We start from the raw sequence: 230686 nt of genomic DNA on the forward strand, positions 1-230686 counted from the left end.
CGCTATTCTAATCGAGTTACACGTCATTACAAAAGTAATTGGAAAAAAAATTGACGCTCTCTACAAACAGTCACTGTCAAAAGTTTGTATTTTTCTGTATAATTTGCCCTCAAATTTAAAGCGTATCGAATTTACATGTCAGATATTAAAACTCTCCGTAACATTGCCATCATCGCGCACGTCGACCATGGTAAAACGACTCTTGTAGACAAACTTTTACAGCAATCAGGTGCTCTTGGCGATCGCGCAGGCGAGATCGAACGTGTCATGGATTCGGGCGCTATTGAAAGTGAACGTGGTATTACCATTCTTGCAAAAAACACTGCAATTAAATGGTTAGACAAACGTACTGATACTGAATACCGTATCAACATCGTGGACACCCCGGGACACGCCGACTTCGGTGGTGAAGTTGAACGTGTAATGTCGATGGTTGACTGTGTACTTCTTCTTGTAGACTCACAAGAAGGTCCAATGCCACAAACTCGTTTCGTAACGCAAAAAGCGTTCGCACGTGGTTTGAAACCTATCGTAATTATCAACAAAGTTGATAAACCAAACGCGCGTCCTGACTGGGTAATTGACCAAGTATTCGATTTGTTCGATAACCTTGGTGGTACTGATGAACAGTTAGACTTCCCAGTGGTTTATGCTTCTGGTCTACGTGGTGTTGCGGGTCCTTCTCCTGAAGAACTTGCTGACGACATGACTCCATTGTTCCAAACAATTGTAGACATCGTTGAACCACCAAAAGTTGACGTTGACGGTCCATTCCAAATGCAAGTGTCTTCACTTGACTATAACAGCTTCGTAGGTGTTATCGGTGTTGGTCGTATTCAACGTGGTTCTGTTAAATTAAATACACCTGTTACTGTTATCGACAAAGATGGCAAAACACGTAACGGTCGTATCTTAAAAATCATGGGTTACCATGGTCTAGAGCGTATTGATGTTGAATCTGCTTCTGCTGGTGACATCGTATGTGTAACTGGTATTGATGAACTTCATATCTCTGACACAATTTGTGATCCTAAAGCAGTTGAAGCATTACCTGCACTTTCTGTAGACGAACCGACTGTATCTATGACTTTCCAAGTCAACAACTCGCCGTTTGCTGGTAAAGAAGGTAAATTCGTAACTTCACGTAACATCCGTGAACGTCTTGACCGCGAATTGATTCACAACGTAGCACTTCGTGTTGAAGATACTGACAGTCCTGACCGTTTCAAAGTGTCTGGTCGTGGTGAACTTCACCTTTCAGTATTAATTGAAAACATGCGTCGTGAAGGTTTCGAAATGGGCGTATCACGTCCACAAGTAATCATCAAAGAAATTGATGGTGAAAAACAAGAACCTTATGAAAACGTTACATTTGACGTTGAAGAACAGCATCAAGGTGCTGTAATGGAACAAATGGGTCACCGTAAAGGCGAAATGACCAATATGGAAGTTGACGGTAAAGGCCGTATCCGTATTGAAGCAACTGTACCTTCACGTGGCTTGATTGGTTTCCGTTCTGAATTCCTGACTATGACTTCAGGTACTGGTATCATGACTTCAAGCTTCTCGCACTATGGTCCGATGAAGCAAGGTACTGTTGCTAAACGTCAAAATGGTGTGTTGATCTCTATGGTTCAAGGTACTTGCTTGGGCTATGCATTGTTCAGCTTACAAGACCGTGGTCGTCTATTCGCTAAACCACAGTTAGAAGTTTATGAAGGTATGATCGTAGGGATTAACTCTCGTTCAGACGACATGACTGTTAACCCAACAAAAGCGAAACAGTTAACAAACGTACGTGCTTCTGGTACTGATGATGCGTTGACTCTTGTTCCAAACATTGAGTTCACACTTGAGCAAGCGCTTGAATTCATCGAAGATGACGAACTTGTTGAAGTAACACCGAAGTCAATCCGTATCCGTAAACGTTACTTGACTGAAAACGAACGTAAACGTCACCGTAACGACTAATCTTTAGTTTTTCGGTTCAATAAGAAACCGTAATCTTTTCGGAGGTTACGGTTTTTTTTATGGATGAAAGGTGATGTTTAAAGTTACTCAAATCTAGTAAATTAGATAAAAATGCTGGCAATGAAATAATGTATAATCCATCACAAAATTTCAAAACAAACATTGTGGAGTCTTTATGAGTATTATTCAAGAATTTAAAGAATTTGCGGTAAAAGGCAATGTCATGGATCTCGCAGTGGGTGTGATCATTGGCGGTGCTTTCGGTAAAATTATCGATTCTCTGGTGAAAGACATCATCATGCCTGTCGTGAGCTGGATCTTGGGTGGTGATGTTGATTACTCTAACTGGTTTGTCGTGTTAGGTGATAATCCAAATAATGTGACCAATTTGGCTGCAGCACAGGCAGCAGGTCTGAATGTCTTTGCTTATGGTAATTTCCTGACCATTCTCATTAACTTCCTGTTATTGGCATGGGTGGTGTTCTGGTTGGTGAAACTGATGAACAAACTACGCCGTGATAAAGCAGAAGAAGCAGCGCCTGAACCTGAAGCGACTCCGGAAGATATCGAATTACTGCGTGAAATTCGTGACGAGCTAAAAAAACGTCCTGAAGCTTAAGCTTTTGGAGTAAATAAAAAAACGGCGTATAAGCGCCGTTTTTTTATTTTCTGACCTCTCCCTAACCCTCTCCTGAGAGGAGAGGGAACCCTAAAGGAATTAAAAATCCATCCGAAACTTAATTTCGACCAAATGAAAACCAAACTGACTTTTGACTGGACCATGTAGAACATGTTCTGCAGCGGTAAAAACCAGTTTATCAATCACTGGAACGAGTTGGCCTTTTTTTACTTCACCGAGTTCACCACCACGTTTGGCAGAGTTACAGGTCGAATATTGTTTGGCAATTTTGGAAAAATCTGCACCTGCCAGAATCTTCTTTTTAAGCTGTTCCGCAGTATCTTTATCCTTCACCAGAATATGACGGACAATCGCAGTCTTCATGATTTCTTACCTCGTACAGCAGCCACACGCTTAGGTGAAAGCTTTACCTTTTTTAGCGGCTGGCATTCAGGACAATAGACGGATGCACGTTGGCCGAGCTTGATATTTTCCAGTGTCGTTTCACAGTTCACGCACATTTCTCCTGCACGGCCATAAGCCAACAGCGTCTGCTGGAAATAACCATTTTCTCCCATAGCATTGGTGTAGTCGCGTAAGGTAGAACCACCTAAGTCAATCGCCTGTTTTAAAATACGCTTGATCTCAACCACCAGTTTTTCAATCTGTTCGAAACTTAAACTTGAGGCTGGCTGTGCTGGATGAATGCCCATATTGAACAGGCTTTCAGTTGCATAGATATTGCCTACGCCGACCACGACATGGTTATCCATGATTGCAACTTTGGTGCCAACATTTTTATTTTTTAGTTTTTCAAATAGATATTCGGCATTAAAAGCATCGCTTAATGGCTCCGGCCCAAGCGTATCAATCAGTTTGCTTTGTGATTGAGCATCTAACCAGAGAATACAGCCGAAACGGCGTGGATCATGATAACGCAGCTGAATCTCTTCAAACTGAATAATCAGATGATCATGCTTGCGCAATTCTTCATTGGCTTCACACAAGCGAAAGCTGCCTGACATACCCAGATGCCAGAGCATCGTATCCTGTTCAAATTGCGCCAGAATATATTTGGAACGACGCGTAAGCTGAATCAGGCGCTGTCCTTGCAGACGCGCGAGATCATCAGGAATTGGCCAACGTAAACTAGGCTGACGCACTTCAACTTTTAGCACTTGCTGATTAAGAAGGGGAAGGAGGCTGGTTTTGGTGGTTTCAACTTCGGGTAATTCAGGCATAACACTTAGCAGCTAATATCATGAGGCTAATATTGGGCGTTTTAAGTCTGAATGCAAGTCCTGTTTGACTAGAAGTTATAAGCAGGACATTCAAAAATATTTTAACAATTGGTTAAAAAATAAACTTTAATATTGAGATGGTTTCAGATTCAAATAATAAAAATAGGAAATATATGGGTTGATTTTTCGTATTTAACTTACTGAAAAATATAAATTATGTAGAATTTATTGTTATATAAAATATATTTTCTTATAACTTAAAGTTTTACCAATAATAAAAAAATTGCTGCGTTTTTAAGTGAAAAGTTATGTAACGTTCTGTATCAAGTCATATAGGGCATGCATCAGGCTGCCTTTACTCTCTCCATATGTTTAGGTTTTATATGAAAAAGTTAAGTCTAGCTTTATTGCCATTGATGGCAGCCATGACCTCTGCTCAGGCTGAGTCTGCATTTGATTCTCAAGGACAGTACCTGTTAGGTGACTGGAATGGAAAACGTACTGAACTTGCTCAACAAGGCGTCAAGTTTGAAGCAAACTTGCTGACAGATACAGCTTATCTGGCTGATGGCGGACGTAATGAAGGGGCTGATCCTCTAACTTCTGCACAGTTATGGTTGGGTACACAGTTAGACATGGAAAAACTGGCTGGCTGGGATGGCGTAACTGTTCGTGCAGTTGCGACTGCACGTCAGGGACAAAGTACATCGGTACGTGATTTACAAGGTGATGCAGCTCAATGGGCCAATGTTCAAGGAACATTTGGCCGTGGTAACCAGGACAGCCGTTTAACCGAACTTTCAATTGAAAAGAACTATAAGGATCAAGGACTGAGTATTAAAGCTGGTCGTCTGGGTCTCGGTATGGACTTTAACGTGATGGCCTGTGATTTTGCCAGTACAGCATTTTGTGCTGCGCAGATGGGTAAATGGCAGGGCAATATCTGGATGAATACACCGGTCGCACAATGGGGGGCACGTGTGAAACAGCAGCTAAACTCTGACGTTGCTGTACAAGTCGGTGTTTATGAATTTAATCCTGATAACGGCAATGGTACTAAAGAAGGTCAGGGCTGGAGTCTGGATACCGACAATGCTGATGGCGTGACGATTCCTGCAGAAGTAATCTGGACACCAAAATCATTAGTAAATGGTTTACCTGGCAGCTATCGTGTAGGTGGTATGTATAATACTGCTGATGATGTGGCCAACCAGAAAGACGTAGCCAATCCAACAGATGCTAAAAATCGTACTTTTGCTGGCTGGTTAGCCGTAGAGCAGCAGTTGACCTCAACCGGCAGTGGTCGTCAGGGTTTACACTCATTCGCTAACTTTACCTGGCATGATCGTGATACCAATAAAGTGGACAATTCACAACAGTTGGGTCTGAAATATATTGGTCTGGTGGATAGCCAGCCAAATGACATTTTAGGTCTAGCAGTGAACCGTGTGCATGTGAATGATCGTTTTGTTGAGTATCAAGAATCTGTTGATAATATAGCTTATGATGCGAGTGCCGAATACAATATCGAACTCAACTACAGCTATAACGCAACAAAATGGCTGATGCTACGTCCAAACCTGCAATACGTTATAAATCCGGGGTCTAGCAACCAAGTAGATAATGCATTGGTGGTAGGTTTGACTACACGAGTGATCTTCTAAAAAGAATTTAATCACGTTATAAATAAACAGGCTCATCAGAGCCTGTTTTTTATTTTTTGGTAAAAAGTTCTGAAAAGCCACTTCACAAAAAGAGGGAATACCGCGTGTCACTACTATTTCAGCCGGTTCAGTTTGGATCATTGCAACTTAAAAATAAAATTGTGATTGCCCCGATGTGTCAGTACTCTGCAACCGAACAAGGTGAAATCACTTACTGGCATGAACAACAATGGGCCAATTATGCCTTATCCGGTGCAGGTCTTTGCATTGTGGAAGCCACCGCTGTACAGCCTGAAGGTCGCATCAGTTATGCCGATTTAGGGCTTTGGAATGACCAGCAGGCCAGTCAGATCAAAACCTTACTGCAAAAAGTCAAATCAATTTCTCCTATGCCTTTTGCCATACAGCTTGCACATGCAGGCCGTAAAGCTTCTACAGATAAACCTTGGGGCGGCAAGGGGCAGTTCGCCCCAGATCATGCACTCGGCTGGCAAACTGTCTCTGCTAGTGATATCCCTTTTCAGGACCATGAACATCCACCTAAGTCTCTAAGTGTGGATGAGATCCAACAAGTGATTCAGGATTTTGCAGCCAGTGCCAAACGAGCGGTTGAAGCAGGCTTTGAACTGATTGAACTACATGCAGCACATGGCTATTTGCTGCATCAGTTCATGTCACCGTTGTCGAACCATCGTCAGGATCAATATGGCGGTTCATTTGAAAACCGTATTCGTCTAACACTTGAAGTATTTGAAGCAATTAAAGCCGCAGTACCAGACGGTTTTCCAATTGGTATTCGTATCTCAGCAACGGACTGGATGGATGGCGTAGAAAGCTGGGATGTAGAATCTTCAGTTGAACTATCCAAAGCTCTGGAGAAACTGGGTGCAGTCTATATTCACGTTTCGAGTGCAGGTTTACACGTCGATCAGAAAATTGATGTACATCCGAATTACCAAGTACCTTTTGCTGAAGCGATTAAAAAAGACGTGGATATTCCAGTCATTGCCGTGGGGCTGATTACCGATGCACAGCAGGCAGAAGGCATACTGGAGTATAAACAGGCTGATGCGATCGCGATTGCACGTGCCTTGCTTTATGATCCACGCTGGCCTTGGCATGCCGCAGTAACGCTGGATGAGAAAATAGCAATTTCTCCACAATATTTACGTTCTGCACCGCATGGCTTAAATCAGTTGTTTGAATCGTTTTAAGGCCATTTTTTCTTAGAAAGGCTTATAATAACGCATCTCAAACAACAGGACATTTCATATGATTATTGCGGTAATTGTGCCCATATTTTTATTATTGGCACTAGGTTACCTGAGTGTGAAATGTCAAGTTCTAAAAAAAGAACAGGTTGAAATGGTAGGGACCTTTGTCATCAAAGTGGCCTTACCGTTACTGTTCTTTCAGTTTCTAGCCTCTAAAGATCTGCATGAAATCTGGTATTTTGAATACTTTGCGGTCTATACCTCTGTCACTTTATTACTTTATGGTTTCAGCTTCTGGCTGATGCGCCGTCAGTTCCGGAATACCTCTTCACATAGCGCTGTTCTATCCTTGGGGGCAGCGATGTCCAATACCGGATTGATCGGTACAGCAGTACTCACTTTATTGGTGGGACAGCATGCAATGACCTATACCTCTCTGGTGGTCATCATTGAAAGCATGATCCTGATTCCGATGGTGTTGATCCTGGCTGCACTCGGTACCCAACATCAAGCCAATCTGGGTAGTCTTGTGAAAAGTACCATTCTCATGCTGTTCAAGAACCCTTTATTTATGGGGGTGATGCTGGGTATGGCCTGTGCGATTTTTGAAATTCGCCTGCCAATTTATCTGGATCAGGTCTTTGCCATGATTGGACAGACTGCCTCACCTTTGGCGCTGTTCGCGATTGGTGGCGGAATCGTGGGCATGAGCCTGAAATATGTGAATCTGCAAAGTTTCTATTTGGTATTTTCCAGCAATATTCTGATGCCGATTCTGATGTATCTGGGTCTTAGTCGACTGACTCAGCTAAGTCAGGAAATGATTTATGCCGGGACCTTGATCGCAGCACTTCCTATGCCAACGATTTTCGGTATGTTGGGGCAGGCGTATGGCCTCAATGAGCGGACCTTAACCCCTTTATTGATGAGTACTATCGCAGGTTTCGTGGTTGCGAGTGGACTTATTACTTTGTGGTGGAGTTAAACAAGCTGGCTTATAAATCTATAGCCCATAAAAAAGCTCCTGTTGGAGCTTTTTTATTTTGATCAGACCTGATCAACTTTTTTTGGCAGGTGCTTTTTTCTGTTCAGCAATCATTTTATCCACTGCTGCTAGAGATTCTCTGGCCTTAGGAATATTTTCCTGTGCCAGGGCCGCAAAGATCTTTTTCGCTTCAGGCAGGTTTTGCGCAACAATACTACCGTTGGCAAACATATTGCCAATCGCCATCAGGGCAGGGATATAGCCTTTTTTCGCCAGATCCTGAATACTGCTTAAACCTTGCTGGATCGGCTTTTCATTCTTGGTTTTAAAGCCGTTGCTGATGTCATATAAGGCTTTGGCATGAATGGCCGGCATATTACCCTTGCTAATCAGAGGCTGTAATTTTTTCAAAGCCTGCTGGTCAGAAGCTGTTGTCCCTTCAGCAAATAAAAGTATAGCCAGATCTACCGTCGCTTCATCGAAATTGGCTGCCGATGCGCGTTCCAGGTATTGTTTGGCTTTGCCCAAATCCTGCTTAAGACCTAAAGTACCACCGGTATAATTCTTGCCCAGTACATAGTTGGCTACTGGATAACCTTTACTGGCGGCCTGTTCATATAACTGGATGGCCTTCTTTTCATCCTTAGCAGTACCTTGGCCAGTTTGCGTTAAATAGCCTAAGTTATAGATGGCCTGTGCATTTCCCTGGCTGGCCAGTTTGCTTAAAGCATCGTAGGCACCCTTGAAATTCTTGGCATTCACCATCTCTTCAATTTTGGCAAATTGAGGATCGACTGGGGCATTTGAAGTGTTTGCGAGGGCAAATTGACTGGACACTGCAAGAATTGCAGCAAGTACTAATTTTTTCATTGTTCCGATAACCTTAATTTTTCTAACACCTAATTCCATGGTGCGATTTTTGTCGTTTTCATCTACATCATAAGACGATTTCAGGCTTTGTAAATACTGAATATGTGACTAATTACAAATTATTTGAGAATCATATAGGAGATGAATCAATAAAAAAGTGCTCGGTTTAAGGTGTGTTTTATTCAGTCAATTTTTTTCTATTTAGTTGTTTAGCCTAATAAAAATAAAAAAGGCCAGAATTGAATTCTGGCTTTTGCATCAAGAGAACTGTTGGTTATTGTGGACGTGCTACATCACCACTTAAAGCTTCAGGTAATTCCAGAACCTGTACGTCCAGCTCAGCCAATGCTTCAGGTTTGGCAACCACTAAAGCCTGATAACCCTCATCTGTACCAATACTATTAACCACTTCGACGTCATTGTGCAGCTTGGTCGCAACAGCAGGTGCTTCGCCTGTACCTTGAATCAAATGCAACCAGTGTTTTGGCTTGGCTTTAAACCATAAGCGAGCAATCACTTCCTGACCCAGATAACAGCCTTTGTCATAGTGAATGCCTTCACGTTGATGCAGACGCAATTCCTGTGGCTGGAACAGGGTCGCGGTAGCTGCTTGAATCCAGGCCTGACCTGAGGCAATAGCTTGCTGTTGCCAAAGGGTAATATCCGTTTCAGTTTCAACAAAATCAGTCTGGATATCATTGATAACTGGATAAACCGGGCCAACCTGCTCCAGTTTCATTTTTGAAAAAGCGCCAAACTTTTTAATATGGCTGGCCAGTTCTGCTGCCTGATCTTCAGGGCTGACAATTTCGAAGCTTTCCGGATTAATTTTTTTCAGCCAGATACCAAACTGGATACGTCCTTTCAAGCTACAGATCGCTGTATAGCGAGTCAGGTTTTCAGCCAGAGTTTCGACATTTAAAGTAACTTGACCCTGAAGGAATTTTTGCGCATCTACTCCATTCAGCGTAAATAAGGTAAAAGCAGGAGATGTTGCCATGATCAGCCTCAGTTTGAATACTCAAAATCAATCAAGCTATTGTGCAGCAAGCATTTAATAGAGGCAAACAAAAAAGCCAACAATCGGGATCGTTGGCCTTTTCAGGAGTGTCTAATTAGTGATGATGAGATGAGGTTGGCAGAGGTGAATCACAAGGGAATTTACCTCCACAGACCCGTACCGTTTCCATCATGCCCTGATCTTCATGATCGAGAATATGACAGTGCTGTACAAAATCACCTTCAAATTTCTTGTAATGACTTCGAAGAATAAATTTATAGTTCGCCTTGATAAACAGGGTATCCTTGAATTGTCCTTTCATACCACGATATTGCACATCATCTGTATCATTATCATCAGGCGCTAATTCACTCACATCAACTTCTTTGGATTCGCCATTAGGGCCAGTGACAGTTTTTAAGATTTTAACAATCTGGAATGGATTAACATGAATATGGAAAGGATGGCCACCAAAAGCTTCGGTCGTCAGTTCCCATTCATCCGTCTGTCCAATTTGTAACTGACGCACATATTCACGATCCGGGTCTTTGGCATGAGTCCGACCGACTGATCCTTCGCCATCAAATGCATCTCCAAAACTGAGTAAGTCACCATCTTCTTTATGACGGAAGCCAAATTTAAGGCCATTTGCGAAAGCCAGTTCAAATTTACTGTATTGTTTCGGTCTGGAGGCAACCAGCTTGTCAATTGCTGGAGTCATCAATGATGGATGATCAGTAAAGGCAGTAAGATCAAGTTTGGATAACTGAGTCTGAATCTCTTTGCTTAAACCAATTTTTTTCGCGCGCTCTTGCAGGAACTGGGCAGGAGTCTGCGCTTTTGTTTTGCTTGCCTGTACATTGACCCATCCCAGTAGTTGGGCATTGAAAGGGTGGTTTGGAGCTAGTTGAGGAGTAATTTGACCCATTGGGATCGGTGCATTCACTTCATCCTCAATATTTAATTTGGAGTCATAAATACAGTATTTATTGGTGGTTGGGAAGGTAACCATTGCATCATGACGATAACCAGGCTGGAACACAGACAGTGTTCTGCGCTGTACCTGAGTCATGGTCAAACCATCTTGAGCAATCGTATAAACAGGTAAGCTTTTTAAACTCTCATTAAACTCTTTTGGATCTGCTTCCTGATATGCCAGACAGGCTTTAAGGGTGTCTGCGGCGCTAAATTTACTGGAGTTTGGCAGTTCTTTAATAATCAAACCAATGGTGTCGCGTACACCACCATGAATCATGCGCCAGCGATTAAAAGCATTCTGTTCAACTTTAATCTCTCCTAAAACTTTACCATTGATAGACGTATAAAAGTTCTGGCCGGCCCAAGAGCCAGGATTAGCGATATCTGTATAATCTTCAAGTAATCCTAAGCCTTTACCTTCGCAATTATTGGGAGTGTCAAATTTTACATCCGGGCCAGGGTTAGAGCATCGATATTGAATTTGCTGGAACAACAGGATGTTTTCATTTGGATAGCTATTTTTTTCTTTCCATAAAATGTCCATATCGCCTGTTTCAGTGACTTTGCCATTTTTTACTTTTGGTGTTCTTGAGCCTTCTACAATTAATGGGCCTGCCATACCGCTCGATACCTGAATAGCCGTTGAGCCATGCAGATGGGCATGATACCAGTAGGTGCCTGCCGGATGATTCGGCTCCATTTTGTACTGATAATCAAATTTTTCCTGAGGTTTAAATTTCAGGAAAACATTATCACTATTGCCTTGAGGACTTACCCAGAAGCCATGGGTATGCAGGTTAGTAGTATTGAAACAATGTGGATCGTTCACATTATCCACTTTGTCTGGGCAGGTGGCTTTCTGTTCAGGTGGAAGCTGGTTATTTAGGTTAATTTTCAGGGTTTCACCTTGTTTCACCCGGATCTGAGGACCGACTAAAAGATCTTCAACAGACTCTCCAGCCTTTTTCTTGTTAAACAAGCTGGCATTAGTGAGATAACCTCTGACGAACAGTTGATCCCAGGTACTATTTCTCGGATTGTAAATCTTGCCGGTTTTATAAGCGACGATCAGTTCATGGGTGCCTTTGGAATTTTTTTGCAATAGTGGCGGATTGCTAATCAAAGTATCGGGTGTTGTTGGAGTAGGTTGTGGGTTGTTGGGATTATTGGGAGTGGTTGGTGGGTTAGGGTTGTGGGGAGTTGGCGGTTTAGGATTGGAGGGATTTTTACCTCCATTCCAGCTTGCTGCCAGTACAGCGATCACTGCAGCAACGATACCAATAATGGCGAGTTGTATCATTGTAATCACCCTTATGTGCTTTTGTGATGAGTGTTGTTGTTGTGAAGTAATTCGAGGGTAGATTTACAAAGTTGAGATACAGACTGTTATCACCAAATTAGGGGGAGGGCGATAGACGGTAGGCTGAAATGACGTGTGTAAAGTATTTTAGAAAGGGATGCGTTTCATAAGCCTATGTTTATGCATCGTTGTCCTATAAATATTTAACGTATTTCTAAAATTGTAAGAAAGTCTTAAAAAATATATGGAATTGAGAATGTAACTTATTTCGGGGTATGTCGAACCTGAAAAATGATTTTTTTCGCCTAAACTCATTGAGCAATATCTGCAATGAAATTTACCATTCATGGTTAAGATCTACGCTTAATACTGAAATAAAAAACGTAGATTCGGTGTTTTATTAAATGAGCTATTTCTAAAATTAAAAAATTCTAAGCTTTGATTTCATATGAAATTTATACTTAAACTGATTCGAATAAATCGATTATTTTTTATGCGGTTATCCACATCTCATACTAAAGAATGAGACAGATTTAGGCCGTTTTTTCAGAAAAAACGCAATTTAGAGTCAAAATTCTAAAGTATGGGTCATAAATTTTGGTAAAAATGCCATTTTTAATATTTAAATATATGAAAACTATAAGATTTGGGAAATGGACTTTCGACAGCGTACAATGCCTTTATTAAAAAACAAGTCATCAAGATATTTTGATGAATAAAAAGAGTAATGAAAGAGGGCAGGCAAGCTATGAACAATAACTACCGGAAACCGCTGCAAGGTACCCAGCTGGAATATTATGACGTGCGTCAAGCCGTAGAAGATATTCAGCCAGGCGCATATGCCAAACTTCCTTATACATCTAAAGTGCTGGCCGAGCAGCTGGTACGCCGTTGCGACCCTGCGATTTTAGAACAGTCTTTACGTCAGTTGATTGAGCGTAAACAGGAACATGATTTTCCTTGGTATCCGGCGCGTGTGGTGTGTCATGACATTCTGGGGCAAACGGCACTGGTCGATCTTGCCGGTCTGCGTGATGCGATTGCCGATCAGGGCGGTGATCCCTCTAAAGTCAATCCAGTGGTTCCAACCCAGCTGATCGTCGATCACTCATTAGCAGTGGAATACGGCGGCTTTGACCCAGATGCATTTGAGAAAAACCGTGCAGTAGAAGACCGCCGTAATGAAGACCGTTTCCATTTTATTGAATGGACCAAAACTGCGTTTGAAAATGTTGATGTGATTCCTGCTGGTAACGGCATCATGCACCAGATCAATTTGGAAAAAATGTCACCGGTAATACAGAATCGCGATGGCGTGGCATTCCCGGATACCTGTGTCGGCACAGACTCTCATACCCCACATACCGATGCGTTGGGTGTGATCTCAGTGGGTGTTGGTGGTCTGGAAGCCGAAAACGTGATGCTGGGCCGTGCATCTTGGATGCGTCTGCCAGACATTATCGGTGTCGAATTAGTAGGACAGCGTCAGCCGGGCATTACCGCAACCGATATCGTACTAGCTTTAACTGAATTCCTGCGTAAAGAACGTGTAGTTGGAGCTTATCTGGAATTCTTCGGTGAAGGCGCGGACAGCATGTCAGTCGGCGATCGTGCCACGATTTCCAATATGACCCCGGAATATGGCGCAACTGCGGCCATGTTCTATATCGATCAGAACACCATTGATTATTTGACGCTGACTGGTCGTGAATCTGAACAGGTCAAACTGGTTGAAACCTATGCGAAAAAGATTGGTCTGTGGTCATCAGAAATGACTCAGGCAGAATATCCACGTGTACTGCGTTTTGACCTATCGACTGTCACCCGTAACATCGCTGGTCCATCCAATCCACATGCGCGTGTATCAACGTCTGACCTGAAAGAAAAAGGCATTGCGGGTGTGGTAGAAAACCGTACTGATGGTTTAATGCCAGATGGTGCGATCATCATCGCGGCGATCACTTCATGTACCAATACGTCTAACCCACGTAATACTGTGGCAGCAGGCTTGTTGGCACGTAAGGCTAATGAGCTGGGTCTAGTACGTAAACCTTGGGTGAAATCATCTTTTGCACCAGGTTCTAAAGCAGCGGCGTTGTACCTAGAAGAAGCGGGTGTACTGAAAGATCTGGAAAAACTCGGTTTTGGTATCGTGGCTTATGCATGTACCACCTGTAACGGGATGTCTGGTGCACTTGATCCAAAGATTCAGCAGGAAATTATCGACCGTGACTTGTATGCGACAGCAGTCTTGTCGGGTAACCGTAACTTCGATGGTCGTATCCATCCTTATGCGAAGCAGGCATTTTTAGCATCTCCACCGTTAGTGGTTGCTTATGCGATTGCGGGTACCATCCGTTTTGACATCGAAAAAGATGCCTTAGGCACAGACAAAGATGGCAATCCAATTTACCTGAAAGACATCTGGCCATCGGATGAAGAAATTGATGCTTTGGTAAAAGAGTCCGTGAAGCCGGAACAGTTCAAGAAAGTGTATATTCCGATGTTCGATCTGGGTGAGCGTGAGCAGGCAGCAAGTCCGCTGTATGACTGGCGTCCGCAAAGTACTTATATCCGCCGTCCGCCATACTGGGAAGGGGCATTGGCTGCACCGCGTACTCTGGCAAATATGCGTCCGTTAGCCATCCTTGGCGATAACATTACTACCGATCATTTATCTCCATCGAATGCGATTGTGTTGGATTCGGCAGCGGGTCAATATCTGGCGAAAATGGGCTTGCCTGAGGAAGATTTCAACTCTTATGCAACGCACCGTGGTGACCACCTGACTGCACAGCGTGCAACCTTGGCGAATCCGAAGCTGTATAACGAGATGGTGGTACGTTCTGACGGCACCATCAAGCAAGGTTCTAAAGCACGTGTGGAGCCGGAAGGTGAAGTGATGCGTATGTGGGAAGCGATTGAAACCTATATGAACCGCAAGCAACCGCTCATCATTGTTGCGGGTAAAGATTATGGTCAAGGTTCAAGCCGTGACTGGGCTGCGAAAGGTGTGCGTCTGGCAGGTGTAGAAGCGATTGTTGCTGAAGGTTTTGAGCGTATTCACCGTACGAATCTGGTGGGTATGGGCGTTCTTCCACTTGAGTTTAAACCGGGTACAGACCGTAAAACTTTAAATTTAGATGGTACTGAGCTGTATAGCGTGATTGGCAATATTGCACCGCGTTCGACTTTGACTCTGGTGATTGAGCGTGCGACTGAAGATGGCAAAAAACAGACCATTGAAGTGCCGGTGACTTGCCGACTGGATACTGAAGAAGAAGTCTCTGTGTATGAAGCGGGTGGGGTATTACAGCGCTTTGCGCAGGACTTTTTAGAAGGAAATGTGGCTTAATTTTTCTAGTTACTAGTAAAAATCTCCCCTAACCCCTCTTTAGAAAGAGGGGAACTCCCTCCTTTTTAAAGGAGGGTTGGGGTGGATTAAAGTGATTGAAATTGTTTAAAAAAGACCCTACTGTTAAGTAGGGTCTTTTACTGAGAAAATGATGTCTTTATTAAGAGAAATTCAGAGCGAAGCAGTTAGTCCTGCAACTAAAGTTTCTGATTTACTACGAAAATGTAAAATTTTGGCATATCGTTTAGGCAATGAAGATTTTAAAAAGTGGGTAGAGTCAGAACTAAATGGATATTCATCAGATGACTTATTACCTTCTTATAGAATATTAACTGTAGGTTCTAAAGGTAATTTCGTAGGGAGTTTTGGTAGTAGTTTTTCTAATGCGGATATGCCGATTCATGGTCTTCCAGAAAGGTTACAAGAAAAACAAATAAAAGCCGAATTCCACCAACCAATTGCAACTGTAGAAAGCTATTCTTTGAATAAAGAAGGATATTTAACCCAAAGTTGGGATCCTGCGATCTTGGCTCAGTATGGGGCGAATATGTATAGTGATTTGAATTGTATACAAGCATGGAAAGTGATTTCTATAGCATCAGTGATTGGTATAGTTGATACCGTAAAAACTAGAATCTTGAATTTCGTCCTAGAAATTGAGGTCTTGAATCCTGACGCTGGTGAAGCTGCTTTAAATTCCAGCCCAATCCCCCCAAGAAAAAGTGAGCCAGATCTTTAATATAAATATTTCAGGCGATGTTCAAAACTTAGCTTCAGGAAATTATCACAGCACTATCCATCAAGAAATTAATAACTCTCAAATTCCTCAAGAGTTTTTAGATTTATTAAGCACGTTGAGAGAATCTGAAATCGAGGAAGAGTTAGTTAGCGATCTAGAACTAAGAATCGAAAAATTAGGAACCTTAATTGGAACACCAGAATATACTTCCCAATATGGTGAGCTAATGAGTTTTCTCTCTACTCATGTCACTATATATACTTTCTTAGCTCCATTTATTCCAATGCTATCAAGCTATTTATCATAGAAAGTGAAAGTGACTAGGCGCAGCGAAGAAATATCATTAAATCACAAATAAAAATATCACTTAGCTTTAACGACACTATCATTTACAAAAATGGACAATAGACATTCATCACAACAGAGTTATACTGCTTAGACCATTTTCTAAAACAACGGAGAACAAAGATGGTTACAGCTGGCTCAAAACCGGGAACAGGTTTCTATTTTTGTGTTCAATGCGGACATCGCGTCTTCTTAGAAATTGGTACAGACCGACTACCACCGTGTACCAAATGCCTCGGCACCCAATATAACGATAAGGTTGCCTAAGCACACGATATTCAAAACAGAAGATCCTGTTTTAAATAAAAGCCCTATCACCCGATAGGGCTTTTTTGTTAGCGTATAATTTGGATCATAAAAACGGCTTAAATCTCAAGGATAAGCAGCATGGAAACAATCCTCGGTTTATGTATCGGTATCGGCTTGAGTGCAGCCTGTGGTTTCCGTGTTTTTGTGCCTTTGCTGGTGATGAGTATTGCCGCATTGATGGGCTGGTTTGAACCGATGACCGGTTTTGAATGGCTGGCCATGCCGGCAGTCTGTCTGGCTTTAGCCATCGCGACTATCTGTGAAATTGCTGCGTATTATATTCCCTGGGTGGACAATGCCATCGATACGATTGCAACGCCTGTTGCCATGCTGGCCGGAACTCTGACAACGATGGCTGCCAGCAGTGGAGAAATGTCCCAGTTTAAAGCTTGGGCAGCAGCGATTATTGTCGGTGGTGGAACAGCAGGGGCCGTGCAAATGAGCAGTGTTGCAGCACGCGGACTATCAACTGCTACCACAGGCGGTGTTGCGAATCCGGTACTCTCAACCGGAGAGTGGATCGGGGCTATTCTGTTATCCATCCTGTCATTGCTTTTGCCAGTGTTAGCTGCCTTGCTGGTCGTAATACTAGCCATCATGGCGATTCGCTGGATACGTCAAAAAAAGAAAATCAAGCTAGAAAATTCCGCCTTATAAGAGTCAGATAAATAAATATTTATCACTAATTTTTAACGAAATATTTGCTTAAAGAAAGGTTCTCATCTTGTTCATTAAATTGCTTGATTTTTATTCAATAAAGTCATAATTTTATTATGGGATTGCAAAAGGCATAATTTTTGTATGGTTTTATTTGTGGTTTAACTTGATAAAAACAATATTAGGGGAACTGTAAATGATTAAATTTATTGTAGATGAACAAGAGTCTGCCCAAGGCGTGCACTATATTCATAACGCAACTGAAGGCTGTGAAGACCTGCCAGAATTTGATAACCAGATTCTGATTGGATATTTTGCCAATTATGATTTGGCTTATAAACGGGCAAGAATGAACTGGCCGAGGGAGAAAGTAGAGGGCTGTCATAAGTGCTGTACAGAATGAGATTTATAAATATATTGGGCGTCATTTAAAACCTGCTATACAGTGGGTTTTATCATTTATTTTGTTTGAAAATTGATCAATTTGACCCCATTTAAAATTATAGATTTATCATGTTTAGGGCTGCTCAATTGCAACATTATCTTGATCTCAATCATGACTCGGGTGTGGCCAATTATGAGATTGGCAATGAGTTTATTCGGGTTCAATTCAAGAAAACCTCGAAAGTGTATACCTATAGTTATAGCAGTGCAGGCTATCAGCATGTGGAAAATATGAAACAGCTGGCCCAGTATGGTGATGGCTTAAATGCCTATATCAATCATCATACCCGTCATCTGTTTGTACGCTAAAAAATGATCGTTGGAAGTTAGAACTGAAACTTTTAGCTCAAAATATTTAAACCATTTCTCTTTAGATCACAGATACAAATCAGTAGTTCCTGAAGATTTGATTGATCTGTTAACTTAATGATAGATGGCTCTACAGGCAGGGAACCACTATGGATCTCAATTTCTGGTGTCGGTTTTTACTTTATACATTGGCTTTAAATTACGGCATCTTAATGCTCTGGTTTTTGCTGATTGTCTTTGCACGAAACTGGGTAAAACGATTGCATGGTCAATGGTTTCAGCTCTCAGATTCGACCTTTGATGCCATTCATTATGGCGGCATGGCCATCTATAAAATCGGGATATTCCTGTTCAATCTGGTGCCGCTGATTGCCATATTTTTGATTGGGAAAAGTTAGGAGATAAAACTTTCCAAAGTTCCAAGAATAAATAAAACTGATAGTCACTTCAGCATTACACGGAGCAGTTTAAGGCTTAAAATGCTCGAAACAGAATAACAATATGAAAAAGGAGTTCGGATCAATGAATCAGTTTAAACCCGCCTTGATTTTAGGTGCTTTAATCGGCTTGGGAATGATTATTGCCGGATTTATTCTGGGCAATAGTGCGGTCAAGATTAAACAGTATGAGCGGATTGTTTCCGTAAAAGGGCTGTCTGAACGTGAAGTGAAAGCCGATGTTGCAGTCTGGCCGATCCGTTTTAGTGGCGGTAGTCAGGATCTGACCGAACTGTATGACACCATGGAGCTACAAACCCAGCAAATTCAGGCTTTCTTAAAAGGTGAAGGTTTTAAGGCAGAAGAAATTACCACGGGTTCTCCAGTCACTACAGATAAATACGCACAGCAATACGGCGGTGATGCCAATGTCGCGCTACGTTATACCGCACATCAGACCATTACAGTTTATACCCACAATATTGATGTAGTCCGTGCAGCGCAAACCCGTCTGGTCGCTCTGGGTAAAAAGGGCATTGCTTTTGGTGGTGATGATTCCGGGCAAAGAACTGAATATATTTTTACCAAACTGAATGACATCAAACCGGCGATGATTGAAGAGGCCACGCAAAATGCCCGCAGTGTGGCAGAAAAGTTTGCAGCGGATTCTCAAAGCCGTCTCGGGAAAATCAAGACAGCCAATCAAGGTCTGTTTAGCATTGAGGACCGTGACAGCAATACGCCTTATTTAAAGAAAGTTCGTGTGGTTTCTACAGTGGATTATTATCTGGCGGATTAAATAGCTGGAAAATTGAAAATAATAGTCTGAAAAATTTAGAGCAGAATGAAGTTTTAAATGAAGATAAATTCCAGTAATTCTGCTCTTTCTGTAATAAAATATCCTTATTTTGAGGTAAAAGGTAAAAAATTCTTCTACAGATATATTTAAAGAAAAATATTTTCAAAAACTGGGAAAATTAAAAAATCTTAGGAAATTAATTTTGCCGCAGCTTGGCTACTATAGATCTCAAGGGTGTGATGGGATCGAAAAGAGTAGCATGCTGTGAGTGGCGCAAAACGCGAGTGCAGTACGAACCCAAAAGGTCTCGATTCGGCTTAGGACGCTATAGACCAAAAGTTTATAGGCTATAAGATCATTTCTTACAAAGAGTGATAGTTGAAGTAAACCATCAAGATGTTTTCCCAACACCCTCAAAATTTTCTCTTCTAATAATAAATCTTCTCCTCCAAACTGCTGAATACCTTCCTTACCCAGTCACTTATATTCTTCCTAAATAGCTGTAAATTCATTTGAGATTCAAATAAATACTATTTTAATCACATATCTAATCTATTTTATTTACAGCCTATTGCTTTCAATTATCCTTTATTTAAATACTATTCTAATGTCACTGGTTGTTTATAAGTATTTGATATAAATAATTTAAAATATAATATGTTTAATATTTGCTCACAAATTATATCCTTGAAAAATAAAACAGAATGCTATGATAATTTTGCATATAAGAAAGGGGCACGTCCCATGAAAAAATATGAATTAGAAATCAGTTATCCGCATCAGGAAGAAGACGAAGCAGAGCAGCTTGGCAGCTTATCGGCAGAAGAAATTCTCTCTACTTTCAAATCCATTAACTGGCAACAGTTACGGATTTTACAATTACAAATGCAAGCTGCGATTACCACATTTACCGTGACAGACTCCGATACTGAACAGTCGATCCAGATCACGCTGAATGAACTGGCGCCATCAGGTCAGCTTGAGTTCAGGCTGGAAAGTGATATTGAAGTCGAAGCTCAGCATAAAATTCTGGGATTGTTTAGCCTGAAAAACAAAGACTATGTGTCATTTCGCAGTCTGACTATGTCACAGGTTCAGCAATATCTTATGACATTCTTAAATGAAGATCTCGACAGCCTGAAAACCCAGTATCAGTCAGGTCATTCAGTATCTCCCATCAGTGCAGCGTCCAAAGCTTAGTCGGGCACTGCTTCTGCAATAGGGCTGGATTGACAGTATTCCCTGACATTGTTATTTTGCGTATTTTCTCCTGAATGCTTAAAGCACATGCCTATTAACGACAACTTTGTCTACGCACCGCCTCAAGACCCATTGCATATTCTATATGAAGATGATGATCTGGTCGTCATTGAGAAGCCGGCCGGTTTGTTGTCTGTTCCGGGACGTTTGCCTGAGCATCATGACAGTGCTTATCTACGGGTACTAGAGCGTTATCCGAATGCCAAAATTACCCATCGTCTTGATATGGCGACGTCTGGCATCCTGATGTTTGCCAAACATCGCGATGCCGAAGTGGCGGTCAGTAAAATGTTCCAGGCACGTACAGTCAGCAAGCACTATATTGCGCTGGTACAGGGAGAAATTCAGACCGAGGGCAGTGTCGATGTGCCTTTAATTACTGACTGGGAAAATCGCCCACGGCAAATGGTACATTTTGAACTGGGTAAAGCTGCCAAAACACTATATCAACGGCTGGAATATCTGCCTGAGCAAGACATCAGCCGGGTATTACTAACGCCAATTACTGGGCGTTCACATCAGCTCAGAGTCCATATGCTGCATATTGGTCATCCGATTACGGGCGATAAAATCTATCATCCGGAACCAACGCGTAGTCCTCTTAATCGCATGGCCTTGCATGCCAGTGAACTGACTTTTACTCAACCATTGAGTGGTCATAAAGTTGAAATTCTTGCACCTGCACCATTTTAGTAAAATTTAAGCATTCAAAAAATGAATATAGATTCTGATAAATATTTAAATTTCAGTAAGCTGCAACAGAAATGTCAGAATTTATTTCAATCATCGGAAAATTATGGAGTTGAATTTAAGCAGTTTTCTAGAAAAATTATGTTCTGAATCATGTCTTATCAAGTAATGATTTTTTGAAATTAAAAAAGTGTATCCGGAAAAATTTCAGGAATCATTTAAGGGGGATTTATCACTTTATCTTTAGTTTAACTGTTTGATCTGTCTATTTTTATTAGGTTTTTCTCAAGATTTTCAGCCTATCCGGAATTTGTACTTATAACATTTGATATAAAAATAAAAACCACTCTAATCAATTATTACCAACAGATTCATTTTAAGTAAATTGATAGGCATAAAAATATTAAGGTTTTATAGGTGAAAAATCATTTAAAAGATCAATTATATTAAATGTTTATGGTCATTTTTTATCTTTGATTCTCTTCATTAAATTATGCAGAATAACTTTAAAACATCATAAATTTTTAATTTTTTAGTGCCTATATATGGTGCAAGGGGTAAGGGACAGGATGATGCTAAGTGGCGCGCTCTTTGTTCTCGCAAGTGTTTTAATCATTGTATTGCTACGGGTATTCAATAGCTTGAAATTATCAAGAAACAATATTCAGTCTCTACAGGAAAATCTGGATCATTCACGCAGTAAATTAGCCGATTATGAAACACAAGTTGATGAATTAAATTATGAAATGACCCAGCTACGGATGCAACTGGGAAGTGCCAGAACTGAACTGAATAAATATAAAAAATATCAGGATATCTGTGACATCGAACAATACATTATTAACCGCAGCTTGCAGGCTGAAAATTTCGTAGAAGTAACCAAGCTTGATGCTTCCATCATGCTGGATGATCTCAAAGCCTATATCGCTCAGGTCAAAGCATATTTACAGAATTTACAGGCTCAGACCGAAGCTGATATTGAGCAACAGGCCCGAAAAGCGTTACAGGCTTATTATCAGCAGGCCAAAGAACAGCAGTGTTTACAAGAGGTAGTTGAAGCTCTCGAGTATAAGATCAAGGGCTATCAATATGGTTTTGATCTGCCGGTCACGCAGCTTCTGGATCAGCTCATTAGTGACTACAATGATACTGATGCAGCTCGGCATTTATTGACTATCAGAACACAGATTGAGCAGGCCAAAGAACAGCAGCAGGTGGCCAGCTGTAATTATGTCGATGAGGATCGTCGCAAGAGCACCATCGAGATTTTGAGTCTGGCATTTAATAGCAGGGCAGAATTCTATTTGTCCCAGTTAAATACTCATAATCTGGGTGAAATGCTGCAATCCTTAAAAGATGATTATCGCCTGATGAACTATAAAGGACAAAGCTTGAGCCAGGCCATGATTCAGGAATCTTATCTGAACTTACGTCTGGAAGAGCTTAAATTCGCCGCCGTTTTACTTGAGCTTAAACAGAATCAGGTATCTGAACCATCTGTAGTGATCGCTTCCTAACTACAATTAAAAAATCCAGATCAACCGATGAAATTTTTTAATCTGCAGATTGATATGCAGGTATTTTTAATTAGATGAAAATGCAGATTTTTTTTCAAATTCTTAAATTTATATTGATAAAATTCAGTTGGTTATTTAGAGAAAGTTAATTTTTTTTCATATTCTGTACTCGATAATTCAAATAAAATAAGTTAAGCTGAATCGAATAATAAAACATTATAATAAGGATATCTCTATGGCACGCGATTATGACAAATTCCCTGACGATGAAAATGGTCATGTACTGTGGCAAATGTATCAGGATGGTGATGATCTGCAGGACGACCATGAAATTGAATTCTCGATAGCCTTTAATAGTGAAGAGCAGGCTGACCGATGTGCATTGCATTTACTCAAAGAAGAACAAAAGATAAGCCTATATCAGGATGAGGAGAGCGATACCCTGGAGTGGACAATTACCATTCATGTCTATATGCAACCTACCTATGAAAATATTGTCGACTTAGAACAATGGTTTACCAGAATTGCCGCTGAATTTCAGGGTGAATATGACGGCTGGGGCTGTATGGCCTATGTCTATGATGATGAGGGCGACCCGGAAGAGGGCGAAAGCAAACTTCGTAGCAGCTAATCAAAATTTCCTTATTCAAGCCCGGTTAAGCCGGGTTTTTTATGGCCTGCGGTATTGGTCGGCTTAACTGTAGTTTTTTGTTATACATCCTATAAAATGGATAGATAACAATTATATTTAGGCCGTACAGTATATTGGGCAGTTATTTAAATACTGAGGCCGATGAGATCGGGATGATCCATCCGAATAATAAATAAAAATAATCTTTCAGTAAGAACAAGAAAAAAAGGTAGGCTGAAATGAGTTATACCCTAAAAATGCATCGCGTATTCAGTGCGCCACCGGAACGGGTGTACCGGGCCTTTATTCATCCAGATGCCATTGCAAAATGGCTGGCACCGCATGGCTTCACTGCCAGAGTTGAGCATGCCGAAGTCAAACCGGGAGGCAGCTATAAAATCACCCTGACCAATTTTGCCACTGGTACCCAGCATCATTTACATGGCACCTATCATGAAGTTATTCCCAACCAGTTACTGCGCTATACCGATTGCTTTTCCACGCCTGAGGTCAAAGGTGAAATTGAAGTCACGCTCATCTTTGAAAAAGTGTCTGTAGGCACCAGCCTGCATATTATTCAGGTGGGTTATCCGGATTTGGTACCACCATCTGCATGTCACTTAAGCTGGCAGGAGTCATTGCAGCTTTTGTCCTGGCTGGTCAATCCACATATTTTAGATGGTTAAGTTCAGTTAATTAAGTCGAGCGGGAGATCCTTTTAAAGCTTGAGCATGAACCCACCCAAAGATGCTATAATTCAGCCTTAATTTTTTGTTTTTTCTTTTATTTTTTTATTTTGTTGAGGTTGCTATGGCTCTACCACAATGCCCAAAATGCCAGTCTGAATATACTTATGAAGATGGTGACTTGTTAATCTGCCCAGAATGTGGATATGAGTGGAAAGAAGGGGAAGCAACTGAGGAAACCGTGGTCATCAAGGATGCGCATGGCAATCTGCTGGCTGATGGCGATACAGTTACGGTGATTAAGGATCTTAAAATTAAAGGGTCTTCTTCAGTGGTTAAAGTCGGGACTAAGGTCAAAAATATTCGTCTATTACCCGATGCAACTGATGGACATGATATTGACTGTAAAATTGATGGCATTGGCGCCATGAAGCTCAAATCTGAATATGTGAAAAAAGCCTAATACATTCTTATACGAATGAGTGCTTTCGGTCTTCGGGTTTGAAGGTTTATGCTTCTTCCTCAAACTCGAAGATCAATCTCTTCTGATCACTATATCATGCCTGGATCTATGCTTTATGCCTCATTTTCATCTTGAATATTCAGATAATATTCAGCAGCTCGAAACCCGACCTTTAATGTTGGCAATTCACCAGGCCTTATTTAACGCCGGTTATATTAATGACCCGAATGATTTAAAAAGTCGGGCGATTGCACAGCAGGATTATGTGATTGGACTAGAGCCGGAGACAGATCAGGCTTATGTACATGCCAAAGTTTCTCTCCTGACTGGTCGTAGTCTGGACATTCGTCAAGCAATTTCCAAGCTGGTACTTCAGGTCATGCAGCAGCACATTGTCTCGCAGCCGGGGTTAAAGATTCAGCTCTGTGTTGAAATTCTGGAAATGGACAAAGAAACTTACACTAAAGCTATTATTTGAGTTTTTTATATTGAAGTGAGGACTAGGAAATGAAGTTTTCTTAGTTCCTCTCTTTATCTTGAATGCGTATGAACTTAATAAAAAATTGAGAAGTATCAAAGCGATTTTGAAATATAAAGAACGATAAATAAAAATAGAGCATGAAAATTTAAATAATCAGTCAAAATTCACCTGATGATTGCAGTTGATCAGAAAATTTTGCCTATGATCAAAAAAATAGTGTAATTTTAGGTATTAGGTCACACTTTTGACCTGATATATGGGGGATGGGTAAAACCAGGACCCATCCACATAATTAAAAATAATGAAAAACAAGAAAGACTGAAAAATGATGAGATGCTTGAAATCTCGGTTTTCAAGTCTGAATAAAACCTTATAGAGAGGTATTCAATGAAAATAATAGGGGAAGAATGTCTAGCTCAGGAAGTCAGGACATTTTTACAAAAATGGGATCAAGCTATTTGTTCACTTGAATTCAGCGAAATTCGTCAACTTTGCCGACCAGATGTCTGTCTGATTGATATTAGCTCCGAGCTGAAAGGGATCGAGGCTTATCAGGCTGCATGGCAACAGTATCGCCCATATATGCGCAACAATGGTATGCGCGTTGAACGGCAAGAGGTCACCATTCAGGTCAATAATGACATGGCTTTCGTATATGGTTATGTCCGGATTGCCTATGCGGCGATGGAGCGATATTTTCCTTTACAGTGGTGTCGCTTCAGCATGGTCTTGAGCAAGCAGCAAGATCAGTGGCAATTGCATTATCAGCATATTTCTGTCCCTGTTCAGGAGAAAACTGAAAAACTGCGTCCTGTGAAATTGGCAGGTTAAGGCACAAGTTTTAAATTTCATTGAAACAAGATCATCACCTCTATTTGTCCATTCTTGAAAAGAAATCACCATAAAAAAGCCTGAATCGTTCAGGCTTTTTTATTTAGGGAAGATTAGAAGCGTTTTGGAATCCGCTGACCATTCGGTACCGGAATTTCCGCATTTTTTAATACACCAAATAACCAGGTTTCTGCATGTTGTACAGCTGTTTTCAACTGTTCACCCAAGGCTAGACGTCCGGCAATGAAACTCGCCAGTGAACAGCCTGAGCCATGATATTCACCTTCCAGACGCGGACAACGGGTTTCGTTGATCAATTCACCCTGAATATATAGACGGTTCTGGATATAGTCGGGAGTATCTTCGTGGCCGCCTTTAACCAGAATCGCGTGAGCACCCATTTCAAACAGTTTCTGCGTGGCTTGATCTAAATCCTGCTCACCTGTCAGGGCACGCAACTCGACAGTATTTGGAGTTAAAATCGTAGCTAGCGGAATCAGTTGTGTAAACGCTTTGACCAGTGTGGCCTGATTGCCGAGTGAGCCACCACTATTGGCTACCAGCACTGGATCCAGTACATACTTATAGTCCGGATGCGCAGTTAGAAATTCTGCCAGCGCCTCAATATTTTCAGTAGTACCCAGCATGCCTGATTTAACACAGCGAATCGGCAGATCATTTACCACAGCATTGGCCTGAGCCAGCAGTAATTCCTTTGAAGTTGCTTCAAAACCAAAGACCTGTTGCGAGTTCTGGATGGTCAGGGCTGTACAGGCAATTGCAGCATGAGCACCACTTTGACCGATGGCTTCAATATCTGCTTGAAGGCCTGCTCCACCTGAAGGATCTAAACCTGAAAAGCAAAGTACGGTAGGTCGCAAAATGATGTCCTTCATTCACTAAAATTGCCTTAGTATAGGCAAATTTATTCAAACTCTCGATATTAATTTCTATCACTTGCAAGAACGGTCTGTCAGGCAAAATTTCATATGTTTTATCTGATCAAAATATAGAGTTGATTACCCTGAAAATGGGCGTTCTTGGCTTGTTTTTATGGCCTAATAATTGCTTTAGAATAGACAAATCTGGCTATACTCACGATATGAATTGATGTCGGTTGCAAACATAGGGGACAAGATGTGATTCAGAATATTTTAATTGATTTGGATGGTACATTAACTGACCCAAAAGTGGGGATTACGACTTCTGCCCGCTATGGTCTGGAAAAGGTGGGTCATCCGATCAGTGAAGACACGAATATTGACTGGATTATCGGGCCTCCTCTAAAAGCTTCACTAGCTAAAATTTTGAATGTGGATGCGGATGATACCCTGGCTGAACAGGCACTAATGGCATATCGTGAACGTTTCGCAGTGACTGGCTTATATGAAAATCACGTCTTTGAAGGCGTAGCTGAAACTCTGGCGGAACTTAAACGCCGTGGTTATCGCCTGTTTCTCGCAACAGCAAAACCAACCGTTTATGCTAAACAGATTCTGGAACATTTTAATCTGGCCCAGTATTTTACTGAGATTTATGGCAGTGAGCTGAATGGTGATCGGACCAATAAAGGGGAACTGATTCAGTATATCCTGGAACAACAAGGCATGCAGGCTGATCAATGCATTATGGTGGGGGACCGTGAGCATGATATTTTTGGTGCCCGCCATAATGGGATTGAGTCGATTGCAGTCAAATACGGCTATGGTTCAGAAATTGAATTACAGCAGGCACAGCCTAAATATACGATTGAGAACTTTAGTCATTTATTAGACTATTTAAAATAATTTTTTATTTTCATTAAAATAAAATGCTTCTATGTTTAGGAGCATTTTTTATATTCATTATGGCTTTGTTACACAAAGCTATTCTTGAGGGCTTCTTTAGCAATATAATTTCCAGATGAAGAAGCCTGCACCTAAAACTTACCGTACAACCAATTGGCCCTCGTATAACCAAGCTTTAATCAAGCGAGGAAATATTTCAATCTGGTTTGATCCTAAGACCCAATGGTATGCACAACCACAAGGCAAGCACGGACGAAATCAAACTTATTCCGATACAGCGATTCAATGCTGTTTAATGATCAAATCTCTATTCCGTCTTTCTTTACGTATGGTCACTGGCTTTGCTCAAAGCCTGATTAAACTCTGTGGCTTGAATTGGACAGCACCAGATTACTCCACCCTCTGTAGACGACAAAAGCATATTGATATTGCGATAAGCTATCAGAAAAGTCGTGATGGGTTACACCTACTCGTCGACTCTACGAGTTTAAAATTTTTAGGTGAAGGTGAATGGAAGCGTAAGAAACATCAGCCTGAATACCGTCGGCAATGGCGTAAACTGCATATTGGTATAGATGCTGAAACACTGCAAATACGTGCCGTTCAGCTTACGACAAATAATGTCAGTGATTCACAAGTACTAGGTAATTTACTGGATCAAATCCCACCAAATGAGCGAATAGATTCTGTCTATACCGATGGGGCGTACGACACGAAGTGCTGCAGACAAGTGATTTCAGATCGTCAAGCACATGCAGTAATTCCACCCAGGAAGAATGCCAAGCCCTGGAAAGATTCTAAAATCAGTTCAATAGAACGAAATGAGTTACTTCAAACGGTTAAGCATTTAGGCAGAACCCTATGGAAAAAATGGTCGGGCTATCACCGTCGCAGTTTGGTGGAAACCAAGATGCATTGCATCAAATTATTAGGAGATAAGCTGACGGCAAGACATTTTCAAAGTCAGGTCAATGAAGTTCATGCGCGTGTGGCAGTTCTGAATAGATTTACGGAATTAGGTAGACCTCACACCCAAGTTGTCACTTAAATTTGAATGGATTGGGGAAAACTCAGCTTTTGAATGTTTATGCAACAAAGCCCATTTAAAGTGTTAAAAACCAGATAGAAGCAGCAATGACGACAATTAAGATAACCAGAAAGATTTTTAGATTGGTTTTAGGATAAGTGGTGCTTAAGCTCGCTTTCGTAACTTCCTGACCTGCGGGATCATACAGAATCACCTTTTGTGCACTATTTTCATAACCTAATTCTAGCAGGGCACGCTGTTCAAGAGCTGTCAGACCCTCTTCAGGCATATCCATAACTTGCAGCAGCGTTGTAGAGCCCCAAAGTTTTTGAACAATTGGAGTAGATACCAGCTGTTTTAGGGTGTCTGAGGCAGCATTAAAGTCGGCAATGATGCTGCGTTCATGCGCATAGGGAACGGGAGGGACCATTGTTTGCACAATCGTGCCCTCATTGTCCATCAGTTGCATTTTATCTTTATAAATTTGCACCCATATTGCATTGGGAAGTTTGGATAACTGATCTTGCAGCATGAATTGTCTACGTATTGCTTTGATATTAAATTAAATAATCTATAAACATATCCCGTATCAAGACGGGATATGTAATGTTCCATTACTTGGCAGGAGCACCATATTCATTATTTTCTTTTTTGGTATCACTTGCCCACCAGATGATGAGTAAAATGACTCCTATCCCTGTCAGTACAAGCAATTGCCACCATCCAGAGCGTCCAATGTCATGCAAGCGACGTGCCCCTACAGCCAGACTTGGGAGCAGAAGCGCTAAATTTAGCAGGCCATTCACCAAAGGTTTGGTGCCTAAAACTGCATCAATGACTTCACTAATAATACTTAAAATTACACAAAACAGCATAAAGAACCAAAATTCTTTACGGCGTGCACGACCTGAAAAGTTTGCATAATTGGTTAGACATTTTACGAACCAGTCGATACTGCTGTAATTCTCTTCAGCCTGATCCAAATTGGAATATTTGTTAATCTGATTGCTAATACTTTCTCCCAGATGAATCGAGCTTCCCAGAGCCAGATAAATATCTGCTGCATGGCCGGTTGAGTTAACAATAAAATCAACCCGGTCACCGCGTGATGGAGGGCGTTGTCCACGCCAGTCTGCACCGCTAAAACTGTAGCGGTTGTTATCATCCCCTGTGATAAAACCCGTATTATCTTGAATAGAAAAATCCAGGATGGAACCTTTCATAAGCCCTCTCTATTTATCTTCTGGCTATTATGGATTTGTATAAATATTATTCATATATGGCCGATAGTAGCATAGGAAATTTATTTTGAGATCAAGCTTTTATAAAAATATTTAGGTAATAAATTTTCACTATCTAAAGCTAGAAATTCTGATTAATAAGAAGTTGATTTAGCAGCTAATGAATAGTTCAATTAAATTTAGCTTTTCTTAATTTGTTGAATAATAAGGAATGATTCAATAGAGGAAAAACTGAAGTAAATTTAATAAAGCTAAGAATATACTAAAATTTATAAAAATAATTTAAATCAGTGACTTAATTAATTTTAGTATTTTACTCAATATGAATATATTGCGAATTTTTACGTAGAGTTTGAATAAGAAACTAATCGTCAACAGACTTTGCTTAAGCTAATAAATGCTTATATATTGATCTCATAAAACAACTTAAACATTACACTGTTTTTAAGCTAATTCACCTATTTTATAAAGGCATTTTTAATTAATAAAACATTAAAGGGTGCCATGATGAAAGCTATTCCAATGAAGAAGATGATTAACTGTGTTGCGATGAGTGGTGTATTGCTATTCACTGCTGGGCAAACAATGGCAATGAATCAGCAATCTTCAACTGCTGCTCAAGCAAATTCTAAAGCATCAAATGACAGCCGAATGCATTTAACCGAGAGTCAAGTGATTAAGGTTGTAAGTACGGTCAATAACGGTGAAATCAAACAGGCAAAAACAGTCTTGCCAAAACTTAAAACAGATGACGCACGTAAGTATGCGCAAATGATGATTAGCGAACATACAGCGAATGAGAAAAAATGTCAGGCTCTGGCAGACCGTTTAAAATTAACTCCGCAAGCAAGCAGTCTCAGTACGACATTGCAAAGTGATAGTGACAAGATTGTTACTGACCTGAGCAAGCCATCTGCAGCTGATAAAGACTATATGATGAGCCAAGTTGAAGTACATCGTAAAGCCCTGAACACTTTGGACACACAATTGATTCCAAATGCGAAAAATGCGGAATTAAAAAGCATGTTGACGCAAACCCGTACTGCGGTAGCGACACATCTGAAAAAAGCTGAACAAATCGTTGAAAAGATGAAATAAGTTAAGCATTCATCCAATAAAAGAACCGCCATTTTAGGCGGTTTTTTTGATCATAATACTTTATATATTATGTGACGTCATGCGACACATAAGTTGTCATTGGGTGGAATAGAAAATCATATACTTAGGCATCATCAGTGAAACTTAATGACAACTTTTGCGACACATAAGCTGTCATTATTAGGATTTCGCGACACATAAGCTGTCATTACGTAAAAAACAGTTTTTGATTCGGACCTTAATTACACAATAATGAAATGTTCTTTATACCTTGCATCAAAATACAAATACATAAGGTATTATTAGAAAATTAGATAAGAATTATCATTCTTGGGGGGAGAAATGAGTCAAAAATTAATTCAGTTTGGTTTTGATATTCATGTTGAGATGTCATTAGATGAAATCATACAGGCATTGAGATTTTGCCCAATTACATACGAGGTAGAACGATTAGATTCTCAACATTTCTTTTTTAAAGTTGAAGATTCGTATCAAAAAAATTTAATTCTTAATTTCTTAAATGATTTTAAATTACGTAAAGAGTTAAATAAGCAAGTTAGTCCTCAACAAAAGTCTTTTGTTGATGCAATTATTTTAGCAAGTATAAGTAAATAAAATGATTTTTAAAAATGTGGAATTAATGCCATTTAACTTTAAACGAATGGCAGATGAGAATTATCTCATAACAAGTGTTACGGGCGATTTTGAGTTTATTTCTCAGGATAATTTAAAAAAAATTATTGCTAAAGATGAATCATTAGATATGGATATCTATCTCAAATTGAAATCCAAATTTTTTCTGATGAGTCAAAATGCTATTGGTTCAAAGCGAGCTTTAACTTCAAGGTTACATGCAAAAAAATCAACAATTTTAGAAGGAACTTCGCTCCATATTATTGTTGTGACGATTCAATGTATGCACTCATGTTCTTACTGCCAAGTCAGTCGCCAACAAGCAGGAGATGAGTTCACTATTTCCAGAAAAGATTTACTCTTGGCCTGCGATACTATCTTTGAAAGTACATCAGATACTTTAACAGTTGAGTTCCAAGGGGGGGATCCTCTAATCAAATATGATTTAGTAAAATTTGCTATTGAATACATTACTGAAAAAAACAAAGAGCACAATAGATCTATTCGTTTTGTGGTAACTACAACATTGCACCAGTTAACTTCTGAAATGTGTTTATTTTTCAAAGAACATCAAGTGGTATTGTCTACAAGTATTGATGGTCTTGAAGACTTACATAATAAGAATAGACCGATTGCTAATCGAGATGCTTATGAAAGAACTATTGAAGGCTTAGAGCTAGCACGTCAAGAATTAGGCCAAGACTCAGTTTCTGCATTAATGACGACTACACGTAAAAGCTTGAATTATCCTAGTGAGATTGTAGATGCATATGTTCAATTAGGATTTAAGGATATTTTTATTCGTGGTTTGAGTGATTATGGATTTGCTAAGAAGAACTCAAAGCGACTTGCCCCAACTCACGCTGAGTTCTTAGATTTTTATGAGAAAGCATTGGAACGTGTCATTCATTGGAATGATAGAGGATATGAACTAATAGAAGTTCATTCAGCAATTTTATTAAACAAAATCCTTTCTCCATTTGATCAAGGTTATATTGATCTCCAAAGTCCATCCGGTGCTGGACTAGGGTGTATTGTCTATAACTATGATGGATACGTATACCCTAGTGATGAATCTCGTATGCTAAAAGAAACAGGGGATACTTCTTTACGCTTAGGTAAAATTGGTGAACCTTTATCTCAATTGTTAAACTCTGATCTACAAAGAAATATCATTACTTCGAGTTTAAATTTTGCTGATCCGAGTTGTAGTCAATGTGCTTATCTACCGTATTGTGGGCCGGATCCTATCAGTGCCTATAACGAATTTAAAACGATGACTCCACCAACACATTTAACCAGTCATTGTAAGCGTTATATGGGTTTGTTCGATTGGATATTTAACAAATACCAAAATTCTGACAAGTTTAGAAAGTTAGCAAACCAGTGGGCCTTTAGTAAGTAGATAAGATGAGAAAAATAAAGTTAGACTCAGTCACAAAACATACCCCCAAAATCTTTAGGGTACTTAATCTTGATAACTTGGATGTAGAGTGGTTACCTAATCAATCTATTCTAGTGCCAGTTACTAATGTCCAGGAAGTTGAAATCTTTGATCGATATATTCAGGCCGGGCTAGATAATCTTTACCCAATTTATAGCTCAGACTTACTCGACAGGGTTAGTGTAAACAATCTTTTTATTCCAGAACAACAAGCACTAAAATCAAATGATGTAGTTACTATTGACCCATTTAAAAAGAATTTAAGTGTACTTTTGAGAGCAAGTGATACGCACCATACTTTATTCTTAACCAACAGATGCAATAACTACTGCATCATGTGCTCTCAACCACCAACCAAGCATGATGATTCATGGTTAGTACAACAAGCATTAGAAATTATTGATCATATCAGCTATGAACCGATGAATATTGGTTTAACGGGTGGCGAGCCATTACTACTAGATGAACAGTTAAGACTAATCATCGATACCATTCATAATAAATTTCCTTCAACCAAGATTGATGTATTAACGAATGGTCGTTTGTTTAGTACCCCGCAGATAGCGGAATCAGTGTTATCTAATCTTGAAACCAAAGTGAATTGGCTTGTCCCACTATATGGTCATGCAGATCTTTTACATGATTTTGTGGTGCAGCAGCATTCAGCTTTTGAAGAAACATTAGAAGGTCTCTATGTTCTTCAATATTATGAACAACCTATACAGTTAAGGATTGTTTTGGTTAAGCCTGTATTAGAAAATTTAATTGATCTATGCACCTACATACGTACTAATCTCCCGTTTGTAAATGAGGTTGCTCTGATTGGGTGTGAACCTATCGGTTTTGCACTTGCTAATAAGGAACTTAGTCAAGTTGATATTAAAGATTGGTGGGATCAACTAAATGCGGCGGTAGATTTGTTGTTAAGCACTAAAACTCGATTGGTTTTGATGAATATTCCACTATGTTGTTTGCCTCAAAGCTTATGGCCATATGCAGCAAAAAGTATCTCTGATTGGAAAAATACATATGATGATGTATGTAATAGTTGTGAAATTAAAACTGATTGTTGTGGGCTATTTAACTGGTATAAATCTGGATGGATGCCATCTACATTATCTCCAATAAAACTTGTTGAAATTATGAACACTAAAAATGCATAATATATTTATTAATAAATAATTTATTGTTTTTGGGGCGATAATAACTTGAGTAAATTCATAAAGTCTCTGGCTCTTTTTGCTGTATCAGCTCCTATCATTCATAACAAAACAGAAGCAATGGCGAATGTGACTGTTGATTCTTATGATAACTTAGAGCCAGTATCAATTCGTCCTCTCAACTATGAGTACGAAAATCTGTTTGCTGCCCATCGAAGTCATTCCAGTCATCGTAGCCATTCAAGTCATTCGAGTCATTATTCTGGTTCAGGTTATTCGGGTTATTCAAGCTCAAAACTCCCCACCTATTCGGTACCGACTTATAAGGCACCAAGTACAAGTAGTTCATATGCTGGGACTACTTCAACAGCGAAAAAAAGCTCAGATATAACGGTAAAAACGTATAGCAATGTTCCTACGCGAACAGATACCACACCTAACCCTTTTTATGGTAACTCTGCTTCAGTTAATACTGGAGCAATTGAAGATCCAGTATTGGCTCGTGTGCTACAGGTGAAACGTGTACAAATGTCTCTACTTCGACTCGGTTATTATTCTGGAAAAATTGATGGTGATTTAGGTAAAAACACAAGAAAAGCTATTGCAAATTATCAAGTTGATAAGACATTGACAGTTAATGGTCGAATGACTACAGAATTATTAAATAGTCTAGGAATACCTGCGATTAATTTTGTTGAAGATTTAAATTAAGGGTCTGAATTTAAGTCCAGATAATATAAATAATGTCAGAATTCATTAAGTTTTTATTCTTGAAATTAGAGTGGCTAATGGGGTTTAGTGGCCTATTAACCAAATTTATTATAGGTTTTGGTGTTTTTTTAATACTCATGTATTTTATGTACATAGGGTATTTTCCTACAGACTTATCTTTAGGCGATGGGCTTTTATTCTTTTTAATAACTATAAAATTCCTATTTGTTTATTTTGTTTTCATAAGCTCACACTATGCTCTAGGCAGTCTTCTGTTAAGAGTTTTTCGATTTTTTAAAAAAATATTTAGATTTATTTTATTGTTAAGAAAAAATTTTTCACAAAAAATAATTGATTTATTTTTTAAAAAAATTGAGTTAAAGGATTTTTTAAATAAATCAGGTAGATTCTTTTTTGAAATTCTTCTTTCAGTAATTGGTGTTTTATTTCTTATAGCATTCTATAAGAATCAGATTCTAAATTTATTAATAATGATTCTATTGAGTTTAATTGTTAAGTTCTCTATAGATAAGTTTTTAAAGGAATATCGAGATAATATTGGGAGTGCGAGTCCTGATGAAATAGAAGCGGCTTTGTTGCACAAACCTATCTGTAAAGGCTTTTTCAGCGATATAATTTTCAAATGAAGAAGCCTACACATAAAATCTACCGCACAACCAATTGGCCCGCATATAACCGAGTACTCATGAGTCGCGGAAATATTGCCATTTGGTTTGATCCTGCTACGCAATGGTATGCTCCATCAAAAGGCAAACAAGGGCGAATCAAACCTACTCCGACGCAGCTATCCAATGCTGCTTAATGATTAAATCCTTATTCCGTCTATCTTTACGTCTGGTCACTGGCTTTGTGCAAAGTCTGATTGAACTTTGCGGATTAAATTGGACCGCACCAGATTACAGTACGCTTTGTAGAAGACAAAAGCATATTGATATTGCAATCAGCTACCAAAAAAGTAGCGAGGGGCTGCATCTACTTGTAGACTCTACAGGCATGAAGTTTCTAGGTGAGGGCGAATGGAAACGCAAGAAACATGGAGCTGAATATCGTCGCCAATGGCGTAAACTACATATTGGTATAGATGCCAAAACCCTACAAATACGCGCTATTCAGCTCACAACCAATAATGTCAGTGATTCACAGGTGCTTGGTGATTTACTTAATCAGATTCCACAAGATGAGCAGATTGACTCTGTTTATACCGATGGAGCTTATGACACCAAGCAATGCCGTCAGGTCATTGCAGATCGGCAAGCACATGCGGTGATTCCACCTAGAAAAAATGCGAAACCATGGAAAGATAGAAAGAGTAGCTCGCTAGAGCGAAATGAATTACTTCGAACAGTTAAACGTTTAGGCAGGACATTATGGAAAAAATGGTCAGGCTATCATCGCCGCAGTTTGGTGGAAACCAAGATGCATTGCATCAAATTATTAGGCGATAAATTAATGGCAAGAAGCTTTCCTAGTCAGGTGAGTGAAATTCATGCACGTGTAGCAGTCCTCAACCGATTTACGGAATTAGGTCGACCACTTACCCCAATTACGCCTTAAATTTGGCTCAATTAGGGGCGCTTTGCATTTCAAATCTTTGTGCAACAAAGCCAGTAAAAGATAAAAATAGAGCTATTAGGCTCTATTTTATTAATAAAGGTTTAGCGTAGTAAAACGCTGAAATTACTTATTTGATGTTTTATAAGTCTACAATATTAAAAAGATTTTTAGAGAACTATTTAGAAGATAGTTGTTTACTGATAATTGTTTAGACTTTTGCTTATACACTGAGAATATTTTGTTCATACGATGTAAAAAAACCGCCAAGAATGGCGGTTTTTTTGAATGACAACTTATGTGTCGTTCAATGACATTTTATGCGTCGCAAATGACAACTTATGTGTCGCGTGACGTGTGATATTTCTTACCAGCTTAACGCACCACCAGTTTGGTAGTCTGTTACGCGAGTTTCGAAGAAGTTCTTCTCTTTACGTAGATCCATCATTTCTGACATCCACTGGAATGGATTGTTCACACCAGTAAACTGTTCAGGCAAGCCTAACTGGCTCAAGCGACGGTTACAGATGAATTTCAGGTATTCTTCCATCATGCCAGCATTCATGCCCAATACACCGCGTGGCATCGTGTCACGAGCATATTCGATTTCAAGCATGGTTCCTTCAAGAATCATCTGAATCACTTCTTGCTGGAATTCAGCAGTCCACAGATGCGGATTCTCGATCTTGATCTGATTGATCATGTCGATACCGAAGTTCAGGTGCATAGATTCGTCACGCAGGATGTACTGGAATTGCTCAGCAACACCATTCATCTTGTTACGACGACCCATAGACAGAATTTGGGTGAAACCGCAGTAGAAGAAGATACCTTCAAGGACACAGTAGAATGCGATCAGGTTGCGAAGCAGGATCTGGTCGTTTTCTGGTGTACCGGTTTTGAAAGTAGGATCACTTAGAGATTGCGTATATTTCAAGCCCCAAGCTGCTTTACGTGCTACTGATGGAACTTCACGATACATGTTGAAGACTTCGCCTTCGTCCATACCTAAAGACTCGATACAGTACTGGTAAGCATGCGTATGAATCGCTTCTTCAAATGACTGACGCAGGATGTACTGACGGCATTCAGGGTTGGTGATGTGACGGTAGATCGCCAATACCAGGTTGTTTGCAACCAGTGAATCCGCAGTAGAGAAGAAACCAAGTGAACGCATCACGATGGTACGTTCATCTTCAGTCAAGCCATTTTCAGACTTCCACAACGCGATGTCGTGGTTCATGTTGATTTCTTGAGGCATCCAGTGGTTGGCACAACCATCCAGATATTTCTGCCAAGCCCATTCGTATTTGAATGGCACTAACTGATTCAAGTCAGCACGGCAGTTGATCATACGTTTATCATCAACTTGTACACGCTGTGCACCCATCTCAAGTTCCTCAAGACCTGGCGCAACGTCCAGCTGGTCTAGGGAAGCAGATGCTCTTGCCAGTGAATCGGTTGAATTTGATCCTGCGCTTCGAGGGGCTGCAGCGGGTTGTGCAGCTGCCACATTCGACGATGTGTTGCTTGCATCAGATACCATCTGCGGATTAGCCGTTTTTTTCGGCTCGACGGGCGTAGGCTGCTGTTCAGGTGCAGCCGGTTTTTGCGAATCATCTTCGAAATCGTCCCAACTTAGGATAGACATATCAATTCTCTCTAGTTGCTTTATATCTTTTATTAGACATCCAGCAGTGCTGAGATGTCTTACTATACGCTCAATTTGTGTAAACAAAATTAAGTTTTGTCGATGAATGCTCTGAATTTGTTCAGAGATAAATCCCCACTACTTATTTTGTTTACGCTGTTGCTGGCGAACTTTAAACCAGAAATAAGCAATCGGTGCGTAAAAGGTAACGGCAAAGGAAAGGATCAATGCCACAAGTCCTAACATGTAATTGTGAGTCATATGGGGCATGAGGTTTTCCTTTGTTTTTTTATTTCTTTTGAATCCCCCTCTTGCGCAGCAGTGCTGCTCACCTTTTGCAAAGGGGGACTTGCATCCCGCCATTTGCTTCGAGGAATCTCCCTCCTTTGAAAAAGGAGGGTCGGGGTGGATTAGGAACCCGTCAGATTACTGACAAGCCTCACAATCAGGATTGTCAATTGAACATGCTTGTGGCACTGGTGCTGCCTGAGTGAAACCTTCTTCCTCTACAGGCGCTTCAGGTTTTTTCTCTTCAACCACTGGCGCTGCAACTACAGGAGCCGCAACAGTTGCAGGCTTAACTGCATTCAATGCACCAGTATTAATGGTTGATTTCTCGGCAGAAGTTGCACCTAAGGCACGTAGGTAATAAGTGGTTTTCAGACCACGTAACCAAGCCATCTTGTAAGTGATGTCCAGTTTTTTACCGTTTGCACCCGCGATGTACAGGTTCAGAGATTGCGCCTGGTCGATCCATTTTTGACGACGAGAAGCAGCATCAACAATCCAGCGTGGCTCAACTTCAAACGCAGTCGCAAAGATCGCTTTTAATTCTTCAGGAATACGAGAAATCTTTTGTACTGAACCTTCGAAATGTTTCAGGTCATTGACCATCACTGCATCCCAAAGACCACGTTCTTTCAACGCACGTACCAGGTACGGGTTGATCACTGTGAATTCACCAGACAGGTTAGATTTCACATACAGGTTCTGGAATGTAGGTTCGATTGACTGAGATACACCGCAAATGTTTGAAATGGTTGCAGTCGGAGCAATCGCCATCACGTTTGAGTTACGCATACCGTCTTTTTGAACTTTGGCACGTAAAGTGTCCCAATCCAGACGTTGAGTGCGATCCACTTCAAACATACGTTCTGGACGAGTTTTCGCAACCAAGTCAAGTGAGTCGATTGGCAGAATGCCTTGATCCCACAATGAACCTTTGAATGTTTCATACGTACCGCGTTCAACAGCAAGGTCACTTGAAGTTGAAATTGCGTAGTAAGAAATCACTTCCATTGATTCATCAGCAAACTCAACCGCAGCGTCAGAACCGTAAGCCATACCCATTTCGTAAAGCGCATCCTGGAAGCCCATGATACCCATACCGACTGGACGGTGTTTCAAGTTCGAGTTACGTGCTTGTGGAACCGCGTAGTAGTTGATGTCGATCACGTTATCGAGCATACGAACCGCAGTTTTCACTGTACGAGCCAGTTTTTCACGATCCAGCTTGCCGCCTTGAACGTGTTGTACCAGGTTGATCGAACCTAAGTTACATACTGCGATTTCTTCTTTGCTGGTGTTCAGGGTAATTTCTGTACACAAGTTAGAAGAGTGAACTACACCCACGTGTTGTTGTGGTGAACGCAGGTTGCATACGTCTTTGAACGTGATCCATGGGTGACCTGTTTCGAACAGCATAGACAGCATTTTGCGCCACAAATCTTTTGCACGGATTTTCTTGTGCAACATGTTTGTTTCTTTGGCAATGCTTTCGTAGTAAGCATAACGCTCAGCGAATTCTGCACCAGTCAGATCATGAAGATCAGGTGTTTCAGAAGGAGTGAACAGTGTCCATTCAGCATCTTCGAATACACGTTGCATGAACAGGTCAGGAACCCAGTTCGCAGTGTTCATGTCGTGAGTACGACGACGGTCATCACCCGTGTTCTTACGAAGCTCAAGGAATTCTTCGATGTCCAGATGCCAGGTTTCCAGGTATGCACATACCGCACCTTTACGTTTACCGCCCTGGTTTACGGCAACAGCAGTATCGTTGGCAACTTTAAGGAATGGCACCACACCTTGAGACTTACCGTTTGTACCTTTAATGTAAGAGTTCAGGGCACGAACTGGAGTCCAGTCATTACCTAAACCGCCTGCCCACTTAGACAGCATTGCGTTATCACGCATCGCACCATAGATGTCATACAAGTCATCATCAATCGTAGTCAAGTAGCAGCTAGACAACTGTGGACGTAACGTACCTGAGTTGAATAGGGTAGGTGTAGACGCCATGTAGTCGAAGCTAGACAATAAGTTATAGAACTCGATTGCGCGGTCTTCGCGATTGTCTTCGTTCAGGGCGAGACCCATAGACACACGCATGAAGAACAATTGTGGCAATTCGAAACGCACGCCATCTGAGTGGATGAAGTAACGGTCAAATAGGGTTTGCAGACCTAGGTAGGTGAACTGGTTTGAACGTTCTGGTTGAATCGCTGCAGCCAGCTTAGCCAGGTCAAAGTTTAACAATTCAGGTGAAAGAAGCTCTAACTCAATCCCTTTTTTCAGGAAAGTTTCAAGCGCATCACCTTCATTAGTATCAGCTGATAAACCCAAGAACTCTAAACCGGTAGCCACCAGGTCATCACGCAACAGACGTGCAGTCACATAAGTATAGTTAGGTTCTTGCTCAATACGGGTACGAGTTGCCATCATCATTGTTGTAGAGATGTCAGACTCTTTTACGCCGTTATAAAGGTTTTTTACGGTCTCATCGACAATCGCCTGTACGTCGATTCCTTCAAGGCCTTCAGCAGCGCGAGTCACAGTCGCAGTCAATTCGCTTAGGTCAAGCGGCTTTAACTTGCCTTCTGCATCAGTGACTTGCAGTGTAGGGTGATGGTTGGCACCTAACTGTTTGCGCGCTTCAGAACGTTGTTCACGGTAGATGACATAGGCACGTGCAACTTTCTGTTCGCCAGTACGCATCAGCGCAAGTTCAACCTGATCCTGAATTTCTTCGATATGGATCGTGCCACCCGATGGTAAACGGCGTTTGAATGTATTCAGAACCATTTCCGTTAATTGTTCGATACGGTCGTGTATACGGCTCGAATCTGCACTTTGCTGGCCTTCTACTGCCAAAAATGCTTTTCCAATTGCAACAGAAATTTTTTCTGCATCAAAAGCGGCAACATCACCGGTGCGTTTAATCACCTGAAGTTGACCCGGAGTGGACGTGATTACGCTCATGTTAGCATAGCTCCATTGTCATCTATTTTTATGTTTATGGACCGTTTGAACTGGGCAAAAATCGTGCCACAGTGTTCGAGGAATAAACACAAGACCTAGTGGTTATAAAATTAATTGAACACAAGATACGGGAAAATTTAGGGTAGATCAATATTGACATTTTGCTAAATATTTTTCTGAAGTTTTATCTTAATCTTTTGCAAAAAGATCCCAATTTTTATTGATTCTTGCATAAGCCTTATCCGGCAAGGCATAGCATAGCAAAGCTGGCAAAAAGTGCTTATAGATAACATTGTGGATAACTAAAAAGGCCTGAATCAACTAGTCACATTTTGTTCAGATTAAGCTGTGATCGATGCAAATAAGCCGACAAACGGTAGTTAAATGCACATTCGAGTGAAATGTGCACGATAAAATATTACAAAATGCTACTTTGGTGTATTGGTTTGGTGAACGCTATCTTGTTTACAATGTAAACGTGTGTATATTGCAAGCATATTAAAAACGTATCTATTGGATTTCAAAAGGATACGTCCGTAGCATACGTCCATCAAATAAAGGGGCAACACATGAGCCAAGAAGAAAAGTTACCTAAAATTCTAATTGTTGAAGATGATGAGCGTCTTGCTCGTTTAACACAAGAATACCTCATCCGTAATGGTCTTGAGGTTGGGGTAGAGCCGGATGGCAACCGTGCTATTCGTCGTATTATTGCTGAGCAACCAGACATGGTGGTTCTAGATGTTATGTTGCCAGGTGCTGATGGTTTGACCATCTGCCGTGAAGTTCGTCCACATTATCATCAACCGATTTTAATGCTGACTGCACGTACTGAAGATATGGATCAGGTCTTAGGTCTGGAAATGGGTGCAGATGACTATGTCGCTAAACCGGTTCAGCCGCGTGTCCTGCTGGCTCGTATCCGTGCTTTATTACGCCGTACTGACAAAGTGCCTGAGGATGAAGTGGCTCAGCGCATCGAGTTTGATGACCTGGTGATCGACAATGGTGGTCGTTCAGTGACCTTAAATGGTGAGCTGGTTGACTTTACCAGTGCAGAATATGACCTGTTGTGGCTGCTGGCTTCAAATGCGGGCCGCATCCTGTCACGTGAAGATATCTTTGAACGTCTACGCGGCATCGAATATGACGGCCAAGACCGTTCAATTGATGTGCGTATTTCGCGCATTCGTCCAAAAATTGGTGACGATCCTGAAAATCCAAAACGTATTAAAACAGTACGTAGTAAAGGTTATCTATTCGTCAAAGAAACTAACGGTATCTAATCGGTGCCTTTAGCCGCCTGAATAAACAGGATAATTAATAGGTGTTTAAACACAGTATATTTTTGCGGATATACGCAGGCCTGGTCATGCTTGTGGTCCTGGTGGCAGTATTCAGCTATCTGCTGGTACAGATCATCAACTACCAGCGTGCGCAGGAATATCGTGAATCCCTGACTGATGGTATGGCATATATCATCAGTGAGGGGGTTGCGAGACAGCCTAATCTGCAGCAAAAGATGGATTGGGTTTCAGATGCGTCTGATCTGTTGGAATTGCCAATCTACTATGTCGAAGCCAGTAAAATGGATATTACCCGAGCGGAAGGTCGACGTCTGGCTGACCGTAAGGCAGTCGTGCGTTGGGATGCCAAAACCGGGGTAGCTTATATTGTCATTGGGCTACGCGATGATCCAAGTCATTATCTTTATATTAAGGCGGATAATATTACTGAACGCCAGATGAAGGCTTTACCGGTCTTTATTCTGGACTATCTGGTGTACTACCCAGGTCAGGAAAAAGAATACCTGAAGCGAATTCAGGATTATTTCTCTTATCCAATCTCGATTGAAAATGTCCAGAGCCTGCCACTAGATTCCGAGCAGATCGGACGTTTGCGTCTAGATCACAGCATTATTCTATATCGTGATAGTGCCTCAATTCGCGGTACTACAATTTCGATCATTTCTCCTATTCCTAGCTCGACGTCTGAAGTGCTGGTCATGGGGCCAGTGCCGTTATTTAACTGGATGCCATTCCAGTTAGCTGCCGGGATTACCTTGCTCAGCCTGTTTGTCTTAAGTCTGGGGATTTATGGTCTGCTGGTGCCAATGCAGCGTAAACTGCGTGAAGTGAGCTATGCCCTGAACAAGATGAAAACCGGGAACATGTCATTGCGTCTTCCGGTAGAAGGTAGTGATGAGATGGCGACGCTGGCTTCCAGCTATAACAATATGTCGGATCATATTCAGCGTCTGATTGAAGCGCAGCGTGAATTGATGCGTGCGGTATCGCATGAGCTGCGTACACCTGTTGCCCGTATCCGTTTTGCAGTGGAAATGATGGCAGATGAAGACGACTATGATTACCGCTTGCAGCAGGTTGAGCAGATTGACAAGGATATTGAAGCCTTAAATACTTTGATTGATGAAATCATGACTTATGCCAAACTGGAACAAGGCATGCCTTCAATTGAATTTGAAGATATTGATCTGTTTGAAGTGCTGGATCAGGTGGCAGTCGAAACCGATGCTTTAAAAACAGGCAAAGAAGTCGAAGTGCTGCCTATGCCAGTACCTGTAACCGTAGAAGCTGAACGACGTTACCTGCATCGTGTGGTACAAAATCTGGTGGGTAATGCAGTACGCTACTGTGAGCAGAAAATCCTGATCAGCGGCGGACTAGATGCTAAGGGTATGGCGTATATCTGTGTAGAAGATGATGGTCCGGGGATTCCGGAAGCTGACCGTGCCCGTATCTTTGAAGCTTTTGCCCGACTGGATGATAGTCGTACCCGTGCTTCAGGGGGATATGGTTTGGGCCTGTCTATTGTTAGCCGGATTGCTTACTGGTTTGGTGGAGAGATTCAGGTCGATCAAAGTCCGACACTGGGTGGTGCACGCTTTATCATGATTTGGCCAGCTAGCCGTTACGGTAAAAAAATCAAGCAAAAACCGATCGAAAAACTGGAAAAAGCTGAAGTGTCAGATCAGTCAGAATAAGAGTTTAGGTGAGAAAAAACGATACATAGGTATCGTTTTTTTTATGGCTATTTAAAGGGGATTATTCATGGATGGTAGCATCCGGTTCAATCAGTGGTTTGCCTTCTTTCAGACTGTTTAAGGCATCAGAATTGAAGTTGATCAGCAGCTTGTTGTTTTTAACATCTACCTGATAGCTTTGGATTAGTTTCTGGTCACCAGACAAGGTTTCAAGCTTGTACTCATCGGCAATATTCATAATACCGTCCAGGTTAATGCTGGAAGAGGCATAGTCTGTCTGGAAAAGTTTATGAATATCCCCTAAGTCAAAAATTGCATTGCTGGCATCCTGATGTTTTTGGATATAGCTTTCTACATGTCGCATCAATAATTGAGCAAAGAAAAAATAATCAGGTTTATGGGTAAATCGTAGAGACATGCATGGACTCCTTATTGTTACTTTATAAATGTCATAGTGTGTTTAAAAATAGAAATATCATAATCTGAATCAAACTGTTGGACGTGTTGCAAAAATACACAATTGCTCTTTTAAGGCTTACCGAGAGCGGGTAGAAAAGGTCGGCTTCTAATTGAATGACAACATTCATGTTAAACATCTTTTAAAAACACACTGATTTTTTCGGAGCATTAAGCAAAGGTGAAATATTTTTGATTGATTCTTTATAAGTTTCTTTTCATGGGGTGGGTAACCAGACACTGTAAAAGGAGTGAGGCCTAATTAAGCAAAGCTTTAAAAGTCTATCCGGGTTTAGAAAAAAATAATGGAAATTTAAACTTTAATTTAAAAAAACGATCGGTTGAGATTCTTTGAGCTTAAAGCCAGAATAAAATTAGGAATGTCTAAAAAATCATCCAAAAGACTAAGGCTTATAAACTAGCAAGTGAAATCCAAAATCAGGTACAATTGGCGGGATTAATTTTGTGTTTGGTGTATTTGAAGGCCAATACATACATTCTTTGTTAATAAATCGGCCTGCCAGGAGTTATCCCCGCATGAGTGCCATTACTCCATACGAATGGGCAATTATTGCCTTCGTGATCGGCGTTACATTTTTATGCGTCTTTATGCTCACTGTCCCATTACTCCTCGGGGGTAAATCATGGGGCCGTGCCAAGCAGGAGCAGTTTGAGTCAGGCGTAGTCAGCGCAGGTGGAGCTCGTATCCGCTTGTCTGCGAAATTCTATTTAGTTGCAATTTTCTTTGTAGTCTTCGACCTCGAAGCACTTTACCTGTATGCATGGGCATCTTCTGTTCGTGAAGTAGGTTGGATTGGTTTTGCAACTGCAGCTATCTTTATTTTGGTTTTACTTGTTGGTTTGGTTTACGAATTATCGACAGGCGCACTGAACTGGGCACCTTCAGACAGACGTAAAGCAGCAGGATACAAAGCTAAAATTGGTTCGCCAAATATGGATCTTGCAGAAATTACGCGCTTCAACTCTGTTGAAGAATTGGTTATGGATCCAACTGGTCAAATCCCAGCTCAATCATCTGGTCTTGTGAAAAAATCACAAGTTCAACCCTCTGATAAGGAGTAACTCGGGATGAAATATACATTAACCCGTGCGAATCCGAATGCTGATGAATATCCACTTCAAGAGCGTATCGTTGTAGAAGATCCGCTTCTAGAAGAAGAAGTGAATAAAAATGTGTTCATGACTCGCCTAGAGGATGTAATGCACACAGCAGTGAACTGGGGTCGTAAGAACTCAGTTTGGCCATTTAACTTTGGTACATCTTGCTGCTACGTTGAATATGCAACGACTTTGACCGGTGTACATGACTTGTCACGTTTCGGTGCCGAAGTTATCCGTGCTTCACCGCGTCAGGCAGACTTGATGATCGTAGCAGGTACATGCTTCGTGAAAATGGCTCCGGTAATTCAACGTCTGTATGAACAGATGCTTGAACCGAAATGGGTTATTTCAATGGGTGCGTGTGCAAACTCAGGTGGTATGTACGATATTTATTCAGTCGTACAAGGTGTGGACAAGATTATTCCGGTAGATGTATACGTTCCGGGCTGCCCACCACGTCCTGAAGCATTGATCCAGGCATTAATGCTGTTACAAGACCAAATTCAATTAGAGCGTCGTCCGCTGTCTGCGGTAATCGGTGATGATCTTAAGCCAGTGTATAAGCCAAAGATGATGCCGGAACGTGACCGTAAGAAAGACCAGCGTGTGGCTGTGAAGAACTTACGCTCTATGGATGAAATTAAATAATTTAAACGACCGGTTTTTTGTTGTGCACCCGCTATGGGTGTAGTTGTCGTTTAGGTTGACTGAATTTGTATTAAATAGGAAGCCAAGCCAATGGCTGAAACTGACATTGCTATGCCAGAATCAACAGCAGTTGATTCACGCCCAGCATTTGCCATCATTGAAGAGCTCAAAACCAAGTTTGGTGAGAACTTCTTTGTGCAAACGACTTTCGAGGATTTCCCGACAGTTTGGGTTGAGCGCGCACGTGTACAAGAAGTATTGATGTTCTTGCGTACCGTGCCACGTCCATACGTGATGCTATTCGACTTGTCTGCAGTAGATGAGCGTTTACGTACGCACCGTGACGGTTTGCCTGCGTCAGAATTCACAGTGTTCTATCATTTATTATCTTTAGAGCGTAACTGTGACATTCGTATTAAAGTTGCATTAAGTGACAGCGATCTGAATATTCCGACCGCAACGAATATCTGGCCAAATGCGAACTGGTATGAGCGTGAAGCTTATGACATGTTCGGCATCAATTTCGAAGGGCATCCAATGCTCCGTCGTATCTTGTTGCCAACCTACTGGGAAGGTCACCCGCTACGTAAAGAATATTCTGCACGTGCGACTGAATATACCCCGTATATCCAAGACAAAGCCAAGCAGGACTTTGAACAGGAACATCTACGTTTCGTGCCAGAAGACTGGGGTCTGAAGCGCGGTAATGCAGATGAAGATTTCATGTTCCTGAACCTGGGTCCGAACCATCCATCTGCGCATGGTGCTTTCCGTGTGATCTTGCAGCTGGACGGTGAAGAAGTTAAAGACTGTGTGCCTGACATCGGTTATCACCACCGTGGTGTGGAAAAGATGGCTGAACGTCAAACCTGGCATTCATTCATTCCATATACAGACCGTGTCGACTACCTCGGTGGCTGTGCACAGAACATGCCTTATGTGATGGGCGTGGAACAAATGGCGGGTATTACTGTACCTGACCGTGCCCAGTGTATCCGTGTCATGATGTCGGAACTGTTCCGTATCAATAACCACTTGCTGTACATCGGTACTGCGATTCAGGATGCCGGCGGTATGACTCCAGTATTCTATATGTTCGCTGACCGTCAGAAAGTGTATGACATTGTGGAAGCGATCACCGGTTACCGTATGCATCCAGCATGGTTCCGTATCGGTGGTACTGCACATGACTTGCCAAACGGTTGGGAAAAACTGGTTCGAGACTTGCTCGACTGGATGCCTAAGCGTTTGAACGAATACTATACTGCAGCACTGAAAAACTCTGTATTTGTGGGTCGTACCCGTAATGTGGCTCAATACGATGCGAAATCTGCATTGGCATGGGGTGTAACAGGTACTGGTCTGCGTGCGACAGGTATCGACTTTGATGTTCGTAAATACCGTCCATACAGTGGTTATGAAAACTATGACTTCGAAGTGCCAGTTGAGTACGAAGGCGATGCATATGCTCGTGTGATTGTTCACTTCCGTGAAATCGAACAGTCACTGAAAATCATTAAGCAGTGTCTAGAGAATATGCCATCTGGTGCGTACAAAGCAGACCATCCACTGGCTGTTCCACCACCAAAAGACAAAACATTACAAGATATTGAAACCTTGATTACGCACTTCTTGAGCGTTTCTTGGGGTCCTGTAATGCCTGCAGGTGAATCATCTGTGATGGCAGAAGTGGTGAAAGGTGCGTCGACTTATTATCTGACTTCAGACAAGTCAACCATGAGTTACCGTACCCGTATTCGTACACCAACTTTCACGCATTTACAGCAAATGCCTTCTGTGATTAACGGCAGTCTTGTATCTGACTTAATCATTTATTTAGCGACAATCGACGTCGTAATGGCTGACGTGGATCGCTAAGGGGTAAACGCATTATGATGATTTTGACTGATAAAAAGCCACGTGTGAATGTTGAAGGGATTTTGACTTCGGAAGAAATCCATGAAATTGAACATCACATTGGGCATTACCCGTACCCACGTGCAGCGTGTCTTGATGCGCTGAAGTGTGTACAACGCCGTAATGGCTGGGTAGACGATGCTCAAATGAATGCCATCGCGCAAATGCTCAGCATGAGCCTTGCCGATTTGGAAGGGGTTGCAACGTTCTATAACCGTATTTACCGTCAGCCAGTGGGTCGTCACGTAATTTTACTGTGTGACTCTATTGCATGTTTCTTGATGGGTGCGGAGACTTTAGCAGAAGCATTCCAGCGTGAATTGGGTATCCAGTTCGGCCAAACCACAGCGGATGGCCGTTTTACCTTGCTTCCAATTTGCTGCCTAGGTAACTGTGACAAAGGTCCAACCCTCATGATTGATGAAGACACTCACGGTCTCGTGGAAGTGACATCAATTAAACAGTTATTGGAGAAGTATGTATGAATACCGAACCAAAACCAATTTATGGCGACGGTAACCCGGAAACGCATCCACTGACTTGGCGTCTAAGCAAACAGGCGAATGTCCGTCACGTTGATGACTACGAAGCGCTTGAAGGCTATGCAGGCTTTAAAAAAGCCCTGTCTATGACACCGAAAGAAGTGCTGGAAGTTGTAAAAGCTGCAACCGTAAAAGGTCGTGGTGGTGCAGGCTTCCCGGCAGGGATCAAATGGTCGCTGATGGCGCCAAATGACAATTCAGGTCCACGTTACCTGATTTGTAATGCCGACGAAATGGAACCAGGTACCTTCAAAGACCGCCTGTTGATGGAAGATCTTCCTCACCAGTTGATCGAAGGTATGCTGATTGCAGCTTATACCCTTGAAGCAACTCAAGGTTATATCTTCATCCGTGGTGAATACATCGAAGCAGCGAAGTACCTGAACGAAGCACTTGAACAGGTTCGTGCTAAAGGTTATCTAGGTGACAATATCCTGGATTCTGGCTGGAGCTTCGAGTTACACGTACATACCGGTGCGGGTCGTTATATCTGTGGTGAAGAAACTGCATTGATTAACTCGCTTGAAGGTCGCCGTGCAAACCCGCGTACCAAACCGCCATTCCCGCAGGTTGCAGGTGCTTGGGGTCGTCCTACGATCGTGAATAACGTAGAGACTTACAACAACTTGCCAGCCATTATGTTGCGTGGTCCAGAATGGTATATCGGTCTGTCTGCAGGCAAATCGAAAGATCCTGGCACAAAAATTTATGGTGCTTCAGGTAAGGTGAAATTCCCGGGTCTATGGGAACTGCCATTCGGTACCACTGCACGTGAAGTGATTGAAGAACATGCCGGTGGTATGCGTGACGGCTTGAAGCTGAAAGCATGGTTACCCGGTGGTGCATCAACTGACTTCCTGGCTGCCGAGCATATCGATCTTCCGATGGATGCGGAAAGCATCATGAAAGCAGGTTCACGTTTAGGTACCTGTCTATTGATGGTAGTTGATGAAACTCAATGTATGGTTTCAGCGACTCGTAACCTCGAAGAATTCTTTGCGCGTGAATCATGTGGCTGGTGTACACCTTGCCGTGATGGCTTACCTTGGGCGGTGAAAGCGCTTAAAGCACTTGAAGATGGTACTGGCAAGAAAGAAGATATCGATCACTTACAAGAACTGACTCGTAAGCTTTGGATTGGTAAAACTTTCTGTGCTCACGCACCAGGTGCTATGGAACCGTTAATGGGCGCACTCAAACATTTCCGTGGCGAATTTGAAGCGAAAGTCGTGAATGCTGCCGCTCAAACCCGCAACGTAGAACAAGCTTAAGGAATTCGACTATGGCTACAATTCATGTCGATGGAAAATCGTATGAAGTCAACGGCTCGGAAAACTTGCTGCAAGCATGTTTGAGTCTTGGCATCGACATCCCATACTTTTGTTGGCATCCATCCTTAGGTTCTGTCGGTTCTTGCCGTCAATGTGCTGTGACTCAATACGCGAATCCAGAAGATACGCGTGGTCGTTTGGTCATGTCATGTATGACACCGGCTGCTGACAATACCTACATCTCGATTGAAGACAAAGAAGCGAAAGATTTCCGTGCTTCTGTTGTTGAATTCTTGATGACCAATCACCCGCACGACTGTCCAGTCTGTGAAGAGGGTGGCCACTGTCACCTGCAAGATATGACAGTAATGACTCAACACGACCGTCGTCGTTACCGTTTCACCAAACGTACGCATTACAACCAAGAACTTGGTTCGTTTATTGCGCACGAGATGAACCGTTGTATCGCATGTTACCGTTGTGTTCGTTATTACAAAGACTATGCGGGCGGTACGGATTTCGGCGTATATGCCAACGCTTCTCGCGTTTATTTCGGTCGTCCAGAATCAGGCACATTAGAGTCTGAATTCTCAGGTAACTTGACTGAAGTATGTCCAACAGGTGTATTCACTGACAAAACTCACTCAGAACGTTATAACCGTAAATGGGACATGCAGTATGCGCCAAGCGTATGCCAAGGCTGTTCTTCAGGTTGTAACATTTCTCCGGGTGAACGTTATGGCGAACTTCGTCGTGTCGAAAACCGTTTCAACGGTGAAGTGAACCAATACTTCCTATGTGATAAAGGTCGTTTCGGTACCGGTTATGTGAACCGTGCAGATCGTCCACGTCAACCACAATTCCGTACAGGTGCAAATGTAGAAACAGTGTCTGTAGATACTGCACTTGATACCGTGATTGCAAAAATCCAAGGCAAAAAAGTACTGGGGATCGGTTCGCCGCGTGCATCACTTGAATCAAACTTCGCGCTTCGTGAGTTGGTGGGTCAAGATAACTACTCAACCGGTATGGCTCAAAAAGAGCAAAATCTGGTTGAACTGGCTGCATCGATTATGCAAACCGAGGGTGTTTATAACCCGAACATGCGTGAGATCGAAAGCTATGATGCGGTACTGATTCTGGGTGAAGACCTGACTCAAACTGCGCCACGTATGGCTTTATCTGTTCGCCAAGCTGCGAAAAATAAAGGCAAGGAAATGGCTGCAGAGCGCCGTACGCAAGAATGGCTGGCTGAACCTGTACAACGTATTGCCCAAGATGCGAAATCTCCGATTTACATTCTGGCTGCAACACAAACACGTTTGTCTGACGTTGCGGAAGGTGAAGTGGTTGCTTCTCCAAATGACATCGCACGTTTAGGCTTCGCGATTGCTGCGGGCGTGAAAGGTGAAGTCATCACTGGTATTGATGACGATGCCAAAGCATTTGCACAAACCATTGCAGATACGTTGAAAGCTGCCAAGAAACCACTGATCATCTCTGGTACAAGTCTACAAGACGCAACCATCATGGAAGCTGCTGCACAAGTGGCACAAAACCTGGGTAATGCGGGCTTGACCTTGACTGTTCCTGAAGTGAACTCAATGGGGCTGGCAATCTTCGGTGGTCAAAGCCTTGAGCAAGCATTTGCACAAGACTATGACACCGTTGTAATTGTAGAAAACGATCTTTACCGTCGTTTACCAGCAGCTCAGGTTGATGCTGCGCTTACAGGCAAACAGGTGATCGTATTGGATCACTCTGAAACTGCGACTGTGAAGAAAGCCAACATCGTATTGTCTGCTGCTTCATTTGCTGAAGGTGATGGTACTGTCGTTTCTCAAGAAGGCCGTGCACAACGTTTCTACCAAGTGTATGACCCTAACTACTACAACCCAGAACTGGCAATCAAAGAATCTTGGCGCTGGTTACACGCACTGGAAACAGGCGTACAAGGCAAAGCGATTTCTTGGACTATACTGGATGATGTCATCGAGTCAGTAGCAAGCAACGTTCCTGCACTTGAAGGTATTCTGGATGTAGCACCAGATGCAGGCTTCCGTGTCCATGGTCTGAAAGTGGCACGTGAACCACGTCGTTATTCAGGTCGTACTTCGATGCGTGCGCCATTATCTGTACATGAGCCGAAACAGCCGACTGATAAAGATTCTGCATTAACATTCTCTATGGAAGGTTATGTCGGTGATGAGACTCCATCTTCACTGGTACCATTTGCTTGGTCTGCAGGCTGGAACTCACCACAAGCCTGGAACAAATACCAGGATGAAGTGGGCGGTCACTTAAAAGGCGGTGATTCAGGCGTTCGTTTATTCGACCGTTTACCAAAACGTCCAGCGCGTAGCTTCGTTGCACCAGCACCTGTGCTTGTAAATGCTGAAAGCTTCCGTCTGGTACCAATGCATCACATCTTTGCATCTGGCGAGTTCACCATTAAAACTCCGGCAATGGAATCACGTATTCCTGACGCAGTATTTGCAGTGGGCGAACAGGATGCTACACGCTTGAACCTGCAAGACGGTCAGAAGATCACTGTGAAAGCAGGCGAGACTTCAATCGTTCTTCCTGTACAAGTGATTGAATACTTACCAACAGGTTATATTGGCTACCCAATTGGTCTTGCACCAACGGTATCTCTTGCAGAGCCTGTTTCAGTCGCGGTAGGAGCGTAATTCATGGAACAAGAATTAATCCGTCAAACGCCGCTGTGGGCTGAAAACTGGCCAATCGCCTATTCAGTACTTCAAGCGATCGTGATCTTACTGGTTGTAGTACTGATCGCTGCGTTGATGTCTTTTATTGAACGTCGTTTACTTGGCTTGTGGCAAGACCGTTACGGTCCGAACCGTGTAGGTCCGGGCGGTATGTTCCAGATTGTTGCCGACATGCTGAAAATCATGTTCAAGGAGGACTGGACACCAAAATTTGCTGATAAATTGACTTTCCGTATGGCTCCAGCAGTTGCGATGGCAACTGCGGTGCTGTCGTTCATGGTTATTCCTGTATCACCTTACTTAGGTGTTGCAGACATGAGTATCGGTCTGTTGTTCTTCATGGCAATGGCAGGTATTGCGGTATATGCAGTATTGTTTGGTGGTTGGTCTTCTAACAACAAATACGCATTGCTTGGTGGTCTACGTTCAGCAGCGCAAACCATTTCTTATGAAGTGTTCCTGGGTATTTCACTGATGGGTGTAGTGGCAATTGCCGGTTCATTCAACATGCGTGAAATCGTAGAAGCACAGAAAGATGTATGGTTTATCATTCCTCAGTTCTTAGGCTTCCTGATCTTCGTGGTTGCAGGTGTTGCGGTAACTCACCGTCACCCATTTGACCAACCAGAAGCGGAACAGGAACTGGCGGAAGGTTACCACGTAGAATATGGCGGTATGAAATGGGGTATGTTCTTCGTTGCGGAATACGTAAACGTAGTACTGATCTCTGCATTGATCGTAACCCTGTTCTTCGGTGGCTGGTTAGCACCATTTGGTCTTGATTTCCTTCCACCAGCATTCTGGTTCATTATTAAAACAGCATTCTTCGTAATGATGTTTGTATTGGCGCGTGGTTCTTTAATGCGTCCACGTTATGACCAGGTGATGAACTTTGGTTGGAAAATTTGCTTGCCATTGGCGTTGGTTAACCTTTTGGTGACTGGTGCTGTGATTCTGTTGAATCAGGCCTAAGACAGCAGGGAGAACAAAATGTTTAAATTTCTAGCTGGATTCGGGTCAATCGTTCGTACGTTGTTCATGGTATTTACCCATGCAACGCGCAAACGTGACACCATTTTATATCCGGAAGTGCCAGCCGAAGAAATCGTGCCACCACGTTTCCGTGGTCGTATCGTATTAACGCGTGACCCAGATGGCGAAGAGCGTTGTGTGGCATGTAACCTGTGTGCGGTTGCATGTCCGGTAGGCTGTATTTCATTACAAAAAGCAGAACGTGAAGATGGTCGTTGGTATCCGGAATTTTTCCGTATCAACTTCTCTCGCTGTATTTTCTGCGGTATGTGTGAAGAAGCATGTCCTACGACTGCGATTCAGATGACACCAGATTTCGAATTGGGCGAATATGTTCGTCAAGACTTAGTCTACGAAAAAGAACACTTGCTGATTTCTGGTCCTGGTAAATATCCTGACTATAACTTCTACCGTGTAACCGGTATGGCAGTTGCTGGTAAGGACAAAGGTCAGGCACAGCGTGAAAGTGCACCTGTTGATGTACGGAGTCTATTACCATGATGTGGCCATTTTATTTAATGGCCCTTGTGGCCATCGTCTCTACGGTTCGTGTGGTGACTAACACGAATCCGGTACATGCTTTATTAAGCCTGATCGTTTCACTCCTTGCTGTAGCAGGGCTGTTCCTGATCGTGGGTGCACCATTTGCGGGTGCACTTGAAGTCATCGTTTATGCTGGCGCGATCATGGTGTTATTCGTGTTCGTGGTAATGATGCTGAACCTGGGCGAACAGACTGTTGCTCAGGAACGCAAATGGTTGACTTCATCGGCTTGGGCTTATCCGGCATTGATGAGCTTCCTGATTGGTCTGATCCTGGTTTGGGTACTTAAATCAGACTACGTGCAGCCTTCAATGGTGATGGGCACAGAAATGGTCGGTCCTAAAGCGGTAGGTCAATCACTCTTTACGCAATACTTATTGTTGGTAGAAGTTGCCGCGATGTTATTGCTTGCATCACTTGTTGCAGCATTCCATTTGGGTAAACGTGAACCAGGTGCAGAAGAGGAACAACAATAATGGGCAACATCCCTTTAGAGCATGGTTTGATCGTTGCATCCATTCTTTTTGCACTGGGTTTTTACGGTGTAATGGTGCGACGCAACCTGCTATTCATTTTAATGAGCCTTGAAATCATGATGAATGCTGCTGCTTTGGCATTCGTCCTGGCGGGCAGTGCATGGGCACAGCCTGATGGTCAAATCATGTTTATCCTGATTCTGACCCTTGCTGCGGCAGAGGCATGTATCGGTCTTGCGATCGTCCTTCAGTTCTATCATCGCTTCCATCATCTGGATGTGGATGCTGCTAGTGAGATGCGCGGATGAGTTATTTATATCTAACAATTTTATTCCCGCTCATTGGCTTCGTCCTTTTAGCGGCAGGGCGTCATAAGCTTCCTGAAACAGTTGCAGCCATTATTGGTGTAGGGGCTGTGGGGTTATCGGCATTGTTTGCACTCATTGCGGGTATGGACTTTGTCAACAATGGTTCTACCGCAGTAGTACAACCTCTTTGGACCTGGTTCAATGTCGGTGGTTTTGCACCGGGCATCAGCCTGCACCTGGACGGTTTGTCTCTGTTGATGCTGGGCATGGTGACAGGCGTTGGTTTCCTGATCCACATCTTTGCATCATGGTACATGCGCGGTGAACAAGACTTCGCACGTTTCTTCTCTTACTTCAACCTGTTCGTTGCAAGCATGTTATTGCTGGTACTGGGTGACAACCTGGCGTTGTTATTCCTGGGTTGGGAAGGTGTAGGTCTGTGTTCTTACCTGCTGATTGGGTATTACTACCAAAATCCTGCAAACGGTGTGGCAGCGATCAAGGCATTTACCGTTACCCGTATTGGTGACGTATTCCTGCTGATTGCCATGTTCTTGCTGTTCCAGCAATTCGGTACGCTGAATACTCAGTACATCGTTGAAAATGCTGCGACTGTGATGACTCAAAGTTCATCATTAACCATCTGGACTGCACTAATGTTGTTCCTAGGTGCTGCTGGTAAATCTGCACAGATTCCACTGCAAACCTGGTTGGCAGATGCGATGGCTGGTCCTACACCAGTTTCTGCATTGATCCACGCTGCAACAATGGTAACAGCGGGTGTTTACCTGTGCTGCCGTCTGTTCACAGTATTTGAACTTGCGCCTGAAGTAATGATGTTCATCTCGATTACTGGTGCAGTGACATTACTGGTAGCTGGTTTTGCTGCATTGGTACAAACAGACATCAAACGTATTCTGGCTTACTCAACTATGAGTCAGTTGGGCTACATGTTTATGGCTGTAGGTGCTGAAGCATACCAGGCGGGTCTGTTCCACATGCTGACTCACGCATTCTTCAAGGCATTATTATTCTTGTCTTCTGGTGCAGTGATTCTGGCTTACCACCACGAACAAAACATCTTCAAGATGGGCGGTCTGTTCTACAAGAACAAATTCCTGTTTGCATGTTTCGCCATTGGTGGCGGTGCATTGGCTGCAATTCCATTCATCACTGTGGGCTTCTTCTCAAAAGATGCAATCCTGGGTGCGGTATGGGTACAAGGCCAATCAATCGCAGTTTACAGCACACTTTACTGGGTGGGTGTAATCGGTGCGTTCCTGACTTCGATCTATACATTCCGTCTGATCTGGGTTGTATTCTTCGGTAAAGAAAACACACCTTACCACGCAATCAAGGGTGTAACTTACTGGGGACCATTGGCAATTCTTGCAGTACTTTCGACTTTCGTGGGTGCGGCATTGAAAGCGCCTGTAGAAAGCATTTTAAATGCGGCTAAACTTCCTGCATTTGAAATTCCGGAAGCACTTGAACATGGCATGCATACTGCAGAATACACAGCAGTAGGTATTGCACTGGTAGGTCTTGCAATTGGTGTGGTGCTGTTTGCTTTTGCTTACAACGCTGTGAAATCTTTTGCTAAAACTTCTCTGGGTGCGGGTCTTGCCAACATCTGCCGTAATGCACTTGGTTTCGACAAGCTGTATGACATCGTTTTTGTGAAGCCTTATTTGTTCTTCGCGAAACTGTTCGGTCGTGATCCGATTGATGGCTTTTGGCTGGTGCTGCCTGCACTGGTTAAAGGTGGTCATAGCTTTACTAGTTCGCGTCAAACAGGTTCACTGCGTGAATATGCATCTAGTATGGGGCTTGGTGTCGTTGTCCTACTGATGATCTTGCTCGTGATTCAGGTAGTGGGGAAATAAAATGGAAGCTCCAAACAATATTATTTTGCCGGCTCTGATCCTCATTCCGTTCATTGCAGGTTTTATTTGCTGGTTGGTCGATAAACTCGACCAACACCTTCCGCGTTATATCGCGCTGATTGGTATGTTAGTGACGCTGGTCTTGACCATCGTCCTTTGGCAGTCGGGTACTTATAACTATGAACTTGGCGGTGCCGCTCCTACGTGGGCAGCCGAGTTTAAATTGCCTTGGATTCAAACCCTGGGCATTAACATTCACCTTGCGGTGGATGGTTTATCTTTACTGATGGTTGGCTTGACTGCACTCCTGGGTGTGCTGGCAGTAGGCTGTTCATGGGGTGAGATTCAGAAAAATGTTGGTTTCTTCCACCTGAACCTTTTATGGTCTCTGGGTGGTGTAATCGGTGTATTCCTGGCAATTGACCTGTTCCTGTTCTTCTTCTTCTGGGAGATGATGCTGGTGCCGATCTACTTCCTGATCGCACTTTGGGGTCATAAAGGGGCAGAAGGCAAGTCACGTGTATATGCTGCAACCAAGTTCTTCATTTACACACAGGTGGCTGGTTTAGTCATGCTGATTGGTATCCTCGGTCTGGTAACTGTAGGCTACACCATGACTGGTCAAATCCGTTTTGACTACAACTACCTGATGGGTGTAGCGAACATGCTGGATACACAAGCGCCAGCAGTTGCTTACGCATTCATGATCTGTTTATTCATCGGTTTTGCGGTAAAACTTCCAGTTTTCCCATTACACGGCTGGTTACCAGATGCGCATGCACAAGCACCGACAGCGGGTTCTGTTGACCTTGCAGGTATCTTGATTAAGACAGCTGCTTACGGTCTGATCCGTTTCGTGATTCCATTCTTCCCGGCGGCTTCTGCACAGTTTGCAGACATCGCGATCATTTTCGGTTTAATCGGTATCTTCTACGGTGCTTGGTGTGCTTTCCAGCAAACCGATATGAAACGTTTACTTGCGTATACATCTATTTCACACATGGGCTTCGTTTTACTTGCGATTTATGCAGGTAACATCCTGACTTTCCAAGGTCTGATGATCATGATGCTGGCTCACGGTCTGTCATCTGCAGCGCTGTTCATTATGTGTGGTCAGGTGTACGAACGTGTTCATACACGTGATATGCGTTTGATGGGTGGTATTCGTGGTCAGTTCCCATACCTTGCATTCTTCCTGATGTTCTTCATCGCGGCGCTTGTCGGTATTCCAGGTCTAGGTAACTTCATTGGTGAGTTCCTGATCCTGATGGGTTCATTCGGTAAATTCCCAGCATTTACAATCCTCGCTGCAATCAGCCTGGTATTTGCGGGTCTGTACGGTTTGATTCTGATCCATAAAGCGTTGTTTGGTGTTCCAAACGAAGAGCAAAAACAGCACTACACAAATCCGTTAAAAGATTTAAATGCACGTGAAGTGGTAATTTTGCTGATCTGTGCATTTGGTCTAGCATGGCTTGGTCTATACCCACAAAGCTTCCTTGACGTTTCTAACTCAAGCATGGCGTGGTTAGCGAATAGCTACATTCCTGTGTCTGAAGCAGCTGATGCTGTGCAGCAAGCTGCCGTTTCAGCTGAAAATGTGGAGATCCAATAAGCCATGAACTTCACAATGTCTTTTTCTGAGCTTATGCCTCTAGCACCTGTGATGATCGTGTCATTGACTGCGATCGTCGTGATGTTGCTTACTGCAATTAAGCGTAACCATAACTTAGTTGCGACTACGACAGTCATTGGTTTAAACCTAGCGGCGTTGTACATTCTGTTCGTTCTGTTAGCGGGTCAATTTGCACCTGCTAATGTAATGAACCTGTTCCTCGTAGATCCGTTTACGATGCTGTATCAGTTTGTGATTATTGTGGCTGCACTAGCGTGTAGCACCTTGTCACATGCTTATATTGAAACCTATAAAGATAATCGTGAAGAACTGTATATCCTGATGCTGACCTCCGTTGCGGGTGCGATGCTGATGGTGGCAAGTTCTCACTATGCATCTTTCTTCATTAGCCTTGAGCTCATGTCGATCCCTGTATACGGCTTATTGGCGTATACACATCAACGCTCTCAATCGCTTGAAGCAGGTGTGAAATATCTGGTGCTTTCAGCAACTGCATCTGCAATGTTGCTGATGGGTATGGCATATGTTTATGCATATACAGGTTCTCTAAGCTTTGTCGCTGAACCAGGCAAACTGTTGACTGCATTTAGTCAGCCTGCTGTGGTGATTGGTCTAGCACTGATTGTATTCGCTGTTGGCTTTAAACTGTCACTAGCTCCATTCCACAAATGGACACCAGATGTATACGCAGGTGCTCCAGCACCAGTTGCAACTTTCCTTGCAACTGTGTCTAAAGTGGCAATGTTGGGTCTGTTCGTACGTTATGTATTGTCTTCAGGCTTAATCTTGTCAGATAGCTTCGTCACCATCATCAGCGTGATTGCAGTACTTTCCATCATTGTAGGTAACTTGCTTGCAGTGAAACAGGTGAACTTGAAACGTATCTTGGCATACTCTTCAATTGCTCACTTCGGTTACGTACTGGTTGCAATCGTATCTGCACGTAATACTGACTTTTTACAGGTTCAAGGTTTCGCGACTTTCGAAAGTGTAAACGTCTATATCATCACTTATGTATTGACTACGATTGGTGCTTTCGGTGTGGTAACGCTGATGTCTAGTCCGTATAACAATACAGATGAAGCGGGTAGCCTGGCTGAGTACCGTGGTCTGTTCTGGCGCCGTCCAGTATTGACTGCTGTATTAACTGTGATGATGCTGTCTCTGGCAGGCATTCCATTAACAGCGGGCTTCATCGGTAAGTTCCTGGTAGTGAAAACTGCGGTAGCAGGCGAGTCTTGGTTCCTTGCTGCGATGGTTATCCTGGGTTCAGGTATCGGTCTGTACTACTACCTGCGTGTGATGGTTGTCATGTATATGACTCCACCAGAAACACCACGTCTTGACGCTGTAAATCACTGGGGTCAAAAAGTCGGCGGTATCATGGTATTGCTCGTTGCATTACTGGTACTGGTGATCGGTGTTTATCCGGATCCAATCATTGCACTGTCTCGCTATGCATTCTTCGCAATGTCGCCTGAATTACAACAGTTTATTTTCACTTTGGTTCAAAGTGGTTTTAACTAATTCAGCGCAAGTTTGAAGTTATTACAAAAAAGCCTCCACGATTGGGGGCTTTTTTAGTTAAACAAATCCGGAAAAGTCTTTATAATAGCGGAAATTTATCTTTAACCTTCTAGGTGTTCTCCCGTGGCAATCCATGAAATCCGTCATCCTTTAATTCGACATAAACTCGGTTTACTGCGTCGTGCTGACATTAGTACCAAGAACTTCCGTGAGCTTGCTCAGGAAGTGACTATGCTTTTGACTTATGAAGCGACCAAGGATCTTCCTGTCGTTGAACATGAGATTGATGGCTGGAACGGACCGGTGACTGTAGACCGTATTGCAGGTAAGAAAATTACTGTTGTGCCAATTCTACGTGCAGGTATTGGTATGCTGGACGGTTTCCTGAATCTGATTCCAAGTGCCAAAGTTTCTGTACTGGGCCTGGAACGTGATGAAGAAACCCTACAGGCACGTACTTACTATAAAAAACTGGTTCCAGATGTACAAAACCGTCTTGCTATGATCATTGATCCAATGCTGGCGACTGGCTCTTCTCTGGTAGCTGCGATTGACGTATTGAAAGCTAGCGGCTGTAAAGATATTCGTGTGATGGTATTGGTTGCTGCACCTGAAGGGATTAAGCGTGTTGAAGAAGCTCATCCAGATGTGGTGATTTTCACTGCGGCGATTGATCATGGCTTGAATGAAAATGGTTACATCGTTCCAGGTTTGGGCGATGCGGGTGACAAGATTTTTGGTTCAGTTCAAAAAGACTAATATTTTTGAAAATGAACAGAAAAGGGGCTTTTACAGCCTCTTTTTTATATACTGAATACTGACAGATACAGAGTAGGGGACGTTTATGACTTCCGAGCAATACCAAGGAAAAGTAAAACAGTACAATCCAGAAAAAGGATTTGGTTTTATTTCTTCACCTGAAGGTGAGGTATTTTTTCATATCTCGGATTTCCCTGCCGATTCAGGTGAACCGAAGCGCAACGACCGGGTAAAATTCAATGTGGTTCAAAATGGTGATCGCTATAAAGCCATTAAAATTGAACGTGTAGAAGATAAATCGAAGAAAGCCAAAAAAGCCAAAGCAGTAGCAGTCAATACTTCGATTACATCAGCACTATTGTCGAATTTAAAGCGTTAATTTTTGCTTGGAAAAAAACATACAAAAGGAGGCTCTAGAGCCTCTTTTTTATTTTCGTTATAAGTTTACGTAAGTTGTAGGAATCTTGTGTAATCAGAACCTTATAAAATGTTGCGAAAACAATAAAATACCCACCAAAGCTCAACAATATCCTTTAATCCCTTCCATATAAACTACGCATCTGTTGAATGATCTAGGGACACATATCATGTTTACAGATGGAAGAATTAAAACCTATGATGCTGTACGTGGGACTGGGAGTATTGAACTAAAAAATAATGCACAGGAGCTTAATTTTCAGTTAGACCAACTACCTTTACCTGAAATCGCGCCTCAAGTCGGAGAACGACTTAAATTTAGAATCATTGAAGAGCAAAACACGATTCAACTGGACAATATGGTACGTCTGGATATTAAGCATCAGGAAGAGTTTGTTTCTGAAGTGGTTGCATTGCCATCTCTAGCTTCTACTACGATAGTTAATCCGGCACGCAATACTATTTTCTTTAGTCCTACACTCTGGTTGATTCTGGTAACAGTGATTGGATTTATGATTTTTGGAGAAATTTAAGTTAAGTGAAATGAAATAAGCTAGTTTGTCATTTAATTCTAATAAGATATTTGTCTCTAAAATAAAAAAAGCGCCCTTAGGCGCTTTTTTTATTTCAACAAAATTTTAAGCTTCACAGAATTTCATAAAGGCTTTGAGGCCTGGACCTTGATATTTCTGGCGGTGTACCAGCATAAATAAAGGACGGGTGAGTGACCAGAATGGAGTATCCAGAATCACCAGTTGGCCTTTTTCCTGCAAAGGTTCAATCGCCAGCTTGGAAATACAAGACATCCCTAGACCACCTGCCACAATCTTCAGAATCGCTTCATTATGGCCTAACGTCAGACGGATATTGGCGTCGGGTACATCTTTTAGAATGGCATTATCAAAGACTTCACGAGTTCCTGAACCTTCTTCACGTAAAATCCATTCAACCGATTTAAAATCTTCAGCAGTGAGCGGATGGTTTAGCTGAGCCAGAGGATGATCCGGTGCACAGCACACTGCAAGTTCATCATCGCGCCAATGAATACATTGCAGTTGTGGTAAATGGCAAGAACCTTCAATCAGGGCCAAATCTAGCTGGAACTGATTTACGGCTTCGATCATCTGGCGGGTATTGCCGACCTGCAGTTGCAAGTGAGCCTGTGGCTGAATTTTCAGGAAATCTGCCATCAGGTCCGGCATCAGATAGTCGGAAATGGTCAGCGTCGCACCGAGACGAAGGTCAATGCTTTGCAGTTCACCTTTGGCTGCCTGCTCGAAAGCTTCACAGCGGCCAAGGATTTCAAGAGCTTGCGGGAGAAGAAAACGACCTAAGTCATTGAGCTGTAAACGCTTACCAAGACGGTCGAATAAAGGCGCGCCAAGACCATCTTCTAAATCTGCTAAAGCCATACTCGCCGCACTTTGGGTGAGTTTGACTGCATCACTGGCTTTGGTGACGGTGCCTTCTTGAGCAACTGCTACAAAAACAGCCAACTGGCGTAAAGTCATGCGCATGAATAGAGCCTTAACATTTAAAAAATATTAATAAATTATGCTGTCATGCTACCATGAGCATAGTCTTTGATGCCACGTTTGAATCATGTCTATTGAAAAATTTAGCTTAGAAAAGGTTTTATCTGTACACCGTTGGACCAATACGCTGTTTAGTTTCACCATGACCAGACCTGCGCATTTCAAGTTTACGGCAGGACAGTTTGCGCGTATTGGCTTGAAAGTGGGGGATGAACTGGTCGTTCGGGCATATTCAGTCGTGTCATCGCCTTTTGATGAAACGCTGGAATTTTTTTCGATTGTGGTTCCTGAAGGGAAATTTACTTCGAATTTACAACATCTTAAAGTAGGTGATGAACTCTACTTAGAGAAAATTCCCTATGGCTATCTGACTCTGGCGCGTTATCAATTGCCATTGCCACAAGATTTATGGCTGCTTGGCACTGGTACAGGTCTGGCACCATTTTTATCTATGCTGCAAGACTTTGAGACCTGGAATAAATATAAACATATTAACCTGGTTTATAGCGTCCGTACGCAAGACGAACTGGCTTATGTCGACCGTATTCAGGAAATTGCCGAGAGCTTTGGCGAAGGTCATACAGGTTTTAAATTTATTCCAATTATTACCCGTGATCCTGAAGCAGCACTTCACCATCGTTTACCGATCTTGATTGAAAATGGGGAACTTGAACGGGCAGCAGGACTCCAGCTTAATCCTGAAACCAGTCATGTGATGCTCTGTGGTAACCCGGAAATGGTCGAAGATACCAAAGAAGCGCTAAAAGCACGTGGTCTGACCATGAACCGCCGTGGTGAAGGAAATATTGCGGTAGAGAATTATTGGTAATTCCTTTAGAGTTCCTCCCTTTCTAAAAGGGAGGTTAGGAGGGATTGAAGTTAGATTATTTGTCAGTTCTTGAATCCTCCCCAACCCCTCCTTTGCAAAGGAGGGGCTTTTACCTCTCCCTTGCGCAGCAGTGCTGCTCATCGCTTAAAAGGAAAGGGAGTTACATCCTTCTTTAAATTAGAAATGGATTAAAACTGAAAATATTTTCAAGTTAAAAAGAATCCCCCTAAATCTCCCTTTGTTAAAGGGGGACTTTTATTTTTTTAGGTACAAAAAACCTCCGTCATGGAGGTTTTTTTCATACTGTCATATTAGTGAACAAACATATCCATAAAGTCACGGATTTCCTGAATGGCAGTATCTGTATCGGTCGTTAACCAGGTCGGCTCAAAGAAACCGGCATAATGTTCGATTCGATCCGCAGGCACAACTAAACGTACCGGACAATCTTCTTCCAGCAGGCGCCATGGAATAATCGGAACATCATTATCTAGCCAGGCCGCAACATTCCTTACATCAATGACCATGGCATTAATGCAGTCCGGAAAAGGCATCACCGACATTTCTTCAGTACGGCGGCGGAAATATTCCAGATCCTGCCAGCGTAGCATAAAGCTCGGTTTGCTAAATTCAATGATTCCAATCAGATGCTGATCACGAGTGTAGTGCAAAGCACATTGATGTGTGACGTCAGTGTCAAGATCAAGCGATACACTCTGTTGACGATACGCCATAAAACTCGGGTGCATGAAAAATAAGGTGGATAATTATAACGTATTTTGCGCAAAGTAGCAGGTATATTGAAAAACGGTATTTTTACAGCATGTTTTAGCCCACTTAAAATGTGCTTAAAATTTAATAAAATCATAGTGGTATATTATTTATTTTATAGACGATTTAATTCCTGATAAATCAGCTAAAAACCGCCAGCATCAACTGTCTGGGAAGAGATTTTCTAACCATAAAAGCATAGTATATTCAGGCCAGAAAATACCTCTTTTTGAAACTAATACCAAGTTCATCAGACTCATACATATAACTTACATCCATTCACTATCTCACCATCTTTTGTCACAGAAGCTGTGATAACTGCTTGTTATGATAAAAATCTACTTATGAATAAGAAAGAGTGAGAATGGTCATGGTTGATGATTTTAATAAAAAACCACCTTTACATGATCAGGCAGCAATTACGCAGAAGAAGCGCATTCCTGTCTATATCCTGATTTTGGTCGGTATCTTTTTACTGGCAGTCCTGTTCTATATGTTTGCAGATATGAAGCCAGATGCGCCTGCGACCCAGCCTAATACACCAGTACCAGCGACTGAAGCCCCTGCCAATAATGCTAGTCCGGCGACTACTCCAGGGGGTGAAAGCAATGAAGCAATGGCTACCGCAGATGATGCGATGACAGAAGCAACAGCCACTGTAGGCGAAATGTCACAAGATACAGCAGAAGCTACTGCAACTGATGTTCAACAGGCCACCCAATAATTGGAATTATTAAAAAAATCTCTGGTTCATGACTAGGGCTTTTTTGCAATAGGTGGTGATGTTTTTCAAAGTTCTGTATCTCCAGGCAAGCTAAGCACAGGAAGTCTAAGCTTTATAAGCAATCGGAAAGAGCTGAAGATTTCAAAAATAAGCTCGTGAATTCAGATAAATAGCGTAATAACAAAGAGGGCAGAAAACATGAATGATTATATGAGAGGCCCACGTGGTGGCTATGATGCCATGTACTACTGGGATCAGTTTCATCCAATTCTTAGTGCAATTGCCATATTAGTCCTAGGTTGGATTATTGCATTACTCGTCTCGGCAGGTGTTAAAAAAATCTTGCAAAAACTAGGGACCAATACACACTTAAATGCAGCGACAGGACATCGCTCTAATGTCGAGAGTATTATCGCTCGTGTTGTGTTCTGGATTATTCTGATTATTGCAGTCATCGGTGCGCTTAACGTACTGAATCTGACAGCAGTGAGTGGACCGTTCAGTAATATGATCCAGCAGGTCCTGCTCTTTATTCCACAATTGCTGGCGGCTGTTGCTGTAGCCTTTATTGGATGGATTGTGGCGAATCTGGTCAAAGTCGGCTTGCAAAAAATGCTTGATCGCACCCAGCTGGATGAAAAGCTGAGTGCTGAAGTCGGTGTCAGCCCGATTAGCCAAAATATCAGTGAAATTGTTTACTGGCTGATTTTACTGCTGTTCTTGCCAATTGTCTTGTCGATTCTAGGTCTACATGGTTTATTACTGCCTGTGCAGAACATGCTGACGGATGTCGTAAGTTATCTGCCTAATATCTTCATTGCTGCAGTTATTGTATTTGTCGGATACATTCTGGCAAAAATCGTTCGCGGTATAGTTGAAGGTTTGCTCAACAGCCTGAATATTCAACATCAAGCTGAAAAAGTCGGCATTTTCAAAAACTCGAATGTCGCTCAACTGATTGGTTCATTCATCTTCGCAGTCGTAATTATTACGTCATTAATCATTGCATTTGAAGCACTGGGTATCGAAGCAATTTCTCAACCAGCAACTGCAATGCTGTATGAGATCATGAATGCCATTCCAAATATCATTGCAGCTGCACTGATTCTGATTCTGGCTTATGTGGTGTCTAGACTGGTAGCACGTCTGGTGACTGAAGTCGTTGCCGGAACAGGCGTGGATGAGGTTCCAGCCAAACTGGATCTGCAACGCTTCCTGGGCAAAACCAAACTATCAAGCCTCGTGGGTTACCTGATTGTACTGTTCACCATGCTATTTGCAGTTTCTGAAGCTGCGGACCGTTTAGGCTTTGAACAGGTGAGTGGCCTGATCGCGATGTTCATCTACTTCGGTGCAAACATCCTGCTAGGTGCTGTGATCCTGGTGATCGGCTTCTGGCTGGCCAATGTAGTTGCCAACATTGTGCAACGTGGTGAATACAACAGTTCACGCTGGTTAGCGAACCTGGTTCGTGTACTGATCATGGGTCTGGTCATTGCGATGGGTCTACGTGCCATGGGCATCGCTGACTCGATTGTGAATCTGGCGTTCGGTTTAACTTTGGGTGCGGTTGCAGTAGCATTTGCCTTGGCCTTTGGTCTCGGTGGCCGTCAACCAGCAGAACGTGTACTGACTGATTTGATCGATAAAGCTAAACGAGAAGCTAAAGAACCGAATCCTTTGAAAAATGAAACCAATATCATGACTTCAGGCTTAGGTGCTGATGTCAGTGGTACTACAGGTGCAGGCAGTTCAACGACAGGAGAAAATATTGTGCCGAATCAAGATCAATCACAAGATGACAATACGCCAATGCGTACCAATTTATCCAATAGTGCGCCAGCGACTTTGACCACTGCACCACAGGATGATGAAGCTTCAGGTGTAGATCAGGTGACACCAGATGTCGATCAGGCTGTACCGGATTCGCTTCAAGTTGATCCAACTCATCCACCAGCGAATAATCCATTTGGTTCTACAGGTGAAGAAGAACCGGATGTCGATAGTCATCCAAAAAAAGATGACCCGAATTAACCTGTTTTATTTAAACAAAATCGGCCACGCTTGAGTGGTCGATTTTTTTAATTCTGAGGAAATCTGAATGAATGCCAAGAAACCGAATAATCTGTTAGCACCCTTAGTGATAGCAGGCATTACCATTGGCTTTTTCACGGCTGCTTATCGGTTTGTCTTTGTGAAAAGCAAACAGGATGAGCAGGTCGAAAAAGAGCTGGATAAGAAAATACCTGATCCAGACGAATTTAACTAAGCCAGAACACTGCTCAGTCACTACACATGGAATTTCTTTTTTAAAAAATATAGAATATTCAAGTGAATACTAAAATGATTTTGGTATTTTTCTTGCATTAAAAATATAAAGAAAAAGGAGATCAATAAGATGTGGAAAACATTGCAGCATAAATTCATGGCGCCTATGGCAGATCAAGTACCCTTACATCTGCAGGAAGCGGCTCAGAAAATGCAACTGACGATTGACCGTTTAGAAAATACGGCCAATCTCAGCCTGTTTAAAACGGATTATCTGGAATAAGCGTAGTATTTTCTTTTCCTAGATCATCTTTGTATTAAACATATTCCGATGCGGCATGTGCTGATGACCATGCCCATTGGAAGTTAAAACCTCCCAAATGACCAGTCACATCCAGTATCTCACCCACAAAATACAAGCCTTTCTGCTTTTTGCTTTCCATGGTTTTAGATGAAACTTCGGTTGTATCTACACCGCCCAAAGTCACCTCGGCTGTCCGGTAACCTTCAGTTCCAGAAGGCTTCAGTTCAAAGCCACTTAAACGTTTGGCAATCTGTTCCAGCTTGTCATCACTAATATTGCCAATAGATGTTTCAGCCACTTCAGGCCAGATCAGATTCTGTAATTCTAGTACTACGCTCTTCGGTAAATGTTCGGTCAATAGAGTGCGTAGCAGAACTTTAGGCTGACTCTGTTTTTTAGCTTTAAAGAAATCAAACAGGTCGACACTTGGTAAGAAATTGACCTTAAAGCTTTGGCCAACATCCCAGTAATTTGACAGTTGTAGCGAGCTAGGACCGCTCAGACCACGATGGGTAAACAGCAGGGCTTCAGTAAAACTGTTTAGGTCATTAGACAGCGTGGCTTCAACTGCATTACCGCTCAGACGGGTGGTGATTTCCTTGAAACTATCCGAGAAAGTAAACGGCACCAGACCGGCACGGGTTGGATAGACATGATGTCCAAACTGTTTGGCTATCTCATAGCCGATACCTGAACCGCCTAAGGTTGGAATAGACAGGCCACCTGAAGCAACCACAACCGATTCCACTTCAAAATATCCTAAAGAAGTGGCTACCTGAAATCCTTGATCGTCCACAGTATTGACGGCTTTCACTTCGCAATTAGTTTTGATCTCGACCAGACCGGTCTTGTCGCATTCGGACAGCAACATCGCCAGAATTTCTTTGGCACCATTTAAGGTAAATAGCTGTCCATGTTTACGTTCTTCATACTCGATGCCATATTCGCAGACCAAGCCAATAAAATCCCAATTGGTATAGCGGCTCAGTGCTGAAATCACAAAATGCGGATTGTGCGAGATGAAATTTTCAGGTTCGACATAGAGGTTGGTGAAATTGCATTTGCCACCACCGGACATCAGGATTTTCTTACCCACCTTATTGGCTTTTTCAACGACTACGACTTTACGACCACGTTGTGCTGCCATATAGGCCGTCATTAAACCTGATGCACCTGCACCTATGACCAAAACATCGTATTGCTGAACAGACATGACACACTCAAGGGAGAAGAAAGGGGAGCATTATAGACAATTTTATTTCAGCTTTGTCTATTCCTGAAGGGCGCTGCCCGAATTACAACGTATTAGCGAATATTTATCATAAATAATTTGAAGCAGCTGGTGGATTCATGCATAGTTTTGTCATGCCTAAAAAATAATCACAATGAAAGGAATAATCTATGACGGATACAGCAGCATACAAACAATATAATCTGATCAGCTATATTCTTCATCTACTGGGTTTTTTCCTGGGAATAACCCCATTAATCGCTATTATCATGAATTATATTAAACGTGATGAAATGCGGGGCACCTGGCTAGAAAGTCATGTGGACTGGCAGATTAAAACTTTCTGGTTCAGCTTGCTGGGTTATATTCTGGGTGGGCTGCTCACCGTAATTCTGATCGGTTTTGTGATTATTTTTCTGGTCTTTGTCTGGCATGTCTATCGACTGGTCAAAGGGCTGATTGCACTCAATGAAAATAATCCGATAGGCATTTAAGTTTCGATCAGAACTTTAAGCGAGTTAAATATTTCGACCTTGTAGTCCACCGGTATGCAGGATCAGCAGTTTTTTTTCTGCTGGGAAATAACCTGTTTTAATCAGGTCAGAAATTCCCAACAGCATTTTTCCCGTATAAATCTGCTCTAAGGGAATATCATATTCAGCTTCAAAGTGCTGTATAAACTGGATCAGTTCAGGAGTGGTTTTGGCATAACCACCGCAACAATAATCATCGAGAATGGACCAGTTTCTTTTCGTGGTCAGCTTAGCCACCTCCTCATTCAGGAAGTCGCCTTTTAAGGCAGAAAATCCTAATACCTGTTGCTGAGGATGGCTGGCTTCAATCAAACCTGTAATCGTGCCACCGGTACCCACTGCACAGCAGATCACGTCAAACTGTGCATCGCCGTCCTTTAGAATCTCCTGACATCCCCGAATCGCCAATGTATTAGTACCACCTTCAGGAATGATGTAATGTGCAGGAAACTTGTGTGCTAACGCTTCTAGATAATCAGCGTCCTGTTTACGTCGATATTCTTCACGACTCACAAAATGCAGTTGCATGCCGAATTGTTGTGCCAACGCTAAAGTGGGGTTTAAAGGCTGATGGGCCAGTTCCTCACCCCGAATAATACCGGCACTCTCAAAGCCAAACTGCCGGGCTGCAAACGCCGTTGCGGCAATATGATTGGAATAAGCACCACCAAAAGTTAGCAGCTTTTTAAAGCCAAGTTGCTGTGCTTCCAGAAAATTGTATTTCAGTTTAAAAAATTTATTGCCTGATATTTGCGGATGTACTAGATCCAGACGGCGTATGGTTACAAGCCTGTCTTTCAGCCAGATGCGCTGGTCTGGAATATGCTGGGCAATTTTTTCAAACATGGTATTTTCATAAGCTAAGAATGAGCAAATTATAGCGAAATAGAATCAGCAGGATGGCAGAATCATGAGCTCCTTAAACTAAGAATAAAATTTCGTAGATTGTCACAATTCATATGCTGAAAATTTAAACAAATTTGCTAATCTGAATCTGATAGGGAACTTAGAGGAGGATAGAATAATGAAAATACTATCCTGTGCGATTTTAAGTGGATTGCTCTTAGTAGGCTTATCTGGCTGTGATGACCCGCTGAATAAACCTAAAACTGATACACGAAGCATGATCATTGGCGGAGTGCCGGTGCATGACCATGATTATAAGATGCTTGATTCATCTCTCACCGCTCAAGACCAACTGAAGAAATAGCCGGATTTCGCACAAATATTGCATCATTTGTGTAGAAATATTAAAGCAAAATAAATTATTTTTACTTAAAATAAGCCATTCATTTTAAGTTTGGATGGTCACGTGGAATCATTTTGGATTTTAGGTTCAATTGCCTTTGCCCTCATGTTAGGTGCAATGAGCCCAGGACCGACTTCTATTTATGTAGCGAAAAATTCAATTGCGATCTCACGTAAGCATGGTTTATTTACAGCTTTAGGTACCGGAACAGGGGCGGCTATTTTTGGCCTACTTGCAGTCCTAGGTTTACAGGCATTCTTGCTGGCTGTGCCGTCTGCCTATCTGGCTCTTAAAATTTGTGGTGGTTTATATCTGCTCTGGTTGGCTTTTAAAATTATCAAGCATGCCAAAGAACCGATCGATGCAGGCGATGACAGTCAAACTCAGATGTCCTTACGTCGTGCCTATATGACAGGTTTGATTACCCAATTATCTAACCCAAAAATTGCCATTGTATTGGCCAGTATTTTTACTGCTCTTTTACCAAAAGAAATTCCAACTTACTTTTACTTTGTATTGCCGGTTTTATGTTTCTTTATTGATGCGGGCTGGTGTTCACTGGTGGCCGTTGCACTTTCTGCTGAAAAGCCACGTCGAGTATATTTGAAGTTTAAAGCTGGCTTTGACCGTGCAGCAGGGGCGGTTATGACCGTACTTGGCTTAAAGCTGATCTTCGGGATGAAGTAATTTTCCAATTATCGCAGACTATAAAAAAGCCCCGATGATTCGGGGCTTTTTTAATTTGGTGCTTAAAAAATATTCTCTTCGGAATTAGCCGAGATCCGGTGAATAGATAAATCCGCACCGGTAAATTCTTCTTCCTGACTCAGACGAATACCGATCAATACTTTCAGCAGACCATAAATCAGGAATCCACCTGCCAGAGCCACTATAATCGCCAGAACTGTACCGAATAATTGTGAAATGATAGAAACACCGCCCATGCCTCCGAGCCATTGCTGACCGAATATACCGACAGCAATTCCACCAAAAGCACCGCATACACCATGCAAAGGCCAGACCCCTAATACATCATCAACTTTGAGTTTATTTTGGGAATAGGTAAAGAGTTTTACAAAAATCACGCCTGCGCTGATTCCGATAAATAATGCACCCAGTGGATGTACCACATCAGAACCTGCACAGATGGCAACCAGTCCGGCTAATGGCCCGTTGTGCAAGAAGCCTGGGTCATCTTTACCGGCTACTTTTGCCGCAATGGTTCCACCGACCATCGCCATTAAAGAGTTAATTGCAACCAGTCCGGAAATGGCATCCAGGCGCTGTGCACTCATAACATTAAAGCCAAACCAGCCGACAATCAGAATCCATGAGCCTAAAGCTAGAAAGGGGATGGATGATGGTGGATGTGCAGTAATCCGGCCATCATTTTTATAGCGTCCATTACGTGCGCCAAGTAAAACGACCGCAGCCAGAGCAATCCAGCCCCCCATGCCATGTACGACCACAGAGCCAGCAAAATCGTGGAAGCTGGCACCGAATTTATTTGCCAACCAGTCCTGAAAACCAAAGTTGCCATTCCAGATCATCCCTTCAAAAAATGGATAGATCAGAGCCACTAGAAATAAAGTCGCTAAAGCCTGCGAACGCATTTTGGCACGTTCCGCAATACCTCCAGAGATAATAGCAGGAATAGCTGCGGCAAAGGTCAGAAGGAAGAAACAGCGCATCAGGTTATAACCATGATCGGCTGCTAGAGTAGAGGCATCGTGAAAAAAATGTTGACCATAGGCAATGTAGTAGCCCACCAGAAAGTAAGCGATGGCGGATAGGGAAAAGTCAGTGAGAATTTTACTTAAGGCATTGACCTGATTCTTATGGCGAACTGTCCCTAGTTCTAAAAACGCAAATCCTGCATGCATGGCAAGCACTATAACTGCACCGAGAAGGAGAAATAATAAGTCTATATTTTGCATTGTGCGTTCCAATTTAGTGCATAGAATCACAAAAGAAATCAAGTATATAGAGGCAAACTGATTCGAAAAGAGTTACTAACAAGGGAAATTTTGATAAAGAATTTCTTGAAACTGACAAGACTCGATATAAAGCACAATAGAATTTTATGCACCAAACTAAGACATCATAAGAAAAGATAAAATTTAAATTTATATTTTGTTTTTTAAATATTTAGCTTTATCACAGAAAATGGCGTGTTAAAAATGTGCGCTAAAGGTGCACATGAAAAGTGAAAGGATTTTTAAGAAAAAATTTAAAAAAAATTAAGTGAAAGATGATTTTGAATTTCAAAAGCACATCATGATTTTAAATTTTAGAAGTCATATAGGCTATTAATTAGCTATATCTCCAACAAATAAAACCCTAACGAATTAGGGTTTCATCCGGAGCTAAAATCTCTGAAGTATTCAATTAATCTTTAAAATGCACAGGAATCCACTGATAGCTCTTTCCATCTTGTGAGTAAATATGACCAATCCCCGGGAATGGTAAATGTGGCGCTGCAATGGTCTGACCTTGCTTTGCATATTCAGCAAAATGCTTTAAACGGGTTTGCACCGCTGTTTTAGGATCGACATCGAATTCTATGGCCGTTTCAGGTTTGTCGAATTGCAAGGTATGTGAATGGACGATGTCACCGACAAAAACCACTTCTTGACCATCGGATTTGAGTTTAAAGCTGTAATGCCCTGGGGTATGACCAAAGGATGGCTTAAACTCGACCCCACCAAAGGCTAAAGATTTATCAGAAAAAACTTTCACTTTTTTAGCTTTTTCATAGGGTGCAAGGGCTGCTTTAATTTTCTCTACGGTGCCCAAGAAACCTTCCTGCTGGTCTTTTGGTAGTTTTTTAACAGTATTTGGACTCAGCCAGTAGTCATATTCAGTTTTGGAAATATGTAAAGTGGCATTTGGATAATTTGCTGCGCCGTTATTTGAAATGCCACAGACATGGTCAGGGTGTAGATGAGTCAAAAAAATATCACTCACCTGTGCAGGCTGATAACCTGATGCTTTGAGGTTGTTATAAATTGACCCTAAGTGTGCACCAAAGCAACTTGCAGCACCGCTATCCACCATAAGTATTTGATTACCTGTATTAATCAGGAAAGCATTGACTGAAGTCTGTATGCCTTTGGCTTGATCGGCATGATATTTCTTCAAAATCTCAGTTTTTTCTGCATCACTTAGGCCTTTAAACATCGATGGATTTAAGTAGTTTGTACCATCGAGCAGGGCAGTAATCTGAGTATTACCAATTTGGTGATGGTAGTAGCCAGCGACTTGTTTTTGTGAAGTAATCGGTGCAGATTCAGCAGCCTGACTCACACTTACACCTAAAACAGAAAATGAAAGTAAAGAAGTGAGAAGGGATGTCCTTAAAATATTCATGGCAATTCTTATGGTTGTGAAGTTTATGCTATGTATTAGCATGTAAAGCATGAAAATAGAATATAAAAATATTTACCATTTTTTAAAGAGAGAAAAAGAATTCGCTATCTGTACTAGATATTCAGTTTGAATCTGTATATTGATTTTTTAAGGAAATAAAAGATTTTTTATCTAAAAATATTTTTATAAATAAATTACTTAGATAAATTTCACTTTTATAAAAAAGCCCGTTAACATGGGGTATTGCAAACAGCCTTGGGTATCGCTATGAGTTTTTGGAAAAAGAAAAATAATGCAGCATTTGTATTTTTCATTATTACCTTATATTCATTGCTGGGCTTCGGCATTGGCTATGTCATCTGGGAATTTTTCCTTGATAAATAAGTGCTATTTGATTTATTGATTGATATAAATTTTAAAACTCTATTGAAAGCTCCATCACCCTTTGGGAGAAGGTTGGGATGAGGGCTATGACCACTATTTTGTTATCTGCCTTACTTTTGATCTTTCAAAAGTAAGTCAATGCCTGAGCAGAAGAATTGTGTTTTATAAAAAGAATATGGGGCAGTGATTCAATAAATCCTCTCCCTAACCCTCTCCTTTAAAAAAGGAGAGGGAACTTAAAGGTATAAAAAAGCCCCTACATCAGTAGAGGCTCTTCTTCTATCTAAGACCTAAATCTCAAGACACTTTATCACCCGGTTTAGCGCCAGATTCAGGTGAAATCACCCAAACACCTTCGCCATTACCAGCCGCAAGTACCATACCGTTTGAGATACCAAAACGCATTTTACGTGGAGCAAGGTTAGCGACCATCACCACCAGTTTGCCTTTCAGATCTTCCGGTTTATAGAACTCACGGATACCGCTAAATACGTTACGTGGTTCAGCTTCACCGACATTTAAAGTCAATTGAAGAAGTTTATCAGAACCTTCAACGATTGCAGCTTCTAGAACTTCCGCTACACGCAGGTCAACTTTGATGAAGTCATCAATGGTGATGATTTCAGCTTCGCCTACTTTAGGTTCAGCTTTCTTCTCTTTGGCTTTCTCTTTTTTCTTCTCAGCTTTCGGTGCTTCAGCAGCAGGCGCAGCTAAAGAATCTTTAGAGGCATCGACCATTGCAGCCACAGCTTTCGGATCAACACGTTGCATCAATGGCTGGAACAATGCAATTTCATGACCAGTTAAGATGTCTGTACGAGAAGAAAAGTCGAAAGAAGCCAGTGTAAGGAAGTCCTGAACTTGAGCAGCCAAAGTTGGAAGGACTGGAGCTAAATACACAGCCAATTGACGGAACAGGTTGATACCCACAGAACACACGTCATGAACTTGCTGTTCTTCGCCTTCGATTTTCGCTAAAGCCCAAGGTTTTTTCTCATCGATGTACTGGTTGGCTTTATCTGCAAGCGCCATGATTTCACGGATCGCTGCCGAGAATTCACGAGTTTCATAAGCTTTGGCAATCGAATCGCCAGCATCAATAAAGCTTTGAACCAGTTCAGGCTCGGCACAAGTTGCACTTAACTTGTTATCAAACTTGGTATTGATGAATTTTGCACAACGGCTGGCAATATTAACTACTTTACCTACAAGGTCCGAATTCACTTTCTGAACGAAATCATCCAGATTCAGGTCAGAGTCTTCTACCTTGTCAGAAAGTTTAGAAGCAAAGTAATAACGCAGGTATTCAGGGTTCAAATGCTGTAAATAAGTTTCAGCTTTAATGAAGGTACCACGTGATTTCGACATCTTCTGACCATTCACAGTCAGGAAGCCATTCACGAATAAACCGGTTGGGGTGCGGTAGTCTGCACCTTCCAGCATTGCAGGCCAGAACAGGGCATGGAAGTAAACGATGTCTTTACCAATGAAGTGATAGACTTCATTTTTAGAATCTTTTTTCCAAAAATCATCGAAGCTTAAATCAGGACGTTTAGTTTTGATGTAATTCTCGAAGCTCGACATATAGCCGATTGGCGCATCCACCCACACATAGAAATATTTGTTTGGCGCATCTGGAATTTCAAAGCCGAAATACGGTGCATCACGTGAGATGTCCCAGTCATTCAAGCCATTGTCAAACCATTCATCCAGTTTGTTGGCGATAGATACGGGTAGACGGCCTTCGTCACGGGTCCATTTTTGCAGGTATTCACCAAAATTTGGCAGTTTAAAGAAGTAATGATCCGAAGATTTCTCAACAGGAGTCGCGCCGCTTAAAGTCGATTTTGGATTTAATAATTCAGTCGCGTTGTAAGTTGTACCGCAAACTTCACATGAATCGCCGTATTGATCTTCCGCCTTACATTTTGGGCATGTACCCTTAATAAAACGGTCTGACAGGAACATGCCTTTTTCAGGATCAAATAACTGAGTTACAGGGCGAACTGCGATATTGCCGGCTTCACGGTTTTTGATATAGATTTCTGAAGCGCGGGCGCGGTTGGTATCACTGTGGGTAGAGTCATAATGATCGAAATGCACACCGAAACCGTCAAAGTCACGAATGTGTTCTTTTTGCACATTGGCGATCTGTGCTTCAGGTGAAATGCCATTTGCCTCAGCACGCAGCATGATCGCTGTACCATGAGCATCATCCGCACAGACATACGTCACGTCATGACCCATTGCACGCATCGCACGTACCCATATATCAGCCTGGATATAGCCGAGTAAGTGACCCATATGAATCGGGCCATTGGCGTAAGGAAGGGCATTGGTGACTAGGATTTTACGCACGGATTCACTCTCTCATTCGTATTCATTATGCAATGGACCATAATTTTACATGATGCAGAAGGGATTACAAAGAAATGCTTTTACAGAAGCGTTAGGAATAAATCAGGCTGAATATTCAGAATACAAAAACAGGCTATAGACGGGTAATTGACCCTTAAAAATTCGGTTGAGATAAGTTGATGCTACTTCCTGCAAGCAATAGCAACAACATGTACAGGCTTTGTTGCAGTTTGCTTAATTCACCTACGTCATTGCGTGCTTTGTGCTAAAAATTTGGCTGATCATTTTTATTATGACGCCTTAGGAGGGTACTCATGACTCAGAATAACCAGACAAGTACTTCAAAACAGAATCAAGATAAAGAACGACATGCACGAGAGCTGCATGACAAGATTGAACAAGAGCAAAAGCAGAACGAGATTGATAAACAGCATAAGCAGAAGCATGAAGAAGTCCTAGAAGCCCAAAAAAATGGTGCTGATGAAAAGTCTGATCATCAGCAAGACTCTAAAGCATCTGATCATCAGCAATCAGAGCAAAAAGATGCGTCTAAAAATGACCAATCTAATCATGGTAATCAATCAGATAAGAAAGCTGAAAGTACCAAAATGGATGACTTAAAAGCGAAAGCCATCGCGATCGGTGAAGAGCTGTTGCAAAAAGGCGAGAAAATTCTGAATGAGCTAAAAAATGGCAAATCAGACAGCCAGAAAAATGGTGAGCAAGGTTCAGATGATTCGAAAAAGGCTCAAGATCAAAGTTCTGGAGATAAATCAGCAAATCAGGCTGACCAGGATCGTATGGCAAATTTAAAAGATGAAGCGCTACACAAGTTTGAAGATACCAAAGTCAAAATTAGTGAGTTGGTGAATGAAGCTGCTACGAAACTGAATGAGTTGAAACAGATGGCGGCTGAAACCATGACTAAAATGAAAGGCGATGACCAGTCTCAGTCAGATGATTCTAAAAAGCAGGATCAGGATTCTTCTTCTAAGGATGCTAAGGATAAGGACCAAAATTCAGATCAGACTAATAATAAAGATGATGCTAAAAAGGATCAGGATAAAGCTGATCAATCTGGGCAAAACAAGACTGACCAAGATAAAAATCATAAATAATCATTTCATGTTGAAAGCCACTTCATTCAGTATTTGAATGAAGTGGCTTTTTAATGCATACTATCTAGTTAATTTTATTTAAAATTTTAAATATCAATAATATAAAATAATAAATAAGAGATGATGTTCACTTTATAAATTTTCTTCCCTGCAATCATTTAAAACCAAGTAAAATAGTTGGAAATCATATTCGTCTTTCAGGCTTCTGAATACAGATTGCTTAACCTGAGCCAAAAACCTCGTTAAACTAAGCTATTCAGATGTCTATCTATATTTTTGGAGTAACCTATGTCCTGGCTTTCTTCGCTTAAATCGGTTTTTTCGCCTTCCAAGGAGGTGAACGAAGAAGCTGTGCAGAACGTACTGCAAAACTATGTCTTGCCAAATTCTACCAATGCACTGAAAGACCGGATTACTCAGGTCAATGTGCAAGGTGAGATACTACAGATCACCATTAATACCTATCCGGAAGAAAAAGAGCAGTTACAGCAGATTCATGATGAACTGGCGGATGCGCTAGAGAAATGCGGCATCAAAGAACTAAACCTGCATGTGATTCAGCAAAAGACGGGCCATAAAAAAGAAGGTGGTTGTGGACATCATCATGCAGAAGGCGAGAGCTATTCCAGCCAGCCGCAAACTGCTGCCTCAAAATCGAACCTGCCACCTGTAGTTGATGCTTCAGGCAGCGCAGTCCAAGCAGAAGCTGACCCAAATAATCCACCGATCCAGAAAGCTGCCCCACAGCAACGCGATGTGCCGAAGCATCCACGTATTCAGAATGTGATTCTGGTCTCTTCCGGCAAGGGTGGTGTTGGTAAATCTACAACAACTGTAAACCTGGCTTTGGCTTTGCAAAAATTAGGTTTGAAAGTGGGTGTACTGGATGCAGATATTTATGGTCCAAGTATTCCGACGATGCTCGGCAATGCCGGCAAAACCCCGATGATCGAAGCCGAGCAGTTTGTTCCACTCGATGCGTATGGTATGGCAGTGCTGTCAATTGGGCACTTAACGGGTGATAACAATACGCCCGTTGCTTGGCGAGGTCCTAAAGCAACGGGCGCCTTGATGCAGCTATTCAATCAAACCTTATGGCCAGATCTGGATGTATTGATGATCGACATGCCACCAGGTACAGGTGATATCCAGTTAACGCTCGCTCAGCGTATTCCAGTCACAGGTGCTGTGATCGTCACCACACCACAAAACGTGGCATTGCTGGATGCGACCAAAGGCATTGAACTGTTCAATCGTGTGCAGATTCCAGTGATGGGTGTAGTCGAAAACATGTCTACCCATATCTGTTCAAATTGCGGTCACGAAGAACAGATCTTTGGTACAGGTGGCGGTGATAAACTGTCAGAGCAATACAATATTCCATTGCTCGGTCGTTTGCCTTTGAATGCAGTGATTCGTGAAAATGCCGATGCCGGTAAGCCTTCAGTGATTGCTGGAGATGATGCTGCTGAAAGCTACATGGCCATTGCTCAGAAAATTGCAGCAAAATTGCCAAAAGCAGAAAAAGATAAAACTCGTATTTTCTAAGATTCTATAGTGAAAAAAAGAGAGCCGAGGCTCTCTTTTTTTATGAGGTTTTAGTCGTGACTGTATTTTCTTTTCTTGCCTGAATGATATTAAAGCCAATCGCAATAATTACCATGATGGTGCCGATAATATCCGTCATGGTCTCAGGCACAATCATCATGAGTGCGCCCACCCCCAGGAAGATGCGCCAGAACCAATTCATCGCGGTTTTAAAGTAGCCTTCTACTGCAGCGCCAAGTGCCAGAATGCCGACAATGGATGTCACGGTAATGCTTAAAATGACATTCCATGCCGGTAAGGCGAATTCTTTAGCATTAACTGCAATATTTGTTGTGTCAATCATCAGCATCGCCGGGTTATACACAAATAGGAACGGCACAATAAATCCGGCTAGGGATAGGCGCAGCGCCAGGAATCCAGTCCGCATTGGGTCACCCCCGGCAATTCCGGCACCGGCAAAGGCGGCTAAGGCGACGGGAGGGGTAATATTAGCAAACAGGCCAAAATAGAACACGAACATGTGCGCAACCAAGATTGGAATATCAAAGTTGGCTAAAGCCGGAGCTGCCATGGTTGCGGTAATGATATAGGCAGGAATGGATGGTAGGCCCATACCTAGAATCATCGATGCAATCATGGTAAAGAAAAGGGTCAGAAACAGACTGCCGGCACCAATGCTCATGATCGAAGAAGTCATCACCGAGCCAAAACTGGTCAAGCTCACCACACCAATAATAATACCCACGACCGCACAGGCCGCCATCACGGAAAGTGACTGTTTGGCACCATCTGCCAGCGCTTCCAGAATTTCTTTAGGTCCCATGCGGGTCGATTTTCTGAATGCTGCAACCACGATAGTCAATAAAATCGTATACACAGCCGCATAGCTAACCGGAATGGATTGAAATAAGAAGAACACCAAAGCAACGATCGGAAATAATAAATGTCCTCGTTCTTTCAGAACTTCTTTGACCCGTGGTAGGTCAGCTTTGGGAACACCTTTCAGGTGATCCCGGCCAGCTCTGAAATGGACTTGTGCCATCACACCGAGATAATACAGCAGGGCAGGTAATACCGCAGCTAAGGCAATCGTGCCATAACTGACACCCGTGGTTTCTGCCATGATGAAGGCACTGGCACCCATTACTGGCGGCAAGATCTGCCCACCTACAGAAGCACTGGCTTCCACTGCACCGGCAAAGTTTTTGTGATAGCCAATTTTTTTCATTAAAGGAATGGTAAATGAACCGGTTCCCACCACATTGGCAACCGCTGTCCCATTGATACTGCCCATAAAACCGCTGGAAATTACCGCAACTTTGGCTGGCCCACCTTGCTTATGACCGGCAAGTGCCATGGCGAGATCATTAAATAATTTTCCCATTCCTGATTTCGCCAGAAATGCGCCAAACAGGATAAATAAAAAAATGAATGTGACCGAAGCGCCAATAGCTGAAGAATATAAACCTTCAGTTTTTAGGTACATTTGCCCGAAAATATCACTGAATGTATAGGGTCGAGTCAGCAAGCGATCCGGCATCCAGTCAAAATGACTGACAAATGGATAACTCAAGAAAATCAGTCCCAGGATCGGCAGCATCCAGCCCATTACCCGTCGAGCAGCCTCAACCACCAATACTACCGTCATAATCGAGAAGACAATGTCCAGCGTATTGGGAATGCCTCCTCGGGTGGTCATAATGGCTTGGTATTCTTTAAACAGATAAAAGAAAGAAGCAAAAGAGGCAATGACCCAAATCCAGTCCGTCCATGCGACCTTTTGCCGGCTACTGGCCTGACGTGCTGGATATAGCAGGAAAATCAGCGCCAGACCGATCGATACGTGCGCTGCACGTTGAATCAATTCGGGTAAGGGATTAAAAGTAATATAAAGATGAAATAACGAATAGGATATTGCCAAGGCAGCAATAAACCAGCGAACCGATTTGTTGATCGGATTGCGAGTGACAGATTCACGGTCAAATTTTTCTAATAATTCTTGTTGCTGTTGATCATCCAGTGCTTCGGTCACATTTCTTGTTTCTTGTGGATTCATAGGCAATCATTTAAACCTCTTTTTTTCCATAGGCTGTCTCTTTTTATGGAAAGTTGTACCGTACTATAGTCGGGAAAATCCTGATAAATATTCCAGATACGATCAGCACTCTCAATTTTTCCCTGCATTCTGCGTGAAATCACCCAATTGATTTCTTTCATCTTCCGGTTGATTTGCATATGGATATTGCCATCATCCTGTCGAGTAATAGTACCTTGATCAGGTGTACCCGCACCAAATGAAATGAACTGAGTATCTGTCAGAATGAAATGGTCCTTGTCTAGAAGATAACGTTCTTTCCACTGTGTTCTTTCTACCGAATGCATCCAGCTCAGCTGAAAAGATTTCTGGTCAATTTTGCACTGAAAATTTTGCTCTTTCACTTCCACAAAAGTATACGAAAATGTCAGCCAAACACAGCTAATAAAAAAAGCAGCCAAACTAAAAAGTGCAGCAATCGCTGCACCTTGTATCCATTTCATCAGTTCGCTTTATTCTCATCATAGAATTTTTGCGCGCCCGGATGCAGTGGAGCAACCAGACCTTTTTGTGCACCTTCTAATGTGATTTCTTTAGCAGCCTGATGTGAATTGGCGAGTTGATCCAAGCTGGAGAAGAACGTTTTGGTTAGCTTATATACATCATCTGTAGAGAGATCAGAACGAACCACCAGCGCATTCATGATCGCAGCTGTAGGAATATCCTCAGCATTGCCATAGGTACCTTTTGGAATGGTCATTGGCAGGAAATACGCCTGATCTTTGGCAATCGCTTTCACTTTATCAGGATTGATGCTGACCAATTGAAGGTCAAAACCCTGTTGCAGTTCCATTAGGGAGGAGTTTGGAATACCACTGGTCAGGAAGGCTGCATCCAGTTTGCCACCTTTCAAGGCATCTGCTGCTTCGGCATAACCTAAGTAATCTACTTTGACATCCTTATAAGTGATACCAAAACCGTTCAATAGAGTACGGGCATTCACTTCTACACCTGAATTCTGGGCGCCCACTGCAATACGTTTGCCTTTGAGATCTTCAATATTTTTGATGCCAGAACGTTTTGAAGTGACAATCTGTACATAGTTTGGATAAAGCGCAGCGATCTGCTGCACGTTGTCAATTTTAGAACTAAAACTGCCTTGGCCATTAATCGCTTCAGTCAAGCTGTCACTCATGACAAAAGCCATTTCAACTTTGTTTTGTTTCAACAAATTCAGATTTTCGACAGAAGCCCCTGTGGTCTGGGTTTTGGAACTCACGCCGTAGGTCTTGTTATAGATTTCAGCCAATCCTGTCCCGATGACATTATAAGGACCTGAGGCACCGCCTGTCGCAATATTGACAAATCGGGTTTGCAGTTTATCTGCAGCTACGCTCTCGCTAGATGCAGCCTGATTATCTGATTTATTTTGTGCATTATCATTCGAGCAAGCAACTACACCTGATAACGCTAAGCTCATAACTGAAAGTTTGATCCATTTATTCATATATGACTCCTGATATTATTCTGTAGTTCTTAAAATATAATTAAAACAACAATATACTAAACCGTCTGGATGCTAAAAAATGTGAATTATCAATTGTTGTCTTTGTACAATTTAACAGCAATTATTTTGTCTGAATACCTTTAATAGCATTTTTTTCGAAATTTTGCTTAATTAATATGTTGAGCAAATTGAGCTAGATAGACATCTTAAATGGAGAGCGGAAATTTAATCATTAGGAGTTAGGTAAAAGTTGCTCCCATCATCAAATCTTTCTATAGAAGTGCCCAAAGTTCATATGCAAGAGCAGGGATTTTTAGTTAGTTAAAATTCAATCAAAGGTTACCAGAAATAATGATTTCAAGGTTTTGGATAATTTTCCTTTCATGGTATAGAGACTAGTATTTCAGGAATTTTAAGTCCGAATACTCTATTGAAACTTCTACTTTTATAGCAATTTTATGATGAGCTAATAGCTTTATAAATTGACAAAATTGACTGAAAAGAAGATTTCTTGTATTTCTATCTAATTATATGAAATTAATTAAAAAATAAGAAAATATAAAATTTTTTAATATGTTCTCTTACAATTATTTTTTTGCAGATTTGACCGGATTATTTTATGCTTAATACCTAAGAGCGAGGTCAAACTATGATTTCATGGTTATTTATTGGTTTAGTGGCAGCCATTCTATTAACACCGGGCCCAACCAATACTTTATTGGCATCGTCAGGTATTCAAGTTGGATTTAGAAAAACTTTTCGCCTTATTCCCGCAGAAGCTTTCGGCTATCTCATCGCAATTACATTCTGGGGCTTTTTGATTGGTAAAATCTCGGTCTATTTACCGGAATTACCTCATATCCTCAAACTCTGTAGTGCTGCTTACATTCTATTTTTAGCTTTAAAATTATGGCGTACCGCAGAACTTGGTGAAAATTTTCAATGTATTTCGATTCGGGCACGGGAACTATTTTTGGCGACTTTGCTGAATCCTAAGGCATTATTATTTGCTTCGGCTATTTTCCCGGTCATTGTGTGGAAAAGCAGTCAATATTATGTGACTTATATGCTGGCATTCTTGGCATTACTTATTCCTATCGCATTTTTCTGGACTTTTTTAGGTAGCTTATTGGCCAGAAAAAACAATCGCTGGCTGAATCAAAAGAACTTACAAAAGACCGCTTCCATTATTTTAATGAGCTTTTCTGTACCTTTATCCTATTCAGCACTCCTCAGTCTTTAAACCTGAAAAAGCAGCTAAATTTCCTGAAATTTAGCTGTCAGAATTTCGCTTATTTTCATTAGTGTCAATTTCAGTTAAAGTACGTCGCAATTACTTATTTTTAAGATTTTTGGATTATATCAATGGCAATTAAGTCTGATCGTTGGATTCGCGAAATGAGCGAAAAACACGGCATGATTGAACCGTATGCAGAAAACCAGATTCGTCTGGATGAAAATGGTCAAAAGCTGATTTCTTATGGTGTTTCAAGCTATGGCTATGACGTGCGATGTGCGCGTGAGTTTAAAGTATTCACCAATGTGCACTCTGCAATTGTCGATCCGAAAAACTTTGACGAAAAAAGCTTTATCGATATTGAATCGGATGTTTGTATCATTCCACCCAACTCATTTGCTTTGGCGCGTACAGTCGAATACTTCCGTATTCCACGAAATGTACTAACCGTTTGCTTGGGTAAATCGACTTATGCACGTTGTGGCATTATCGTGAATGTGACTCCACTTGAACCTGAGTGGGAAGGTCATGTCACGCTAGAGTTTTCGAATACGACTAACCTACCTGCGCGTATTTATGCGGGTGAGGGTGTGGCTCAAATGCTGTTCTTCGAATCAGACGAAGTTTGTGAAACCTCCTATAAAGATCGTGGTGGTAAATACCAAGGGCAGACAGGCGTTACTTTGCCTAAAGCTTAATAGTTTTAAAGCATTTAATAAGCGAGGCTAATGCCTCGCTAATTTTTTTGCTGTTTCATTCATCGGAAACTCGGGGTTTTTAGTCTTTTGGCTTTGGTAATCTTGCTAAAAATAAGCATAATGAAGAATGAATATATAAAAAAGATGTGCCAAGCATCATAAAAATCAAAAATTGAAGGCTGGGAAGCTGAAGGATAAAGATGCGGAGCATCAGATAAGAAGGATAGGTCGAGATGGCTCAAATAAAAGCTAAATTTCAATTTCGTAAAAGCTATTTGGCAATGATGATCGGTTTAGGATTATTGCCATCCGCACATGCAATGCAGGAATTAACTGATTCTTCTCTTTCTGATACTACCGGTGAAGGTGTTGCCCTGGTACTTGATGACTTTAAAATGGTTTTTCAGGCACCGAATGATGCTTCCAGTGGTTCAAGCTATGCACGAGGTATTGCCAATCCAGGTCAGGCAGACACTGGCTTTATTCGTATTATTCCGACTGGAGAGAACTATGCTCAGTTAGGTGAGCGTGCCTATAACAAAGTCTATGATCGAGTGTATGCAAGTAGCTATTTAAATGGTATCAGTGCAAATGCCAATCTTTATCAAACGACTTATGACAATAGTGTTAGTACCTATAAAACTCAAAACTATAATGCGACTTTAACTGCAATCCGTAATGAAATTGGTGCAAGTGCGCGTAGTGGTATTGTGGAAGAATATCGTAATTCGACATTAATGCAGCAATATTATCAGCAGCGTTATGAGGATTATTATGACGGTACAATTATTACAGGATTAAAAAGTGACGGAACAACATCTCATACTTTAACTGCATGGCAAAAAGATAAATCTGTCGAATATGCATTAAAAAATACCTATGAAATGATCGAATTGTTATATGGAAACAAGGTAACCACTCCATTAAATAATACTTGGACTCAACAAGCGGGTACCCGAACCAATGCTATTGATTCAAGAGTTACTACAGTTGTAGAGAATGCGACACAAGAAAAATTAGCAATTGAAGCTGATAGGTATGCACTGATTCAGGCAAAAAATGCAGTGACCGCTATGGAGCAGGCGGTTAAAGCGAGCGCAACAACGGCGGCCAAAGAAGCTGCAATGGGTGCCTCAGTCAGTACGCTTCGTACGAAGGCTGATGTATTTATCTATGGTTTGGCTCTATCAAAAAGTGATAACTCGCTCAGTAGCCGCTATAGCAATCAGGGATTTAATTGGGGAACAGCCAGCAATCCATGGTTATTCCATGCAGGGTCTGAAACGGTAAAACAGTTTACGGATACTGGAAAAGAAGTTGGCTATCTAGCTTTGGAAGCACCTCTTGCAACAGTTGCTGCAAATGAAGCAGATAATAATATTAAACTAGGTTTTTGGACTGATATTTTCTCACGCTCTTTAAATTCAAGTAATACCGTAGATTATGCTACTGGAGCACCTACTTCAGGCTTAGATATTTCTGAACGTTTTCGTGCACAGTTTATTGCTAATGGCTTGAGCATGAACGGTTCGCAAGTCCGATTATTCCAAACCCTTACATCGCCTGATCTTGCATATAGTCAAACCTTGGGCCTGGCGAGTCTGATCCGGCTCAATACTAATGATGATCCCTCTACTTTGACCAGTGATTCAAACAATTTGAACAGTAAAGGGATTCGCATTAGTAGTGCAGCAAAAGAGAATAATCTTGATGGGGATGGTCCGACCCCTGCTTTAAATGGCTCTGCAGCTCCTATATTTCATGATACCGAGGGACTGTATTTATATAGCCCGAATATCAACCTGGTACTAGGAAGTATGTACCAGCCTTTTGTTGTGGGTTCGGAAGGAAATAATATTATTTTGGAAGTGACACGTATTCCTAAAATTCCAGATATTTACAACCGGATTTATCAGCGTTATCCAGATGGAAAAGGTGGCTTTTTAGGATCAGAAGCACTTTTAGGCTCTACATGTAATGTATATACGTGTGGTACTGAAATTAAAGCTCAAGCTTCAGATAGCATTGCCTTGTATCAAGGACGCGATGCAACTCACAGTAGTATCGCCATTGGTTCTGTTGAACGTATTGCCAATACCAATATGCTGAAGGCAAAAGATGATAATAATGCAACTGGTGTGGTATTTAGGGGAGCTACTGATAATTCAATGAGGAATTTTGGTTCAGCAGTGATTGATGGTGTGTTGATTCAACATCTGAAAATAAAAACTACAGGTCTATAAAGGAATAGGGCAATGTTGAAAAATTTAATGCTTGCTACAGTTCTAGGGATTTCTTTAGCGACACAAGCCGGCTTGGTCAGTCTTGATCCGCAGCAAATGACAGCAGAAACAGGTCAAGGCGGAGCGGATTTAAGCTGGACCTTGTCACTCAACCATCAATACGCTACTGATTTAACAAAATCTCAAATTTCTGAAACGGTCGCTAATAAGTTAGAAGTGTATTACAAGCCAACAACAGATTGTGGAATTAACACCTTGTTTTGTCGCTTGGCGATTTCTCCTAACAATCATGTCGATGCCCAAGGCAATAAAAAATGGCTGGTATTTAAAGGCATACAAGGCACCCTGCAAATTGATAAGTTTTCTATCGATGGCACCACGATTACTAATGCGGCAGGTGATCCTCAAACAGCCATGAAAATCACTTTTTATGATGATAAACCTTTAAAAATCAGAAATTTGGGTTTTAATACTTTGGCTATTGAAACCGGAACCGGTGAGGGCGATAAAGAAGGCTATGCCAATTCAGAGAAGTATACGACCTTCACCAATCGTGTTTATAAAGCGGACGGTACATATACCACTGCCTCAGCAGATGTTCCAGAATTTGACCGGGGGCGTGAGAAGGGCTTTATGGGTCTCAATATGCACGGCAACATGCACATGTCAGGAAACTTAAAAATATTTGGCTTTAACTGCTCAGCAGGGAGTGCACAAAGCCGTTGCTAACTGCATGGATGCAGCATAGGGATGAAAGAATGAAAAAAATAAAATCACAAATTAAATTATTAACGGCATGTGTCTGTTTGGCACAGCATAGTTATGCACTAGAGCTGATTGAAGAACAAGAATTGGGTCATATCACTGGTCAAGACGGTATTACGATTACACACGAGGTATCAAAAGTAGAAGTTGAACAGCTCAATTGGTATGACCCGAATGCTGATGTAAATACCAAGATGGGACTGGGATTGCATAAAGTAGAAATCTTAGGCAAAGATCAAAATGCGATTTTAAGCCAGCTTAAGTTTGATGTCGGTGCGACCGATGCTGGTGCAGGGATCCGTCTAGAAGCAAGCGTAGCTCCCTTTAGTGCCAATGCAGATTTTAAACTTGTGAGTAAGGATTGTGCTGGAACAAGCTGTGTCGAAAAAAATCAAAATTTGGGCAAATTAGGTCTTGCGATTGATAGCCCATTTAAAATGGTGCTTCAGACGACAGCAGGTTTATTCAATAAGAATGAAACAGCTACTATCGATTTTAATTTGCAAGATGCCACGATTAAACATACTTTAGGTACAAATAGCTTAGTTCTAGATAACTTTAATTTTAACTTCGCTGGTACGGGCTATATGTATATAGACCCGACACAAGGAATTGTACTCGCCAGTAAAAGTGGTACACAAGACCATCTAATTAATTTAAAACCAGTGGCCGTAGGAACAACTGGTGCGCAAACAGCTGGATTAAACTTTGATTTACGTTATCAGAATGGAGATGGCGATTTAAAAAATATCATGCGCTATGGTATTTCGGGTGCAGTGAGTAATGCACGTTTATCGTTAGGTGCCGATCAATCAAAACTGAATTCTTTTGATATAAGTAATAAAGTTGGTGGTGTGCTGACGCGACAAGATCGTAGTGTTTCAAGCTATAACGCAGGTGAAGGCGGCTTGCATCTTGGTTTATCAGCTGATTTTACCAATCAGGAAGTGGCAGCAGCACAGGGTTTAAAGCCAACGACTTTGGAAATTGGTCATACGGGTAAAGGAAGCTATGCAGTTCAGTTTAATGAATTACGTTCATTAACTGGAAAGAATAATGCTTATATTGATTTTGGCGATATTTATATCAATACAATTCAGGCACAGAGCCTAGAATTTTTAGTTAATGACAATATTAAGTCAACGCTTAGACGAAGTAATCCGGTTTTGCAGCAAACTTTAAGCAGTACGTCTGCTAATCAGGACTTTGTACTAATTGCCATACGGGGTATGGATTTCCAGTCGATTGCAGCCAAAGCAAATTTTATTTCTAATGATACTGGTGTTATTTCCGGGAATAGTGGTTCTTGGGGAATTGGTATTCCAATTTACAACCTGAATGCCAATGTTGCCTTGTCGGGTACAAAATATGACGGTGACAAGAATGGTATTGCCTATAACGTAATGGCATCAACTGAAGGTTATGGAAAGGATGCCAAAACTGGAGCACCAAGTACAACTTCAATTCTTTTAATTGATGGTGGTGTTGAGAATGGCCATGCGCGAAACTATTATGCTGGCCTTCGAAATATTGATGCCTTTATTGAATCCAAAGGGGTGATTGGTTATGAGGATGAAGGCATCTATGTAAAAGCTGATAAATTGCTGATCGCAGCGAAAGCTGAAGTGGCAATTGGGCAATTACCGGGGTCTAAATATAACTGTGTATCAGGCAATAAATGTGATCAGTTTGTTCCTGATGACAATTTTTCTAAACGCGACGATGTATTAACAACAATTGCCATGATGCTTGATGGTAGTGGTGAGTTAATGATTATTCCGGGACTGGATGTAGCAGACGAAAATTATTTATCGTTGGATGCAAACTTTAAGTTCCGAACATTAACTTCTACAGAAAAAGGTGATGTTAATAATCTTGGTAGTTATTTTAGTCTGATTAATGAAGATGTAGATAGCACAGGTGCAGTTCATACTTCTGCGATTAACTTTAATCGTATGGAAGGGAATTTAGGATTAATCACCAAAATAGGCGTGAGTGAAGATACTGTTACTTTAGATAATCGAATTAAATTTAATAAAGATCAGAAGATTATCGAGCCGTTTAGAACCAACATGGCCATGACCACAAATGGCAATATGCAGAATATAGCAACAATTGCACTCACAGGCGGAACCATGCGCAGTACGCTTGGCATTACACCGCGCTGAAATAAGGGATGATTTCATGAAAAAAATAATATTGAATAGCTTGATTGTCACTTTAATGGGCCTTACTCAACAGGCGATGGCTATGACAGCCCTAGACGATGAGGCTTTATCGGCAGTTGATGCACAGGCATTATTAAATTTGGAAAATGCTTATGATTCATCACAAGGGATTAACTTTCATAAGCTAAGTATTGAAGCTTTAATGGAATTGAACATTAATATCAAAACTTTGCAGCTCGGTTGTGGTGGAACTAATAACAGTATTGGGAATACTAATGGCTGTGATATTGATATTTCTAACCTGGCATTGAGTGGCTTAAATACCAGTCTTGATGATAAGGGTAACCCTGTCTTTTCAGGCGACCGTGCTAATACCAGTGCCAGTGTGAGTAATCCCTTTGTTGAGTTTGCAATTAAAAATGGTGGAAGTGCCTCTACCCGTGAAGTGGTCGGTTTTCGTCTAGGTGCAGATAAAATTGTCGGACTCTTAACCATGGGGACTGACAACATCGAAAATCCGAATGATGGCCTCAAAAGTTTTAGTGGTTATATGAAAATGGCGCAAACCACGGGTGAGTCTGTTACAAAAGCGGGAACCTTTGGTATTGCAAATGATGAAAAAATCTCAGGGAATCTAAAGGCTTTAGGACAAACACGTACTTTTACCAGTAAGCCAGGTGCTGATGGCCATACCGGGATTACAGTGCCTTCCATGCGGGTAGACTTTACCATGCCTGAGACTGTTGTGACCGGACAACGCTTAAAGTCAGCAACTGTAAGTAATATCCGTTCTACTATCGCTTCGATTCCATTAGCAAAGGCTTTAACGGGTTCAACTTTGCCAAGTGATGTGATTGGTACACCAGATTTTTCCAATGATAAGCTATATGTGGAGTTTCCAGCTTTAATTAGTTTCCTGGGAATAAATCTTGGTGACCACTCATATTTCCAAATGGGAGCGGGTTCGAGTCTGGATAACCTGAATATGGACATCACCTTTGTCCAAGCTCTGAATATGATCCATAATATTCCATTAAATGGCACAGGCGGTTATTTGTCTTTACAGAGTCAGAATGTGCATTGGCAAGGTGCGGATGCGGCTGATATTGCCAAGCCAGGTTGGTGGCTATCGTTTAAAGACCCGATTCAATTGGGTGTGTTAAAAACCACAGATGAAGTTGATATTTCATTCGTATTACCTCAGGTAGCAACTGCAATTTCTGAGTTTCTGTTACGTCCTGAAAACTTAATCGATGTGAGTGTGGGTGAGGCTTTAGGATCTCTTGCGAATGTCGCGGTGGTACGTAAATTGAATATTGATGTGGGTAAATTTACTAACTATGTAGATGGTACTCCTGCAACTTTAACCTTAATGGATAAGCTGCTACAGAACCAGAATGTGACTTCAAACTGCTTTGGCGGGCATAAGTTCTGTTAAGTTAGAGACATAAAAAAATCCCGCTTTAAGCGGGATTTTTTTATTGATTCAGAAAAAAATTATTTAGCAATTTTTGCCAGTAGTTCTTCTTTCGAAAGATTTACTGATTCTGCATCACGGCGACCTTTATATTCAAAAGTACCTGCATCCAGACCTTTTTCACCAATCACAATGCGATGTGGAATACCAGTCAATTCAAGATCGGAGAATTTCACACCTGGACGTTCATTGCGGTCATCAAGCAGTACATCGAAACCAGCAGCTTGCAATTCTGCATATAAGCTTTCAGCAGCTTCTAAAGTACGAGGTGATTTATGCGCATTCATTGGCACAATTGCCACTTCAAATGGAGCGATCGCTGCCGGCCAGATGATGCCTTTTTCATCGTAATTCTGTTCAATTGCAGATGCTACGACACGTGTCACACCAATACCATAACAACCCATGGTTACAGTGAATGGTTTGCCATCTTCACCTAAGACCTTACAACCTAAAGCTTCAGAGTATTTTTTGCCTAACTGGAAGATATGACCCACTTCGATACCACGTTTGATTTGAAGTGTACCTTTACCATCTGGAGAAGGATCGCCTTCAACCACATTACGCAGGTCATAAACTTCGCTAAACTGCGCATCACGTTCCCAGTTCACGCCTGTTGCGTGCTTATCTGCTTCGTTTGCACCTGCGACAAAATCAGAAAGTACAGAAGCAGCACGGTCAACAATCACTGTTAGGCCTTTTTCTACTAAGCCTTGCGGACCCACAAAACCAGCCGTTAAGCCAAGTTCGGCAAGTTGAGCTTCAGTAGCAAAAGCTAAAGGTGCAGCAATTTTTGGATGCTTTTCGGCTTTAATTTCATTCAGTTCATGGTCACCACGAAGGAACAGAGCAACCACAGGAGCCTCTTTACCTTCTTCAGCTGCAACACCTTGAACTAGTAATGCCTTCACCGAATGCGCAGGATTAGTACCAAGGAAATTGGATACATCAGCAATGGTTTTCTGATTTGGGGTATCAACCACTTTCAGTTCTTGAGTCGGAGCAGCACGTTCGCCTACCAGAATCGCCTCAGCCATTTCGATGTTAGCCGCATAATCAGATTCAGTTGAGAAGGCGATATCATCTTCACCACTTGAAGCCAAGACATGGAATTCGTGTGAACCTGAACCACCGATTGAACCGGTATCTGCCTGTACTGGACGGAAATCCAGACCTAGGCGGGTAAAGATTTTGCAATATGCTTCGTACATTGTGTCGTAAGTTTCTTGCAAAGATTCCTGATCTGCATGGAAAGAATAGGCATCTTTCATGATGAATTCACGTGAGCGCATTACGCCAAAACGAGGACGGATTTCATCACGGAATTTAGTTTGAACCTGGTAGAAGTTTGCAGGCAATTGTTTGTAACTTTTCAGTTCATTACGTGCCAGATCAGTGATCACTTCTTCGTGTGTTGGACCAAGCACAAAGTCATTGGTATGACGATCTTTAAAACGTAATAGTTCAGGACCGTATTGCACATAACGACCAGATTCTTCCCAAAGAGAAGCTGGTTGAGTCACAGGCATCAAGACTTCAAGTGAGCCTGCATTATTCATCTCTTCGCGAACGATCGCTGCAACTTTATTTAATACGCGAACGCCCATCGGCAGCCAGGTGTACAAACCTGAAGCCAACTTACGAATCATACCAGCACGAAGCATTAGCTGATGTGAAATAACTTCAGCATCGTTCGGGGTTTCTCTCAACGTTGCAAATAAAAAGCGACTCGCGCGCATGGAAACTGTCCTAAAAAATTAAGCGTTAAAGCAGAGATTATACAATAAAAAATGAGGTGAACATTCTTGAATGTCACCTCATTGTGATGGTTTAAATTATGCCATGATTTTACGGGCTTGGCGCAGCATAAAATTCTTAAGGTCATCTAGGTAAGTGAAAATCACTGGAACCACGACCAGCGTCAGCAGGGTAGAAGTAATTACCCCGCCGATCACGGCATGTGCCATCGGTGCACTTTGTTCACCACCTTCCCCTAATCCAAGGGCCAGCGGTACCATTCCCATGACCATGGCACTAGTGGTCATCAGAATTGGACGTAAACGGGTTTTGCCGGCATTTAGAATCGCATCATAACGGGCTTCACCCCGATCCATGGCTTTTTTGATGAAGTCGATAAGCAGAATCGCATTTTTGGTCACTAGGCCCATCAGCATAATAATCCCGATAATCGAAAACAGGTTCATGGTTGAATTAAACAGGAACAGCGCCAGGAATACACCAATTAATGACAAGGGTAATGAAGCCATAATGGCAGCAGGGTGGATAAAACTGTTGAACTGGGAACCGAGTACGATATAAATAAATACAATCGACAGGGTAATCGCAGTGAACGCATAACCAGCGGATTCTGCCATATCTGCATTGGCACCTTGGGTATCAAAACTATAACCCGGCGGCATGTCGAAACTATCCTGAAGTTTGCTGATATCGGTACCGATGTCACCTGCGGGGCGTCCAGAGGTATTTGCTTCAACCAACACTTCACGCGCCAGATCTCGACGATTAATCTGAGAAGCTCCCAGTTTTTCTTCAAAATTAGCAACGCTAGAAAGCGGGATCAAAATCGGCTGATTATTACCATCCATTTTAGATGAAGTGATATACATATTTTGCAGATCACTCGGCAGGGTGCGCCGGTCTTCGGTCAGGCGCAAATTGACATCATAGGTTTCACCTTTTTCATCCTGCCAGGTGGTGACATCATCGCCGGCAATCAGGGGGCGAACCACATTGGCAATCTGATTGACTGACAAACCAAGATCACTGGCCAGAACGCGATTGATCTGTACACCTAAGGTCGGTTTCGGCTCTTTCAGTGAGGATTCCAGATCGACGATACCATCAATTTTAGTCATCTCGACCATAAAGCGATCAGAAATCTTCTGTAGTTCATTCAAATCAGGGCCTTTGATTGAAATCATAATCGGCTTTTGACCACCCGAAACGGTTTCATCGGCAGATGCAACCGAGGTAATACTGATCCCGGCAACCGATTGCAGGCGTTGTCGAAACTCATTGTTGAGCTCGGTCAGGCTTTTTTCGCGTTCGATCCGTGGTGTCACGGTCACTCGCAGGCTGACGTGGTTTTTACCACGGTCAGTTACACCATTAATTACGCCATAAGTTGCTTTAACATCAGGGTGTTGACGGATAATCTGATCGACCTGTTGTAGTTTGGCTTGTGAATATTCTAGGGAGGCATCGACTGGGGTTTCAAACTTGATCCGGATTTCACCTTTATCTGGTACAGGCACAAACTCGGTACCAATCAGTTTCGACAGGGCTAGAGCGCCAAACAGAGAAGCCACTGCAATTACAATAGTAATGAATCTAAAGCGCAAAGCCAGTTTCAGCAGTTTTTCATAGACATGACTTAAATTGTCTAATTTGCCTGAAATCCAGTTAAAGAAGCGTTTAATTCGTCCCGGCTTTTTATTGGGATCTTTTTTCTTTTCTGCCCAATGTGCAGATAGCATTGGATCCAGAGTAAAACTGACAAACATGGAAATCAGAACGGCGGTACTCACCGTCACACCGAACTGATAAAAGAAACGCCCAATAATCCCGCCCATAAATGCAACAGGCAAGAATACCGCGACAATTGTCAGTGTTGTTGCCAGAACGGCAAGACCGATTTCTTTGGTGCCGTCCAGCGCGGCAGTAACATGGTCTTTGCCCATATCGGTATGCCGTACGATATTTTCCCGTACTACAATCGCATCATCAATCAGCAGACCGATGCTTAAAGACAGGGCCAATAAGGTCATCATGTTAATACTGAAACCAAAAGCCCAGATAAAGGTCAAAGTTCCGAGCAAAGCGATCGGTAAAGTGAGGCCAGTAATGACCGTTGAGCGGAAAGAACCTAAAAATAACAGAACAATTAGGACAGCAAGAACTGCACCTTCGATAATGGTACGCGCCACATCACCAATGGTGCCGCGGATACTTTTTGAAGAATCTACCACAACTTTTAAAGTGGTTCCTTGTGGCAGTTGGGATTTGATGCTTTCAAGGGTTTTATAGGTACTGTCTACAACTTCAATGACATTAGAATCAGAGCTACGCAGGATATCAACTGCAACTGCAGCCTTGCCATCCAGGAAAGCACCAGTTTCAAGTTCTGCCTGACTATCTTCAATTTCTGCGACCTGTTTCAGAAAGATCGGTGCACCATTTTTATTGGCAATGACCAGATCACCAAAGGCGAGGGGATGCAGGACTTTGGAATTAATCTCGATCACCAGTTCCGAATTGCCAGATTTTAATGTACCGCCCGGAACTTCGATATTTTCAGATTTCAGAGTATTGATGACGCTATCCACGCCGATGCCAAAAGCTTGCAGTTTCTGTGGTTCAACCTGAATGCGAATCTGACGCTGTGCATCACCAAGCAGGTTGACGGTACCTACTCCCGGAACAGTCCTCAGTTGTGGAACTATGCGCTGATCCAGATAGGAACTCAGTGCTTTTAAGCCCATATTGTCAGACTCAAATACGATCGACATGATCGCATTGGCAGTCGGATCATAACGCTCGACGACTGGTTCCTGAATTTCATCACGGAATTCGGCGGTGACTGAAGCAATCTTGTCACGGACATCCTGTGCCGCCGTGGTAGAAGGCACTTCCAGATTGAATTCGGCCGTGATCATCGACAGGCCTTCACTGGATTGAGAAATTACCTGTTTTAAACCGGAAATAGTATTGATCTGGTCTTCGAGTTTTTTGGTAATTTCCGATTCAACGGTTTCTGGAGAGGCGCCTGGATAATTCGTATAAATTACGACAAAGGGGAAGTCAACATCCGGAAATTCTTCCACACCCATACGCTGCCAGGAAGCTAGTCCAAGTACCATCAAACAGAACATCATCATAATGGTGAAGACGGGATACTTCACACTAATTCGGGTAAACCACATATTAATGATCCTGTCTGATTAGTTGGAACGCAGCGTCACTGGCTTGTTGAGATCTGCCTTGGTAAATGGAATGCGACTGACCTGATCACCTGTCTCCAGACCCTGGATCACTGCCGTATTCTGGTTATAGCGCTGTTCCAGAACCTGAACATTCACTTTAATAATTTTGTTCTGGCGAATAACCCAGACATAAGGTTTATTCTGGATATCCTGAATGGTATCGAGGGGAATGATCTGACCAGAAACTTGTTGAGAACTCAGAATATTGCCTTCAACAAAAGAGCCAATACTTAAAGAGGGAATACTTTCATTCGGTCTGGCGAAGAATTCAATCTGGCGACTGGCTTGATCAGCAATTGGAGACACTCGGCTAATAGCAGCGGTAAATGTGTTTGGATTGCCCTGAATCTGGTATTCAATTTTGCTGCCTAAGCGTAGGCTGGACTGCATTTCGCTCGGGACACGGGCCTGAATTTCCAGTTGGTTTGGATTTACGATTTCAAACAGGGTTTGTCCGATCGCCACGGTTTGGCCGGGCTCAACCTGACGCTGGGTGATCACGCCACTAATCGGGCTGGTGATAATGCCATCACGATCGGCTTTTACGGCAATATCGACATTGGCTTGCTGTGCACGGACATTTTCAACCTGGGCCTGATAGTCAACCTGACTTTGCTCATATTCAACTTTAGAGATAAAGCCTTGGTCGAGCAGACGCTTTTTGCGCTGCATCATGTTGCGCGCCTGATTGGCCTGTGCCTGGGTAGATGCCAGATTGGCACGGGCCTGAGCCAGACGTGCGGCATTATCCTGATTATTTAAGCGAATCAGTACCTGACCTTTAGATACATTGTCACCTACCTGAGCATTAACGCTGGTGGCAGTGGCAGAAACCTGTGCCTGAATACTGCTTTGGTTGACTGCGCGAATAGTACCGGTAAATGCGGATTTCTGGACTGAAGTACCTGTTTTTAAGGCAACCAGATCCTGAGGAATCAGTTCAATTGTTTCTGGACTTTCGGCTTGCGGTGTAGATTCATTTTTATTGCAGCCGCTTAGAAAAAGACTTAAGCAAAGTGCACTCATCATCAATACAGAGCGCGAAGAAGGGGTCTTTGAAATATGAAAATGCTGTGCAAATGGCATATTAATCCTTTTCACTTGTGGTCGTTTAAAGCAACAACAAGTTATTTGTGTTTATTCAAGTGCTTTTAAACGGGCAATAATTCTGTCGTATTCCGCTTCCATATTTCGATAGCGAGTTTGTAAAGATTGAATATTTTCTTTTTGAGAAATCAGGTTTTTCTGGTTGTTTTCAAGGTTGGCTTTTAAAGATGCCGGGGGATTATTACCTTTACGTAAATATTCACGTTCTTGGCGTACAAACATGACCCGGTCTTGCTGCAACTGTTTCATCTGCTCTTGCTGAAAGGCAATCTGTTTTTTAAGTTGGCTCAGACTTTCATTCTTTTTTTGTAGAGCAACATGGCTATTGGTGTAGGCACGTTTCAGTTTTTGATCTTCTGCGATGCGCTGGGCTTGCTGGGCACGTTGCGGCGCCTGTTTAATATCTTTATCGACATTATAAGGACGTGCACGTTTAATGACCTGCATATTCTGGTCAAGTGCCTCATAGCCATAGCGGATATGGTTGGGGGTAACGTTAGTGCTGATATTGGCCACGCCTTTATTATCATAATAGCGGTACCAGGTGGCTTTTGGTGGCTGGTTAGTTGAGGCATAAGAAATGGTGACCTGAAGAAAAAGTGTCACTGCAAATATGAATCGGCCAGTCATTTTATTTTTATCAATGAAAGCAAGTTTTTCTGAAAACTGACTCATCATTGGCTCCCCAATTGAAAGTTGACTAAATTACTTATTTTAAAGTAATAATAATGCTATATTAGACTCAAATTCACGAATTAAAAACTACCATCAGTCAAAAAAAAAGCAATGACAAAATAAAAATGTGAAATGGTTAATGAAAATCCGCCATTTATGCACACTTGTGTAGAAAATGTTCATTGATAATACAAGTAGATTTGTGTTAAAAATGTTTATCGATCGTAATAAAATAATCCTATGAGCCTTATGGCACATCGTTTCTAAAATGGGAAGGGTCAAAATGGACGATAAATTCCAAAATCTAAAAGTTATGGTCATTGATGACTCAAAGACCATTCGTCGTACAGCAGAAACTCTTCTACAGCGCGAAGGATATGAAGTTGTGACTGCGGTAGATGGTTTTGAAGCTTTGTCAAAAATCGCAGAAGCCAATCCAGACATCGTATTTGTAGACATCATGATGCCTCGTCTAGATGGTTATCAAACTTGTGCGTTGATTAAAAATTCTCAAAATTATCAGAATATTCCTGTGATTATGCTTTCGAGTAAAGATGGCTTATTTGATCAGGCCAAAGGTCGTGTTGTTGGTTCGGACGAATACTTGACTAAACCTTTCAGTAAAGATGAATTGCTTAACGCAATCCGTAACCATATTAGTGCTTAATAATTGATTTTTTTAGGGGAATTGGCATGGCGCGTATCTTAATCGTAGATGACTCACCGACAGAAACATTCCGTTTTAGAGAGATTCTTTCTAAACACGGCTTTGAGGTGATTGAAGCATCCAATGGTGCAGATGGGGTAACCATGGCTCAGGCTGAGTTGCCAGATCTGGTATTGATGGATGTGGTCATGCCAGGCGTGAATGGCTTCCAGGCAACACGTCAAATTGCACGTGGTGCAACCACCAAGCATATTCCGATTGTAATTGTAAGTACCAAAGATCAGGCCACTGACCGCGTTTGGGGTAAACGTCAGGGTGCCGCAGATTATCTTACAAAACCGGTAGATGAAAAACAGTTGATTGAAGTGATTAAGCACCACCTCAACGCAGGATAAGCTCTATGGCAGCAAATGGATTTATCGAATTGCTTCGCATTGCGAAACGGGGAAATAAAAACTACGTTTCTAATGAAAATGAAGTCAACCGATGGTCAGGCATTGCTTTTGAGATGATGGGGCAATATTTTGTTGCTCCGCTGGGGGAAGTATCCGAAGTGATCTATCCTCCAAAATATACGCCAGTTCCTAATACTCAGTCATGGGTGTTAGGATTGGCCAATATTCGGGGAAGGTTATTATCAGTTTCTGATTTGACTCAATATGTATCAGGACAAAGTAGCCAGTTTTCACCGACTCAAAAAGTATTATGTATTCACCATAATGACCAATATGTCGGTTTGGTCGTTGATCAAGTTTTGGGTATACAACATTTTAATAAGAAAAGTTTTTTTTCTAAAACAACTGAATTGGATAATAACTTACAAGAATACTGTCAGGGATTTTTCCACCAGCATAACCAGCAATGGCATGTGTTCTTATTCAGTCGTCTGTTGCAAAATCCAAAATTTATGAACGCATCTATAAAATTTATAAATTAAACGTCGCGCACGAAAGTAATAAAGACGTAAATCGGGGAGAGGCTGCATGGGCTTTAAACTTAAAAAGAAAAATACAGGTGAAGGTAGCCGCAAAAGTGGCAATACTTTTTTATCCAAGATTCAATCACAAACAGATCAGTTGTCACGTGTATTTGGTGATAGTGAAAAGTCTAAACCGTTTATTTATGGTGCAGCCGGCTGTCTGTTAGCGGCAACCATCACTTTATTGTATCTTTTCTACAGTGTGCCACGTGCCAACCAGCTGACACAAAGTCTAGGTGATTTACGTCTGCTTTCACAAACTATTTCTCGACAGGCGACTGAAGCAACGGCTTCTGGTACACCTGAGGCGATGAAAAACCTGACAGATTCTCAAAAAGCTTTTGCGGAAAACCTTGAGACTGTAAAAAATATTCACTCCAATAATGAAGCGCTGCAAGCAGTAGATAAACAGTGGACAGAAGTGTCTTCTAGTATTGACCTGATTGCATCGCAACAAAAAATCATTAACCAGTTATATGACACCAACATCGCAATTGGTGAAGCGATCCCGGGGATTCAGGCCGAATATAACTTGATGGTCGACCAGATGGCGCGTCAAGACATGCCGTCTAACCAGGTGGTCATTGCGAAAAACCAGGTATTCATTGCGGAACGTATTTTACGTTCGATCAGCTTGGTATTGACTGGTAACGACGGTTCACGTGAATCAGCGGATGACTTCAGTGCCGATACCGAAACTTTCGGTTCATACTTAAATGCACAGTTAAACGGTTCTGCTGAACTGGGTGTACAACGTATTACTGATCCAAACCTGCGCGAGTCTCTGGAAGGCATCAAAGCGGAATATGATGATGTACTTGAATCAGCATCTGCGACAATCCTGAAAAACTCTGCGCAAATCGTAAAAGTACGTCAGGCATCTGCGTCAATTTTCTCGCAATCGGATGTCCTGCTCGATAACCTGAACAAACTGTCTGGTAACTCTGGTCTGAAAACAATCGTTCCAGCGGTACTGTTAATTCTGTTATTGATCGGCTTCCTACTGTGTGTATTCCGCCTGTTAACCCTACGTGGTGCATCGGATAAACAGCGTGTAACCCGTCTTCAAGAAGAATATGACCGTAACCAGAATGCGATTTTACGTTTACTGGACGAGATTGCCGACCTTGCGGATGGTGACTTGCGTTCATATGCAACAGTATCGGAAGACTTTACCGGTGCGATCGCCGACTCGATTAACTTCGCGATCGACCAGTTACGTGACTTGGTATCTCGTATTACTGAAACTTCTCAGGAAGTTGCGCAATATACAGCGACAACTCAAAGCATTACCAACCAGTTAGCAGAAGCATCTGAACATCAGGCGCAAGAAATTGCCGGTGCATCTGCTGCGATTAACGAAATGGCGATGTCAATTGACCAGGTATCTGCCAACGCGGAAGAATCTGCAGTCGTTGCGGAACGTTCAGTACAAATTGCTGCGAATGGTGCAGACGTTGTACACCGTTCAATTGAAGGTATGGATACGATTCGTGAACAGATCCAGGAAACTTCTAAACGTATTAAACGTCTGGGTGAATCTTCACAAGAAATTGGTAACATCGTAGCCCTGATTAACGATATTGCCGACCAAACCAACATCCTGGCATTGAACGCAGCGATTCAGGCGTCGATGGCGGGTGAAGCTGGTCGTGGTTTCGCCGTGGTAGCGGATGAGGTCCAGCGTCTTGCGGAACGTTCTGCATCTGCAACCAAACAGATTGAAGGCCTGGTAAAAACCATTCAAACGGATACCAACGAAGCCGTAATTTCAATGGAACAAACCACAGCCGAGGTTGTACGTGGTGCGAACCTGTCTAAAGATGCCGGTGTGGCACTGGATGAGATTCAGACCGTATCGAATAACCTGGCAAAACTGATTGCGAATATTTCCGATGCTGCGAAACTTCAGTCTGCATCTGCGGGTCATATTGCGACCACGATGAATGTCGTACAGGAAATTACTTCACAAACTACGAGTGCAACCTTCGATACAGCACGTTCGGTATCTGAATTGGCGAACATGGCCGATGCATTACGTGAATCTGTATCTGACTTTAAACTACCAGAATAAAGTCAGAAAGTATGAGGGGAGTGTGCCTTAACCCAGGTTGAGGCACATTCAGAAATACAGATAAAGCCTCGACAAGATGGACCTGACTATTAAGGTTAGGTCTCGCGTGACGGTCACAATTAAGTTTGAGCGCCCTTCTTGGCGGCACAACGTAAGAAGCATTAGCTATGAAAGAAATATTAAAAAATTTAGTTGAAACGACAACGCTTCCTGAAGACAGTTATCTTGATCAAGATGCAGAAATTCTTGAAATTTTTGTCGAGGAAATCGAAGAGATTTTCGTTGAGTTAAATGCTTTATTTCCAGAATGGTTGAGTGATCCGGCTCATCAGGAAAACCTGAAAACCATTCGCCGCCATTTTCATACCCTGAAAGGTTCAGGCCGTATGGTGGGGGCTAAATCTGCGGGTGAAATTGCATGGACAGTGGAAGATACCTTAAACCGGGTACTTTCGGGTTCAATCCAGTTAACGCCTACGATTCAACAGTATGCCAAAGCTGTACTGAATATTTACCAGTTTACTTTATATCCAAAATTCAAACAGGTGCAGGAACTCGATGTCGACCTTCGCCCAGTCGTGCTTTTAGGTCAGCAATTACAACAACAAATGACACCTGAACCGGCTTTAGAAGAACTCTTGCAACTGGCAGACAGTCTGACTGCCGAAGGTCAGATCACAGGTCTTGAGCTAGGTGATCCGGCTGAAGACCAAGATACAACTGCAGCAATAGAAATAAGTACAACAGAACTTGAACTTGAAAAAGCCGAAACTGAAGATGCTGCACGCAGTGATGTAGAAGAAACCGTAGCCATCTTTATCGAGGAAGCGGAAGAGCATCTCGAAACGATTGCCAAGTTCCTACGTAGCGAAAATGAAAAAGTGCAGGATTATAATGCATTGATTCGTGCTATTCATACTTTGCGCGGCAGTTCGTCCATGGCACAGATCGAAGAAATCTTCGAGGCCAGCTCTAAAGTAGAACATCTGTTTAAAACGCTGCTTCAGGATGAAATTGCCTCTACTTCAAAAGAAACTGCTGTACTGATTCAGTATGCTGAATTCGTCAGTGACTATCTGCATTTATTGCGTCAGAGCGATAACAGCAAACTGGCAGCAGTGTATGCGACTTTTGAGCGTGTCTGGAATGATTATGGCTTTGCAGCCACTGAAACGGAAACAGTTGAAACCCAAGGTCTGGTGACTAAGCTGGTTGAACTGGAGATTGACCTGTTGCTGGATGCCGAATTTGAATTCGATAAACGGGCTAAAGTCGATTATCCGGAATATATTCAGGCTTTAAGCGAGCAGGCTGCCGAGCTGCTTGCACATACAGATAACCGTGCCGCACTGGGCATTCATGAGTTTACGACAGATTTAAAATCTGCCTATGATGCTTTGCTGGAAAAACCGGTACTGCTGAACAGCGATTATGCCTATGAGCTGTTTGCCCAGGCACATCAGGAATTCATTCATTTATTCGATACCCTGGCAGCAGGTCAACGTGTCATTTTAAATGATGATACGCAAAAAACCTTGAGTGAACTGGCTGCATTTGTACAGCAGGATCTGGAGATCTTTGCCGAAGACAATGTCCCTGCTGAACAAGTATCAGAAGAAATTTCTATTCCTGAAGCTGCAACTACAGCCAGCATTGACTTTGCTGCTTTAAGCCAGCGTATTGCCTCTGACCGCCAATACATCGACAGCGCAGAAACTCAGCGTGATTTCGATGAAGATTTGTTAAATATCTTCCTGGAAGAAGCGGATGAATTACTGGTGGGTATTGATGAAGATCTGAATACCTGGAGTAAAAAGCAGGATGATACGACTTCACTGAATAACCTGATGCGTCATTTGCACACCTTGAAGGGTGGTGCAAACATGATTACCGCTTCTCATATCGGTTCAATTTCGCACGAACTGGAAAGCATTTATGAGCGAATCATCCGTCAGCAGATTGCAGTAACGCCTGCTCTGATTCAAATTATTCGTCTGGTACAAGATAACGTTTCTGACCGTATCCAGTCGATCCGTGATGAAGGTATCGATTATCCAGCGGTTGAAGCAATTTCGATTCTGCAAAATATTCAGGCCTTGGTGGCTGGTCAAGCTGTTGCAGCTCCAGTAGAAACATCGATTCCTGTTGTCGAATTTGAATATGCAGAAGCTACTGCTGATTCCGAACAAACAGTGGATGAAGCATCGGAAGAGATTGCATCAGAAAATACAGATTCAGATCTAGAACTGGCTCTAGGCTTAGAAGATGAACAAGTTGAGCTTACTGAAACAGAAACTTTAACTGAGCCAGTTGAAGTTGTAGCAGAAGAACGCTCTGAAGAAGATGAACTGAAGTCGATTGTTGAAGAAACCTTCCTGGAAGAGTCAGAAGAGATTCTCGACAATACTGAAAAACTGCTGAACCAATGGTTCGATCAGCGTAGTGACCGTAGCTTATTGCTTCAATTACAACGTGCTGCCCACAGTATCAAGGGGGGTGCGCGCATGGTTGAAAACGAACAGGTGGCCAGCATTGCGTATGAACTAGAAACCACATTTGAACAGTTTGCGGTATATCACTTTAACTCGAATGCTTATGATGGACTGCTGCAAAAAACACTGGCCTGGTTAAGACAAGCCATCTTCCAACGTGACTATAGCAATTTTGAACAGATCCAAAGCAGCCTGAAAAAGATTGCCTATGTGGATGTTACTGCGCAGCTGCCGGAACGTCTGGCTAAAACAGAAACACTGGTCACTGAAAATAGCTTCGAATTTGTCGAAGGTGATGGTACTGAGCCACCACGTATGATGGGTGAGTGGGTTGATACCGGTAATACCGATACCAGTCACGAGATGATCCGTATTTCTGCTGATCTGGTTGAGAAGATGATCGACCTGTCAGGCGAGAATGCGATTAACCGTTCGCGTATCGAGATGGATTTGGGCCAGTTGGGTAATACTCTGAACGAGATGGAACTGGCAATCAAGCGTCTGGCGGATCAGTTGCGCCGAATGGAAGGCGAGCTGGAATCTCAAATTATTGCCAAACACGGTTCAGAAAACTCGCGTTATGCAGACTTTGACCCGCTGGAAATGGACCAATATTCGTCACTGAACCAGTTGTCCAAGTCGCTTGCGGAATCTGCTTCGGACTTGGTTGACTTCAAGAGCACCTTATCCGACAAGATTCGTGAAACTGAAGGTTTGTTATTGCAACAATCACGGATTCAGGCCGAGATTCAGGAAAGCCTGATGCGTACCCGTCTGGTACCGTTTGACCGGATGTTGCCACGTTTACAACGTATCGTACGTCAGACTTCTACGACCTTGAACCGTCCAGCCGAACTGATTGTTCAGAATAGTGAAGGTGAATTAGACCGTAATATTCTGGAGCGTCTGGTAACGCCATTCGAACATATGCTGCGTAATGCGATTGACCATGGTCTAGAAGATACGGCAGATCGTATTGCCTTAAACAAACCAGAAGTTGGTTCAATCCTGTTAAATATCAGCCGTCAGGGTACAGATGTCATCGTCTCATTTAGTGATGATGGTAAAGGTATCGATGCTGAGAAGATTCGTGAGAAAGCACTGAGCCAAGGCCTGATCAAAGAAGATCAGACGCTGGATTCGGAAGAGCTATTGCAATTTATTTTCCACCCAGGCTTTAGTACTGCTAAATCTGTAACCCAGATTTCAGGTCGTGGTGTCGGGTTGGATGTAGTGCAAAGCGAGATCAAGTCGCTGGGCGGTCACGTATCTGTCAGCTCTGAAGTTGGCAAAGGCACAACCTTTACCATTCGCGTACCGACGACTGTAGCAGTTAGCGATGCCTTGATGGTAAAAGTGGGTGATCAGCAATATGCCGTTTCTCTGGCGCAAATTGACCGTATTGTACGTATTGCACCATCTACTCTGGAAACTTACTTCAACAGTAAAGACGATTTCTTCAAGATTGATGGCGTTAATTACAAATTGCGTTACCTGTCTGAGTTCGTATCGAATCAGCCAATTCCACGTCTGAATAATGTGGCGCATTCACTGCCAGTATTGCTGATTAAAGGGAATAGTGGTCAAACCATTGCCTTGTTAGTTGATCAACTCGTCGGTTCACGTGCACAAATCGTGGTGAAACCAATCGGCCACCAGTTCGCCAATATTGGTGTAGTGACCGGTGCGACGATTCTTGGTGATGGTCAGGTCTGTCTGATCCTGGATGGTCAGAATATTGCCCGTCAGATCCATGGTACACAACGTATCAAACACATGCAGGATCAACGTGATGGTTCACGTTCTGGCAGTGCTCGCCGTCTGGTAATGATCGTGGATGACTCGGTGACTGTACGTAAGGTGACCTCGCGTCTACTTGAGCGTCAGGGCTATGATATTGTCACCGCCAAAGATGGTGTCGATGCGATTGAGCAGCTTGAAAATGTCCGTCCGGATCTGATGCTGCTGGATATTGAAATGCCACGAATGGATGGTTTCGAGGTCACGAACCTGGTCCGTCACCACGATATTCACCGTGACCTGCCAATCATCATGATTACTTCGCGTACGGGTGAGAAACACCGTGAACGTGCCTTCAGTTTGGGCGTAACCCACTATATGGGTAAACCGTTCCAGGAAGCTGAATTACTGGCGAACATTCAACAATTAATTGCTGAAAAACAGGGGTCATAAATGAGTCAGAATACGACTAATGCCAAAATGGCTGATCAGATTAGCCAGCAGGAACTTCAGCATTTAATTACGGTATCTACCGGATTTATTGATGCTTATATCATTGACTGTCACGGCAAAGATCCAATGCTGTTACCACAAAATATTGTCCTGTCTGCACTGGATAGTGATACCCAGGTTAAAGTGGTTGAATGGCATGATGCGCAATTACCGGTTTATGCAGTAAATGATCCTGCACGTAAAAGTGGTGTGGCGCTGGTGATTGAAGGAGATGAGGTGCATCAGCGTTTTGCCCTCATGTGCAATGAAATGCCTAAAACCATTCGTCTGCGTATTTCTGAAGTGGTTGATGCCGATCAGCAAGTGACTGACCCCGCAGTATTCCAGTATGTGCGTATGGGGGATCAGTTATTTCACATCCCGCAAATGGGCCATATCCAGTCTTCAATTGGCTTGTAATTTATTATAAAGCACATAAAAAAAGGAACTCATAAGAGTTCCTTTTTTTATATCTGGTGATTAATTGGCTAACAGGTTCACTAGAATCTGCTCATAAATTTCAGCCAAAGGTTCAAGATCCGCGATATCGACATGCTCATTAATCTGATGGATTGTGGCATTCAGTACACCGAGTTCCAGCACCTGTGCACCGGTAGGCGCAATAAAACGACCATCTGAGGTGCCGCCTGAAGTTGATAATTCAGTTTCAGTACCAGTCACAGTTAAAATGGCATCTTTAGCGGCATTCACCAGCTCACCTACTGGTGTCAGGAATGGCAGGCCAGATAAAGTCCATGAAATATCATAGTCCACACCATGACGATCCAGAATTTCAAGCATACGTGCTTTTAGTTCTTCAGCAGTCACTTCAGTTGAATAACGCCAGTTGCAGAGCAGGTTCATCGTACCTGGAACAACGTTGGTTGCACCGGTGCCGGCATTGATATTTGAGATCTGGAAAGACGTCGCAGGGAAGTATTCATTGCCATTATCCCAGACTGTTTCGCACAGTTCCGCAATGGCTTTAGATGCTGTATGAATTGGATTCACTGCTAAGTGCGGATAAGCTACATGCCCCTGTTTGCCTTTTACAGTTAAGTTGGCATTTAAAGAGCCGCGACGACCGTTTTTGACAATATCACCTAGTTTGTTGGTACTTGATGGTTCACCTACCAGACACCAGGTAATTTTCTCATTACGCGCTTCCAGAGTTTCAATCACTTTTACCGTACCATTGATCGATGGACCTTCTTCATCTGAAGTAATTAGATAGGCGATTGAACCTTTGTGATTTGGATATTTTTCGACAAAACGTTCAGTGGCTACAATCATTGCAGCCAAGGCGGTTTTCATGTCAGCGCTACCACGGCCATATAGCTTGCCATCACGAATTTCTGGAGCAAAAGGATCAGAGTTCCAAGCATCCAGATTGCCGGTCGGTACAACATCGGTATGGCCAGCAAAACAGAAAACAGGGCCTTCAGTACCTTTACGCGCCCAAATATTATCAACATCTTCAAAGCGCATTGATTCAATATTGAAACCCACCTCTTTCAAACGTTCTGCCATGATATTCTGGCAGTCATGATCAATAGGGGTCACAGAAGGCTGACGTAATAATTGCAGGCTTAAATCAAGAGTCGCGGAAGATGTCATATGGTGAATTCATAAGTCGATAAATTTGTCGGCTCTATGATAGGCGAATATGGCCTGTAATGTGAATGTTCCGCATAAAAAAACCCTATCTGAGATAGGGTTTGTGGAGAAGCTAGAAAGAGTTTAGTTTTGACGGATTTCTTCAGAAGTTTTTTCTGCAGTGCCTGTTACAGCTTCGCCTGCTTTAGAAACGTCTTTACCCACACCTTTGACAGTGTTACAGCCAGTTAAAACAAAAGCCATTACCAATGAAGCAGCAAGAATTTTTTTCATCATCATCTCCGTATTATCGATAATAAAATTATTATGATGTGGAACTAAGATTAGAAAATATACGACATAAAAAATATGTGGTTTTCATAGTGCTTCGGTTAATAAATGTAATGTTTTAAAAGGGTTTATGCGCAGGAAAGGGCAGCAGAAGCGGGCTGCGATACATATAAAAATCCTCTTGATCAGCCTTTTTATAAAGTCCATTTGTCCACCAATAGGGACTTGAACTGCTGATCTGCGCATTGGGATAAATCCATTCATGACGTTGCAAACGATAGAAATTAGCCGCTGGGTCGGGAATCTGCTGGCCCCATAATCCTATGCGACGTTGGGTATTAACCCAGCCAGGCAATGTCTGATCCGCACGATGTACTGGAAGATAAAGCTGGCCTTTTAACATGCAGAAACGCTGATCAATCTGCTGATCCAGAGCCTCATCAAACTGAAACTGTTTCTGGGTAAAATGCTTCATTTTACGGATTAAAGTATCGGTGCGGTTCAGGCCATACCAGTTTGGCAGCCTAAAATCGGCTTCTGCGAGGTAGTATTTCAGCGCCACTTCCCAATGTTCGGTCAGGCCAGTCTCTGTATTGAGTAACAGAAAATCCAGTTCACCCAGCGTTTTAGCGCCGTCAATTTTTTGAATGCTATGACCTAAAAGCTTATAAGGATGATAGGCATCATCCAGCAGCCAGAACCAGACCAGCATTTCAAAGCGCAGACCCAGTCGGGTGCTTTTAAGCTGCTGCACGAATTGCTCCAGCTCTTCTGGATGCTGGTCCAGATATTTCAGACGTGGATGATAATTTTGCAGGTGATGTTGCCAAGTCTCAAAATCATGTAATTCAAAAGCATGAACGACTTCGAGTTCGTCTGGAATTTGAGACAGAAGGTTTGGACTGCCGACAGCAAATGCCAGTTGCCGCACCAAAGGATGCTGATAATATTGCCATGCTTCTACAAGATGATGATTTAGACTGGAAAAGGGCATAGCACATCCTGTGAAAAGTGCACAAATACAACGGACAGATTTTAAAAACACTTTATACTACCCCTAATTTTGTGGGTAGGATCGATTTATGAAAATATTGTTTTGGCGAAGCCTGGTCGTACTGTTTGTCGTACTGGGCTTTATCGGTGCAATCTTGCCCGGCATGCCAACAACAGTATTTTTAATTCTGGCGGCTTGGGCGGCATCTAAAGGCTGGCCGCAAATGGATGCATGGCTGCTGAATCATCCAAAATATGGTCCGACTTTAAGAGCCTGGCGTGCCAATGGTACTGTGCCACGCAAGGCCAAATGGCTGGCCAGTATCATGATGGTCATCAGTGGCATTATCATGTTATTTACGACAGCACCGTTGGCAGTCAAAATCTTTACTGATGTGACCATGCTGATTGTGGCAATCTGGTTATGGCGTCGGCCTGAACCGGTTCAGGACATAATCCATCCAGAACACATGGCCACAAAGAAAGTAGAACTAGAAACTATTAAGACAGAGAAAGAGAAGTCATGAGCCATTTGCAGCTGGATCAGGCAGAAATCCTGATTGATCTCGCCCAACAAAAACTATATTTGCCAAAATATGATAAGCAGTACCTGATTTCTACGGGTAAGAATGGCATTGGTGAAACAGAAAATAGTGGCAAGACGCCTCGTGGCTGGCATAAAGTCGCTGAAAAGTTTGGCCAGCAGGCACCTTTAAATAGTGTGTTTATTGCTCGTCAAGCGACAGGTGAAATTTATAATGCAGAACTGGCACAGCAGTTCCCGCAGCGAGACTGGATTCTCAGCCGGATCTTATGGCTAAGTGGGCTTGAAGAAGGGTTTAACCAAGGTGAGGGCTGTGATACTTATCAACGTTATATCTATATTCATGGTACGCCTGATTCCGAGCCGATGGGTATTGCAATGTCACATGGCTGTATCCGCATGCGGAATACGGATGTGGCCGAGCTGTTTGAACTGGTGAATGAAGATGCTCTGGTCTATATTTCAGAACAGCCGCTGAATCTGACTGTTTAAATGACCTAAGAAGATTTGTAGTGGATTTAAAATTAATTGAAATATCTTTTATTTATGGATGTAAAAGTAAAAGTGGGCATGGATCAGCTATGTACTCTACTTTTATAGACAAATAGACTTAGAAACAGGATTTATAGCCCGCCAATAAAAGTCATCGATTTGTTTTTTACAGGGCTGTAAGCTTTTAAAATAAAGATTACAGGATCACAACGTTGCGGTGAGTTGGGCTTTGTATAATCTTTCAGCAATACTGAAGTCTGTTGTATGTTCAGGTCTCAATTTTCATGAGTAAAACCGTAAAAATCCGGCTTTTAGTTTTAGAGAGTATCCTTAAAAAATCGGTATAGACTTAAAAAATAAACAAAAAGTGTTGTTTTTTTTAACAATCAACCTATTTTTTAATCACTCACACCGAAAAAGCAGAAAACAGTCAGAAAAGCGTTTGACAGTCTGTGAAGATTCTCTATAATGCACCTCATCAAGCGATGAAGTCGATTTGAAAGGGCGCTTAGCTCAGTTGGTAGAGCGTCTGCCTTACAAGCAGAATGTCGGCGGTTCGATCCCGTCAGCGCCCACCAAGCTTCTTTCAAAGTTGAGACACTTATAGTGCAGCGGTAGTTCAGTTGGTTAGAATACCGGCCTGTCACGCCGGGGGTCGCGGGTTCGAGTCCCGTCCGCTGCGCCACTTTAAGTTCTTGATGAATCGTTTGCCACAATAGCGACATTGTGTAAGTGCAGCGGTAGTTCAGTTGGTTAGAATACCGGCCTGTCACGCCGGGGGTCGCGGGTTCGAGTCCCGTCCGCTGCGCCATTTACATGATAGACCTTTTGAGGGCGCTTAGCTCAGTTGGTAGAGCGTCTGCCTTACAAGCAGAATGTCGGCGGTTCGATCCCGTCAGCGCCCACCAGATTTTTTGTGATGCAGCGGTAGTTCAGTTGGTTAGAATACCGGCCTGTCACGCCGGGGGTCGCGGGTTCGAGTCCCGTCCGCTGCGCCATCCTAAGAATCAAACAGTTTGACCCTTTAAGGGCGCTTAGCTCAGTTGGTAGAGCGTCTGCCTTACAAGCAGAATGTCGGCGGTTCGATCCCGTCAGCGCCCACCATATCTTCTAAAGATATACGCGATGCAGCGGTAGTTCAGTTGGTTAGAATACCGGCCTGTCACGCCGGGGGTCGCGGGTTCGAGTCCCGTCCGCTGCGCCATTTTTCATTCCCTGATGTGAAAAATGTGTTTCAAGCAAGATTTTCTTTCTTGCGTCATAAAAACAACAGTGTTGTTTTTATTCCTCAGGGCGCTTAGCTCAGTTGGTAGAGCGTCTGCCTTACAAGCAGAATGTCGGCGGTTCGATCCCGTCAGCGCCCACCATATCTTTCTTGCCTAAATCCTCAATATTTCATAGAATTTGAAGTCTATAATAATTTGAAGATTTCAGACTATCTATGAGAAATCCATATCAGCGCAAGGCAGCGATCAAATCGCAAAATACTGCCTACGATCCGCTACAAGTTTATAAAAATTTTATTGAAGCTATTGTTGCCCAAGGTGGCATTTTTGCACTTTACCAAGAGGGTTGGGCTTTATGTGCTACGCCGACAGGACAGCGTGCTTTCGCAACCTGGCAAAGCAAAGGTCTGGCCAGACTACTCATTAAAGATAACTGGGCCAATTACCAGATTCAGGAAATTACCCTCAAAGATTTTGTTGAAAAGGTCATTCCTTTCTTACGTCAGGAAAGCACTATTGTGTCATTGGATCTGACACCGGAAGGGCAGAATATTCTGGTTGCGCCTGAAAAACTTTTGCTGGATCTTAAAAATTACCTGTATCAGGTCTATGTACAGAAACCTGAACTATTCAAAAATCCAGCGATCCCTTCGCCAAGGCATATCCGTTTAAATTAATTTAGTAATTTAAGTCACTTATTTAAATAGTGAATATTCATTGAGTAGCCAGCCGCTCAAAAAGGCAAAATATTCTCTTAACCAGGAGTTATAGCGCAGATAAAGGGGAGTGCTGGCACTCAAACTAATCACTTGTTGATAACCTTGGTGTCTGGCAATGGCACGAGCACGAGGACTATGAAAATCACTGGTTGCAATCGCAATCGGATCATTTTGACTTATATTTTGTTGTTCCAATATCACTTGAGAATACATCAGGTTTTGAGCAGTACTTCTGCTTCGATCTTCAAGTTGAATGGGGTTGATGAGTTCTGGGTAGGCGGTGTTGATATAGTGTTGCATGACTTCAGCCTCACTTTGCCTTTCCCGATAATTACGCCCACCTGTCATAATCATTAAAGCATCTGGATAGTGTGCGGCATATTTAGCTGTAATATCCAGACGGCTTTTTAAGATGGGTGAGGGTTGTCCATTCGTAATCCCGCTGCCTAAAACCAGAATAGCGGCAGGAGACTGTGTAGATTCATTTGAATGAATGGACATCTGGATATAAGCGAAGAAAACAGCAACACTGATCATCCAGAGTAGAAATCCAGCCCAGAGACTGTTCCAGAACCAGATTCTAAATCTGGAATGCTGTTTCCAGCGTTGAATGTTTGAAAAGAGCAAAGCATAGAGGATCAGTGCTACGCTAATGAAAATTGGCAAAAGAACACCGAAATGTCTTTGTCCCTGACTCATTAACCAGAGGCTGTTTATGCCAAGGATCAAACCAAAGATCAGACTGAGACTTCGTTTAAGTTGGCTGGATATTCGGATATTCATATTTTTATTAATCTTCTTATCTCTTCTTCTATATTATTAATAAAAAAACCGGGCATGAAGCCCGGTTTTTTATAGATCAGCTGATCTTAATATACATCACGACGATAACGACCATCCAGACGTAATTGATCTACTGTGCTTTCACCGAGAATATCAATCAGAGCCTGATCGACATCGCTGGCCATGCCATTAATGCTACCACACACATAAATCACGGCGCCTTGAGCGACCCAGAGTTTCAGTTCTTCAGCTTGCTCACGCAATTTATGATGCACATAAACTTTTTCCTGCTGGTCACGAGAGAAAGCAAGGTCCAGTCGTTTTAATGTACCCATTTGCAGCCAAGCCTGAATGGTTTCTTCAAAGAAGAAATCATGTGCACGCTGACGCTCACCAAAGATGAGCCAGTTTTGAGTATAGTCCTGACGGTTACGCGCACTGAGTAAACTCATCAAACCTGCGATTCCGGTACCATTACCAATACAGATAATCGGACGGTTATCTGCAATCAGATGGAAAGATTCATTCTTGCGAATACGCAGGGCAATCGGTGAATTTAAGGCAGTATGCTGTGTTAACCAGCCTGAGCCCAGACCTAACTGACCTTGTGCATCGGATTGCTGGCGTACGACCAGACGTAACACTTGCTGACTTGGAATACTGGCAATCGAATATTCACGTGTAGCCAGAGCCGGTAATTGCTGTAATAGCTCATCTACTGAATCAAAAGGATCAACCTGAGTCAGGTCACGATCCCAAAGTGCCTGTTCGATACTTTGCTTCAGAGAAGGCACCTGTGTACCCGCGGCAATACGGTATTTCTCTATAAATGCACGGATACGTTCAGGGCTGTTTCCTGGTTGGATTTCGGCAATATCGCCTGCCTGCCACACGGCTTCATGCTGTGGAACCAGTTCAATATTGAACGCAGGTGCCCCCAGACTGTCTGGATTCAGTAATTCGCGTTTGCTCAAAGTCCATTGATCGAAGGTTTTATCGATACCCATATCCTGCAATTCAAACTGGGTCACATGGGCAAGGGCATTGGTCCATTGCTGGATATGCTCATTATTGGCATTATCCACTTCAATGGTCTTGAAGAGCTGCTTGGCACCATTCTGTTGTAACCACTGGTCGATCCGATGACCAAAGCTGCAATAGGTATCAGGATATTCCTGGGAGCCTAGAGCCAAAACTGCATAATTGAGATGATTAAGATCCGCTTTGGCAGACAAAATTTTCTTTTCAAAAGAGGAGGCTAGGTCAGGTGCTTCACCTGTGCCATAAGTACTGGCTACAAATAGAACCTGTTCTGCTTGTTGCAGATCTTCAAGGCTTAGTTGCTGTACTGCTTTAACGCTGACAGGTTGACGTGCTTCCTGTAAGGCAGTAGCTGTGCGCCATGCCAGTTGCTCAGAAACACCTGTTTGTGAGGCATACGCAATCAGCCAAGGCTTAGCATTTGGATCCAGAGGCAGGGCAGTTGCGCCTTGGCGTGCAGCCAGAGTAAGTTTTTTCTGCTTGCGACGTTTCAGATAGAGCATCCAGCCAGTCACGAAGAACAATGGCATTAATAATGCAGCAATCATGACCAGGAACTGGTACACAGGACCAAAGAAGCTGCCACGGTGTACCGGTAACATGCTGCTCATGATTTTTTCATTGAGCTTTTTATCTTCATAGAGCTGGACTTCGGTAAATTCAGCACTGCGATAATTATAAGTCGCATTGTTGCGGGCACGTTCATGTTGTGCCACAGGGTCAACAAAACTCAACTGCATTTCACCATCCGGTTTTTTTGGCAGGTTAAATGTCACAGTCGAATATTTGCCTGCAAATTGAGTACTGAAGCCAGTCCAGCTCTGATCCAGCGCACGTGAAATACTTTCTGGGCTCATGCCAGCTTCTTCACCACCTTGGCGACCTTCACCTCGCATTTCACCAGTGCCACGAGGACCGCGTTCACCACGTGGCCCACCTTCGCCGCGACCGCCATTGGCCTGCATTTCTGGTTGTGGACGTTCTACGCCCAGAACTTTATACATACCATCACGCCACCAGCCATAAGACCAGGTAAGACCGGTACAAGCCAGAATCAGGTAGAAAATCACCACCCAGGTACCCACCACTGCATGCAGATCCCAGATAAAATTACGGCCTTTCAGTTGTGGTTTCACTGCCAGCCACTGCTTGATCGAATGACGTTTTGGCCAGCGTAAATACAGGCCAGACAAGACGAAAAAGATCAGCATCAGGGTACAAGCGCCGGTAATCTGTTTACCGACGGGACCTACTGTTAAATTACGATGTAACTGCTGTACAAACTGGAAGAATTCACGACCTTTAATTTCAGGTAATACTTCAGCTGTGTAGGGGTTGACCATCATGTTATAACCACGACGTGCTCCCTCTTTTACAATATTGACCGTACTGGATGCACTTGGATCCTGTGTGACGGTAATACTGTTAATTTTCATTTCAGGATTTTGGTTCTGGAAATGTTGATACAGCTGGGCAGGGCTAAGCTTATCTCGCTGTTGAACCTGTACAGTATAACTGTCGCTATTCATCCATTTTAAGATTTGCGGTTCATAAGAATAAATAGCACCCGTGACTCCCATAATTGAGAGAATCAAACCTGCAGTAATCCCCAGAAACCAGTGGATTTGGAAAAATGTCTTTTTAAACATGATGGTCAGATTTATGGTGGTATGTGTAAAAGTAGGCAAATTATAACTGAAGAATCAGAACAAATTATAGATTATGATGATAATATTTATTCTCATTATCATTTGTGTCGATGAGTCGGATAAAAGATAGACGTAAAAAAACCTCCATGTCGAAACAGGAGGTCTTTTAAAACCGGGATATGTTTTAGATTTCTTTTGGTGCGCCCACTTCCTCTTGCAGATGCTTGCGAATGGTCGCGAAAGAGAAATTTTTACTGTCTAAACGTTTAGGTAGGATATAAGCACCTTGCTGACCTTTGACTTTAAAATTGATCAGCATGAATTCTGGCGTGTTATACCATTCATAAATGTCTTTCCAGCCAATAGCACCCACACCTTCCTGCATGCCCATTTTCTGGCGCATCACGATACCATGCGGTTGCACGCCCAGACGGATACCTTTAATTTCCTGTACCGGAAATTCATTCATCTTGCGTTTAACATACCATTCCAGACCGAAAGTACGGATCAGGTAATACAGTACTACACAGACAATCGCCACCCAGCAGATAACTGTTGAGTAGTTCTTGATCAGGATAATTCCCAGAATAGACAAGGCAACAATAGCACCCATGATCAGCCAGGCTTTCATGCCAATTTTATTGGTACTACGCCAGATCATCAGCTGAGCATGACGTTGCTCAGCTTCTGAAATTTCATAGTTCACAGGCTGTAGGGTATAAGCGTATAAATTTTTCGCGGTCATAATGAAATTAACAGATTTAAAACTGTAAAAAGTTTAGCATTAATTGTGCTGATTCAGTGAGTATATTGTTCCAAAATCGGCCAAATTATAATGAGGCCAATTCAGTAGCCTGTTCATCACGTTCGTGACTCAAAGTTTGCTTTAACTGACTCAATTGCTTCAAGATACTAAACATTAAAGACAGTTGCTGCAAAATGATCAATGGTTTCTGGTCTTCTTCCTGCTGTTGTGACAGACGCTGACGAATATTCTGGATCATATTCTGGGTGCTTAGGTCAGGGACTTCATCATAAAGCAGGGCACCACGAATATTTTCTAGGGCTTGATCCAGCAAGTCCAGCACATCCTGATCCTGAATTTTTTCACGATGCGCACCCAGCGCGGCAATATAACTGATAAAAGTATGATTCAGGCACAGGAACTCAAAAGCCTGTGATTTTTGCACTGGGTCAAAGTCAGGTTCAGTGGCCAAAGTTGAGATCAGGGAAGCCACTTCCGCATCGGTATTATGAGCTGCACGACGTACCACGCGGTAGGTCAGGCCATTATTCCGTCCAGATTTATACTGTTCGATTACTTCACTCAAGTAGTCACATTCTGCCTGCAGGCTACGGCTAATGCTGCGTGGCAAGCGACGGAATTTCCAATCCGGGAAGATAAAGCTCACGCCAAACCAGGCAATCGCACAGCCAATCAGGGTATCAATCATACGTGGAATAGCTGCGGCAAAGCCCATACCGTCCAAGTTAAAGTTGATCAGGGCCAGAATGGTAATGAAGGCAGTGGCCTGTGCATACTGTTTACTACGTAATTCAAAGAACAGAATCCCACTCAAAATCAGCAGCAATAATTGTCCTTCGACAGAAGGAATAAAGTACAAAATGGCATAACCTAAAAGAATACCTGCCAGTGTTCCAACGATACGTAAACGTAAGCGGCGTTTGGTGGCATTGAAGTTAGGTTGGCTGACGAATAGAGCGGTCAGCAAAATCCAGTAACCATACTCAATATCGGTCAGCTGGACAAAGATATAGCTGATTAGTAGCACAATCGACAGGCGAATAGCATGACGGAACAACACGGATTCAGGTGTCAGATGCTGCTTGACCCGAATCTTGATATCTTCCCAACCTTTCAGGTCGTCATCTTTGAGCTGGTTTTCAATATGTTTAGCACGATCAAATTTGATATTACGTTCAGTTTCCAGGTTGCGTAACTGCGCATCAATGGATTTCAGGTTCTGGAATAAGGCAAATAGGGCATTGATCCAGACCTGATCATACTGCTGTTCTATACGCAGTTTTTCCAGGGACAATCTCAGGTTTTCAAAGGCATGTTTGAAGCGTTTATTATGTTTATAGGTTTTGCGTTGCTGAATGCTTTCACTCAGGTCTTTACAGGCTTTGCCCTGAATCGACAGGATGCGCTGAAAACGGAACAAAATGTCGCTATGTTCAAAAATTTTGGCCAGTTTCTGATAATCAATATGCGCAGAATCGGCACGCTCGTGAATATCTTGTGCCACAAAATAGTATTGCAGGCTACGACGGGTATCTTTCTGACCACGGTCACCTTTCAGGCGGGTCAAAAGAACAGTCTTCATTTCATTAAAAATTGAAATCAGTTTGCCATTTTCCAGTGACAGCTCGATCATGCTTTGCTGATAACTTTTTGCCGTCATATCAACATCGAACAGATTCGATTTGGCATAAAGGAAATCACCCAGAGAGGCATAGCATTTGGCCAGATTATCCTGTGCACGTCGCGCCGGGAATAGCAGGAAGCTGAGGGTCGACAAAAAGCCATACCAGACTGCACCAATCAGCAGTAAGCTCGCCTGTTGATACCATCCATCAAATAGTTCAACCCCCAGCATGGAATAGACAGAAATCACCAGACAGCCATAGGAAATCGTGGCATAACGTCGACCAAGCGAGCCAAGCAGAATCAGGACAATACAAGAAACAATGAGGGCAGAAGCAAACAGCAGCGGATAAGGAAATAACAGATAGACTGCCACTGCGGTAATGAAGAAGCCTAAATAGGTATAGAACAGATTCAGGATACGCACGGAAAAGCGGTCATCAATATCGCTTAAACCTGCGGCCACCACCCCCAGAGTTAGTGGAATAGTCATTAACTGCTGTCCCATGAAATAGGGAACGAAGGCAGTGCCTGCAAAAGCGATCAGCATACGCAGGTTATACATCAGGGTCGTATTATAAGTCGCGTGCTTAAGACGATTGAGCCAAGATTTCAACGGTGATCCTTTCTCTTGCAGTCTCTGCTGCAAAGCTGAATATACATATGAGAAAAAGTATATTTATAACTTTTAATTTCCATGTAAATCATACTATGCGCTATGTTAATTTGTCTGCCTACTACGCATTAAAATCTTTAATTACATGAACTCCAATACGACAGCACCACGGCCTTATGCCATGTCCTGGATTATTTTGCTGGCTTCACTGACTGCACTTGGTCCTTTATCCATTGATATGTATCTCTCTGCCTTGCCAGAAATGGCAGCGGATTTTGGTGTCAGTACCCAGATGGTCTCCAATAGTCTGCCAGCTTATTTCCTTGGACTGGCGGTTGGGCAGTTGCTATATGGCCCGATCAGTGACCGGATTGGACGTAAGCCACCACTTTATTTTGGATTGTGCCTATATATTCTGGCCAGCCTGCTGTGTATGTTTGCACAGAATGAATGGAGCCTGATCGCAGCACGGGTATTACAAGCGTTAGGAGGATGTGTAGGAGTCGTGGTTGCCCGAGCAACCATTCGTGATCGGCTGGATATGCAAGCGGCTGCACAGGCCTTTGCCAGCATGATGATTGTAACGACCATTGCACCGATTATTGCGCCAAGTCTCGGCGCATGGGTACTGATGTTCTTTGAGTGGAATATTATTTTCTTGGTGCTGATGGGCTGTGGTTTGTTTAGTCTGGTCTGTGTGCATTTTTTCTTTCAGGAAACCTTACCTCCGGAACGCCGTCTTAAACTGAATTTGCAGCAGGTATTGAGTTTATATCGAACTATTTTTCAGGATGAAAGTTTCAGACGACCGATGCTGGTGGGCTGTTTTTCTGGGGCAGTGATGTTCTGCTATATCAGTGCTTCTTCAGCCATTCTGATGGATCATTATCATCTGACCGAGCAGCAGTTTGCTTATGCTTTCGGGGGGAATGCTGTGGGAATCATGCTATTCTCGACCATGAATAAGCATCTGGCCCAATATCTTTCAGTATTAAGTCGTTTAAAACTAGGTGCTTCTTTACAGGGAATCGGTGTCTTGGCTTTACTGGTTTTAGGCTATCTGAATATTGAATCTGTTGTCCTGGTTATGGCGGCCTTATTTGTTGTTGTGGCTTCAATTGGTTTTGTGGGACCGAATGCGATGGCGCTGGCCATGGCAGAGCAGGGTGCGCGTGCCGGGACCGCCAGTGCGATTATGGGCAGTATGCAATTTGCCTGCGGTTTGTTGGGTGGAGTTTTACTGAACTTTATGCTGTGGGATGCTTTATTCAATATGGCCTTGGTAATGGCAATCTTTGTGGTTATAGCCTTTAGATCTGTATTGAAATTAGAACTACCTATAGTTAAACAGAGATAAGGAGCTGCAAGACTTCTATCTCTGTCAGACGATCCAAGCAGCTCAAAGTTGATGCTTGGATCATGGCTTATCTAATCTTATTCATCTACAAAAACGGCAAATTCCTCTACCGGGACACGTGGGGTAATAAAGGTATTTACGATATGGTCTGGATCTGCATAGCCTAGTGACATACCACAGACCAGCTCTTCATCTTCACCTGCCCCTAATACATCCAGCACGATGCTATGAAAATGATTCCAGGCAGCCTGCGGACAGGTATCCAGACCACGTGCCTTGGCGGCCAGCATCACGTTCTGAATCATCATGGAAATATCCATTTTTGAACCTATGCCTAAATCTTTATGCAAGGTAAAGAACAATCCTACTGGAGCATCAAACAGTTCAAAGTTACGCAGGTTCTGGCGCGCCATTTTTTCTTTTTCGCCTTTCTGGATATTCAGCAAACCATATAAGCCCCAGCCATTTTCACGGCGTCGGTCGATATAGGGAGAGAACCATTGTTCGGGATAATAGGCAAAGGTTTCTTTATATTGCTCGGCCAGTGCCGGATTTTGATAAAGCTCCATTTGCGCCTGACAGACACGCTGCACCAGCTCGTCACGTTTTTTCCCGGTTAACACATATACTTTCCATGGCTGGGTATTGGTCCCTGAAGGGGCACGACTGGCCACAGTCAAAATGTCTTTGAGCATGTCGGTACTGACCGGCGTATCCAGAAAAGCACGAACCGAATGCCGGGAAGTGATGGTTTGGTCAACAGCACGAACGAGGTTTTGATCCATTTTAATTTCCAATCTCATATCCTTAATGATGGTGAACTGACTATAAACCAAACAAACCCTGTCGGGCAGGGGGTAATTTTAGTTTCAAAGTGAATTGTGATGATTAATGAAAATCACATGAATAAGAATGTACTCAGGCGATATACAAGTTATATAAATAGCCTAAGAAATTTATTGAATGCTTGAACAAAACTGCTTCTAAAAAGGAAACTAATACTTTAGATGCTGATATCTTGAGCAATTAATATCAATGGCTGGAACTAAAAGGAAAGTTGAAAACAAAATAGAATGATTAAAATTCAATCTTAAAAATAAAATTAAATATCCGTTTTTACTTTCAATTAATATTTTATTTCGATTAAAATTTGGGGGTAGTAAACTATAAAAAATAAGAAGTTATAATTATTTTTTATATATTCGCTAACTATAGTTAATAAAAAACAATAAAACTTTATACAAAGAAACAGCATAATGTGCGACTTTTCAGTTGAATACATGCATTTTGAAGAAATAATGAAGATTGCATGGTCAAGCTCTATTTGAAATACCATTATTCCAAATGACTTGATGAACTCAGTTAGGTTAAAAGCACTCATGCAGCAATTCATGCTGGTTGAGAAGTAAAAAATATAGGTTGGATGTTATCGCTATGAGTTGCACGCTGAGATGAATTTACGCATCTGGCGTAGCTTATGCGATCAGCAAAAGGCCATTTTTCGCTTTTATAAATCTCTCACTGAATATGATCATCACGATGATATTCATAAGTTTGAAACAGATGCGGAATGCTTTGTTAATTCTAAAAGCGATGGATGAATGAAGAAGATGATAATTACATGGGGTTATGTAAGGTTTTCTTCTGTGGAAATGAATCGCAGCATGACTTTTAGAATGACAAAAATTCAGAACCATCTTGGACAAAAAAATTATGGATTTTACTTTTAACGCATTTTATACCCTGATCGCTGCAGTAATTGTCTTATTACTGGGCCGGTTTCTGGTGGATAAAATCGATTTTTTAAAACGTTACAACATTCCTGAACCTGTTGCAGGTGGTCTGGTTGCAGCGGTTATCTCTCTGCTGGTTCATTCGTTCTGGGGCTATAGCATTACTACGAGTGCAGAGCTGCAAACCAGTTTCATGCTGATTTTCTTTGCGTCAATCGGTTTAAGCGCGAACTTTGCCAAATTGCGTGAAGGCGGGATCGGGCTGGTGATCTTCCTGGTTGCCATCTCGACATTTATTGCACTACAAAATGCAGTCGGTATGGGACTGGCAAGCTTGTTAGGTATTGATCCTCTGATTGGTCTGATTGCCGGTTCGATTACCTTGACTGGTGGACACGGTACTGCTGGCGCCTGGGGTGAAATTATGGAGGTTGAGCATGGTATTCAGGGAGCTCTGGCGCTCGGGATGGCAAGTGCAACCTTTGGTCTGATCATTGGTGGTGTTATCGGTGGACCTTTGGCGAAACTGTTGATTAACCGTCATAATCTTGCTGTGGCACGTACCGATCAGCAAATCGAAAAGCGTGACAATACGCCAATGGACAGCACGACAGATGAATATGTGCAATTTGAATATCCACATCGTGTCCGTCTGATCACCGCCGATAATGCCATTACCACACTTGGTCTGTTTGCAGGCTGTCTGGCATTTGCAGAACTGATGACTGGCTTCAGTAAAGATACAGTATTTGAACTGCCAACATTTGTATGGGCACTGGCAGGCGGTGTGATTCTGCGTAACGTGCTGGAAGGCATCCTGAAAATCCAGATCTTCGACCGTGCGATTGATGTGTTTGGTAATGCTTCATTGTCGCTTTATCTGGCCATGGCGCTGCTGTCATTAAAACTATGGCAACTGGCGGATCTGGCAGGACCATTGATGGTGATTCTCGGTGCACAGACCTTGACCATGGCTTTATATGCAGCATTTGTCACTTTCCGGGTAATGGGCAAAAACTATGATGCCGCAGTACTGGCTGCAGGTCACTGTGGTTTCGGGATGGGTGCAACCCCAACGGCAGTCGCCAATATGCAGGCGATTACCAATATGTATGGCGCTTCGCATAAAGCCTTCCTGATCGTTCCATTATGTGGTGCTTTCTTCGTTGACTTGATTAATGCCACGATCATCCAGATGATCTTGAAATTTTTCGTCTAATTTTAGGCTTGATAATGAGTCATAAGCTCATAAGGATATGACATGAATGATCAGCTAAATGAAACCTTACTGGGCTGGGTCGATGCCTTAAATGGTCCACTCTGGGACTTTTTGGTGGTGTTTCTAGTCGCAGTCGGTATTTTGTATACGATCATGACCGGTGCAGTACAGATCCGTTTATTCTGGCACAGTATCAAAGTCATGAAACGTAGTCGTGGCAAGGTCGATGATGACCATGGTATTACGCCGTTTCAGGCCTTTGTAACAGGTCTGGCTAGCCGGGTCGGTGTGGGTAATGTTGCAGGTGTTGCCATTGCGATTGCTGTCGGTGGTCCAGGTGCTGTGTTCTGGATGTGGTTTACTGCATTTCTGGGAATGAGTTCTGCTTTTGTAGAATCATCATTAGCCCAGTTGTTTAAAGTTCGGGATAACAAGAATCAGCAATTCCGCGGTGGACCTGCCTATTACATCACTCAGGGTCTTAAACAGAAATGGCTGGGAATTGTCTTTGCAATTGCGCTGATTACGACTTACGGCTTTGTGTTCAATGCCGTGCAGGCCAATGCGATTACTGGTGCAACCTCACATGCCTGGGGCTGGAATGAAGCCAATCTGATGTTGCCATTAGGCGGTTTCGATCTGGAAGTTTCCTGGATTGGTCTGGTATTAGTCTTGATTACGGCCATGATTATTTTTGGCGGGATCAAGCGGATTGCAAAAGTTGCTGAAGGGGTGGTTCCTTTCATGGCAGTCCTTTACCTGGGTGTAGCTTTATATATCGCCGTCATCAATTACGATATGTTACCGTCTATTTTCCAGCTGATCTTTAGCAAAGCATTTGAGTTTGAAGCGGCTGCGGGCGGTTTCTTCGGTGCCATGATCTCGATGGCCATGATGATGGGGATTAAGCGCGGTTTATTCTCGAATGAAGCGGGGATGGGTTCAGCACCAAATGCGGCGGCTGCCTCTGACGTGAAACATCCGGTGAATCAGGGTCTGGTTCAAATGCTTGGCGTATTTGTAGATACTTTCGTGGTGTGTTCATGTACCGCCATCGTGATTCTGGTTTCTGGCCTTTATGAAAATGCCGGTTTTGAAGGCGTAACCTTGACCCAGATGGCACTTGAAAGCCAGATTGGTGCTTGGGGGGATGATTTCCTGGCTTTGATTCTGTTCCTGTTCGCCTATTCTTCTATCATTGGTAATTATGCCTATGCAGAGGGGAATATCCAGTTCATCAATAATAACAGCAAGGTCATGTTTATTTTCCGGTTGCTGGTATTGTTTATGGTGTATTTCGGCTCGATTGCCAGTGTACCGTTGATCTGGAATATGGCGGATCTTTTCATGGGTGTCATGGCCAGTATCAACCTGATTGCGATTGTGCTGCTGATGCCATTTATTTTGATGCTACTCAAGGACTATACCGGTCAGCTAAAACGTGGCATCGAGCAACCAGAGTTTAAGCTCGATGATCATCCGAAATTTAAAGATAAAGTTAAATCAGATATCTGGTAAGACTTGAGCAAAAAGCCCCGACTGGTTCGGGGCTTTTTTATGAGCTTAAATTGTTAGAATGACACAAAATTAAGATAGCTTTGATATAGGATAAAGCCAGCAATCAGGCTGAACCAGACTGGTAATTTCGAGCGTAACAGTAAAATCATCACGATGACAAAAACCAGATCAGACCAGAAACGAAAATATGCCTGAGAGAGATCAATCAGTAAATATAAAAGCAGACCCACCACTGCTGCATTAATCCCGCTTACCGCCTGAAAAATAATACGTTGCTGCATTAACCATGACCAATAAGGCAAAGTAGCAAAAATTAGAAAAAATGAAGGCAGGAAAATGGCACAGGTTGCTAACAGTGCATTAATCCAGGCTGAACCTGTCCAAGGCAACAGAGCACCGACATAGCTGGAAAAACTAAATAATGGACCCGGCATCAATTGGGCAAATGCATAACCTAGATCGAAAGATTGGGACGAAAGTAAATTGGTCGCCACAAAGTCCTGATGCAGCAAAGGCAGAATGACATGCCCGCCACCAAAGACCAATGAGCCAGTTCGATAGAAATCAGCGAAAAATGCGAGTTCAGGCCAAGAACCAGATTTGACTAGTAGAGGAATCAGGAAAAACGGTAATAAAAATGCGATGAACCAGTAGGGTGCATGATGTGGACAAATATAACTTGAGTGAATGATAGATGAATTTGAAGCGGGCTTATTTTCCTGAGGAGAATTGGAAAATTTTGCCATTACGAGGCCAAAAACCGCCCCCAAAATAATGACCAGTAGCTGGTTCAAACTGATACTAATGAAGCTCAGGATCAGGACTGAAATAAAGACCAATACATATTGCCAGACGCTCTTGCAGAAGCTATTGAGCATTTGCCAGAATGCCCAGACGATTACAGAAAAAACGATCAATTGAATGCTATGAAAGCTGTTTGAGTTTAGAATATGGAAATAGTGCTGACCGAGTACTGCGATCAAGCTCATCAATAGTGCCGAAGGCAGGGTGAACCCAAGCCAGGCCACGAATGCCCCAGCATAACCCCTTTGCAGATAGCCAATTGAAAGGCCTACCTGACTGCTACTTGGGCCGGGCAAAAGCTGCGCTAATGCAACCAGCTGGCCATATTGTGTCGCATTTAACCACTGTAACTGGTCGACAAATTTACGGTGAAAAAACACCAGATGCGCCGCCGGTCCACCGAATGCCATACAGCCCAGTTGCAGGAAGGTGAGAAAGATCCGGTACAGGGAAGGTGTATTCATACAGTGGCTGAAAATTGAAAGACATTAGTGCAACTGTATGACAGTTTTACGAAATTCTACAGATTATTTAAGCATGTGTTTATACACTATGCTGCTTTAACAAAATGAGGACGTGCTCTGCATGCAGAAATATGTACTGAGTATATTGGCGATGACAATGGTAGGTCTGAGCGGCTGCCAAACGACATCTGGTTTTAATCAACCTAACTCTAGTCATATTAAATCTGCCAGTTCAGTAGCAGAAGCCCAGGCACGTCCAAACCAGATCAATTTCCGCAAAATCAAGCAAACAGAAAACCGTCCGGTGATTGCACTGGTTCTTGGCAGTGGCGGTGCGCGTGGCTATGCGCATATCGGTGCGATTGAAGTATTAGAACAGGCAGGCATACAACCTGACTTTATTGTGGGAACCAGTGCCGGCAGTATTGTTGGTTCCATTTATGCCAGTGGTAAACCAGCGATTGAACTGCGTAATATTGCATTAAGCATGAAAGCGACTGATGTTCGCGACATCAAGCTGGACCGTAAAGGCTTTTTTGATGGCAAAAAAGTTGAAAATTATGTGAATTTGCAAGTGGATCAGACGCCTTTGCAAGCCATGAAAATTCCGATGTTTGTGGTAGCCACAGCCTTGAAAGAGGGTAAGCGGGTAGTCTTCAATTATGGTAATACTGGTCAGGCAGTACGTGCATCTGTTTCTATTCCAAGCATGTTTATTCCGACTGTCATCCAGAAAAAAGAATATGTGGATGGAGGGCTGGTCAGTCCGGTGCCAGTTAAAGTAGCTCGTGAATTAGGCGCTGATATTGTGATTGCTGTCGATATTCTGGCGCAGCCAATCCATACTGAAACCACCAATGTCTGGGGCCTATTCAACCAGAATATTAATATCATGCAGCAACGTTTAGCTTCTGAGGAACTGCAATACGCCGATGTTGTTATTCAGCCAGACTTACGTGAAAAAGGTCATATCTTTGATGTACGCGGCAGAGAATTGACCATGGATGCCGGGATTGAGGCGGCTAAACTCAAGCTACCAGAAATTGCCCAGGTCTATCAGAAGCATAATTACAGCCAGGGTCATCAGATTCCATTGCTGTTGGCACAGCAACAATAGTTTGCTCTAAGATTTTTAATAAAATATTTATTTTTCAAATAGATGTATAAGTATATTTACCGCTTTTCTCAATCGAGGGAAAAGCGACTTATTTTTGCTCATCGTTTTTAGAGATGAGCTGATGTTTTCTACCTATTGAAAGTCACTTAAAGCCCAAGTTTCTATGGGAAATAAATATTTGAATTATAAAACTATAGCGATTTTATGAATGTATTTTAAGGCTATTTTTTGATTTTAACAAAATTATTCACAGACTTAAGTTAAACAACTGTTCAAAAGCTTAGAAGATCATGACAGAATAAAAATCGACAGATTAATAAATGTAAAAGCCATATGAATCACATCGAAATTGGCCAGCAAGTCACACTAGCTCAGTTTGAAAATACGATTTTTACTGTAACTAAAGTTCATCCCGATGGTTCTTTTACCGTTGAAACTATATTGCATGGCCAGCAGACTTTAAGTTATGAGAATGTGGCGCGAGAAATGTTGAGGCAGGTGCCTGCCTAATTCGAGGTTATTTTTTGTTAATGCATACGGTTTTCTTAAACCGAGTTCTGCATGCTTAATGAAAAACTTCTTAAGCGCAGTGCATGGATTCGAGAAAATAATTTACTGGATAAATTCCTGTTTATTTTATAGTTACTGAAAATAACTTTCTGATGATTTCTATGAATCCTCAGAGGAATATCTTTTTTTTTGTATGGAGAAAAATTTCATATCAAGAATTATGATGTTTTATTTGCCGAATTGAACATTTTATTTAGACCAAAAACGCTATAATAATGGTCTATATCATTGTCATTCAAAGAGTTCAGAGAAAACGATGGCCCCTTTAGATCAAATTGCAACAGCATCGGATGACCAGTCAGAGTTAACGATGTCGGTTCTTATGACGCCAGATATGGCGAACTTTTCAGGAAACGTACATGGTGGAACAATTCTGAAATTATTGGACCAGGTTGCTTATGCTTGTGCGAGTCGCTATTCGGGTAGTTATGTCGTAACCCTGTCTGTAGACAAAGTAAATTTCAAAGAACCAATTCATGTGGGTGAGCTGGTGACTTTCCTGGCAAGTGTGAACCATGTAGGTCGTACTTCAATGGAGATCGGTATTCGTGTAGAAGCACAAAATATTCAGAAACGTACTGTACGTCATACCAATAGTTGCTACTTTACGATGGTCGCTGTTGATGAAAATGGTAAGCCTAAACAGATTCCACCGCTGAATCTGGACAATGACTGGAAACGTTGCCGTTTTGAAGCAGCTGAACAACGTAAAGTTGCCCGTCTGCAGGAAAACCATCATCCTTCATGCAGCATCTATAAAAAATCAGCGCATAGTTAAGTACTAAACTTAATTCGCTTATTAAAGAGGCCTTCAATGTGAGGTCTTTTTTTTGCCTAAAAAATCATTTAACTCTGGCTTAAGCTTCTTTTTTAATCTAATATGAAACGATACGTATCGTTTCGTTTTTTGGTTTTAAGCATGAGTGAAGAAGAAAAATGTTCACGGCGTCAGCACAGTATTCTGCAGGCGGTTTCGGATGCACTGGCAGAAGGTGAATATCATCAGCTAACGATTGAAGATGTGGCTGCACGGGCAGGGGTTGGCAAATCTACGATTTACCGCTGGTGGAAACATAAATCTGAGCTGGTACTGGATGCTTTCAAGCAGCGCACAGCAGGGGTATTTGAACTGGATGCTTCACAAAGCTTGCGCAGCAATCTGGTTCAACAACTAACTCTGTTGGTTCAGGCGCTTAATCATCCGGTAGGCCGAGCTTTGCTGGTCGTTATGGCCAATCATCGGGAGCTGGCTGCAGACTTTTTTCAGCAGTATCTATTACCACGTCGAAAGCAGACTCATCAACTGATTCAACAGGCCATTCAACGTGGAGAATTACGTGCGGATTATCCTTTTGATCTGATGCTGGACACTTTATATGGGCCGATTCATTACCAGATCATTTTCTTCAATCGCATGCCGGATGATCAATATATCCAGAATCTGGTAGATCTGGCCTTAAGCCCAGCTTTGATTTCTCCCTGAGTTTAGTTGGTTCTTAAATTTGCTTTAAAAGTTGCGTGTTATGTCTGCTAGTCCTGAGCGCTTATGGAATCGCTCCTTTGTTCTGTGTTTATTAAACAATCTGTTCCTGTTTATCTATTACTTTGCCTTACTGACCATTCTGCCGGTTTATATCATGAAAGATCTGGGCGGATCAGTCAAAGAAGCAGGTTTGGCTTTGACCCTGTTCTTAGTTTCATCCATCGCCGTTCGACCTTTTTCTGGCATGATCATCGAGAAACTCGGCAAGAAATTGGCAATGCGCGGAGCCGGAGTTATTTTTGCCTTATTTGCCTTTAGTTATCTGCTGGTTGATAGCATGTGGTCATTATTGGCAGTACGTTTTTTACATGGGATCTGGTTCAGCATCCTGACGACGGTCACCGTTCCCGTTGCAAATGAGTTTATTCCGGAATCTCGTAAGGGTGAGGGCATGGGCTATTTTGTCATGTCGACTAATCTGGGTGTGGTATTTGGTCCATTACTGGCCTTAACCGTAGTTCAGTTCACCAGCTTTAAAGTGCTGTTTGGCTTGCTTGCCGTGATTATCTCTATCGGCTTGATCTTTTCCTTCATGCTGAAAATTACCGAATTAGCAAAACCTCAAGCTACAGTGGTCGAAAAATCAAAATTCAGCCTGCATGACATTATTGAAGTCAAAGTGCTGGCGGTCAGTTTTGTGGCACTGCTCACTGCTTTTGCTTACTCCAGTATCATGAGTTTTATCACGCCCTTTAGTGAAACCAAGCAACTACTGGCTTATACCGGCATCTTCTTTATTGTTTTTGCGGCCTCAATGTTGTTGGTACGGCCTTGGGTGGGCAAAATTTACGACCGTAAAGGACCAAGTGCAGTTATCTATCCTTCCTTTATTTTCTTTGCGATTGGCATGATGATTGTCAGTGTCATGTCCAGCCAATGGACTATGTGGTTGTCTGCGGTATTTATCGGAATTGGTTACGGTTCATTATTTCCATGTTTACAAACTTTAGCGATTCAATCTGTCGAAAAACAGCGTATGGGCCATGCAATTTCTACCTTTTTTACCCTGTTTGATATTGGACTGGCAGTGGGTTCAGTAGTGATGGGTATGATCATTGCGCAATACGGTTTTGAAAAGACCTATATGTTCTGTGCAGTGATGGTGATTTTCACTTTATTGATCTACCGTCAATATGTGGCTAGGAAGCGACCTTCGATTTCAGCATCTTTACCGGAAGAATAAAATGGAATTAAGACATTTACGCTATTTTGTTACAGTGGCTGAAGAGCTGAATTTCACCCGGGCAGCTGAAAAACTGAATACTGTACAGCCTTCACTCAGTCAGCAGATTAAGGATCTGGAGCGTGAAGTGGATGCGCAATTGCTGGAGCGGAATAACCGCAAGGTTGAGCTGACCGAGGCTGGGCAGGCTTTTTTAAAGGAAGCTTTACTGAGCTTAGAACATGCAGAACGTGCCGTGCAGGCAGCTCGACAGATCGCACATGTACATAAGGGTCAGCTGAATATCGGCTTCGTGCCGGTTGCGGAAATGAAAATTTTTCCTTATATCATGCCGAATATCCGTGCACATTTTCCTGAACTGAAAGCACTGTTTCATAGCCTGACCGATGCAGAACAGTTTAGCGCGCTAAGACAGGGCAGTATTGATATTGCCTTTACCCGTTATCAGGATCAGTCGAATGAGTTTGAATCCGTTCAGATTTTTGATGAGCCACTGGCGCTGATTGTGCCGAAAAATTCTCCAGTCGCAAAAATGCCCTATGTCAGTATCAAGAAGTTTGAAAATCAGGACTTTGTGATTAGTGATGAGCAGGCTTCACCACAGCTGCATAAGATTATTGATGATTTCTTTAGGCAGTCAAAACTGAACGTGAATGTGGTGCAGTATTCCACCAATATTCTGCTAAATGTCAACCTGGTCGGCATGGGTGTCGGCTGGAGTTTGGTACCAACCTATGTGATTCCTTTACTCGGCGATAATATTGTGGTGAAGAAAACGCTGGAACCTTTACCGATGATTGCTCTCTATGTCAGTTACCGTAAAAATAACCAGCATCCTGCGATTGAGCTGATTCTGAAAGTGCTCAAAGAAAAGTTTTGTGTAGACCTTTTTAAGTAAATTATTGATCTTCCATAAATGAAATGTGCTACAGAAATGATCTGTAGCACATGCTTTTTAATCGCAGAAGAAAATCGCTTTATACTGAAATTCAAAAAATAAGAAATCGGTTGAAGCAGAATGATGAAGCTCTATAACAACCCTCAGTCACGCGGCATGACCTTGCTGCCTATCCTTAAAGAACTGCAGATTGAAGACCAAATTGAGCAGGTGGAAGTTCCCTATAAAGATATACATCAACCTGAATATCTTCGGATCAATCCGATGGGTAAAGTTCCCTGTCTGGTTGATCAAGGCGTCGTAATTTCAGAAATGGCGGCTATTATCATCTATCTGGCAGATAAGTATCAGGACAAAGGATTGGCACCCGCTTTAGATGATCCCAGACGTGGTACTTATTTAAAATGGATTTTCTTCTGTCATGGGCCACTGACTGAATATATTGATGTAAAAAATTTACTGGTACCCCAAGAACAGATTGAAAAGGTCCGAACCAGTTTAAGTTTTGGTAACGAAGCCACGGTATTTGATTTTCTTAAACGAGGCTTGTCGCAGGCCAAGCCTTATCTTTTAGGTGAAAAATTTTCTGCTGCAGATCTATATGTAGCCTATTGTCTGATCTTCGCAATGAGTACAAAAATTTTGCCGCCGTTGGAAGAATTTAAACCTTTCCTACAGCAAATGGCACGTCGTGATTCTCTCAAAGATATTTCATGGTTTGAGCAATACCGGACTTAGCTTCTATGTTCATCTATAAATAAAAACCACGCCGTAGCGTGGTTTTTTTGACTGAGGTCAATTATTTGACATGGAGCTTGTTAAATAGCGCCTGACTTGTGCTTTCCATAGATTGAGGAATTGCCAAGGCTGCCACGAAGCGGTCTGGACGCAGGATAACGATAGAGTCCTTGGTCTTGCCGAACCAAGTACGAATGTCCGTACCGATATCGCCAATGGTGATCACATCTTCATATCGCTTGCGTTGTTGATTAGACAACTGAACCGCAGGAATGACATGGATAAATTTCACACCCAATTTTTTCCACTGTTGTATTATTTCCTTGCTTAAGCCCCATTTTGGATCCACACCCCAAGCAATGATGGCGAAGTCATTGCCAATCACTTCATCCAGCAATACAGTTTCACCAGACTCCAGTTTCACCTGCGGCTGAATGAACATCTTACCGACAGGAGAGTCTTTCTGAGTATTGGCCAGCAGGGCACCATCATGATACTTCGGCATAGGCTTAAAGCGCATTTCCAGCAGGTACTGTTTGATTGGCTTGATATAGTTCAATGCGTAAGCAATACCATCACGAACAAAGCCTTGCCATTTTTTTGGTGGAGCAAGGACGTGGCCTGCCATGACTGAAAGATCGATCATCGCTTTGGCATGATCCTTACGTTCCACTTGGTAAGAGTCCAGTAATTCATGACTTGCTTTACCCTGCATCACCAATGCAACTTTCCACGCCAAGTTAAAGGCATCACGCATACCGCTGTTATAACCCTGGCCTTGCCATACGGGCATGATGTGCGCAGCATCACCAGCAAGCAGGATACGGTCAGCACGGAATTTATCTGCAATACGTGCATTGTGGGTATAGACACGTTGACGAATCACTTCGATTCCATCGGTATTTGGTAAAACTTTAGATAGTAGTTTGGCAATATTTTCTGGTTTGCTGAGTTCTTCCTGAGTTTCGCCTGGCATGACCATGAATTCGAAGCGGCGGATGCCGTGCGGCAGGGCAGCCGATACATAAGGACGTACCGGGTCGCAGCATAAGTAAATGTGAGGGGTTGCCAATGGGTCATTATCGATATCAATCACGATCCACTGGTTCGGTGCAGTTTCACCTTCGAATGGAATGTTGAGGGTACGACGTACATAGGAGTTACCACCATCACAGGCAATCAGGTATTGAGCATGTACAACTTCTGTACCACCGTCTTTAGTTTGAACATTTAAAGTTACACCCTCAGCATCCTGGCTGAAATGTGTCAGATGGCGAGAGAAAAGTACTTCAGTTTTTTTATATTGTTTGAGGCCTTCTAGCAGAACGTTATCTACTTGTGGCTGAATGAAAGCATTACGGCGGGAGAAACCAAATTCACGAGTCAGTGGCTGAATGTCTGCGAAGCAACGGCCTTTGGGTGTCAGGAAACGCATGGCATGATTAGGTGTGGTATGCGGCAAGACCTGATCAACCAGTCCTAAAGATTGAATGGTACGCAAGGATTCATCATCAATGCCGATGGCACGCGGGTAATCGATCAGACTATCTAGCTGTTCAACGACAGTGACCTGTACACCCTGTTTGCTCAGGTAGTTTGCAATCGTTAAGCCTACCGGGCCAGCACCCAAAATCGCCACTTCAGTGGTGTAATTTGTATTGCTCATAGCGAATGTCCATTCAATCAATTCAGGATTGAGACTATTAAGGAACAATCAAGAGCGCTAAACAAGCTAGTCCATAGTAGGTCATGTCTATCAAAAAGATTTGGTTGAAAAGATTTTAATTTTAATAAATTATTGATAATAAATAATAATATTTAAATTTATTCATAAGATGAATCAATCCTATGATCATTTCTGGCTATAGTGAATAGCCTATAACGTATAAAAAAGCTGAATCACGCAGTTGCATGATTCAGCCTCAGTCTACATCCGGCAGCACAGGTCGAACCTACTGGAGATTTACTGCACGAGATGTTGCTTTAAACCTGATTAACGATTCGATGTCGACTTAGTCGTTTTTTTACCATCTTTGTCTTCTGTAGCAGCTTCAGACGCAGCAGGCTGGTCAGCAGGTCCAGCCGTGGTTACATTTGGATTTGGGTTATTCGTTGCAGGAAGTTCCTGAGTTGTCACAGTGACTTTCTGTTCCTCAGTGGTCTTCGTGTCAGTGGTATTGTTTGCTGCAAAACTGGTAGCTGCGGCTGCAGTAAGTGTTGTTGCAAGTAAGATTTGTGCATATTTCATGTTGAGCATCCTTTTTATTACATTTATAAACTGCCGAATGACCATCACATCAATCCGGCAGGAATTCATCCTAAGCATGAAAATTTTATGGAGCAAAGCAATTAACAAAAGCCGCACGAAGCTGTTAACCAAGCAAATACAATCATTGGAAATTTGTTTTCTTCTGTTAAATGTATAGGAGATTGTTAGCTGGAAATGTGTGTAAATATTTCAAATATAGCGTTTAAGTGAACTAGTTAACGTTAAAAAGTACTTATTACAGGCTGCTATTTTTATTTACACTGAGATAAATAGGATCTACTCATCCAAAAATGAACATTTTTGCAAGAGTCCAGTGCTCTATAATAGTCAGGTTTACTACTTCTAATTCAATTTTTGAGAATCAATTTTGAAAGTTCTTGCCGCTCAGCAGCCTATTCCTGTACACATCATTTCCGGATTCTTGGGTGCCGGTAAAACCACTTTATTAAAATATTTACTGAGCCAGAAACCGGAGCAGGAAGTCTGGGCTGTGTTGATGAATGAATTTGGTCAGATTGGTGTTGACCAGCAATTACTGCCTCAGGATCAGGGCTATGCAGTAAAAGAACTATTGGGCGGATGTTTATGTTGTAGCAGTCAGTTGCCGATGCAGATTGCTCTGTCCCGGCTATTGTCAGAAACTAAACCAGACCGGCTATTTATTGAACCGACAGGACTCGGACATCCCGGGCAATTGCTGGAACAGCTCACCGAACCGCATTGGCAGAGTCATTTGAAAATGCAAGCTTTGGTCACGGTAGTCGATGGCTCACGTTTACATGATCGGGACTGGACGCATCAGAACCTGTATGCGGATCAGCTGAAAGTTGCCAATATCGTGGTCATTTCCCATGCTGATTTGATGACTGAAACTGATCATGCTGCTTTAACTGAACTCAAGTCTGAGTATCAGCCCTATGCCCAGCACTGGCTGATGATAGAAAATGGACAGCTGGATATTGAGCAAATCAAACAGGATTATCAGGGTGCTTCACGTCAGATTCAGCCACTGCTCAAGCAACAGCGCCAAGTGTTGGGAGAGATGCCGGCTGTCGTACATCAGTTGCCTTATCATTATGTTGAAAGTGCACAAGGCTATCAGGTGGCAGGTTGGAAATTGCCGAAACGCTGGCAGTTTGATTTTTATGACCTGCTAGATTTGCTTTGTGAGCAGCAGGACTGGCTACGCATCAAAGGGATTTTTAATACCAATCAGGGCTGGAAAAGCTTTAATTTCAATCCTGATCAGTTTAATTATCAGTCTGCCGAAGAAGGCATTGATAACCGGGTAGAAGTGATTTACCAGACCTCACGTGACTGGCTGGAATTTGAAACCGCCTTAATGCAATGCCGGATTGATCAGGAAAAATAGCTTCAAATCTGCGCAGAGAAAATAGCTGGATAAGACGAAATCTGTCCAGCAAAAATGCAATAAATCTTATATGCTAGGCGCCAAATTTGAGGATTGTATTATGGCGTTAAAAGCGACAATTTATAAGGCAGATTTGAATGTTGCCGATATGGATACCCATCGTTATGAAGACTATCAGTTGACGATGGCGCTGCATCCTTCGGAAACCATTGAACGTCTGATGGTACGTGTTTTGGCTTATGCACGTTTTGCTGGCGAGGCGCTTGAATTTACCAAGGATCTGTTTGAGACTGATGAGCCAGCGCTGTGGGAAAAAGACCTGACCGGCCAATTATTGAAATGGATCGAAGTGGGTTGTCCTGACGAAGATAAAGTCAAAAAAGCCAGCGCACGTTGCAAGCAGGTCGCAGTAGTTGCTTATGGTTCTTCAGTTGATGAATGGTATAAACGTAATTCCAAACTGAAAACGCTGTCGAATGTTGAGGTCTGGAAAATCTCGACCGCCAGCACTGAAGCGGTACAACAATTATGTGAACGTACCATGCAGCTGCAACTAAATATCATGGATGGCGAATGGACCTTGATCGGTGATCAGGCCCAAGCTGTAATTGAGTGGGAACAGTTACAATAACAGCCAATAAGGATGCAAGTCTCGGCTTGTATCCTGATTCAGAAATTGCGTATACCTGACAATAATAAAAATGAAACAGGGATAAATATATGCATCCGGATCTTTATCGCTTGCTCATTGCCCTCGGTATTGGTGCAATTATTGGTGCAGAACGCGAATATCGCAGTAAGTCTGCCGGTTTGCGGACCATGATCATGGTCAGTCTGAGTTCCTGCTTGTTCACGATTATGTCGATAAAAATTGGTCTGGATAGTCAGGATCGGATTGCAGCTAATATCCTCACTGGCTTGGGATTTGTCGGTGCGGGAGTTATCTTTAAAGATGAAAACCGGATTTCAGGTATTACGACAGCAACCACCATCTGGATGACAGCAGCATTAGGGATGGCAGCTGGTGCAGGTTATGAATGGCTAAGTCTGTTTGCTACTTTTATTGTATTAATCGTACTGATTTTCCTGATTTATGTCCAAGAGGGAATAGAAACCTTAAGTCAGGCACGCACCTACCGAATTATCTGTCCTTATCAACGTAAAACCTTAGAGCAATACGAAGAATTATTTAAAACTTATAATATGAAAGTCGTTCGCAGTGTGCAGCATAAAACGGAACATCGTATTAGTGGACGCTGGATTTTAATTGGCTCCGCCGAAAATCATAAAAAATTAACCAACTATTTACTGAATGATTCAAATATCCAGGAACTCAGCTTTTAATCCTTTAAACCTTAAAGCTAAAGGAATTCTGTCTAATCCCGTTTATACTATGCGTATTTGCCAGATAAAGGATATTGGTCATGACCAAAGAGCTAGAAATTATTGATTTGAAAGTGGGTGAAGGGAAAGAAGCGGTTAAGGGCGCGCTTATTACGACTCACTATACCGGCTGGCTAGAAGATGGTACTAAGTTTGACTCATCACTGGATCGCGGTAACTATTTTGAAACTGTGATTGGTACTGGCCGTGTGATCAAGGGCTGGGATCAAGGGATTATCGGTATGAAAGTGGGCGGTAAGCGTAAGTTGATCGTGCCTGCTCATTTGGCTTATGGCGAACGTAAAATGGGAAATATTATCCCAGCCAATTCAAACCTGATTTTTGAAATCGAACTGTATGATGTTAAAACACGTGATTAATTCACTGAAATAAGCTTCATTCATTGTCATGAATGAATGCTGACCGGGTGAAGTTATAGCAATATGGACTTCATCCGATGAACTACAAAAAAAGCTTTGCACTCCCTGCTATTCGACGTAGATTATAAGAAGAATAAAGCACTTTTCAGGAAAATACTGTCTTTGCAAAACGTGATAAGGAACGTCTATTCTGTAATATTGATTTGGAGCATTAGCTGGGTCCTATTAGTGATGATTCCAGTTTTCGCCCAGGCATCTCTTGAATCTTCCTCTGTCACGCAGCACAGTCAACCGCATATTTCCGAAATTCACTTTACTGAAGATCATAGTAGTCAATTGCCCCAAAACTGGCAGTTTTACCCAAATCAGTTTATTACTGAACCAAGTTCCGTACTTAGCCCGCAAGAGGTTCAATTACCTGCATCATTTAAAGACCTGACCGGTTCTAATATTGGCTATGGAACTTTTATCGGGCATTTTAAAATTCCATCAGAATTTATCGGACGTCGGATCGCCGTGCATATTCCGGCTGAATATGGTGCCTATCGAATCTATATTGATGGCAAATTTATTTTGCGTCATGGAGAAATTGCGAAAACAGCAGAAGAGCAGAGAAATGAAAGAGCACCTCGAATCGGTTATTTTGTTCCTGAAAGTGAATATTTCACCATGAGTATTCAGGCTTCAAACTATACCCATCTGCATGGTGGGATTGAGCAGCCTATACGCATTGGAACAGCCGGAACTATTAACCGTCAGTATCAGCAGCTTATGATGAGTATCAGTATGGTCTGTGGACTGGTGCTTGGGGTGGGCTTTTTCACGATTCTATTTTCGATGTTCAGGGGTTCAACCGAACGCAATAGCAAAAGTATTTTTATCTTTGGCCTGTTCATTATTTTTCTGGCCCTGCATAACTTTTTTGCAGCGCCGTATGCCTATTCGATCGTGACTAAGCTCGGTTGGCTATGGGGAACACGCCTGGAATATCTGTTCACTTTCCTGGCGATTCTATTTTTCCTCAGTTATATGTACCTGTTTAATCAGCGCTATTTACATCGACTTATTTATAGTGTTGCCGCAGGACTTTTACTACTGAACTGTGTCGTAACTTTGTTGACCGATCCGGAAACTTTTCAACGTCTGGCCTTGTATAGCGCGATTTTCGGGATAGTCGTGGTGGCCAATTTTATCTATGGCTTTTATCAGACTTTGCATCATAAAGACAATTATTCCCGCTTAACTCTCTATGCGGTCATTTTTCTATGTCTAACCTTTATAAATGACTATTTATTACTGATTAATGTGATTGAAAGTGTGCATCTGTCTTTTATCTCGACCAGTCTGTATGCCGTGATCATTATGTTTCAGCAGTCGCAAAATTATGCCCATCAAACCTATGCGACAGAGCAGCTGAACATGAATCTGAAAGAGTTAAATAATTCACTCGATCAGAAAGTTAAAGCACGTACTGAGCAACTGCGTGCACTGAATGCCAAACTCGAACATCAGGTGAATATTGATGCTTTGACGGGTGCCTTTAACCGCCGCGCTTTAAATGAACAAATTCAGCAACAGTTTTTACACTGTCAGCAACATCCACACAGTACACTGATTTTTGCCATGCTCGATGTCGACTATTTTAAAAACTACAATGACTATTATGGGCACTTAAAAGGAGATGAAATTTTACAGAATCTGGTCAAGGTTATTCAGACAGTACTTCCCGAATCCGCGTATTTAGCCCGTTACGGTGGAGAAGAATTTGCGATTCTACTCACTGATGTACCTGTTCAGGCAGCCTTACAGTCTCTGGAGAAAGTTTTAATCAAGATCCGAGAACAGCAATTTGAACACTTAAATCGGACAGATGATAAATCCTATGTCACGGTTAGTATGGGCATTTCCTGGATGGATCAAGCATGTCTCTATCCAGATATTCATGCACTGATGAAAGCGGCAGATGTACAGTTATATGCGGCTAAGCAGGCAGGGCGAGATCAACTTAAAATGGCATGAAAAATTTTTAATTTTAAAAAGCGTATTTATATAAATGATAATTTTCTTCATTTTCCGATTGAGAATTCGGTGAAAAAAATCCATTTTTTTGATAATAACTTAAAGCTGTTTGAGTTGATTGGACTTTGATTTTATGGATATTTTTACGCACTAAGGATTTGTGCATCTGATCAAAAAGCTGGGTGCCAAACCCGAGTCGCTGGAAACGTGCAGCCACATAGTGCATCAGGATTTCTCCAGTGTCACTGACCAGCAAAAAGCCGACAATCTGATCATTTAAAATATACACCCAGCAGTCGTTATAAAGCATTTCCACAATCAGCTGGGCATGATTAAACTGCTCCAGCCAGCGCTGGATCACGCTGTCTTCACGTTGATGATCCAAAATACAGGATTGAATACTGTCGTGGATGACCTGAATTATTTGAGGTATATCTTGAATCTTCCCTTCACGAATCATAATTTTATTCATTTACTCGACCATAAAGAGGGATCTTTTATTTGAAGGAAAATGCTCAGGAAAACAAATACCAATCGTGTAGCTTTTTGAGTGCATTTGCTAAAGAACCGAGAGTTGATGATCGATTCTGTAGTGATTTGTCTGATTTATTTATCCTGATCAATATTGACCCCTTGGTTTAATTCTAATTTTTTTACAAGATTTTAGACTTTCATTTCAAATTAAATATTGGGAAATAAGGCTCAACTGAAGAAAAAATCCGAAAAGATCTAAAAAAACCCCTCATGTTTGCTGTACAAAAAATAGACTTGTGTTAAGTTGAAAGAAGATCGCCAAATCAAGAATTGGCAGACCGTGATAAAAATAAAATTAACCACACGAGATGATCAATGATTCTTAAATTCCTGATTTTTTCATGTCTAGCCCTGATACTTTATGCGATGTGGTTTATCGGTATGAAAATCTATAGAACCCAGCGGTATGTAAAGAGTAAACGTGTCGAAAAAGAGGATCCGATTTCCAGTAGTACTGAAGACAGTGAATCTGATTCTCAGGAAACCTTGCACGTGGTCGATGCCTATGAGCTGGAACTGTTTGATGACGTGGCGCAATTATTTTTCCAGCATCAGGTTCAGATTCAGGATCGCAATGAAGCAGAGCAGTTACAGCAGGAACTGCTCCGTAAGATGCCGATGCATACCGGTACACAAATCCGTCAGATGGATTTAGGCGAATGGTCAATTTTCTGGAATTTTTATGACCAGTCACTGGAATATTATGTCGGCCGTTATGGAGTATTTTATGCCCATGTCGACCGTTTCGGCGAGGAACACCGTCAGGAAATCAGAACCGATGTTCAACAGGCACGTTATGCTTAGTCAGCTGAAAATTTAAATACTCTAGAGACTAAAATCAAGCTGCATATTTGAGTTGATGTAATTCACTGAACTTGGCGAGCACTTCATCCCAGAGCTGTTCTGCGCCCTGACGGAAATAACCCATATGTCCAATGTGTTTGAGTCCATAATCAGTCGCCTGAATATCAATATAATGCAACGAGGCCTGACGGTAATATTGCATAAAGGCCTGTCTGGATTTAGGTAAGGCCCAAGCATCATCGAGCGCGGCTACGGCATAAATAGGAGTTTTTACCGCCGCATAATGGGCATGCAGGTCTTTCAGTTCAGGATCGGCAAAGAAATAGGTTGGATTTTTGCACCATTTGCGCCACTGACGATAGACATCACGCGGTAAGTCGGCGCCCATATTTAAACGACTCCATGGCAAATAGCCTGTCACCGCTACCATCGGTGGAAAAACAATATTCCAGATTACCTGAACCTTGATTCTTTCAGTTAAAGGCATATAACCATGCCAGCCAGCACCGGTGCCAAAGCAGTACATTGCTTCAATGCAATCATGATATTTGCTTAATCCCAAGGCCTGTCCGCCATAGGAATGGCCAATCATATAAATGTCTAGACTGGTTCGGCTGAGATAATCAATCGCAGCGCTGAGATCATATTGTCCCCAGTCTAAATAGGACATCTTAAAATTCTTTAACCGTTTGGGTGCAGAATCAGCCACCCCGCGATAATCAAAAGTCAGTACCTGAAAACCTGCATGTGCTGCATAATCGGCAAAGCGCCGGTAAAAAGCTTGGGGAACACCTGTCGCACAGGCGATGACAATATTGGCTTTGGCATATTCACTGCGGTAAAGCTTGCCGGTTAAGGTATAGCCATCTTCTGCCAAAAACTGCACGGTTTCAACCTGAACTTTTCCTTGTTGCATACTGGATATCCTTATACGTGGATTGAATCAGGGGAGGTGAATCTATATTATTTTTAATCTGATCTAAGCCATGATGTCAAAACTCACGAGTCGTAAATGACATCTATGCTTACCTATATGGCATGTAATCGCCTCATACAAAAGGAAGGGCTGCCTCATGCTGATTGATTTTCATCAGGCACAATTACAGAAATTTATGGCTTTAGCGACTCAGGTTGAAGCTGAACCGGAACACTATCTACAGTTTGATTCTGTTTCTGATTTTTATAAGGCCAGCTGGTTAAAGAAATTTCCTGCGGGCACGGTCTGGTATGCTTCCGGTCTGGATGATGGTGCAGAAGAATTTCATGCGGTCATTGAGTATCGTGAAGTTCAGCTTTTACTCAGCTGTGGACCCTGTATATCTGCAAAAATTGCCTGGAAACATTGACCTCAATGCCAATTTTTCTCAATAAAAAAATAATGACAGCCGATGTAAAATTGACTTAAATAGCTTATCTTCTCTGTCAGATGATTCATTTGACTTAATTTGAGTCCATAACCCCTAATAAAAATAAGGAAAATAGATATGGCCCACCAGTTTACCGTAAACGCAATTATTCGCGGTGTTTCGATTGATGAGTTTAAACGTCTGGCAAATGACATCAGTTTGCATGAAGCGGTTTGTCATCGGATCCCTGCTCAAAATATGGAAATTCTAGTTTCAGAAAAGCAGGGACACTTGTATACCCTGAAACGTGCCTACAATCTGGATGTCAAAATTCCGGATATTGCAAAAAAACTGCTAAAAGATGCGTTTCGCTTGCAACGTACCGATGTCAGCAACTTGGAAGAAATGACTTCAGTCGTGGAACTAGGTGCCAATCTGCCGATTGAAGCCAAATGTCAGCGTGCCGTTACAGGTGATGAACAGCAGATCCAGTTCCAGTTAAACTGGACGGTGAATGTGAAAGTGCCTTTGGTCGGGGGCATGCTGGAAAAACATGCCGAAGGTGAAATCCGTAAATTCAGTGAGATCGAGATCAGCATTGTGGAAGATGAGCTACGCAAGAATCTGAAAGCTTAAGCTCGTATTTTTACGCTTAAAAAAAGAGCCTGTGAGTCAGGCTCTTTTTTATTTTAGGTTGTTTTTTCAAATTTGCTGCGGTAAAGCAGGGCAGTGAATAAGGTCACTAGACAAACGGTCCAGATATAGTACAGGGCGCCAATATTGCTATACAGGCTTAACCATTGCACCAGTGGCAAGGTAATCCCACCTGCAATCGCATAGGCCAGATTATAGGAAAATGAAATTCCGCTGAAACGGATTTGTGCCGGGAACATTTTCACCATGCTATAAGACACCATGCCCACGGTTCCTGAGCTTAAACCGAGCAACATGTAAAGCATGAACACCGTTGACGCTTCAACATGACCCAGACTGTGATAAAAAATCCCAGCCACTACCGCTACAAATATAGAGCCAAGCAAAATCACTTTACCTGCACCGAAACGGTCAGCCAGTACACCAGCGATAATACAACCGAGCATTTGCATCAGGATTGCAGCACTTTGCATCTTGAACGCATCAGCACGTTCGAAACCAAAACTGGCCACGAGCAAATTTGGCATCGCCAGAATTAACACCACCACACAGCCGGTCAGGAACCAGGTAAATAACATCCCAATGCCTACAGCAGTTTTGTGGCTTAACAATACTTGTTTGACCGGTAATTCTTTCGCCAGTTCTTTTTTCGCTTGCATGGCTTTAAAAACTGGAGTTTCTTTCAAATAACTGCGCAGGTAAAGGGCAATAAAACCGAAAATCCCACCTAGAATGAAGGGAACGCGCCAAGCCCAGTCTTTGATTTCCGCTTCAGTGAACTGAAGTGAAATAAATAGCGACATTAGGGCACCAAGTAGAATCCCGAGCGATAGGCCGGCAGTCAGCAAACCATTGGCAATCCCAATCCGGCGTTCTGGTACATGCTCAGACACGAAGGTCCAGGCAGCGGGAATTTCACCGCCAATCGCAATACCTTGAACTACACGCATCAATAGCAGCAGCAGTGGTGCAGCATAACCAATACTTTCAAAGGTCGGCATGATCCCGATCATGAGGGTCGGTAGCGCCATCAGCAAGATGGATAAACTGAACAGACGTTTACGACCGATCAGATCTCCAAAATGCGCCATCACTACACCACCGAGTGGGCGGAAGAAATAGCCTGCGGCAAAGATGCCATAGGTATTCAGCATGGCCCAAAATGGACTCAGGGTACTTGGAAAGAACAGTTCGGAAATTAGTTTGGCGTAGAACACATAAATGACAAAATCATAGAATTCCAGTGCGCCACCTAGGGACGATAGTCCGAGGGTGCGTTTGTCAGCACGGCTCAGATAGGGTTGTGCATTCATGTGGTCGTTCCATTATTTAATATCCATGACTTGAGTGCTGATTTTAAAGAAGGGTTATTTTCTTGAATAATCAATCTTTCTTTGTTTAACCTAAACTAAAAGTTATTAAAATTTAAACGAATAAAATTATTTGGAATATTTTGATTATTTATTTTCCTTTTAAGTAAAATTTTTAAAGCAAAAATAAGTTGGAGTTCGCAATATTACTTAAAACACAGCTTATCTTTTTTAAACGTATTTATTCATTTTAGCCTGATGTTCATTCTGTAATTTTCCCTCTAAGATAGAATTGGATGAAAAAATTACAGGATAACGCGATGACAAATACCTTGGCAGTAGCACAGCAAGGTGGGGCCATTTTGACCCTAATTGCCAACCCGGTTACTCAGGTTGAATTTTGCAGTAATTGGTTGAGGCAATTTAATAGTGCCTTGATGGAAACCATGCAACAACGTCAGGGTGTGGGCATTGCAGCACCGCAGGTTTATGTCTCTAAACGCATTATTATTGTCGCATCACGGCCCAATTTACGTTATCCAGACGCGCCGTATATGGAAGCTGTGACCATGATCAATCCGGAGATTATCAGTGCTTCAGCTATGCAAGTATTGGGTGAGGAAGGCTGTTTAAGTGTGCCCGAACAAAGAGGGAGAGTAGCTCGAGCAGAAGAGATTCAGGTACGTTATTTTACCTTAGAGGGAAATGAAGTGGTTCAGTCGTTTAAAGGCTTTCCGGCACGAATTGTACAGCACGAAATTGATCACCTGAATGGAATTTTATTTGTAGAGAAACTTGCAGAAGCATAATTACTTGGCTTGAATTGCGGTGCCATAAGCGAAGACTTCAACCATACCACCTTGCATGCCAAGTTCGGTAGTACTGAGACGGATTCCCATAATCTGGTCAGCACCCATTTTTTCTGCTTCCAGTTTTAACCGTACTATAGCTTCACGTCGTGCCCGTTCAACGACACTCTCATAACTGGTCAAACGACCACCTAACATGTTTTGCACATTAGCAATCGCATATTTAAAGTAATCATGTGAAATCACCACATTGCTGCTGATCATATGGCCGGGGAATGTAGATTCGATGAAACGGCTATTATTGACCTGGATATAAGCCAAACGCTGTTCCTGTTCATCCAGATATTGCAGATGCTTGCGCTCGTTATAGCGACCAAAACCGAAACCCACGCTGAACAGAATGGCAAAAATGACAATCTGTATAATCAATCCATCCATACATTAGTTCGCCTGTGGAAATGGATCAGGCAGTTTAGGCATGACTGGATCAACGATGACTGCTGTGCCATAAACAAACAGTTCAGAAGCACCTTGGGCAATATTTGAGGTAGAAAAACGAATACCCACAATCGCATTGGCACCCATACTGCGAGCTTTTTCAATCATCCGGTTCATGGCTTCCTGACGGGATTCTTCCAGTAATTCGGTATAAGCGGTCAACTCGCCACCGACAATATTTTTCAGGCCGGCCAGTAAATCACGTCCAACATGCTTACTGCGCACAGTACTGCCATAGACCACATCGATTTGCTGGCGAATGGTATGTCCCGGTACAGATTCAAGATTGCTCAACAACATGCAGATATCTTCTTAATCAATCGTATAATCATGAAGATAGAAAATCTCCTTTGAAAAAGCAATAAAAAAGCCCACCGAAGTGAGCTTTTCTGAAAAGGGGCTGGACTTATTTTGCCTGTTCCGCACGACGCTGTTCGGTCACAGATGGGCGATACGGTACAGTGTCTGAGGTGTTAACTTTCAAACCACCACCAAGACTCTTGTACAGTTCAACCTGGCTGTTCAGATTCGCCTGTTCAAGTAATAACAAACCTTGTTCCGCTGCATATGAAGCACGTTGTGCATCCAGTACAGTCAAATAGCTGTCAATACCGGCACGGAAACGTGCTAGAGACAGGCGGTAAGTCGTGTTGGTCGCATCAACTAGACGGCGTTGAGCAGCAATACGGTCACCAATATTCTGACGTACCGCTAGGGCATCATTCACTTCACGGAATGCAGTCTGAATTGATTTTTCATAATCTGACAGCGCAATTTGCTGATCTGTTTCAGAAATACGAATATTGGCCTGACGTGTACCCCAGTCAAAGATTGGAATATCCAAGCTTGGGCCTACAGACCACGCAAAACTGCCAGACTTGAACAGATCACCCAGATCTGCAGATGCGAAACCTGCAGAACCGGTCAGACTGATCGTTGGGTACAGACGCGCACGGGCAGCACCAATATTGGCACCTGCCGCAGACAGACGGTATTCAGCTGCACGTACATCCGGACGGTTAATCAGCAGGTCACTTGGTAAGCCAGCACCTAGTGCCGCATTAGAGGTAATGCGGGTAACACGTTGTGCCGGTAACAGGTTAGCCGGTACAGGTTGACCTACAAGCAGATTTAATAAGTTTTGTGCCTGAGCCACCTGAGTACGATAGTTGGCAACATCATTACGTGCAGTTTCAACAGAAATCTGTGCCTGACGTACTGGAAGTTCGCTATCGATCCCCACATCAAAACGTTTCTTGTTCAGGTTATAAGATTCAAGCTGGGCTTTCAGCGTTTGCTCAGCCAACGCCAGATTGGCATTGGCAAATGAGTAACTGAGCCATGCTTGAGCCACCTGACCAATCAGGGAAATCTGAGTCGCATCACGCGCACTTTGAGTCGCCAGATAAGTATCTAAAGCATTATCACGCAAGCTGCGCACACGACCCCAGAAATCCAGCTCAAATGCAGTTACGCCTAGACCGACATTATAAGTCGTTACAGCGCCACGGCTTTGCGGGTTGTTACTGCCAGTATCCTGACGTAACACGCTGCCGCTCGCACCAATGGTTGGCAGGCGATCATTTTCAGAAATCTGATAAGCCTGTTGGGCACGTTGAATGTTTAATGCGGCAGTACGCAAATCACGGTTATTGGTCAATGCCAGATCCAGTACCTGTAACAGGCGCTGGTCAGCAAAGAATTCTTTATAACCCTGTTCTGCTACAGAAGTACCTGAAGCATTGGTATAACTGCTTGGGATATTTGCCTCTGCAACGGGCTCTGGGCCACGCATGCTTTGACATGCAGTCAAAGCAAGCGCGAGGGCAGATACCGCAATGCTACGACCTGTAATAGACCATATATTTTGCATTACGACTTGTACTCCTGATTTTGTTGTTTTGGTTTGTATTTAAAGATACTTCGAATCCACACATAGAATACAGGAATAAAGAAGATACCTAAAAGGGTCGAACTGATTACACCACCAAGGACACCATAACCGACGGAGTGCTGGCTACCGGCACCGGCACCTGAAGCAAGTGCTAGTGGAAGTACACCAAAACCGAAGGCTAGGGTGGTCATGATAATTGGACGTAAACGCATTTTTGCTGCATGCAGGGTCGCATCAAACAACTCTTCGCCCTGTTCTTGCAGCTCTTTGGCGAATTCTACAATCAAGATTGCGTTTTTCGCAGAAAGACCAATTACGGCAATAATCGCTACCTGGAAGTAGATGTTATTCGACAGGTTCGGGTCTTTAAACAAAATCATACCGCCAAAGGTCAATAACAATGCACCCACGATACCTAGTGGTACAACCAGAAGAACCGAGAATGGAATTGACCAGCTTTCATACAATGCAGCCAGACACAGGAACACGATCAACAGTGAAAGCGCGTACAAGAATGGTGCTTGTGCGCCAGACTCACGTTCTTCTAGAGACAGACCTGTCCATTCATAGTCGAAACCTTGCATGCCCATTTCAGGAAGCTTGGCAATGATTTCTTCCATCGCACGCATTGCATCACCTGAGCTCACGCCCGGTGCCGGTGTACCCTGAATGTTCATCGCAGATACGCCGTTATAACGTTCCAGACGAGGCGAACCATAGGTCCATTCACCGGTTGCGAACGCCGAGAATGGTACCATTTCGCCACGGTTGTTACGAACATACCACTGGTTCAGATCTTCTGGCATCATACGAGAACTAGCTTCACCCTGTACATATACTTTCTTCACACGACCACGGTCAAGGAAGTCGTTGATGTACGAACCACCCCACGCCATGCTCATGGTGCTGTTAATTTCAGAAATGCTGACACCTAAAGCACCGGCTTGTGCATGATCGACAATCACACGGTACTGCGGGTTATCTTCCTGACCATTTGGACGGACACCTGCAAGACGTTTGTCTTGTGCAGCCAGACCCAGAACAGTATTACGCGCTGCCAAAAGTTGCTCATGGCTTTGACCACTTGCTGCTTTTAACTGCATGTTAAAGCCGGCAGATACACCCAGTTCAGGCATTGCTGGCAATTGTAATGGCATGATGTAAGACGCATCTTTCACAATCATGTTCAGTGCCATACCACGCTGGATAATTGCACCGACCTGTGATTCTGGTGTGGTACGTTCAGACCAGTCTTTCAGTTTGATAAATGCCAGACCAGCGTTTTGACCTACACCTGTGAATGAGAAACCAGCCACACTGAAGACAGATTGGACATGATCTTTTTCATTTTCCAGGAAGTAGCCTGTCATGGTATTGATGACTTTATCGGTACGTTCCAAGGTTGCATTTGGTGGCAACTGTACCAGCGTCATCACGACACCTTGGTCCTCATCAGGTAAGAATGAAGAAGGCAGTTTCTGGAAGATCAGCACAATAATCCCGATCACCACCGCATAGATGATACCGGAGAAAATCTTGTGGTGTGTCATACGATTGACGCCGCCCTGATATTTCACAGAAACACGGTCAAAGCTATGGTTAAACCAGCGGAAAAAACGCGCAGCCGGATTGTTACTTTGCGGCTTGTTCGGATCATGCTGTTTCAGAATGGTCGCACACAGGGCAGGGGTAAAGGTTAAGGCCACCACCAGTGACAGAACCATTGCTGTGACCAGCGTGATTGAGAACTGACGATAGATAACCCCTGTAGAACCACCAAAGAATGCCATTGGTACGAATACTGCAGACAGTACAGAGGTAATACCGATCAGCGCACCAGAGATCTGTTTCATCGACTTTTCAGTCGCGCTCACAGGATCAAGATGCTCTTCAGCCATGACACGTTCAACGTTTTCGACCACAACGATCGCATCATCGACCAGCAGACCAATCGCAAGAACCATCGCAAACATGGTTAAGGTGTTGATCGAGAAGCCGAAGATATTAATGATTGCAAAAGTACCCAGTACAACCACTGGAACGGCCATGGTTGGAATAATCGTTGCGCGCCAGTTCTGCAAGAACAGGAACATCACGATGAAGACCAGAATGACTGCTTCAATGAGAGTATGAACCACCGATTCAATCGATAACTGAATGAATGGTGTGGTATCAAATGCCAGTGTATCTACCATCCCTTGAGGATAGTTAGGACGTAACTGTTTTAAACGTTCTTCAACTGCTTCAGCGGTATCCAGCGCATTGGCACCAGTTGCAAGTTTAATCGCAACACCGCCAGCCGGTTTACCGTTGAATTTAGAATCAAACTGATAGTTGTCTGCACCCAGTTCTACACGTGCGACATCGCCCAGACGGACTTGAGCACCTGAAGTGGTATTTTTCAAGAAGATGTTTTCGAACTGTTCAGGTGTTTGCAGCAGACTTTGCGCATTCACCGTCGCATTCAGCACCTGACCTTCAATCTGTGGCGCACCACCTAATTGACCGACAGCCACCTGAGCGTTCTGGGTACGGATTGCCTGAGCCACATCACTTGGAGTCACTTGCAGACTAGCCATTTTGGCAGGATCCAGCCAGATACGCATTGCATACGAACCACCAAAGACCTGAACTTCACCAACCCCAGCCACACGGCTTAAAGGTTCAGAAATATTTGAGTTCACATAGTCTTTAATGTCATCTGCAGTCAGGCTGCCATCAGGCGAATAGAAAGCTAATACCTGAAGGAAGCTGGCACCAGATTTGGTCACACGTACACCCTGACGTTGTACATCATCAGGTAAAAGTGCAGTCGCAGACTGTAACTTGTTTTGTACCTGTACCTGAGCAATATCTGGATCAACACCCTGTTCAAAGTTTAAAGCGATCGATGCCTGACCGTTACCGGCACTGTTCGAAGAAATATAACGCAAGCCATCCAGACCGTTCATCTGCTGCTCGATGATCTGCGTTACTGTATTTTCTACAGTCGCTGCAGATGCACCCGGATAAGTCGCAGAAATGGTGACTGTCGGTGGCGCGATCGTCGGATACTGAGCAATTGGCATTTTGCTGATGGTCAAAATACCCGCCAGCATAATTACCAATGCAATCACCCATGCAAAAATCGGGCGATGGATAAAGAATTGAGCCATGAACCATTACTCCTTATGCATTTGCAGCAGGTTTTTGTTCAGGTTGTTTCTTTGCATCATCTGCCTTTTTTGCATCTGCTGCAGGTTGTTGTGCAGCTGGTTGAGCAGCACCTTGTGGGGCCGCTGCTTGAGGTTGATAAGGTTTAGGCACCACTTGCTGTTCAGGTTTTACCTTGGCAATACCGTCAACAATCACTTTATCACCCGGATTCAAACCTTCGGTTACGATCCAGTTGCTGCCTTGAGTACCGACTGTCGTTACTGGACGTGGAGTTACTTTATTGTCAGCACCCACCAGCATCGCCATAGCCTGACCCGTAGGTGTACGGGTTAACGCCGCTTGTGGAATCAGGAAGGCATTTGGAATTTCGCCTTGCACGATTTGCGCTGTGGCAAACATACCTGGCAGAAGTAAATGGTTTTTGTTCGGGAATACTGCACGTAAAGTCACAGTACCTGTTTCAGGGTTCACGCTGGCATCCGAGAATGCAAGACGGCCTTCGACAGGGTAGATGCTGCCATCTTCAAGCTTTAACTTCACTTTGGTGTTGTTTGAGCTGTTGAGGTTGCCTTTGCTTAGCTGTTGACGCAGGCGCAGCAGTTCAGCACTGGATTGGTTGATATCTACATAGATTGGATCTAGGCGCTGAATCGTAACCAGTGGTTCTGTCTGATTTGCAGTCACTAACGCACCCGCCGTAATCGAAGAACGGTTAGTTTGACCAGAAATCGGTGCACGTACGGTTGAATAGCCCAGGTTGATTTCAGCATTACGTAAAGTTGCACGGTTGGCATTCAAATCAGCTTCAGCCAGTTTCACCTGTGCTGCGATGTCATCGTATTCCTGTTTAGAAATGGCATTGGTACCGACCAGTTGACGGTAACGACCTTCTTTAACACGCAATACACCTAAATTCGCTTCAGCACGGGCAATCGCTGCACGGGCATTATCGACAGTAGTACGGTTAGTGCTTGAGTCGATTTCATACAGCGCCTGACCTTCACGGACATAGCTACCTTCAGTGAATAAGCGTTTAAGCACCACACCACTAGCCTGTGGACGTACTTCAGAAATCTCAAATGCTGTTGTACGACCTGAGAGCTCTACAGACTGCTCGACACTTTGTGGCTGTGCAACAAGAATACCGACTTCAGTCGGTGGCATTTGCTGCTGAGCACCAGCTTGCTGGCCCTCTTTAGGATCTTTGCTACAACCAACAAGTGCAATACTTGTTGCTAATGCGCAAGCAGTCAGGGCGGGTGCCCAAAGCTTTGCAGACATCATTGTTCCACCTCAATTGGATTCTTATCTAAATTTTTTTATTTGTGAGCCGTGCAATATCTGATCCAGACCATATACCACAACGAAATCCAAATAAAACTTATACTCCAGCCGGATATGACATCTGAAGGAAAATGTACACCTAGATAAACTCTTGAAACACCCATAATCAGCATCCATGCACTTGCACCCATCCAGATGATGGTATGTCGGGGATGTTGCCGATATATGAACATTGCCAGACAGCCGAGACAGGCTGCATAGACGCTATGGGCACTCGGGAAGGAGCTTCCATAGCTTTCAACCAGATGAAAAGACTCTGCTGGTCGAGGTCGGGCAATACTGAATTTTAAAAGCCAGCCTAGGAGAATTCCTCCGATAATTCCGATACATATAAAAATTACGCTTGCATGCTTTTTATACCACAGTAGAAAAATACACCATAGTGTGGATAAAAATAATACAAATGGCATGCCACCTATCACTGATAAGGACTGATTAATTTGATTTAAAAATTCTGTGCGATAGCCGCTAATCCATTCTATTGCAAGCACATCTAACTGGCTTAAAGTTGCAATATCAAGAAATAACGCACTGAAAATTAAAAATAAAATTCCGACAATAAGTAACAAGTAATGCATGCCAAAAATCCTTGTCCTTTTAACCGTTATTCAGCCGGTTAACTGTCTGCGCTAAAGTGTACTTGCCAGTACACTTTTTTTCAAGAGTGCGTATTTTATGCAAATTCCATTTTTTATTTATGGGATTTTGTACCTAAATGCCAAAATATTCTCGCAATTTTACAGTTTTGTGGATGTATGATTTTCGTCAATTTCAATGGTTTGCTTCGGCGGCCAGAAAAACTCACTTGGGCGAGTCAGGAAATGGGTCATGACCAGTTTAGCGAGCGGTTTCCACTGTTCGAAACGCACCCGTCGTGCGCGTAATGCCACAATAATGGTCAGGCTGAAACTTACAAAAAGGTTAGTCAGACCAATCAGCAGAACACCCAGGAAAGAGATGATAATGAGTCCAATATCTGGACCATTAATATTGATCAGTCCTTGGATAAAGTTGGCAGAGGCAAAGGCAATATGACGAATATCTAAAGGCAGACCGAGAATGAAACCGATGGTACCCATACTGCCCAGCATAACCCCAAAAATGAAATTACCCGCCAGTGCACCCAGATTACGCTCAATATAATCGGCAAATCGATGCAAACGTTCTTGTCCCATCAGTTGTGACAGGCGCACATGAGCTCTCAGACGAGGACCGACCTTCCGATACACTGCCATATTGTCGAAATAACCGGCTAATAGGCCTGACAGGAACAAACATACGCCAGCCACTGCTGCATGAGGAATCGCTAAAGAAGTGAATGGATTCAGGTCATATAAGGTTTTGGCTGCTTTGGCATGTGTCATTAATGGCTCATGTAGGGCAAATTCCCACATCAGGGCAATCAGTGCTGCAACCGGAATTGCGATGGAAATATTCCCAAGAATCGCGACAAACTGGGTCCGAATGATATTCACAATCAATGCAGCCAGTTCAGCAATCTGGGCGGTTTTCGAACCCTTACGCTGTTGTACGGTAGAAGCCAGTGCAGCTGCGGTCATGGCCGGCTGTTTGGTTGCAACGGTAAAGTGCAGCACATGAATGAGCATAAAACCGAGCGAATAGTTCATGCTATAGCTAAAGGCCTGCATTAAAGGTGCCATCGTGACACGCGCCATTAAGACTTTCAGCGAGGCCATAAAGGCAATGATGATACCGGCACCGGCTGCCGATTTGTACATAGCCAGAAAGCCTTGCTTGTCAGTACTTACATAATGTTCACCGGTTTTACTGGCATTTTCAGTCACCTGTAAAGCCAGGAGTTCACTATTGGTAGTCAGTAAAGCACGTACACTACGTTCACTATAGATTGCTTCAGTAATATCTGCGATAAACAGGCCAATGGACTGATAACGCAGGTCATCGTCATCCAGCACCATATTTAGCAGGATTTCGATCCGTTCCAGACATTGTTCTAGTAAAGCCAGCATATAGGTGAGGCTGACACTGACCCCAATCCGTTTGGTAGAGCGGCGAATCTTAGCGACAACATCGTGACACTGCTCCAGCATGACCAGAGCTTGGGAAGCATCTGGCGGCGTAATCGCATCCACCAGTTCTACCGTGTTATAGCGTTTTTTATATTCTTGGATAAATTCAATGATCTCGCGGTTTTGCACCAAAAAAGGTGATTCATATTCCATGAGCTCAGGCTGGGCATTAATAAATTCAGGATGCAGACCGATCCCACTTACCCGGTAGGACAGAATCGTTAATGATTTAATGATCTGATCTTTGATTCGGGTTTTTTCTGCCTGATTAGAATGGCCCTGATTTACAACGGCAAAAAGTCGCTGCCAATCCGCTTCATCAAAATAATCCAGCCAGTATTTGTCGGTACGCAAATAGAAAATCTTGCGGAACAATTCCTGGAGCTGTAAATGATCTGGAATCACCGGCAGGATATGCGCCCCGATCCGCTGATTCAGCTGGTTCCAGAAACCATCTAAAGAAAGAATCCCGGTATCTGAAAACAGGCTGGCTTGTTTATAGCGGTTGATAACTCTTAAAGTGAAACTTTGTAAGGTTAAGACTGCATTGGGAGTGAGCAGTAAAGCCCGGATAAATGCATTAAATTTTGTTTCGATTTCTTCTGTATTTCTGCTGTCTTCTGGGCGTATACGTTCTACAAGTTGGATGAGCAAATTCTCATCCAGCACCGCTTGTGGTTGTTCAAGCTGATGCTGCATGCTTTGAAAAATATCAAGAAAATTAATATGCATAGGCGAGGTAAGCGGCTATTGAATCCGGTGAAGAGCCAGTTTGGCCAGATTAACGAGGGCCTGACGATACTCTGAATCGGGTAGTGCATTCAAGGCTTGAATTGCAATTTCTGTTTCTTCAGTTGCACGCTGGCGGCAATAATCCAAGGCGCCAGAATCATTTACAATCTTGATGACTTCTGCCAAATGATCTGTTCCGCCCGTTGCAATACTGCGACGGATAATTTCATGCGATTCCCCGGTTGTATTTTTCATGGCAGCAATCAATGGCAGAGTAGGTTTACCTTCCATCAGGTCATCACCGATGTTTTTTCCTAAGGTTTCAGCATCAGATGTATAGTCCAGAATGTCATCAATAATCTGGAAAGCATTACCGAAGTGACCAGCAAATTTACGTAGCGGTTCACGGAACTCAGTCTTATCTGAAAGAATAGCTGCACCTTCGGTCGCCAGTTCAAACAGGCGAGAAGTTTTGCCATGAATAATACTTAAATAAGTTTCTTCTGAGGTTTCTGGCTGATGTTGCGATTGCAGTTGCAGAACTTCGCCTTCGGCAATTTCGCAGGTACCCGTAGAGAAGTCTTTGAGCAGGGTTATATTGTTAAGGTCGACCAACAAATCAAAGGCACGCGAAATCAGGAAGTCACCCACTAGCACAGCTGTCTGATTATTCCAGGTGGCATTTGCAGTCGGGCGACCACGACGCAAACCTGATTCATCGACCACATCATCATGAACTAGAGTTGCCGTATGCAACATTTCGATAATGGCGGCCAGTTTGCGATGCTGTTCCAATTCTACGGCACCACAGGCTTTCGCTGCCAACAGGCACATGATTGGGCGCATACGTTTGCCGCCAGCTTCAACCACATGCTTGCTGACCGCCATCACCAGCGCTACTTTTGAGGTAATTCCTTCGTTAATGAATGTGTCCATCGCAGCAAAGTCGTTAGCAACAGGAGCGAGAATATCTTGCTTAAAGTCGATGGCCATGTGAAAGAAAACCTCTAGTTTGGTAAATCGCAGCGGGTAGTTTAACAATTTATAACATGAGTGAAAGCTAAGAAAAGCACAAACTCTACTAAAAATCAGCTTTTTATAGCACTTATTCGAGTTTAGCCTAAATTTTGACATTTAAAAAATGAACAATATCTTTCCGCTAAAGTTTTTTTCTAAACCTTCTCAGGCAGCCGGAAAACTTGAAATTTAGTAGCGTTTTTTAGTCAGTATATCCGGTATTAATACTTGATTTTGAATGAATAATTTAATGATTTATAGGCTTTGTAATGGAGTTCATGATTATTTCCTTAAAATGGCTTGTTGTTTCTTATAATATCCCTTAAAATCTTTGCCCTTGTATAACCCCCAGTGGCGCGCGTTTTAAGATCGATATATTCCTTTATCGGCACGTCGACACGGGCATGTTTGGAGTACATTATGTACGCAGTAATCCAAAGCGGTGGTAAACAGCACCGTGTAGTTGAGGGTGAAACCCTTAAAGTTGAATTATTGAAAGCTGAAACTGGTTCAACAATTACGTTTGATGACGTACTTATGCTTGTAAACGGTGATAGCATTCAAATCGGTGCTCCAGTTGTAGCTGGCGCTAAAGTAACTGCAGAAGTAGTTAGCCATGGTCGTCACGACAAAATCCGCATCATCAAAATGCGTCGTCGTAAGCACTACCGTAAACAACAAGGTCACCGTCAATGGTTCACTGAGTTGAAAATTACTGGTATCTCAGGCTAATTACTAGGAGTAAATAGACATGGCAACTAAAAAAGCCGGTGGTTCGACTAAGAACGGTCGTGATTCGAATCCTAAGATGTTAGGTGTTAAAGTTTACGGTGGCCAAACTGTAACTGCAGGTAACATCATCGTTCGTCAACGTGGTACTGAATTCCACGCTGGTCAAAACGTAGGTATGGGCCGTGACCATACATTATTTGCTACTGCTGATGGCGTAGTAAAATTCGAAGTGAAAGGTCAATTTGGCCGTCGCTACGTATCTGTTGAAGCATAATTTGCTGAAATAGAAAAAAGACCCACAGTTTCTGTGGGTTTTTTTATGCGTGAAGATTTATCGGCTTATAAAGCTGTGACAGCGAATGTAAATATCACTATTGAATCTTCATCATGATGAATAAAAGCAGGAATTCTGCATTAATAACAATACAAAACTTCTTATTTTCTATCATCTTAGTTTGAGAAATTGGTTTAATATGAGCCATTAGATAAATAGCGATATGCAAATACAAAAAGGTGAGATTATGAGTATGCTTCGTAAAACTGTATGTGCCATAACAATCGGTACGGCGACACTGGCACCTGTCATGAGCACGACTGTATTTGCCGCAACTGCAGCGACGGAGCAGCAAGCTACTGCGAATCTGGTGAAACAGCTCAGCAATATCCGTAGCTTAACTGCAAATTTTGAACAAACGACTAAAGTCACTAATCCGAAAGCGACCCAGAAAAAAGGCTTGACCGCGCAGCACATGAACCAGACCTTTAAAGGTGTGATGAAAGTGGCGCGTCCGGGTAAATTCTACTGGGAAACTTCAAGCCCGTCGAAACAGACTATTGCCACTACAGGTAAAACCGTATGGATCTATGATCCAGACTTGCAGCAAGCAGTGCGTCAGAGTCTAGACGATCAAGTGGCAAATACACCGGCATTATTATTGTCCGGCAATACCAGCCAGATTATGCAATCTTATCGCGTGACCCAGCCGAATAAAGCTAAAACCTATTACACGCTTTATCCGAAAAATACTGATGGGGTTTTTGAAAGCCTGACTATTAGTTTTGGTGCGAACAAAGCGCCTAGCTTGATGATTTTGCAAGATTCATTAGGCCAGACTACGAATATTAAATTTAGTAATGTAAAACTGAATACTACGATTCCGGCATCTACATTTAACTTTACCCCGCCAAAGGGCACAGACATTATTGATCAATAAGCATCAATACAGGCTAAATAAAAAAGCAACCTTCGGGTTGCTTTTTTGTTGTTCATAATCGGGATGGATTTGGAGTCATTACAAGGTTGGCGTATATCTAGAAGTTCAGGCGCTTTAGAATAAACAAAAGTTGAGTCAATGAAATTGCAAAATTTTAGGAGCTCAGGATGAAAATGACTTCATGTAAAATAGGCTGGATCGGTTGTATCTTATGTCTGAATCTGGGGTTATTTGCCTGTCAGCCTCAAACCTCTTCAGTCACTACATCCGCGCAATCAGAAGACATGGGACAAATTCAGTCCAAAACAATTCCGGTTAAAGATGCTAATCAGGTCGTATGTGAAATCGAAGGTTGTGTGCGCTTTGATTTGCAGACTGTAGATACCAATATAAGCTGGATTGATCAATACTTCATGGAGCGTATCCAGTGTACTGAGCCGGTCGCTTTTAGCAAAGTGACCAGTAATAAAATTAAAGCAAAGGATCAGCCGAAATTTATTGATCAGCGTTCCATTCAGGTGAGTTACCTGAATCAGCATGCTCATCTGGCCACTTTTATATTTAAAACTGCTCATCAGCCTGAACGTGCAGCACAGCCTCAGTCTCATACTGAATATGTCAATCTGGATCTAAAACAAAAGAAACGTCTAGCTCTTCATCAGGTTATGCGCGGTAATACAGATGAAAAACTGAAACAGGCTCTATATCAAGCAAATAAAGACTGGCTGGATCGTTATCAAATCACCAAGCAGAAATTAGCACTGAGTGACAATTATTATTTTGACAGTCAGGGCTTGGTACTGGTTTATCCGGCAGGTGAGTTGAGTAAGCCAATCAGTGACATGGCAGAATTAAAAGTACCTTATACAGCATTAAGCGAGATCATCCGGCCTGAATATTTATCGCTTTTGCCTCAAACAAGCCCTTAAATATTGCGCTAATAAACTCCAGCCGGTAGGTCAGTCACTGTATTTTTTGACGTTAAGAGCTTACACTATAGCCAGTTTTTTTCTTATCCAAAGATTGGCTATGATCGACCCGAAATTACTTAGAAATAATATTGAGGCTGTAAATTTAGCCTTGGCAAAACGTGGTGTTCAACTGAATGTTGAGGAGTGGGCATCATTAGAAGCTCGCCGTAAAGAGATTCAATCCAAAACTGAATCCTTGCAAGCTGAGCGTAATGCCGGTGCCAAGCAAGTGGGTCAGATCAAAAAAGCAGGTGGCGATGCCTCTGAAATTATGGCACGCATGTCTGCGATTGGTGATGAAATTAAGGCTGCTGAAGCTGCTCTAGCTGAACTGCAAGCTGAACTAGAAGAAAAATCACTGTCTATTCCAAACCTTCCAGATGAATCTGTACCTGAAGGTAAAGACGAAAATGACAATGTGGAAGTCCTGAAATGGGGTACACCACGCGAATTTGATTTTGAAATCAAAGACCATACTGACCTGGGCGAAATGATGGGCGGTCTGGAATTTGAAACTGCGACCAAACTGACCGGTTCACGTTTCAGCGTTCTGAAAGGTCCTTTAGCGCGTCTGCAACGTGCCATCACTCAGTTCATGCTGGATACGCATACCACTAAAAATGGTTATACCGAAGCCTATGTTCCTTATTTGGTAAATGCAGATTCTTTGCGTGGTACAGGTCAGTTACCAAAATTTGAAGAAGACCTGTTCAAGCTGCAAGGTGAGAAAGAATTCTACCTGATCCCTACGGCTGAAGTGCCTGTAACCAACTTCGTGCGTGATGAAATCATTGATGCTGACCGTCTGCCACTAAAATATGCAGCACATACCCCATGTTTCCGTAGTGAAGCTGGCTCTTATGGCCGTGATACCCGTGGTTTGATCCGTCAGCATCAGTTTGACAAAGTTGAGATGGTGCAGATTGTAAAACCAGAAGACTCTATGCAGGCACTGGAAGAGCTAACTGGTCATGCCGAAGGTATTTTGCAGGCATTAGGTCTGCCATACCGTAAAATCATTCTGTGTGGCGGTGATATGGGCTTTGGTGCATGCAAAACTTATGACCTTGAAGTCTGGGTGCCAAGTCAAAATACGTATCGTGAGATTTCATCTTGCTCAAATATGTGGGATTTCCAGGCACGTCGTATGAAAGCGCGTTACCGTGCTGACCAGAAAAAAACTGAATTCGTACATACGCTGAATGGTTCAGGTCTGGCTGTAGGTCGTACTTTACTGGCAGTCATGGAAAACTATCAACGTGCTGATGGTTCAATTGAGATCCCTGAAGTACTGCGTCCGTATATGGGTGGTGCAACTTACATCGACTAAATGTCGGTGTATGCACCAAAATGTGCATGAAAATTGCTTAGACAGTCAGATTTAAAACTTTTTGAGGCATTTTGTGGATATCTTTCCAATCTCGTTAAAGTTGCAACAGCAACCTTGTCTGATTGTCGGTGGTGGACATATTGCATACCGTAAAGCGGTATTGCTACAGAAAGCAGGGGCAGTCATTTCGGTGGTTGCACCTGAGATCGAAGCGAGTCTGCTTGAGATTGTTCAAGCGACCGCCGGTCAATATGTTCAGGCACCTTTCAATTCTGAAATTCCTCTACGTTCCTACCGTCTGGTGATTGCAGCGACCAATGATGCTGGAGTCAACCGTCAGGTGTTTGAAGACTGTGAAGCTGAAAATGTGCTGGTCAACAGTGTTGATGATCCACCACATTGTCGTTTCATGGTTCCAGCAATTATCGACCGCTCACCACTGATTATTTCAGTCGCGAGTAACGGTACTTCACCAGTATTGTCCCGTCAGATCCGCACCCAGCTAGAAGCGACTATTCCACATGGCATGGGCGCACTGGCTGCATTTTCCGGGAAATGGCGTGCCGAAGTGAAAGAGAAAATCAGTAATCCGGATGAGCGCCGTATCTTTTGGGAAGACTTGTACGCCAGCCCTTTGAAAGAACAGGTATTTAATGACAATCTGGCTGAAGCTGACCGTCTGATTGAACAAGCCTTGAATGAATGGCAAAAGCCAAAAGGTGAAGTTTATCTGGTCGGTGCCGGACCGGGTGATCCAGAGTTATTAACGCTAAAAGCTTTACGTTTGATGCAGCAGGCCGATGTGGTGATTTATGACCGTCTGGTCTCTGCACCGATTATGGATCTCTGTCGCCGTGATGCAGAAAAGATCTATGTCGGTAAGGCGAGGTCCAATCATGCGGTGCCGCAAGAAGGGATTAATGCCTTACTGGTGAAATATGCCAGCGAAGGCAAGCGCGTTTGTCGTCTAAAAGGCGGTGATCCGTTTATCTTTGGTCGTGGCGGTGAAGAGATTGAAGAGCTGTTTGCTGCTGGCGTAGCTTTCCAGGTTGTTCCAGGTATTACTGCTGCGTCTGGCTGCTCAGCCTATGCTGGTATTCCATTAACTCACCGTGATTATGCGCAAAGCGTGCGTTTCCTGACAGGCCATTTAAAAGAGGGTTCACCAGAGCTGCCTTGGAATGAACTGGTCTATGAAAACCAGACCCTAGTACTATATATGGGACTGGTTGGACTGGAAAAAATCTGTGCACAATTGATAGAGCATGGTCAGCGTCCAGATATGCCAGTGGCCTTGGTCTCAAAAGGCACCACACCAGAGCAAAAAGTGGTGGTGGGAACGCTCCAAGATATTGCATCGAAAGTGAATGAGCACCATATTCAGGCACCAACCTTGACCATTATTGGTGAAGTGGTGCGTTTACGTGAAAAATTGAAGTGGTCCTAAACGGCCACTGAACTCCCAAAAGTAGAGAAAAGCTGTGATCCATGTTGTTTTATATGAACCTGAAATTCCTGCCAATACAGGTAATATTATTCGCCTATGCGCAAATACGGGAGCACAGTTACATTTGGTCAAGCCGCTTGGCTTTGAACTGGATGATAAAAAACTAAGACGTGCCGGTCTCGATTATCACGAATATGCCAATATGCAGATTTGGGAAAATATTGAAGACTGTCTAGTCGATCTGGCTACTAAGGGCGTAGGTGTGGATGCGGTTTATCCGCTGACTACCAAAGGTTTTGAAACCCCGCATACCTCAGATCTAAATCGTTCTGTAGCCTTGTTGATGGGGCCTGAAACTCGTGGCTTGCCAGAGCATGTACGTATGATGTTTCCAAAAGAGCACTGGATTCGTCTGCCAATGGCAGAGAATTCACGCAGCTTGAACTTGTCTAATGCGACTGCTGTGATTGTCTATGAAGCATGGCGTCAACAGGGTTTTAAACCGCTTTAAGTTCATCGTGCCGATTTAAAAAGCTGCCTATGGGCAGCTTTTTATTTTATGTAACAGATGCAGGTACATATTTGGCCTTTCAGGTAATCTTGTAGATAAACTCTTGAGAATGTAGAAAAAAGGAACAAAATGTGAAAAAAGGATGGATTTTAACAGGATGTAGTACGTTATTGCTGGCCAGCATGATGACACAGGCTCAAGAAGCGCCACAGCAATCAGTATCATCACAAGATACAGTTCAGCCCATTACTCAGGAAGAAATCCGCCATGGGCTGGCAGCAATGCAACAGCGCTTAAATAGCCGCATTGAGCAATGGGGCAAAACCCTCAGCCGTGATGATTTCGAGTGGACCTGGCGTGGACGTCAGATGAAACCAGCCAAACGTCAGGAAGTTTGTGATATTTTTCAGGGCGTGGTGAATGAAATGTATCAAATGGCGGTAAAAAACAAGGCTCGACTCAGTCCGGAAGATCAGAAACTATTATCCAATCGTGATCTGTTTATTGAAAAACTGGGCTTTCAGAATAACCGGGTAAATACCCAGATGGGCTTTGATTGTCGCCTACAATAAGCCCAGTCCATTATCCAAGAAAATAAAAAAGGCGCATAACGCGCCTTTTTTAGGTATGAACAATATCGATTATTCAAACTCGTTATGTTGTGGAGCAGGGTGCTTAAAGCCCTTGGTTTTATAACCCAGGTACAAAATACCGAACATCGCCCACCATAAACCGTATTTTAGTGCAGTTTCTTCAATTTCCAGCCACATCGCAAAGATACTGATAAAACCAAGCATCGGGATGACCACAAAGCTGAAAATATCTTTCGCAGTTTTAGTACGACCATCACGCAGTGCATAACGTGAAATTACTGACAGGTTCACGAATGTAAACGCAGTCAAGGCGCCAAAGCTGATCATTGAAATGACAATATCTAGATCCATGAAGCCAGCAGTTAAGGCCACTGCACCTACAATCAGAATGTTGTAATTTGGCGTATAGCTTTTCGGACTGATATGACCAAAGATTTTCTTGTTAATCACGCCATCACGACCCATGACATACATCAAACGTGATACACCTGCGTGAGCAGAGATACCAGATGCCATTACGGTAATGATTGCAAAAGTCAGCACATAAGACTGGAACAATGAGCCGCCGACAAGAAGCAGGATTTCTGGCTGAGTTTCAGCAATATTCTTGAAGTAAGAACCCGGTGTAGACGGAAAGTACAACTGCATGAAGTAAGTGCTGATAATGAAAATTACACCAGCGATTAAAGCAGTCAAGAAAATCGCTTTAGGCAAGGTGTTTTCAGTATCTTTGGTTTCTTCTGCCAGGGAACTTAAAGAGTCAAAACCAGTGAATGAGAAGCACAGTAAGGTCGCACCAGTAATCAGGGCACCGACTGAAGTCAGTTCATTCCAGAACGGTTCAAGACTCCAAAGCTGGTAACGCTGTTCAGCTGTAATCGGACCATCAGCATTGAAACCGGCCTGCAGTTTGGTAAAGACCATCCAGGTAAAGATACCGATCACCAGTAACTGTACCAGTACGATCAAACTGTTAAAGTTCGCCACGAAGCGTGCACCACGCAGGTTTACCCCGGTCATAAAGGCAGTCAGCACGATCACCCAGACCCAATGATTCACATCAGGAAACAGTGCTTCAAGATAGATCACCGCCAGGATGATGTTCACCATTGGTGATAACAGATAATCCAGCCAGGAAGACCAGCCCACCATGAAGCCAATATTCGGGTGAATCGATTTTTGGGCATAGGTATAGGCCGAACCCGAAGAAGGGTAGCGGCGAATCATGTGACCATAGCTGATCGATGTAAACAAAATTGCAATCAGGGCAATGATGTAAGAAGTAGGAACATGCAAATGACTTTCTTCAGATACCAAACCAAAAGTATCAAATAAGGTCATTGGTTGAATGTAAGCTAAACCAATAATAATGATGTGCCAGAGCCCTAGCGTTTTTTGCAGTTTAGCTGCCGATTGAGTCCCAGAGAAATTTGTCAACGGCGTTATCCTCTTAATCGTTGATCAAGGATCAGTCATATTTAATAAGGATCGTTTGAGACGAACGATCCCCCCTACAATTTTCTATAAAAGCGCGCCAATCTACTTTAAAATTACGGCTTTTACTAGCTATTTTTTGAATTTAGGCCTGCACGAAATGTGCCATTCGAAGCAAAAAATGGCGATTTCCTGCAAGATAAAAGCCCGATGTCTAAAAAAACATCAGGCTTAAATTTTTCGCTATATTGGCTTATTTTTCAGTAATTACCAAGCCTTTTTTAAGATAGATTTCAAATCTTCCAAACTGGCTTCTTTCGGGTTGTAAATGATGGAACCATCATTTAATGCTTTTTCAGCAACTTCATCCAGCTGTGCTTCAGAAATCTTACCTGTTTCACTTAATGTACGCGGTAATTTGGTCAGACTATAGATCCGGTCACGCATGGTTAAAATCGTAGCAATGGTCTTGTCTGCACGTAGGTGTGCTGGCGTTTGTGCATAGATATCCGCACCTGCCAATGGCAGCAGCAGCTCGGCAATCTTGTCGCCATTCACTTCCTTGTTATATTCCAGCACATAAGGCAGGAACAGATTCATACATAGGCCATGCGGCAAATGCGCGACTGCACCTAGAGCATGTCCAAGGGAGTGCACCAGACCTACCATTGAATTGGAGAAGGCAATTCCGGCCATGGTAGAGGCCTGAGCCAGCTCCAGTCGACCTTGCGCATCAGTTGGGTTGTCGAGTACGTTAAACAGGTTGGCACTGACTTTTTTCACTGCAGCTGTGGCATAGGCATCGGAAATTGGATTGGCTGCCATACAGGTATAAGCTTCTACAGCATGTGTCATCGCATCCATGGCTGTCATGGCAGTCAGATGCGGTGGCAGGGTTTGGGTCATACGTGGATCCAGAATCGCAGCATGCGGCATCAGGTAATAAGATGCGAATGGCATTTTCACATTCTTTTCAGTATCCGATACCACAGCAACCATCGTCACTTCAGAACCAGTTCCTGAAGTCGTAGGAATTACGAAAAATGGCTTCAACGGTTTAGGCAGGTTATGCGCACCAGAATATTTGAGTAAGTCGTCACCACCTTCAGAGACCAGAATATTGGTCGCTTTTGAAGTATCAATGACTGAGCCACCACCCACGGCAATAATGGCATCGCAATCATGATCACGATAAAGCTGTGCTGCGCTGCGCACTGTACCTAGACTAGAATCTGGCGGTACATCATCAAAAATCGCTGCAATTTTGGCATCGGTCGATTCAAAAGCAGCTTCAATCGGCGCCAGCAGGTTATTGGCACGTACCCCTTTATCAGTAATGATCAGTGGACGTTTGGCACCTAAAGTGGCCAGTTCAAAAGGAATGTGTTCTAACGCGGCATGACCAGCAATCACTTTGACTGGACAGAAAAATTCATAATAAGGTTTTGCCATGTTATACACTCCGTTTCAAATAAGATTGAGCGACTTTTAAGTAGATGCTGCTCGCTTCCATGATTTTATCTTTGAGTCCCAGATTATTCGGGTATTCTTTTACTGCCAGTTGCGCCACCATTTTCGGCAAGATCAGCGCTTCCATTTTGTTCAGGCAACGTACCAGACGGATCGCATAGGAAATATCACCATCGGCAATCATGCGGTCATTGGCAAAGGCCTGAGACGTGCTTTCCTGAAAGGAAAACACCAGAAAGGCATGATGCAGATGCTTAAAGGTAATGGTCAGGTCTGGCTTGATGCTGCTGTCTTTGACCAGTTCCAGTTGATGCTGTTCCGTGACCCGGGCAACGAAGGCCGGGCCATGCGGAAAAACATTCATTGAAAGCCTAAAATTGGCGGGAAACTGGGCAACTTCCTGTTTGATTTCTGGGTCTACCTGACTTGCCATGACCAGGCCACGGCCAATGATATCCATCATCAGTTTGACATAGGCAAGCTGCAAAGCGGGTTTTACGGATTTTGTCGCAATCACGTGATGATCCCTATCTTGATATTATTGGTTTAGAGTAATTACTCTAATTTATTTGTTATTAAAATGCAAAGGCTTTATCTTTGCTCGATGTTCACTTGATTAAAGTAACCGCTGCTGCTTAAAGTTTCAATAATTTCAACACACAAGTCATTAAACTTTGGCGGATTGCTGACGAGGTCATTAATTCGAACCATTTCTAGGCCTGCATAGCCGCACGGATTAATGGTATGGAAACCAGTCAGGTCACAATCAATATTTAAAGACAGGCCATGATAGCTACGGCCTTTACGGATTTTGAAGCCGAGAGAACCAATTTTACGCTCATTCACATAGACGCCCGGAGCATCGGGTTTGGCATAAGCTTCAATTTCATGCTTTTTAAGTAATTCAATCATCAGGTTTTCAGCATAAGACACCAGTGTACGGACATTCCAGCCCAGACGATTCAGGTCAAACATAAAGTATGCGACGAGCTGACCTGGTCCATGCCAAGTAACTTGACCACCACGGTCGGTTTGAATCACGGGAATATCGGTTGGAATCAGAATATGTTCGGGTTTACCGGCCTGACCTTGGGTCAGTACATCATGGTGCTGCAAAATCCATAACTCATCAGGCGTATTTTCATCACGGTTTTCCGTGAAGCTTTTCATTTCCAAAAAACGGTCTTCGTAGGGAGTCAAGTCATTATATTGACGGATAATTAGGGAGGGTTTTTGAACCGCAGCTGTCACAGTGTGTGTCCTTAGAAAATTAAATCATACTGCAAATAATTATAATGATTTCAGCAGTGATAGGGGATGGATTCGTAGTAATTGTTGGTGAGCTAGTCACACATATAAAAAAACACGCCCGAAAGCGTGTCTTTTAATTTGCCAAGGTTGGAGCAGAATAACTTAAAGTGCAGTCTTGATCAGTGGGCAAGCTGCAAGATCAGCATATAAGGCATGCACCTGTTCCAGTTCAAGGAAACGTAGCTGAGCAGTGATCGAATGATATTTACCAGTACGAGATGGAGTGACACTTACGCTATCACCATCAAAGTCAGGGAAATGTTTGGTAAAAATCTCAACGACTGCATTCAGCAGTTCTTCACCTGCAAGGCCAATGAGTTTGATTGGGTAATCCATTGGAAAAACCCAAAGATCTTCGCGAAGTTCACGAGATGGTGTACGGTCTAACATGTAGTCCCCCTATTCGAAACGCCTGCATAGCGCAGGCGTTTGGGTGTATTGCAATACAAAATGGAGACGAGAGATGAAATTTCAAGTCTCCAAAATTGTATCAAATCTTAGTCATTTTCCAGGAATGAACGCAGGTGCTCAGAACGGGAAGGGTGACGTAACTTACGCAGTGCTTTCGCTTCAATCTGACGGATACGTTCGCGGGTTACATCGAACTGTTTACCGACTTCTTCCAAAGTATGATCCGTTGGCATGTCGATACCGAAACGCATTTTCAGGACTTTCGCTTCACGCTCAGTCAGGTTTTCCAGTACTTCGCGAGTCGCTTCTTTCAGGCCTTCTGAAGTTGCAGCATCAACAGGAGAGGTGATGTTGCTGTCTTCAATGAAGTCACCCAAATGCGAATCTTCATCATCACCGATTGGTGTTTCCATCGAAATCGGTTCTTTGGCGATTTTCAGTACTTTACGAACCTTCACTTCGTCCATTTCCAGACGTTCGCCCAGTTCTTCCGGAGTCGGTTCACGGCCCATTTCCTGAAGCAATTGACGAGATACACGGTTGATCTTGTTAATCGTTTCAATCATGTGTACTGGAATACGAATGGTACGTGCCTGATCCGCGATTGAACGGGTAATTGCCTGACGAATCCACCAGGTTGCATAAGTCGAGAACTTGTAACCACGACGGTATTCAAACTTGTCTACGGCTTTCATCAGACCGATGTTACCTTCCTGAATCAGATCCAGGAACTGCAGACCACGGTTGGTGTATTTTTTCGCAATCGAAATCACCAGACGTAAGTTTGCTTCAACCATCTCTTTCTTGGCACGACGTGCTTTCGCTTCACCGACTGCCATACGTTTGGCAATGTCTTTGATGTCACGAACTTTAAGATCAAGATCTTTTTCGATATCTGCAATTTTTTGCTGGAAGGCCAATACGTCAGGACGTACTTTTTCCAGATAAGCTTTCTGATCGGCAGGTGCTTTCGCAATCTGCTCATCTAACCAGGCTGGATTCGATTCCTGGCCCGGGAAAGTAGTACGGAACTGGGTACGGTCCATACGGCCACGACGGACTGCATAACGCATCACTTCACGTTCTGCACCACGGATCTGGTCATGTGTACCACGAATCATTTCAGAAATGATATCGAACAGACGCGGCGTGAACTTGAACATCATGAACACAGTTGCAAGCGCTTGAAGTGCTTCTTCTGCTTCTTTGCTGTTACGGCCGTGTTTTTCCAATACCGCTTTGGTATTTTTCCAAGCATCTGAAAGTTCGGCAAAACGAACTTTGGCAATTTCTGGATCTGGGCCTGAGTCACCTTCAGAATCGTCATCGCTATCAGACTCTTCATCTTCCTCGTCATCATCCAGTTTTACATCTTTGGTTGACTTGGTCGTTGCTTCTTCGTCTTCTTCGATTTCAGCGACTTCTTCCTGGACTTCTGGAATTTCTTCATCTGATTCAGGGTCTAAATAACCTGACAGAATGTCAGCAAGGCGGCGTTCGCCAGCTTCATAATCTTTGTATTCTTGTAGTACAACTTCTACAGCATTCGGCCAGTAAGCAATAGAGTGAAGAACGTCTCGGATACCTTCTTCAATGCGTTTTGCAATGCTAATTTCGCCTTCACGCGTTAAAAGTTCAACGGTACCCATTTCACGCATGTACATACGTACAGGGTCAGTCGTACGACCTGGTTCGTTTTCTACAGATGCAAGTACAGCCGCAGCTTCTTCTTCTGCAACTTCATCAGCAGCTTCTGCAGTATCCTCGAACATTGCATCATCAGATTCAGGCGCACGATCATGGACAGGAATACCCACATCATTCAGCATTTGAATGATGTCTTCAATCTGTTCGCTTTCTGTGATGGAGTCCGGGAGATGATCGTTAACCTCAGCGAAGGTTAAGTAACCTTGTTCTTTGCCTCGGCTAATCAGAGCCGCTACTTGAGAAGTAGGGGAAGTCATATCGCTCATCTTTGCTTACTCTTCGTTGAATCTGTGGCAGTGAAAAACCGTGCATGATAGCACAATTCACCTGAAATAGTTTTGGAATTGATCAGTCAAGCATGATTTTATAAATATGTTTGAATAACAATTGAATATCGATATTGGGTCTAAGTTTATCTTTTCAAGTGTATTTCCCAATCTAATTTTAGAAACGTCCTTCATCCATGGGATAAAAAGCGTTCACTATCTAACCAGCTAATAAATACACAATTATGCTGTAGAAAAACAAGAGCTAATTAGTATAAACATACAAAATATATAAATAAAACTTGACAAGTTTTTAAAGGCAAGATAAATAGCGCCTAGACCCATTTACATTTTTCACTACGAGGTAGTTTTAGTGTCTTCGACAGATTTTGAACTAGATGATAGCTACGGTGATGATGATGTTAATTTCGATGAGGCATCGAGTAAGCTAAGTGCGAAAGAGTCGTTGGAAAAACGTCGTCTGATTGATGATCTGCTCTCGCAACGCCGCCTGGAACGCGAACTCAAAGATTTTGATTATGACTTCGACGATGATGACGACTTTGACGACGAAGATTAACGAATTCAGATTTAGCATAGCCTGAATAAATGCTATGCTAATCCTTTCGGTTTTCTAAGTTTGGATGTTAAATGAGTGCTTTAGATTTAGACCTGTTGAGTGAATATCTGGATGGCGACCAAAATGAGTATGGTCTGGATTTTGCGGCAACTCATGGTTTCTTATGTGCTATCGCAGTAGGCCCGCAATTTGACAAATGGATGGATGAACTTTTTGAAGGCAACCAGAAAAAAGTGCCTGCAGAAATCATCAATCAGGTTAAAGCATGGTTAGAGTCAATCCGTCAAAGCTTGGCCAATGAAGAAGGGATCACTTTCCCATTTGAAATTGAAGAAGCAGATACCGAATCAAGTCTAGGTGACTGGAGCGTGGGCTTTGTAGATGCCATGTTCCTGAACGAAGAAGCCTGGTTTACAGAAGAATTTGAAGAACAGTTGGTCGATTTAACGCTGCCAATTATGGTATTCAGTGGCATCGATGAAGAAGATCCGCAAATGGAATCTTTCCGTCGCAATGGTCAGTTAATGGATGAGCTTGCAGAAGAGATTCCAGAAAACTTGAATGAATTATATCTGATGTACCACACACCAGAATAAGTCATGCCCCGCCATGAAAAAGCACCGTCAGGTGCTTTTTTTAGCTCAGGTGTTTTGTACAACGTTTGGACTAGTTAATTACCTAGTCTAAGGTTTATGATCGGCACCCATACGCTTGCTCAAGCTATAACGCGCATAGCCATTATAGGTGATATGGAACAGCAAGGCATGTAAGGCAATACTTGCAGCCACCAGAAACGAATTTGGCCCGCGTCCTGTATAAGCCATCCTTCTATAGATTTCCTCCATCTGTGGATGCAGCCAGATCACTATAAACAAAAAGATAAATCCGAAGGTCATGGCAATAATCGTGGAACCCCAGACCAACCTGCTTTTCTCTTCTTGGGTGGGTAGTCGGAGTTCTTTTTTCACAAAGTATCGGGCGCTGAGAAAGGCGGAGGCAATCAGGGCAGGAAGCAGCAGAATGGCGCCCAGATTGAACACATAGATGAGTATGCCGACTATTAAGACCAGAGTCAGATAAACGGTGGCAAAATATTTAAGATAATGCGACATCGTTTTAGCCTCCTTATGCTGAGGTCTCTTCAGGATGGACGATTTTTACGTTGATGTCTACGGTATAAAACCCAGCCCACGATGATCACGACAATCGCAATAATCACATAACTGACCTGACTGAAGATTTTGTGCATCAATTCCTGATTTTCACCAAAATAAAAACCGACACAGGCCAGGAACGTGGTCCAGATAATAGTACCCAGTCCGCTATAGAACATGAATTTCCAGAAAGGCATATGACTCATGCCGGCCGGGATACTGATGAGGGAACGTACTGCCGGAACCATCCGGCCAAAGAATACAATCCGGTGTCCATACTGCTCGAACCATTCTAAAGATTTTTTGACATCTTCAGATTTGATAAACAGGAATTTTCCGTATTTGTCTACAAATCTGAAAATACTGTCGTGGTTAAATTTGTAGCCAATCCAATAGAGCAATGCCGCTGCCAATAACGAACCGATACTGCCTGCAATAATGACTCCGACCAGCACTAATTCTCCTTGGGACGCGGAATAGCCGGCAGAAGGCATGATAATTTCAGAGGGGATCGGGGGAAAGACATTGTCAAGAAACATGAGTAGGGCAATGCCCCAGTAGCCCAGCTGTTCCATGACAGAAATAATCCATTCAGTCAGATTCATAAAATTGGCAAAATAAAAAATACTGCTTGTATCCTAAGCAGTATTTTTAAGAGGGTAAAGTTAAGTTATATAAATGGCCAACTGCGGATTAACTATGGGTTAAGGTATAAATATAAACTTTACGTAAGCTGTAAGCCAAGCAAACTGGCAGAGCACTGAGCAGTAAATAGTGTGCTGCTGTAGCCTCAATATGGTAGCCGATAAACAGGGCAAGAATGGCACCAATGATAGTTCCCAAGATCACAATGAACAGATGTGATTCTGCTTCTAGCTCATCTGTCAGTTGGGTAATACGTTCCAGTTTTGTATTTTCTTTAGGTTGGAATCTAACAATATTATCGGGGTCCCGAGCAAGTGAATTGGCCATTTTGTTTTCCTTTTCATTTAAAAAATTAATTAATAATGAAAGACTTATGGTAACAAAGTAATGTGATATAAAGACTATCAAGCTTAGCTGTAAAAATATGCTGTTCTTGGTAAGGGATTGGTAAGTTTTTTATTGCAGATGTAATGCTTATGTAAACAAAAAGCCCTCCGAAGAGGGCTTAGATATTTTTAGTTACAAAACTGGAATTAGAGACGTTTACGTTTTGCAGCCAGAATTTGCGATTGACGCATACGGAAACCTTCTTTTTGTTTCTCGGTGGTTTTATCGATGCAGTACACACAAGATACACCGTGTTCATAACTTGGCAGCGCTGCCTCTTCAGGGGTTAATGGCCAGCCGCACGCATGACATTTGGTATTTTGACCTTCTTCCACACCATGTGTAACCGCAGTACGGCCATCAAATACGAAACATTCACCTTCCCACAGACTTTCTTCAGCTGGGGTTTCTTCCAAGTATTTCAGAATACCGCCTTTCAGGTGATACACCTCTTTAAAGCCTTCCTGAAGCAATAAAGAAGTTGATTTTTCACAGCGAATACCACCGGTACAGAACATGGCAATTTTCTTGTCCTTGTGTTGTTCCAGATTCTTTTTCACGTATTCAGGGAATTCACGGAAAGTTTCAGTTTTCGGATCGATTGCGCCTTTGAAGGTACCGGCTTTGTACTCGTAATCATTACGGGTATCAACCAGAATCACGTCATCACGTGCAATCAGCTCATTCCATTCTTTAGGATCAAGATAATGGCCAACCAGATCACGTGGCTTAACCGGCACACCTAAAGTCACAATCTCTTTTTTCAGTTTGATCTTCATTTTACGGAATGGCTTGTCAGAGCTATGCGACTCTTTGTATTCCATTTCGTTGAAGCCTTCATCAAGCAGGAACTGGTGTACTTTGTCGATGGCTTCACGGTTACCCGCAACGGTACCGTTAATGCCTTCACCTGCCACAATTAGAGTACCGCAAAGGTTGATGGTTTTTACCAAGTCTAAAAGACGTTGTTGCAGACCCTCAGGATCTTGAACTTCTTTGAATTGATAAAGTGCGGCAACAACCCAACCAGTCGTCGCTTGCTGTTCTACAGGTGCAAGCTGTTCTACAGTAGCGTTCATGGAATACTCCAACGTAGCATGATAATTTGAAAGGCGCATATTTTAACGTGATTTGAATGAATAAGCGAGTAAAAGGCCGGGTTTTAACGGACTTCAAATCGATAGGGAGAGCGTGTATAGTCATGCCGACCCAGGATTTTGATGCAATGATGCAGATGCTGGAAGTTGCAGCACAGTTGGAGTAAGTTTTGAGTTCGGATCGTCGTATTGCATCTTTGACCCCTTGCGCAGGGCGTTGCTCAACCGTATTTGGTGATGCGGTCTGTCGTGGTTGCCGCCGTTTTAATCATGAAGTGATTCACTGGAATAGTTATAACGCAGATCAGCATATTGCAGTCTGGCAGCGGCTGGATGCACAGCTAGATCAGATTTTAGTCCCGATGCTGCCGATGGCAAATCTGGCCAAAGTGGAAACATTTGTCCTGTCTAAACGGGTGCGTCTGCGTGAAGATGCGACTAAAGGTCGTAAGCTTTACCATGCCTTAAAACTCTGTGAAAAGAACCGTCATTTTACTGATGAAAGCGGTTTAGGTATTCATTACAAACAGGTGCGTCCGCTTTGGGATGAATTCGAGCGTCGGGTACTGGCACTCGCCAAAGCCAGTTATGACCTGGCTTTTTTACGGGCAGATGGGATCAGCCAGCACCTGATTCATATGCAGGAAGAGGACTAAGTCCTCTTTTTTATTAAAAAATCATGATAGCTGAGGACATGGCGTGAATATCAGTGAATATGCTCTCTATTGTCTGGCCGTCGTCATCATGATTGCCACACCTGGGCCTGTGATGTTGCTGGTCGCTAGTGCTGGACTGAAAGGTGGCTATAAGCATGCTTTGCAGACCATTTTCGGGACAAATTTTGCTTCTCTGGTATTGATCACCTTATCCATTCTCAGCTTAAAAGGTTTATTGGTTATCAATGAAAACTGGCTGAATGGCATCAAGCTGCTTGGCTGTTTATATATTGCCTGGCTGGGAATCCAGATTTTCCGGGAAGTCTGGCAAGGGCAGGGCTCGATTAATCCACAACGCTTGCAACCGGTACAAGGGGGCTTTCGAACCGGTTTTCTGGTGGGGATCTCCAATCCTAAGGATATTATTTTCTTTGCTGCATTTTTCCCGCAGTTTATTGGCATCACGCCAAATCTGGATTTAAGTTTGGTGATTCTGACGATCAGCTGGATTGTGCTAGATTTTTTGACCCTGTCATTAGTTTATTTAGGCTTTCAGCGCTTTGCTAAATCTAGGCTGTATCCTTATTTGCTTGGTTTGTGCGGTTTGATCTTGCTGCTGGTCGCACTATATGGAATTTATTCTGTTCTTATTTAAATCAAAATACTGAACATAAAAAATCCCGGTCTTAAGCCGGGATTTTTTATCTTTAAATCTTGTACTTATACATTGTGCTGCTGGCGGTAATGCGCTAGTTCATCAATGGTAATTACGGTCAGCTGATGCGTCTGTGCATAAGACAATACCTGAATGCCAGAAGCCATCGTGCCATCTGGGTTGGTTAGTTCACACAGAACACCGGCAGGTTTTAAACCCGCCAGACGAGCAAGGTCAATGGTACCTTCAGTATGGCCACGACGGGTCAGCACACCGCCTTCACGGGCACGTAAAGGAAAGACATGACCTGGACGATTCAGATCACTGGCGACAGCGTCATCTTTAATGGCTGCTTTAATCGTAGTGGTACGGTCTTTGGCAGATACACCAGTCGTCACACCTTCCGCAGCTTCAATCGTTACAGTAAAGGCAGTTTTAAACTGGCTAGAGTTATCCTGCACCATAGGCGGCAGTTCTAGATGATTGGCCAGTTCATCAGTCAGGCACAGGCAGACAATGCCAGAACCATCACGAATCATGCGTGCCATGGTTTCTACAGTTAAAGTCTCTGCAGCAACGATGAGGTCGGCTTCATTTTCACGGTCAAAGTCATCCATCACCAGAACAGGTCTGCCTTGGCGGATGTCTTCAAGTGCTTGTTGGATGCGCTGTTCAGCGGGAGCTAAAGCGGAAAAGAAAATTTCGGGTTGAATCAAACTTGACATTGAAACGCTCACGTAAAGTAAAAGTACGATTGAACATTTCAGGACATAGTGAAAATAGGCTTATAGCAAAACAGTTTTATGCCAGGCATAAAACAGGGTGTACTGCTTTCGTCTTCTTTCATCCGGACTATACCGTCGGCTCTGGATTTGCACCAGATCTGCAGATCAATCGAAATTGACCGCTCGTGGGCTAATTCAGGAATAGAGATTTACTACTCTGAAATTACCACCGGTGGGGAATCTCACCCCGCCCTGAAGCGATGTAAGGCCATTATAGTCCTGATTTTTAAAAGATGGGATAGTTTGACCAGTCACGAATTTGCAAAATTTCAGATAAGCAAAACAGATTATCTGAATTACCACAGCCTTTTAGCAAAAAACTGGAAACATGTTATGTTGCTATTAAGAATAGAAATTAATCAATCATTCTGACAATGAAGAAAACCGAGCTGATCCATAATAATCCATTTTCTCCCTTGCTGTTTTGTGATGCAAAGGTTTTGCGTTATCTCAATATTTTGGGCGTTGCGCTGATTGCAGTCAGTTTGCTGTATTTAATTGCTGCGAACTGGTGGATGCTACCGAATCAGGTACAGCTAGCAATTCCAATGCTGGTTTTACTCTGTAGTGCAATAGCCAGCATTTACTTTAATCAGCGGGAATGGATCAGACAGAGTCTGGATACTGTATTTGGCCTGATGCTGGGCTTAAGTCTGGCTGTGATTGGGCAGATCTATCAGACTGGTGCGGATAGTTATCCGTTATTTCTGCTCTGGGCTGTATTGCTGTTGCCATGGCTATATCGACCCAATATCGGGGTTTTTGCCATGCTTTGTGTGGTCACTCAGCTGGCATTGTATTTTTACTTTAAGCAAAGTTTCTGGATGATACGGGCAGAAGGGTTGTATCTACTGACTTTGAATCTGTTGACAGCCATCAGTTTTGCCTTTGCCATACGTTATTACCCGTTGCTGCGATATCTGTTTATTGCATTCATTATCATGATTTCAATCAGCAGCATGATGCAGTTTATCCATCATTTTCAGCTGATCTATCTGGCTTCTTCAGTTGTTCTACCAGCAGGGGCTGCCTTATATTTTTATTACCAACGTCAGGCCCTGGAAACGAGTTTGTTGATTGCAGGCTTGGCTGCCAGTTTGAGCCTATGGCTGTTTGAACTGGTGGACGATCGGCTTACTAATTCAGCAGCTGGCTTATTTATCTTGGCAATGCTGGTCTTCGGCTGGTTTGCGCTGATCAGTTTTGCCCTAAAGAAAATTTTTCCACAAACCAAATTCTCCGTCATTCCTTTGGCACTCGGTGCATGGATTGCTGGAATTATTCTGGCAGTCTTATTGCTGACCTATTGGAAAGCGGTTTCAATTGTTTTAGGTCTCATTTTTATTGGTATCGCTTGGAAATTATTAAGTCAAAAGAATTCCATATTTCTACGTCAGTTTGCCTATTGTCTTTGGGTTTGCGGGCAAGCTGCGGTATTGATTCATACAGAACTGCTCACCGATAGTCTGTTTATAGTGTGGCTGTTGCAATTAATGATGCTGGCTCTGACTGTGATCAAACGGATGCACTGGTTCATTCTAACCTTACAGCTCTTGATAGCTCATGCTTTAGCAATTGTGGTTTTGGCATTAGAGAATTGCTTTAAGCATGATGATATTGTAATCACGCTTGCCCTAAGCTTGAACTATGTCATTTTTATCGGGCTAATTCTAACCGCTAGATATTGGCAGTCCTCAATTTATCAGAAAAGTATTCTGCTCTGGATCATTGCTATGCTGACAGGTTCAGCCGTGGTTCAATCTGTGACTGGATTAGAGCACTGGCAGGGCATCGGGCAGATCAGCCTTGACCACGTTCTGCTGTTTTATGTTCTTCCGAGCTTATTGTTGCTTGGTTTTATCTGGCAAAACTGGCAGCAATTTTCTGAAAAATTGCTCTGGCTGATTCCTGTATTTGGCATCTTACTCATTCAGTTGGGCTATTTTGAGATTTTTATTATTATGCTGCTTATGGCGTGGGCAGTGGTCTATCAGCAACGACTTATACAGGCACTTACCATTTTATTGCTGATCTTCTGGCTATGGATGCTGTATTACAATCTGGGCTTAAGCTTCCTATTAAAAAGCATCAGTATCTTTGCTTCAGGGATACTGGTCTTGTTGCTGGCCTATATTTTAAAGGGGTCAAAACTACAACATGAGCAAGGAGAAGCAAGATGAAAAAGTTTCTTCCTTCGCATCTGGCTATTTTCAGTATTGCCTTATTTTGTGGATTGATCGCGCAACATGAATGGCATCTTCGAGATAGCCAAAGTATTTATGTGGAGCTGGCACCAGTAGATCCGCGATCAATTCTGCAAGGCGATTATATGGCGCTGAATTATGATCTGCATTTTAGTGCACTAGCAGCGCAGAATAGATCAGAACAATCAGAACCTAAAATCAGTATTCAAGATTTTGAAAACCAGTCCCGTGTACTAAGCTATGTACAGCTTGATGAGCAAAGAAGAGTTGTCAAAACCAGTTTTAATCGAAGTGCGCTGGATCAGCCACGCTCAGCGCAACTAATCCTGAAAAATCCACGGAATACCTTTGAAGGCTTATATCCGGCTGCCAACAGTTTTATGTTCGCTGAGGGACTTGAGCCTTGTTATCGTAATGCTAAATTCGCCGAATTAAAGCTAAAAGAAAATGGAGAAACTTTGTTGGCCGACCTGGTAGATCAAAATCTTAAGTCCTTAAACTGTGAGAACCGAAAAAGCTGGTGGCAGGGGAGTTAGTTTTATTTTAATCAGCCCATAAAAAAGCCCGCGAGAAGCGAGCTTTTTAGAATCTTGTCGAACCAGCTTAGGCAACTTGTACCGGAATACAGTTTGCAGTGTGATTCACAGTGTTATCCGGATTTGCATAAACCAGACGTGGTTTATGAGCATTGGCTTCCGCTTCAGTGAAATCACCAAATGTTGCGATAATCACGATATCACCAACATCAGCTTGGTGCGCAGCACCACCATTCACAGAAATAATCCCTGAATTATCTTCACCACGAATGGCATAAGTAGTAAAACGCTTACCATTGGTCACGTTCCAAACATGAATTTCTTCGTATTCACGAATGCCAGCTAGATCCATCAAAACGCCATCAATTGCACATGAACCTTCATAGTGTAATTCTGCATGTGTAACAAAAGCGCGATGAATTTTGCATTTTAATAAACGAGATAGCATGGCTAGCGTCCCCTTAGTTGACCTAAGACTTTGATCTTATGGTTGAATCAATTTCTACGACACTGGATAAGTGGGTAGGCTTGCGCATTTTGCGCCTAAATGGCCAGCAAGGCAAGCGGAATTGTCCAGCAATTTATGAATGTTTAGTTCGGTTTATAAGCATTGATTTGATTCATTGCCTGTTGTACTTCACCGTTCACCAGCATTTTGGCGCGAGCAAGTGCATGCGCAATTGCATCGTCCATTAACTCTTGTTCACTGCTTGGTGCTTTACTCAGGACATGACCAGAAACACGGTCTTTAGAACCTGGGTGACCAATACCAATGCGTAGACGATGAAAGTTCGGACCGATATGCGGCACGATATCGCGTAAACCGTTATGTCCACCATGACCACCGCCAGTTTTCAGGCGAATAATGCCTGGATTCATATCCAGTTCATCATGGGCAATCAGGATTGATTCGGGTGCGATATTGTAGAATTTGGCGAAAGGAACAACACTTTTACCGGAAAGGTTCATGAATGTTGTAGGTAGAAGGAGACGGACGTCTTGACCTTCGATATTGCCGCGACCGCTGAATCCATTGAATTTAGGGTCTTTTTTAAGGCTAATGCCATATTGATCTGCAAGCCGTTCTACAAACCAGAAGCCTGCATTATGGCGGGTTTGAGCATACTCAGAACCTGGGTTGCCCAAACCTACAATCAGTGAAATATTTGACACTAATCTACACCATTAACACTTATGCGCGTTTGAAGTCAGCGTGCATTGGAGTGTTTTTAGCTGGGTGACGTTGTAAAGCTTGGATTTTAACGCTTTCAACTTTACCATCAACATCGATTTCGATTACTTCTTCGAAGAAAGCGTTGCTTTCTAGGAATTTAACAAGTTGACGAAGCTCAAGAGATACAGCTACAGGAGCAGCTTCACCACCATAAATGATAGCAGGTACTTTGTTTTGAAGACGAAGGCGGCGGCTCGCACCTTTCCCTTGAACTGCTTCATCACGTGCTACTGCATTTAATACGAAGTTTGCCATGATAGACATCCTATTTTAAGTTTAAGTAACTAGACTTGCGACCAGTCTAGTGAGTAAAAGCCCCGCCAAATGGCAGGGCTTTGGAAATTCAGCGCACTATTATAGATAAGAATCGAACATTGCGCTAATAGATTCTTCGTTGTTAATACGACGAATTGTTTCAGCAACCATACTTGCTACTGAAACTTGGCGAATCTTACCAAGTGCTAAAGCTTCTTCTGAAAGAGGAATGGTGTCAGTGACAACCAATTCGTCAATTACAGAATTTTTAAGATTTTCGAGTGCTTTACCAGACAATACTGGGTGAGTTGCATAAGCAACAACTTTGCGGGCACCGAAAGTTTTCAACGCATCAGCAGCTTTACAAAGCGTACCAGCAGTATCCACCATGTCATCAACGATCACACAGTCACGATCTTTCACATCACCAATCAAATGCATCACTTGTGATTCATTCGCTTTTTGACGACGTTTATCGATGATCGCCAGGTCGATATCACCCATCTGTTTCGCAACAGCACGAGCACGAACTACACCACCTACGTCAGGAGAAACAACCATCAGGTTATGATGCTGTTGTTGGCGTAAGTCAGCAAGCAGGGCTGGCGTACCGTAGATGTTGTCTACAGGAATATCGAAGAAACCTTGGATCTGGTCAGCGTGAAGGTCAATCATCACCACACGGTCAATACCTACAGTGGTCAGCATATCTGCAACAACTTTTGCAGTAATCGGCACACGGCTTGAACGGGGACGACGGTCTTGACGGGCATAACCGAAGTAAGGAATCACGGCAGTAATACGACCAGCACTTGCACGGCGTAACGCGTCAGCCATGACCAGGATTTCCATCAGGTTATCGTTGGTCGGTGCACAAGTAGGTTGTACGATGAATACGTCTTTACCACGAACATTTTCAGTGATCTCAACAGCGATTTCGCCATCAGAGAACTGGCCTACAGAGGCGGCGCCTAGAGGAATATGTAAGTGACTTACGACTTTTTGAGCGAATTGTGGATGCGCGGTTCCACTAAAAACGACAAGATTGGGCATGAAGCACCCTTGGCGGTTGGTATGTATGGAAGTAGATGGCAGGGGTAGCTGGATTCGAACCAACGGATGCCGAGATCAAAACCCGGTGCCTTACCACTTGGCGATACCCCTAATGCGGCAGAACTTTAATATTTTTGCGGTATTGTGTCAAGGTAAATTAACAGTCTTACAGCAAATGATGTTCTGTCTTTTTTCGAGAAAATGGCAGGGGCGGCTGGATTCGAACCAACGGATGCCGAGATCAAAACCCGGTGCCTTACCACTTGGCGACGCCCCTAGATTTGATGAACTGTAAGATGGCAGGGGTAGCTGGATTCGAACCAACGGATGCCGAGATCAAAACCCGGTGCCTTACCACTTGGCGATACCCCTAATACAGTACATCTACAGGTGAATAATGGCAGGGGTAGCTGGATTCGAACCAACGGATGCCGAGATCAAAACCCGGTGCCTTACCACTTGGCGATACCCCTATTGAACCTTGAAATGACGTAATGGCGATTCTTGCAGACTGTTCACCAGGTAAGATTTACATGGTGCATTCTCAAGAATGTCGGTCACATTCATATCATCAGTTACCTCGATAAAAACACAAGCACCTGTACCTGTAAGCTTTGCAACACCGAACTGGTCGAGATATTGCATTGCCTCATCGACTTCTGGATATAAGCTTCTTGCCACTGGCTCAAAGTTATTTCCGAAATCAGATGGCTTTATCTGATAGGCGCAAAATTTAGAGCTCTTCGTGTCTCTTGTCAACGTTTTTTGTGAAAAAAGCTGTTGAGTGCTGATAAAACAGTCAGGTTTTAACACAATGAACTGTTTTTGATCTAAGTCTATGAATGTTAAGTGTTCACCAATGCCTTCAGCCCAGGCATTGCGACCATGAACAAAAATGGGTACATCTGCGCCCAGCTTAACGCCGAGCTCTGCCAATTGCTCGGAATTTAAGCCACAATGCCATAATTGGTTCAGCACAATCAGGGTCGTTGCTGCATTGGATGAGCCGCCGCCAAGACCTGCACCCATAGGAATATTTTTCTCCAGTCGAATGATCAGACCAGAAGGCGTTTTGGCATAAGGCTGCAAAATCTGCGCTGCACGATAGATGAGATTCTGTTCCAGATCGACTGAGGACAAACCTTCAATCTGGATTTGCTGATCATCTGTTTGTTCAAACTCTAGCCAGTCACACAAATCTATCAACTGAAAAATACTTTGCAGCTCGTGATAACCATCCGGACGGCGACCGGTGATATGAAGAAACAAATTCAGTTTTGCAGGTGAGGGAACACGAATCATCATAGGCTTGCATCAGACCAGTTAACGGTTTTGAATCACCATTGTAATACGGTTTTCACCACCATTCTCAAGCGACTGCTTTAAAATCAAGCGGTTTGGAATAGTTGCCTGCTGGTTGTAACTGAGGTCTACCGTCCAGCCTTGTTCAATAATCTGGCTGATACGCTGTGAGCTGTCTTTCTGGATCTGGGCAGACTGTGTCGCAGGACGTGCCTGTACCCAATCGACTAAATGACTAATCGGGGCTTGCCAGCCAGTAGCACGTTGCAATAGTTCTTCTGCCGTTGCTGCCTTGATCAGACCGGTTTTGGCACTATTCAAAGTTACCTGGCCAGGAGTACCTGAAATCTGGGTTTTTCCAGCACCTAAGATACCAGTCAGTTCAATATCAAACTCTTCCTGCTGCTGAACCCAGGTAAAAAAGGCACTGCCGCTTTGCTGAGGTGTTCGTACCCCGATTTTACCTTGCAGCTGGAACTGGTTTTCAGCCTGTACCGATGGCGTGACAGGAGCTTTTTGCTGAACCATCTGCTGACAGCCACTCATGAGTAGGGCAGTAGAAGCAAGGAAACAGCAGCCTAAAGTACTTATGTTGCGCATAAAAGAATGGACTCGTTCAGGATTGTGGTGCTAACAATAGCGAATTAAGTTGGTTTAATTCTGGGTCATTTGGATGGTTTTGTTGTAATTGTTGTAACACTTGATGGAATTGTTGTAGATCGCCTTTCATATAAAGTGAACGTGCATAACGGACGCCTATTTTCGCACTTGGATTCAGTTCATAGGCTTTAAGCAGCACCTGGGCAGCCGTAGTAAAATCATTCTGCAGGTAACAGATGTAGCCATAAGTATCCAGAATAGAAGCCTGTTCTGGTGCGTATTCCAGTGCCTGTTCAGCATAGCGCCTTGCTTCATCCAGACGGCGATTTTGACGGGCCAGCGTATAGGCATAAGCATTCAGATAGGTTGGACTATTCGGCTCGATTTTAAGCAGGGTTTTTAACAGCTGATCCAGTTGATCACGATCTTCATGTGGATCTAGCAATAAAACTTGAGCATAGACTAACTCCGGATCATCCGGTAGGTTTATGCTGGCTTCTTCCAGAATTCGGATCGCTGCGTTCTTATTATTCATGCGTTTCAGAATATCCGCCTGAGCCAGATACAGGAAACTGGCATGTTGCGGATAATTGACCCGTTCCTGAGTCAGAAAGCGCAGCGCATCATGCAGTTTATCCTGCTCGGCAAAGATGGCAATGATATTGCGTCGTGAAACCGTATACAGGCTGCCATCCACCAGGCGGTAATATGCCTTGGCAGTTTCATAATGCTGTTTGCGTTCTGCATTGACTGCCAGATAGTAATAGGCTTCATTCTGGTACTGAGCTGAATAGCGGAGCTCAACCAGATATTTTTCGGCCCGTTCATATTGCTGCAGGTCAATACTGGTTAAGCCGGCAATAAACAGCGCTTCTTCATGTTGTGGTGATTTTTTCAGGATCGTTTCTAGTTTCTGTAAGGCCTTTTCAGCTTCATTCAGCTTGATCAGGTATTTAACCTCAGCCAGACGTATATCTATATTATTGCGATGTTTACGACTGGCTTTCTCGTACCATTTTAAAGTTTCCGCATCATCACCCAATGCCGCCAACAGATTGGCTTTCATCAGGATATAGCCAGTCGACTTTGGACGTTTTTTTAAGGCGCGGTTGATGGTATTGAGAGCCTGTTCTAGCTGACCTTTTTGTGCTTCCAGACCGGCGACCAGCACCAGAATCGAAGGATTGTCTTTGGCTTTGCTAGTACTTAGAGCCTGAATTAAATATTCACGGTCATCCGGCTCATCTGGGGCAATCCCGGCCAGAATTTCTTCCAGATCGGCGTTATCATCAATTTTCAGGATCTTTTCCAGCGTTTCTGCCGCCAGTTCGTACTCATGGGCTTTTAAGGCAATATGTGCCAGATAGAATAATGCCGGAACATCTTGCGGTTCCTGAACCACCCAATGGGTAGAAATATCCAGCGCTGCATTCAGGTCTTCATGTTCGAGGGCGATATTGAGTGCGCGCTGTTTAACCGCAGTGGAATTGCTTTTAATGGCCAGCACAGTATAGTTGTGTAAAGCATTTGGAATATCGCGATAGGCGAGTGCAAACTCGGCTATCATACTTTGTTTTATCGCATCATAATTTTGATTTGCATGGTAAACTGCTTCTGCTGCATAAAGATGAGCAGTTGAAGCCATGCTAACCACCAGCAAGAATGTGGTAGAATATTGCTTAATGGTAGGGCCGTTTATACGGCTAGTTGTTAGACGCAATTTTTCTTTATCCAAGTAATGCTTTTTATGACACCGATGTTGCACAATAGCATAAATTTAGTGAAATGATGACCTGATATGTCTTTCTTTGCATTGGGTGTCAACCATCAAACTGCCTCTGTAGAGCTGCGCGAAAAGATTGCTTTTAACCCTGAAAAGTTAAGCATTTTACTTGCCGAGCAAAGCCAGCACCCTGTACTGAATGATATGGTGGTGGTGTCTACATGTAACCGGACCGAAGTTTACGCGATGTCGGACAATGTCGACATGGTGCTGAACTGGCTCGCCCAGACCAATGGTATTGATCCCAAGCAATTGCAGAATCATGTTTATCGCTATGAGAATGCGCAAGCCGTTACTCATCTGATGCGTGTAGCCAGTGGTCTCGACTCCCTAATGCTCGGTGAACCGCAGATTCTGGGACAGGTCAAAACTGCACTCTCTCTTGCTAAAGAATCTAAAACCGTTTCACAAAACCTGAATCGTATCTTTGAATATGCCTTTTATGCGGCCAAGCGTGTGCGCTCGGAAACAGCAGTCGGCAGTCATGCAGTCTCAATGGGTTATGCAGTCGCACAATTAGCATTGCAAGTGTTTAGCCGACCAGAGCAGTTGACTGTGATGGTGGTAGCCGCCGGGGAAATGAATAGTCTGGTGGCCAAACATCTGGCAGAAATGGGCGTCGGAAAAATCATTATCTGTAACCGGACTCGTGCTCGTGCAGAGAATCTCGCGCAGGAAATCGCGCATCGTGCAGATGTAGAAATTATTGATTTTGATCAACTGGCAGCAAACCTGCATCGTGCAGATGTGATTTCCAGTTGTACCGGTAGTTTGCATCAAGTCATTCACTATCCGGATGTCAAAGCTGCCTTAAAGAAGCGCCGTTACCAGCAAATGCTGTTGGTCGATCTGGCCGTACCCCGTGATATTGATCCAAAAGTTGAAAAGCTGGATGGAGTTTATCTCTACGGCGTGGACGATTTGCAAAGCGTGATCGATGAAAACCTGGCACAGCGTCGTCAGGCAGCGGTCGAAGCGGAAGTAATGGTCAATCAACTGGCAACCGAGTTGATCACCCAGCAGAAGGTGAGCGAAGCGGGTAGTACGATTCATGCCTATCGGGATTATGGGGAAAGCTTACGTCAGGAAGAATTGGCGACCGCTATGCAACGTATCGCTAAAGGTGAAAGTGCTGAAACAGTATTAGCCGAATTTTCGCATCGTTTGACTCAAAAACTTCTGCATCCGACCTCAATCATGCTGCGTGAAGCTGCCAAAGCTGAAGATCCAAGCTATTTTGAAATGCTACAGAACAGTTTACAGGACGTGGTACAGCATCGCCGTAAGGTTAAACATTAAGATGATCTTGAGTTAATTTCCCGATATTTAAAAGGCGTTTAAAATAAACGCCTTTTTTATTTTCATGATTTTTAATCTTCGAGTAAGGTCATGGAACGTTTTTTATCAATTTCATAAATCCGCATCTTGAGATTTTTCATCTCCGCGATGCTACTAAACTTTTTCGATTTTAATTTGTGTTGTAAGCATTGATATTGCAGCTTGATTGAGAAGTCTGCCGCCAGTTTATCTGCCTGCTCAGGAGAAGAGGTGTAATCGCTGACATTGGCATGTTGCAGGATATGCTGTAACTCATGATGATGTGCAGCACAGGCACCAAGCACGTAATAGGTCGATAGTTCCGGATCATCCGGCAATTCATCGAAAATCACATTAAATATATTCAGGATCTTGAACAGCAATTGATCTTCACTGACCAATGCACGTAATGGTTCAAAATGAATATACAGGTAAGGGTGATTCAATAGAATCGCAATGACATACTCTTCGGCATCAATTTTGGTACTAAAGCTTAAAGATGCATCGTTATTGACTTTGGGTTGCCATTTGCGGCTAAAACCGAGTTTTTCCCGAAAGAACTGCTGTAGCAGATAACGGAATGAGCCAGCTTTGGGCAACAATTCGGTTAATTGACGCAGCTCACCCATGACCTGACTTTTACCTTCAGGCGTTGCAATGTCGTGATTCTGGGTAAGATGAGCAAAGACAAAGTCAGAGAGTAGCGGTGCCTGATCCAGCAGACGGCGGAAATTTTCAATGCCTTCACGACGGATCAGGGAGTCTGGATCATGATCATTCGGTAGGACAAAGAATTTTAACTCACGCCCATCGTTCAGTAAGGGTAGAGCAATTTCCAGAGTACGGCGTGCCGCTTTTTGTCCGGCAGCATCACCATCAAAGGCAATGGTGATTCGGTTATTCTGCTTGAACAGAATATTTAGGTGATCAGTATTACTTGCTGTTCCCAAAGTAGCTACTGCACCATGAATGCCATATTGCTGCAAGGCAATGACATCCATATAGCCTTCCACCATCAGCCAGTCTTGAGCTTTCTGCTTGCGACCTTCATACAGACCATACAATAACTGGTTTTTATGGAAAACTTCTGAATCGGGTGAGTTGATGTATTTCGGTTTGATCTCGTCATTCAGTGCACGACCACCAAAACCGACCACACGGCCTTTACTATCACGAATCGGGAAAATGACACGGTCACGGAGCAGGTCAAAATCCCGACCACTATCGCTAGTACGAATCAGACCTAAAAGTTTGAGACCTTCAATATCCTGCGGGAAGGCTTTTTCCAGATGTTGCCAGTCTTCCGGTGCATACCCGAGTCGCCAGTAGGTAATCGTTTCTGAGGTCAGACCACGCTGTTTAAAATATTGCTGGGCACTTGGACTATTGGGTAATTGGCGCTCATAAAACTGCGCGATATTTTCCAGCAGGTCGTATAAGTTGCCATCCGCTTGTGCTTCTGCTGCAGGCATCTGCTCAAAAGCGGCAAAAGGATCATCCGTATAAAATTCGGCTTCAGGTGCCTGAATTTCAGCAAATGGATCAAAATAAGCAGGTTGTTCGGATACTGGATTTGTAGATGTATCCGCAGTTTTTACTGGTGGCGTAGCAACCGGTTTTGGTTTGGCTTCGCGTTTGTATTTTAAGCGGTTGGAATCTTTATTGTCTTTAGGCAGTTCAATCCCGGTCTGGCTAGACAGGTCTTTCATCACTTCAATGAAATTGCGGCTGCCAATATCCATTAAAAAGCGGATGGCATTGCCGTTGGCCTGACAGCCAAAGCAGTGGAAATACTGCTTGTCACGATAGACGTGAAAAGAAGGAGATTTTTCCTGATGGAAAGGGCAACAACCCGAATAGGTACGGCCAGTTTTTTTTAGTTTCACGTATTGACCAATCACATCGACAATATCGGTGCGATCGAGAATCTGATCAATCGTATGCTGAGGAATGGCCATGGTTTGCTAAGCTTCTCGTGCTGCGTTATTTAGGTGTTAAATCATTGAAAATTAAGAGCAGGATGATTTATCCAACGCTATAAATGAATTAATTGGTATAACCTGTTTGCACAATTTGTTCAAGCATTGCTCAGAAAATGCAAAAGGGCAAGTATGATAACTTGCCCTTTGCAAAAATGCACCTGTAACAGTTGGCTTATTCAGCAGTCGGTTCAGGTAGCTCAGTTTCAGAGGTTTTTGGACGATCGAGTAAACCAAACGTCATGCGATTGGTTAGACTGCGTTTTTCTGCCTGTGGTTCAGCCGACTGGCTAGACGTATCGGTCACGGTTTTGGCTTCTTTACCGAAAATACCCAAAGTCGCACGATTGAAGAAACTGCCTTCACTACGTGCTGCACGCAGGTTCACGGTACCGTCGGCATTTACCAGACCTGGGTAGTTCAGTTTCAGCACTTCGATATATTGCTGTGCTGTCGCTTTGTCGCCCAGCTTGTCATAGCCGTAAGCAACGGTTGCCAGCGCTTCTGGAATCTGTGGCGTTTGTGGATAGTGTTCAATTACCCATAAGCCACGTTCAACAGCAGCCAGATATGCTTTACGCTTGATATTGAAACGGGCCGCACTCATTTCGCTTTCTGCCAGTTCCTGACCGATAAACTTCATACGCTGTGCAGCATCAACCGCATAGGTACTTGATGGATAGCGACGAATGAAATCAACAAAATTCTGGTAAGCGACTTTCAGGTAGCTTACATCACGGTGTGACTGTTTTAGTGAGGTATAACGTAGCAGGCCATTATAGTTCTGCTCCATATTCGCTACGCCACGGACATAGTAAGCATAGTCGACATTTGGATGTTGCGGATTCAGACGGATAAAGCGTTCTGCCAGTGCAACTGCACCTTCATAATCTTTTTGCTGGAATTTGACATATAGCAGTTCCAGTTGCGCCTGCGGTGCATACTGGCTGGTTGGATAATAGGTTTCCAGTGCTTCGAGCTGTTTTGCTGCATCAGTATATTGTTTGCGATCTAGCGCGTTCTGTGCTTTTTGGATATAAACCTGTTCGCTAGATTCTGGACCTTTGTCCACGACTTCTTTTTTTGGATTACTGCTACAGCCTACCATTGCCGATGCAATGCCTAACGTCACAGCAAGCATTGTCATTTTATAATGTGGTAGCGACATAAAAATTCCTCTGTTAATACGGGCAATGAGCTACAATTGCACTATTAAACCACTTTTGTCTGAATGAGCAAATGAGTCAAGCACAATCTTCCAATTCTAATATCCCTGATACTGATTTCAATTTACTTGAAGATTCTGAGGATGCAGATAACCATACTTCAGACGCAACTGCAACACGTTTATCGTTGCAATTTCAATTGGATGAAAGTTATATCGGGCAACGTATCGACCAGATTGCGGCCATGGTCTGGAGCGATTTTTCTCGAGAAAAGCTCAAACAATGGATCAAAGACGGCAATTTATTAGTGAATGGTCAACCAGTTAAGCCAAAATTTAAAAGTGACGGTTTTGAAACCCTGACTTTAAACGTTGAACTGGAGGCACAAACCCGTAGCCTGCCTGAAGATATTCCACTGGATATCGTCTATGAAGATGATGACATCATTGTCATTAACAAACCAGTGGGCATGGTGGTGCATCCGGGTGCAGGCAATATGACTGGTACACTGGTCAATGCTTTGCTGCATCACTATCCGAAATCTTCTGAACTGGCGCGTGCAGGTTTAGTACACCGGATTGATAAAGACACCAGTGGTCTATTGGTTGTTGCTAAAAATCTGGAAGCACAGTTTGCGCTTAGCAAGCAGCTTGAGAAAAAGACCGTCTACCGTGTGTATGACCTGATTGTGTATGGCAACATCATTGCCGGCGGTACCATTGATGAACCGATTAAACGCCATCCGGTTGATCGTGTGAAAATGGCAGTCCTGCCAGGCGGTAAGGAAGCGGTGACGCATTACAATGTGAAAGAGCGCTTCCAGCATTTCACCCGTATTCAGGCACGTCTGGAAACCGGCCGTACGCACCAGATTCGTGTGCATTTTAGTTACCTGGGCTATGGTCTGGTGGGTGATCAGGTCTATATGCCACGTGTGCGTATGCCAGCCGGTGCTTCGCAATTGCTAGATGACACCTTGCGTGGTTTTAAACGTCAGGCATTGCATGCAGCGACTCTAGGCCTGAAACATCCACGTACCAAAGAAGAAATGACCTTTAATGCGCCATGGCCAGAAGACTTTGCCAATCTGGTTGAAGTGCTGCGTAGCGAAAACAAGGCCTATTAATTTTTCATTCTATTAGCAGTCATTAAAAGGGAAGCGACATGCAATTTGTACAAGGTTTGCCTCAAGGCGTTTATGTGGGTCAGACCCGTGTTCATCATGAACAGGTACAGCCATCAGCCCAGCCAGAGCTGGCGGGCTTTAACCTGGCTTTGCATGTCAATGATGATGCTGCACGTGTACAGAAGCATCGCATCCAGCTGTTGAAAGACTTCCAGCCTTTTGGTGTGGACAAAATTACCTGGATGACACAGACGCATAGCACCATTTGTCATACCATCAATGAGCAGATGCCTTTCGAGGCATTGGTCGGCGATGGCCTGGTCACACAGCGCAAGGCCCATGCCCTGATGATGATGACAGCAGACTGCTTGCCGGTGGTGCTGGGTAATGCTGAAGGCACTGAAGTAGCCAATCTGCATGCTGGCTGGCGTGGGCTGGCAGGCGGTATCGTTGAAAATACCATTGCCGCGATGCAGACCCAGCCTACCTGGGCGTGGCTTGGTGCAGCGATCAGCCAGCCTTGTTTTGAAATTGGCGCAGAAGTAAGAGAAGCTTTCTGTTCCAAATATCCTGAACTGGACAGTGCATTTCAGGCAGGAGAACAGGCCGGAAAATACTATGCGGATCTGTATGCGATTGCGCGTTACATCTTGCAACAGCAGGGTGTTGAAACTGTTTTGGGTGGCGATCAGTGTTCATATCGTCAGGCGGAAGAATACTTTTCCTATCGCCGTGAAGCCAAAACCGGACGTATGGCAACATTCGTGTTTATGGCATGAAAATGTTAAACTTGATTGAAATTCTTGGTTTTTGATTGTTATGTCCCTATCTTCCCAATCTGTTGCGATTGTTTATCACAGTCCTTATGGACACACGGCTAAAGTGGCAAACTTCATTGCCGAAGGCGCACAAAAAACTGGTGTCCAAGTGCATATGATGAATGTGGAACAGGTGGATTGGGAGGTGCTGGACGCTGCCGATGCGATTGTATTTGGCTGTCCGACCTATATGGGTAGTCTGACTTCTGCCATGAAGTTATTTATGGAGCAGTCGTCCAAGCGCTGGCTGGCACGTAGCTGGCAAGGCAAGCTGGCAGCAGCCTTTACCAATGGTGGTGGCTTAAGTGGGGACAAACTCGCTGTTTTGCAGCAGATCAATCTGTTTGCGATGCAGCATGGCATGTTGTGGTCAGGTCTACCGTTGATGCCGACAGGTCGTTCCACTACAGATCTGAATCGCATGTCGAGCTTTCTGGGCCTTATGACCCAATCTGACAATGCACCTGTTGAAGTGACACCACCGGAAGGGGATTTGCAAACTGCGATCTGGTTTGGGGAATATATTGCCTTGACACTGGCGCGTCTGAATCTAAAAGCCTAATTTGATCCGTAAAAAAACCTCCATCAATTGGAGGTTTTTTTATTGCTGGTATTATTTATGAAAAATACGCGCTTTATCACGTTGCCAGTCACGGTCTTTTTCAGATGCACGTTTGTCGTGTAACTGTTTACCTTTTACCAACGCAATTTCCAGCTTGGCATGCGGGCCTTTCCAGTAACAGGCCAGTGGTACACAGGAATAACCTTTCTGGTTGATCGCGCCCATGAGTTTTTCAATTTCACGGCGTTTCAGTAGCAGTTTACGGGTACGCGTCGCTTCAGGGACAACATGGGTAGATGCACTCAGTAAAGGCTGAATCTGTGCGCCGAACAGGAAAGCCTCACCATTTTTAAAGGTGATATAGCTCTCCACAATACTCATACGACCGGCACGCAGGGATTTTACTTCCCAGCCTTGCAAGGAAAGTCCAGCTTCAAATTTTTCTTCAATAAAATAATCGTGACGGGCACGTTTGTTCAGAGCAATCGTTCCGCCGTTATTTTTTTTAACTACAGTTGCTTTCGCCATAATCAGACACTTCCAAAGTTGTAACTATTGTACCGTAACTTTTATTGAGTTGAAGTGTTTAAATTGATGGAGTTTCTTCACTAAAAAATGAAGATTTTGTTAAAATGGAAACTTACACAATAAACAGAGTACAAATGGATGACTAAAACTCGTGTAATTTATCCGGGAACTTTTGATCCGATCACCAATGGCCATATTGATTTGGTGACCCGCGCAGCAAAGATGTTTGATGAAGTTGTAGTTGCGATTGCAATCGGACATCACAAAAACCCGGTATTTAGTCTGGAAGAACGAGTTGAACTGGCCCAAACGTCATTAAGCCATTTGAACAATGTTGAATTTGTAGGATTTGATGGCCTGCTGGTGAACTTCTTCCGCGAGCAGAATGCGACAGCGGTATTGCGTGGTTTACGTGCAGTGTCCGATTTTGAGTATGAATTCCAGCTGGCCAATATGAACCGTCAACTGGATTCTCATTTTGAAGCGGTGTTTTTAACTCCTTCAGAGCAATATTCTTTTATTTCATCCACATTGGTGCGTGAAATTGCTCGTTTAAGAGGTGATGTGACCAAGTTTGTTCCGCCAAACGTGGTTGAAGCCTTTGAGCGTAAACTTCAACAAGGTTGGTAGAGTGTCTTTATATATCACCGATGAATGTATCAATTGTGATGTCTGTGAACCTGTCTGTCCGAATGAGGCAATTTTCATGGGTGAAGTCATCTATGAAATTAACCCGGACTTATGTACAGAATGCGTCGGGCATCACGACAAACCGCAGTGCCAGTTATTCTGCCCTGTGGACTGTATCCCGCTTGATCCGAACCATGCCGAGACGCGTGAGGAGCTTCAGGCCAAGTATGAAAAACTGACTGCTCAAAAAACATCAAGCAATTAGTCGCCAGATTTGGTACTATGCGGCTCGAAGTGAGCCAGACGATCGCTGCTGTGGAGATCTCCGTGATTGAAGCAGGGGAGGAAAGTCCGGGCTTCATAGGGCAAGGTGCCAGGTAACGCCTGGGCGGCGTGAGCCGACGGAAAGTGCAGCAGAGAGTAGACCGCCTTCATTATGGTTTCGAGCAATCGGAATCGGAGGTAAGGGTGAAAGGGTGCGGTAAGAGCGCACCGCATGACTGGTAACAGTTCATGGCATGGTAAACCCCACCGGAAGCAAGACCAAATAGGGATCCTTTAGGCATGGCCCATGCTGGATCCGGGTAGGTCGCTTGAGCGTATGAGTGATTGTACGCCTAGAGGAATGATCGTTCTCGACAGAACCCGGCTTATCGGCTCACTTCACCAAATTTTGATCAATCAGCACAATATGGGCTTGACGTTCTAAACAGAAAAACCCATAATGCGCGCACAGTTTAAGGCTATGTAGCTCAGTTGGTTAGAGCACCGCACTCATAATGCGGGGGTCACAAGTTCAAGTCTCGTCATAGCCACCATATTCTGAAAAAACCCACTCCGATTGAGTGGGTTTTTTTACGTCTGAATATTTTAGAATTAACGATAGATAAAGCGGCACATGCCAGCACGCAAGGCAAATGCACCGTGTATATATACGCCACCGAGCCAATACGGCACATTGAAAATGTCGCTATGACGATATTTTACCAATCCAAACTCTGCCAGTAGTCCTTCAAAGAACATCCCGCCAATTGCCAGTGTAATCGCAACAATGAGTAGCCATAAACGCTCATAACTGAACCCCCAGCGAATCAAAAAGCTGATATAGAAAATCCAGCACAGCGCCACAGGGTCAAAATTACCAAAGCCACTTAGGATATAAATAATGGCAAATAGTGTCAGCGCTTCGACCAGTGTCTGGGTGTTTTCATGGTGACAGCTTAAGGTAGAATTAATCCAATGCTTTAAGGTATCAGCTAACCAGAGATAAATGAATGCCATGCTGCAAAAGGCAATAAAGAATCCGGGAAATACCCACCATGCCTGACTGAAAAATTGTGAGTCTGGATAGCTTAAAGTTTGAGTATAGACATGAATGGCATCGCAAAGTGTTGCGACAATAGCAGCAAGTAGAGCTAGGATAAAAATGCCTGAATACTTTATTGTACGGGTCATGCCGTGTCCTGATTATTTTCTTTAGTTTCTAATTTGTTGAAGTTATAGATGAGTTGAAGTGGAAATACTATGGCTGAAAAATAGGGGTGAAGTTAGGAAATGATAAAAACAGTGTATTGAATGCTAAGTTATTTATATTGATCAGAAGAGTGATTTCAGTTTCAATAACGATATAAAATAATCCAAAAATAAATTATGAAAATTAAAAAAATAATTTTGCTCTTTTGGCTGGTGATTTTCAGCGTCCCTCTAAATGCAAATGAACCTGTCAAATCCCTGGTTTTTAAAGCTGTACACATTTCTCAAGCACAAATACAAAATATCTGTCAGCAGTTAAACCCAGCCTGCAAAAGTGAGGAGGTAATAGTGTGGTCAGTCCAGATGGGGGCGAATAAATATTATTATCTGATTGATCAAAAGTTAAGAATCGTTCAGGTCTCTAAAGAGCAGGGTGAATATAGAATAGATGATCATTGGAATTTAGCTAAATATCAGAAAGCTCATGCAGTTGAAGAAGATGAAATAGCTACAGAATTTATCCATCCAGCTTTATATCCGTTGAATCGGAATAATTATGCAGTCGCTTTGGTATCTAGTTTTTCAGCAAGCTATTCAGGTGGAGGACGAGGCGATCAAACCGCGCAGTTCATTCAATTATTACCTCAAGGAAAAACTTATCAGGTTCTTAAAGATATTCCTTTCTATTATTATGAACGGATTAAAGCATGTTTTAGTGAACAGGATTATAAAAAATATACTCACTGCCATGATGAACAATCCACCTTACTTTCGATCACTTACGAAGATATTGGAAAACCCTTTTATCAATGGAACTTAATTTATAGTGAAATAGATTGGCCTGCACATACGAATAGGAAAAGGGTACAAAAGAGGACAGTCACTGTTATTCCATCTCCTTAAGCGTTTCAAAACAGCGAATCAATGCTGCTATATCATCCGTCTGCAACTGTTCACGAATCTTTAAAAACTGCTTTTCATCTAAGTCATAGAGCTTTAGAGAAAGCAGTTTTTTTATGTCATCTTCAGGAAAGCGGTATTTAATAATTTTGGCTGGTACACCACCGACAACAGCATAAGGTGGTACATCTTTCGTTACTACAGCACCTGTGGCAACGACAGCACCTTCGCCAAGCATTACACCTTGCATAATCATGGCGCGTGAGCCAATCCAGCAACCATCGCCAATGACTGTGTCGCCAGCAGGCACAAAGCTACGTGTATCGAACGGAAAGGCTGAGATCCAATCCGTGCGGTGTAACTGGTTGCCACCCATCATAATCACGCATTCTGCACCAAAACAGACGAAATTCCCGATATAAAGCTGGTCAATCGGCTTCTCTGGTGTGGCTGGTTTGTCATGCAGATAACGCACCACACAGCGCTCAAAACCCTGATCCCAATAGGCTGAGTAATAACTGTAATTTCCCTTGATATGAATATTCGGATTCTTCACCGTTTTTGAGATGAATTCGAACTCGCACCAGTGGTTCACAGGGGAATTGATCAGTTTCTCAGACATAGAATGGCAAGGATTCGGAGGATGAAGGGATTATAGCAAAGTCCTCCTTTGAAAAAGGGGATTTAGGGGGATTCTAATACTTAGATGGGAATCTTTTAAAAATCGAAATTCATTATTATTGATGGGAGCCTTATTTAGTAGTAATCCCTCCCAACCTCCCTTTTAGAAAGGGAAGAGTACTAGAGGCTAAAAAACAAAAAACCCCTCATCTGAGGGGTCTTACAGCCTAAAATATCTATTTAAAATTAGATATATTCAACGCTTACGATTTCGTATTCAACTTCACCTTGTGGTGTCACGATTTTCACATCGTCGCCTTCGTTTTTACCCAGCAGGCCACGCGCGATCGGAGAGTTCACAGAGATCTTGTTGATCTTAAAGTCTGCTTCATCATCACCTACGATTTTGTAAGTTTTACGTTCCTCAGTGTCCAGATTTTCAATAGTCACAGTGACACCAAAAACTACACGACCGTTTTGCTCCAGTTCTTTAACATCAATCACCTGGCAAGCGCCCAGTTTACCTTCGATGTCCTGAATACGGCCTTCACAGAAACCTTGCTGCTCACGCGCAGCATGATATTCCGCGTTTTCTTTTAAATCCCCATGCTCACGTGCCTCTGCAATCGCTGCAGTAATACGTGGACGATCCACAGTTTTCAGTTGGTGTAATTCTTTCTCTAAGGCAAGTTTGCCTTCGGGAGTCATAGGATAACGTTGCATAGTTGTCCCTCAGTAATAAAAATGAAAGTCTATAAATGAAAAAAAGCCCGCCACCGAGAAGGTGGCGGGACTTCTCAGTAACGAATTAACCTACTGTTAAATCTTGCAAACGATATACATCCATTGGCAATTTAATTGCTAAAGCTTGGCATACAGCATCAGCACCATTCAGGGTAGTGGTATGGTATACCTTACCTTGAAGCGCAGAGCGACGGATCGAGAATGAATCCTGCTGAGCTTGTTTACCTTCAGTGGTATTGATAATGAGGTGAATTTCACCATTTTTCAAGCGGTCTACAATGTTTGGACGGCCTTCGGTTACTTTATTTACACGTTCACATTCAATACCTGCAGCTTTAATCACATCATATGTGCCGCCAGTCGCAAGAATCTTGAAGCCGAAGTCAGCAAGCTGCTTCGCAATACCTACCGCACGTGGTTTATCAGAATCACGGACAGAGATGAATGCATGCTTCACTTCACCTTCAGTTGGCAGACCTGGTAAACGATCGTTAGAGCCTAGGACAGCTTTGTAGAACGCTTCACCAAATGTTTTACCAACGCCCATCACTTCGCCTGTAGATTTCATCTCAGGGCCAAGGATCGGGTCAACACCAGGGAATTTGTTGAATGGGAATACTGCTTCTTTCACAGAGAAGTGAGCAGGGATAATCTCTTTGGTAAAGCCTTGAGATTCAAGAGATTGGCCAGCCATGCAACGTGCAGCCACTTTTGCTAAAGATTCGCCGATACATTTAGAAACGAACGGAACCGTACGAGAAGCACGAGGGTTCACTTCCAGAATGTAAACGTCATCGCCTTTCACTGCAAACTGAACGTTCATCAAGCCTACAACGCCAAGCTCTTTAGCCATAGCGATGGTTTGACGACGCATTTCGTTTTGCACGTCTTCAGACAATGAATATGGAGGAATCGAACATGCAGAGTCACCAGAGTGAATACCAGCTTGTTCAATGTGCTGCATGATACCGCCGATTACAACGTCTTTACCGTCAGATACGCAGTCCACGTCAACTTCGATGGCATCGTCAAGGAAGTGATCCAGAAGAACAGGCGCTTCGTTAGATGCTTGTACAGCATCACGTAAGTAGCGTTTCAATTCTTCGTCGTTGTATACGATTTCCATCGCACGACCACCAAGTACATAAGAAGGACGTACCACTAATGGGTAGCCAACTTTCGCTGCTTCAGCCATACCTTCTTCAGCAGATTTTACGATGCTGTTGTTCGGTTGGCGAAGTTGCAGACGTTGAATCATTTGTTGGAAACGTTCACGGTCTTCTGCACGGTCAATCGCGTCTGGAGATGTACCGATAATTGGCGCACCAGCTTCTTCCAAAGCACGAGCCAGTTTCAGCGGAGTCTGACCGCCGTACTGCACGATAATACCTTTAGGTTTTTCAGTACGTACGATTTCAAGAACGTCTTCAAGTGTAATCGGTTCAAAGTACAGACGGTCTGAAGTGTCATAGTCAGTTGAAACTGTTTCAGGGTTACAGTTCACCATGATGGTTTCATAACCGTCATCACGCATTGCCAAAGCAGCATGTACACAGCAGTAATCGAATTCGATACCTTGACCGATACGGTTAGGACCACCACCAATGACCATGATTTTGTCACGGTTGGACGGATTAGATTCACACTCTTCGTCATAAGTTGAGTACATATAAGCAGTATCAGATTCGAATTCTGCTGCACATGTATCCACACGTTTGTAGACTGGAGTTACACCCAGGTTCCAACGGTGCTTACGGAATTGTTTTTGTGAAATACCCATCAGGTTGGCAATACGGTGGTCAGATAAACCTTTACGTTTAAATGAGCGGATATTGTCAGCGTTAAGATCACCAAAACCTAAAGATTTGATTTGTTCTTCAGTTTTAACGATGTCTTCGATCTGAATCAGGAACCAGCGGTCGATGTTGGTTGCCGCAAATACTTCATCAAGCGTGAAACCGTGACGGAATGCATCAGCCACGTACCAGATACGTTCTGGACCAGGAACTTTAAGTTCTTGAAGAATCTTCTCGCGTGCACCTTCAGTACCCACTTCGATTTTTTCATCAAAACCAGTTGCGCCAACTTCAAGACCGCGAAGTGCTTTGTTTACAGATTCCTGGAAGTTACGGCCAATCGCCATGACTTCACCTACAGATTTCATCTGTGTAGTTAGTGTTGCATCCGCTTGCGGGAATTTTTCGAAGTTGAAACGTGGAATCTTGGTAACAACGTAGTCAATTGCCGGTTCGAACGATGCTGGAGTTGTACCGCCAGTGATGTCGTTTTTCAGTTCATCAAGGGTATAACCAACAGCCAGTTTCGCTGCGATTTTTGCAATCGGGAAACCAGTCGCTTTAGATGCCAGTGCAGATGAACGCGATACACGCGGGTTCATCTCGATGATCACCATACGGCCATCTTTCGGGTTGATACCGAACTGAACGTTAGAACCACCCGTTTCAACACCGATTTCACGAAGAACCGCTAAAGATGCATTACGCATCAACTGGTATTCTTTATCAGTCAGTGTTTGTGCAGGCGCAACAGTGATTGAGTCACCGGTGTGTACGCCCATTGGGTCGAAGTTTTCGATCGCACATACAATGATACAGTTGTCATTTTTGTCACGAACAACTTCCATCTCGTACTCTTTCCAGCCAATCAGTGATTCATCGATCAGTAACTGGTGAGTAGGAGAGAGGTCGAAACCGCGTTCACAGATTTCCAGGAATTCTTCACGGTTGTAAGCAATACCACCGCCTGAACCACCCATGGTAAATGATGGACGGATAATCACAGGGAAGCCGAAGCGCGCTTGAATCTCAAGTGCTTCTTCCATAGATTCAGCAATAGCCGCTTTTGGACACTCCAGACCAATTTTACGCATTGCTTCGTCAAACAGTTTACGGTCTTCTGCTTTTTCGATCGCTTCTTTGGTCGCGCCAATCAGTTCAACATTGAATTTTTCAAGAATACCGTTGGCATCCAGTGCAAGGGCACAGTTCAGTGCAGTCTGGCCACCCATCGTCGGAAGGACAGCATCTGGACGTTCTTTTTCAATGATTGCTGCAACAGTCTGCCAGGTAATCGGTTCGATATACGTCGCATCTGCCATTGCAGGGTCGGTCATAATGGTCGCTGGGTTAGAGTTCACCAGAATAACGCGGTAGCCTTCTTCACGAAGCGCTTTACATGCTTGAGCACCTGAGTAGTCAAACTCACATGCTTGACCGATGACGATCGGACCAGCACCAATGATCAAGATGCTTTTAATGTCAGTACGTTTAGCCATGATGCTTCCTTAATTACTTCTTAGATGCTTCGATAAGTTCGATGAAATGATCGAACAATGGTGCGCAGTCATGTGGACCAGGGCTTGCTTCAGGGTGACCCTGGAAGCTGAACGCAGGTTTGTCTGTACGATGAATACCTTGGTTTGTACCATCAAACAGTGAGCGATGAGTCACACGCAATACCGCAGGCAAGGTGCTTTCATCCACTGCGAAGCCGTGGTTTTGAGAAGTAATCATCACTGTACCAGTTTCGATGTTCTGTACAGGATGGTTAGCGCCATGGTGACCGTGCGGCATTTTTACCGTTTTAGCACCCGATGCAAGAGCAAGAATCTGGTGACCTAAGCAGATACCAAATACTGGAATTTCAGTTGTTTCAACAATTGTTTTTACAGCTTCAATTGCGTAGTCACATGCAGCTGGATCGCCAGGACCATTTGACAGGAATACGCCATCTGGATTTAACGCAAGTACTTTTTCAGCAGGAGTTTGTGCAGGCACCACAGTCAATTTACAGCCGCGGTCTGCGAGCATACGCAAGATGTTGGTTTTGACACCGTAGTCGTATGCAACCACATGGAATTTAAGTTCAGGTTGAGTAAAGCCTTTGCCAAGTGCCCATGAGCCTTCAGTCCATTCGAAACCGGTCGGATCACAGCATTCTTTCGCAAGGTCTAAACCACTTAAACCACCGAATGCACGTGCTTTTTCGACTGCTTCTTCTTCAGTGATGTTTTCACCCGCAAGGATACAACCGTTTTGTGCACCTTTATCACGCAAAATTCGAGTTAATCGTCGCGTGTCGATGTCAGCAATGGCAACTACATTGTGCTGTTTTAAATAATCACCGAGTGATTGATTCGCACGGAAGTTACTGTGTAATAAAGGAAGGTCACGGATAATTAAACCGTTGGCCCATACTTTATGAATACGACCTGATTCAGCGTCTTCTTCATTGCAACCCGTATTACCGATATGTGGGTAAGTTAAAGTTACAAGCTGCTGTGCATAACTAGGATCAGTCAAAATTTCTTGATAGCCAGTCATGGCAGTGTTGAAAACGACTTCACCAGTCGTACAACCCGATGCGCCAATTGAAGTACCTTTAAAGATAGTTCCGTCGGCAAGGGCTAAAATTGCTGGGGTGCTCAAACCAAAGCTCCTGAAATTTAGGCTGTAAAAAAGCGAGTAGACGAAAAAAAAGGAAGGTTAATTTTTAAACCTACCCTCCTATGTCTGCTCGCTTGAACTTAACACGGCATTATACGCAGAACCACCCTCCAAGTCCAATAGCTTTACAGCAAAAGTATGAGATAAATGGCTTGCTTTTTGCTTGAAAGTCTGTTTTACGAACAACGTAAAAAAATGTAAGCAATTAAGAATTGTCTAACAAATCAAATCTTAATTTTTATCAAAACTACTAATATGGATGAGTCGTAATATAACTATAGGAATAAGACACATGACTACAGCAGCGAAATCTTCCCAATCCAAGAAAAAGATCAATACCGTGGTTTCAGAAACGACTGAACAGCTTGAAAAAGTAGCAGCTGAAGCCAAAGAACAGGTGGTGGAAACCATCGAAGAAAGCAAAGAGAAACTTGAAGTTGAAGCGAAACAGCTAGGTGATACTGTTCAGGAACAGTTACGCCAGTTAAAACAGGATCTGTTACAACGGATCGATACTCTGAAAGAGCAGTTATTTGGTTCGCAAAAAGAACTGACTGAATTAACCAGCTTTATCAAAACCGAATTTACCGCAGTGATTGAAGACTTATCCAATATGGGTAAGGAACTGAAAGAAGATGTCAGCCAGATCTCGACCAAACATAAAGAGCATCTGACTGGTACATTCAAGCGCTCAAAAGACAGCACCATTGAAGTCCTGAAAAAGGTCAAACCCATGGTAAAAGCTGAAAGTTCAGAAAAAAGCCCTGAGCTGAAGAGTTAAAGGAATACGCTGACTAAAATTGCATGAAAGGAGAACTGGAAATGTTCTCCTTTGTCTTTTTGAGGCAAACGGATTCACAATAATAATGAAAGGAGGTCACGATGCAGCAGCATTATTTTGCAGGTGTACTTGGTTTACTGACGCTGATTATGATGCTTAATCTGGAAAGTTGGTTGATGCGTGCACTTTATCTGGGTGTGATGATGTTATGCCTGGGATTCTTTGGACTAACTTTTGGAACGATTATCCTGATCATCTTCACGTTAACTGTAATTTTTTATGCTGCGGTAAAATCAGTGCAGGACAATTACCGCTTACATCACTAAAATGTCGAAAACAATAAAAACGAACTCTTAGTCTATCAGCTTAAATATCGTTTAAATTATTATTAAAGTAGCCAGCCCTAAGTATAGAGAGCAGGCTAGTTGTATCAATTTAATATTGACCTGAATCCACGTAATGAAAATAAAGGCAAATATTTTTTAAACCTATAATAGTGAGCTTTGAACGGATGAGCCGGAAAAGCCCATAAAAAACGTGAGACTTTAATGCTCACGTTTTTTAATATCTTTTTTATCCAGTAAATGCTTTTAATCTGCATTAAAAGACATGCAGCCAATCCCGTTTATTGTGGAAGTCTGCTTCTGGACTGCTGTGCTGCATTGCAAAGTATTGATCACCTTGTGAGGTTTTTAATACTGCTGTCAGACCAATAAACAGGTCTGCCCATTTAAGTTTATGCTCAACCATAAACTCGGTCAGATCCAGACTGACATTAAGACCATAATGGGTGCGTTTAAGCTGATTCAGTTCGATATCGTATGCAGCAGGTGGCGGCATATCTTCCGGATAGCGATATTCCTCAAACTGATAGGCTTGCCAGGCCTGAGAAGGGGAAAGATTGATTTCGCGATAATAATCTTCACCCTGAACCCCGATAAAGATTTCAAAGCAGGTCTGTTCCCACAAAAAATCACGACGGGGATGTGCAGTAACCATTTCTGGCCACAGCACGTACTGGTTGGGATCACGCAACCAAAATCCGACATTCAAGCTGCATGGATTTTGCTGTTCGATGGCACCGACCAATGAGATTGCCTGAAAACGGCGATCAAATGCGCTGAGTTCGTAACTGGCCATAAATCCTGTACTTAGTTAGAAAGATGGGCAAAACGGACAAGATTGGATAACTTCTGGTTTTGCTTTGGAGCTTTCTTGTAAAGCAGCGCAATTTTACCAATAGTTTGTACCACTTCAGCACCTGTAGTTTCTGAAAGTTCAGCAATGAGTGCTGCACGTGCTTCACGGTCTTCAGCCACAACTTTTACTTTAATGAGTTCGTGATCATTAAGGGCACGATTTAGCTCTTCAACTACAGATTCAGTTAAGCCTTTGTCACCAAGCATTACAACCGGGTTTAATGCATGTCCAATTTGACGTAAACGCTTACGTTCCTGAATAGATAAAGACGCCATGAGAGATAACCTGATTTTTAAAACCGCTTAGTATAGCAAAAGCGAAAAACAAACGCTGTAAATTCTCAGGAAATAATCACTTGTAAATAATCGCAAATTACACCGGAATACTCAGATTTAGATACACATGTATACTGCAAAAAATGTGTTTTTCCCGTACAATGAATCATTAGAAGTTTTTTTTATTTAGAGAGTTATGGCAACACGCATTACCAACCAAAAGTTATCTAAAAGTAGTCGTGCGTGGATGAGAGAGCATCTTGATGACTTTTATGTGAAAAAAGCACAAAAAGAAGGTTATCGTGCCCGTGCTGCGTACAAGTTGCTAGAAATTCAGGAAAAATACGGCATTATCAAACCCGGCATGACTGTAGTGGACTTGGGTGCTGCCCCAGGAAGCTGGTCCCAGATTGCCGGAAAACTGGTCGGTGATAAAGGTCTGGTGATTGCATCAGACATCTTGGAAATGGATGCGCTACCTGATGTGACTTTCTTGCAGGGCGATTTCCGTGAACAAGAAGTATTCGATAAATTGTTAAATATTTTAAACGGACGCACAGTAGACGTTGTAATTTCAGATATGGCCCCCAATACATCAGGTAATAGAGCTGTAGATCAACCACGTCAGATTTATTTATGTGAACTTGCTCTGGATTTTGCCAACAAGGTACTCGGTCCAAAAGGACAGTTTGTGGTGAAAGTATTCCAGGGTTCAGGTTTTGATGAATTTCGTAAAGAAGTCGTTAACAGTTTTGATGTATTGAAGACGATTAAACCTGCTGCATCACGTGCCCGTTCGAAAGAAGTGTTTTTGGTCGGACAGGGACGCAAGAAGGCTTTGAAATAAAGTTTACTTGCCAACACGTTAAAAATTGTGCATTTTGTAGGTTTTTACATTATTGCAAATTGATTTGCAGCTTATTGATTAAGGTCACCCTTCGAGGGCATGATCAAATTAGATTGGAATGGGAAATAAAGCTTTGAGCGATCTTTTTAAGAATGCCGTATTGTGGCTCGTGATACTGGGTGTGCTGGTGTTAATCTTCAGCAACGTCAGTGACCGCAATCAACCGACTACAATGAACTATTCGGAGTTTGTTGCCGCGGTCAATGCTGGCCAAATTAAACAAGTTACAATTGATGGCGAAAGAATTCGCGGTGAAAAATCAAACGGTTCAGAGTTTGAAAGCATTCGCCCGGCAGTTCAAGACCCAGAACTGATGCCAAGCCTGATTAAAAATAATGTAGTCGTTGAAGGTGAAGCGCCTCAACGTCAAGGCTTGCTCATGCAATTGCTGATTGCAAGTTTCCCTGTGCTTCTAATCATTTTGTTATTCATGTTCTTTATGCGCAACATGGGTGGCGGTGCAGGCGGCAAGAATGGCCCAATGAGCTTTGGTAAATCTAAAGCGAAAATGCTATCTGAAGACCAGATCAAAGTAACATTTACTGATGTTGCGGGTTGTGACGAAGCAAAACAGGAAGTGGTTGAAATCGTTGACTTCCTGAAAGATCCTGCAAAATTCAAACGTTTGGGTGCGACTATTCCTAAGGGCGTCCTGATGGTGGGTCCTCCAGGTACAGGTAAAACCCTGCTGGCTAAAGCCATTGCGGGTGAAGCAAAAGTTCCATTCTTTAGTATCTCAGGTTCTGACTTCGTTGAAATGTTTGTGGGTGTCGGTGCATCTCGTGTACGTGACATGTTCGAACAGGCAAAACGACATGCACCATGTATCATCTTCATTGATGAGATTGATGCAGTCGGTCGTCATCGTGGTTCAGGTACAGGTGGCGGTCATGATGAACGTGAACAGACTCTGAACCAGATGCTGGTAGAGATGGACGGTTTTGAAGGCAATGAAGGCATTATTGTCATCGCTGCAACTAACCGTGCTGATGTACTGGATAAAGCTTTACTTCGTCCAGGCCGTTTCGACCGTCAGGTGATGGTAGGTTTGCCAGATATTAAAGGTCGTGAGCAAATCCTGAATGTACACTTGAAGAAACTTCCTTCTACTACTGGTGTAGATGTCAAAGTGCTTGCTCGTGGTACACCAGGCTTCTCAGGTGCACAGTTGGCCAACCTTGTAAACGAAGCGGCATTATTTGCTGCACGCCGTAACAAGAACACAGTCGACATGCATGACTTTGAAGATGCGAAAGATAAACTGTACATGGGACCTGAACGTAAATCGATGGTACTTCGTGAAGAAGAACGTCGTGCTACGGCTTATCATGAAGCAGGTCATGCGATTGTGGCAGAAATGCTTCCAGGTACAGATCCTGTGCATAAAGTCACTATCATGCCGCGTGGCTGGGCATTAGGTGTAACCTGGCAGTTGCCTGAGTTTGACCAGACTAGCCATTATAAAGACAAGATGTTGAATGAACTTTCAATCCTGTTCGGTGGTCGTATCGCAGAGGAAGTCTTCATTAACCAGATGTCAACTGGTGCTTCGAATGACTTTGAACGTGCAACTAAAATGGCACGTGCGATGGTGACCAAATATGGTATGTCGGACAAGTTAGGCGTCATGGTCTATGAAGATGACTCTCAACAGTCATTTATGGGCAGCATTGGTACCCGTACGATTTCTGAGGCCACCCAACAACAGGTAGATGCGGAAGTTCGTCGCATCATCGATGAGCAATACAAGGTTGCACGCGATATCCTTGAAAATAACAAAGATATTGCCCATGCCATGGTAAAAGCGCTGCTTGAGTGGGAAACAATTGATCGTGAACAGATTCGTGACATTATGGAAGGTCGTGAGCCAAAACCACCTAAAGTTTATGTTTCAGACAATCCAGTGATTGATGTAACACCGACTGATGGTCCAATGACTCCTCCGCCATTACCAGCGAACTAAGTTAAAAATTAAAACCACCTTCGGGTGGTTTTTTTTATGGCTATTGTTTTGTCATATCTAGTTGAATGCTATAGTCAATTCATAAAAATCAATGAGTAAAAATAAGAATGAATTTACCTGTGCTGGAATCCAGTATTTATCAGCTACGTTTGGAGCCACTGAGCTGGGAACATTTTGCAGGTTTAGAAACTGCATGTGCCGAAGGGGACTTAGGGGAAGTTTTATATAACTCGGTGCCTTACCTACATAAACTTAAACACTACTTTACCCAAACTTTTGAACAGCAGTCCAAAGGTGAAAGAATGGCCTTTGCCGTGATTGATCTGAATTCGGGCCGAGCCATTGGCACCACCAGTTATCATGATATCAAGCCGGAAATTCCACGCGTTGAAATTGGCTTTACCTGGTATGCCAAACCTTATCAACGGACCTATGTAAACCGGGTCTGTAAATATCTTTTGTTGCAGCATGCATTTGAAGAACTGAATGCTCAAGTGGTAGGCTTTCGGACTGATCATTTGAATCTCAAAAGTCAGAAAGCTATTGAAGGCCTAGGTGCCAAACAGGATGGCATCATTAGATGTCATATGCTGCGTAAAGATGGCGTGACACTCAGAGATAGTTACATCTATAGTATTTTAAAAAGTGAATGGGTTGATGTAAAAGCGTTACTGCAATCCAAGCTAGTGCAATATTCCAATAAGAACTATTTTGAAATCTAGCTATTGAATAGATTGAGCTTTGCTTTATTGATCTTTCCATAAGACAATACCGGGGTTATTGTGAACTAGGATTGAACCATGCAGCTGAAGCCACTACGACCACAGATCTGGACTTTCGGTCATTTAAAACTGGATTTGTCTCAGCCGCATGTGATGGGAATTTTAAATGTGACTCCGGATTCCTTTAGCGATGGGGGACTACATAATCAGAAAGATCAGGCATTAGCAAAAGCCCTGGAAATGATTGCTGATGGTGCCACCGTGATTGATATCGGGGGTGAATCTACACGACCGGGTGCATCAGTCGTGGACGTTGAAGAAGAAATCCGTCGTGTGGTTCCAGTTGTGGAAGAACTATCTAAATATGATGTGATCATTTCGATTGATACCTCACAGCCAGAAGTGATTAAAGCAGCCGTTAAGGCTGGTGCACATATCTGGAATGATGTGCGCGCGCTCACTCGTCCACAAGCGTTAGAGACGGCAGCAGAACTGGATATTCCGGTGATCATCATGCATATGCGTGGTGAGCCGACTACCATGAATAATCTGGATCAGTATGATGATGTGACTCAGGATGTGATTCGGGAACTGTCACAACGGGTTCAAGATGCTCTAGATGTCGGTGTTAAAGCTGAACATATCATGATTGATCCTGGTTTTGGTTTTGCAAAAAATGCCCAGCAAAATCTCAAGTTGCTTCAGGAATTTTATAAACTGACTGAAATGGGCTATCCAATTCTATCTGCCTTATCCCGCAAACGTTTTATTGGTGCTGCACTAGATGGTGCAGTACCACAAGCACGTGCAGTAGGTTCGGCTGCGGCGCATTTGCTGAGCATTCAGCAAGGTGCCTGTATGGTTCGTGCGCATGATGTCAAGGCAACAGCAGATGCCATAAAAATCTGGAAAGCTATGCAAAATGCCTAGATTTGGGCTGAAAGACATATAGGGGCACAAGCTGTTTGGCTTTTAAACAGCAATGTGCTATAAGGCACGCTTAAGTTAGATTGTCATCTTTTAGAGTGCCTGTAATGTTTGCAGATTTACTTCTCCCCATGTTCGATGATGAATATTATCCCGATATTCTGGTTGCAGAAATCAAGCAACACATCGAACGCTTTGCTTCAAAAGTATCTAAATCCGGTTTATCTGATCAGGACGTGTACCAGCTGGCCCATGAAACTGTGGCAGACATCAATGCCATGAAGCCACAGTTTGAAGATCTGGACTCTTCTCTGGATGATACTGCCGCAGATTATATTGCCGAGGCCATGATGATGGTCGTGCAAGAACAGGGTCTGTTTGATATTGAAATGGAAGAACTGGTCGTTAACCGCGAATGGTAAAAAAAGCCCTGTTAAACAGGGCTTTTTTTAATGATCTGAAAATACGTCTTTTATATTTTTATAATGAATTTCATCCAGTAATTTCTGCTCTTCCAGCATGCAGCTATGATGCAAATCCAGATAATACTGTTTTAAATCTTTTTGATAAGGTACCGGTTCCGGCTCTTTGCTTTGCGACTGCTGATAAGACCAGTAAGCCAGTTGACGGATTTTCTGCAGACGTACCAAAAGGATGCTGCGAGTCGAAACTCTAAAGCAAGGCTCGACTAAAACCGGTACGAGGCTACTGAAAGCAAGCAGGGCCAAGCAAGGCAAGGTAATAAATACTGAGTGAAAATACTGATAATTTATAAATGACAGAATCGCAATCAGGGTTTGCATATACAGGCAGAGTTGCAAACGCTTGGCATAGCGAACAGAACTGTATTTCGCCTGAAACTGGGCGCGCCAGATATAAGGATAGAGCATGCCGATCATGACAATGGTACCAGCACTGAGCGCCTGATATTTTGAAGTGACAAAGTCAGGATAAAACGGCAGAGAAAAGCACAGGCAGCAAAAACCTGTGATCATGATCAGAATACCGATACGTAAATACAGATATAGATCAGTGGTCTGGTTCAAATATTTATAACGGCCATAGCTGAGGCTGCAAAAGAATGCATCAGGATGGCGTAATTGCAATCTGGCTAGATCAAAAGAACGGGATGCAGACATGGGGAGGGCACATTCTATTGGTGATAATCACGCATAAAAAAAACCAGCTGAATGCTGGAGATTTTTCATTGCACCATTCTAATCAGAATTAAAATGGTGCCCGAGGCCAGACTCGAACTGGCACGCTTTGTGGGCGGGGGATTTTAAATCCCCTGTGTCTACCGATTTCACCACTCGGGCATGTGCGCAATAATAGAGGACGAAATAAAGCTTGGCAAGTAAATTTCAATACGTTTGCTTTATTTTCAAACAATTCAGTAGCTTAAATTTAAAAATTAAAACCATAGTGCTGGATGATAAACGTGAGAAGTCATGTAATTTTGTATTTTAGGTCGTGATTCATAAAACTTTTACAGATGCTCATCCAGATAAGTATCGATATCGATGTATTTGATCTTCTTGCACTGCTCATGTTCCAGTTTAAACAAGCGGGTATGCAAATCCGCATAGTGCTGAAGCTGATTTTTCAATACTTCATTTGGGGAGGTCGGCTTGGAATGAAAAAATAATTTCAGACGTAGTTTCCAGGTTTGTTGATAAGCCCAGAAACAGATGCGACGTAACTGCTGCAGTTGATATTGTTCAGTGCTATTGGTAGCAGGGCGGAACATATTTTCTTTATAGAACCGTACAAAACCAAAACTGATCCCGAAAAAGAATAGAATCCACATGGTCGTACTGCTTTGTAGAAAAACCAGATTCAGCGCTTCCAGCACAATGACTACAGTGAGTTTAATCGGTGTATGTCTTAAAAACTGATAGAGGGAATGAGAAGAGTGCCGGATCTGCTTGATCACTAGTGGAACCACCAGCATCAGAAATAACAGAATAGTCAGAATTGCATAAGCTTGCGCCTGAAAGTCTGGGGCAGTTGATAGCTTAGAGGAATAAACATCTTTGAGAACCAGGCTAATCGGTACAAAGATCATGGCAGCCAGCACCCAGGGAATCAGTTCCTTGAGATCACTTAAAATACCCTTGGTTTTGATCTGACCATAAAACAGATAATTTCTTTTAAACGCAGCGGGATAAAGCAGTTTAAGTTGCTGCAATAAAAGATCAATCTGTTTGGTTTGCATAATAAAAAGTAAATAAGAAACTTGCCGCCTACTATAGCCAATTTACGCCAGAATGACAGAGATGATCCGGATTTTGCAATTATTAGAGTTGAAGCTAAAGATTTTAATTTTTTAGTGAGGATTTATGCGAAAATAGTCCATTGCATATTTATTTTTTAGGGACAGTTTATGACTGATCAATCTCCTGCGACGCTAAGCGACATCGAAATTTTAGACATCCTTCAAACCATGAAGAATGATGAGCTAGATACGGAAGCAAAAGAAGTCATTCGTCAGGGTGGTAAAGCGGGTCGTCAGGAAGCGCATAAACAGGCGCTGGTTGTATTGAATCAGTCATTTGAAGAAAAATTTGTTGAAGCAGTTTCTCTGGCCCTGAATCTAAATGAAGCCCAAATCAAAAAAATCCGCTATAAGAAAGACCGTATCCGTATTTTAAAGGCGCGTGGTATTGATTACCTGGCAATTGATGGTGCGGAAACTGCCTTTGTACTGGCACAGATTGCACAGGCGATTCTACGTGAAGATGCTGTTGTGACTCATGACTTACATAATATTTTCCCATTCTGGAAAGAAGGCTGGCCAATGGTGCAATTTGATAATGCCTACAAAATTTTGCAGGAAGATATCCAGATCCATTATCAGGCAGTCCTTGAAGCGCTTTTATCAAAAATCTAAACTGAATTGAATGTAAAGAAGCACCTTCGGGTGCTTTTTTAATGAGAATAAAATAGGGAAAGCAGCCAGCGCACAGGAAGTATAAACAGCCGCCACCAGGTAATGAGCGGATAATAAAAATATTCGCCTATTCTTAAAGTCGAATCAAATCCTTGCCGGCGCCGCTCATAAGGATAGGGAGTCAGCCAGATTGAAAGGAAAATGAGCACAATTGCTATAATCAGAAATACAGGCTGTTGATCTTGTATAAAGAAAAAATAGAATAAATATAAGGCCGAATAAAAACTCAGACAGGCGAGTAGCGCAGCAATATTCATAAAAGTCTCATTATTATTGTTTTTGGAATTTTAAAAAAATTGAAGAAGAACCAGATTATTCTGATTCTTCTGTCGGTGGCTTTTTCACTTCCAGCATACGTGTAACCAGTAACTGGTCAATCTTGAAATGATCAACATCGACAACTTCAAACTTGTAACCCGCATGTAGCACAATATCTGCAGGACGTGGAATCTTACGCAGCTTGAACATCATAAAACCAGCTAGAGTTTCATAATTCTCTTCATCTGGCATTTCATCAATTTCCAGTGCATGTTTGATGTCTTCAATGGGCGTACTGCCATCAATCAGCCATGAATTGCTGTCACGCTTAATGATCTGCTGGTCTTCTTCCAGGGGAGTAACCCAGTCGCCCATTACGGTAATCATGATGTCGGAAAGGGTAATCACACCCACGACCAAGGCATATTCATTAATAACGACTGCAAACTTTTCCTTGGTCGAACGAAAACGATCAAGCAGTTCAGATAAGGTTAGCGTATCTGGAATGGTCAGAACCGTACGGATGGTATTTTCATTCAACTGAAGTAAAGACTGATTATTCAGAATACGAACCAGAATATCCTTGGAGTCGACATAGCCAATTACATCGTCGATATTTTCATTACAAACCAAGAACTTGGAATAAGGAAATTCAGCCAGTTTCTGGCGAATACTGGCTTCAGATTCTTTCAAGGTAAAGAACACCACATTTTCACGAGTGGTCATACTGGAAGGAACATTACGTTCTTCAAGCTCAAATACGTTCTCAATAAAGTGATGTTCCTGTTTCTGTAATACACCTGCCTGAGCACCCGCATCCATTACCGCTGAAATATCCGCAAAGGTAATATTGTCGTCTCGGATGGTATTTACTTTAAATAAGCGGAATAACAGGTTCGCAATGGCATTGATGAACCAGGCCAATGGTTTACAGATTTTGATAAATACCTGAATCGGATTAATCACCGAGACAGAAATTTTTTCTGGAGCGATCATGGCCAGACGTTTCGGCATCAAGTCCGCAAACAGAATAAATAATGAAGTAACTGCGGTGAAGGACAGGCTGAATGCAATCGTTTCAGTCCAGGGACCTTGATAAAATCTGGAAAGTAAATTGATGATATAAGGGCGGAAGGCGCCTTCACCTAAAATACCGCCTAAAATGGCAACGGCGTTTAAGCCGATTTGGGACGCTGCAAAAAAGTCAGCAGAGTTTTCTTGTAAATCTAAAACTTTTTGAGCGCGAATATCTCCCGATTCAGCCAAAATTTTTAATTTGACCTTACGGGCACCTGCAAGCGCGATTTCTGTTAATGATAAAAAACCGGCCCCCGCGATGAGTAATAAGATAATCACGATGTTTTGAAAGAGGCTCACGAATCCACCTGTGGATTAATATGATCTAGCTAAAAATATTTTTAACACAAAAAAAGACTTGAGGTACAAATAAAGCAACTCAAGTCTCTAGAGTATAAGCTTAAAAATGAGCAATTTAGCTAATATTCAATTTAATAATGCGAAAATTGCGAATTATTCATTAAAAATTCACGATTTTCTTCTTCGATCATCTGACGCGCTACATACAGAATTAGCTGACGTAACCAGCGATGGGCGGGATGATGATGCAATAAAGGACACCACGCCATCTTCAATTCAAACTCAGGAATATAAAATGGTGGATCTTTAATGAGTAAGTTCTGGTTTTTAGCTTGCAGACGTGCAATACGGGTCGGTAGTGTTGCTACAAGATCTACATTAGCAGCCAAAAGACCGGGCATCTGATAATGACGGGTAAATACCGAAATCTTACGTTTCTGACCAATACGCTCAAGGGCCTGATCAATCCAACCGAGACCCGCCTGTTTCTCAGGGTTTACCCCAAAGCCAACGCCCATACCAGTTTTTGATACCCAGATATGCTGTGCATCCAGATAGCTTTTCAGGTTTAGATTGCCCGCAGCCGGATGCTTGTTATTTAACAGGCAAGAAAAGCTGTCACGCCAAACCAGTACCTGATGGAAGCTTTGCGGAATTTCATTAAAACGGTTAATCGCCAGATCAACTTTACCTTGTTCCATGTCACGATAGGACACATCACTTGGCGTTAAGAAGTCGAGCACCACATTCGGTGCTTCTGAACGTAATGCTTTCACCAGGCGTGGTACCAGTGTGGCTTCAGCATAATCTGAAGTCATGATGCGGAAGACACGGTTTGAAGTATAAGGACGGAACTCGGTACGCGGTTCCAGAATCATGGAAAGATCCGCTAAGGCATCACGGATACGAGGTTGGAGTTCTAGTGCACGTTCTGTTGGGGTCATACCTTCAGAAGAGCGAATCAGGAGGGGATCATTAAATAAATTTCGTAAACGACGTAAAATGTTACTCATCGCAGGCTGGGTTACCCCAAGTTGTTCTGCTGCACGCGTGACATTTTTTTCACGTAAAAGTACGTCAAGATAAATGAGGAGATTAAGATCGACCCGCTCCAGATTCATAAAAAAAATACCGAAAATAAAATTATGAAATTATATGGATTATGCCATAACTACTATAGCTTGTGTACGCAACTGATGAAAAAAAGCCCAGCTGATTGTACTGAAATACCTTTTTAGAGTCTCTTTCACCGTAGATTTTGCCAGCCTGAATCCTCCTCTATTTTTAAGAGCAGAAAGGAAATCTGGCTGCCTTCGAAACGAAAGAAAGGTATTTCTGAAAAACAGAGGGAATTAGCAAATAATGTGCCAGATTTGATAAAAAAATATTTCAACAAATAAATGAAAAATAATTCCTTCGAAATAAGTGTTCCAAGTTTTAAGGCTTATAAAATGGACAAAAATTGCTGAAATTAAGCGCTGCTAAAGTCTTGCAAGACTTAAGTCTAATGAATATTTTTTACTCATGTTGCTGATGTTTTAGACAAAATTCAATTTTAAAAATTCATAAATAAAATATAAAATACAATAACTTATAAAATATTGATCAATATATAATTAGACTTTCATCTACATATTTTTTAAATAAATAATGATAATTCTTGCAGAATATTGGATTAATTTTTCGAAGCCCACTAATCTTTAGCTATCCCAACGGATCGTTGAAAATCTGAACAAGTCATTGAGGGTGTGATTTGAGCGGTTCGTTGCAGAAAAATCCTAATATTAATACAGGAATATATCATGACTACATACCAAACAGCGATTGATGCAATCCGCGAATTAAAAGCGAAATTCGGTAACACTTGGGCAGACATCAGTCCTGAAGATGCTGCGCGTATGCAACTTCAAAACCGTTTTAAAACTGGTTTAGACATTGCTAAATATACAGCGGCGATTATGCGTCGTGATATGGCTGCTTATGATGCAGACTCTAGCAAATACACTCAATCACTAGGCTGCTGGCACGGTTTCATCGCTCAGCAAAAAATGATTGCGAACAAAAAATACTTCGGTACAACTGAACGTCGCTATATCTACCTTTCTGGCTGGATGGTTGCTGCACTTCGTTCAGAATTCGGTCCTCTTCCTGACCAATCTATGCACGAAAAAACTTCTGTTCCTGCATTGATCGAAGAAATCTACACATTCTTACGTCAAGCTGATGCGAAAGAACTGAATGACCTGTTCCGCGCACTTAAAAAAGCTCAAGACGCTGGTGATACAGCTAAAGCTGCTGAAATCACTTCACAAATCGACAACTTCCAAACTCACGTTGTGCCAATCATTGCGGACATCGACGCTGGTTTCGGTAACGAAGAAGCAACTTACTTACTAGCTAAGAAAATGATCGAAGCGGGTGCTTGTGCACTTCAAATCGAAAACCAGGTTTCTGATGCGAAACAATGTGGTCACCAAGCTGGTAAAGTTACAGTTCCACACGAAGACTTCATCGCGAAAATTCACGCTCTTCGTTATGCATTCCTTGAAATGGGTCTTGACGACGGTATCATCGTTGCACGTACTGACTCTGAAGGCGCTGACTTGACTCAAAAAATCCCAGTGGTTAAAGAGCCAGGCGACATCGCTTCTCAATACATCAGCTACTTAGACACTCAAGAAATTGATATCTCTGAAGCGCAAGAAGACGAAATCCTGATCAAACGTGATGGCAAACTTCACCGTCCTAAACGTCTTGCTTCTGGCTTGTACCAGTTCCGTGAAGGCACTCAGATCGACCGCGTTGTACTTGACTGTATCACTAGCTTACAAAACGGTGCTGACCTTCTTTGGATCGAAACTGCGACTCCAAACGTTGCTGAAATCGCTCACATGGTTAACCGTGTACGTGAAGTTGTGCCAAATGCGAAACTTGTTTACAACAACTCTCCATCATTCAACTGGACACTGAACTTCCGTCAACAAGCGTACGACCGTTGGGTTGCTGAAGGTAAAGACGTATCTGCATACGACCGCGCTAAATTGATGAGCGCTGAGTATGACGATTCTGAATTGGCTGCTGAAGCTGACGAAAAAGTACGTACATTCCAAGCAGACGCTTCTCGTGAAGCAGGCGTGTTCCACCACTTGATCACTCTGCCTACTTACCACACAGCTGCTCTTTCTACTCACGAGCTTGCTCAAGGTTACTTCGGTTCTGAAGGTATGTTGGCTTATGTTGCTGGCGTACAACGTAAAGAAATCCGCGGCGGTATCGCTTGTGTGAAACACCAAGCAATGGCTGGTTCTGACATCGGTGACGACCACAAAGAAATCTTCGCTGGTGACAACGCGCTTAAAGCGGGTGACGATGCGAAAAACACAATGAACCAATTCTCTGCTTAATCAGCTCTGAATCGATTCTAAAAAAGCCCTGCGTAAGCAGGGTTTTTTTATGCCTAAAATAAAATGAATAACCCTATAAATTGTTGAAACAGCTAGATGAAAGGAAAAATCTTCATATTTTCTTCATGATTCAATTTTATACATATTTTTCTGTGATCAAGCCTTGCATTCTCTAGGCCACTGCCTGAATATCCTTAAGCTGACTCAATAATACAACGCTTTCCATAATTCATTAAATTCAAAGTGATTCAGACTTATGCTGTCTAAGTTTTTCATTCATCGTCCTATTTTTGCAGGTGTACTGGCCATTGTGGTCATGGCCATTGGACTTTTTGCGGTGATGAATTTACCTGTCGAACGTTATCCGGATATTGCGCCGCCTCGTATTACTGTGGCAACAACCTATACCGGTGCATCTGCAGAAACGGTAGAAGAGAGCGTGACCCAAGTGCTGGAACAGCAAATTAAAGGTATCGACCGCTTGCTGTATTTCAGCTCCAGTAGTGATTCTTCAGGTCGAAGCCGGATCAGCATCAGTTTTGAAAATGGTACCGATCCAGATACAGCACAAGTACAGGTTCAAAATGCGATTAACGGGGTTCTCAATCGTTTGCCTGATGATGTCCAGCGACAGGGCGTGAATGTCTTCAAATCTCTTGGCGATACTCATATGGTCATCGGTTTGTATGATGAGTCACGGCGTAGCAGCAATATTGAACTGTCTGATTATTTGACAACGCATCTGGAACAGGATATTTCCCGAATTGATGGCATTGGGGAAGTGGATGTTTTTGGTTCACAGTTCGCGATGCGCATCTGGCTGAATCCAGCAAAATTAAAACAGTATAACCTGATGCCAAGTGATGTGCGGGCAGCGATTGAATCACAGAATACTCAAGTGGCAGCCGGTGCGATTGGGGACTTACCGACAGTCGATGATCAGTATCTGAATGCCAAAGTCACATCAGGCAGCCGTTTAAAAACAGTCGAAGAGTTTGAAAATATTATTGTGAAGTCTGCCCGGGATGGCAGCTTTATCTATTTAAAAGATGTTGCACGGGTTGAACTGGGTGCGGAAAATTATCAGTCATATAGTACCACCAACGGCTATCCTTCTGCCGGTCTAGGTATTTCACTGGCCTCCGGTGCCAATGCGATTGCGACGTCGAGTCTGATCAAAGCTGAAATCGAGCGACTCTCCCAGCAGTTGCCGGAAGGCTATAAAATTGCTTATCCGCGTGACAATACCCCGTTTGTTAAAGAATCGATTAAAGAAGTCGTTAAAACTTTATTTGAGGCGGTCATTCTGGTCGTCATTGTGATGTTTATCTTCCTGCAAAACTGGCGTGCCACCTTGATTCCAACCGTAACTGTGCCTGTAGTTTTACTCGGAACCATGGCGGTACTTTATGTTTTGGGACTGAGTATTAATACGCTGACTTTGTTTGCCTTAGTACTGGCCATAGGCTTGCTGGTCGATGATGCCATTGTGGTGGTGGAGAACGTTGAACGTCTGATGCATGAGCAGCAGCTTACAGCCAAAGAAGCAGCACTGGAATCCATGCAGGAAATCAGCGGCGCACTGATCGGGATTACCCTGGTTTTAACCGCGGTCTTTATTCCCATGGCATTCTTTGGTGGCTCAACCGGAGTGATCTATCGTCAGTTCTCGATTACGCTCGTGGCAGCGATGTCTCTGTCGCTGATGGTCGCACTGATTCTGACGCCTGCACTTTGTGCGCTGATTCTGAAACCAAATCCAAAACCTGCCAAGTGGGCGAGTTGGTTTAACCAGAAACTGGATGGTTTAAAGCATCGTTATCTGAAAGTTTCTAAAGTCACTCTACAACATAAGGCCATTAGTCTGGTGCTTTTTGCCGGATTGCTCTGCGTATTTGCTTTATTCTATCGCGCCTTACCCACCAGCTTCTTGCCGAGTGAGGATCAAGGCATCCTGAATCTGCAAATCCGGCTACAGGAAGGCGCTCCGATGAAAAACACCATTCAGGTCGGTGAGCAGATTCGTCAGTATTTTCTGGAAGAAGAAAAGGACAATATCGACTTGGTAATGTTACGTTATGGCCGTAACTTCTCAGGTACCGGTCAGAACCTGGCGACCGGTTTTGTTGCCTTGAAGCATTGGGATGACCGTGCAGGAGAAGAAAATACTGCGCAGGCGATTCGTGAACGTGCCATGAAGCATTTCCGCAGTAACCGTGATGCCCAGGTCAATATCAGTATGCCAGCTTCAGTGAATGGTTTAGGGCAAACCGACGGCCTGGATTTCTGGATTCGTGATATTAACGGTAATGGCCGTCAGTATCTGGAAGAGCAGTTCCAGAATATGCAGGCTGGCGCAGCTCAATATAGTAGCTTTGAAAATCTGGATAAGCGTTCCAATCCGGAAAAAGCCGAACTTAAAGTCAATATTGACCAGAAACAGGCCATGGCCAATGGCCTGAGTCAATCCGCAATTAACAGTACGCTTTCAGCGGCCTGGGGCGGCAACTATATTAATGACTTTATTGATCGTGGTCGGATTAAACGGGTGATTATGCAGGGTGATGCAGAATTCCGTTCCAAACCTGAAGATCTGGCGCAATGGCACGTACGTAATGACCTGAACGAGATGGTGCCTTTCAGTAATTTCGCTCAGGTGGACTGGAGTGGCGGTCCTGAGGTGGTCAACCGTTTTATGGGCTATACCTCGCTGCAAATGCAAGCGGATATGGTTAAAGGTTCCAGTTCTGGTGAAGCGATGAAGGATGTCGAAAATCTGGTGGCAGAACAGGATGGTATTGATGTGGTCTGGAGCGGTTTATCTTTTGAGGAAAAACAATCCAGTAATCAGGCAATCTGGTTATATCTGGTGTCGATTGGTTTCATTTTCCTGTGCCTGGCCGCTTTATATGAAAGCTGGACGATTCCGACTGCGGTGATGTCCGCGATTCCTTTAGGGATAGGCGGGAATATCATTTTCAGTTTTCTGGCAGATTTTCCGAATGATATTTACTTCCAGATTGCTTTGCTCACCACGATTGGTCTGTCCTGTAAGAATGCAATTTTAATCGTAGAGTTTGCGGCATTGGCCCAGGAAAAAGGTAAATCTGTAGTTGAAGCTGCACTTGAAGGTGCGTCACTACGCTTGCGTCCGATCCTGATGACATCTTTGGCCTTTGGTGCTGGCATTTTGCCACTGGTCTTTGCTTTTGGTGCTGGTGCAGCCAGTCGTCGTGAGATTGGAATCAGTGTTTTTGGTGGAGTGATCTTCGGAACGATACTGGTACTGATTTTTATTCCATTTATGTACGTTTTAATTCGCCAAATGACGATGAAGAAATCACATATTTAATATCAATGCAAAATATTGAGCTCAAAAATCCCCGTTATGACGGGGATTTTTTTTATCGGAAATAAAGAGTTAAAGGTCGGCTTAAATTTAAGCATGGTGTGAAAATTGCTATAGAAATCATCTATTCATGGCGTGTGCATTCTAAAGATGCATTTGATGGGGATTTCTAATTTATGTTGTCGCGCTTTTTTATTTATCGTCCCAAGTTTGCAGCAGTCATTGCAATTTTAATGATGGCCCTTGGGGTATTTGCACTTCAAAAAATTCCCATTGAACATATGCCAAATATGGATACGCCAGCTTTAGGCGTTTCCGCAGGTTATCGTGGGGCGTCGGCTGAAACAGTTGAGCAATCGGTGACCCAGATTCTGGAACAGGCGGTAAAAGGCATTGAAGGTCTGGAAACCTTTCATTCTAGCAGTTCGGTGGGACGGGCCCAACTTACGCTGCAATTTGAGCAAGGGGTCGATCTTGATCAAACCCAGTTACAGGTTCAAAACGCCGTGAATGGCGTATTGAGCCGCTTACCTGAAGAGACGCAGCAGGGCGGAGTCAATGTTTATAAATCAGGGTATGACCAGTTTGCACTGTTAAGTTTATATGATGAGAGTGGACAGAGTAGCGTTACTGAACTTTCAGATTATTTGATGGTCCACGTCGAACCGCGTTTGTCACGTATTGAAGGTGTAGGGGAAATTGACCTGTACGGTGCAGGTTATGCTATGCGGATCTGGCTAAATCCGCATAAGTTGCATCAGTTTAACCTGATGTCAAGTGATATTCGTAATGCCATTGAAACCCAGAACGCACCATTAGCTTCAGGCGCAATTGGCGGTTTGCCGACGATGCAGGGTCAATATCTCAATGCCAAGGTCAGTGCGGGTTCACGTTTAAGCAGCGTGAAAGAATTTGAAAATATCATCGTTAAAACCACGGATTCCGGTTCATTGCTGTACTTAAAAGATGTGGCACGGGTAGAGCTAGGTGCAGAAAGTTATAACCACATTAACTATACCAACGGACAGCTCTCTTCAGCTTTATCGATTACTTTGGCGCCGCGGAGTAATGCCATTGCCGTGTCCAAACAGATTCAAGACGTATTAAAAAACGCTCAGGCCAATTTGCCACCGCACTACCAGTTGCAAATGACCATGGACAAAACTCCATTTATTACCAGCTCAATTGAACAAGTGGCTAAGACCCTAGTTGAAGCCATTATTCTGGTCATTGTGGTGATGTTTATCTTCCTGCAAAACTGGCGTGCCACGATTATTCCGGCCGTTACGATTCCGATTGTGGTTTTGGCGACCTTTGCAGTGCTGTATGTCTTGGGTATGACCTTGAATAGCTTTACCTTATTTGCCCTGATTTTAGCCATCGGCCTGCTAGTCGATGATGCCATTGTAGTGGTGGAAAATATTGAACGCCTGATGCAGGACGAACACCTGGATGCCAAAGCGGCCGCCTTAAAGTCCATGCAGGAAATGAGTGGAGCACTGGTCGGTATTACACTGGTACTTACCGCAGTATTTATCCCGATGGCTTTCTTTGGCAGCATCACTGGGGTGATTTATCGTCAATTTTCCATCACTTTGGTGGTAGCGATGTTGCTGTCTTTATTCGTAGCCTTGGTGATTACCCCAACATTTGCGGCACAATTATTGAAACGCAAACATCATCAGGCTCGCTGGGCGCAGCGCTTTAACCATGGTATGGATCAGCTCAATGCCGGTTACCAAAAAGTTTCAGCTCAAAGCATGCGATTGAAATTCACGATGTTGGCACTGTTTAGTGTGTGCATAATGGGCTTCGGTTGGGTATATAAGCATTTGCCGGAAGGATTGATGCCCACTGAAGATATGGGCTTTGTGATGGGGCAGATTGTCATGCCGGGCAATGCACCGCGTACAGAAGTCGAAAAAGTCGGGCGTGAAGTACAAGACTATTTGATGAAACACGAATCGGAACGCATTCAGAGTGTAGGTGTCTGGTATAGCGGCAACAATGTCGGTGTAGGTCCGTATCGCGGGCAGCTCTTTGTGGTATTAAAAGACTGGGCTGAGCGCAAAAATCCTGAAGATTCGGTCTTTGCCATTGTCGATCGAGCACAGAAACACTTTGCCAATCATGCCAATGCCCAAATTTTCTTTATGGCGCCTTCCATGTCGAGTAATGGTCGTGTAGTCGATTTCTGGTTGCAGGACCTGGATTATAAAGGGGCTGAATTTTTACAGGAGGCATTTGGCCAGATTGAAGCGCGTGCCCAAGGCAAATCATCGATTGAATTTCTACAGCTGGACCAACCCAAAGAAAGTGCTGAGCTGAATATCAAACTTGATGCAGAGCGTGTGTTAAAGCATTCCATTCCTCAGCAAAATGTAAACAGTACTTTGGCTGCAGCGTGGGGTGGAACTTACATCAATGACTTTATTGATCGCGGGCAGATTAAGCGTGTGATTATGCAGGGTGAAGCAGAATACCGTTCCAAACCTGAGGATCTGGCCTTCTGGCATGTACGCAATCAAAAAGGTGAAATGCTGTCGTTTAACCAGTTCAGCAGTCTGAATTGGCAGGGCGGGCCGAACAGTATTAACCGCTATATGGGCTATAACGCTGTTCCAGTTTATGCCGGGATTCCAAAGGACAAGTTTTCCAGTCAGACCATGCAGGATGTTGAAACATTGGTAGATGCCCAAGAAGGCGTAAATCTGGCCTGGAGCGGAGCCGCACTGGAAGAAAAACGCAGCAGCGGTCAGGCGATTTTCCTGTATATGATTTCGATTGCCTTTATTTTCCTGTGTTTAACCGCTTTATATGAAAGTTGGACCATTCCTGCGGCCGTGATCAGTGCCATTCCATTAGGCATAGGCGGCAGTATCTTATTTTGCTGGGTCTTTGGTTTCGCCAATGATATCTTTTTTCATATTGCCTTGCTGACGACGATTGGTCTGTCCTGTAAAAATGCCATTCTGATTGTGGAGTTTGCTGCACAGGCAGAGAAAGCAGGAAAAACCGCAATAGTTGCAGCTTTAGAAGGAGCAAGTTTGCGCTTACGGCCGATTCTCATGACCTCTATTGCTTTTGCTGCGGGAGTGATTCCCTTGATCTTTGCCTCTGGGGTCAGTGCGATCAGCCGTCAGGAAATTGGTGCCAGCGTTTTGGGCGGGGTCATTTTTGCAACTATTCTGGTGTTATTCTTTATCCCGTTTATGTATGCGTTAATTCGAAACCTGTTTCGTGTCAAAGCAACAAATAAAGTTATACAAATCAATCAGGAAAATGAGGAATACTCACTCTAGGGCGGGTATGTTTCATACCTGCATGGAATGATGGTATGGGAATGCAGCACCAAGAAAAAATACAGCAACTACATGAGACTCTGCTGACAGGGGAAAATAACATTCATCAGCTTCTACGAAAGCTGAATATTGCCGATCAGGCCAGAATTCTGTCTGAGCTTGGACCAGCAGAACGTTGTCACCATTTCAAGCAGCTGGAACGTCAGGCAGAAGTACTGGAGTACTTGCCACTGGCCATGCAAATCCAGCTGGCCTATCAATTTCCTCTGGAGCAACTGGCCAGTCTGATGGATGCCATGCATTCCGATGACTTCATTGATTTATACAAGCAGATGCCTTGTGAAGTGCAGCAGCAATTACTTGGCAAATTATCCACCCAGTCGCTACAAACCCTGCGAGAACTGCATGCTTATCCGGAAGAAACTGCCGGTGCATTAATGAGTTTGAACTTCGTCACGCTTGCTCCCGAGCTGAGCATGACTCAGGCAATTGAAATGTTGCGTGATATTGCAGGGAATCATGACACCTTATATCTGATCTATATCGTGGATGAGAAACAGCATCTGCTCGGCGTAATTTCCTTGCGACAAATTATTCAGGCACAGCCGGATGCCACCATTAATGAAGTCATGACCACAGATGTAGTCTATGCCACAGTGGATGAGGATCAGGAGCAGGTCGCCCGTACCTTGGCCTATTATGATTTTATCGCCTTGCCTGTGGTCGACGCGACCCAGAAGCTGGTCGGGATTATTACCTATGATGATGCCATGGATATTGCTGAGGCAGAAAGCACCGAGGATATTTTAAAATCCGGTGCAGTGACGCCTTTGAATGAGCTGAGCCTGAAAACTGCACCGATTCTCAGACTGTATCAAAAACGCGTATTCTGGCTGGTCATTCTGGTGTTTGGCAGCCTGCTCTCCGGAATCGGGATTGCCCATTTTGAAGATATTATTTCCACCCATATTGTGCTGGTATTTTTCTTGCCATTGTTGGTGGGAAGTGGCGGGAATGCTGGCTCACAATCTGCCACCTTGATGGTGCGTGCCTTGGCAACAGGCGATGTGCAGTTTAAGGACTGGCTTAGCCTGCTGGGTCGTGAATCCCTAGTTGCTTTATGTCTGGGTGGAACGATGGCCATTGCTGTATCAATCCTGGGTTATATTCGAGGCGACTGGATGGTCGCCGTTGTACTCGCTTTAAGTATGTTAGGTATTGTACTGATGGGATGTCTGATTGGCATGAGTTTGCCCTTTATTCTCAACAAGCTGAAAATGGACCCAGCCAGTGCATCAGCGCCTCTGGTGACGTCGATTTGTGATGCCACCGGGGTGATTATTTACTTGTTTATTGCCTCTCAATTATTATTTTAAATACTTAGCAATTACAGCTTAAATAGAAAAAATACTTTATGCTCAATTACATCAGTCTCATTTCTGGAAGAACCCATGCCTGATCCCGGACAAAAAAATAAACTGAGCCAACAAGATGTCATTCGGCTGGAGCGGGATCTGGCCAAGTTTGCCAATATGATGGATTCAGTGGTACGGATTCCATTTACCAAGCAGGGTGTCGGGGCAGATGCTGCTTTGAGTACCATTCCGGTAGCGGGAGATATCGCAGGTTTTGTATTGACCAGTTATGCGATTTATAAAGCCCGTCAGATCGGGGTGCCGAATGAAAAATTAAAGCCAGTCCTGAAAATGGCCGTCATGGATGCTGTGGTCGGCTTTATTCCTGTAGCAGGAACAATATTTGATATTTTTATTCGTCCTAGCCGTAAGGCACTGGATATTGTGCATCAACATATCCGGGACGAATACCAGATCCGTACCGATCATCATGTGGTGCATCCATTTCTGCATGAAAGTCTGGAACGCAGACAACAGCAATCCGCTTTCTGGCGTAATCCTGTGGTGGCCTGGATTTGGATTCATCTGCCAGATCTTTTAGGAACTTTCTTTTTGATTCTGTTAATTATGGCCATTGGCTGGGGCACAATGCAGCTTTTTCAATGGTTTAAAGCCTGAAGGTTTATAAACCTAAACTTAATAAAAAAGCCTGCAAATGCAGGCTTTTTTCTATCAATCAATGTGTTGCTTAAGGGCAATCGAGTTGTTGCAAAGCAGCAACACGTTGTTCAATCGTTGGGTGAGTCTGGAACAGTGCCGCCAGACTAAAACCTTGTTCCTGACCAGCAGAAATTGCAAAGGCTTTCATTTCTTTCGGCATAGCATCCGGCATTTCTGATTCCGCCTGTAAACGTAATAACGCTGAAATCATGGCCTGTTTACCAGCTAAACGCGCACCTGCCTCATCAGCACGATACTCACGGTAGCGTGAGAACCACAATACGATTGCAGAAGCCATAATACCAAATACGATATCCAGCACAATGGTAATCACAAAATAGCCAATACCCGGTGCTTCACCTTCTTCACGGCCGAAGATCGTACGGTCTACGAAGTCACCAACTACACGGGCAAAGAACATGACAAATGCGTTGACTACACCTTGGATCAAGGCCAGTGTCACCATATCGCCATTGGCAACGTGACCGATCTCATGCGCCAGTACCGCACGAAGTTCATCTTTGTTCATGCGTTCCAGCAGACCTGTAGAAACAGACACGAGCGCATCGTTCTTGTTCCAGCCTGTTGCAAAGGCATTTGACTGATAAGATGGGAAAATACCCACTTCCGGCATTTTAATGCCAGCGCGCTGAGAAAGTTGCGCAACTTCTTGTAATAACCATGCTTCTGCCTGGTTACGAGGGGCATTTGGGTCAATCAGTTCAGTACCGGTTGTTTTTTTCGCCATCCATTTAGACATGAACAGGGAAATCAGTGATCCCACCATACCGAACACAAAACAGATCACCAACAGGTTGCCTAGATTCAAGCCACCCGCGCCATGGTAACTACCGACACCGAAGAGTGACAGGATAATGCCAGCTACAACCAGTACCGCGAGGTTGGTTAGCAAGAACAAACCAATCCGCATCATTGAGAAATCCTCTTATTATAAAAAAATAATCTGATTAGCAAATGAAAATCATTGAAATCAATATGGGGTGAAATGACTAAAAATTCAAGAAAAAAATGGCCCTAGATCATAAAACACAGCTTTATTTTTTGCTGTATTTTCGCTAAGGCCATTCAGAATCAAATGATTTTGATTTATTTATTCACTTAAATAAATTTTAGCTGCTGCTGTTGCATTCGCCGTTGCATAAGAACCCATCGGTGCATCGGTATAACTGCCATCAGCATTCATAATAATCTGACGCTGATACTTGGCTGCCTGGATGTGCGAAGTGTTGCTGCTATCATTGGAGTAATTCGCTGAACTGGCAATGATGCGGCCTTCACTGGATGAAGTGCTAGACGTGGTTGTGCTTGCACTCAGGCCATGAGTATACAGATTTTGATAACGGCTGGTCACACGGCGCACATAATCTTGGGTCTCCCGGAAAGGCGGGATTCCACCATATTTGCTGACATTGCCTTCACCGGCATTATAGCCCGCCAATGCCAGACTGGTATTGCCATTAAAACGCTTTAATAACCAGGCCAGATACTTGGCGCCTGCCATAATATTCTGATGAGGATCATAAGCGTTACTGACATTAAAGCGACGTGCTGTAGCTGGCATCAGCTGCATCAAACCTTGTGCACCCACAGGGGAGCGGGCATGGGTATTAAAGCCTGATTCAGTATGCATCACTGCTTTAATTAAACCTTCAGACACACCATAAGTCTGTGCGGCCTGACGAATGATCGAATCAAAAGCATTCTTATTCTTGCTATAGCTAGGCAAAACCGACGACTCGCTGCTGCCCCAGTTACTATAGCTATGAATATTGCTATCCGGATAATAAGTCTTCTTTTCGACCTGAAGATGATTATAACGGCTCTTCTTATTGGTCAATAAGGTACTGCCGTTTTTATCACGCAACTGATAGATGGTTTCACCGGCATACACCAAATGACTGCAGCTCAGCATAACCAAGCTACCGATCAGTTGACACCCCAAGAAATACGTCTTTATTTTCATTGTTTATATTTGATAAATAATAAGCTAGAAAAATTCATGGATGAGTTTAACAAAAAATTACGTAATGCACAGCCTTATACGCTGCATTTATAAACGAGTATGTAAACAGGAACGCCTGTCAATATTTTGAACACTAAAATATTTTTTTTATTTAATTTAAAACCTTAGGGTTGACAGGTTTAAGTTATTGATTTTAATAGTAAAATAAATTGATCAAAAAATGATCAATTTAAAGAAAAGCCTTAAATTTTGAGGTGAACAAGTTGTCAAGTCCATTTCAATCCACAAAGTTATCCACAGCTTTTGTGGACAACTGTGGAAAAGTCCAAAAGATAAGCATCTCGCTTAAAAATTGAACTAAATCGTTCAATATATCAATCTAAATAAAACATGAAAATGAAACTAATATGGCATTTGTATGAAAATAAATTCTTTTGATGCGATACGGAACCGAATCAGCTAAAATTGCGCGGTATTTTTATTTATGGGTTATTCTCGTCTATGTACTCGCCAGTTGAATCCGAGCAAGGATTTAATTTCAAACCTGAACTGCCAACAAGCTCTGCCTACTACCGTTTGTTGAAGAAGCTTCGCCGCCAGGTCGGACATGCCATTCGCGACTTCAAGATGATTGAAGACGGCGACAAGGTCATGGTGTGTATTTCTGGTGGTAAAGACAGTTATACCTTGCTTGATATCCTGCTTCAGTTTAAACGCATTGCACCGATCAACTTTGATGTGGTGGCGGTTAACCTGGACCAGAAACAGCCCGGTTTCCCGGAAGATGTATTACCGCGTTATTTAGAAGAAAATAACATTCCGTATTACATCTTGGAAAAAGATACCTACAGCATTACCAAAAAACTGACACCGGAAGGCAAGACTTACTGTGCAGTATGTTCACGTCTGCGCCGTGGTTCTTTGTACGGTTTTGCTCAGGAAATTGGGGCGACTAAAGTGGCGCTGGGTCATCACCGTGATGATATTCTGGCTACATTCTTCCTGAACCTGTTCCATGGGGGCAGCCTGAAAGCCATGCCGCCAAAACTGCTGTCTTCTGACAAAAAGAATATCCTAATTCGTCCATTGGCCTATGTGGAAGAAAAAGACATCATCAAATATGCACAGATGCGTCAATTTCCAATTATTCCATGTAATTTATGTGGCTCTCAGGAAAATCTTCAACGTGCCATTATCAATGACATGTTACGTGAATGGGACAATGCGCATCCAAAACGTCTGCACAGTATCTTTGGTGCCTTGCAAAATGTGTCGCCATCTCAGTTAGTTGACCGCGAATTATTTGATTTCGAAATTCTGGATAGCCAGCGCGAATTCGATTTCAAAGGCAGCTGTTCAACTGAAGAGGCGGTAGAAGGCGAGAACCGCCGCATCAATATGGTCAATCTGGGCTTTGCAGCAGACTAATCGACCTATATAAAGTCAAGCTGATACAGGCATGGGCTACGGCCGATGCCTGAATCAAAAATAACGTAAGATAAGAACTACAAAAATTGAACGGTGCGTACAAAATTCGTTAGCCTTTGCCATAATGATCATGTTATAACAAGCCACAAGCATAATAGCTTCAACCTGATGTCGTCTGGATAGTCGACACAAATGAATAAATAAATTGAGGAAAGATCATGCCTGCTTTTTTAACTGATGATTGGTTTTCGACTGTAGACACGCTCACTGCACAAGCTGGTGATTTGGATTTGCCACCTGCTTTGGCGAATCTGGCAATTAATTTAGTCGTTGCAGACACTACAGGTAATACAGAATTATCTTTGGAAGGTGGCGCGATTAAAAAAGGTTTATCTCCAAATGCGAAAACAACATTAAACATGGATGGTGAAACCTTACGTAAAGTTTTCCTTGAGTTTGATATGGCGGCTGCAATGCAAGCCTTTATGACAGGTAAAATCAAGGTGCAAGGCGATATGTCTCAATTGATGGCATTGCAAACAGCGAAGCCAAGCCAAGCACAAAAAGACCTGTTCAAGAAAGTTCTTGAAAATACCACGGCTTAATAGTTTTGATCTAAAAAGCTGTAGTAACAAAAAAGCTTACCCTAAGGTAAGCTTTTTTTATGGCTGAATATCTGGATTAGAAATGATCAGGCTTAAATATTCACCAGCTGTGGAGTGGTCTTGATGTGTTCCAGATAGGCACGAATACGGGTCACGTATTGAAGGGCCTGACGGTAACGACCATTACTGGCTTTATTCTGTTCCAGATAAGCATACAGGTTTACCCAGTTATTCGGATTCTTGCCTTGGGCCTGAATACGTTTTTGCAGCTGATTCACAGCACCTGGGCCCATGTTATAGGCGACCAAAGCAAACCAGTTACGATCCGGATAAGGGATATGTTCATAACGACTCAGCATCTGGTCATAGTATTTGGCACCCCCATCAATACTTTCACCTGGATCTGTCCGGTTACTAACCCCCATCGCTTTTGCGGTAGAGCTTGTGAGCATCATCAGACCGCGGACACCGGTGGGAGATACGGAGTTTGGCTTTAGATAGGATTCCTGGTAACCGATCGCGGCGAGCAGGTGCCAGTCCAGATCGTACTGCTGAGCAGATTTCTGGAAGCTCGCCTTGTATGTGGGGAGGCGCTGGTTCAGGTTCTGTTGAATTTCATCCCAAGAATGTTCTTCTACCACATTCTGATTGTAGAAGGATGCAAGCTGCTTGATTGCACCGCTTTGTTTACCTTGACAGACAAAAGCACTAGCAGTTTGACTTAAAGGGTCGCTGGCTGATTTAAATACCAGATTCAGGTTAGAATTCAGTCCATTACTGGCCAGTGAAGACTCATCACCACAAGTGGCAGAAAAAGCCGTTAAACGTTGTTGTTCAATCGTACCCAGATCAGTGGTGGTCATGGCCAGATTGGCTTTACCCTGCGCTACCCATTTCAGGGCCGTGGCATTATCCGGAACAGTTTTAAAATCCAGCTTAACATTCAGGCTGTTGGCATAGTTGCGAACCAGGTCATAACCAAAACCATGCTGATGTTGTCCATCCTGAAACACAGTCGTTGGACTTTGAACTGCGACGACGGTGAGTTTGTTGCTATTGACCACATGATCATATTGAAGTGTGGTTTTAGTGGCATTGATACTATGAAAGGGGATAAGTGCCGTACTCAGTACCAGTGCTTTTACAGGGAGAGAAGAGATAAAAGAGCTAAGGCAAAGCCTCGACCCAGTGGTTGAACTACTGTGCATGTTGTCTCCGCTACAAGTAATTTATGCCCTAAAAATCACAGCCAATACTAGCCAGAAACTTTTAAAAGTTTGATAAATTCAATAAGGGTTGGGCAGTCATGACGTCATTCAAAAATGACTAAATTGATCGGGAAATATGTAGAAAAACTACATAGATTAAAAAATAAGCGATTCCAAAAGTAGGGTGCATATTAAAGATCAAAAAATGAATTGTCAAATTTTGTACATAATTTATTTTTTAAATGTAATTTAAGTTATTAAATTTATTGAAGAAAAAAATTGCATATTCTGGCTTGTCCTAAAACTCCAAATAAAATAAGCTCTTAATGTCTAAAAACTGGTTCAAAATTGGCAATTAAAACACATGAAATCTAACCTGATTACCCGTGGTGGACACGACAAATTGGTGGCAGAACTTAAAAATCTCTGGCATGAAGAACGTCCTGAAATTACCAAAAAAGTGAACTGGGCAGCCAGTCTCGGCGACCGTTCGGAAAACGCAGATTACCAATATAACAAACAGCTTTTACGTAAAATTGATCGTCGGGTTCGTTATCTGGGCAAGCGGCTGGAAGAGCTGCGAATTGTTGATTTTTCCCCTGAACAGGAAGGCAAAGTTTATTTTGGTGCCTGGGTCGAAATTGAAAATGAACAGGGTGAGCAGAAGAGTTTTCGGATTGTGGGCGTCGATGAAATTTATGATCATCATCCGCAGCATATTTCGATTGATTCACCCATGGCGCGTGCCCTGTTAGGCAAGTCAGTGGATGATGAAGCTGAAGTGATGACACCATCCGGCAAGAAACTCTGGTTCATCAATTCAATTCGCTATGAAAAGCCAGAAAATTCAGAAGATTAATAAAATTGATTTTATTTTGTGCAGTTGATGCAGAGAAATTGGAAAAATATTTGCCAAGCGCAATTTTTATTTATATGATGGCGGCCATGGAAGCGTGGCAGAGCGGTTTAATGCACCGGTCTTGAAAACCGACGAGGGCTTATACCCCTCCGTGAGTTCGAATCTCAC

The 230686-nt window shown here is 42.9% G+C and carries 215 protein-coding genes, 15 tRNA genes, 1 other RNA gene, 1 pseudogene and 1 riboswitch (1 of these 233 only partly in view); of the genes and pseudogenes, 143 read left to right on the plus strand and 89 right to left on the minus strand.

The features are described 5' to 3' along the window. Positions 1 to 135: 135 nt before the first annotated feature. Both typA and mscL read left to right on the plus strand, forming a co-directional pair. On the plus strand, positions 136 to 1971 hold the full coding sequence (gene typA, locus AC4MCC_RS03130; RefSeq protein ID WP_067731027.1) for a translational GTPase TypA: 1836 nt from the start codon (positions 136 to 138) through the stop codon (positions 1969 to 1971). Between the two features lie 175 nt (positions 1972 to 2146). After that, positions 2147 to 2590, plus strand: a complete 444-nt coding sequence (mscL, locus tag AC4MCC_RS03135) for a large conductance mechanosensitive channel protein MscL (RefSeq protein ID WP_419364674.1) — start codon at positions 2147 to 2149, stop codon at positions 2588 to 2590. A 99-nt stretch (positions 2591 to 2689) separates the two neighbouring features. Here the strand turns inward: mscL and AC4MCC_RS03140 are convergent, their stop codons facing one another. After that, on the minus strand, positions 2690 to 2974 hold the full coding sequence (locus tag AC4MCC_RS03140) for a peptidylprolyl isomerase (protein ID WP_005237136.1): 285 nt from the start codon (positions 2972 to 2974) through the stop codon (positions 2690 to 2692). Next, a complete protein-coding gene (gene mutM, locus AC4MCC_RS03145; RefSeq protein WP_159123685.1) occupies positions 2971 to 3831 on the minus strand; it encodes a bifunctional DNA-formamidopyrimidine glycosylase/DNA-(apurinic or apyrimidinic site) lyase in 861 nt (286 codons plus the stop codon). The genes AC4MCC_RS03140 and mutM overlap by 4 nt, the downstream gene beginning before the upstream one ends. A 383-nt stretch (positions 3832 to 4214) precedes the next feature. Between mutM and AC4MCC_RS03150 the strand changes: the two genes are divergently transcribed. The 3 genes from AC4MCC_RS03150 to AC4MCC_RS03160 all read left to right on the plus strand — a co-directional run bounded on the left by AC4MCC_RS03150 (position 4215) and on the right by AC4MCC_RS03160 (position 7694). Continuing rightward, complete coding sequence (locus AC4MCC_RS03150; RefSeq protein WP_419364672.1) at positions 4215 to 5495, plus strand: carbohydrate porin; 1281 nt, start codon at positions 4215 to 4217, stop codon at positions 5493 to 5495. A gap of 104 nt (positions 5496 to 5599) precedes the next feature. Further along, the gene (locus AC4MCC_RS03155) at positions 5600 to 6709 is read left to right on the plus strand and encodes an NADH:flavin oxidoreductase/NADH oxidase (protein WP_419364670.1); all 1110 of its coding nucleotides are present in this window, start codon (positions 5600 to 5602) and stop codon (positions 6707 to 6709) included. A 58-nt stretch (positions 6710 to 6767) separates the two neighbouring features. Then, positions 6768 to 7694 carry an AEC family transporter gene (locus tag AC4MCC_RS03160; RefSeq protein WP_419364668.1) on the plus strand — a complete coding sequence of 309 codons (927 nt, stop codon included), beginning with the start codon at positions 6768 to 6770 and terminating at the stop codon, positions 7692 to 7694. Between the two features lie 72 nt (positions 7695 to 7766). Here the strand turns inward: AC4MCC_RS03160 and AC4MCC_RS03165 are convergent, their stop codons facing one another. The 3 genes from AC4MCC_RS03165 to AC4MCC_RS03175 form a co-directional block, all read right to left on the minus strand. After that, the gene (locus AC4MCC_RS03165; RefSeq protein ID WP_159123689.1) at positions 7767 to 8564 is read right to left on the minus strand and encodes a tetratricopeptide repeat protein; all 798 of its coding nucleotides are present in this window, start codon (positions 8562 to 8564) and stop codon (positions 7767 to 7769) included. Between the two features lie 274 nt (positions 8565 to 8838). After that, positions 8839 to 9564: a CAF17-like 4Fe-4S cluster assembly/insertion protein YgfZ gene (ygfZ, locus tag AC4MCC_RS03170; protein WP_312210017.1), complete on the minus strand. Its 726-nt coding sequence runs from the start codon at positions 9562 to 9564 to the stop codon at positions 8839 to 8841. 115 nt (positions 9565 to 9679) lie between these two features. Beyond that, complete coding sequence (locus tag AC4MCC_RS03175) at positions 9680 to 11842, minus strand: multicopper oxidase family protein (protein ID WP_491885675.1); 2163 nt, start codon at positions 11840 to 11842, stop codon at positions 9680 to 9682. A gap of 748 nt (positions 11843 to 12590) precedes the next feature. On the opposite strand from AC4MCC_RS03175, the gene acnD reads away from it, so the two are divergent. From acnD to AC4MCC_RS03260, 17 genes are all read left to right on the plus strand, one after another. Next, positions 12591 to 15197, plus strand: coding sequence for a Fe/S-dependent 2-methylisocitrate dehydratase AcnD (gene acnD / locus AC4MCC_RS03180; RefSeq protein WP_491885676.1), 2607 nt, complete (start codon positions 12591 to 12593; stop codon positions 15195 to 15197). A gap of 151 nt (positions 15198 to 15348) precedes the next feature. Then, positions 15349 to 15936 carry an AbiTii domain-containing protein gene (locus AC4MCC_RS03185; RefSeq protein WP_419364659.1) on the plus strand — a complete coding sequence of 196 codons (588 nt, stop codon included), beginning with the start codon at positions 15349 to 15351 and terminating at the stop codon, positions 15934 to 15936. Further along, on the plus strand, positions 15920 to 16243 hold the full coding sequence (locus AC4MCC_RS03190; RefSeq protein ID WP_419364657.1) for a hypothetical protein: 324 nt from the start codon (positions 15920 to 15922) through the stop codon (positions 16241 to 16243). The genes AC4MCC_RS03185 and AC4MCC_RS03190 overlap by 17 nt, the downstream gene beginning before the upstream one ends. Before the next feature lie 161 nt (positions 16244 to 16404). Beyond that, positions 16405 to 16548, plus strand: coding sequence for a zinc ribbon-containing protein (locus AC4MCC_RS03195; protein WP_179993182.1), 144 nt, complete (start codon positions 16405 to 16407; stop codon positions 16546 to 16548). A gap of 120 nt (positions 16549 to 16668) precedes the next feature. Further along, complete coding sequence (locus AC4MCC_RS03200; protein WP_491885677.1) at positions 16669 to 17247, plus strand: DUF4126 domain-containing protein; 579 nt, start codon at positions 16669 to 16671, stop codon at positions 17245 to 17247. A gap of 196 nt (positions 17248 to 17443) precedes the next feature. Beyond that, the gene (locus tag AC4MCC_RS03205) at positions 17444 to 17650 is read left to right on the plus strand and encodes a hypothetical protein (RefSeq protein ID WP_034705268.1); all 207 of its coding nucleotides are present in this window, start codon (positions 17444 to 17446) and stop codon (positions 17648 to 17650) included. Between the two features lie 128 nt (positions 17651 to 17778). Next, entirely contained in the window at positions 17779 to 18000 is a 222-nt protein-coding gene (locus tag AC4MCC_RS03210; protein ID WP_004785142.1) for a hypothetical protein, read from the plus strand. Positions 18001 to 18149: 149 nt separating this feature from the next. Beyond that, entirely contained in the window at positions 18150 to 18398 is a 249-nt protein-coding gene (locus AC4MCC_RS03215) for a DUF6868 family protein (protein ID WP_419364655.1), read from the plus strand. Positions 18399 to 18522: 124 nt separating this feature from the next. Then, on the plus strand, positions 18523 to 19236 hold the full coding sequence (locus AC4MCC_RS03220; RefSeq protein WP_419364653.1) for an SIMPL domain-containing protein: 714 nt from the start codon (positions 18523 to 18525) through the stop codon (positions 19234 to 19236). Positions 19237 to 19980: 744 nt separating this feature from the next. Further along, on the plus strand, positions 19981 to 20436 hold the full coding sequence (locus AC4MCC_RS03225) for a hypothetical protein (RefSeq protein ID WP_005237111.1): 456 nt from the start codon (positions 19981 to 19983) through the stop codon (positions 20434 to 20436). An 87-nt stretch (positions 20437 to 20523) separates the two neighbouring features. After that, positions 20524 to 21189, plus strand: a complete 666-nt coding sequence (locus AC4MCC_RS03230) for a pseudouridine synthase (protein ID WP_004785137.1) — start codon at positions 20524 to 20526, stop codon at positions 21187 to 21189. 569 nt (positions 21190 to 21758) lie between these two features. Continuing rightward, positions 21759 to 22703: an SNIPE associated domain-containing protein gene (locus AC4MCC_RS03235; RefSeq protein ID WP_419364650.1), complete on the plus strand. Its 945-nt coding sequence runs from the start codon at positions 21759 to 21761 to the stop codon at positions 22701 to 22703. Positions 22704 to 22938: 235 nt separating this feature from the next. Further along, the gene (locus AC4MCC_RS03240) at positions 22939 to 23334 is read left to right on the plus strand and encodes a ribonuclease E inhibitor RraB (protein WP_034171734.1); all 396 of its coding nucleotides are present in this window, start codon (positions 22939 to 22941) and stop codon (positions 23332 to 23334) included. A gap of 239 nt (positions 23335 to 23573) precedes the next feature. Next, positions 23574 to 24020 (plus strand): SRPBCC domain-containing protein, encoded by a 447-nt coding sequence (locus AC4MCC_RS03245; RefSeq protein WP_004785131.1) that lies wholly within the window; start codon positions 23574 to 23576, stop codon positions 24018 to 24020. Positions 24021 to 24144: 124 nt separating this feature from the next. Further along, a complete protein-coding gene (locus AC4MCC_RS03250; protein WP_034705280.1) occupies positions 24145 to 24483 on the plus strand; it encodes a zinc ribbon domain-containing protein YjdM in 339 nt (112 codons plus the stop codon). Positions 24484 to 24598: 115 nt separating this feature from the next. Continuing rightward, entirely contained in the window at positions 24599 to 24961 is a 363-nt protein-coding gene (locus tag AC4MCC_RS03255; RefSeq protein WP_419364647.1) for a 5-carboxymethyl-2-hydroxymuconate Delta-isomerase, read from the plus strand. 390 nt (positions 24962 to 25351) lie between these two features. Next, positions 25352 to 25795 (plus strand): YybH family protein, encoded by a 444-nt coding sequence (locus tag AC4MCC_RS03260; protein ID WP_180004018.1) that lies wholly within the window; start codon positions 25352 to 25354, stop codon positions 25793 to 25795. Positions 25796 to 25908: 113 nt separating this feature from the next. Here the strand turns inward: AC4MCC_RS03260 and AC4MCC_RS03265 are convergent, their stop codons facing one another. Further along, the gene (locus tag AC4MCC_RS03265) at positions 25909 to 26676 is read right to left on the minus strand and encodes a hydroxymethylpyrimidine/phosphomethylpyrimidine kinase (RefSeq protein ID WP_419364744.1); all 768 of its coding nucleotides are present in this window, start codon (positions 26674 to 26676) and stop codon (positions 25909 to 25911) included. Between the two features lie 258 nt (positions 26677 to 26934). Here AC4MCC_RS03265 and AC4MCC_RS03270 point away from each other — a divergent pair, with 258 nt between their 5' ends. Both AC4MCC_RS03270 and AC4MCC_RS03275 read left to right on the plus strand, forming a co-directional pair. Next, positions 26935 to 27582 (plus strand): HAD family hydrolase, encoded by a 648-nt coding sequence (locus tag AC4MCC_RS03270; protein WP_419364645.1) that lies wholly within the window; start codon positions 26935 to 26937, stop codon positions 27580 to 27582. A gap of 115 nt (positions 27583 to 27697) precedes the next feature. Continuing rightward, positions 27698 to 28630, plus strand: coding sequence for an IS5 family transposase (locus tag AC4MCC_RS03275; RefSeq protein WP_419364643.1), 933 nt, complete (start codon positions 27698 to 27700; stop codon positions 28628 to 28630). Positions 28631 to 28685: 55 nt separating this feature from the next. Here AC4MCC_RS03275 and AC4MCC_RS03280 read toward each other — a convergent pair whose 3' ends face one another. After that, positions 28686 to 29141, minus strand: a complete 456-nt coding sequence (locus AC4MCC_RS03280; RefSeq protein WP_419364641.1) for a hypothetical protein — start codon at positions 29139 to 29141, stop codon at positions 28686 to 28688. A gap of 82 nt (positions 29142 to 29223) precedes the next feature. Beyond that, positions 29224 to 29832: a DUF805 domain-containing protein gene (locus tag AC4MCC_RS03285; RefSeq protein ID WP_419364639.1), complete on the minus strand. Its 609-nt coding sequence runs from the start codon at positions 29830 to 29832 to the stop codon at positions 29224 to 29226. 525 nt (positions 29833 to 30357) lie between these two features. Between AC4MCC_RS03285 and AC4MCC_RS03290 the strand changes: the two genes are divergently transcribed. The 7 genes and pseudogenes from AC4MCC_RS03290 to AC4MCC_RS03320 all read left to right on the plus strand — a co-directional run bounded on the left by AC4MCC_RS03290 (position 30358) and on the right by AC4MCC_RS03320 (position 36471). Next, complete coding sequence (locus AC4MCC_RS03290) at positions 30358 to 30948, plus strand: DUF4142 domain-containing protein (protein ID WP_491885678.1); 591 nt, start codon at positions 30358 to 30360, stop codon at positions 30946 to 30948. Positions 30949 to 31290: 342 nt separating this feature from the next. Next, the gene (locus tag AC4MCC_RS03295; RefSeq protein WP_131326758.1) at positions 31291 to 31563 is read left to right on the plus strand and encodes a hypothetical protein; all 273 of its coding nucleotides are present in this window, start codon (positions 31291 to 31293) and stop codon (positions 31561 to 31563) included. Between the two features lies 1 nt (position 31564). Further along, the gene (gene hxsB, locus AC4MCC_RS03300) at positions 31565 to 32986 is read left to right on the plus strand and encodes a His-Xaa-Ser system radical SAM maturase HxsB (RefSeq protein ID WP_104489961.1); all 1422 of its coding nucleotides are present in this window, start codon (positions 31565 to 31567) and stop codon (positions 32984 to 32986) included. Between the two features lie 5 nt (positions 32987 to 32991). After that, positions 32992 to 34188, plus strand: coding sequence for a His-Xaa-Ser system radical SAM maturase HxsC (hxsC, locus tag AC4MCC_RS03305; RefSeq protein WP_491885679.1), 1197 nt, complete (start codon positions 32992 to 32994; stop codon positions 34186 to 34188). Between the two features lie 45 nt (positions 34189 to 34233). After that, complete coding sequence (hxsA, locus tag AC4MCC_RS03310) at positions 34234 to 34896, plus strand: His-Xaa-Ser repeat protein HxsA (RefSeq protein WP_104489963.1); 663 nt, start codon at positions 34234 to 34236, stop codon at positions 34894 to 34896. Between the two features lie 32 nt (positions 34897 to 34928). Then, complete coding sequence (locus tag AC4MCC_RS03315; protein ID WP_491885680.1) at positions 34929 to 35543, plus strand: hypothetical protein; 615 nt, start codon at positions 34929 to 34931, stop codon at positions 35541 to 35543. Continuing rightward, a pseudogene (locus AC4MCC_RS03320) lies at positions 35540 to 36471 on the plus strand (IS5 family transposase). Before AC4MCC_RS03315 ends, AC4MCC_RS03320 begins: the two are co-directional and overlap by 4 nt. Before the next feature lie 364 nt (positions 36472 to 36835). On the opposite strand, the gene AC4MCC_RS03325 reads toward AC4MCC_RS03320, so the two are convergent. The 3 genes from AC4MCC_RS03325 to AC4MCC_RS03335 form a co-directional block, all read right to left on the minus strand. After that, entirely contained in the window at positions 36836 to 38119 is a 1284-nt protein-coding gene (locus tag AC4MCC_RS03325; RefSeq protein ID WP_004785102.1) for a ribonucleotide-diphosphate reductase subunit beta, read from the minus strand. A gap of 138 nt (positions 38120 to 38257) precedes the next feature. After that, positions 38258 to 38389, minus strand: coding sequence for a hypothetical protein (locus AC4MCC_RS03330; protein WP_005237071.1), 132 nt, complete (start codon positions 38387 to 38389; stop codon positions 38258 to 38260). Between the two features lie 156 nt (positions 38390 to 38545). Continuing rightward, complete coding sequence (locus AC4MCC_RS03335; RefSeq protein WP_491885681.1) at positions 38546 to 41380, minus strand: ribonucleoside-diphosphate reductase subunit alpha; 2835 nt, start codon at positions 41378 to 41380, stop codon at positions 38546 to 38548. 569 nt (positions 41381 to 41949) lie between these two features. Between AC4MCC_RS03335 and bfmR the strand changes: the two genes are divergently transcribed. After that, positions 41950 to 42666 (plus strand): response regulator transcription factor BfmR, encoded by a 717-nt coding sequence (gene bfmR, locus AC4MCC_RS03340; RefSeq protein ID WP_004785097.1) that lies wholly within the window; start codon positions 41950 to 41952, stop codon positions 42664 to 42666. Between the two features lie 41 nt (positions 42667 to 42707). Continuing rightward, entirely contained in the window at positions 42708 to 44384 is a 1677-nt protein-coding gene (bfmS, locus tag AC4MCC_RS03345) for a sensor histidine kinase BfmS (protein ID WP_491885682.1), read from the plus strand. A gap of 61 nt (positions 44385 to 44445) precedes the next feature. Here the strand turns inward: bfmS and AC4MCC_RS03350 are convergent, their stop codons facing one another. Next, entirely contained in the window at positions 44446 to 44802 is a 357-nt protein-coding gene (locus AC4MCC_RS03350; protein WP_004785094.1) for a hypothetical protein, read from the minus strand. Between the two features lie 575 nt (positions 44803 to 45377). Between AC4MCC_RS03350 and ndhC the strand changes: the two genes are divergently transcribed. The 16 genes from ndhC (at position 45378) to AC4MCC_RS03430 (ending at position 62189) form a co-directional block, all read left to right on the plus strand. Then, positions 45378 to 45923, plus strand: coding sequence for an NADH-quinone oxidoreductase subunit A (ndhC, locus tag AC4MCC_RS03355; RefSeq protein WP_004785092.1), 546 nt, complete (start codon positions 45378 to 45380; stop codon positions 45921 to 45923). A 6-nt stretch (positions 45924 to 45929) separates the two neighbouring features. Next, on the plus strand, positions 45930 to 46610 hold the full coding sequence (locus tag AC4MCC_RS03360; protein ID WP_004785090.1) for a NuoB/complex I 20 kDa subunit family protein: 681 nt from the start codon (positions 45930 to 45932) through the stop codon (positions 46608 to 46610). A gap of 90 nt (positions 46611 to 46700) precedes the next feature. Further along, positions 46701 to 48488 carry an NADH-quinone oxidoreductase subunit C/D gene (gene nuoC, locus AC4MCC_RS03365; protein WP_419364630.1) on the plus strand — a complete coding sequence of 596 codons (1788 nt, stop codon included), beginning with the start codon at positions 46701 to 46703 and terminating at the stop codon, positions 48486 to 48488. A gap of 14 nt (positions 48489 to 48502) precedes the next feature. After that, a complete protein-coding gene (gene nuoE, locus AC4MCC_RS03370) occupies positions 48503 to 49012 on the plus strand; it encodes an NADH-quinone oxidoreductase subunit NuoE (RefSeq protein WP_004785086.1) in 510 nt (169 codons plus the stop codon). Next, a complete protein-coding gene (gene nuoF, locus AC4MCC_RS03375; protein ID WP_004785084.1) occupies positions 49009 to 50340 on the plus strand; it encodes an NADH-quinone oxidoreductase subunit NuoF in 1332 nt (443 codons plus the stop codon). The genes nuoE and nuoF overlap by 4 nt, the downstream gene beginning before the upstream one ends. Before the next feature lie 11 nt (positions 50341 to 50351). Continuing rightward, positions 50352 to 53030, plus strand: a complete 2679-nt coding sequence (nuoG, locus tag AC4MCC_RS03380) for an NADH-quinone oxidoreductase subunit NuoG (RefSeq protein WP_491885683.1) — start codon at positions 50352 to 50354, stop codon at positions 53028 to 53030. Between the two features lie 3 nt (positions 53031 to 53033). Further along, the gene (gene nuoH / locus AC4MCC_RS03385) at positions 53034 to 54044 is read left to right on the plus strand and encodes an NADH-quinone oxidoreductase subunit NuoH (RefSeq protein WP_004785081.1); all 1011 of its coding nucleotides are present in this window, start codon (positions 53034 to 53036) and stop codon (positions 54042 to 54044) included. An 18-nt stretch (positions 54045 to 54062) separates the two neighbouring features. After that, entirely contained in the window at positions 54063 to 54605 is a 543-nt protein-coding gene (nuoI, locus tag AC4MCC_RS03390) for an NADH-quinone oxidoreductase subunit NuoI (RefSeq protein ID WP_004785079.1), read from the plus strand. Beyond that, complete coding sequence (gene nuoJ / locus AC4MCC_RS03395; protein WP_171056685.1) at positions 54605 to 55123, plus strand: NADH-quinone oxidoreductase subunit J; 519 nt, start codon at positions 54605 to 54607, stop codon at positions 55121 to 55123. The genes nuoI and nuoJ overlap by 1 nt, the downstream gene beginning before the upstream one ends. Beyond that, positions 55123 to 55431 carry an NADH-quinone oxidoreductase subunit NuoK gene (nuoK, locus tag AC4MCC_RS03400; RefSeq protein ID WP_004280769.1) on the plus strand — a complete coding sequence of 103 codons (309 nt, stop codon included), beginning with the start codon at positions 55123 to 55125 and terminating at the stop codon, positions 55429 to 55431. Before nuoJ ends, nuoK begins: the two co-directional genes overlap by 1 nt. Then, positions 55428 to 57317: an NADH-quinone oxidoreductase subunit L gene (nuoL, locus tag AC4MCC_RS03405; protein ID WP_180105232.1), complete on the plus strand. Its 1890-nt coding sequence runs from the start codon at positions 55428 to 55430 to the stop codon at positions 57315 to 57317. The genes nuoK and nuoL overlap by 4 nt, the downstream gene beginning before the upstream one ends. Position 57318: 1 nt before the next feature. After that, entirely contained in the window at positions 57319 to 58932 is a 1614-nt protein-coding gene (gene nuoM, locus AC4MCC_RS03410; protein WP_004785072.1) for an NADH-quinone oxidoreductase subunit M, read from the plus strand. Between the two features lie 3 nt (positions 58933 to 58935). Then, positions 58936 to 60480 (plus strand): NADH-quinone oxidoreductase subunit NuoN, encoded by a 1545-nt coding sequence (nuoN, locus tag AC4MCC_RS03415; protein ID WP_004785070.1) that lies wholly within the window; start codon positions 58936 to 58938, stop codon positions 60478 to 60480. Positions 60481 to 60603: 123 nt separating this feature from the next. Beyond that, on the plus strand, positions 60604 to 61239 hold the full coding sequence (upp, locus tag AC4MCC_RS03420; RefSeq protein ID WP_004785068.1) for a uracil phosphoribosyltransferase: 636 nt from the start codon (positions 60604 to 60606) through the stop codon (positions 61237 to 61239). Positions 61240 to 61324: 85 nt separating this feature from the next. Beyond that, the gene (locus AC4MCC_RS03425) at positions 61325 to 61618 is read left to right on the plus strand and encodes a cold shock domain-containing protein (protein WP_004785065.1); all 294 of its coding nucleotides are present in this window, start codon (positions 61325 to 61327) and stop codon (positions 61616 to 61618) included. Positions 61619 to 61826: 208 nt separating this feature from the next. After that, the gene (locus AC4MCC_RS03430) at positions 61827 to 62189 is read left to right on the plus strand and encodes a hypothetical protein (protein ID WP_491885684.1); all 363 of its coding nucleotides are present in this window, start codon (positions 61827 to 61829) and stop codon (positions 62187 to 62189) included. Positions 62190 to 62294: 105 nt separating this feature from the next. On the opposite strand, the gene gigC is transcribed toward AC4MCC_RS03430, so the two are convergent. Continuing rightward, positions 62295 to 63173: a LysR family transcriptional regulator GigC gene (gene gigC, locus AC4MCC_RS03435; protein ID WP_034702022.1), complete on the minus strand. Its 879-nt coding sequence runs from the start codon at positions 63171 to 63173 to the stop codon at positions 62295 to 62297. A gap of 85 nt (positions 63174 to 63258) precedes the next feature. On the opposite strand from gigC, the gene AC4MCC_RS03440 reads away from it, so the two are divergent. Beyond that, on the plus strand, positions 63259 to 64020 hold the full coding sequence (locus AC4MCC_RS03440; RefSeq protein WP_180013600.1) for a ferredoxin--NADP reductase: 762 nt from the start codon (positions 63259 to 63261) through the stop codon (positions 64018 to 64020). Between the two features lie 311 nt (positions 64021 to 64331). Here AC4MCC_RS03440 and AC4MCC_RS03445 read toward each other — a convergent pair whose 3' ends face one another. Next, complete coding sequence (locus tag AC4MCC_RS03445) at positions 64332 to 64754, minus strand: hypothetical protein (protein ID WP_005237048.1); 423 nt, start codon at positions 64752 to 64754, stop codon at positions 64332 to 64334. Between the two features lie 407 nt (positions 64755 to 65161). Between AC4MCC_RS03445 and AC4MCC_RS03450 the strand changes: the two genes are divergently transcribed. From AC4MCC_RS03450 to AC4MCC_RS03465, 4 genes are all read left to right on the plus strand, one after another. Beyond that, positions 65162 to 65515 (plus strand): hypothetical protein, encoded by a 354-nt coding sequence (locus AC4MCC_RS03450; RefSeq protein WP_419364620.1) that lies wholly within the window; start codon positions 65162 to 65164, stop codon positions 65513 to 65515. Positions 65516 to 65713: 198 nt separating this feature from the next. Further along, the gene (locus AC4MCC_RS03455) at positions 65714 to 67549 is read left to right on the plus strand and encodes a mechanosensitive ion channel (RefSeq protein ID WP_491885685.1); all 1836 of its coding nucleotides are present in this window, start codon (positions 65714 to 65716) and stop codon (positions 67547 to 67549) included. A gap of 67 nt (positions 67550 to 67616) precedes the next feature. Then, the gene (locus AC4MCC_RS03460) at positions 67617 to 67784 is read left to right on the plus strand and encodes a hypothetical protein (protein ID WP_419364616.1); all 168 of its coding nucleotides are present in this window, start codon (positions 67617 to 67619) and stop codon (positions 67782 to 67784) included. Between the two features lie 129 nt (positions 67785 to 67913). After that, complete coding sequence (locus AC4MCC_RS03465) at positions 67914 to 68066, plus strand: hypothetical protein (RefSeq protein ID WP_419364614.1); 153 nt, start codon at positions 67914 to 67916, stop codon at positions 68064 to 68066. A 34-nt stretch (positions 68067 to 68100) separates the two neighbouring features. Here AC4MCC_RS03465 and AC4MCC_RS03470 read toward each other — a convergent pair whose 3' ends face one another. Further along, a complete protein-coding gene (locus AC4MCC_RS03470; protein ID WP_491885686.1) occupies positions 68101 to 69300 on the minus strand; it encodes a BaiN/RdsA family NAD(P)/FAD-dependent oxidoreductase in 1200 nt (399 codons plus the stop codon). Positions 69301 to 69488: 188 nt separating this feature from the next. On the opposite strand from AC4MCC_RS03470, the gene AC4MCC_RS03475 reads away from it, so the two are divergent. Next, the gene (locus tag AC4MCC_RS03475) at positions 69489 to 69812 is read left to right on the plus strand and encodes a DUF4870 family protein (protein WP_004785040.1); all 324 of its coding nucleotides are present in this window, start codon (positions 69489 to 69491) and stop codon (positions 69810 to 69812) included. Positions 69813 to 69836: 24 nt separating this feature from the next. On the opposite strand, the gene AC4MCC_RS03480 is transcribed toward AC4MCC_RS03475, so the two are convergent. Beyond that, complete coding sequence (locus AC4MCC_RS03480) at positions 69837 to 70697, minus strand: 1-aminocyclopropane-1-carboxylate deaminase/D-cysteine desulfhydrase (protein WP_491885687.1); 861 nt, start codon at positions 70695 to 70697, stop codon at positions 69837 to 69839. A 178-nt stretch (positions 70698 to 70875) separates the two neighbouring features. Here AC4MCC_RS03480 and AC4MCC_RS03485 point away from each other — a divergent pair, with 178 nt between their 5' ends. Both AC4MCC_RS03485 and AC4MCC_RS03490 read left to right on the plus strand, forming a co-directional pair. Beyond that, complete coding sequence (locus tag AC4MCC_RS03485; RefSeq protein ID WP_419364608.1) at positions 70876 to 71061, plus strand: NF038215 family lipoprotein; 186 nt, start codon at positions 70876 to 70878, stop codon at positions 71059 to 71061. A gap of 102 nt (positions 71062 to 71163) precedes the next feature. Beyond that, positions 71164 to 71787: a LysE family translocator gene (locus AC4MCC_RS03490; protein ID WP_004785033.1), complete on the plus strand. Its 624-nt coding sequence runs from the start codon at positions 71164 to 71166 to the stop codon at positions 71785 to 71787. 62 nt (positions 71788 to 71849) lie between these two features. Here the strand turns inward: AC4MCC_RS03490 and AC4MCC_RS03495 are convergent, their stop codons facing one another. After that, a complete protein-coding gene (locus AC4MCC_RS03495; protein WP_491885688.1) occupies positions 71850 to 73037 on the minus strand; it encodes an ammonium transporter in 1188 nt (395 codons plus the stop codon). Positions 73038 to 73488: 451 nt separating this feature from the next. Beyond that, a complete protein-coding gene (locus AC4MCC_RS03500; RefSeq protein WP_491885689.1) occupies positions 73489 to 74469 on the minus strand; it encodes an MBL fold metallo-hydrolase in 981 nt (326 codons plus the stop codon). Positions 74470 to 74736: 267 nt separating this feature from the next. Between AC4MCC_RS03500 and AC4MCC_RS03505 the strand changes: the two genes are divergently transcribed. After that, positions 74737 to 74853 (plus strand): hypothetical protein, encoded by a 117-nt coding sequence (locus AC4MCC_RS03505; RefSeq protein WP_373683639.1) that lies wholly within the window; start codon positions 74737 to 74739, stop codon positions 74851 to 74853. A 297-nt stretch (positions 74854 to 75150) separates the two neighbouring features. On the opposite strand, the gene metG is transcribed toward AC4MCC_RS03505, so the two are convergent. Continuing rightward, complete coding sequence (metG, locus tag AC4MCC_RS03510) at positions 75151 to 77211, minus strand: methionine--tRNA ligase (RefSeq protein WP_419364599.1); 2061 nt, start codon at positions 77209 to 77211, stop codon at positions 75151 to 75153. A gap of 314 nt (positions 77212 to 77525) precedes the next feature. Here metG and AC4MCC_RS03515 point away from each other — a divergent pair, with 314 nt between their 5' ends. Both AC4MCC_RS03515 and apbC read left to right on the plus strand, forming a co-directional pair. Beyond that, on the plus strand, positions 77526 to 78329 hold the full coding sequence (locus AC4MCC_RS03515; RefSeq protein ID WP_491885690.1) for a hypothetical protein: 804 nt from the start codon (positions 77526 to 77528) through the stop codon (positions 78327 to 78329). A 288-nt stretch (positions 78330 to 78617) separates the two neighbouring features. Continuing rightward, the gene (gene apbC, locus AC4MCC_RS03520; protein ID WP_491885691.1) at positions 78618 to 79877 is read left to right on the plus strand and encodes an iron-sulfur cluster carrier protein ApbC; all 1260 of its coding nucleotides are present in this window, start codon (positions 78618 to 78620) and stop codon (positions 79875 to 79877) included. A 40-nt stretch (positions 79878 to 79917) separates the two neighbouring features. On the opposite strand, the gene AC4MCC_RS03525 is transcribed toward apbC, so the two are convergent. The 3 genes from AC4MCC_RS03525 to AC4MCC_RS03535 are packed head-to-tail and all read right to left on the minus strand — an operon-like array spanning position 79918 to position 83419. Next, on the minus strand, positions 79918 to 81933 hold the full coding sequence (locus AC4MCC_RS03525; RefSeq protein ID WP_419364593.1) for a TRAP transporter permease: 2016 nt from the start codon (positions 81931 to 81933) through the stop codon (positions 79918 to 79920). Then, positions 81930 to 82415, minus strand: coding sequence for a DUF1850 domain-containing protein (locus AC4MCC_RS03530; RefSeq protein WP_491885692.1), 486 nt, complete (start codon positions 82413 to 82415; stop codon positions 81930 to 81932). Before AC4MCC_RS03530 ends, AC4MCC_RS03525 begins: the two co-directional genes overlap by 4 nt. Continuing rightward, positions 82415 to 83419 (minus strand): TAXI family TRAP transporter solute-binding subunit, encoded by a 1005-nt coding sequence (locus AC4MCC_RS03535; protein ID WP_419364589.1) that lies wholly within the window; start codon positions 83417 to 83419, stop codon positions 82415 to 82417. The genes AC4MCC_RS03530 and AC4MCC_RS03535 overlap by 1 nt, the downstream gene beginning before the upstream one ends. 649 nt (positions 83420 to 84068) lie before the next feature. Here AC4MCC_RS03535 and AC4MCC_RS03540 point away from each other — a divergent pair. From AC4MCC_RS03540 to AC4MCC_RS03565, 6 genes are all read left to right on the plus strand, one after another. Continuing rightward, the gene (locus tag AC4MCC_RS03540; protein ID WP_034701986.1) at positions 84069 to 84662 is read left to right on the plus strand and encodes a LysE family translocator; all 594 of its coding nucleotides are present in this window, start codon (positions 84069 to 84071) and stop codon (positions 84660 to 84662) included. Positions 84663 to 84784: 122 nt separating this feature from the next. Further along, positions 84785 to 85354: a dCTP deaminase gene (gene dcd, locus AC4MCC_RS03545; RefSeq protein ID WP_004785008.1), complete on the plus strand. Its 570-nt coding sequence runs from the start codon at positions 84785 to 84787 to the stop codon at positions 85352 to 85354. Positions 85355 to 85587: 233 nt separating this feature from the next. Then, positions 85588 to 87597, plus strand: coding sequence for a hypothetical protein (locus AC4MCC_RS03550; protein ID WP_419364585.1), 2010 nt, complete (start codon positions 85588 to 85590; stop codon positions 87595 to 87597). A gap of 12 nt (positions 87598 to 87609) precedes the next feature. After that, positions 87610 to 88326 carry a hypothetical protein gene (locus tag AC4MCC_RS03555; protein ID WP_419364583.1) on the plus strand — a complete coding sequence of 239 codons (717 nt, stop codon included), beginning with the start codon at positions 87610 to 87612 and terminating at the stop codon, positions 88324 to 88326. Between the two features lie 29 nt (positions 88327 to 88355). Next, on the plus strand, positions 88356 to 90530 hold the full coding sequence (locus tag AC4MCC_RS03560) for a DUF6160 family protein (RefSeq protein ID WP_491885693.1): 2175 nt from the start codon (positions 88356 to 88358) through the stop codon (positions 90528 to 90530). A gap of 16 nt (positions 90531 to 90546) precedes the next feature. Continuing rightward, positions 90547 to 91968: a hypothetical protein gene (locus AC4MCC_RS03565; RefSeq protein ID WP_180159255.1), complete on the plus strand. Its 1422-nt coding sequence runs from the start codon at positions 90547 to 90549 to the stop codon at positions 91966 to 91968. Between the two features lie 59 nt (positions 91969 to 92027). Here the strand turns inward: AC4MCC_RS03565 and AC4MCC_RS03570 are convergent, their stop codons facing one another. From AC4MCC_RS03570 to AC4MCC_RS03585, 4 genes are all read right to left on the minus strand, one after another. Beyond that, on the minus strand, positions 92028 to 93746 hold the full coding sequence (locus tag AC4MCC_RS03570; RefSeq protein ID WP_491885694.1) for a proline--tRNA ligase: 1719 nt from the start codon (positions 93744 to 93746) through the stop codon (positions 92028 to 92030). A gap of 96 nt (positions 93747 to 93842) precedes the next feature. Further along, entirely contained in the window at positions 93843 to 96950 is a 3108-nt protein-coding gene (locus tag AC4MCC_RS03575; RefSeq protein ID WP_491885695.1) for an efflux RND transporter permease subunit, read from the minus strand. A gap of 18 nt (positions 96951 to 96968) precedes the next feature. Next, entirely contained in the window at positions 96969 to 98096 is a 1128-nt protein-coding gene (locus AC4MCC_RS03580) for an efflux RND transporter periplasmic adaptor subunit (protein ID WP_491880200.1), read from the minus strand. A gap of 51 nt (positions 98097 to 98147) precedes the next feature. After that, the gene (locus AC4MCC_RS03585; RefSeq protein ID WP_180014553.1) at positions 98148 to 98792 is read right to left on the minus strand and encodes a hypothetical protein; all 645 of its coding nucleotides are present in this window, start codon (positions 98790 to 98792) and stop codon (positions 98148 to 98150) included. A gap of 283 nt (positions 98793 to 99075) precedes the next feature. Between AC4MCC_RS03585 and pilG the strand changes: the two genes are divergently transcribed. From pilG to AC4MCC_RS03615, 6 genes are all read left to right on the plus strand, one after another. Beyond that, positions 99076 to 99459, plus strand: a complete 384-nt coding sequence (gene pilG, locus AC4MCC_RS03590) for a twitching motility response regulator PilG (protein WP_004784987.1) — start codon at positions 99076 to 99078, stop codon at positions 99457 to 99459. A 26-nt stretch (positions 99460 to 99485) separates the two neighbouring features. After that, complete coding sequence (locus tag AC4MCC_RS03595; protein WP_004784985.1) at positions 99486 to 99854, plus strand: response regulator; 369 nt, start codon at positions 99486 to 99488, stop codon at positions 99852 to 99854. A 5-nt stretch (positions 99855 to 99859) separates the two neighbouring features. Continuing rightward, the gene (locus AC4MCC_RS03600) at positions 99860 to 100396 is read left to right on the plus strand and encodes a chemotaxis protein CheW (RefSeq protein WP_159123371.1); all 537 of its coding nucleotides are present in this window, start codon (positions 99860 to 99862) and stop codon (positions 100394 to 100396) included. A gap of 46 nt (positions 100397 to 100442) precedes the next feature. Continuing rightward, positions 100443 to 102512 (plus strand): methyl-accepting chemotaxis protein, encoded by a 2070-nt coding sequence (locus tag AC4MCC_RS03605; RefSeq protein WP_180052329.1) that lies wholly within the window; start codon positions 100443 to 100445, stop codon positions 102510 to 102512. A gap of 167 nt (positions 102513 to 102679) precedes the next feature. Further along, positions 102680 to 107197: a hybrid sensor histidine kinase/response regulator gene (locus AC4MCC_RS03610; protein ID WP_491885696.1), complete on the plus strand. Its 4518-nt coding sequence runs from the start codon at positions 102680 to 102682 to the stop codon at positions 107195 to 107197. Beyond that, positions 107198 to 107656 (plus strand): hypothetical protein, encoded by a 459-nt coding sequence (locus AC4MCC_RS03615; protein WP_005236995.1) that lies wholly within the window; start codon positions 107198 to 107200, stop codon positions 107654 to 107656. Between the two features lie 60 nt (positions 107657 to 107716). Here the strand turns inward: AC4MCC_RS03615 and dapE are convergent, their stop codons facing one another. From dapE to AC4MCC_RS03630, 3 genes are all read right to left on the minus strand, one after another. Beyond that, positions 107717 to 108853, minus strand: coding sequence for a succinyl-diaminopimelate desuccinylase (dapE, locus tag AC4MCC_RS03620; protein WP_419364568.1), 1137 nt, complete (start codon positions 108851 to 108853; stop codon positions 107717 to 107719). Positions 108854 to 108976: 123 nt separating this feature from the next. After that, positions 108977 to 109126 carry an entericidin A/B family lipoprotein gene (locus AC4MCC_RS03625; protein WP_004784975.1) on the minus strand — a complete coding sequence of 50 codons (150 nt, stop codon included), beginning with the start codon at positions 109124 to 109126 and terminating at the stop codon, positions 108977 to 108979. Positions 109127 to 109241: 115 nt separating this feature from the next. Further along, the gene (locus AC4MCC_RS03630) at positions 109242 to 110117 is read right to left on the minus strand and encodes a DUF1853 family protein (protein WP_491880197.1); all 876 of its coding nucleotides are present in this window, start codon (positions 110115 to 110117) and stop codon (positions 109242 to 109244) included. Between the two features lie 88 nt (positions 110118 to 110205). Here AC4MCC_RS03630 and AC4MCC_RS03635 point away from each other — a divergent pair, with 88 nt between their 5' ends. From AC4MCC_RS03635 to AC4MCC_RS03685, 11 genes are all read left to right on the plus strand, one after another. Further along, complete coding sequence (locus AC4MCC_RS03635) at positions 110206 to 110643, plus strand: YbaN family protein (RefSeq protein WP_419364563.1); 438 nt, start codon at positions 110206 to 110208, stop codon at positions 110641 to 110643. Further along, positions 110640 to 111152: a cell wall-recycling L,D-carboxypeptidase ElsL gene (gene elsL, locus AC4MCC_RS03640; RefSeq protein ID WP_419364561.1), complete on the plus strand. Its 513-nt coding sequence runs from the start codon at positions 110640 to 110642 to the stop codon at positions 111150 to 111152. Before AC4MCC_RS03635 ends, elsL begins: the two co-directional genes overlap by 4 nt. A 502-nt stretch (positions 111153 to 111654) precedes the next feature. After that, positions 111655 to 111730 (plus strand) — tRNA-Val (locus tag AC4MCC_RS03645). A 30-nt stretch (positions 111731 to 111760) separates the two neighbouring features. Further along, positions 111761 to 111837 (plus strand) — tRNA-Asp (locus AC4MCC_RS03650). A gap of 49 nt (positions 111838 to 111886) precedes the next feature. Continuing rightward, positions 111887 to 111963, plus strand: a tRNA-Asp gene (locus tag AC4MCC_RS03655). A gap of 21 nt (positions 111964 to 111984) precedes the next feature. After that, positions 111985 to 112060, plus strand: a tRNA-Val gene (locus AC4MCC_RS03660). A gap of 13 nt (positions 112061 to 112073) precedes the next feature. Continuing rightward, a tRNA-Asp gene (locus AC4MCC_RS03665) sits at positions 112074 to 112150 on the plus strand. Between the two features lie 30 nt (positions 112151 to 112180). Next, positions 112181 to 112256, plus strand: a tRNA-Val gene (locus AC4MCC_RS03670). 23 nt (positions 112257 to 112279) lie between these two features. After that, a tRNA-Asp gene (locus tag AC4MCC_RS03675) sits at positions 112280 to 112356 on the plus strand. An 87-nt stretch (positions 112357 to 112443) separates the two neighbouring features. Beyond that, a tRNA-Val gene (locus AC4MCC_RS03680) sits at positions 112444 to 112519 on the plus strand. Positions 112520 to 112593: 74 nt separating this feature from the next. Then, positions 112594 to 113055, plus strand: a complete 462-nt coding sequence (locus AC4MCC_RS03685; RefSeq protein WP_004784968.1) for a DUF2750 domain-containing protein — start codon at positions 112594 to 112596, stop codon at positions 113053 to 113055. A gap of 18 nt (positions 113056 to 113073) precedes the next feature. On the opposite strand, the gene AC4MCC_RS03690 is transcribed toward AC4MCC_RS03685, so the two are convergent. The 4 genes from AC4MCC_RS03690 to yccS form a co-directional block, all read right to left on the minus strand. Next, complete coding sequence (locus AC4MCC_RS03690; protein WP_419374785.1) at positions 113074 to 113868, minus strand: YdcF family protein; 795 nt, start codon at positions 113866 to 113868, stop codon at positions 113074 to 113076. Between the two features lie 98 nt (positions 113869 to 113966). Next, the gene (locus AC4MCC_RS03695; RefSeq protein WP_419364559.1) at positions 113967 to 116570 is read right to left on the minus strand and encodes a PepSY domain-containing protein; all 2604 of its coding nucleotides are present in this window, start codon (positions 116568 to 116570) and stop codon (positions 113967 to 113969) included. Positions 116571 to 116754: 184 nt separating this feature from the next. After that, a complete protein-coding gene (locus AC4MCC_RS03700) occupies positions 116755 to 117315 on the minus strand; it encodes a YcxB family protein (protein WP_004784963.1) in 561 nt (186 codons plus the stop codon). Positions 117316 to 117400: 85 nt separating this feature from the next. Beyond that, positions 117401 to 119575, minus strand: a complete 2175-nt coding sequence (gene yccS, locus AC4MCC_RS03705) for a YccS family putative transporter (RefSeq protein WP_491885697.1) — start codon at positions 119573 to 119575, stop codon at positions 117401 to 117403. A gap of 145 nt (positions 119576 to 119720) precedes the next feature. On the opposite strand from yccS, the gene AC4MCC_RS03710 reads away from it, so the two are divergent. Next, on the plus strand, positions 119721 to 120932 hold the full coding sequence (locus AC4MCC_RS03710; RefSeq protein ID WP_491876582.1) for a multidrug effflux MFS transporter: 1212 nt from the start codon (positions 119721 to 119723) through the stop codon (positions 120930 to 120932). A 77-nt stretch (positions 120933 to 121009) separates the two neighbouring features. Here the strand turns inward: AC4MCC_RS03710 and AC4MCC_RS03715 are convergent, their stop codons facing one another. Beyond that, positions 121010 to 121717: a nitroreductase gene (locus tag AC4MCC_RS03715; RefSeq protein ID WP_491885698.1), complete on the minus strand. Its 708-nt coding sequence runs from the start codon at positions 121715 to 121717 to the stop codon at positions 121010 to 121012. A 928-nt stretch (positions 121718 to 122645) separates the two neighbouring features. Here AC4MCC_RS03715 and gltS point away from each other — a divergent pair. Continuing rightward, positions 122646 to 123884, plus strand: a complete 1239-nt coding sequence (gene gltS, locus AC4MCC_RS03720) for a sodium/glutamate symporter (protein ID WP_166137667.1) — start codon at positions 122646 to 122648, stop codon at positions 123882 to 123884. A gap of 42 nt (positions 123885 to 123926) precedes the next feature. Further along, positions 123927 to 125402 carry an alanine/glycine:cation symporter family protein gene (locus AC4MCC_RS03725; protein ID WP_159123382.1) on the plus strand — a complete coding sequence of 492 codons (1476 nt, stop codon included), beginning with the start codon at positions 123927 to 123929 and terminating at the stop codon, positions 125400 to 125402. 53 nt (positions 125403 to 125455) lie between these two features. Here AC4MCC_RS03725 and chrA read toward each other — a convergent pair whose 3' ends face one another. Next, positions 125456 to 126670, minus strand: coding sequence for a chromate efflux transporter (gene chrA / locus AC4MCC_RS03730; protein WP_491885699.1), 1215 nt, complete (start codon positions 126668 to 126670; stop codon positions 125456 to 125458). Positions 126671 to 126791: 121 nt separating this feature from the next. Here chrA and AC4MCC_RS03735 point away from each other — a divergent pair, with 121 nt between their 5' ends. The 7 genes from AC4MCC_RS03735 (at position 126792) to AC4MCC_RS03765 (ending at position 132719) form a co-directional block, all read left to right on the plus strand. Next, the gene (locus tag AC4MCC_RS03735; protein WP_180052323.1) at positions 126792 to 127787 is read left to right on the plus strand and encodes a patatin-like phospholipase family protein; all 996 of its coding nucleotides are present in this window, start codon (positions 126792 to 126794) and stop codon (positions 127785 to 127787) included. A gap of 333 nt (positions 127788 to 128120) precedes the next feature. Beyond that, on the plus strand, positions 128121 to 128297 hold the full coding sequence (locus tag AC4MCC_RS03740; RefSeq protein WP_162835329.1) for a hypothetical protein: 177 nt from the start codon (positions 128121 to 128123) through the stop codon (positions 128295 to 128297). A gap of 316 nt (positions 128298 to 128613) precedes the next feature. Continuing rightward, the gene (locus tag AC4MCC_RS03745) at positions 128614 to 129135 is read left to right on the plus strand and encodes an acyl-CoA thioesterase (protein ID WP_004784949.1); all 522 of its coding nucleotides are present in this window, start codon (positions 128614 to 128616) and stop codon (positions 129133 to 129135) included. 141 nt (positions 129136 to 129276) lie between these two features. Further along, entirely contained in the window at positions 129277 to 129840 is a 564-nt protein-coding gene (locus tag AC4MCC_RS03750; protein WP_491885700.1) for a TetR/AcrR family transcriptional regulator, read from the plus strand. A 40-nt stretch (positions 129841 to 129880) separates the two neighbouring features. Further along, positions 129881 to 131083: an MFS transporter gene (locus AC4MCC_RS03755; protein ID WP_419364545.1), complete on the plus strand. Its 1203-nt coding sequence runs from the start codon at positions 129881 to 129883 to the stop codon at positions 131081 to 131083. Between the two features lies 1 nt (position 131084). Further along, positions 131085 to 131981: a LysR substrate-binding domain-containing protein gene (locus AC4MCC_RS03760; RefSeq protein ID WP_419364543.1), complete on the plus strand. Its 897-nt coding sequence runs from the start codon at positions 131085 to 131087 to the stop codon at positions 131979 to 131981. Between the two features lie 123 nt (positions 131982 to 132104). Continuing rightward, positions 132105 to 132719 (plus strand): glutathione S-transferase family protein, encoded by a 615-nt coding sequence (locus AC4MCC_RS03765; protein ID WP_419364740.1) that lies wholly within the window; start codon positions 132105 to 132107, stop codon positions 132717 to 132719. Positions 132720 to 132780: 61 nt separating this feature from the next. Here AC4MCC_RS03765 and AC4MCC_RS03770 read toward each other — a convergent pair whose 3' ends face one another. Beyond that, positions 132781 to 134385 (minus strand): bifunctional 3-(3-hydroxy-phenyl)propionate/3-hydroxycinnamic acid hydroxylase, encoded by a 1605-nt coding sequence (locus AC4MCC_RS03770; protein ID WP_491880195.1) that lies wholly within the window; start codon positions 134383 to 134385, stop codon positions 132781 to 132783. Between the two features lie 327 nt (positions 134386 to 134712). Next, positions 134713 to 134967, minus strand: coding sequence for a hypothetical protein (locus tag AC4MCC_RS03775; RefSeq protein ID WP_180105064.1), 255 nt, complete (start codon positions 134965 to 134967; stop codon positions 134713 to 134715). A 388-nt stretch (positions 134968 to 135355) separates the two neighbouring features. Between AC4MCC_RS03775 and AC4MCC_RS03780 the strand changes: the two genes are divergently transcribed. The 5 genes from AC4MCC_RS03780 (at position 135356) to AC4MCC_RS03800 (ending at position 140142) form a co-directional block, all read left to right on the plus strand. Continuing rightward, positions 135356 to 136360: a CobW family GTP-binding protein gene (locus tag AC4MCC_RS03780; RefSeq protein WP_491885701.1), complete on the plus strand. Its 1005-nt coding sequence runs from the start codon at positions 135356 to 135358 to the stop codon at positions 136358 to 136360. A 100-nt stretch (positions 136361 to 136460) separates the two neighbouring features. After that, the gene (locus tag AC4MCC_RS03785; protein ID WP_208462734.1) at positions 136461 to 136991 is read left to right on the plus strand and encodes a YaeQ family protein; all 531 of its coding nucleotides are present in this window, start codon (positions 136461 to 136463) and stop codon (positions 136989 to 136991) included. Between the two features lie 89 nt (positions 136992 to 137080). Then, positions 137081 to 137704: an MgtC/SapB family protein gene (locus AC4MCC_RS03790; protein WP_103799665.1), complete on the plus strand. Its 624-nt coding sequence runs from the start codon at positions 137081 to 137083 to the stop codon at positions 137702 to 137704. A gap of 80 nt (positions 137705 to 137784) precedes the next feature. Continuing rightward, the gene (locus AC4MCC_RS03795) at positions 137785 to 138123 is read left to right on the plus strand and encodes an FKBP-type peptidyl-prolyl cis-trans isomerase (RefSeq protein ID WP_159123393.1); all 339 of its coding nucleotides are present in this window, start codon (positions 137785 to 137787) and stop codon (positions 138121 to 138123) included. Positions 138124 to 138354: 231 nt separating this feature from the next. Beyond that, positions 138355 to 140142 carry a sensor domain-containing diguanylate cyclase gene (locus tag AC4MCC_RS03800; RefSeq protein ID WP_491885844.1) on the plus strand — a complete coding sequence of 596 codons (1788 nt, stop codon included), beginning with the start codon at positions 138355 to 138357 and terminating at the stop codon, positions 140140 to 140142. 13 nt (positions 140143 to 140155) lie between these two features. On the opposite strand, the gene AC4MCC_RS03805 is transcribed toward AC4MCC_RS03800, so the two are convergent. Beyond that, positions 140156 to 140602: a GNAT family N-acetyltransferase gene (locus tag AC4MCC_RS03805; RefSeq protein ID WP_159123410.1), complete on the minus strand. Its 447-nt coding sequence runs from the start codon at positions 140600 to 140602 to the stop codon at positions 140156 to 140158. A gap of 392 nt (positions 140603 to 140994) precedes the next feature. On the opposite strand from AC4MCC_RS03805, the gene AC4MCC_RS03810 reads away from it, so the two are divergent. Continuing rightward, positions 140995 to 141480: a hypothetical protein gene (locus tag AC4MCC_RS03810; protein WP_419374788.1), complete on the plus strand. Its 486-nt coding sequence runs from the start codon at positions 140995 to 140997 to the stop codon at positions 141478 to 141480. A 34-nt stretch (positions 141481 to 141514) separates the two neighbouring features. On the opposite strand, the gene AC4MCC_RS03815 is transcribed toward AC4MCC_RS03810, so the two are convergent. Next, positions 141515 to 142396 (minus strand): alpha/beta hydrolase family protein, encoded by an 882-nt coding sequence (locus AC4MCC_RS03815; RefSeq protein WP_004784923.1) that lies wholly within the window; start codon positions 142394 to 142396, stop codon positions 141515 to 141517. Positions 142397 to 142553: 157 nt separating this feature from the next. On the opposite strand from AC4MCC_RS03815, the gene AC4MCC_RS03820 reads away from it, so the two are divergent. Further along, the gene (locus AC4MCC_RS03820) at positions 142554 to 142826 is read left to right on the plus strand and encodes a hypothetical protein (protein ID WP_004784921.1); all 273 of its coding nucleotides are present in this window, start codon (positions 142554 to 142556) and stop codon (positions 142824 to 142826) included. A 138-nt stretch (positions 142827 to 142964) separates the two neighbouring features. After that, positions 142965 to 143462: a DUF2505 family protein gene (locus tag AC4MCC_RS03825; RefSeq protein ID WP_005236909.1), complete on the plus strand. Its 498-nt coding sequence runs from the start codon at positions 142965 to 142967 to the stop codon at positions 143460 to 143462. Between the two features lie 53 nt (positions 143463 to 143515). Here the strand turns inward: AC4MCC_RS03825 and AC4MCC_RS03830 are convergent, their stop codons facing one another. Beyond that, positions 143516 to 144793, minus strand: a complete 1278-nt coding sequence (locus AC4MCC_RS03830; protein WP_419364532.1) for an MFS transporter — start codon at positions 144791 to 144793, stop codon at positions 143516 to 143518. Positions 144794 to 145110: 317 nt separating this feature from the next. Between AC4MCC_RS03830 and def the strand changes: the two genes are divergently transcribed. Further along, positions 145111 to 145599 carry a peptide deformylase gene (def, locus tag AC4MCC_RS03835; RefSeq protein ID WP_491880193.1) on the plus strand — a complete coding sequence of 163 codons (489 nt, stop codon included), beginning with the start codon at positions 145111 to 145113 and terminating at the stop codon, positions 145597 to 145599. Here the strand turns inward: def and AC4MCC_RS03840 are convergent, their stop codons facing one another. The 8 genes from AC4MCC_RS03840 to sdsA all read right to left on the minus strand — a co-directional run bounded on the left by AC4MCC_RS03840 (position 145600) and on the right by sdsA (position 156264). Further along, positions 145600 to 146037, minus strand: a complete 438-nt coding sequence (locus tag AC4MCC_RS03840) for a YbjQ family protein (protein ID WP_180012716.1) — start codon at positions 146035 to 146037, stop codon at positions 145600 to 145602. Between the two features lie 3 nt (positions 146038 to 146040). Next, positions 146041 to 146397 (minus strand): YbjQ family protein, encoded by a 357-nt coding sequence (locus AC4MCC_RS03845; RefSeq protein ID WP_103799673.1) that lies wholly within the window; start codon positions 146395 to 146397, stop codon positions 146041 to 146043. 106 nt (positions 146398 to 146503) lie between these two features. Then, entirely contained in the window at positions 146504 to 147970 is a 1467-nt protein-coding gene (gene adeK / locus AC4MCC_RS03850) for a multidrug efflux RND transporter AdeIJK outer membrane channel subunit AdeK (protein WP_005236902.1), read from the minus strand. Further along, positions 147970 to 151146, minus strand: coding sequence for an efflux RND transporter permease subunit (locus tag AC4MCC_RS03855; protein ID WP_284879141.1), 3177 nt, complete (start codon positions 151144 to 151146; stop codon positions 147970 to 147972). Before AC4MCC_RS03855 ends, adeK begins: the two co-directional genes overlap by 1 nt. 13 nt (positions 151147 to 151159) lie before the next feature. Beyond that, complete coding sequence (locus AC4MCC_RS03860; protein WP_419364525.1) at positions 151160 to 152431, minus strand: efflux RND transporter periplasmic adaptor subunit; 1272 nt, start codon at positions 152429 to 152431, stop codon at positions 151160 to 151162. 35 nt (positions 152432 to 152466) lie between these two features. Next, complete coding sequence (locus tag AC4MCC_RS03865) at positions 152467 to 153069, minus strand: phosphatase PAP2 family protein (protein ID WP_419374764.1); 603 nt, start codon at positions 153067 to 153069, stop codon at positions 152467 to 152469. A gap of 159 nt (positions 153070 to 153228) precedes the next feature. Then, positions 153229 to 155271: a site-specific recombinase gene (locus AC4MCC_RS03870; protein WP_419364521.1), complete on the minus strand. Its 2043-nt coding sequence runs from the start codon at positions 155269 to 155271 to the stop codon at positions 153229 to 153231. A gap of 15 nt (positions 155272 to 155286) precedes the next feature. Next, a complete protein-coding gene (gene sdsA / locus AC4MCC_RS03875; protein WP_419364519.1) occupies positions 155287 to 156264 on the minus strand; it encodes an All-trans-nonaprenyl-diphosphate synthase in 978 nt (325 codons plus the stop codon). A gap of 444 nt (positions 156265 to 156708) precedes the next feature. On the opposite strand from sdsA, the gene rplU reads away from it, so the two are divergent. The 8 genes from rplU to AC4MCC_RS03915 all read left to right on the plus strand — a co-directional run bounded on the left by rplU (position 156709) and on the right by AC4MCC_RS03915 (position 163065). Further along, positions 156709 to 157020 carry a 50S ribosomal protein L21 gene (rplU, locus tag AC4MCC_RS03880; RefSeq protein WP_004784898.1) on the plus strand — a complete coding sequence of 104 codons (312 nt, stop codon included), beginning with the start codon at positions 156709 to 156711 and terminating at the stop codon, positions 157018 to 157020. A 19-nt stretch (positions 157021 to 157039) separates the two neighbouring features. Continuing rightward, entirely contained in the window at positions 157040 to 157294 is a 255-nt protein-coding gene (gene rpmA / locus AC4MCC_RS03885) for a 50S ribosomal protein L27 (protein ID WP_004784896.1), read from the plus strand. 247 nt (positions 157295 to 157541) lie between these two features. Next, the gene (gene lolA / locus AC4MCC_RS03890; protein ID WP_004784895.1) at positions 157542 to 158234 is read left to right on the plus strand and encodes an outer membrane lipoprotein periplasmic chaperone LolA; all 693 of its coding nucleotides are present in this window, start codon (positions 157542 to 157544) and stop codon (positions 158232 to 158234) included. 167 nt (positions 158235 to 158401) lie between these two features. After that, the gene (locus tag AC4MCC_RS03895; RefSeq protein WP_491885702.1) at positions 158402 to 159163 is read left to right on the plus strand and encodes a DUF3298 domain-containing protein; all 762 of its coding nucleotides are present in this window, start codon (positions 158402 to 158404) and stop codon (positions 159161 to 159163) included. Between the two features lie 100 nt (positions 159164 to 159263). After that, entirely contained in the window at positions 159264 to 160535 is a 1272-nt protein-coding gene (gene serS / locus AC4MCC_RS03900; RefSeq protein ID WP_005236894.1) for a serine--tRNA ligase, read from the plus strand. 73 nt (positions 160536 to 160608) lie between these two features. Further along, positions 160609 to 161982, plus strand: coding sequence for a siroheme synthase CysG (gene cysG / locus AC4MCC_RS03905; protein WP_419364514.1), 1374 nt, complete (start codon positions 160609 to 160611; stop codon positions 161980 to 161982). A gap of 34 nt (positions 161983 to 162016) precedes the next feature. Then, entirely contained in the window at positions 162017 to 162493 is a 477-nt protein-coding gene (locus AC4MCC_RS03910; RefSeq protein WP_491876598.1) for a tRNA (cytidine(34)-2'-O)-methyltransferase, read from the plus strand. A 182-nt stretch (positions 162494 to 162675) separates the two neighbouring features. Further along, complete coding sequence (locus tag AC4MCC_RS03915) at positions 162676 to 163065, plus strand: hypothetical protein (protein WP_491885845.1); 390 nt, start codon at positions 162676 to 162678, stop codon at positions 163063 to 163065. Between the two features lie 69 nt (positions 163066 to 163134). Here the strand turns inward: AC4MCC_RS03915 and AC4MCC_RS03920 are convergent, their stop codons facing one another. The 6 genes from AC4MCC_RS03920 to rpoD all read right to left on the minus strand — a co-directional run bounded on the left by AC4MCC_RS03920 (position 163135) and on the right by rpoD (position 169685). Beyond that, the gene (locus AC4MCC_RS03920; protein WP_004784881.1) at positions 163135 to 164523 is read right to left on the minus strand and encodes an APC family permease; all 1389 of its coding nucleotides are present in this window, start codon (positions 164521 to 164523) and stop codon (positions 163135 to 163137) included. A 264-nt stretch (positions 164524 to 164787) separates the two neighbouring features. Then, entirely contained in the window at positions 164788 to 165972 is a 1185-nt protein-coding gene (locus AC4MCC_RS03925) for an iron-containing alcohol dehydrogenase (RefSeq protein WP_034170151.1), read from the minus strand. A gap of 1 nt (position 165973) precedes the next feature. After that, complete coding sequence (locus AC4MCC_RS03930) at positions 165974 to 166507, minus strand: hypothetical protein (protein ID WP_005236882.1); 534 nt, start codon at positions 166505 to 166507, stop codon at positions 165974 to 165976. A 74-nt stretch (positions 166508 to 166581) separates the two neighbouring features. Next, complete coding sequence (gene lipB / locus AC4MCC_RS03935) at positions 166582 to 167241, minus strand: lipoyl(octanoyl) transferase LipB (protein WP_491876599.1); 660 nt, start codon at positions 167239 to 167241, stop codon at positions 166582 to 166584. 162 nt (positions 167242 to 167403) lie between these two features. After that, on the minus strand, positions 167404 to 167691 hold the full coding sequence (locus AC4MCC_RS03940; RefSeq protein WP_491885703.1) for a YbeD family protein: 288 nt from the start codon (positions 167689 to 167691) through the stop codon (positions 167404 to 167406). A 107-nt stretch (positions 167692 to 167798) separates the two neighbouring features. Continuing rightward, the gene (gene rpoD, locus AC4MCC_RS03945; protein WP_419365781.1) at positions 167799 to 169685 is read right to left on the minus strand and encodes an RNA polymerase sigma factor RpoD; all 1887 of its coding nucleotides are present in this window, start codon (positions 169683 to 169685) and stop codon (positions 167799 to 167801) included. Between the two features lie 373 nt (positions 169686 to 170058). Here rpoD and AC4MCC_RS03950 point away from each other — a divergent pair, with 373 nt between their 5' ends. Then, a complete protein-coding gene (locus AC4MCC_RS03950) occupies positions 170059 to 170265 on the plus strand; it encodes a PA3496 family putative envelope integrity protein (RefSeq protein ID WP_004784869.1) in 207 nt (68 codons plus the stop codon). A 71-nt stretch (positions 170266 to 170336) separates the two neighbouring features. Continuing rightward, positions 170337 to 170861 (plus strand): YecA/YgfB family protein, encoded by a 525-nt coding sequence (locus AC4MCC_RS03955; RefSeq protein ID WP_004784868.1) that lies wholly within the window; start codon positions 170337 to 170339, stop codon positions 170859 to 170861. Positions 170862 to 170948: 87 nt separating this feature from the next. Here AC4MCC_RS03955 and AC4MCC_RS03960 read toward each other — a convergent pair whose 3' ends face one another. The 4 genes from AC4MCC_RS03960 to trhO all read right to left on the minus strand — a co-directional run bounded on the left by AC4MCC_RS03960 (position 170949) and on the right by trhO (position 173530). Next, positions 170949 to 171377, minus strand: a complete 429-nt coding sequence (locus AC4MCC_RS03960; protein WP_491885704.1) for an ABZJ_00895 family protein — start codon at positions 171375 to 171377, stop codon at positions 170949 to 170951. A gap of 29 nt (positions 171378 to 171406) precedes the next feature. Continuing rightward, positions 171407 to 172024 (minus strand): DedA family protein, encoded by a 618-nt coding sequence (locus AC4MCC_RS03965; RefSeq protein WP_491885705.1) that lies wholly within the window; start codon positions 172022 to 172024, stop codon positions 171407 to 171409. Positions 172025 to 172112: 88 nt separating this feature from the next. Further along, on the minus strand, positions 172113 to 172391 hold the full coding sequence (locus AC4MCC_RS03970) for an FUSC family protein (protein ID WP_159123452.1): 279 nt from the start codon (positions 172389 to 172391) through the stop codon (positions 172113 to 172115). Between the two features lie 206 nt (positions 172392 to 172597). Further along, entirely contained in the window at positions 172598 to 173530 is a 933-nt protein-coding gene (gene trhO, locus AC4MCC_RS03975) for an oxygen-dependent tRNA uridine(34) hydroxylase TrhO (protein ID WP_004784858.1), read from the minus strand. 56 nt (positions 173531 to 173586) lie between these two features. On the opposite strand from trhO, the gene AC4MCC_RS03980 reads away from it, so the two are divergent. The 3 genes from AC4MCC_RS03980 to AC4MCC_RS03990 are packed head-to-tail and all read left to right on the plus strand — an operon-like array spanning position 173587 to position 174859. Beyond that, complete coding sequence (locus AC4MCC_RS03980) at positions 173587 to 173715, plus strand: hypothetical protein (RefSeq protein WP_257218376.1); 129 nt, start codon at positions 173587 to 173589, stop codon at positions 173713 to 173715. Between the two features lie 3 nt (positions 173716 to 173718). Further along, positions 173719 to 174204 (plus strand): DUF1289 domain-containing protein, encoded by a 486-nt coding sequence (locus tag AC4MCC_RS03985; RefSeq protein WP_491885706.1) that lies wholly within the window; start codon positions 173719 to 173721, stop codon positions 174202 to 174204. A gap of 43 nt (positions 174205 to 174247) precedes the next feature. Next, positions 174248 to 174859: a LysE family translocator gene (locus tag AC4MCC_RS03990; protein WP_419374769.1), complete on the plus strand. Its 612-nt coding sequence runs from the start codon at positions 174248 to 174250 to the stop codon at positions 174857 to 174859. 65 nt (positions 174860 to 174924) lie between these two features. Here AC4MCC_RS03990 and ribB read toward each other — a convergent pair whose 3' ends face one another. Next, entirely contained in the window at positions 174925 to 175584 is a 660-nt protein-coding gene (ribB, locus tag AC4MCC_RS03995) for a 3,4-dihydroxy-2-butanone-4-phosphate synthase (RefSeq protein WP_419374770.1), read from the minus strand. A 106-nt stretch (positions 175585 to 175690) separates the two neighbouring features. Beyond that, positions 175691 to 175847, minus strand: a riboswitch (FMN riboswitch). Positions 175848 to 176018: 171 nt separating this feature from the next. Here ribB and AC4MCC_RS04000 point away from each other — a divergent pair. Together AC4MCC_RS04000 and AC4MCC_RS04005 are read left to right on the plus strand one after the other, a co-directional pair. Continuing rightward, positions 176019 to 177824 carry a DUF2157 domain-containing protein gene (locus AC4MCC_RS04000; protein WP_491885707.1) on the plus strand — a complete coding sequence of 602 codons (1806 nt, stop codon included), beginning with the start codon at positions 176019 to 176021 and terminating at the stop codon, positions 177822 to 177824. Next, a complete protein-coding gene (locus AC4MCC_RS04005) occupies positions 177821 to 178384 on the plus strand; it encodes a GDYXXLXY domain-containing protein (protein WP_419374772.1) in 564 nt (187 codons plus the stop codon). Before AC4MCC_RS04000 ends, AC4MCC_RS04005 begins: the two co-directional genes overlap by 4 nt. A gap of 67 nt (positions 178385 to 178451) precedes the next feature. Here AC4MCC_RS04005 and panD read toward each other — a convergent pair whose 3' ends face one another. The 11 genes from panD to AC4MCC_RS04060 form a co-directional block, all read right to left on the minus strand. Further along, positions 178452 to 178832, minus strand: a complete 381-nt coding sequence (gene panD, locus AC4MCC_RS04010; RefSeq protein WP_004784844.1) for an aspartate 1-decarboxylase — start codon at positions 178830 to 178832, stop codon at positions 178452 to 178454. A gap of 143 nt (positions 178833 to 178975) precedes the next feature. Beyond that, complete coding sequence (gene pth / locus AC4MCC_RS04015) at positions 178976 to 179557, minus strand: aminoacyl-tRNA hydrolase (protein ID WP_005236857.1); 582 nt, start codon at positions 179555 to 179557, stop codon at positions 178976 to 178978. Positions 179558 to 179576: 19 nt separating this feature from the next. Beyond that, positions 179577 to 179873, minus strand: a complete 297-nt coding sequence (gene rplY, locus AC4MCC_RS04020) for a 50S ribosomal protein L25 (RefSeq protein ID WP_067730790.1) — start codon at positions 179871 to 179873, stop codon at positions 179577 to 179579. A 99-nt stretch (positions 179874 to 179972) separates the two neighbouring features. Continuing rightward, on the minus strand, positions 179973 to 180926 hold the full coding sequence (locus AC4MCC_RS04025) for a ribose-phosphate pyrophosphokinase (RefSeq protein ID WP_004784839.1): 954 nt from the start codon (positions 180924 to 180926) through the stop codon (positions 179973 to 179975). A gap of 36 nt (positions 180927 to 180962) precedes the next feature. Then, positions 180963 to 181037, minus strand: a tRNA-Gln gene (locus AC4MCC_RS04030). Positions 181038 to 181128: 91 nt separating this feature from the next. Then, positions 181129 to 181203, minus strand: a tRNA-Gln gene (locus AC4MCC_RS04035). Between the two features lie 20 nt (positions 181204 to 181223). Beyond that, positions 181224 to 181298, minus strand: a tRNA-Gln gene (locus AC4MCC_RS04040). Positions 181299 to 181324: 26 nt separating this feature from the next. Beyond that, positions 181325 to 181399, minus strand: a tRNA-Gln gene (locus tag AC4MCC_RS04045). Beyond that, on the minus strand, positions 181398 to 182228 hold the full coding sequence (gene ispE, locus AC4MCC_RS04050; RefSeq protein ID WP_125278289.1) for a 4-(cytidine 5'-diphospho)-2-C-methyl-D-erythritol kinase: 831 nt from the start codon (positions 182226 to 182228) through the stop codon (positions 181398 to 181400). The genes AC4MCC_RS04045 and ispE overlap by 2 nt, the downstream gene beginning before the upstream one ends. Positions 182229 to 182249: 21 nt before the next feature. Next, positions 182250 to 182828, minus strand: coding sequence for a lipoprotein insertase outer membrane protein LolB (gene lolB / locus AC4MCC_RS04055; RefSeq protein WP_491885708.1), 579 nt, complete (start codon positions 182826 to 182828; stop codon positions 182250 to 182252). A gap of 16 nt (positions 182829 to 182844) precedes the next feature. Then, positions 182845 to 184548, minus strand: coding sequence for a tetratricopeptide repeat protein (locus AC4MCC_RS04060; protein ID WP_491885709.1), 1704 nt, complete (start codon positions 184546 to 184548; stop codon positions 182845 to 182847). Positions 184549 to 184626: 78 nt separating this feature from the next. On the opposite strand from AC4MCC_RS04060, the gene hemA reads away from it, so the two are divergent. After that, positions 184627 to 185910 carry a glutamyl-tRNA reductase gene (gene hemA / locus AC4MCC_RS04065; RefSeq protein ID WP_491885710.1) on the plus strand — a complete coding sequence of 428 codons (1284 nt, stop codon included), beginning with the start codon at positions 184627 to 184629 and terminating at the stop codon, positions 185908 to 185910. 71 nt (positions 185911 to 185981) lie between these two features. On the opposite strand, the gene AC4MCC_RS04070 is transcribed toward hemA, so the two are convergent. Both AC4MCC_RS04070 and AC4MCC_RS04075 read right to left on the minus strand, forming a co-directional pair. Beyond that, a complete protein-coding gene (locus tag AC4MCC_RS04070) occupies positions 185982 to 187886 on the minus strand; it encodes a DNA primase (RefSeq protein ID WP_312316921.1) in 1905 nt (634 codons plus the stop codon). Between the two features lie 196 nt (positions 187887 to 188082). Next, entirely contained in the window at positions 188083 to 189075 is a 993-nt protein-coding gene (locus tag AC4MCC_RS04075) for an outer membrane protein assembly factor BamD (RefSeq protein ID WP_491885711.1), read from the minus strand. A 71-nt stretch (positions 189076 to 189146) separates the two neighbouring features. Here AC4MCC_RS04075 and rluD point away from each other — a divergent pair, with 71 nt between their 5' ends. Genes rluD through AC4MCC_RS04090 form a run of 3 tightly spaced genes read left to right on the plus strand, consistent with a single transcriptional unit; the run spans position 189147 to position 191579 of the window. Next, on the plus strand, positions 189147 to 190199 hold the full coding sequence (rluD, locus tag AC4MCC_RS04080) for a 23S rRNA pseudouridine(1911/1915/1917) synthase RluD (protein ID WP_004784827.1): 1053 nt from the start codon (positions 189147 to 189149) through the stop codon (positions 190197 to 190199). Between the two features lie 38 nt (positions 190200 to 190237). Then, a complete protein-coding gene (pgeF, locus tag AC4MCC_RS04085) occupies positions 190238 to 190978 on the plus strand; it encodes a peptidoglycan editing factor PgeF (RefSeq protein ID WP_491885712.1) in 741 nt (246 codons plus the stop codon). Positions 190979 to 191018: 40 nt separating this feature from the next. After that, positions 191019 to 191579 (plus strand): flavodoxin family protein, encoded by a 561-nt coding sequence (locus AC4MCC_RS04090; RefSeq protein WP_005236845.1) that lies wholly within the window; start codon positions 191019 to 191021, stop codon positions 191577 to 191579. A 51-nt stretch (positions 191580 to 191630) separates the two neighbouring features. Here AC4MCC_RS04090 and smpB read toward each other — a convergent pair whose 3' ends face one another. Next, positions 191631 to 192107: an SsrA-binding protein SmpB gene (gene smpB, locus AC4MCC_RS04095; RefSeq protein WP_004784822.1), complete on the minus strand. Its 477-nt coding sequence runs from the start codon at positions 192105 to 192107 to the stop codon at positions 191631 to 191633. A 138-nt stretch (positions 192108 to 192245) separates the two neighbouring features. Between smpB and coaD the strand changes: the two genes are divergently transcribed. The 4 genes from coaD to AC4MCC_RS04115 all read left to right on the plus strand — a co-directional run bounded on the left by coaD (position 192246) and on the right by AC4MCC_RS04115 (position 193555). Continuing rightward, positions 192246 to 192737: a pantetheine-phosphate adenylyltransferase gene (gene coaD / locus AC4MCC_RS04100; RefSeq protein WP_004784820.1), complete on the plus strand. Its 492-nt coding sequence runs from the start codon at positions 192246 to 192248 to the stop codon at positions 192735 to 192737. Between the two features lies 1 nt (position 192738). Next, the gene (locus tag AC4MCC_RS04105) at positions 192739 to 193002 is read left to right on the plus strand and encodes a YfhL family 4Fe-4S dicluster ferredoxin (protein ID WP_008305083.1); all 264 of its coding nucleotides are present in this window, start codon (positions 192739 to 192741) and stop codon (positions 193000 to 193002) included. A gap of 26 nt (positions 193003 to 193028) precedes the next feature. Continuing rightward, positions 193029 to 193406: RNase P RNA component class A (gene rnpB / locus AC4MCC_RS04110), an RNA gene on the plus strand. 72 nt (positions 193407 to 193478) lie between these two features. Continuing rightward, positions 193479 to 193555 (plus strand) — tRNA-Met (locus AC4MCC_RS04115). A gap of 58 nt (positions 193556 to 193613) precedes the next feature. Here the strand turns inward: AC4MCC_RS04115 and AC4MCC_RS04120 are convergent. Then, a complete protein-coding gene (locus AC4MCC_RS04120; RefSeq protein WP_491885713.1) occupies positions 193614 to 194192 on the minus strand; it encodes a hypothetical protein in 579 nt (192 codons plus the stop codon). Between the two features lie 195 nt (positions 194193 to 194387). On the opposite strand from AC4MCC_RS04120, the gene AC4MCC_RS04125 reads away from it, so the two are divergent. Then, the gene (locus AC4MCC_RS04125; protein WP_419374777.1) at positions 194388 to 195113 is read left to right on the plus strand and encodes a hypothetical protein; all 726 of its coding nucleotides are present in this window, start codon (positions 194388 to 194390) and stop codon (positions 195111 to 195113) included. Here AC4MCC_RS04125 and AC4MCC_RS04130 read toward each other — a convergent pair. From AC4MCC_RS04130 to carA, 4 genes are all read right to left on the minus strand, one after another. After that, positions 195097 to 195732 (minus strand): CatB-related O-acetyltransferase, encoded by a 636-nt coding sequence (locus AC4MCC_RS04130; RefSeq protein ID WP_491885714.1) that lies wholly within the window; start codon positions 195730 to 195732, stop codon positions 195097 to 195099. The two genes, AC4MCC_RS04125 and AC4MCC_RS04130, sit on opposite strands and share 17 nt — an antisense overlap. 245 nt (positions 195733 to 195977) lie before the next feature. Further along, entirely contained in the window at positions 195978 to 196454 is a 477-nt protein-coding gene (gene greA / locus AC4MCC_RS04135) for a transcription elongation factor GreA (protein ID WP_005236827.1), read from the minus strand. Between the two features lie 85 nt (positions 196455 to 196539). Then, positions 196540 to 199770 carry a carbamoyl-phosphate synthase large subunit gene (gene carB / locus AC4MCC_RS04140; protein ID WP_491885715.1) on the minus strand — a complete coding sequence of 1077 codons (3231 nt, stop codon included), beginning with the start codon at positions 199768 to 199770 and terminating at the stop codon, positions 196540 to 196542. A 13-nt stretch (positions 199771 to 199783) separates the two neighbouring features. After that, on the minus strand, positions 199784 to 200923 hold the full coding sequence (gene carA, locus AC4MCC_RS04145; protein ID WP_005236823.1) for a glutamine-hydrolyzing carbamoyl-phosphate synthase small subunit: 1140 nt from the start codon (positions 200921 to 200923) through the stop codon (positions 199784 to 199786). A gap of 310 nt (positions 200924 to 201233) precedes the next feature. On the opposite strand from carA, the gene AC4MCC_RS04150 reads away from it, so the two are divergent. Beyond that, positions 201234 to 201722: a hypothetical protein gene (locus AC4MCC_RS04150; protein ID WP_004784804.1), complete on the plus strand. Its 489-nt coding sequence runs from the start codon at positions 201234 to 201236 to the stop codon at positions 201720 to 201722. A gap of 101 nt (positions 201723 to 201823) precedes the next feature. Continuing rightward, the gene (locus AC4MCC_RS04155; protein WP_125278216.1) at positions 201824 to 202048 is read left to right on the plus strand and encodes a hypothetical protein; all 225 of its coding nucleotides are present in this window, start codon (positions 201824 to 201826) and stop codon (positions 202046 to 202048) included. A 274-nt stretch (positions 202049 to 202322) separates the two neighbouring features. Here AC4MCC_RS04155 and AC4MCC_RS04160 read toward each other — a convergent pair whose 3' ends face one another. Both AC4MCC_RS04160 and yhbY read right to left on the minus strand, forming a co-directional pair. Further along, on the minus strand, positions 202323 to 202862 hold the full coding sequence (locus AC4MCC_RS04160) for a DOMON-like domain-containing protein (protein WP_034170177.1): 540 nt from the start codon (positions 202860 to 202862) through the stop codon (positions 202323 to 202325). 11 nt (positions 202863 to 202873) lie between these two features. Further along, complete coding sequence (gene yhbY, locus AC4MCC_RS04165; protein ID WP_004784797.1) at positions 202874 to 203197, minus strand: ribosome assembly RNA-binding protein YhbY; 324 nt, start codon at positions 203195 to 203197, stop codon at positions 202874 to 202876. Between the two features lie 196 nt (positions 203198 to 203393). Between yhbY and rlmE the strand changes: the two genes are divergently transcribed. The 5 genes from rlmE to AC4MCC_RS04190 all read left to right on the plus strand — a co-directional run bounded on the left by rlmE (position 203394) and on the right by AC4MCC_RS04190 (position 208138). Continuing rightward, complete coding sequence (rlmE, locus tag AC4MCC_RS04170) at positions 203394 to 204044, plus strand: 23S rRNA (uridine(2552)-2'-O)-methyltransferase RlmE (RefSeq protein WP_004784794.1); 651 nt, start codon at positions 203394 to 203396, stop codon at positions 204042 to 204044. 133 nt (positions 204045 to 204177) lie between these two features. Next, entirely contained in the window at positions 204178 to 206067 is a 1890-nt protein-coding gene (gene ftsH, locus AC4MCC_RS04175) for an ATP-dependent zinc metalloprotease FtsH (protein WP_034170205.1), read from the plus strand. A 107-nt stretch (positions 206068 to 206174) separates the two neighbouring features. Next, positions 206175 to 206789 (plus strand): GNAT family N-acetyltransferase, encoded by a 615-nt coding sequence (locus tag AC4MCC_RS04180; protein ID WP_491885716.1) that lies wholly within the window; start codon positions 206175 to 206177, stop codon positions 206787 to 206789. 78 nt (positions 206790 to 206867) lie between these two features. After that, the gene (gene folP, locus AC4MCC_RS04185) at positions 206868 to 207719 is read left to right on the plus strand and encodes a dihydropteroate synthase (protein WP_419365758.1); all 852 of its coding nucleotides are present in this window, start codon (positions 206868 to 206870) and stop codon (positions 207717 to 207719) included. Positions 207720 to 207823: 104 nt separating this feature from the next. Further along, the gene (locus AC4MCC_RS04190; RefSeq protein WP_125278212.1) at positions 207824 to 208138 is read left to right on the plus strand and encodes a DUF5713 family protein; all 315 of its coding nucleotides are present in this window, start codon (positions 207824 to 207826) and stop codon (positions 208136 to 208138) included. A gap of 27 nt (positions 208139 to 208165) precedes the next feature. Here the strand turns inward: AC4MCC_RS04190 and AC4MCC_RS04195 are convergent, their stop codons facing one another. The 3 genes from AC4MCC_RS04195 to AC4MCC_RS04205 form a co-directional block, all read right to left on the minus strand. Continuing rightward, positions 208166 to 208855: a hypothetical protein gene (locus AC4MCC_RS04195; protein ID WP_419365757.1), complete on the minus strand. Its 690-nt coding sequence runs from the start codon at positions 208853 to 208855 to the stop codon at positions 208166 to 208168. A gap of 94 nt (positions 208856 to 208949) precedes the next feature. Beyond that, positions 208950 to 209035 (minus strand) — tRNA-Leu (locus AC4MCC_RS04200). 170 nt (positions 209036 to 209205) lie between these two features. Further along, positions 209206 to 209934 carry a hypothetical protein gene (locus AC4MCC_RS04205; RefSeq protein WP_419374779.1) on the minus strand — a complete coding sequence of 243 codons (729 nt, stop codon included), beginning with the start codon at positions 209932 to 209934 and terminating at the stop codon, positions 209206 to 209208. Positions 209935 to 210102: 168 nt separating this feature from the next. Between AC4MCC_RS04205 and AC4MCC_RS04210 the strand changes: the two genes are divergently transcribed. Continuing rightward, entirely contained in the window at positions 210103 to 210609 is a 507-nt protein-coding gene (locus tag AC4MCC_RS04210) for a hypothetical protein (RefSeq protein ID WP_004784781.1), read from the plus strand. Positions 210610 to 210647: 38 nt separating this feature from the next. On the opposite strand, the gene AC4MCC_RS04215 is transcribed toward AC4MCC_RS04210, so the two are convergent. The 3 genes from AC4MCC_RS04215 to AC4MCC_RS04225 all read right to left on the minus strand — a co-directional run bounded on the left by AC4MCC_RS04215 (position 210648) and on the right by AC4MCC_RS04225 (position 213425). Then, complete coding sequence (locus tag AC4MCC_RS04215) at positions 210648 to 210926, minus strand: hypothetical protein (protein WP_419374780.1); 279 nt, start codon at positions 210924 to 210926, stop codon at positions 210648 to 210650. A 55-nt stretch (positions 210927 to 210981) separates the two neighbouring features. After that, positions 210982 to 212304 carry a polyamine export protein PaeA gene (gene paeA / locus AC4MCC_RS04220; RefSeq protein WP_004784777.1) on the minus strand — a complete coding sequence of 441 codons (1323 nt, stop codon included), beginning with the start codon at positions 212302 to 212304 and terminating at the stop codon, positions 210982 to 210984. Positions 212305 to 212435: 131 nt separating this feature from the next. Further along, positions 212436 to 213425, minus strand: coding sequence for a LysR family transcriptional regulator (locus tag AC4MCC_RS04225; RefSeq protein WP_004784775.1), 990 nt, complete (start codon positions 213423 to 213425; stop codon positions 212436 to 212438). A 681-nt stretch (positions 213426 to 214106) separates the two neighbouring features. On the opposite strand from AC4MCC_RS04225, the gene AC4MCC_RS04230 reads away from it, so the two are divergent. The 5 genes from AC4MCC_RS04230 (at position 214107) to AC4MCC_RS04250 (ending at position 224392) form a co-directional block, all read left to right on the plus strand. Then, positions 214107 to 215708 (plus strand): isocitrate lyase, encoded by a 1602-nt coding sequence (locus AC4MCC_RS04230; protein ID WP_159123482.1) that lies wholly within the window; start codon positions 214107 to 214109, stop codon positions 215706 to 215708. A 256-nt stretch (positions 215709 to 215964) separates the two neighbouring features. Then, positions 215965 to 219060, plus strand: coding sequence for a multidrug efflux RND transporter permease subunit (locus AC4MCC_RS04235; protein WP_419374781.1), 3096 nt, complete (start codon positions 215965 to 215967; stop codon positions 219058 to 219060). A 173-nt stretch (positions 219061 to 219233) separates the two neighbouring features. After that, positions 219234 to 222359 (plus strand): efflux RND transporter permease subunit, encoded by a 3126-nt coding sequence (locus AC4MCC_RS04240; RefSeq protein ID WP_491880191.1) that lies wholly within the window; start codon positions 219234 to 219236, stop codon positions 222357 to 222359. 41 nt (positions 222360 to 222400) lie between these two features. Continuing rightward, entirely contained in the window at positions 222401 to 223735 is a 1335-nt protein-coding gene (gene mgtE / locus AC4MCC_RS04245) for a magnesium transporter (protein ID WP_419374789.1), read from the plus strand. Between the two features lie 75 nt (positions 223736 to 223810). After that, the gene (locus tag AC4MCC_RS04250; protein ID WP_208462087.1) at positions 223811 to 224392 is read left to right on the plus strand and encodes a DUF4112 domain-containing protein; all 582 of its coding nucleotides are present in this window, start codon (positions 223811 to 223813) and stop codon (positions 224390 to 224392) included. Between the two features lie 70 nt (positions 224393 to 224462). Here the strand turns inward: AC4MCC_RS04250 and htpX are convergent, their stop codons facing one another. Then, entirely contained in the window at positions 224463 to 225368 is a 906-nt protein-coding gene (gene htpX, locus AC4MCC_RS04255) for a protease HtpX (RefSeq protein WP_180012754.1), read from the minus strand. Positions 225369 to 225545: 177 nt separating this feature from the next. Then, positions 225546 to 226418, minus strand: a complete 873-nt coding sequence (locus AC4MCC_RS04260) for a lytic transglycosylase domain-containing protein (RefSeq protein WP_419374783.1) — start codon at positions 226416 to 226418, stop codon at positions 225546 to 225548. A gap of 501 nt (positions 226419 to 226919) precedes the next feature. Here AC4MCC_RS04260 and ttcA point away from each other — a divergent pair. Together ttcA and AC4MCC_RS04270 are read left to right on the plus strand one after the other, a co-directional pair. Continuing rightward, complete coding sequence (gene ttcA, locus AC4MCC_RS04265) at positions 226920 to 227846, plus strand: tRNA 2-thiocytidine(32) synthetase TtcA (protein WP_005236792.1); 927 nt, start codon at positions 226920 to 226922, stop codon at positions 227844 to 227846. Between the two features lie 218 nt (positions 227847 to 228064). After that, positions 228065 to 228451: an SCP2 sterol-binding domain-containing protein gene (locus tag AC4MCC_RS04270; protein WP_004784757.1), complete on the plus strand. Its 387-nt coding sequence runs from the start codon at positions 228065 to 228067 to the stop codon at positions 228449 to 228451. A 92-nt stretch (positions 228452 to 228543) separates the two neighbouring features. Here AC4MCC_RS04270 and AC4MCC_RS04275 read toward each other — a convergent pair whose 3' ends face one another. Further along, complete coding sequence (locus AC4MCC_RS04275; RefSeq protein WP_419365750.1) at positions 228544 to 229659, minus strand: MltF family protein; 1116 nt, start codon at positions 229657 to 229659, stop codon at positions 228544 to 228546. Between the two features lie 364 nt (positions 229660 to 230023). Between AC4MCC_RS04275 and greB the strand changes: the two genes are divergently transcribed. Both greB and AC4MCC_RS04285 read left to right on the plus strand, forming a co-directional pair. Continuing rightward, complete coding sequence (gene greB, locus AC4MCC_RS04280) at positions 230024 to 230518, plus strand: transcription elongation factor GreB (RefSeq protein WP_419365749.1); 495 nt, start codon at positions 230024 to 230026, stop codon at positions 230516 to 230518. An 88-nt stretch (positions 230519 to 230606) separates the two neighbouring features. Continuing rightward, positions 230607 to 230686: transfer RNA gene (locus AC4MCC_RS04285), tRNA-Ser, on the plus strand; it runs 11 nt beyond the window's last position.

The sequence above is a fragment of the Acinetobacter sp. CAU_H_56 genome, assembly GCF_058599425.1.

What these genes read in the sequence shown, in the direction of transcription:
- typA (WP_067731027.1), top strand. Translation starts at nt 136, where the DNA reads ATGTCAGATATTAAAACTCTCCGTAACATTGCCATCATCGCGCACGTC.
- mscL (WP_419364674.1), top strand. Translation starts at nt 2,147, where the DNA reads ATGAGTATTATTCAAGAATTTAAAGAATTTGCGGTAAAAGGCAATGTC.
- AC4MCC_RS03140 (WP_005237136.1), bottom strand. Translation starts at nt 2,974, where the DNA reads ATGAAGACTGCGATTGTCCGTCATATTCTGGTGAAGGATAAAGATACT.
- mutM (WP_159123685.1), bottom strand. Translation starts at nt 3,831, where the DNA reads ATGCCTGAATTACCCGAAGTTGAAACCACCAAAACCAGCCTCCTTCCC.
- AC4MCC_RS03150 (WP_419364672.1), top strand. Translation starts at nt 4,215, where the DNA reads ATGAAAAAGTTAAGTCTAGCTTTATTGCCATTGATGGCAGCCATGACC.
- AC4MCC_RS03160 (WP_419364668.1), top strand. Translation starts at nt 6,768, where the DNA reads ATGATTATTGCGGTAATTGTGCCCATATTTTTATTATTGGCACTAGGT.
- AC4MCC_RS03165 (WP_159123689.1), bottom strand. Translation starts at nt 8,564, where the DNA reads ATGAAAAAATTAGTACTTGCTGCAATTCTTGCAGTGTCCAGTCAATTT.
- ygfZ (WP_312210017.1), bottom strand. Translation starts at nt 9,564, where the DNA reads ATGGCAACATCTCCTGCTTTTACCTTATTTACGCTGAATGGAGTAGAT.
- AC4MCC_RS03175 (WP_491885675.1), bottom strand. Translation starts at nt 11,842, where the DNA reads ATGATACAACTCGCCATTATTGGTATCGTTGCTGCAGTGATCGCTGTA.
- acnD (WP_491885676.1), top strand. Translation starts at nt 12,591, where the DNA reads ATGAACAATAACTACCGGAAACCGCTGCAAGGTACCCAGCTGGAATAT.
- AC4MCC_RS03185 (WP_419364659.1), top strand. Translation starts at nt 15,349, where the DNA reads ATGTCTTTATTAAGAGAAATTCAGAGCGAAGCAGTTAGTCCTGCAACT.
- AC4MCC_RS03195 (WP_179993182.1), top strand. Translation starts at nt 16,405, where the DNA reads ATGGTTACAGCTGGCTCAAAACCGGGAACAGGTTTCTATTTTTGTGTT.
- AC4MCC_RS03200 (WP_491885677.1), top strand. Translation starts at nt 16,669, where the DNA reads ATGGAAACAATCCTCGGTTTATGTATCGGTATCGGCTTGAGTGCAGCC.
- AC4MCC_RS03205 (WP_034705268.1), top strand. Translation starts at nt 17,444, where the DNA reads ATGATTAAATTTATTGTAGATGAACAAGAGTCTGCCCAAGGCGTGCAC.
- AC4MCC_RS03215 (WP_419364655.1), top strand. Translation starts at nt 18,150, where the DNA reads ATGGATCTCAATTTCTGGTGTCGGTTTTTACTTTATACATTGGCTTTA.
- AC4MCC_RS03220 (WP_419364653.1), top strand. Translation starts at nt 18,523, where the DNA reads ATGAATCAGTTTAAACCCGCCTTGATTTTAGGTGCTTTAATCGGCTTG.
- AC4MCC_RS03225 (WP_005237111.1), top strand. Translation starts at nt 19,981, where the DNA reads ATGAAAAAATATGAATTAGAAATCAGTTATCCGCATCAGGAAGAAGAC.
- AC4MCC_RS03230 (WP_004785137.1), top strand. Translation starts at nt 20,524, where the DNA reads ATGCCTATTAACGACAACTTTGTCTACGCACCGCCTCAAGACCCATTG.
- AC4MCC_RS03235 (WP_419364650.1), top strand. Translation starts at nt 21,759, where the DNA reads ATGCTAAGTGGCGCGCTCTTTGTTCTCGCAAGTGTTTTAATCATTGTA.
- AC4MCC_RS03240 (WP_034171734.1), top strand. Translation starts at nt 22,939, where the DNA reads ATGGCACGCGATTATGACAAATTCCCTGACGATGAAAATGGTCATGTA.
- AC4MCC_RS03245 (WP_004785131.1), top strand. Translation starts at nt 23,574, where the DNA reads ATGAGTTATACCCTAAAAATGCATCGCGTATTCAGTGCGCCACCGGAA.
- AC4MCC_RS03250 (WP_034705280.1), top strand. Translation starts at nt 24,145, where the DNA reads ATGGCTCTACCACAATGCCCAAAATGCCAGTCTGAATATACTTATGAA.
- AC4MCC_RS03255 (WP_419364647.1), top strand. Translation starts at nt 24,599, where the DNA reads ATGCCTCATTTTCATCTTGAATATTCAGATAATATTCAGCAGCTCGAA.
- AC4MCC_RS03260 (WP_180004018.1), top strand. Translation starts at nt 25,352, where the DNA reads ATGAAAATAATAGGGGAAGAATGTCTAGCTCAGGAAGTCAGGACATTT.
- AC4MCC_RS03275 (WP_419364643.1), top strand. Translation starts at nt 27,698, where the DNA reads ATGAAGAAGCCTGCACCTAAAACTTACCGTACAACCAATTGGCCCTCG.
- AC4MCC_RS03280 (WP_419364641.1), bottom strand. Translation starts at nt 29,141, where the DNA reads ATGCTGCAAGATCAGTTATCCAAACTTCCCAATGCAATATGGGTGCAA.
- AC4MCC_RS03285 (WP_419364639.1), bottom strand. Translation starts at nt 29,832, where the DNA reads ATGAAAGGTTCCATCCTGGATTTTTCTATTCAAGATAATACGGGTTTT.
- AC4MCC_RS03290 (WP_491885678.1), top strand. Translation starts at nt 30,358, where the DNA reads ATGAAAGCTATTCCAATGAAGAAGATGATTAACTGTGTTGCGATGAGT.
- AC4MCC_RS03295 (WP_131326758.1), top strand. Translation starts at nt 31,291, where the DNA reads ATGAGTCAAAAATTAATTCAGTTTGGTTTTGATATTCATGTTGAGATG.
- hxsB (WP_104489961.1), top strand. Translation starts at nt 31,565, where the DNA reads ATGATTTTTAAAAATGTGGAATTAATGCCATTTAACTTTAAACGAATG.
- hxsC (WP_491885679.1), top strand. Translation starts at nt 32,992, where the DNA reads ATGAGAAAAATAAAGTTAGACTCAGTCACAAAACATACCCCCAAAATC.
- AC4MCC_RS03315 (WP_491885680.1), top strand. Translation starts at nt 34,929, where the DNA reads ATGTCAGAATTCATTAAGTTTTTATTCTTGAAATTAGAGTGGCTAATG.
- AC4MCC_RS03325 (WP_004785102.1), bottom strand. Translation starts at nt 38,119, where the DNA reads ATGTCTATCCTAAGTTGGGACGATTTCGAAGATGATTCGCAAAAACCG.
- AC4MCC_RS03330 (WP_005237071.1), bottom strand. Translation starts at nt 38,389, where the DNA reads ATGCCCCATATGACTCACAATTACATGTTAGGACTTGTGGCATTGATC.
- AC4MCC_RS03335 (WP_491885681.1), bottom strand. Translation starts at nt 41,380, where the DNA reads ATGAGCGTAATCACGTCCACTCCGGGTCAACTTCAGGTGATTAAACGC.
- bfmR (WP_004785097.1), top strand. Translation starts at nt 41,950, where the DNA reads ATGAGCCAAGAAGAAAAGTTACCTAAAATTCTAATTGTTGAAGATGAT.
- AC4MCC_RS03350 (WP_004785094.1), bottom strand. Translation starts at nt 44,802, where the DNA reads ATGTCTCTACGATTTACCCATAAACCTGATTATTTTTTCTTTGCTCAA.
- ndhC (WP_004785092.1), top strand. Translation starts at nt 45,378, where the DNA reads ATGAGTGCCATTACTCCATACGAATGGGCAATTATTGCCTTCGTGATC.
- AC4MCC_RS03360 (WP_004785090.1), top strand. Translation starts at nt 45,930, where the DNA reads ATGAAATATACATTAACCCGTGCGAATCCGAATGCTGATGAATATCCA.
- nuoC (WP_419364630.1), top strand. Translation starts at nt 46,701, where the DNA reads ATGGCTGAAACTGACATTGCTATGCCAGAATCAACAGCAGTTGATTCA.
- nuoE (WP_004785086.1), top strand. Translation starts at nt 48,503, where the DNA reads ATGATGATTTTGACTGATAAAAAGCCACGTGTGAATGTTGAAGGGATT.
- nuoF (WP_004785084.1), top strand. Translation starts at nt 49,009, where the DNA reads ATGAATACCGAACCAAAACCAATTTATGGCGACGGTAACCCGGAAACG.
- nuoG (WP_491885683.1), top strand. Translation starts at nt 50,352, where the DNA reads ATGGCTACAATTCATGTCGATGGAAAATCGTATGAAGTCAACGGCTCG.
- nuoH (WP_004785081.1), top strand. Translation starts at nt 53,034, where the DNA reads ATGGAACAAGAATTAATCCGTCAAACGCCGCTGTGGGCTGAAAACTGG.
- nuoI (WP_004785079.1), top strand. Translation starts at nt 54,063, where the DNA reads ATGTTTAAATTTCTAGCTGGATTCGGGTCAATCGTTCGTACGTTGTTC.
- nuoJ (WP_171056685.1), top strand. Translation starts at nt 54,605, where the DNA reads ATGTGGCCATTTTATTTAATGGCCCTTGTGGCCATCGTCTCTACGGTT.
- nuoK (WP_004280769.1), top strand. Translation starts at nt 55,123, where the DNA reads ATGGGCAACATCCCTTTAGAGCATGGTTTGATCGTTGCATCCATTCTT.
- nuoL (WP_180105232.1), top strand. Translation starts at nt 55,428, where the DNA reads ATGAGTTATTTATATCTAACAATTTTATTCCCGCTCATTGGCTTCGTC.
- nuoM (WP_004785072.1), top strand. Translation starts at nt 57,319, where the DNA reads ATGGAAGCTCCAAACAATATTATTTTGCCGGCTCTGATCCTCATTCCG.
- nuoN (WP_004785070.1), top strand. Translation starts at nt 58,936, where the DNA reads ATGAACTTCACAATGTCTTTTTCTGAGCTTATGCCTCTAGCACCTGTG.
- AC4MCC_RS03425 (WP_004785065.1), top strand. Translation starts at nt 61,325, where the DNA reads ATGACTTCCGAGCAATACCAAGGAAAAGTAAAACAGTACAATCCAGAA.
- AC4MCC_RS03430 (WP_491885684.1), top strand. Translation starts at nt 61,827, where the DNA reads ATGTTTACAGATGGAAGAATTAAAACCTATGATGCTGTACGTGGGACT.
- gigC (WP_034702022.1), bottom strand. Translation starts at nt 63,173, where the DNA reads ATGCGCATGACTTTACGCCAGTTGGCTGTTTTTGTAGCAGTTGCTCAA.
- AC4MCC_RS03440 (WP_180013600.1), top strand. Translation starts at nt 63,259, where the DNA reads ATGTCTATTGAAAAATTTAGCTTAGAAAAGGTTTTATCTGTACACCGT.
- AC4MCC_RS03445 (WP_005237048.1), bottom strand. Translation starts at nt 64,754, where the DNA reads ATGGCGTATCGTCAACAGAGTGTATCGCTTGATCTTGACACTGACGTC.
- AC4MCC_RS03450 (WP_419364620.1), top strand. Translation starts at nt 65,162, where the DNA reads ATGGTTGATGATTTTAATAAAAAACCACCTTTACATGATCAGGCAGCA.
- AC4MCC_RS03455 (WP_491885685.1), top strand. Translation starts at nt 65,714, where the DNA reads ATGAATGATTATATGAGAGGCCCACGTGGTGGCTATGATGCCATGTAC.
- AC4MCC_RS03460 (WP_419364616.1), top strand. Translation starts at nt 67,617, where the DNA reads ATGAATGCCAAGAAACCGAATAATCTGTTAGCACCCTTAGTGATAGCA.
- AC4MCC_RS03465 (WP_419364614.1), top strand. Translation starts at nt 67,914, where the DNA reads ATGTGGAAAACATTGCAGCATAAATTCATGGCGCCTATGGCAGATCAA.
- AC4MCC_RS03470 (WP_491885686.1), bottom strand. Translation starts at nt 69,300, where the DNA reads ATGTCTGTTCAGCAATACGATGTTTTGGTCATAGGTGCAGGTGCATCA.
- AC4MCC_RS03475 (WP_004785040.1), top strand. Translation starts at nt 69,489, where the DNA reads ATGACGGATACAGCAGCATACAAACAATATAATCTGATCAGCTATATT.
- AC4MCC_RS03480 (WP_491885687.1), bottom strand. Translation starts at nt 70,697, where the DNA reads ATGTTTGAAAAAATTGCCCAGCATATTCCAGACCAGCGCATCTGGCTG.
- AC4MCC_RS03485 (WP_419364608.1), top strand. Translation starts at nt 70,876, where the DNA reads ATGAAAATACTATCCTGTGCGATTTTAAGTGGATTGCTCTTAGTAGGC.
- AC4MCC_RS03495 (WP_491885688.1), bottom strand. Translation starts at nt 73,037, where the DNA reads ATGCAAAATATAGACTTATTATTTCTCCTTCTCGGTGCAGTTATAGTG.
- AC4MCC_RS03500 (WP_491885689.1), bottom strand. Translation starts at nt 74,469, where the DNA reads ATGAATATTTTAAGGACATCCCTTCTCACTTCTTTACTTTCATTTTCT.
- AC4MCC_RS03505 (WP_373683639.1), top strand. Translation starts at nt 74,737, where the DNA reads ATGAGTTTTTGGAAAAAGAAAAATAATGCAGCATTTGTATTTTTCATT.
- AC4MCC_RS03515 (WP_491885690.1), top strand. Translation starts at nt 77,526, where the DNA reads ATGACTCAGAATAACCAGACAAGTACTTCAAAACAGAATCAAGATAAA.
- apbC (WP_491885691.1), top strand. Translation starts at nt 78,618, where the DNA reads ATGTCCTGGCTTTCTTCGCTTAAATCGGTTTTTTCGCCTTCCAAGGAG.
- AC4MCC_RS03525 (WP_419364593.1), bottom strand. Translation starts at nt 81,933, where the DNA reads ATGAATCCACAAGAAACAAGAAATGTGACCGAAGCACTGGATGATCAA.
- AC4MCC_RS03530 (WP_491885692.1), bottom strand. Translation starts at nt 82,415, where the DNA reads ATGAAATGGATACAAGGTGCAGCGATTGCTGCACTTTTTAGTTTGGCT.
- AC4MCC_RS03535 (WP_419364589.1), bottom strand. Translation starts at nt 83,419, where the DNA reads ATGAATAAATGGATCAAACTTTCAGTTATGAGCTTAGCGTTATCAGGT.
- AC4MCC_RS03540 (WP_034701986.1), top strand. Translation starts at nt 84,069, where the DNA reads ATGATTTCATGGTTATTTATTGGTTTAGTGGCAGCCATTCTATTAACA.
- dcd (WP_004785008.1), top strand. Translation starts at nt 84,785, where the DNA reads ATGGCAATTAAGTCTGATCGTTGGATTCGCGAAATGAGCGAAAAACAC.
- AC4MCC_RS03550 (WP_419364585.1), top strand. Translation starts at nt 85,588, where the DNA reads ATGGCTCAAATAAAAGCTAAATTTCAATTTCGTAAAAGCTATTTGGCA.
- AC4MCC_RS03555 (WP_419364583.1), top strand. Translation starts at nt 87,610, where the DNA reads ATGTTGAAAAATTTAATGCTTGCTACAGTTCTAGGGATTTCTTTAGCG.
- AC4MCC_RS03560 (WP_491885693.1), top strand. Translation starts at nt 88,356, where the DNA reads ATGAAAAAAATAAAATCACAAATTAAATTATTAACGGCATGTGTCTGT.
- AC4MCC_RS03565 (WP_180159255.1), top strand. Translation starts at nt 90,547, where the DNA reads ATGAAAAAAATAATATTGAATAGCTTGATTGTCACTTTAATGGGCCTT.
- AC4MCC_RS03570 (WP_491885694.1), bottom strand. Translation starts at nt 93,746, where the DNA reads ATGCGCGCGAGTCGCTTTTTATTTGCAACGTTGAGAGAAACCCCGAAC.
- AC4MCC_RS03575 (WP_491885695.1), bottom strand. Translation starts at nt 96,950, where the DNA reads ATGTGGTTTACCCGAATTAGTGTGAAGTATCCCGTCTTCACCATTATG.
- AC4MCC_RS03580 (WP_491880200.1), bottom strand. Translation starts at nt 98,096, where the DNA reads ATGCCATTTGCACAGCATTTTCATATTTCAAAGACCCCTTCTTCGCGC.
- AC4MCC_RS03585 (WP_180014553.1), bottom strand. Translation starts at nt 98,792, where the DNA reads ATGAGTCAGTTTTCAGAAAAACTTGCTTTCATTGATAAAAATAAAATG.
- pilG (WP_004784987.1), top strand. Translation starts at nt 99,076, where the DNA reads ATGGACGATAAATTCCAAAATCTAAAAGTTATGGTCATTGATGACTCA.
- AC4MCC_RS03595 (WP_004784985.1), top strand. Translation starts at nt 99,486, where the DNA reads ATGGCGCGTATCTTAATCGTAGATGACTCACCGACAGAAACATTCCGT.
- AC4MCC_RS03600 (WP_159123371.1), top strand. Translation starts at nt 99,860, where the DNA reads ATGGCAGCAAATGGATTTATCGAATTGCTTCGCATTGCGAAACGGGGA.
- AC4MCC_RS03605 (WP_180052329.1), top strand. Translation starts at nt 100,443, where the DNA reads ATGGGCTTTAAACTTAAAAAGAAAAATACAGGTGAAGGTAGCCGCAAA.
- AC4MCC_RS03610 (WP_491885696.1), top strand. Translation starts at nt 102,680, where the DNA reads ATGAAAGAAATATTAAAAAATTTAGTTGAAACGACAACGCTTCCTGAA.
- AC4MCC_RS03615 (WP_005236995.1), top strand. Translation starts at nt 107,198, where the DNA reads ATGAGTCAGAATACGACTAATGCCAAAATGGCTGATCAGATTAGCCAG.
- dapE (WP_419364568.1), bottom strand. Translation starts at nt 108,853, where the DNA reads ATGACATCTTCCGCGACTCTTGATTTAAGCCTGCAATTATTACGTCAG.
- AC4MCC_RS03625 (WP_004784975.1), bottom strand. Translation starts at nt 109,126, where the DNA reads ATGAAAAAAATTCTTGCTGCTTCATTGGTAATGGCTTTTGTTTTAACT.
- AC4MCC_RS03630 (WP_491880197.1), bottom strand. Translation starts at nt 110,117, where the DNA reads ATGCCCTTTTCCAGTCTAAATCATCATCTTGTAGAAGCATGGCAATAT.
- AC4MCC_RS03635 (WP_419364563.1), top strand. Translation starts at nt 110,206, where the DNA reads ATGAAAATATTGTTTTGGCGAAGCCTGGTCGTACTGTTTGTCGTACTG.
- elsL (WP_419364561.1), top strand. Translation starts at nt 110,640, where the DNA reads ATGAGCCATTTGCAGCTGGATCAGGCAGAAATCCTGATTGATCTCGCC.
- AC4MCC_RS03685 (WP_004784968.1), top strand. Translation starts at nt 112,594, where the DNA reads ATGAGAAATCCATATCAGCGCAAGGCAGCGATCAAATCGCAAAATACT.
- AC4MCC_RS03695 (WP_419364559.1), bottom strand. Translation starts at nt 116,570, where the DNA reads ATGTTTAAAAAGACATTTTTCCAAATCCACTGGTTTCTGGGGATTACT.
- AC4MCC_RS03700 (WP_004784963.1), bottom strand. Translation starts at nt 117,315, where the DNA reads ATGACCGCGAAAAATTTATACGCTTATACCCTACAGCCTGTGAACTAT.
- AC4MCC_RS03710 (WP_491876582.1), top strand. Translation starts at nt 119,721, where the DNA reads ATGAACTCCAATACGACAGCACCACGGCCTTATGCCATGTCCTGGATT.
- AC4MCC_RS03715 (WP_491885698.1), bottom strand. Translation starts at nt 121,717, where the DNA reads ATGGATCAAAACCTCGTTCGTGCTGTTGACCAAACCATCACTTCCCGG.
- gltS (WP_166137667.1), top strand. Translation starts at nt 122,646, where the DNA reads ATGGATTTTACTTTTAACGCATTTTATACCCTGATCGCTGCAGTAATT.
- AC4MCC_RS03725 (WP_159123382.1), top strand. Translation starts at nt 123,927, where the DNA reads ATGAATGATCAGCTAAATGAAACCTTACTGGGCTGGGTCGATGCCTTA.
- chrA (WP_491885699.1), bottom strand. Translation starts at nt 126,670, where the DNA reads ATGAATACACCTTCCCTGTACCGGATCTTTCTCACCTTCCTGCAACTG.
- AC4MCC_RS03735 (WP_180052323.1), top strand. Translation starts at nt 126,792, where the DNA reads ATGCAGAAATATGTACTGAGTATATTGGCGATGACAATGGTAGGTCTG.
- AC4MCC_RS03740 (WP_162835329.1), top strand. Translation starts at nt 128,121, where the DNA reads ATGAATCACATCGAAATTGGCCAGCAAGTCACACTAGCTCAGTTTGAA.
- AC4MCC_RS03745 (WP_004784949.1), top strand. Translation starts at nt 128,614, where the DNA reads ATGGCCCCTTTAGATCAAATTGCAACAGCATCGGATGACCAGTCAGAG.
- AC4MCC_RS03750 (WP_491885700.1), top strand. Translation starts at nt 129,277, where the DNA reads ATGAGTGAAGAAGAAAAATGTTCACGGCGTCAGCACAGTATTCTGCAG.
- AC4MCC_RS03755 (WP_419364545.1), top strand. Translation starts at nt 129,881, where the DNA reads ATGTCTGCTAGTCCTGAGCGCTTATGGAATCGCTCCTTTGTTCTGTGT.
- AC4MCC_RS03760 (WP_419364543.1), top strand. Translation starts at nt 131,085, where the DNA reads ATGGAATTAAGACATTTACGCTATTTTGTTACAGTGGCTGAAGAGCTG.
- AC4MCC_RS03765 (WP_419364740.1), top strand. Translation starts at nt 132,105, where the DNA reads ATGAAGCTCTATAACAACCCTCAGTCACGCGGCATGACCTTGCTGCCT.
- AC4MCC_RS03770 (WP_491880195.1), bottom strand. Translation starts at nt 134,385, where the DNA reads ATGAGCAATACAAATTACACCACTGAAGTGGCGATTTTGGGTGCTGGC.
- AC4MCC_RS03775 (WP_180105064.1), bottom strand. Translation starts at nt 134,967, where the DNA reads ATGAAATATGCACAAATCTTACTTGCAACAACACTTACTGCAGCCGCA.
- AC4MCC_RS03785 (WP_208462734.1), top strand. Translation starts at nt 136,461, where the DNA reads ATGGCGTTAAAAGCGACAATTTATAAGGCAGATTTGAATGTTGCCGAT.
- AC4MCC_RS03790 (WP_103799665.1), top strand. Translation starts at nt 137,081, where the DNA reads ATGCATCCGGATCTTTATCGCTTGCTCATTGCCCTCGGTATTGGTGCA.
- AC4MCC_RS03795 (WP_159123393.1), top strand. Translation starts at nt 137,785, where the DNA reads ATGACCAAAGAGCTAGAAATTATTGATTTGAAAGTGGGTGAAGGGAAA.
- AC4MCC_RS03800 (WP_491885844.1), top strand. Translation starts at nt 138,355, where the DNA reads ATGATTCCAGTTTTCGCCCAGGCATCTCTTGAATCTTCCTCTGTCACG.
- AC4MCC_RS03805 (WP_159123410.1), bottom strand. Translation starts at nt 140,602, where the DNA reads ATGATTCGTGAAGGGAAGATTCAAGATATACCTCAAATAATTCAGGTC.
- AC4MCC_RS03815 (WP_004784923.1), bottom strand. Translation starts at nt 142,396, where the DNA reads ATGCAACAAGGAAAAGTTCAGGTTGAAACCGTGCAGTTTTTGGCAGAA.
- AC4MCC_RS03820 (WP_004784921.1), top strand. Translation starts at nt 142,554, where the DNA reads ATGCTGATTGATTTTCATCAGGCACAATTACAGAAATTTATGGCTTTA.
- AC4MCC_RS03825 (WP_005236909.1), top strand. Translation starts at nt 142,965, where the DNA reads ATGGCCCACCAGTTTACCGTAAACGCAATTATTCGCGGTGTTTCGATT.
- AC4MCC_RS03830 (WP_419364532.1), bottom strand. Translation starts at nt 144,793, where the DNA reads ATGAATGCACAACCCTATCTGAGCCGTGCTGACAAACGCACCCTCGGA.
- def (WP_491880193.1), top strand. Translation starts at nt 145,111, where the DNA reads ATGACAAATACCTTGGCAGTAGCACAGCAAGGTGGGGCCATTTTGACC.
- AC4MCC_RS03840 (WP_180012716.1), bottom strand. Translation starts at nt 146,037, where the DNA reads ATGGATGGATTGATTATACAGATTGTCATTTTTGCCATTCTGTTCAGC.
- AC4MCC_RS03845 (WP_103799673.1), bottom strand. Translation starts at nt 146,397, where the DNA reads ATGTTGTTGAGCAATCTTGAATCTGTACCGGGACATACCATTCGCCAG.
- adeK (WP_005236902.1), bottom strand. Translation starts at nt 147,970, where the DNA reads ATGCAAAATATATGGTCTATTACAGGTCGTAGCATTGCGGTATCTGCC.
- AC4MCC_RS03855 (WP_284879141.1), bottom strand. Translation starts at nt 151,146, where the DNA reads ATGGCTCAATTCTTTATCCATCGCCCGATTTTTGCATGGGTGATTGCA.
- AC4MCC_RS03860 (WP_419364525.1), bottom strand. Translation starts at nt 152,431, where the DNA reads ATGATGTCTGCAAAGCTTTGGGCACCCGCCCTGACTGCTTGCGCATTA.
- AC4MCC_RS03865 (WP_419374764.1), bottom strand. Translation starts at nt 153,069, where the DNA reads ATGCATTACTTGTTACTTATTGTCGGAATTTTATTTTTAATTTTCAGT.
- AC4MCC_RS03870 (WP_419364521.1), bottom strand. Translation starts at nt 155,271, where the DNA reads ATGCATATTAATTTTCTTGATATTTTTCAAAGCATGCAGCATCAGCTT.
- sdsA (WP_419364519.1), bottom strand. Translation starts at nt 156,264, where the DNA reads ATGGCCATCGACTTTAAGCAAGATATTCTCGCTCCTGTTGCTAACGAC.
- rplU (WP_004784898.1), top strand. Translation starts at nt 156,709, where the DNA reads ATGTACGCAGTAATCCAAAGCGGTGGTAAACAGCACCGTGTAGTTGAG.
- rpmA (WP_004784896.1), top strand. Translation starts at nt 157,040, where the DNA reads ATGGCAACTAAAAAAGCCGGTGGTTCGACTAAGAACGGTCGTGATTCG.
- lolA (WP_004784895.1), top strand. Translation starts at nt 157,542, where the DNA reads ATGAGTATGCTTCGTAAAACTGTATGTGCCATAACAATCGGTACGGCG.
- AC4MCC_RS03895 (WP_491885702.1), top strand. Translation starts at nt 158,402, where the DNA reads ATGAAAATGACTTCATGTAAAATAGGCTGGATCGGTTGTATCTTATGT.
- serS (WP_005236894.1), top strand. Translation starts at nt 159,264, where the DNA reads ATGATCGACCCGAAATTACTTAGAAATAATATTGAGGCTGTAAATTTA.
- AC4MCC_RS03915 (WP_491885845.1), top strand. Translation starts at nt 162,676, where the DNA reads ATGATGACACAGGCTCAAGAAGCGCCACAGCAATCAGTATCATCACAA.
- AC4MCC_RS03925 (WP_034170151.1), bottom strand. Translation starts at nt 165,972, where the DNA reads ATGGCAAAACCTTATTATGAATTTTTCTGTCCAGTCAAAGTGATTGCT.
- AC4MCC_RS03940 (WP_491885703.1), bottom strand. Translation starts at nt 167,691, where the DNA reads ATGTTAGACCGTACACCATCTCGTGAACTTCGCGAAGATCTTTGGGTT.
- rpoD (WP_419365781.1), bottom strand. Translation starts at nt 169,685, where the DNA reads ATGAGCGATATGACTTCCCCTACTTCTCAAGTAGCGGCTCTGATTAGC.
- AC4MCC_RS03955 (WP_004784868.1), top strand. Translation starts at nt 170,337, where the DNA reads ATGAGTGCTTTAGATTTAGACCTGTTGAGTGAATATCTGGATGGCGAC.
- AC4MCC_RS03960 (WP_491885704.1), bottom strand. Translation starts at nt 171,377, where the DNA reads ATGTCGCATTATCTTAAATATTTTGCCACCGTTTATCTGACTCTGGTC.
- AC4MCC_RS03965 (WP_491885705.1), bottom strand. Translation starts at nt 172,024, where the DNA reads ATGAATCTGACTGAATGGATTATTTCTGTCATGGAACAGCTGGGCTAC.
- AC4MCC_RS03970 (WP_159123452.1), bottom strand. Translation starts at nt 172,391, where the DNA reads ATGGCCAATTCACTTGCTCGGGACCCCGATAATATTGTTAGATTCCAA.
- trhO (WP_004784858.1), bottom strand. Translation starts at nt 173,530, where the DNA reads ATGAACGCTACTGTAGAACAGCTTGCACCTGTAGAACAGCAAGCGACG.
- AC4MCC_RS03980 (WP_257218376.1), top strand. Translation starts at nt 173,587, where the DNA reads ATGAATAAGCGAGTAAAAGGCCGGGTTTTAACGGACTTCAAATCGATA.
- ribB (WP_419374770.1), bottom strand. Translation starts at nt 175,584, where the DNA reads ATGTCAAGTTTGATTCAACCCGAAATTTTCTTTTCCGCTTTAGCTCCC.
- AC4MCC_RS04000 (WP_491885707.1), top strand. Translation starts at nt 176,019, where the DNA reads ATGAAGAAAACCGAGCTGATCCATAATAATCCATTTTCTCCCTTGCTG.
- AC4MCC_RS04005 (WP_419374772.1), top strand. Translation starts at nt 177,821, where the DNA reads ATGAAAAAGTTTCTTCCTTCGCATCTGGCTATTTTCAGTATTGCCTTA.
- panD (WP_004784844.1), bottom strand. Translation starts at nt 178,832, where the DNA reads ATGCTATCTCGTTTATTAAAATGCAAAATTCATCGCGCTTTTGTTACA.
- rplY (WP_067730790.1), bottom strand. Translation starts at nt 179,873, where the DNA reads ATGGCAAACTTCGTATTAAATGCAGTAGCACGTGATGAAGCAGTTCAA.
- AC4MCC_RS04025 (WP_004784839.1), bottom strand. Translation starts at nt 180,926, where the DNA reads ATGCCCAATCTTGTCGTTTTTAGTGGAACCGCGCATCCACAATTCGCT.
- ispE (WP_125278289.1), bottom strand. Translation starts at nt 182,228, where the DNA reads ATGATTCGTGTTCCCTCACCTGCAAAACTGAATTTGTTTCTTCATATC.
- lolB (WP_491885708.1), bottom strand. Translation starts at nt 182,828, where the DNA reads ATGCGCAACATAAGTACTTTAGGCTGCTGTTTCCTTGCTTCTACTGCC.
- hemA (WP_491885710.1), top strand. Translation starts at nt 184,627, where the DNA reads ATGTCTTTCTTTGCATTGGGTGTCAACCATCAAACTGCCTCTGTAGAG.
- AC4MCC_RS04070 (WP_312316921.1), bottom strand. Translation starts at nt 187,886, where the DNA reads ATGGCCATTCCTCAGCATACGATTGATCAGATTCTCGATCGCACCGAT.
- AC4MCC_RS04075 (WP_491885711.1), bottom strand. Translation starts at nt 189,075, where the DNA reads ATGTCGCTACCACATTATAAAATGACAATGCTTGCTGTGACGTTAGGC.
- rluD (WP_004784827.1), top strand. Translation starts at nt 189,147, where the DNA reads ATGAGTCAAGCACAATCTTCCAATTCTAATATCCCTGATACTGATTTC.
- pgeF (WP_491885712.1), top strand. Translation starts at nt 190,238, where the DNA reads ATGCAATTTGTACAAGGTTTGCCTCAAGGCGTTTATGTGGGTCAGACC.
- AC4MCC_RS04090 (WP_005236845.1), top strand. Translation starts at nt 191,019, where the DNA reads ATGTCCCTATCTTCCCAATCTGTTGCGATTGTTTATCACAGTCCTTAT.
- smpB (WP_004784822.1), bottom strand. Translation starts at nt 192,107, where the DNA reads ATGGCGAAAGCAACTGTAGTTAAAAAAAATAACGGCGGAACGATTGCT.
- coaD (WP_004784820.1), top strand. Translation starts at nt 192,246, where the DNA reads ATGACTAAAACTCGTGTAATTTATCCGGGAACTTTTGATCCGATCACC.
- AC4MCC_RS04120 (WP_491885713.1), bottom strand. Translation starts at nt 194,192, where the DNA reads ATGACCCGTACAATAAAGTATTCAGGCATTTTTATCCTAGCTCTACTT.
- AC4MCC_RS04125 (WP_419374777.1), top strand. Translation starts at nt 194,388, where the DNA reads ATGAAAATTAAAAAAATAATTTTGCTCTTTTGGCTGGTGATTTTCAGC.
- AC4MCC_RS04130 (WP_491885714.1), bottom strand. Translation starts at nt 195,732, where the DNA reads ATGTCTGAGAAACTGATCAATTCCCCTGTGAACCACTGGTGCGAGTTC.
- greA (WP_005236827.1), bottom strand. Translation starts at nt 196,454, where the DNA reads ATGCAACGTTATCCTATGACTCCCGAAGGCAAACTTGCCTTAGAGAAA.
- carB (WP_491885715.1), bottom strand. Translation starts at nt 199,770, where the DNA reads ATGGCTAAACGTACTGACATTAAAAGCATCTTGATCATTGGTGCTGGT.
- AC4MCC_RS04150 (WP_004784804.1), top strand. Translation starts at nt 201,234, where the DNA reads ATGACTACAGCAGCGAAATCTTCCCAATCCAAGAAAAAGATCAATACC.
- AC4MCC_RS04155 (WP_125278216.1), top strand. Translation starts at nt 201,824, where the DNA reads ATGCAGCAGCATTATTTTGCAGGTGTACTTGGTTTACTGACGCTGATT.
- AC4MCC_RS04160 (WP_034170177.1), bottom strand. Translation starts at nt 202,862, where the DNA reads ATGGCCAGTTACGAACTCAGCGCATTTGATCGCCGTTTTCAGGCAATC.
- yhbY (WP_004784797.1), bottom strand. Translation starts at nt 203,197, where the DNA reads ATGGCGTCTTTATCTATTCAGGAACGTAAGCGTTTACGTCAAATTGGA.
- rlmE (WP_004784794.1), top strand. Translation starts at nt 203,394, where the DNA reads ATGGCAACACGCATTACCAACCAAAAGTTATCTAAAAGTAGTCGTGCG.
- AC4MCC_RS04180 (WP_491885716.1), top strand. Translation starts at nt 206,175, where the DNA reads ATGAATTTACCTGTGCTGGAATCCAGTATTTATCAGCTACGTTTGGAG.
- folP (WP_419365758.1), top strand. Translation starts at nt 206,868, where the DNA reads ATGCAGCTGAAGCCACTACGACCACAGATCTGGACTTTCGGTCATTTA.
- AC4MCC_RS04190 (WP_125278212.1), top strand. Translation starts at nt 207,824, where the DNA reads ATGTTTGCAGATTTACTTCTCCCCATGTTCGATGATGAATATTATCCC.
- AC4MCC_RS04195 (WP_419365757.1), bottom strand. Translation starts at nt 208,855, where the DNA reads ATGTCTGCATCCCGTTCTTTTGATCTAGCCAGATTGCAATTACGCCAT.
- AC4MCC_RS04205 (WP_419374779.1), bottom strand. Translation starts at nt 209,934, where the DNA reads ATGCAAACCAAACAGATTGATCTTTTATTGCAGCAACTTAAACTGCTT.
- AC4MCC_RS04210 (WP_004784781.1), top strand. Translation starts at nt 210,103, where the DNA reads ATGACTGATCAATCTCCTGCGACGCTAAGCGACATCGAAATTTTAGAC.
- AC4MCC_RS04215 (WP_419374780.1), bottom strand. Translation starts at nt 210,926, where the DNA reads ATGAATATTGCTGCGCTACTCGCCTGTCTGAGTTTTTATTCGGCCTTA.
- AC4MCC_RS04225 (WP_004784775.1), bottom strand. Translation starts at nt 213,425, where the DNA reads ATGAATCTGGAGCGGGTCGATCTTAATCTCCTCATTTATCTTGACGTA.
- AC4MCC_RS04230 (WP_159123482.1), top strand. Translation starts at nt 214,107, where the DNA reads ATGACTACATACCAAACAGCGATTGATGCAATCCGCGAATTAAAAGCG.
- AC4MCC_RS04235 (WP_419374781.1), top strand. Translation starts at nt 215,965, where the DNA reads ATGCTGTCTAAGTTTTTCATTCATCGTCCTATTTTTGCAGGTGTACTG.
- AC4MCC_RS04240 (WP_491880191.1), top strand. Translation starts at nt 219,234, where the DNA reads ATGTTGTCGCGCTTTTTTATTTATCGTCCCAAGTTTGCAGCAGTCATT.
- mgtE (WP_419374789.1), top strand. Translation starts at nt 222,401, where the DNA reads ATGCAGCACCAAGAAAAAATACAGCAACTACATGAGACTCTGCTGACA.
- AC4MCC_RS04250 (WP_208462087.1), top strand. Translation starts at nt 223,811, where the DNA reads ATGCCTGATCCCGGACAAAAAAATAAACTGAGCCAACAAGATGTCATT.
- htpX (WP_180012754.1), bottom strand. Translation starts at nt 225,368, where the DNA reads ATGATGCGGATTGGTTTGTTCTTGCTAACCAACCTCGCGGTACTGGTT.
- AC4MCC_RS04260 (WP_419374783.1), bottom strand. Translation starts at nt 226,418, where the DNA reads ATGAAAATAAAGACGTATTTCTTGGGGTGTCAACTGATCGGTAGCTTG.
- ttcA (WP_005236792.1), top strand. Translation starts at nt 226,920, where the DNA reads ATGTACTCGCCAGTTGAATCCGAGCAAGGATTTAATTTCAAACCTGAA.
- AC4MCC_RS04270 (WP_004784757.1), top strand. Translation starts at nt 228,065, where the DNA reads ATGCCTGCTTTTTTAACTGATGATTGGTTTTCGACTGTAGACACGCTC.
- AC4MCC_RS04275 (WP_419365750.1), bottom strand. Translation starts at nt 229,659, where the DNA reads ATGCACAGTAGTTCAACCACTGGGTCGAGGCTTTGCCTTAGCTCTTTT.
- greB (WP_419365749.1), top strand. Translation starts at nt 230,024, where the DNA reads ATGAAATCTAACCTGATTACCCGTGGTGGACACGACAAATTGGTGGCA.